General features: G+C 63.4%; 226 protein-coding genes and 5 pseudogenes. 124 read left to right on the top strand and 107 right to left on the bottom strand.

Translation table 11 applies throughout. From position 1 onward, the window contains the following. The 4 genes from ACLBYA_RS19690 to ACLBYA_RS19675 form a co-directional block, all read right to left on the bottom strand. Positions 1 to 277: NAD(P)H-dependent flavin oxidoreductase (locus ACLBYA_RS19690; RefSeq protein ID WP_447711109.1), on the bottom strand; the 277-nt coding region annotated here is incomplete at its 3' end. Between the two features lie 59 nt (positions 278 to 336). After that, the gene (locus ACLBYA_RS19685; RefSeq protein WP_447711108.1) at positions 337 to 1,095 is read right to left on the bottom strand and encodes an enoyl-CoA hydratase/isomerase family protein; all 759 of its coding nucleotides are present in this window, start codon (positions 1,093 to 1,095) and stop codon (positions 337 to 339) included. A gap of 102 nt (positions 1,096 to 1,197) precedes the next feature. Further along, positions 1,198 to 2,370 carry an acyl-CoA dehydrogenase family protein gene (locus tag ACLBYA_RS19680; RefSeq protein WP_447711107.1) on the bottom strand — a complete coding sequence of 391 codons (1,173 nt, stop codon included), beginning with the start codon at positions 2,368 to 2,370 and terminating at the stop codon, positions 1,198 to 1,200. Beyond that, positions 2,354 to 4,009 carry a class I adenylate-forming enzyme family protein gene (locus ACLBYA_RS19675; RefSeq protein WP_447711106.1) on the bottom strand — a complete coding sequence of 552 codons (1,656 nt, stop codon included), beginning with the start codon at positions 4,007 to 4,009 and terminating at the stop codon, positions 2,354 to 2,356. The genes ACLBYA_RS19680 and ACLBYA_RS19675 overlap by 17 nt, the downstream gene beginning before the upstream one ends. A 202-nt stretch (positions 4,010 to 4,211) precedes the next feature. Between ACLBYA_RS19675 and ACLBYA_RS19670 the strand changes: the two genes are divergently transcribed. Together ACLBYA_RS19670 and ACLBYA_RS19665 are read left to right on the top strand one after the other, a co-directional pair. Continuing rightward, the gene (locus ACLBYA_RS19670) at positions 4,212 to 4,985 is read left to right on the top strand and encodes an enoyl-CoA hydratase/isomerase family protein (RefSeq protein ID WP_447711105.1); all 774 of its coding nucleotides are present in this window, start codon (positions 4,212 to 4,214) and stop codon (positions 4,983 to 4,985) included. Positions 4,986 to 5,036: 51 nt separating this feature from the next. Further along, complete coding sequence (locus ACLBYA_RS19665; protein ID WP_447711104.1) at positions 5,037 to 5,546, top strand: nuclear transport factor 2 family protein; 510 nt, start codon at positions 5,037 to 5,039, stop codon at positions 5,544 to 5,546. Here the strand turns inward: ACLBYA_RS19665 and ACLBYA_RS19660 are convergent. The 4 genes from ACLBYA_RS19660 to ACLBYA_RS19645 form a co-directional block, all read right to left on the bottom strand. After that, complete coding sequence (locus ACLBYA_RS19660) at positions 5,498 to 6,424, bottom strand: SDR family NAD(P)-dependent oxidoreductase (protein WP_447711124.1); 927 nt, start codon at positions 6,422 to 6,424, stop codon at positions 5,498 to 5,500. The two genes, ACLBYA_RS19665 and ACLBYA_RS19660, sit on opposite strands and share 49 nt — an antisense overlap. Then, positions 6,424 to 7,113 carry a TetR/AcrR family transcriptional regulator gene (locus ACLBYA_RS19655; RefSeq protein ID WP_447711103.1) on the bottom strand — a complete coding sequence of 230 codons (690 nt, stop codon included), beginning with the start codon at positions 7,111 to 7,113 and terminating at the stop codon, positions 6,424 to 6,426. The genes ACLBYA_RS19660 and ACLBYA_RS19655 overlap by 1 nt, the downstream gene beginning before the upstream one ends. Then, positions 7,110 to 7,646: a TetR/AcrR family transcriptional regulator gene (locus tag ACLBYA_RS19650; RefSeq protein ID WP_447711102.1), complete on the bottom strand. Its 537-nt coding sequence runs from the start codon at positions 7,644 to 7,646 to the stop codon at positions 7,110 to 7,112. Before ACLBYA_RS19650 ends, ACLBYA_RS19655 begins: the two co-directional genes overlap by 4 nt. Positions 7,647 to 7,775: 129 nt before the next feature. Continuing rightward, complete coding sequence (locus ACLBYA_RS19645; RefSeq protein WP_447711101.1) at positions 7,776 to 9,056, bottom strand: cytochrome P450; 1,281 nt, start codon at positions 9,054 to 9,056, stop codon at positions 7,776 to 7,778. A gap of 675 nt (positions 9,057 to 9,731) precedes the next feature. On the opposite strand from ACLBYA_RS19645, the gene ACLBYA_RS19640 reads away from it, so the two are divergent. From ACLBYA_RS19640 to ACLBYA_RS19595, 10 genes are all read left to right on the top strand, one after another. Then, a complete protein-coding gene (locus tag ACLBYA_RS19640; protein WP_447711100.1) occupies positions 9,732 to 10,511 on the top strand; it encodes an MlaE family ABC transporter permease in 780 nt (259 codons plus the stop codon). Positions 10,512 to 10,519: 8 nt separating this feature from the next. Next, positions 10,520 to 11,365: an ABC transporter permease gene (locus ACLBYA_RS19635; RefSeq protein ID WP_447711123.1), complete on the top strand. Its 846-nt coding sequence runs from the start codon at positions 10,520 to 10,522 to the stop codon at positions 11,363 to 11,365. 3 nt (positions 11,366 to 11,368) lie between these two features. After that, on the top strand, positions 11,369 to 12,766 hold the full coding sequence (locus ACLBYA_RS19630; protein WP_447711099.1) for an MCE family protein: 1,398 nt from the start codon (positions 11,369 to 11,371) through the stop codon (positions 12,764 to 12,766). 37 nt (positions 12,767 to 12,803) lie between these two features. Further along, the gene (locus ACLBYA_RS19625) at positions 12,804 to 13,832 is read left to right on the top strand and encodes an MCE family protein (protein WP_447711098.1); all 1,029 of its coding nucleotides are present in this window, start codon (positions 12,804 to 12,806) and stop codon (positions 13,830 to 13,832) included. Beyond that, positions 13,829 to 15,196, top strand: coding sequence for an MCE family protein (locus tag ACLBYA_RS19620; RefSeq protein ID WP_447711097.1), 1,368 nt, complete (start codon positions 13,829 to 13,831; stop codon positions 15,194 to 15,196). The genes ACLBYA_RS19625 and ACLBYA_RS19620 overlap by 4 nt, the downstream gene beginning before the upstream one ends. Further along, entirely contained in the window at positions 15,193 to 16,506 is a 1,314-nt protein-coding gene (locus tag ACLBYA_RS19615; protein ID WP_447711096.1) for an MCE family protein, read from the top strand. The genes ACLBYA_RS19620 and ACLBYA_RS19615 overlap by 4 nt, the downstream gene beginning before the upstream one ends. A gap of 47 nt (positions 16,507 to 16,553) precedes the next feature. Then, positions 16,554 to 17,645 (top strand): MCE family protein, encoded by a 1,092-nt coding sequence (locus ACLBYA_RS19610; RefSeq protein ID WP_447711095.1) that lies wholly within the window; start codon positions 16,554 to 16,556, stop codon positions 17,643 to 17,645. After that, the gene (locus tag ACLBYA_RS19605) at positions 17,646 to 19,103 is read left to right on the top strand and encodes an MCE family protein (RefSeq protein ID WP_447711094.1); all 1,458 of its coding nucleotides are present in this window, start codon (positions 17,646 to 17,648) and stop codon (positions 19,101 to 19,103) included. Continuing rightward, a complete protein-coding gene (locus ACLBYA_RS19600) occupies positions 19,070 to 19,648 on the top strand; it encodes a hypothetical protein (RefSeq protein ID WP_447711093.1) in 579 nt (192 codons plus the stop codon). Before ACLBYA_RS19605 ends, ACLBYA_RS19600 begins: the two co-directional genes overlap by 34 nt. A gap of 173 nt (positions 19,649 to 19,821) precedes the next feature. Beyond that, positions 19,822 to 20,289, top strand: coding sequence for a hypothetical protein (locus ACLBYA_RS19595; protein ID WP_447711092.1), 468 nt, complete (start codon positions 19,822 to 19,824; stop codon positions 20,287 to 20,289). 22 nt (positions 20,290 to 20,311) lie between these two features. On the opposite strand, the gene ACLBYA_RS19590 is transcribed toward ACLBYA_RS19595, so the two are convergent. After that, positions 20,312 to 21,109: an SDR family NAD(P)-dependent oxidoreductase gene (locus tag ACLBYA_RS19590; RefSeq protein WP_447711091.1), complete on the bottom strand. Its 798-nt coding sequence runs from the start codon at positions 21,107 to 21,109 to the stop codon at positions 20,312 to 20,314. Between the two features lie 116 nt (positions 21,110 to 21,225). Between ACLBYA_RS19590 and fabG the strand changes: the two genes are divergently transcribed. From fabG to ACLBYA_RS19530, 12 genes and pseudogenes are all read left to right on the top strand, one after another. Next, positions 21,226 to 21,972, top strand: a complete 747-nt coding sequence (gene fabG / locus ACLBYA_RS19585) for a 3-oxoacyl-ACP reductase FabG (RefSeq protein WP_447711090.1) — start codon at positions 21,226 to 21,228, stop codon at positions 21,970 to 21,972. Continuing rightward, positions 21,969 to 22,739, top strand: a complete 771-nt coding sequence (locus ACLBYA_RS19580; RefSeq protein WP_447711089.1) for an enoyl-CoA hydratase/isomerase family protein — start codon at positions 21,969 to 21,971, stop codon at positions 22,737 to 22,739. The genes fabG and ACLBYA_RS19580 overlap by 4 nt, the downstream gene beginning before the upstream one ends. Then, complete coding sequence (locus ACLBYA_RS19575; RefSeq protein ID WP_447711088.1) at positions 22,736 to 23,539, top strand: enoyl-CoA hydratase/isomerase family protein; 804 nt, start codon at positions 22,736 to 22,738, stop codon at positions 23,537 to 23,539. Before ACLBYA_RS19580 ends, ACLBYA_RS19575 begins: the two co-directional genes overlap by 4 nt. Then, a complete protein-coding gene (locus ACLBYA_RS19570; RefSeq protein ID WP_447711087.1) occupies positions 23,536 to 24,321 on the top strand; it encodes an enoyl-CoA hydratase/isomerase family protein in 786 nt (261 codons plus the stop codon). The genes ACLBYA_RS19575 and ACLBYA_RS19570 overlap by 4 nt, the downstream gene beginning before the upstream one ends. Then, on the top strand, positions 24,318 to 25,586 hold the full coding sequence (locus ACLBYA_RS19565; protein ID WP_447711086.1) for an aromatic ring-hydroxylating oxygenase subunit alpha: 1,269 nt from the start codon (positions 24,318 to 24,320) through the stop codon (positions 25,584 to 25,586). Before ACLBYA_RS19570 ends, ACLBYA_RS19565 begins: the two co-directional genes overlap by 4 nt. Before the next feature lie 70 nt (positions 25,587 to 25,656). After that, the gene (locus ACLBYA_RS19560; RefSeq protein ID WP_447711122.1) at positions 25,657 to 26,124 is read left to right on the top strand and encodes an aromatic-ring-hydroxylating dioxygenase subunit beta; all 468 of its coding nucleotides are present in this window, start codon (positions 25,657 to 25,659) and stop codon (positions 26,122 to 26,124) included. 8 nt (positions 26,125 to 26,132) lie between these two features. Next, positions 26,133 to 26,387, top strand: a complete 255-nt coding sequence (locus ACLBYA_RS19555; RefSeq protein WP_149443017.1) for a hypothetical protein — start codon at positions 26,133 to 26,135, stop codon at positions 26,385 to 26,387. Then, positions 26,384 to 27,592, top strand: a complete 1,209-nt coding sequence (locus tag ACLBYA_RS19550; RefSeq protein ID WP_447711085.1) for an acetyl-CoA C-acetyltransferase — start codon at positions 26,384 to 26,386, stop codon at positions 27,590 to 27,592. Before ACLBYA_RS19555 ends, ACLBYA_RS19550 begins: the two co-directional genes overlap by 4 nt. After that, complete coding sequence (locus ACLBYA_RS19545) at positions 27,589 to 28,944, top strand: OB-fold domain-containing protein (RefSeq protein WP_447711084.1); 1,356 nt, start codon at positions 27,589 to 27,591, stop codon at positions 28,942 to 28,944. The genes ACLBYA_RS19550 and ACLBYA_RS19545 overlap by 4 nt, the downstream gene beginning before the upstream one ends. Continuing rightward, the gene (locus ACLBYA_RS19540; RefSeq protein ID WP_447711083.1) at positions 28,934 to 30,136 is read left to right on the top strand and encodes an acetyl-CoA acetyltransferase; all 1,203 of its coding nucleotides are present in this window, start codon (positions 28,934 to 28,936) and stop codon (positions 30,134 to 30,136) included. The genes ACLBYA_RS19545 and ACLBYA_RS19540 overlap by 11 nt, the downstream gene beginning before the upstream one ends. A gap of 379 nt (positions 30,137 to 30,515) precedes the next feature. Continuing rightward, a complete protein-coding gene (locus ACLBYA_RS19535) occupies positions 30,516 to 31,127 on the top strand; it encodes a TetR/AcrR family transcriptional regulator (RefSeq protein ID WP_447711082.1) in 612 nt (203 codons plus the stop codon). 47 nt (positions 31,128 to 31,174) lie between these two features. Continuing rightward, a pseudogene (locus ACLBYA_RS19530) lies at positions 31,175 to 31,698 on the top strand (thiolase C-terminal domain-containing protein); the annotation flags it as partial. 138 nt (positions 31,699 to 31,836) lie between these two features. Here ACLBYA_RS19530 and ACLBYA_RS19525 read toward each other — a convergent pair. Continuing rightward, the gene (locus ACLBYA_RS19525; RefSeq protein WP_447711081.1) at positions 31,837 to 32,901 is read right to left on the bottom strand and encodes a phosphotransferase; all 1,065 of its coding nucleotides are present in this window, start codon (positions 32,899 to 32,901) and stop codon (positions 31,837 to 31,839) included. Positions 32,902 to 32,992: 91 nt separating this feature from the next. On the opposite strand from ACLBYA_RS19525, the gene ACLBYA_RS19520 reads away from it, so the two are divergent. The 7 genes and pseudogenes from ACLBYA_RS19520 (at position 32,993) to ACLBYA_RS19490 (ending at position 40,222) form a co-directional block, all read left to right on the top strand. Further along, positions 32,993 to 33,817, top strand: a complete 825-nt coding sequence (locus ACLBYA_RS19520; protein WP_447711080.1) for an SDR family NAD(P)-dependent oxidoreductase — start codon at positions 32,993 to 32,995, stop codon at positions 33,815 to 33,817. After that, positions 33,814 to 34,218, top strand: coding sequence for a nuclear transport factor 2 family protein (locus ACLBYA_RS19515; protein WP_447711079.1), 405 nt, complete (start codon positions 33,814 to 33,816; stop codon positions 34,216 to 34,218). Before ACLBYA_RS19520 ends, ACLBYA_RS19515 begins: the two co-directional genes overlap by 4 nt. After that, positions 34,215 to 35,258 (top strand): TIGR03857 family LLM class F420-dependent oxidoreductase, encoded by a 1,044-nt coding sequence (locus ACLBYA_RS19510; RefSeq protein ID WP_447711078.1) that lies wholly within the window; start codon positions 34,215 to 34,217, stop codon positions 35,256 to 35,258. Before ACLBYA_RS19515 ends, ACLBYA_RS19510 begins: the two co-directional genes overlap by 4 nt. A gap of 407 nt (positions 35,259 to 35,665) precedes the next feature. Beyond that, positions 35,666 to 35,824: pseudogene (locus tag ACLBYA_RS19505) on the top strand (helix-turn-helix domain-containing protein); the annotation flags it as partial. Between the two features lie 171 nt (positions 35,825 to 35,995). Then, positions 35,996 to 36,856, top strand: a complete 861-nt coding sequence (locus ACLBYA_RS19500; protein ID WP_447711077.1) for an SDR family NAD(P)-dependent oxidoreductase — start codon at positions 35,996 to 35,998, stop codon at positions 36,854 to 36,856. Positions 36,857 to 36,863: 7 nt separating this feature from the next. After that, entirely contained in the window at positions 36,864 to 38,513 is a 1,650-nt protein-coding gene (locus ACLBYA_RS19495) for a class I adenylate-forming enzyme family protein (RefSeq protein WP_447711076.1), read from the top strand. A gap of 113 nt (positions 38,514 to 38,626) precedes the next feature. Beyond that, positions 38,627 to 40,222, top strand: a complete 1,596-nt coding sequence (locus ACLBYA_RS19490) for a class I adenylate-forming enzyme family protein (RefSeq protein WP_447711121.1) — start codon at positions 38,627 to 38,629, stop codon at positions 40,220 to 40,222. 10 nt (positions 40,223 to 40,232) lie between these two features. On the opposite strand, the gene ACLBYA_RS19485 is transcribed toward ACLBYA_RS19490, so the two are convergent. Further along, positions 40,233 to 41,270 carry an MBL fold metallo-hydrolase gene (locus ACLBYA_RS19485; protein WP_447711075.1) on the bottom strand — a complete coding sequence of 346 codons (1,038 nt, stop codon included), beginning with the start codon at positions 41,268 to 41,270 and terminating at the stop codon, positions 40,233 to 40,235. Positions 41,271 to 41,417: 147 nt separating this feature from the next. On the opposite strand from ACLBYA_RS19485, the gene ACLBYA_RS19480 reads away from it, so the two are divergent. From ACLBYA_RS19480 to ACLBYA_RS19455, 6 genes are read left to right on the top strand one after another with little or no spacing between them, the layout of a single operon-like run. Beyond that, positions 41,418 to 42,383, top strand: a complete 966-nt coding sequence (locus tag ACLBYA_RS19480; RefSeq protein WP_447711074.1) for a DUF7065 domain-containing protein — start codon at positions 41,418 to 41,420, stop codon at positions 42,381 to 42,383. Positions 42,384 to 42,402: 19 nt separating this feature from the next. After that, on the top strand, positions 42,403 to 42,855 hold the full coding sequence (locus tag ACLBYA_RS19475; RefSeq protein WP_447711073.1) for a MaoC family dehydratase: 453 nt from the start codon (positions 42,403 to 42,405) through the stop codon (positions 42,853 to 42,855). Next, positions 42,845 to 44,056, top strand: coding sequence for an enoyl-CoA hydratase-related protein (locus tag ACLBYA_RS19470; RefSeq protein ID WP_447711072.1), 1,212 nt, complete (start codon positions 42,845 to 42,847; stop codon positions 44,054 to 44,056). Before ACLBYA_RS19475 ends, ACLBYA_RS19470 begins: the two co-directional genes overlap by 11 nt. A 2-nt stretch (positions 44,057 to 44,058) precedes the next feature. Further along, a complete protein-coding gene (locus ACLBYA_RS19465; protein WP_447711071.1) occupies positions 44,059 to 45,219 on the top strand; it encodes an acyl-CoA dehydrogenase family protein in 1,161 nt (386 codons plus the stop codon). Between the two features lie 31 nt (positions 45,220 to 45,250). Continuing rightward, complete coding sequence (locus ACLBYA_RS19460; protein ID WP_447711070.1) at positions 45,251 to 46,573, top strand: phytoene desaturase family protein; 1,323 nt, start codon at positions 45,251 to 45,253, stop codon at positions 46,571 to 46,573. Continuing rightward, the gene (locus tag ACLBYA_RS19455) at positions 46,570 to 47,385 is read left to right on the top strand and encodes an HpcH/HpaI aldolase/citrate lyase family protein (RefSeq protein WP_447711120.1); all 816 of its coding nucleotides are present in this window, start codon (positions 46,570 to 46,572) and stop codon (positions 47,383 to 47,385) included. Before ACLBYA_RS19460 ends, ACLBYA_RS19455 begins: the two co-directional genes overlap by 4 nt. Here the strand turns inward: ACLBYA_RS19455 and ACLBYA_RS19450 are convergent, their stop codons facing one another. The 10 genes from ACLBYA_RS19450 to ACLBYA_RS19405 form a co-directional block, all read right to left on the bottom strand. Continuing rightward, complete coding sequence (locus ACLBYA_RS19450) at positions 47,386 to 47,871, bottom strand: pyridoxamine 5'-phosphate oxidase family protein (RefSeq protein ID WP_447711069.1); 486 nt, start codon at positions 47,869 to 47,871, stop codon at positions 47,386 to 47,388. It lies immediately after the preceding gene. Continuing rightward, entirely contained in the window at positions 47,868 to 48,083 is a 216-nt protein-coding gene (locus ACLBYA_RS19445; RefSeq protein WP_447711068.1) for a hypothetical protein, read from the bottom strand. Before ACLBYA_RS19445 ends, ACLBYA_RS19450 begins: the two co-directional genes overlap by 4 nt. A gap of 283 nt (positions 48,084 to 48,366) precedes the next feature. Next, on the bottom strand, positions 48,367 to 49,158 hold the full coding sequence (locus tag ACLBYA_RS19440) for an alpha/beta fold hydrolase (protein WP_447711067.1): 792 nt from the start codon (positions 49,156 to 49,158) through the stop codon (positions 48,367 to 48,369). After that, positions 49,155 to 50,243, bottom strand: a complete 1,089-nt coding sequence (locus tag ACLBYA_RS19435; RefSeq protein WP_447711066.1) for a phosphotransferase — start codon at positions 50,241 to 50,243, stop codon at positions 49,155 to 49,157. The genes ACLBYA_RS19440 and ACLBYA_RS19435 overlap by 4 nt, the downstream gene beginning before the upstream one ends. A gap of 16 nt (positions 50,244 to 50,259) precedes the next feature. Beyond that, positions 50,260 to 51,318, bottom strand: coding sequence for a TIGR03857 family LLM class F420-dependent oxidoreductase (locus ACLBYA_RS19430; protein WP_447711065.1), 1,059 nt, complete (start codon positions 51,316 to 51,318; stop codon positions 50,260 to 50,262). After that, complete coding sequence (locus ACLBYA_RS19425; RefSeq protein ID WP_447711064.1) at positions 51,315 to 52,106, bottom strand: glucose 1-dehydrogenase; 792 nt, start codon at positions 52,104 to 52,106, stop codon at positions 51,315 to 51,317. Before ACLBYA_RS19425 ends, ACLBYA_RS19430 begins: the two co-directional genes overlap by 4 nt. Further along, positions 52,103 to 53,143 (bottom strand): NAD(P)-dependent alcohol dehydrogenase, encoded by a 1,041-nt coding sequence (locus tag ACLBYA_RS19420; protein WP_447711063.1) that lies wholly within the window; start codon positions 53,141 to 53,143, stop codon positions 52,103 to 52,105. Before ACLBYA_RS19420 ends, ACLBYA_RS19425 begins: the two co-directional genes overlap by 4 nt. Next, the gene (locus tag ACLBYA_RS19415) at positions 53,140 to 54,072 is read right to left on the bottom strand and encodes an alpha/beta hydrolase (protein WP_447711062.1); all 933 of its coding nucleotides are present in this window, start codon (positions 54,070 to 54,072) and stop codon (positions 53,140 to 53,142) included. The genes ACLBYA_RS19420 and ACLBYA_RS19415 overlap by 4 nt, the downstream gene beginning before the upstream one ends. After that, on the bottom strand, positions 54,069 to 54,707 hold the full coding sequence (locus ACLBYA_RS19410; RefSeq protein ID WP_447711061.1) for a TetR/AcrR family transcriptional regulator: 639 nt from the start codon (positions 54,705 to 54,707) through the stop codon (positions 54,069 to 54,071). Before ACLBYA_RS19410 ends, ACLBYA_RS19415 begins: the two co-directional genes overlap by 4 nt. Beyond that, on the bottom strand, positions 54,697 to 56,070 hold the full coding sequence (locus ACLBYA_RS19405; protein WP_447711060.1) for a flavin-containing monooxygenase: 1,374 nt from the start codon (positions 56,068 to 56,070) through the stop codon (positions 54,697 to 54,699). The genes ACLBYA_RS19410 and ACLBYA_RS19405 overlap by 11 nt, the downstream gene beginning before the upstream one ends. 444 nt (positions 56,071 to 56,514) lie before the next feature. On the opposite strand from ACLBYA_RS19405, the gene ACLBYA_RS19400 reads away from it, so the two are divergent. From ACLBYA_RS19400 to ACLBYA_RS19360, 9 genes are all read left to right on the top strand, one after another. After that, entirely contained in the window at positions 56,515 to 57,204 is a 690-nt protein-coding gene (locus ACLBYA_RS19400; protein WP_447711059.1) for a hypothetical protein, read from the top strand. A gap of 253 nt (positions 57,205 to 57,457) precedes the next feature. Next, complete coding sequence (locus ACLBYA_RS19395; protein WP_447711058.1) at positions 57,458 to 57,862, top strand: SCP2 sterol-binding domain-containing protein; 405 nt, start codon at positions 57,458 to 57,460, stop codon at positions 57,860 to 57,862. Positions 57,863 to 57,865: 3 nt separating this feature from the next. Further along, entirely contained in the window at positions 57,866 to 59,401 is a 1,536-nt protein-coding gene (locus tag ACLBYA_RS19390; protein WP_447711057.1) for an acyl-CoA synthetase, read from the top strand. Next, complete coding sequence (locus tag ACLBYA_RS19385; protein WP_447711056.1) at positions 59,401 to 60,660, top strand: cytochrome P450; 1,260 nt, start codon at positions 59,401 to 59,403, stop codon at positions 60,658 to 60,660. Before ACLBYA_RS19390 ends, ACLBYA_RS19385 begins: the two co-directional genes overlap by 1 nt. Positions 60,661 to 60,673: 13 nt before the next feature. Beyond that, complete coding sequence (locus ACLBYA_RS19380; RefSeq protein ID WP_447711055.1) at positions 60,674 to 61,465, top strand: coniferyl-alcohol dehydrogenase; 792 nt, start codon at positions 60,674 to 60,676, stop codon at positions 61,463 to 61,465. Positions 61,466 to 61,473: 8 nt separating this feature from the next. Further along, on the top strand, positions 61,474 to 62,874 hold the full coding sequence (locus ACLBYA_RS19375) for an aldehyde dehydrogenase family protein (RefSeq protein ID WP_447711054.1): 1,401 nt from the start codon (positions 61,474 to 61,476) through the stop codon (positions 62,872 to 62,874). After that, positions 62,874 to 63,059, top strand: a complete 186-nt coding sequence (locus tag ACLBYA_RS19370; protein ID WP_447711053.1) for a ferredoxin — start codon at positions 62,874 to 62,876, stop codon at positions 63,057 to 63,059. The genes ACLBYA_RS19375 and ACLBYA_RS19370 overlap by 1 nt, the downstream gene beginning before the upstream one ends. A gap of 68 nt (positions 63,060 to 63,127) precedes the next feature. Further along, the gene (locus ACLBYA_RS19365; protein WP_447711052.1) at positions 63,128 to 64,717 is read left to right on the top strand and encodes an FAD-dependent oxidoreductase; all 1,590 of its coding nucleotides are present in this window, start codon (positions 63,128 to 63,130) and stop codon (positions 64,715 to 64,717) included. A gap of 34 nt (positions 64,718 to 64,751) precedes the next feature. Then, positions 64,752 to 65,921 (top strand): acetyl-CoA hydrolase/transferase C-terminal domain-containing protein, encoded by a 1,170-nt coding sequence (locus tag ACLBYA_RS19360; RefSeq protein WP_447711119.1) that lies wholly within the window; start codon positions 64,752 to 64,754, stop codon positions 65,919 to 65,921. A gap of 67 nt (positions 65,922 to 65,988) precedes the next feature. On the opposite strand, the gene ACLBYA_RS19355 is transcribed toward ACLBYA_RS19360, so the two are convergent. The 6 genes from ACLBYA_RS19355 to ACLBYA_RS19330 form a co-directional block, all read right to left on the bottom strand. Next, entirely contained in the window at positions 65,989 to 67,269 is a 1,281-nt protein-coding gene (locus ACLBYA_RS19355; protein WP_447711118.1) for a cytochrome P450, read from the bottom strand. A 206-nt stretch (positions 67,270 to 67,475) separates the two neighbouring features. Next, complete coding sequence (locus tag ACLBYA_RS19350) at positions 67,476 to 68,627, bottom strand: acyl-CoA dehydrogenase family protein (RefSeq protein WP_447711051.1); 1,152 nt, start codon at positions 68,625 to 68,627, stop codon at positions 67,476 to 67,478. Between the two features lie 3 nt (positions 68,628 to 68,630). Further along, on the bottom strand, positions 68,631 to 69,782 hold the full coding sequence (locus ACLBYA_RS19345; protein WP_447711050.1) for an acetyl-CoA C-acetyltransferase: 1,152 nt from the start codon (positions 69,780 to 69,782) through the stop codon (positions 68,631 to 68,633). 65 nt (positions 69,783 to 69,847) lie between these two features. After that, complete coding sequence (locus ACLBYA_RS19340) at positions 69,848 to 70,495, bottom strand: TetR/AcrR family transcriptional regulator (RefSeq protein ID WP_447711049.1); 648 nt, start codon at positions 70,493 to 70,495, stop codon at positions 69,848 to 69,850. Between the two features lie 53 nt (positions 70,496 to 70,548). Continuing rightward, on the bottom strand, positions 70,549 to 71,967 hold the full coding sequence (locus ACLBYA_RS19335) for a phosphotransferase (RefSeq protein WP_447711048.1): 1,419 nt from the start codon (positions 71,965 to 71,967) through the stop codon (positions 70,549 to 70,551). A 17-nt stretch (positions 71,968 to 71,984) separates the two neighbouring features. Next, the gene (locus ACLBYA_RS19330; protein ID WP_447711047.1) at positions 71,985 to 73,139 is read right to left on the bottom strand and encodes an acyl-CoA dehydrogenase family protein; all 1,155 of its coding nucleotides are present in this window, start codon (positions 73,137 to 73,139) and stop codon (positions 71,985 to 71,987) included. Between the two features lie 153 nt (positions 73,140 to 73,292). Here ACLBYA_RS19330 and ACLBYA_RS19325 point away from each other — a divergent pair, with 153 nt between their 5' ends. Genes ACLBYA_RS19325 through ACLBYA_RS19315 form a run of 3 tightly spaced genes read left to right on the top strand, consistent with a single transcriptional unit; the run spans position 73,293 to position 75,524 of the window. Continuing rightward, entirely contained in the window at positions 73,293 to 73,904 is a 612-nt protein-coding gene (locus ACLBYA_RS19325) for a cytochrome c oxidase subunit 3 (protein ID WP_447711046.1), read from the top strand. Next, the gene (locus ACLBYA_RS19320) at positions 73,904 to 74,173 is read left to right on the top strand and encodes a cytochrome C oxidase subunit IV family protein (RefSeq protein ID WP_447711045.1); all 270 of its coding nucleotides are present in this window, start codon (positions 73,904 to 73,906) and stop codon (positions 74,171 to 74,173) included. Before ACLBYA_RS19325 ends, ACLBYA_RS19320 begins: the two co-directional genes overlap by 1 nt. A gap of 40 nt (positions 74,174 to 74,213) precedes the next feature. Beyond that, positions 74,214 to 75,524: a protoporphyrinogen/coproporphyrinogen oxidase gene (locus tag ACLBYA_RS19315; protein WP_447711044.1), complete on the top strand. Its 1,311-nt coding sequence runs from the start codon at positions 74,214 to 74,216 to the stop codon at positions 75,522 to 75,524. Between the two features lie 14 nt (positions 75,525 to 75,538). Here the strand turns inward: ACLBYA_RS19315 and ACLBYA_RS19310 are convergent, their stop codons facing one another. The 6 genes from ACLBYA_RS19310 to ACLBYA_RS19285 form a co-directional block, all read right to left on the bottom strand. After that, positions 75,539 to 75,979 (bottom strand): pyridoxamine 5'-phosphate oxidase family protein, encoded by a 441-nt coding sequence (locus ACLBYA_RS19310; RefSeq protein WP_447711043.1) that lies wholly within the window; start codon positions 75,977 to 75,979, stop codon positions 75,539 to 75,541. 86 nt (positions 75,980 to 76,065) lie between these two features. After that, positions 76,066 to 77,574, bottom strand: a complete 1,509-nt coding sequence (locus ACLBYA_RS19305) for a GMC family oxidoreductase (protein ID WP_447711042.1) — start codon at positions 77,572 to 77,574, stop codon at positions 76,066 to 76,068. Continuing rightward, on the bottom strand, positions 77,571 to 78,131 hold the full coding sequence (locus tag ACLBYA_RS19300; protein ID WP_447711041.1) for an SRPBCC family protein: 561 nt from the start codon (positions 78,129 to 78,131) through the stop codon (positions 77,571 to 77,573). Before ACLBYA_RS19300 ends, ACLBYA_RS19305 begins: the two co-directional genes overlap by 4 nt. After that, positions 78,062 to 78,445 carry a PaaI family thioesterase gene (locus tag ACLBYA_RS19295; RefSeq protein WP_447711040.1) on the bottom strand — a complete coding sequence of 128 codons (384 nt, stop codon included), beginning with the start codon at positions 78,443 to 78,445 and terminating at the stop codon, positions 78,062 to 78,064. Before ACLBYA_RS19295 ends, ACLBYA_RS19300 begins: the two co-directional genes overlap by 70 nt. Before the next feature lie 543 nt (positions 78,446 to 78,988). Further along, positions 78,989 to 79,501, bottom strand: coding sequence for a CAP domain-containing protein (locus ACLBYA_RS19290; protein ID WP_447711039.1), 513 nt, complete (start codon positions 79,499 to 79,501; stop codon positions 78,989 to 78,991). A 4-nt stretch (positions 79,502 to 79,505) separates the two neighbouring features. Beyond that, positions 79,506 to 79,823, bottom strand: a complete 318-nt coding sequence (locus ACLBYA_RS19285) for a DUF732 domain-containing protein (protein ID WP_447711117.1) — start codon at positions 79,821 to 79,823, stop codon at positions 79,506 to 79,508. A gap of 335 nt (positions 79,824 to 80,158) precedes the next feature. Between ACLBYA_RS19285 and ACLBYA_RS19280 the strand changes: the two genes are divergently transcribed. Beyond that, a complete protein-coding gene (locus ACLBYA_RS19280; protein ID WP_447711038.1) occupies positions 80,159 to 80,818 on the top strand; it encodes a TetR/AcrR family transcriptional regulator in 660 nt (219 codons plus the stop codon). A gap of 4 nt (positions 80,819 to 80,822) precedes the next feature. Here the strand turns inward: ACLBYA_RS19280 and ACLBYA_RS19275 are convergent, their stop codons facing one another. Then, positions 80,823 to 81,827 carry a phosphotransferase family protein gene (locus ACLBYA_RS19275; RefSeq protein WP_447711037.1) on the bottom strand — a complete coding sequence of 335 codons (1,005 nt, stop codon included), beginning with the start codon at positions 81,825 to 81,827 and terminating at the stop codon, positions 80,823 to 80,825. A gap of 204 nt (positions 81,828 to 82,031) precedes the next feature. Here ACLBYA_RS19275 and ACLBYA_RS19270 point away from each other — a divergent pair, with 204 nt between their 5' ends. The 6 genes from ACLBYA_RS19270 to ACLBYA_RS19245 all read left to right on the top strand — a co-directional run bounded on the left by ACLBYA_RS19270 (position 82,032) and on the right by ACLBYA_RS19245 (position 85,503). Further along, the gene (locus ACLBYA_RS19270; protein ID WP_447711036.1) at positions 82,032 to 82,553 is read left to right on the top strand and encodes a TetR/AcrR family transcriptional regulator; all 522 of its coding nucleotides are present in this window, start codon (positions 82,032 to 82,034) and stop codon (positions 82,551 to 82,553) included. Positions 82,554 to 82,716: 163 nt separating this feature from the next. After that, positions 82,717 to 82,827, top strand: a complete 111-nt coding sequence (locus ACLBYA_RS19265) for a hypothetical protein (protein WP_149443076.1) — start codon at positions 82,717 to 82,719, stop codon at positions 82,825 to 82,827. Positions 82,828 to 82,868: 41 nt separating this feature from the next. Then, on the top strand, positions 82,869 to 83,750 hold the full coding sequence (locus ACLBYA_RS19260) for an alpha/beta hydrolase-fold protein (RefSeq protein ID WP_447711035.1): 882 nt from the start codon (positions 82,869 to 82,871) through the stop codon (positions 83,748 to 83,750). A gap of 11 nt (positions 83,751 to 83,761) precedes the next feature. Continuing rightward, on the top strand, positions 83,762 to 84,031 hold the full coding sequence (locus ACLBYA_RS19255) for a fibronectin-binding protein (RefSeq protein WP_447711034.1): 270 nt from the start codon (positions 83,762 to 83,764) through the stop codon (positions 84,029 to 84,031). A gap of 45 nt (positions 84,032 to 84,076) precedes the next feature. After that, positions 84,077 to 85,126, top strand: coding sequence for an ABC transporter ATP-binding protein (locus tag ACLBYA_RS19250; RefSeq protein WP_447711033.1), 1,050 nt, complete (start codon positions 84,077 to 84,079; stop codon positions 85,124 to 85,126). Further along, positions 85,123 to 85,503, top strand: coding sequence for a hypothetical protein (locus ACLBYA_RS19245; protein ID WP_447711032.1), 381 nt, complete (start codon positions 85,123 to 85,125; stop codon positions 85,501 to 85,503). Before ACLBYA_RS19250 ends, ACLBYA_RS19245 begins: the two co-directional genes overlap by 4 nt. On the opposite strand, the gene ACLBYA_RS19240 is transcribed toward ACLBYA_RS19245, so the two are convergent. Further along, on the bottom strand, positions 85,500 to 86,183 hold the full coding sequence (locus ACLBYA_RS19240; RefSeq protein ID WP_447711031.1) for a TetR/AcrR family transcriptional regulator: 684 nt from the start codon (positions 86,181 to 86,183) through the stop codon (positions 85,500 to 85,502). The two genes, ACLBYA_RS19245 and ACLBYA_RS19240, sit on opposite strands and share 4 nt — an antisense overlap. Continuing rightward, on the bottom strand, positions 86,176 to 87,351 hold the full coding sequence (locus ACLBYA_RS19235; protein WP_447711030.1) for an acyl-CoA dehydrogenase family protein: 1,176 nt from the start codon (positions 87,349 to 87,351) through the stop codon (positions 86,176 to 86,178). The genes ACLBYA_RS19240 and ACLBYA_RS19235 overlap by 8 nt, the downstream gene beginning before the upstream one ends. 296 nt (positions 87,352 to 87,647) lie before the next feature. Between ACLBYA_RS19235 and ACLBYA_RS19230 the strand changes: the two genes are divergently transcribed. Both ACLBYA_RS19230 and ACLBYA_RS19225 read left to right on the top strand, forming a co-directional pair. Beyond that, positions 87,648 to 88,703, top strand: coding sequence for an LLM class F420-dependent oxidoreductase (locus ACLBYA_RS19230; protein ID WP_447711029.1), 1,056 nt, complete (start codon positions 87,648 to 87,650; stop codon positions 88,701 to 88,703). Between the two features lie 183 nt (positions 88,704 to 88,886). Then, complete coding sequence (locus tag ACLBYA_RS19225) at positions 88,887 to 90,080, top strand: phosphotransferase (RefSeq protein ID WP_447711028.1); 1,194 nt, start codon at positions 88,887 to 88,889, stop codon at positions 90,078 to 90,080. 415 nt (positions 90,081 to 90,495) lie between these two features. On the opposite strand, the gene ACLBYA_RS19220 is transcribed toward ACLBYA_RS19225, so the two are convergent. The 5 genes and pseudogenes from ACLBYA_RS19220 to ACLBYA_RS19200 all read right to left on the bottom strand — a co-directional run. Further along, entirely contained in the window at positions 90,496 to 90,627 is a 132-nt protein-coding gene (locus ACLBYA_RS19220; RefSeq protein WP_447711027.1) for a hypothetical protein, read from the bottom strand. A gap of 43 nt (positions 90,628 to 90,670) precedes the next feature. Beyond that, positions 90,671 to 91,810, bottom strand: a complete 1,140-nt coding sequence (locus ACLBYA_RS19215; RefSeq protein WP_447711116.1) for a CaiB/BaiF CoA transferase family protein — start codon at positions 91,808 to 91,810, stop codon at positions 90,671 to 90,673. Between the two features lie 497 nt (positions 91,811 to 92,307). Continuing rightward, on the bottom strand, positions 92,308 to 93,606 hold the full coding sequence (locus ACLBYA_RS19210; RefSeq protein WP_447711115.1) for an exonuclease domain-containing protein: 1,299 nt from the start codon (positions 93,604 to 93,606) through the stop codon (positions 92,308 to 92,310). Next, positions 93,515 to 95,035 (bottom strand): DUF4236 domain-containing protein, encoded by a 1,521-nt coding sequence (locus ACLBYA_RS19205; RefSeq protein WP_447711026.1) that lies wholly within the window; start codon positions 95,033 to 95,035, stop codon positions 93,515 to 93,517. Before ACLBYA_RS19205 ends, ACLBYA_RS19210 begins: the two co-directional genes overlap by 92 nt. Before the next feature lie 614 nt (positions 95,036 to 95,649). Next, positions 95,650 to 95,751, bottom strand: a pseudogene (locus ACLBYA_RS19200) (excalibur calcium-binding domain-containing protein); the annotation flags it as partial. A 326-nt stretch (positions 95,752 to 96,077) separates the two neighbouring features. On the opposite strand from ACLBYA_RS19200, the gene ACLBYA_RS19195 reads away from it, so the two are divergent. The 4 genes from ACLBYA_RS19195 (at position 96,078) to ACLBYA_RS19180 (ending at position 103,503) form a co-directional block, all read left to right on the top strand. After that, a complete protein-coding gene (locus ACLBYA_RS19195) occupies positions 96,078 to 97,934 on the top strand; it encodes a serine/threonine-protein kinase PknH/PknJ (RefSeq protein WP_447711025.1) in 1,857 nt (618 codons plus the stop codon). Positions 97,935 to 98,075: 141 nt separating this feature from the next. Further along, positions 98,076 to 101,099 (top strand): DEAD/DEAH box helicase, encoded by a 3,024-nt coding sequence (locus tag ACLBYA_RS19190; protein WP_447711024.1) that lies wholly within the window; start codon positions 98,076 to 98,078, stop codon positions 101,097 to 101,099. Between the two features lie 332 nt (positions 101,100 to 101,431). Next, positions 101,432 to 102,703, top strand: coding sequence for a hypothetical protein (locus ACLBYA_RS19185; protein ID WP_447711023.1), 1,272 nt, complete (start codon positions 101,432 to 101,434; stop codon positions 102,701 to 102,703). A gap of 188 nt (positions 102,704 to 102,891) precedes the next feature. Then, the gene (locus ACLBYA_RS19180; protein WP_447711022.1) at positions 102,892 to 103,503 is read left to right on the top strand and encodes a hypothetical protein; all 612 of its coding nucleotides are present in this window, start codon (positions 102,892 to 102,894) and stop codon (positions 103,501 to 103,503) included. Positions 103,504 to 103,967: 464 nt separating this feature from the next. On the opposite strand, the gene ACLBYA_RS19175 is transcribed toward ACLBYA_RS19180, so the two are convergent. The 15 genes from ACLBYA_RS19175 to ACLBYA_RS19105 all read right to left on the bottom strand — a co-directional run bounded on the left by ACLBYA_RS19175 (position 103,968) and on the right by ACLBYA_RS19105 (position 116,990). Then, positions 103,968 to 104,495 (bottom strand): SHOCT domain-containing protein, encoded by a 528-nt coding sequence (locus ACLBYA_RS19175; RefSeq protein WP_447711021.1) that lies wholly within the window; start codon positions 104,493 to 104,495, stop codon positions 103,968 to 103,970. A 323-nt stretch (positions 104,496 to 104,818) separates the two neighbouring features. Beyond that, positions 104,819 to 106,537, bottom strand: coding sequence for a recombinase family protein (locus ACLBYA_RS19170; protein ID WP_447711020.1), 1,719 nt, complete (start codon positions 106,535 to 106,537; stop codon positions 104,819 to 104,821). 2 nt (positions 106,538 to 106,539) lie between these two features. After that, entirely contained in the window at positions 106,540 to 106,980 is a 441-nt protein-coding gene (locus tag ACLBYA_RS19165) for a helix-turn-helix domain-containing protein (protein WP_447711019.1), read from the bottom strand. Positions 106,981 to 107,134: 154 nt separating this feature from the next. Then, on the bottom strand, positions 107,135 to 107,752 hold the full coding sequence (locus ACLBYA_RS19160; RefSeq protein ID WP_447711018.1) for an antirestriction protein ArdA: 618 nt from the start codon (positions 107,750 to 107,752) through the stop codon (positions 107,135 to 107,137). A gap of 137 nt (positions 107,753 to 107,889) precedes the next feature. Next, positions 107,890 to 108,216, bottom strand: coding sequence for a hypothetical protein (locus ACLBYA_RS19155; protein WP_447711017.1), 327 nt, complete (start codon positions 108,214 to 108,216; stop codon positions 107,890 to 107,892). A gap of 86 nt (positions 108,217 to 108,302) precedes the next feature. Further along, positions 108,303 to 109,340: a DNA-methyltransferase gene (locus tag ACLBYA_RS19150; protein WP_447711016.1), complete on the bottom strand. Its 1,038-nt coding sequence runs from the start codon at positions 109,338 to 109,340 to the stop codon at positions 108,303 to 108,305. Beyond that, entirely contained in the window at positions 109,337 to 110,335 is a 999-nt protein-coding gene (locus tag ACLBYA_RS19145) for a replication-relaxation family protein (RefSeq protein ID WP_447711015.1), read from the bottom strand. Before ACLBYA_RS19145 ends, ACLBYA_RS19150 begins: the two co-directional genes overlap by 4 nt. Then, entirely contained in the window at positions 110,332 to 112,527 is a 2,196-nt protein-coding gene (locus ACLBYA_RS19140) for a type IV secretory system conjugative DNA transfer family protein (protein ID WP_447711014.1), read from the bottom strand. Before ACLBYA_RS19140 ends, ACLBYA_RS19145 begins: the two co-directional genes overlap by 4 nt. Beyond that, positions 112,520 to 112,759 (bottom strand): hypothetical protein, encoded by a 240-nt coding sequence (locus ACLBYA_RS19135; protein ID WP_447711013.1) that lies wholly within the window; start codon positions 112,757 to 112,759, stop codon positions 112,520 to 112,522. The genes ACLBYA_RS19140 and ACLBYA_RS19135 overlap by 8 nt, the downstream gene beginning before the upstream one ends. Before the next feature lie 160 nt (positions 112,760 to 112,919). Next, positions 112,920 to 113,123 carry a hypothetical protein gene (locus ACLBYA_RS19130; protein ID WP_447711012.1) on the bottom strand — a complete coding sequence of 68 codons (204 nt, stop codon included), beginning with the start codon at positions 113,121 to 113,123 and terminating at the stop codon, positions 112,920 to 112,922. Next, on the bottom strand, positions 113,120 to 113,668 hold the full coding sequence (locus tag ACLBYA_RS19125; protein ID WP_447711011.1) for a hypothetical protein: 549 nt from the start codon (positions 113,666 to 113,668) through the stop codon (positions 113,120 to 113,122). Before ACLBYA_RS19125 ends, ACLBYA_RS19130 begins: the two co-directional genes overlap by 4 nt. Next, positions 113,665 to 114,474: a hypothetical protein gene (locus ACLBYA_RS19120; RefSeq protein WP_447711010.1), complete on the bottom strand. Its 810-nt coding sequence runs from the start codon at positions 114,472 to 114,474 to the stop codon at positions 113,665 to 113,667. The genes ACLBYA_RS19125 and ACLBYA_RS19120 overlap by 4 nt, the downstream gene beginning before the upstream one ends. Then, positions 114,471 to 115,568 carry a hypothetical protein gene (locus ACLBYA_RS19115; protein WP_447711009.1) on the bottom strand — a complete coding sequence of 366 codons (1,098 nt, stop codon included), beginning with the start codon at positions 115,566 to 115,568 and terminating at the stop codon, positions 114,471 to 114,473. The genes ACLBYA_RS19120 and ACLBYA_RS19115 overlap by 4 nt, the downstream gene beginning before the upstream one ends. Positions 115,569 to 115,570: 2 nt before the next feature. Then, positions 115,571 to 116,317, bottom strand: coding sequence for a hypothetical protein (locus ACLBYA_RS19110; protein ID WP_447711008.1), 747 nt, complete (start codon positions 116,315 to 116,317; stop codon positions 115,571 to 115,573). Positions 116,318 to 116,378: 61 nt separating this feature from the next. After that, the gene (locus ACLBYA_RS19105; protein ID WP_447711007.1) at positions 116,379 to 116,990 is read right to left on the bottom strand and encodes a hypothetical protein; all 612 of its coding nucleotides are present in this window, start codon (positions 116,988 to 116,990) and stop codon (positions 116,379 to 116,381) included. A 148-nt stretch (positions 116,991 to 117,138) separates the two neighbouring features. Here ACLBYA_RS19105 and ACLBYA_RS19100 point away from each other — a divergent pair, with 148 nt between their 5' ends. After that, on the top strand, positions 117,139 to 118,275 hold the full coding sequence (locus ACLBYA_RS19100; protein ID WP_447711006.1) for a hypothetical protein: 1,137 nt from the start codon (positions 117,139 to 117,141) through the stop codon (positions 118,273 to 118,275). Positions 118,276 to 118,323: 48 nt separating this feature from the next. On the opposite strand, the gene ACLBYA_RS19095 is transcribed toward ACLBYA_RS19100, so the two are convergent. Beyond that, positions 118,324 to 119,994: an SGNH/GDSL hydrolase family protein gene (locus ACLBYA_RS19095; protein WP_447711005.1), complete on the bottom strand. Its 1,671-nt coding sequence runs from the start codon at positions 119,992 to 119,994 to the stop codon at positions 118,324 to 118,326. Beyond that, positions 119,994 to 120,215, bottom strand: a complete 222-nt coding sequence (locus ACLBYA_RS19090) for a hypothetical protein (RefSeq protein WP_447711004.1) — start codon at positions 120,213 to 120,215, stop codon at positions 119,994 to 119,996. Before ACLBYA_RS19090 ends, ACLBYA_RS19095 begins: the two co-directional genes overlap by 1 nt. A gap of 329 nt (positions 120,216 to 120,544) precedes the next feature. On the opposite strand from ACLBYA_RS19090, the gene ACLBYA_RS19085 reads away from it, so the two are divergent. Next, positions 120,545 to 121,906, top strand: coding sequence for an SGNH/GDSL hydrolase family protein (locus tag ACLBYA_RS19085; protein WP_447711003.1), 1,362 nt, complete (start codon positions 120,545 to 120,547; stop codon positions 121,904 to 121,906). 142 nt (positions 121,907 to 122,048) lie between these two features. Here ACLBYA_RS19085 and ACLBYA_RS19080 read toward each other — a convergent pair whose 3' ends face one another. Further along, a complete protein-coding gene (locus ACLBYA_RS19080) occupies positions 122,049 to 122,510 on the bottom strand; it encodes a hypothetical protein (RefSeq protein WP_447711002.1) in 462 nt (153 codons plus the stop codon). Between the two features lie 266 nt (positions 122,511 to 122,776). Further along, positions 122,777 to 123,859 (bottom strand): hypothetical protein, encoded by a 1,083-nt coding sequence (locus ACLBYA_RS19075; protein WP_447711001.1) that lies wholly within the window; start codon positions 123,857 to 123,859, stop codon positions 122,777 to 122,779. A 303-nt stretch (positions 123,860 to 124,162) separates the two neighbouring features. Here ACLBYA_RS19075 and ACLBYA_RS19070 point away from each other — a divergent pair, with 303 nt between their 5' ends. The 9 genes from ACLBYA_RS19070 to ACLBYA_RS19030 all read left to right on the top strand — a co-directional run bounded on the left by ACLBYA_RS19070 (position 124,163) and on the right by ACLBYA_RS19030 (position 131,452). Further along, positions 124,163 to 125,953 (top strand): hypothetical protein, encoded by a 1,791-nt coding sequence (locus ACLBYA_RS19070; RefSeq protein WP_447711000.1) that lies wholly within the window; start codon positions 124,163 to 124,165, stop codon positions 125,951 to 125,953. Between the two features lie 191 nt (positions 125,954 to 126,144). Further along, positions 126,145 to 126,651, top strand: coding sequence for a GNAT family N-acetyltransferase (locus ACLBYA_RS19065; RefSeq protein ID WP_447710999.1), 507 nt, complete (start codon positions 126,145 to 126,147; stop codon positions 126,649 to 126,651). A 60-nt stretch (positions 126,652 to 126,711) separates the two neighbouring features. Next, positions 126,712 to 127,851 carry a hypothetical protein gene (locus ACLBYA_RS19060; protein ID WP_447710998.1) on the top strand — a complete coding sequence of 380 codons (1,140 nt, stop codon included), beginning with the start codon at positions 126,712 to 126,714 and terminating at the stop codon, positions 127,849 to 127,851. Between the two features lie 132 nt (positions 127,852 to 127,983). Further along, positions 127,984 to 128,202 (top strand): helix-turn-helix domain-containing protein, encoded by a 219-nt coding sequence (locus ACLBYA_RS19055; RefSeq protein ID WP_447710997.1) that lies wholly within the window; start codon positions 127,984 to 127,986, stop codon positions 128,200 to 128,202. Positions 128,203 to 128,245: 43 nt separating this feature from the next. After that, a complete protein-coding gene (locus ACLBYA_RS19050; RefSeq protein ID WP_447710996.1) occupies positions 128,246 to 128,443 on the top strand; it encodes a hypothetical protein in 198 nt (65 codons plus the stop codon). An 18-nt stretch (positions 128,444 to 128,461) separates the two neighbouring features. Continuing rightward, the gene (locus tag ACLBYA_RS19045; protein ID WP_447710995.1) at positions 128,462 to 129,325 is read left to right on the top strand and encodes a hypothetical protein; all 864 of its coding nucleotides are present in this window, start codon (positions 128,462 to 128,464) and stop codon (positions 129,323 to 129,325) included. Positions 129,326 to 129,564: 239 nt separating this feature from the next. Further along, entirely contained in the window at positions 129,565 to 130,740 is a 1,176-nt protein-coding gene (locus ACLBYA_RS19040) for an endonuclease/exonuclease/phosphatase family protein (protein WP_447710994.1), read from the top strand. Then, the gene (locus ACLBYA_RS19035; protein ID WP_447710993.1) at positions 130,737 to 131,288 is read left to right on the top strand and encodes a hypothetical protein; all 552 of its coding nucleotides are present in this window, start codon (positions 130,737 to 130,739) and stop codon (positions 131,286 to 131,288) included. Before ACLBYA_RS19040 ends, ACLBYA_RS19035 begins: the two co-directional genes overlap by 4 nt. Before the next feature lie 2 nt (positions 131,289 to 131,290). Next, positions 131,291 to 131,452 carry a hypothetical protein gene (locus tag ACLBYA_RS19030; RefSeq protein WP_447710992.1) on the top strand — a complete coding sequence of 54 codons (162 nt, stop codon included), beginning with the start codon at positions 131,291 to 131,293 and terminating at the stop codon, positions 131,450 to 131,452. A gap of 82 nt (positions 131,453 to 131,534) precedes the next feature. Here the strand turns inward: ACLBYA_RS19030 and ACLBYA_RS19025 are convergent, their stop codons facing one another. The 4 genes from ACLBYA_RS19025 to ACLBYA_RS19010 all read right to left on the bottom strand — a co-directional run bounded on the left by ACLBYA_RS19025 (position 131,535) and on the right by ACLBYA_RS19010 (position 134,609). Further along, positions 131,535 to 132,266, bottom strand: coding sequence for a hypothetical protein (locus tag ACLBYA_RS19025; protein WP_447710991.1), 732 nt, complete (start codon positions 132,264 to 132,266; stop codon positions 131,535 to 131,537). 88 nt (positions 132,267 to 132,354) lie between these two features. Next, positions 132,355 to 132,912 (bottom strand): SLOG family protein, encoded by a 558-nt coding sequence (locus ACLBYA_RS19020; protein ID WP_447710990.1) that lies wholly within the window; start codon positions 132,910 to 132,912, stop codon positions 132,355 to 132,357. 600 nt (positions 132,913 to 133,512) lie between these two features. Beyond that, entirely contained in the window at positions 133,513 to 134,145 is a 633-nt protein-coding gene (locus ACLBYA_RS19015) for a uracil-DNA glycosylase (RefSeq protein ID WP_447710989.1), read from the bottom strand. 167 nt (positions 134,146 to 134,312) lie between these two features. Continuing rightward, positions 134,313 to 134,609: a hypothetical protein gene (locus ACLBYA_RS19010; protein WP_447710988.1), complete on the bottom strand. Its 297-nt coding sequence runs from the start codon at positions 134,607 to 134,609 to the stop codon at positions 134,313 to 134,315. 213 nt (positions 134,610 to 134,822) lie between these two features. Here ACLBYA_RS19010 and ACLBYA_RS19005 point away from each other — a divergent pair, with 213 nt between their 5' ends. After that, entirely contained in the window at positions 134,823 to 135,758 is a 936-nt protein-coding gene (locus ACLBYA_RS19005; protein ID WP_447710987.1) for a hypothetical protein, read from the top strand. Here ACLBYA_RS19005 and ACLBYA_RS19000 read toward each other — a convergent pair whose 3' ends face one another. After that, positions 135,759 to 137,219 carry a hypothetical protein gene (locus ACLBYA_RS19000; RefSeq protein WP_447710986.1) on the bottom strand — a complete coding sequence of 487 codons (1,461 nt, stop codon included), beginning with the start codon at positions 137,217 to 137,219 and terminating at the stop codon, positions 135,759 to 135,761. It lies immediately after the preceding gene. Between the two features lie 184 nt (positions 137,220 to 137,403). Between ACLBYA_RS19000 and ACLBYA_RS18995 the strand changes: the two genes are divergently transcribed. After that, complete coding sequence (locus ACLBYA_RS18995) at positions 137,404 to 137,973, top strand: DUF7255 family protein (protein ID WP_447710985.1); 570 nt, start codon at positions 137,404 to 137,406, stop codon at positions 137,971 to 137,973. Between the two features lie 155 nt (positions 137,974 to 138,128). Here ACLBYA_RS18995 and ACLBYA_RS18990 read toward each other — a convergent pair whose 3' ends face one another. Continuing rightward, positions 138,129 to 138,326, bottom strand: coding sequence for a hypothetical protein (locus tag ACLBYA_RS18990; RefSeq protein ID WP_447710984.1), 198 nt, complete (start codon positions 138,324 to 138,326; stop codon positions 138,129 to 138,131). Positions 138,327 to 138,473: 147 nt separating this feature from the next. On the opposite strand from ACLBYA_RS18990, the gene ACLBYA_RS18985 reads away from it, so the two are divergent. The 7 genes from ACLBYA_RS18985 (at position 138,474) to ACLBYA_RS18955 (ending at position 144,075) form a co-directional block, all read left to right on the top strand. Next, a complete protein-coding gene (locus ACLBYA_RS18985; RefSeq protein ID WP_447710983.1) occupies positions 138,474 to 138,755 on the top strand; it encodes a hypothetical protein in 282 nt (93 codons plus the stop codon). 32 nt (positions 138,756 to 138,787) lie between these two features. Beyond that, complete coding sequence (locus ACLBYA_RS18980) at positions 138,788 to 140,689, top strand: HNH/ENDO VII family nuclease (protein ID WP_447710982.1); 1,902 nt, start codon at positions 138,788 to 138,790, stop codon at positions 140,687 to 140,689. Positions 140,690 to 140,711: 22 nt separating this feature from the next. Further along, positions 140,712 to 141,242, top strand: a complete 531-nt coding sequence (locus ACLBYA_RS18975; RefSeq protein WP_447710981.1) for a hypothetical protein — start codon at positions 140,712 to 140,714, stop codon at positions 141,240 to 141,242. 3 nt (positions 141,243 to 141,245) lie between these two features. Continuing rightward, positions 141,246 to 141,611, top strand: a complete 366-nt coding sequence (locus ACLBYA_RS18970; protein WP_447710980.1) for a DUF2185 domain-containing protein — start codon at positions 141,246 to 141,248, stop codon at positions 141,609 to 141,611. Positions 141,612 to 141,751: 140 nt separating this feature from the next. Next, positions 141,752 to 142,099 carry a histone-like nucleoid-structuring protein Lsr2 gene (locus ACLBYA_RS18965; protein ID WP_447710979.1) on the top strand — a complete coding sequence of 116 codons (348 nt, stop codon included), beginning with the start codon at positions 141,752 to 141,754 and terminating at the stop codon, positions 142,097 to 142,099. A 193-nt stretch (positions 142,100 to 142,292) separates the two neighbouring features. Next, positions 142,293 to 142,877, top strand: coding sequence for a hypothetical protein (locus tag ACLBYA_RS18960; RefSeq protein WP_447710978.1), 585 nt, complete (start codon positions 142,293 to 142,295; stop codon positions 142,875 to 142,877). Next, entirely contained in the window at positions 142,849 to 144,075 is a 1,227-nt protein-coding gene (locus ACLBYA_RS18955) for a hypothetical protein (protein WP_447710977.1), read from the top strand. Before ACLBYA_RS18960 ends, ACLBYA_RS18955 begins: the two co-directional genes overlap by 29 nt. Before the next feature lie 244 nt (positions 144,076 to 144,319). Here ACLBYA_RS18955 and ACLBYA_RS18950 read toward each other — a convergent pair whose 3' ends face one another. Next, a complete protein-coding gene (locus tag ACLBYA_RS18950; RefSeq protein WP_447710976.1) occupies positions 144,320 to 145,246 on the bottom strand; it encodes a restriction endonuclease in 927 nt (308 codons plus the stop codon). Between the two features lie 111 nt (positions 145,247 to 145,357). Here ACLBYA_RS18950 and ACLBYA_RS18945 point away from each other — a divergent pair, with 111 nt between their 5' ends. Then, positions 145,358 to 145,588 carry a DUF2188 domain-containing protein gene (locus ACLBYA_RS18945; RefSeq protein WP_447710975.1) on the top strand — a complete coding sequence of 77 codons (231 nt, stop codon included), beginning with the start codon at positions 145,358 to 145,360 and terminating at the stop codon, positions 145,586 to 145,588. A gap of 320 nt (positions 145,589 to 145,908) precedes the next feature. Continuing rightward, on the top strand, positions 145,909 to 149,553 hold the full coding sequence (locus ACLBYA_RS18940) for a ribonuclease H-like domain-containing protein (RefSeq protein ID WP_447710974.1): 3,645 nt from the start codon (positions 145,909 to 145,911) through the stop codon (positions 149,551 to 149,553). Here the strand turns inward: ACLBYA_RS18940 and ACLBYA_RS18935 are convergent. Both ACLBYA_RS18935 and ACLBYA_RS18930 read right to left on the bottom strand, forming a co-directional pair. Next, a complete protein-coding gene (locus ACLBYA_RS18935) occupies positions 149,533 to 150,567 on the bottom strand; it encodes a helix-turn-helix domain-containing protein (RefSeq protein WP_447710973.1) in 1,035 nt (344 codons plus the stop codon). The genes ACLBYA_RS18940 and ACLBYA_RS18935 overlap by 21 nt on opposite strands. Before the next feature lie 15 nt (positions 150,568 to 150,582). After that, positions 150,583 to 151,230, bottom strand: a complete 648-nt coding sequence (locus ACLBYA_RS18930) for a hypothetical protein (protein WP_447710972.1) — start codon at positions 151,228 to 151,230, stop codon at positions 150,583 to 150,585. 611 nt (positions 151,231 to 151,841) lie between these two features. Between ACLBYA_RS18930 and ACLBYA_RS18925 the strand changes: the two genes are divergently transcribed. Together ACLBYA_RS18925 and ACLBYA_RS18920 are read left to right on the top strand one after the other, a co-directional pair. Then, positions 151,842 to 152,393: a hypothetical protein gene (locus tag ACLBYA_RS18925; RefSeq protein WP_447710971.1), complete on the top strand. Its 552-nt coding sequence runs from the start codon at positions 151,842 to 151,844 to the stop codon at positions 152,391 to 152,393. Positions 152,394 to 153,053: 660 nt separating this feature from the next. Continuing rightward, complete coding sequence (locus ACLBYA_RS18920; RefSeq protein WP_447710970.1) at positions 153,054 to 155,609, top strand: ATP-dependent DNA helicase; 2,556 nt, start codon at positions 153,054 to 153,056, stop codon at positions 155,607 to 155,609. A 23-nt stretch (positions 155,610 to 155,632) separates the two neighbouring features. Here ACLBYA_RS18920 and ACLBYA_RS18915 read toward each other — a convergent pair whose 3' ends face one another. Beyond that, positions 155,633 to 156,808 carry a Shedu immune nuclease family protein gene (locus tag ACLBYA_RS18915; RefSeq protein WP_447710969.1) on the bottom strand — a complete coding sequence of 392 codons (1,176 nt, stop codon included), beginning with the start codon at positions 156,806 to 156,808 and terminating at the stop codon, positions 155,633 to 155,635. Between the two features lie 221 nt (positions 156,809 to 157,029). On the opposite strand from ACLBYA_RS18915, the gene ACLBYA_RS18910 reads away from it, so the two are divergent. After that, the gene (locus tag ACLBYA_RS18910; protein WP_447710968.1) at positions 157,030 to 160,149 is read left to right on the top strand and encodes a DEAD/DEAH box helicase; all 3,120 of its coding nucleotides are present in this window, start codon (positions 157,030 to 157,032) and stop codon (positions 160,147 to 160,149) included. A 39-nt stretch (positions 160,150 to 160,188) separates the two neighbouring features. Here the strand turns inward: ACLBYA_RS18910 and ACLBYA_RS18905 are convergent, their stop codons facing one another. The 3 genes from ACLBYA_RS18905 to ACLBYA_RS18895 all read right to left on the bottom strand — a co-directional run bounded on the left by ACLBYA_RS18905 (position 160,189) and on the right by ACLBYA_RS18895 (position 162,326). Further along, entirely contained in the window at positions 160,189 to 160,617 is a 429-nt protein-coding gene (locus ACLBYA_RS18905; protein WP_447710967.1) for a helix-turn-helix domain-containing protein, read from the bottom strand. Positions 160,618 to 160,681: 64 nt separating this feature from the next. Continuing rightward, entirely contained in the window at positions 160,682 to 162,082 is a 1,401-nt protein-coding gene (locus ACLBYA_RS18900; protein ID WP_447710966.1) for a type II toxin-antitoxin system HipA family toxin, read from the bottom strand. Further along, positions 162,075 to 162,326 carry a helix-turn-helix transcriptional regulator gene (locus ACLBYA_RS18895; RefSeq protein WP_447710965.1) on the bottom strand — a complete coding sequence of 84 codons (252 nt, stop codon included), beginning with the start codon at positions 162,324 to 162,326 and terminating at the stop codon, positions 162,075 to 162,077. The genes ACLBYA_RS18900 and ACLBYA_RS18895 overlap by 8 nt, the downstream gene beginning before the upstream one ends. Before the next feature lie 316 nt (positions 162,327 to 162,642). Here ACLBYA_RS18895 and ACLBYA_RS18890 point away from each other — a divergent pair, with 316 nt between their 5' ends. Beyond that, positions 162,643 to 162,924: a DUF3297 family protein gene (locus tag ACLBYA_RS18890; protein ID WP_447710964.1), complete on the top strand. Its 282-nt coding sequence runs from the start codon at positions 162,643 to 162,645 to the stop codon at positions 162,922 to 162,924. Here the strand turns inward: ACLBYA_RS18890 and ACLBYA_RS18885 are convergent. Beyond that, positions 162,914 to 163,771: an oxidoreductase gene (locus tag ACLBYA_RS18885; protein WP_447710963.1), complete on the bottom strand. Its 858-nt coding sequence runs from the start codon at positions 163,769 to 163,771 to the stop codon at positions 162,914 to 162,916. The genes ACLBYA_RS18890 and ACLBYA_RS18885 overlap by 11 nt on opposite strands. A 148-nt stretch (positions 163,772 to 163,919) precedes the next feature. Between ACLBYA_RS18885 and ACLBYA_RS18880 the strand changes: the two genes are divergently transcribed. Together ACLBYA_RS18880 and ACLBYA_RS18875 are read left to right on the top strand one after the other, a co-directional pair. Then, a complete protein-coding gene (locus ACLBYA_RS18880; protein WP_447710962.1) occupies positions 163,920 to 164,432 on the top strand; it encodes a hypothetical protein in 513 nt (170 codons plus the stop codon). Positions 164,433 to 164,674: 242 nt separating this feature from the next. Further along, entirely contained in the window at positions 164,675 to 165,601 is a 927-nt protein-coding gene (locus ACLBYA_RS18875) for an SAM-dependent methyltransferase (RefSeq protein ID WP_447710961.1), read from the top strand. A gap of 13 nt (positions 165,602 to 165,614) precedes the next feature. Here ACLBYA_RS18875 and ACLBYA_RS18870 read toward each other — a convergent pair whose 3' ends face one another. Further along, a complete protein-coding gene (locus ACLBYA_RS18870) occupies positions 165,615 to 166,217 on the bottom strand; it encodes a hypothetical protein (protein ID WP_447710960.1) in 603 nt (200 codons plus the stop codon). 330 nt (positions 166,218 to 166,547) lie between these two features. On the opposite strand from ACLBYA_RS18870, the gene ACLBYA_RS18865 reads away from it, so the two are divergent. Further along, positions 166,548 to 167,537, top strand: coding sequence for a hypothetical protein (locus ACLBYA_RS18865; RefSeq protein WP_447710959.1), 990 nt, complete (start codon positions 166,548 to 166,550; stop codon positions 167,535 to 167,537). A 367-nt stretch (positions 167,538 to 167,904) separates the two neighbouring features. Here the strand turns inward: ACLBYA_RS18865 and ACLBYA_RS18860 are convergent, their stop codons facing one another. Continuing rightward, positions 167,905 to 168,264: an Rv2640c family ArsR-like transcriptional regulator gene (locus tag ACLBYA_RS18860; RefSeq protein WP_447710958.1), complete on the bottom strand. Its 360-nt coding sequence runs from the start codon at positions 168,262 to 168,264 to the stop codon at positions 167,905 to 167,907. 91 nt (positions 168,265 to 168,355) lie between these two features. Here ACLBYA_RS18860 and ACLBYA_RS18855 point away from each other — a divergent pair, with 91 nt between their 5' ends. Together ACLBYA_RS18855 and arsB are read left to right on the top strand one after the other, a co-directional pair. Next, a complete protein-coding gene (locus ACLBYA_RS18855; RefSeq protein WP_447710957.1) occupies positions 168,356 to 168,775 on the top strand; it encodes an ArsI/CadI family heavy metal resistance metalloenzyme in 420 nt (139 codons plus the stop codon). After that, positions 168,772 to 170,233: pseudogene (gene arsB, locus ACLBYA_RS18850) on the top strand (ACR3 family arsenite efflux transporter). Before ACLBYA_RS18855 ends, arsB begins: the two are co-directional and overlap by 4 nt. On the opposite strand, the gene ACLBYA_RS18845 reads toward arsB, so the two are convergent. Both ACLBYA_RS18845 and ACLBYA_RS18840 read right to left on the bottom strand, forming a co-directional pair. Continuing rightward, positions 170,223 to 171,806 carry an MFS transporter gene (locus tag ACLBYA_RS18845; protein ID WP_447710956.1) on the bottom strand — a complete coding sequence of 528 codons (1,584 nt, stop codon included), beginning with the start codon at positions 171,804 to 171,806 and terminating at the stop codon, positions 170,223 to 170,225. The pseudogene arsB and the gene ACLBYA_RS18845 overlap by 11 nt on opposite strands. 9 nt (positions 171,807 to 171,815) lie before the next feature. Beyond that, positions 171,816 to 172,832, bottom strand: a complete 1,017-nt coding sequence (locus ACLBYA_RS18840; RefSeq protein WP_447710955.1) for a TerC family protein — start codon at positions 172,830 to 172,832, stop codon at positions 171,816 to 171,818. A 160-nt stretch (positions 172,833 to 172,992) separates the two neighbouring features. Here ACLBYA_RS18840 and ACLBYA_RS18835 point away from each other — a divergent pair, with 160 nt between their 5' ends. Genes ACLBYA_RS18835 through ACLBYA_RS18825 form a run of 3 tightly spaced genes read left to right on the top strand, consistent with a single transcriptional unit; the run spans position 172,993 to position 174,879 of the window. Continuing rightward, positions 172,993 to 173,595: a biotin transporter BioY gene (locus ACLBYA_RS18835; RefSeq protein ID WP_447710954.1), complete on the top strand. Its 603-nt coding sequence runs from the start codon at positions 172,993 to 172,995 to the stop codon at positions 173,593 to 173,595. Then, entirely contained in the window at positions 173,588 to 174,280 is a 693-nt protein-coding gene (locus ACLBYA_RS18830) for an energy-coupling factor ABC transporter ATP-binding protein (RefSeq protein WP_447710953.1), read from the top strand. The genes ACLBYA_RS18835 and ACLBYA_RS18830 overlap by 8 nt, the downstream gene beginning before the upstream one ends. Further along, a complete protein-coding gene (locus ACLBYA_RS18825) occupies positions 174,277 to 174,879 on the top strand; it encodes an energy-coupling factor transporter transmembrane component T family protein (protein ID WP_447710952.1) in 603 nt (200 codons plus the stop codon). Before ACLBYA_RS18830 ends, ACLBYA_RS18825 begins: the two co-directional genes overlap by 4 nt. A 1-nt stretch (position 174,880) precedes the next feature. Here ACLBYA_RS18825 and ACLBYA_RS18820 read toward each other — a convergent pair whose 3' ends face one another. From ACLBYA_RS18820 to ACLBYA_RS18800, 5 genes are all read right to left on the bottom strand, one after another. Beyond that, the gene (locus ACLBYA_RS18820) at positions 174,881 to 175,231 is read right to left on the bottom strand and encodes a thiocyanate hydrolase (RefSeq protein WP_447710951.1); all 351 of its coding nucleotides are present in this window, start codon (positions 175,229 to 175,231) and stop codon (positions 174,881 to 174,883) included. Positions 175,232 to 175,238: 7 nt separating this feature from the next. Further along, the gene (scnC, locus tag ACLBYA_RS18815; protein ID WP_447710950.1) at positions 175,239 to 175,946 is read right to left on the bottom strand and encodes a thiocyanate hydrolase subunit gamma; all 708 of its coding nucleotides are present in this window, start codon (positions 175,944 to 175,946) and stop codon (positions 175,239 to 175,241) included. Between the two features lie 22 nt (positions 175,947 to 175,968). Continuing rightward, positions 175,969 to 176,814: an SH3-like domain-containing protein gene (locus ACLBYA_RS18810; RefSeq protein WP_447710949.1), complete on the bottom strand. Its 846-nt coding sequence runs from the start codon at positions 176,812 to 176,814 to the stop codon at positions 175,969 to 175,971. 100 nt (positions 176,815 to 176,914) lie between these two features. Further along, a complete protein-coding gene (locus ACLBYA_RS18805) occupies positions 176,915 to 177,250 on the bottom strand; it encodes a hypothetical protein (RefSeq protein ID WP_447710948.1) in 336 nt (111 codons plus the stop codon). Further along, positions 177,247 to 178,011 carry a hypothetical protein gene (locus ACLBYA_RS18800; protein WP_447710947.1) on the bottom strand — a complete coding sequence of 255 codons (765 nt, stop codon included), beginning with the start codon at positions 178,009 to 178,011 and terminating at the stop codon, positions 177,247 to 177,249. Before ACLBYA_RS18800 ends, ACLBYA_RS18805 begins: the two co-directional genes overlap by 4 nt. 196 nt (positions 178,012 to 178,207) lie before the next feature. On the opposite strand from ACLBYA_RS18800, the gene ACLBYA_RS18795 reads away from it, so the two are divergent. Further along, positions 178,208 to 178,360: a hypothetical protein gene (locus ACLBYA_RS18795; RefSeq protein ID WP_447710946.1), complete on the top strand. Its 153-nt coding sequence runs from the start codon at positions 178,208 to 178,210 to the stop codon at positions 178,358 to 178,360. A gap of 19 nt (positions 178,361 to 178,379) precedes the next feature. On the opposite strand, the gene ACLBYA_RS18790 is transcribed toward ACLBYA_RS18795, so the two are convergent. Both ACLBYA_RS18790 and ACLBYA_RS18785 read right to left on the bottom strand, forming a co-directional pair. Beyond that, the gene (locus ACLBYA_RS18790) at positions 178,380 to 178,565 is read right to left on the bottom strand and encodes a hypothetical protein (RefSeq protein WP_447710945.1); all 186 of its coding nucleotides are present in this window, start codon (positions 178,563 to 178,565) and stop codon (positions 178,380 to 178,382) included. A gap of 542 nt (positions 178,566 to 179,107) precedes the next feature. Beyond that, positions 179,108 to 179,635 carry an Lrp/AsnC family transcriptional regulator gene (locus ACLBYA_RS18785; RefSeq protein WP_447710944.1) on the bottom strand — a complete coding sequence of 176 codons (528 nt, stop codon included), beginning with the start codon at positions 179,633 to 179,635 and terminating at the stop codon, positions 179,108 to 179,110. 140 nt (positions 179,636 to 179,775) lie between these two features. Here ACLBYA_RS18785 and ACLBYA_RS18780 point away from each other — a divergent pair, with 140 nt between their 5' ends. Continuing rightward, complete coding sequence (locus tag ACLBYA_RS18780) at positions 179,776 to 180,774, top strand: zinc-binding alcohol dehydrogenase family protein (RefSeq protein WP_447710943.1); 999 nt, start codon at positions 179,776 to 179,778, stop codon at positions 180,772 to 180,774. On the opposite strand, the gene ACLBYA_RS18775 is transcribed toward ACLBYA_RS18780, so the two are convergent. From ACLBYA_RS18775 to ACLBYA_RS18765, 3 genes are all read right to left on the bottom strand, one after another. Continuing rightward, positions 180,764 to 181,786, bottom strand: a complete 1,023-nt coding sequence (locus ACLBYA_RS18775) for a sodium:calcium antiporter (protein ID WP_447711114.1) — start codon at positions 181,784 to 181,786, stop codon at positions 180,764 to 180,766. The two genes, ACLBYA_RS18780 and ACLBYA_RS18775, sit on opposite strands and share 11 nt — an antisense overlap. Before the next feature lie 18 nt (positions 181,787 to 181,804). After that, positions 181,805 to 182,782, bottom strand: coding sequence for a transglycosylase SLT domain-containing protein (locus tag ACLBYA_RS18770; RefSeq protein ID WP_447711113.1), 978 nt, complete (start codon positions 182,780 to 182,782; stop codon positions 181,805 to 181,807). A gap of 103 nt (positions 182,783 to 182,885) precedes the next feature. Then, a complete protein-coding gene (locus tag ACLBYA_RS18765) occupies positions 182,886 to 183,368 on the bottom strand; it encodes a hypothetical protein (protein ID WP_447710942.1) in 483 nt (160 codons plus the stop codon). Here ACLBYA_RS18765 and ACLBYA_RS18760 point away from each other — a divergent pair. Continuing rightward, complete coding sequence (locus ACLBYA_RS18760) at positions 183,358 to 184,932, top strand: alkaline phosphatase family protein (RefSeq protein WP_447710941.1); 1,575 nt, start codon at positions 183,358 to 183,360, stop codon at positions 184,930 to 184,932. The two genes, ACLBYA_RS18765 and ACLBYA_RS18760, sit on opposite strands and share 11 nt — an antisense overlap. 2 nt (positions 184,933 to 184,934) lie before the next feature. On the opposite strand, the gene ACLBYA_RS18755 is transcribed toward ACLBYA_RS18760, so the two are convergent. Further along, a complete protein-coding gene (locus ACLBYA_RS18755) occupies positions 184,935 to 185,552 on the bottom strand; it encodes a glycoside hydrolase (protein WP_447711112.1) in 618 nt (205 codons plus the stop codon). A gap of 407 nt (positions 185,553 to 185,959) precedes the next feature. Between ACLBYA_RS18755 and ACLBYA_RS18750 the strand changes: the two genes are divergently transcribed. Then, entirely contained in the window at positions 185,960 to 187,675 is a 1,716-nt protein-coding gene (locus tag ACLBYA_RS18750; RefSeq protein WP_447710940.1) for a PGRS repeat-containing protein, read from the top strand. Between the two features lie 140 nt (positions 187,676 to 187,815). Beyond that, on the top strand, positions 187,816 to 190,146 hold the full coding sequence (locus ACLBYA_RS18745) for an esterase-like activity of phytase family protein (RefSeq protein ID WP_447710939.1): 2,331 nt from the start codon (positions 187,816 to 187,818) through the stop codon (positions 190,144 to 190,146). Positions 190,147 to 190,203: 57 nt separating this feature from the next. On the opposite strand, the gene aceA is transcribed toward ACLBYA_RS18745, so the two are convergent. After that, positions 190,204 to 192,495, bottom strand: a complete 2,292-nt coding sequence (aceA, locus tag ACLBYA_RS18740) for an isocitrate lyase ICL2 (protein ID WP_447710938.1) — start codon at positions 192,493 to 192,495, stop codon at positions 190,204 to 190,206. A 119-nt stretch (positions 192,496 to 192,614) separates the two neighbouring features. Between aceA and ACLBYA_RS18735 the strand changes: the two genes are divergently transcribed. Beyond that, the gene (locus tag ACLBYA_RS18735) at positions 192,615 to 193,025 is read left to right on the top strand and encodes a DUF4267 domain-containing protein (protein ID WP_447710937.1); all 411 of its coding nucleotides are present in this window, start codon (positions 192,615 to 192,617) and stop codon (positions 193,023 to 193,025) included. Between the two features lie 26 nt (positions 193,026 to 193,051). Here the strand turns inward: ACLBYA_RS18735 and ACLBYA_RS18730 are convergent, their stop codons facing one another. Together ACLBYA_RS18730 and ACLBYA_RS18725 are read right to left on the bottom strand one after the other, a co-directional pair. Continuing rightward, on the bottom strand, positions 193,052 to 194,311 hold the full coding sequence (locus tag ACLBYA_RS18730; RefSeq protein WP_447710936.1) for a spinster family MFS transporter: 1,260 nt from the start codon (positions 194,309 to 194,311) through the stop codon (positions 193,052 to 193,054). A 66-nt stretch (positions 194,312 to 194,377) separates the two neighbouring features. Then, a complete protein-coding gene (locus ACLBYA_RS18725; protein WP_447710935.1) occupies positions 194,378 to 194,797 on the bottom strand; it encodes a DUF5313 domain-containing protein in 420 nt (139 codons plus the stop codon). Between the two features lie 75 nt (positions 194,798 to 194,872). Here ACLBYA_RS18725 and ACLBYA_RS18720 point away from each other — a divergent pair, with 75 nt between their 5' ends. Beyond that, entirely contained in the window at positions 194,873 to 195,253 is a 381-nt protein-coding gene (locus ACLBYA_RS18720) for an ArsR/SmtB family transcription factor (protein WP_447710934.1), read from the top strand. A gap of 57 nt (positions 195,254 to 195,310) precedes the next feature. Beyond that, a complete protein-coding gene (locus ACLBYA_RS18715) occupies positions 195,311 to 195,826 on the top strand; it encodes a MarR family winged helix-turn-helix transcriptional regulator (RefSeq protein ID WP_447710933.1) in 516 nt (171 codons plus the stop codon). 42 nt (positions 195,827 to 195,868) lie between these two features. Here the strand turns inward: ACLBYA_RS18715 and ACLBYA_RS18710 are convergent, their stop codons facing one another. Both ACLBYA_RS18710 and ACLBYA_RS18705 read right to left on the bottom strand, forming a co-directional pair. Further along, positions 195,869 to 196,093, bottom strand: coding sequence for a hypothetical protein (locus ACLBYA_RS18710; protein ID WP_447710932.1), 225 nt, complete (start codon positions 196,091 to 196,093; stop codon positions 195,869 to 195,871). A gap of 239 nt (positions 196,094 to 196,332) precedes the next feature. Continuing rightward, complete coding sequence (locus ACLBYA_RS18705; RefSeq protein ID WP_447710931.1) at positions 196,333 to 196,902, bottom strand: RNA polymerase sigma factor; 570 nt, start codon at positions 196,900 to 196,902, stop codon at positions 196,333 to 196,335. 206 nt (positions 196,903 to 197,108) lie between these two features. On the opposite strand from ACLBYA_RS18705, the gene ACLBYA_RS18700 reads away from it, so the two are divergent. The 8 genes from ACLBYA_RS18700 (at position 197,109) to ACLBYA_RS18665 (ending at position 200,524) form a co-directional block, all read left to right on the top strand. Then, positions 197,109 to 197,576 carry an Asp23/Gls24 family envelope stress response protein gene (locus tag ACLBYA_RS18700; protein ID WP_447710930.1) on the top strand — a complete coding sequence of 156 codons (468 nt, stop codon included), beginning with the start codon at positions 197,109 to 197,111 and terminating at the stop codon, positions 197,574 to 197,576. 53 nt (positions 197,577 to 197,629) lie between these two features. After that, positions 197,630 to 197,929, top strand: a complete 300-nt coding sequence (locus ACLBYA_RS18695; RefSeq protein ID WP_447710929.1) for an Asp23/Gls24 family envelope stress response protein — start codon at positions 197,630 to 197,632, stop codon at positions 197,927 to 197,929. Positions 197,930 to 198,246: 317 nt separating this feature from the next. Beyond that, a complete protein-coding gene (locus tag ACLBYA_RS18690) occupies positions 198,247 to 198,426 on the top strand; it encodes a hypothetical protein (RefSeq protein ID WP_447710928.1) in 180 nt (59 codons plus the stop codon). After that, positions 198,419 to 198,835, top strand: a complete 417-nt coding sequence (locus ACLBYA_RS18685; RefSeq protein WP_447710927.1) for an Asp23/Gls24 family envelope stress response protein — start codon at positions 198,419 to 198,421, stop codon at positions 198,833 to 198,835. The genes ACLBYA_RS18690 and ACLBYA_RS18685 overlap by 8 nt, the downstream gene beginning before the upstream one ends. Then, positions 198,832 to 199,425 (top strand): DUF6286 domain-containing protein, encoded by a 594-nt coding sequence (locus ACLBYA_RS18680; RefSeq protein ID WP_447710926.1) that lies wholly within the window; start codon positions 198,832 to 198,834, stop codon positions 199,423 to 199,425. Before ACLBYA_RS18685 ends, ACLBYA_RS18680 begins: the two co-directional genes overlap by 4 nt. After that, positions 199,422 to 199,988 carry a hypothetical protein gene (locus tag ACLBYA_RS18675; RefSeq protein WP_447710925.1) on the top strand — a complete coding sequence of 189 codons (567 nt, stop codon included), beginning with the start codon at positions 199,422 to 199,424 and terminating at the stop codon, positions 199,986 to 199,988. The genes ACLBYA_RS18680 and ACLBYA_RS18675 overlap by 4 nt, the downstream gene beginning before the upstream one ends. Then, positions 199,985 to 200,251 (top strand): hypothetical protein, encoded by a 267-nt coding sequence (locus ACLBYA_RS18670; RefSeq protein ID WP_447710924.1) that lies wholly within the window; start codon positions 199,985 to 199,987, stop codon positions 200,249 to 200,251. The genes ACLBYA_RS18675 and ACLBYA_RS18670 overlap by 4 nt, the downstream gene beginning before the upstream one ends. 42 nt (positions 200,252 to 200,293) lie before the next feature. Next, the gene (locus ACLBYA_RS18665; RefSeq protein ID WP_447710923.1) at positions 200,294 to 200,524 is read left to right on the top strand and encodes a hypothetical protein; all 231 of its coding nucleotides are present in this window, start codon (positions 200,294 to 200,296) and stop codon (positions 200,522 to 200,524) included. Positions 200,525 to 200,526: 2 nt separating this feature from the next. Here ACLBYA_RS18665 and ACLBYA_RS18660 read toward each other — a convergent pair whose 3' ends face one another. Together ACLBYA_RS18660 and ACLBYA_RS18655 are read right to left on the bottom strand one after the other, a co-directional pair. Next, positions 200,527 to 201,123, bottom strand: a complete 597-nt coding sequence (locus ACLBYA_RS18660; RefSeq protein WP_447710922.1) for a GAF domain-containing protein — start codon at positions 201,121 to 201,123, stop codon at positions 200,527 to 200,529. A gap of 226 nt (positions 201,124 to 201,349) precedes the next feature. After that, a complete protein-coding gene (locus ACLBYA_RS18655; protein ID WP_447710921.1) occupies positions 201,350 to 201,562 on the bottom strand; it encodes a CsbD family protein in 213 nt (70 codons plus the stop codon). A gap of 175 nt (positions 201,563 to 201,737) precedes the next feature. On the opposite strand from ACLBYA_RS18655, the gene ACLBYA_RS18650 reads away from it, so the two are divergent. The 4 genes from ACLBYA_RS18650 to ACLBYA_RS18635 all read left to right on the top strand — a co-directional run bounded on the left by ACLBYA_RS18650 (position 201,738) and on the right by ACLBYA_RS18635 (position 206,451). Then, on the top strand, positions 201,738 to 202,382 hold the full coding sequence (locus ACLBYA_RS18650) for a sensor domain-containing protein (RefSeq protein ID WP_447710920.1): 645 nt from the start codon (positions 201,738 to 201,740) through the stop codon (positions 202,380 to 202,382). A gap of 53 nt (positions 202,383 to 202,435) precedes the next feature. Beyond that, positions 202,436 to 203,722, top strand: coding sequence for an acyltransferase family protein (locus ACLBYA_RS18645; protein ID WP_447710919.1), 1,287 nt, complete (start codon positions 202,436 to 202,438; stop codon positions 203,720 to 203,722). A gap of 85 nt (positions 203,723 to 203,807) precedes the next feature. After that, on the top strand, positions 203,808 to 206,159 hold the full coding sequence (locus ACLBYA_RS18640; RefSeq protein ID WP_447711111.1) for a Tex-like N-terminal domain-containing protein: 2,352 nt from the start codon (positions 203,808 to 203,810) through the stop codon (positions 206,157 to 206,159). A gap of 22 nt (positions 206,160 to 206,181) precedes the next feature. Further along, complete coding sequence (locus ACLBYA_RS18635; RefSeq protein ID WP_447710918.1) at positions 206,182 to 206,451, top strand: YdeI/OmpD-associated family protein; 270 nt, start codon at positions 206,182 to 206,184, stop codon at positions 206,449 to 206,451. Positions 206,452 to 206,468: 17 nt separating this feature from the next. On the opposite strand, the gene ACLBYA_RS18630 is transcribed toward ACLBYA_RS18635, so the two are convergent. Then, complete coding sequence (locus ACLBYA_RS18630) at positions 206,469 to 207,131, bottom strand: GntR family transcriptional regulator (protein ID WP_447710917.1); 663 nt, start codon at positions 207,129 to 207,131, stop codon at positions 206,469 to 206,471. Positions 207,132 to 207,272: 141 nt separating this feature from the next. Between ACLBYA_RS18630 and ACLBYA_RS18625 the strand changes: the two genes are divergently transcribed. After that, on the top strand, positions 207,273 to 208,277 hold the full coding sequence (locus tag ACLBYA_RS18625) for a 1-aminocyclopropane-1-carboxylate deaminase (RefSeq protein WP_447710916.1): 1,005 nt from the start codon (positions 207,273 to 207,275) through the stop codon (positions 208,275 to 208,277). 106 nt (positions 208,278 to 208,383) lie between these two features. Then, positions 208,384 to 210,687, top strand: a complete 2,304-nt coding sequence (locus tag ACLBYA_RS18620) for a transketolase-like TK C-terminal-containing protein (RefSeq protein ID WP_447710915.1) — start codon at positions 208,384 to 208,386, stop codon at positions 210,685 to 210,687. A 10-nt stretch (positions 210,688 to 210,697) separates the two neighbouring features. Here ACLBYA_RS18620 and ACLBYA_RS18615 read toward each other — a convergent pair whose 3' ends face one another. After that, positions 210,698 to 211,855 (bottom strand): acyl-CoA dehydrogenase family protein, encoded by a 1,158-nt coding sequence (locus ACLBYA_RS18615; RefSeq protein ID WP_447710914.1) that lies wholly within the window; start codon positions 211,853 to 211,855, stop codon positions 210,698 to 210,700. A gap of 91 nt (positions 211,856 to 211,946) precedes the next feature. Here ACLBYA_RS18615 and ACLBYA_RS18610 point away from each other — a divergent pair, with 91 nt between their 5' ends. Continuing rightward, positions 211,947 to 212,591 (top strand): TetR/AcrR family transcriptional regulator, encoded by a 645-nt coding sequence (locus ACLBYA_RS18610; protein WP_447710913.1) that lies wholly within the window; start codon positions 211,947 to 211,949, stop codon positions 212,589 to 212,591. A 223-nt stretch (positions 212,592 to 212,814) separates the two neighbouring features. Next, positions 212,815 to 214,017 carry a hypothetical protein gene (locus ACLBYA_RS18605; RefSeq protein WP_447710912.1) on the top strand — a complete coding sequence of 401 codons (1,203 nt, stop codon included), beginning with the start codon at positions 212,815 to 212,817 and terminating at the stop codon, positions 214,015 to 214,017. On the opposite strand, the gene ACLBYA_RS18600 is transcribed toward ACLBYA_RS18605, so the two are convergent. The 8 genes from ACLBYA_RS18600 to ACLBYA_RS18565 all read right to left on the bottom strand — a co-directional run bounded on the left by ACLBYA_RS18600 (position 214,014) and on the right by ACLBYA_RS18565 (position 220,328). After that, positions 214,014 to 215,018 carry a hypothetical protein gene (locus tag ACLBYA_RS18600; RefSeq protein WP_447710911.1) on the bottom strand — a complete coding sequence of 335 codons (1,005 nt, stop codon included), beginning with the start codon at positions 215,016 to 215,018 and terminating at the stop codon, positions 214,014 to 214,016. The genes ACLBYA_RS18605 and ACLBYA_RS18600 overlap by 4 nt on opposite strands. Next, on the bottom strand, positions 215,015 to 216,346 hold the full coding sequence (locus ACLBYA_RS18595; protein WP_447710910.1) for a Dyp-type peroxidase: 1,332 nt from the start codon (positions 216,344 to 216,346) through the stop codon (positions 215,015 to 215,017). Before ACLBYA_RS18595 ends, ACLBYA_RS18600 begins: the two co-directional genes overlap by 4 nt. Positions 216,347 to 216,470: 124 nt before the next feature. Further along, positions 216,471 to 216,761 carry a nuclear transport factor 2 family protein gene (locus ACLBYA_RS18590; protein ID WP_447710909.1) on the bottom strand — a complete coding sequence of 97 codons (291 nt, stop codon included), beginning with the start codon at positions 216,759 to 216,761 and terminating at the stop codon, positions 216,471 to 216,473. Continuing rightward, positions 216,758 to 217,318, bottom strand: a complete 561-nt coding sequence (locus ACLBYA_RS18585) for a hypothetical protein (protein WP_447710908.1) — start codon at positions 217,316 to 217,318, stop codon at positions 216,758 to 216,760. Before ACLBYA_RS18585 ends, ACLBYA_RS18590 begins: the two co-directional genes overlap by 4 nt. A gap of 112 nt (positions 217,319 to 217,430) precedes the next feature. Continuing rightward, the gene (locus ACLBYA_RS18580) at positions 217,431 to 217,955 is read right to left on the bottom strand and encodes a hypothetical protein (protein WP_447710907.1); all 525 of its coding nucleotides are present in this window, start codon (positions 217,953 to 217,955) and stop codon (positions 217,431 to 217,433) included. Beyond that, complete coding sequence (locus tag ACLBYA_RS18575) at positions 217,952 to 218,536, bottom strand: carboxymuconolactone decarboxylase family protein (protein WP_447711110.1); 585 nt, start codon at positions 218,534 to 218,536, stop codon at positions 217,952 to 217,954. Before ACLBYA_RS18575 ends, ACLBYA_RS18580 begins: the two co-directional genes overlap by 4 nt. A 14-nt stretch (positions 218,537 to 218,550) precedes the next feature. Next, entirely contained in the window at positions 218,551 to 218,973 is a 423-nt protein-coding gene (locus ACLBYA_RS18570) for a hypothetical protein (RefSeq protein WP_447710906.1), read from the bottom strand. Next, positions 218,973 to 220,328, bottom strand: a complete 1,356-nt coding sequence (locus ACLBYA_RS18565; protein ID WP_447710905.1) for an aromatic ring-hydroxylating oxygenase subunit alpha — start codon at positions 220,326 to 220,328, stop codon at positions 218,973 to 218,975. Before ACLBYA_RS18565 ends, ACLBYA_RS18570 begins: the two co-directional genes overlap by 1 nt. 115 nt (positions 220,329 to 220,443) lie before the next feature. On the opposite strand from ACLBYA_RS18565, the gene ACLBYA_RS18560 reads away from it, so the two are divergent. Genes ACLBYA_RS18560 through ACLBYA_RS18545 form a run of 4 tightly spaced genes read left to right on the top strand, consistent with a single transcriptional unit; the run spans position 220,444 to position 223,036 of the window. After that, positions 220,444 to 221,049, top strand: a complete 606-nt coding sequence (locus ACLBYA_RS18560) for a TetR/AcrR family transcriptional regulator (RefSeq protein ID WP_447710904.1) — start codon at positions 220,444 to 220,446, stop codon at positions 221,047 to 221,049. Between the two features lie 37 nt (positions 221,050 to 221,086). Continuing rightward, complete coding sequence (locus tag ACLBYA_RS18555; RefSeq protein WP_447710903.1) at positions 221,087 to 222,004, top strand: SAM-dependent methyltransferase; 918 nt, start codon at positions 221,087 to 221,089, stop codon at positions 222,002 to 222,004. After that, positions 222,001 to 222,462: an SRPBCC family protein gene (locus ACLBYA_RS18550; RefSeq protein ID WP_447710902.1), complete on the top strand. Its 462-nt coding sequence runs from the start codon at positions 222,001 to 222,003 to the stop codon at positions 222,460 to 222,462. Before ACLBYA_RS18555 ends, ACLBYA_RS18550 begins: the two co-directional genes overlap by 4 nt. Positions 222,463 to 222,499: 37 nt before the next feature. Next, positions 222,500 to 223,036 carry a hypothetical protein gene (locus tag ACLBYA_RS18545; protein WP_447710901.1) on the top strand — a complete coding sequence of 179 codons (537 nt, stop codon included), beginning with the start codon at positions 222,500 to 222,502 and terminating at the stop codon, positions 223,034 to 223,036. 11 nt (positions 223,037 to 223,047) lie between these two features. Here ACLBYA_RS18545 and ACLBYA_RS18540 read toward each other — a convergent pair. Further along, positions 223,048 to 223,414, bottom strand: a pseudogene (locus tag ACLBYA_RS18540) (HNH endonuclease signature motif containing protein); the annotation flags it as partial.

Here is a 223,414-nt window from a genome sequence, read left to right as displayed (position 1 = left end):
CGACGATCACCTGGCGGTACTCGTCATACGGCGGCGGGTTGATCGACGGCAGGATCGTCAGGTTCACCCCGAACGGCTTGTCGGTCAGTTCCCGGGTGCGGGCGATCTCATTGGCAAGATCGGCCGGGGTCGGCTGGGTGAGCGCGGTGATGAAACCCAGCCCACCCGCGTTCGCGACCGCCGCGACCAGCTCGGCGCGACCCACCCACTGCATACCGCCCTGGGCGATGGGGTGCTCGACACCGAAGGCCTCGGTGAACTTGGTTACCAGTGCCATGTATTTCTCCTGACTTACCGGACTAGCAGGGAGGGCGCAGAGAGACGGTCAACGTCTCATCACTTGCGCAGGTTGCGGTATGCATTGCCGATGCGTTCGACAACCTCGGGGTGCCAGATGACCTCCCGGTACGCCATGGTCTCGTAGGTCAGTGCGGCGATGGGATCCATGGCGGGGGAGCGTAGTGCCATCTCTTTATTGTTCATCGCAGATGCTGTGGTCGTCCCTGCGATGGACAGTGCGAGTTCGGTTGCGGCGCTGACAGCTTGACCTGCCGGCACCATACGGTCCAGGAGGCCGATGCGGAGCGCCTCACCAGCGTCGATACGGTCGCCGGAGAAGGTCAGCAGCTTGGCTTGGCTGAGGCCGACGATCTTCCACAGCGGTGAGAAGTACGGTGTCAGGCCCATTTTGATTTGGGGAAAACCCATGATGACGTCATCTGACCCGATACGTATGTCGGCGAACACGGCGATGTCACAGCCGCCGCCGAGCGCGGGTCCGGAGACCGCTGCGATGGTGGGTTTGGCGTAGTCGAGAAGGGTGCTGTAGACGCGCATGCAGGCATCGGAATACTTGACCCGGGTCTCGCCCGTAAACCCGGACTGCAGCTGCAGGTCGAGACCGGCGCAGAACACGCTGTCGCCACCTGTGATGACCACACAAGCCACGTCGTCGTTGGTGCGCCATTCGTCGAGGCAGTCGCTGAGGTCTGCCATCAGTTCCAGGCTCAGCGCGTTGCGCCGGTCGAGTCGGTCGAAGGTGATGGTGCCGACGCCGTCGGCGATATCAGTCTTGATCTGCGTGTATTTGGTCATTGGTGTGGTTCCTTTCAAATATTCTCGGCAAGTGGTGTTTTCGTACTCGGGCTGTGGATCCGCGTGTGCTCAGCGGATGGATCGGGACGGTGTGACAGCCGGTCAGAGGCCAAGGTCCTTGCCTATGATTTCTTTCATGATCTCGGTCGTGCCGCCGTAGATGGTCTGGATGCGTGCGTCGGCGAAGGCGCGGCTGACCGGATACTCGCGCATATATCCGTAACCACCGTGCAATTGCAGACAGCGGTCTGCGACGCGAACCTGCAATTCGGTGGTCCACCACTTTGCCTTTGCGGCGCGTACCGCGGTCAGTTCGCCATGTGCGTGCTGCGCGACGCAGTGATCGATGTAGATGCGTGCGATGTCCAGTTCGGTGGCCAGCTCGGCAAGGATGAATCGACTGTTCTGGAACGTTCCGATGGGCCTTCCGAAGGCTTTTCGCTCGTTCACGTACTCAAGGGTCCGTGCGAGGATACCCTCGGCGGATGAAACGGCCGTCACCGCGAGCGACAGCCGCTCCTGAGGCAGGTTGTGCATGAGCTGGTAGAAACCTGAGCCCTCCTCGCCCAGCAGGTTCTCAGCCGGCACGCGGACATCGGTGAAGTTCAGCTCGCTGGTGTCCTGGCCGTGCAGGCCGAGTTTGTCGAGGTTTCTGCCCTTTTCGAAGCCCGGTGAGTCCGCTTCGACGACGAACAGTGAGAGTCCTTTGTGCTTGTCCTCGCTGGTGCGCGCGGCGACGATCACCACATCACAGTTCTGGCCGTTGGAGATGAACGTCTTGGCACCGTTGAGTACGTAATGGTCACCGTCGCGCACCGCGCGGCTGCGGATTCCGGAAAGGTCACTGCCGGCGCCCGGTTCGGTCATGGCGATGGCGCCGATCAGCGTGCCGTCGGTCAGGCCGGGCAGCCAGCGTTGTTTCTGTTCATCGGAGGTCAGCTCCAGGAAGTACGGTCCGACGACGTCGTTCTGTAATGCGATGCCCAGTCCGGCCGATGCGTAGCCGGCCAGCCCGAATTCCTCATCGAGGATGGCGTTGAATCGGAAGTCGTCGACCCCGGCGCCTCCGAATTGTTCGGGTGTGCCGAACAGCAGCATGCCGTGTTCGCCCGCCGCCGTGAACAGCGCGCGGTCCACGATCTTCTCTCGCTCCCACCGTTCAAAGTTGGGGACAACGATAGTTTCGATGAATTGTCGTACCGTGCCGCGGAACTGTTCGTGTTCGTCGTGGTAGACGTTGCGCGGTCCGGCGGTGGCTTCAAGCTGTTTGGCCATGGTGATCCTGTCGAGGGTCGGATGTGTCGAGGCGTGCTTCGGTGGCGGTGGCCAGATCTTTCAGGTGGGGGAGTCGGAACTTCTGCACCTTGCCGCTCGCCGTGGTCGGAATGCTCTCGACTACATGCCATTCGACGGGAAGCTTCGCCTTGGCCAGGCGGGCGTTATCGAGGTGGCGAAGGTAGCTGTCAGGGCCTTGCCACGTGATGTCCTCGGCGAGCACTACCCACGCGCCGACAGCTTCGCCGAATCGCTGGTGTGGCACCGCGATGACGGCGACTGCGCTCAGGTCGGGGTGGCTGAGTAGTGCTTGCTCGATGTCTTGAGTGGAGAACTTCTCGCCGCCGCGGTTGACGATGTCCTTGCTGCGACCCGTCATACGCACCCAGCCGTCATCGACAACGCCGATGTCACCTGGGTAGAACCACCCGTCGTCATCGAATTGCGCGGCGGTGACCTCGATGTCGGTGTATCCGTCGAAGAGCTGGGGTCCGCGGATCCGGAGTTCACCTTCGGCTCCCGGGGTTGTAGGGCACCGGTTCTCGTCGACGGCTTCGATCAGCATTCCTGGAAGGAGTCGTCCATCCCAGTTTTCCCGGCGCTCGGCTGGATCGGTGCGGTCTGCTCCGGTGCAGATGCCGGCAGTTTCAGTCATGCCATAGTTTCGGGTGGCGAAGATGCCGACCTCAGCGGCGTCGCGAATGAGTGCCGGAGGGATCGTTGCGCCCGCGCACATGTACGTGCTGAGACGGTGCTCTGGACCCGTATCTGCGCGATAGCGCGATACGAGGTCTTGCAGAAAGACTGTGGCCCCCATCATCAAAGTCACCTGTTCTGAGGCGATCACATCCACTGCTTCGTCAGGTCGCCAGGTCGGCAGAATCGCAGCCCGAGCACCGAGAAATGCAGGTAGCAGTAATCCGGCGACGAATCCACTCAGGTGAGACAGCGGAGTGCCGGCCGCGACCACGGTGGTGTGATCAAGTTTGCCTATGGCGGTCATGTTCCGCAGCTGTGCGATCAGCGACCGCGAGGATAAGACCGCACCTTTTGGAGCCGAGGTGGTACCAGAGGTGTAGAGGATCAGAGCGGGTTCGTGGGCGTCTGAGGGTTCCGGAAGAGCCGTCGAATAGCACTGTCCAGCAACGGCGATAGGTACTTCCTGCCAGCCTTCTGCCGTGCCGCCGACGAGATAGCGGAGGGCGGGCCGATGCCCGATCTGGGTCAGTATGTCGTCCACCTCGCTGCGGGGCGAGCGTTCTCCGATGGTCGCGGCGACAGCGATGGCCGCGGGACGTATGTCATCCAAGATTTGGCGAGTCTCATGCTCGCGGTAGATTGGGATGACCGGGACGTTCAGCGCGCCGATTCGGAATGCCGCTACCTGAAGCACCAACGCTTCCAGGCAATTCGGCAGTTGCACGACGACACGGTCGCCACGTGCCACACCGTGGCGAACCAGGTCCCACGCGACTGCGTCAACCCATGTGTCGAACTGCCGGTAGGTCATTCGCGTTCCGTTGAACATGAACAATTCACGATCTGGGCGCGCAGCGGCCTGCTGTCGAATAAGGTCGCCGACACGGTCATCAGTCCACAGGCCCAGCTCTGCGTAGCGCTGCTCGTGTTGAGGTGGCACGGTCGTTGCGCTCCTTGGCTCGCGGGCATTGCCCTCGCGGGCGTTGCGAATGACCGTACATGTTGTTCGACTTTTTGTAAAAACTCGAACAATATGTATGATTTTGCTGGCAGGTGAGGTCGATCCGATCCGCCCGCGAGAGCTCTGCCTACTTGCGCAGCTTCCCAGTGAGGACCACCGAATGTCTGACTACACATACCTATTGACCGCCGTCGAAGACGGCGTGGGCATCTTGCAACTCAATCATCCCGAGAAGCGGAACGCGCTGGGATGGGAACTGCACAACGAGATCATCGATGCGCTGGCCAACTGGGCCTACGACGACGACGTGGCCGCTGTGCTGATCATCGGCAACGAGGACTACTTCTGTGCTGGATGGGCACTCGACGTGCTGCAGGGGACTCAGGGCGAAGAGCGAAACAGTTTCACTGATCTTGCGTTGCGGTTCATGACTGCCCTCTACGACTATCGGAAGCCCACGGTAGCGGCGGTGGCAGGCGTCGCGCCTGGTTACGGCATGGATGTCGCCAACATGTGCGATGTGACAATCGCCTCGGAGAACGCTGCTTTCGGCTCTACTCAGGTGAAGTACGCGATGAACGGCTTCTACCACGGCATGCTCCGCAAGATGAACACCCAGCGCGCTCGCCGCATGTTCTTCACCGGCGATCCCATCGATGCTCGGGAAGCGCTCCGGGTCGGTCTGGTAGACGAGGTCGTCCCTGTCGGAAAGTTGCGCGAGACCGCCCTGACCCTGGCCAAGCAGATTGCCGAATCTGGCTCCGAACTGACCACGGTTCTCAAAGAGGTCGCGTTACGCGCACAGAACATGGACCATGTCGGTGCGACGGCCTACGAGTTGCGTGTCACCCAGGATCTGGTCCAGCGAGGATTGTTCGCCCGACGGATCGACGAGGGGATCCAGCGGTTGAAGTCCGGACAAAGCCGCGCGACCGAGCGGTTGGCCCGGCCATAACCACGTCAGGCCCATCATCTCTCGCCGGATTCAGCCGGCCTTCGCATAGAAATGGAGTCACCCTTGAGTAACACAACAGTCAGTGCAGAATTTCTGCGCGACTTCGGCAATCGGTGGGACCGCGCGTGGAACTCCCACGACACCGAACAGGTGCTGGCGCTCCTGCACCCAGAGATCATCTGGGAGGACACGGTCTTCTGGCCAGAGATCATCGAGGGCATCGAGACCATGCCGACCTACATCGACACGATCTGGAAAGTCATGCCCGACGTCCAGTTCGAAGAAGTCCAGTTCTTCACCGCGGTGCAGGACGGCCGTGCTCTTTACCTGTTCAGGCAGAGCGGTTCGGGGCCTGCGCGTTTCGGATCGGGGCGCTTCGATACGTACGGATGCGATATCTTCCTTGAGTTCCGCGACGGCCTGCTGTCGCGGTACCTGGCGCAGTACGAGATCACCGAAATGATGCGTCAGTACGGAGCATTGCCGCCCCGCCGCAACTTGATCGGCGGCAGCTATCTGTTGTCGCTGCTGGTCGCCTCACCGGATGCCGCGGGGCGCTGAGACGCCAGCGCGGCCCGCGTTCTGGTGCCGACTTCGTCCGGGTGCAGTGGCGCCGGGGCGGAGGAGAGCTCCTGAATCGTTTCGGCGAGATCAAGATTCGACCACGGCGCATGGTGCCGGATGCGGGACACCCGGTCGGGATGGCTCCACAGCGCGAACTCTGTTCCGTCGAAGCCGATGATCTGGCCGGTGATCGATCGTGCTTCCGGCGCTGCCAGTGCCACGACGATTCGTGCAACAGCAGCTGGATCGCCGAACACATCCCGTAGCGGACTGTCCGGACCACCCGAAAGGGCCAATACCGGTGCGGTCATATCGGTCAGCGCGACCGGATACAGGGCGTTCACACTGATCTGATGTCGGCGCAGCTCCACAGATAGGGCTCTTGTCAGTGCGTTGACCCCACCCTTTGCCGCTGCGTAATTGCTCTGACCTATCAGGCCGAAGAGGGCACTGCCAGAGGTCACATTCAGCACAGCGCCCCCGCCGGACCTCATCACCCGCGCTGCCGCCCGACACATCAGCCAGGTACCGCGGAGGTGCACGGCAAGCACCTCGTCGAACTCCTGGACTGTCATGTTCAGCAAGCTCTTGTCCCGGGTGATTCCGGCGTTGTTCACGACGAAGTCCACCGAGCCAAAAGTCATCCCGCAATGACTGACCAACGTGTCGACGGTGCTCTCATCAGCGACCGAACCCGTCACGTAGCCGATCTGCCCCTTCCGGGCACCCAACGCATCGCGGGCAGTTTTGCAGGCTTCCTCTGAACGACCGTTGATGACTACATTGGCGCCGGCGTCAGCCAAGGCCTCCGCGATGGCAAGTCCGAGGCCGCGGGTCGACCCTGTGACGATCGCATTCAACCCACCGAGGTCCATCACGCGGGATCCGGCGCGTAAATGGCGTGCCATACGATGGAGGCCAGCGCCGCGACATGCCGACGTGTCTCAGCCGGGCCTGCCGGCCGAACCTGTTGGTAGAGGCCACGTTCAACCATCCACACCAACCACGCGGCGGTACTCTCCGGGTCGACGTCCATGCGTGCGCCCCCCACGTCCTGTGCGCGCCTGATATGTTTCGCCAACTCGACGTGGCCGATGGTGAGCAGAGTGTGGAATTCCTCGCGGACGCCGGGATCATTGACGGAGGTTTCGGCCAGCGCTGCGAGCAACTTGGCTCGGTGGTGGTAGGTCGCGACGAGTCCGGTGAAGATCTCGACGAGCTGAGCCTGCGTGACACCGGTATCAAGATCCATCCAACGGCGCGCCGAGGTCGCCACCTCGCCGACCACGCCTTGGCCGACGGCACGCAGCAGATGACCCATATCGTCGAAGTAGGAGTAAAACGTCGAGCGAGAAACGCCCGCCCGTGCGATGACCTGCTCGACCGAAATATCGGAGAAGCGCTCGGCTTCGGACAGCAAATCTTCGGCAGCGGTCACGATGCGGGCCACCGACGCCGCCCGTTGCAGCTGCCTCTTGGTCATCGAGTCCGAATCCGCGTTTCCGGCCATCCGGTCACTGTAGCCACCGGACGGATGGTTGATCGCCGCGCGCTGCGCCCTCATCGAATATCTGCATGGAGTCGCACCAGCGCGTTGAATTGCGCCAGCGACCAATCCATCGTTGTCACGTCTACATGCTGGTGTCCGATCACTATCGACAGGCCCAACGAAGAGAGTCGTTGGGCCAGCACCGGATCGGCCACCAGCCCGAGAATGGTTTCATAGATGATCTTGCGTCGCGTGCTGTCCACCTCGTCGCGGACCCGCGCGGCACGGGTGTCCGCGTTACTCCAGGCGCGTAGCGCGACTTCGGCGTCGTGGGGCACGATCTGTGCCAGCTCGCGTAGCTGATCCAGCCGCTGCGCCGGGTCGAGCGTGGTGGCGACTCTTGCGAGCAAGCGTTCGGTCAACTCGGTCTCCCAGTAAACGAGAAACTGGTCGATGAAGTCGTTCCAATCCCGAAACCAGTTGTAGAAAGACCCGGTACTCATCCCGATTGACCGGCAAAGTGTGGTCAAGCGGAGAGTCCCGAAGCCCTGTTCAGCCAATAGGTTGAGAGCGCCCTTGAAATAGTCGTCCTTGTTGACACTCGCCATGACCTTTTCAGCCGCCTTCCGTCCTACGGATCCGGGTATCGCACTCAGTCTGCACCGGACGTTCGATCCCCTGAGACCGCGATCACCGGCGCGAGGTAGCGAAGGTGGGTCGTCCGCGGCAGGTGAAAGCTATCGACTCTCAGGAGTGAACCGGACATGTTGCCGCTTGATACCGTTGATGAAGTTGCTGCTGAGGTAGGTCGGTTCACCGACAGTTTCAATATCGGGCAGACGGCGGAACAGCTCGCTGAAGATCGCTTTGAGTTGCAGCTTCGCGACATGACTGCCGAGGCAGTAGTGGGGGCCGCGTCCTCCGAAGCCGATGTGCTGGTTCGGTTTGCGGCTCAGGTCGAATCGGTACGGCTCGTCGAACCACTGGTCATCCCGGTTGCCCGAGTTGTAGAACAGAACGACCTTGTCTCCCGCTTCGATCGACGCACCGCCGAGTTCGAAAGGTTCCAGCGCGGTGCGCCGGAAAGTCATCACCGGGCTGGCCCATCGAATGAACTCCTCGATGGCATGGTCGATCCGGCCATCGAAGTCCTCAAGTAGGTAGGTGCGCTGTTCAGGATGCTGGGTGAGTGCAAGCAGCGCATGAGTGGTCGTCTGCTTAGTGGTGTCGTTGCCCGCGACGCACAACAGCACGAAAAACGACCGGATCTCCTCGTCGGTCAGCCTGACTCCGTCGACCTCAGCTTGGACCAGTGCCGAGATCAGGTCGTCGCGGGGGGATTCGCGCCGTGATTCGATCAGTTCCTGGCAGCGGTTGTGCAGGGTCGTGATTCCGGTGAACATAGTGGTGAGTGGATCCGCGGGCGCGCTTTCGTCATCCCATGCCGCCATCTGGGCGGCTGCATGGGTCACCTCCAGACGTTGTTCCTCGGGGATTCCGATCATCTCCGACACCGTCCACATCGGCAGTTGTTCGGAGACTGCTTCCACGAACTCGACGTCGTCGCTACGGCCGGCGATGCCGTCGACGATCCGGTGTGCCTGGTTGTAGATCTGATCGCTGATCAGGTTGATGCGGCGCGGCGTGAACACGGAACTCACAACGCGTCGCACCTTGCCGTGGCGCGGTTCGTCCATCGACAAAATCGATGACGCTGCTTCCAGGACTTCGTTGGGCATGTCCTCGAACGTGACGCCGCCTGTGGCCGAGGAGAACACCTCAGCTCGTCGACTCGCGGTCACGATGTCTTCGAGTCGGGTCACCGCCCAATATCCCGGCGGCGAGTCCTGACCGAGTAGATCCATCATCGGGCTGCGGATGGGGCGCTGCCAGCTGACGGGTCGATCACGGCGTAACTCCGCGAAGAGGGCCTCCCGTTCGTCGCTGGGACCTGCCCAGACGCGTGGCGCTGACAGATCGATGGGGTCGTGCGATCGCTTCGTGACGGCGGTGGTCATGACACTCCTTCCAACGTTGTCGGCTCGGCACGGGGCATGAGCCACGTCACAAAAGTAGCATAAAATGAGTTATGTTCTAGAAAGTTCGACAACGGCCGCACGTCCCTCGGGCAAGTCGTAGGCTGCGTCTTAATGTTGTGCAACAGGTAGTTTCGGGCTATCGCTCGCTTCGGCAGTCGGTAGCGCCCTTCTGTGTGCATAATGATGATTCTGCTTGCGGGTGGCGAATGTCGTGCGCCCGACCGCGGACTGGGAGGGGCTCGGCGGCGGGTGTATCGCACGGCGATTCCTACGCATGGCTAAGCAAAATTTAATAGTTATTTGAAATCTAGGCCATGCAGGCGGCCGGGCTGCGGCGCTTGGGTCCATTGGGCGGATGGAGTGGGCCGAGTTGCCTCGGGTTCGGGTTGCGTTCCCCGTTAGCTGTACCGAAGTCGATCTTTAAGTCTGACGGACGCGTCAAAGTGGAGCTGCCTGCAACTACGTCGCCGGTTGTGGCGCCACTTAAGGGCAACTGGCCCACGCGGGTTGCGTTTCTAGTTTAACTTTGATTCGATTCGTGAGCTGAGTCACTTGGTGGTGGCACTGTGACTGCGACATAGGGCAGGGAAAAGGTGCGAATGTGAGAAGTTCAGCAAGCCTCGTCGGCACCTGGGTGTACGCCGACTGGAGGTTATGACCAACATGGTTCTGAAAGCATTGGGCTCGTCGAAGCCACTGCGGGGAGTCGGGGGCTTCTTCGCCATGTCGCTGGACACTGCCGTCGCAGCGTTTCAGCCGCCGTTTGCATGGCGCGAATTCGTCCTACAGACATGGTTCGTGGCTCGGGTTTCCCTGCTCCCGACACTCATGCTGTCCATCCCTTTCACCGTGCTGACGGTCTTCACCTTCAACGTGTTGCTCGCCGAGTTCGGGGCCGCAGACTTCTCGGGCACTGGAGCGGCTCTTGGGGCTGTTACTCAGATCGGTCCGATCGTCACGGTGCTGGTTGTCGCCGGCGCAGGCGCCACCGCAATGTGTGCGGATCTGGGTGCCCGCACCATTCGTGAGGAGCTCGATGCTCAACGGGTCATGGGTATCAATCCGATCCAGGCGCTCGTGGTGCCAAGGGTCCTCGCCGCGACCCTTGTGGCGCTGCTGTTGTCATCGCTGGTGATTCTGGTCGGACTTGCCGGCGGCTTCGCGTTCTCTGTCTTCTTCCAGAACGTCACCCCCGGCGCGTTCGTGGCCGGCCTGACTCTTGTCACCGGTGTGGGTGATGTCGTGGTCTCGCTGATCAAGGCGACGTTGTTCGGTATGACGGCCGGGCTGATCGCCTGCTATATGGGCACGACGGTGAGTGGTGGTCCCGCCGGGGTCGGCAACGCGGTCAACGAGACGGTGGTGTTCTCCTTCCTGGCCCTTTTCGTCATCAATATCTTCATGACCGCCGTGGGAATCAAGGTGACTCTGTGAGCGTCAAAATGTCAGTGAGGCAACAGTTCCCGAAGCTGGCGCGTCGATCGAGAAACTGGCACGCCGGTTGGACGAGGATCGGTCAGCAGACCCAGTTCTATGGCCGCACGCTGGCGTCAGCGGTCGACGTCCTCGTTCATTACAAGACCGAGTTGGTCAGGCTGATCGCCCAGATGAGCCTGGGGACGGGCGCGCTCGCGGTCATCGGCGGGACGGTCGTCATCGTCGGCTTTCTCACCATTTCCACCGGAGCCCTGGTCGCCGTGCAGGGATACAACCAGTTCGCTCAGGTGGGCGTGGAGGCCCTCACCGGTTTCGCATCTGCTTACTTCAACGTGCGCCTGATCGCGCCGCTCACTGCCGCGATCGCGATGGCGGCCACCATCGGCGCCGGGGCGACCGCGCAGCTGGGCGCCATGCGCATCAACGAAGAGATCGACGCGTTGGAAGTGATGGGTGTGCGTTCGCTCGCCTATCTGGCGTCCAGCCGGGTCCTGGCCGGCGTCATCGTCGTCATCCCGCTGTACTGCGTGGCCGTCATCATGTCCTTCCTGGCTGCCCGGTTCGGAACCACGGTGATCTACGGTCAGTCGACCGGCGTGTACGACCACTACTTCCGCACGTTCCTGATCCCGACCGACCTCATCTGGTCGTTTGTCCAAGCGGTGGCCACCGCTGTGGTCATCATGCTTGTGCATACCTATTACGGCTTCACCGCCGCAGGTGGCCCCGCGGGCGTCGGCGAGGCTGTCGGGCGCGCCACCCGGACCTCCCTGGTAGTGGCCGTCTTCGTCACTCTCCTGGTCACACTGTCCATTTACGGGCAGTCCGGCAACTTCAACCTGGCGGGCTGAGTCGTGGCACGCAGAGCAGGGGAGCCACGCATCCACCCGGACTGGTGGACCGGGATACTCATCCTCTTGACCATCGGCGCGCTGGCGCTGACATGGGCACTGTTCAACGGCTCGTTCAACCGGTACATACCCGTGACGCTCAAATCCGACCGCGCCGGCCTGGTGATGGAGGTCGGCGCAAAGGTCAAACTTCGCGGCGTGCAGGTCGGCCACGTCGGCTCTGTCACCGGCGGCGCAGACCCGGTGAGTCTGCACCTCGAGCTCGACCCCGACAAGGTGCGTTACCTACCGGCCAACGTGCAAGCCAGGATCGCGTCGACCACGATCTTCGGCGCCAAGTACGTCGATCTGATCTACCCGGAAGATCCATCGAACAAGGTCCTGGCCGCGGGCGCTGTTCTGCAGTCGCAGAACGTCAGCACCGAAGTGAACACGGTGTTCCAGAACCTCGTCGGTGTGATCGACAAGATCGATCCCGCCAAGCTCAATACCGTCTTCTCCGCGCTCGCCGAAGGTGTGCGCGGGCAGGGACCCCGAATGGGCGAGGCCACCACCGCGGCGAACGAAGTGCTGATCGCGCTCAATCAGCGCTCGGAGGTCATCGGTGAGGATTGGCGCGCATTCCGCGACTTCAACGACACTTACCACGCGGCGGCGCCCGACATCGTGCGGGTGCTCGATGCCGCGGCAACCACCAGCGCCACCGTCACCGAGCACGCCCGTGAGCTGGATTCGCTGCTGCTCAATGTCATCGGGTTCTCGCAGAGCGGTACCCAGTTGATCGGTCCTAACAAGGACAACCTGGTTCGCGCGATCAACACACTGCAACCGACAACCGGTCTGCTCAACAAGTACAACCCGATGCTGACCTGTCTCCTCGTCGGCGGTAAGAACGCGATCGACTTCGGCCAAGCCGCCTACACCGGTGGTGCGAACGGGAAATCCCTGATCGTGGACGCCGCACTGCTACTCGGCGACGATCCCTACCGATACCCGCAGAACCTGCCGATCAACGGCGCCAAGGGCGGACCGGGCGGCAAGCCCGGCTGTGGGTCGCTACCCGATGTGGCCAAGAACTGGCCGGTGCGCACCCTGATCGCGAACACCGGATGGGGCACGGGGTTGGACAACCGGCCCAATCCCGGAATCGGATTCCCCGGCTGGGCCAATTACTTCCCGGTGACCCGCGCGGTGCCGGAACCGCCGAGCATCCGCTACCCCGGCGGCCCGGCACCGGGCCCGTTCCCGTACTTCGGTGCACCGCCCTACGGTGCACCGCTGTACGGCCCGGGAGGTGTGCCGCTGTTCCCCGGCGTTCCCCCCGCACCGCCGGCGGCCCCCATCCCACCTGGTATCGGCGGCCCGTCCCCGGTTCCGCCAGGGACGGCGCCCGCTCCATGAAAGAACTCGCCGTCGCAAATCTTGAGAGGCCAGAGGAATGAAGGACAACCTGTCAGGCGCAGCCTGGCGGCTCATCGTCTTCATCGTCGTCGCCGTTTTCGGAATGTTCGCGCTCCTCACCGTTTTCGCGCAGTTCCGTTTCGGTGAAGCGCGGACGTTTCGAGCGGTTTTCACCAACGTCACCGGACTGGAGAACGGCAACTTCGTTCGCATCGCCGGCGTCGAGGTCGGAAAGATCGACAACATCGCGCTGAACAAGGACAGCACCGTCACGGTCGAGTTCACTGCCGACGATTCGGTGATCCTGACCGAAGGTAGCCGGGCTGCAATCCGGTACGACAACGTGATCGGTGGCCGCTACCTCGCATTGGAGGAGGGCGCCGGTTCGGTGCAGCGGCTGCAGCCGGGTGCCACGATCCCCGTCGACAGGACGTCGCCGGCTCTGGACCTCGACGCATTGATCGGCGGATTCCGCCCGCTGTTTCGAGCCTTGGATCCCGATCAGGTCAACGCACTGAGCGGACAGCTCCTTTCGGCACTCCAAGGCCAGGGTGCCACTGTGGGATCGTTTCTCTCGCAGACCGCGGTGTTGACGAATACCCTTGCCGACCGCGACGAACTGGTCGGGCAGGTCGTCAACAATCTGAATACCGTACTGGGCTCACTGGCTGATCAGAAGGACAAGTTCGGTACCGCCGTGGACTCGCTCTCCGAGCTCGTACAGACGCTGGAAGCCCGCAAGAGTGACCTGTCCACCGCGGTGGCGTATACAAACGAGTCGGCGGCGAGCATTGCCGACCTGCTGGCGCAGGCCCGCCCACCGCTGAAAGAGACGGTCAATCAGACCGATCGGGCGGCCGGCATCGTGGTGGCAGATCACGATTACATGGACAACCTGCTTGCCGAACTGCCGGAGTCCTACCGGATCCTCGGCCGACAAGGGCTCAACGGTGACTACTTCTCCTTCTATATCTGCGACCTCGTGCTGAAGCTCAACGGCAAAGGTGGACAACCGGTTTACGTGAAACTGGCCGGACAAGACTCTGGTAGGTGCACCCCACGATGAAGACCTTTCAGGAACGCAACCCGGCAGTTATCGGCATCATCGGAGTCGTCGCCGTCGGCACGATCGGATTCGGGGTGCTCAACTACGACAAGCTGCCGTTTGTGTCGTCACAGAAGAGCTACGCTGCGCACTTCGCCGAAGCGGGTGGTCTGACATCAGGTGCTGCGGTACAGGTTTCGGGCTTCGAGGTCGGGAAGGTGCAGAGCGTCACGCTCGACGGGCCACGCGTGCTCATCAAGTTCAGCGTCGATGACAGTGTGCAACTCGGCGACCGGACCGAAGCGGCCGTCAAGACCAAGAGTCTGCTCGGCTCCAAGATCCTGGACATCACCCCCCGCGGCGGGGGCGTAGAGGACGGTGTCATCCCGCTCGAGCGCACCACCTCGGCCTATCAACTGCCGGATGCAATCGGCGACATCACGGCCCAGATCAGTGGTCTCAACACCGACCAGCTGTCGAACTCGTTGTCCACCCTGGCCGAGACCTTTCGTGACACCCCGGAGGATCTCCAGGTAGCCGTCAATGGTGTGGCCCGGTTCTCCGAGACCCTCAACCGCAGGGACGAACAGCTGCGCCAACTGCTGGCCAACGCAAACAAGGCCACCACAGTTCTGGGCGAGCGCAGTGACAAGATCGTTCAGCTCGTCCGGGACTCCAACGCACTGCTGGTCGCATTGCAAGGTCAAAGTGCCGCGTTGGACCAGATCTCCAACAACATCACGGCTCTCGCGTCGCAGATCAGCGGCTTCATCGCCGACAATCGGGACACCCTGAAACCTGCGTTGGACAAACTCAACGGCGCCCTCGCGATCGTGGACAACCGCAAGGTCGAGGTCCAGCAATCCATCAAAGGCTTCACCAGTTACGTCTTCTCGCTGGGGGAGTCGGTGTCCTCGGGCCCGTTCTTCAAGGCCTATCTGTCCAATCTCCTTCCCGGACAGTTCATTCAGCCGTTCATCGATGCCGCGTTCTCGGATCTCGGCCTGGACCCGAATGTTCTCGCTCCGTCGGAGCGGACAGACCCGCAGGTCGGTCAGCCCGGCTTGCCCGCTTTGCCGGTGCCTTTCCCGCGTACCGGGCAGGGCGGCGAGCCGCGTCTGACGATCCCCGACGCCATCACCGGCAATCCGGGTGATCAGCAGTGCGGTCCGCCGGGTATTCCGCTGCCGGGCCCAGGTTGTTACCCCTACCGTGATCCCGGGCCACAACCCGCGCCGGGTGGGCCGCCGCCGGGCCCGCCGGCGCCGCCACTGCCCGGGCAGGAATCCACCCCCGAACCCACACCCGGACCGGTCTTGCACCACGCCCCAGGTGAACTCGCCCCCGACGGCAGCCCGGTCGAATCAGGAGACAGTCAGCCATGACACAGCCGCGAATTCGGATCTGGCTGGCGCTTGTGCTGGCGGTCGTGACGGTGGTGGGCCTGGTCCTGGTCATCAGGACGACCTCCGATATCACCCGTACCAAGTTCACCGCCTACTTCGACAACACCAACGGCCTGTTCGTCGGCGACGAGATCCGCATTCTCGGCGTACCGGTCGGCGAGATCGACAGCATCGATGTCGAACCCGATCGCGCCAAGGTCGGTTTCTGGATCAACGACGACCAGAGGGTTCCCGCCGACGTCAAGGCCGTAATTCTGGCGCCTTCCCTGGTGACTGCGCGGGCCATCCAGTTGACCCCCGTCTACACCAGCGGACCGGTCCTGGCAGATGACAGCGTCATCCCTGAGGAGCGCACCGCGGTGCCGGTGGAATGGGACGAGGTGCGCGTGCAGCTGCAGCGGTTCACCGAGATGCTGCAACCCACTGAACCCGGAGGTGTCAGCACGCTGGGTGCGCTGGTCAACACCGCCGCGGACAATCTGCGCGGACAGGGTGCCAACATCCGTGACACCCTGATCAAACTGTCGCAGGCGACATCAGCCTTGGGCGATCACAGCTCGGATCTGTTCAGCACGCTGCGCAACCTGTCGCTGCTGGTGTCTGCTCTGCAGGACAGCTCCGATGTGATGTCGCAGCTGAACCAGAACCTGGCGTCGGTGACCTGGGCCCTGGCCGACGACCCGGATGAGATCAGTTCTGCGGCAACCAGTGTCAGCGAGGTCTCGAAGGATGTCGCCACCTTCGTCACCGCCAACAAAGAGGCGCTCGGCACCACATCGGACAAGCTCGCGTCGGTCTCGCAGGCGCTGACCGACAGCGTCGACGACATCAAACAGTTGCTGCACATCTCCCCGACAGTGCTGCAGAACTTCATCAACATCTATCAGCCTGCACAGGGCACATTGACCGGAGCACTGTCGACCAACAACTTCAGTGACCCGATCAGCTTCCTGTGCGGCGCGATTCAGGCTGCGTCCAGGCTCGGTGCCGAACAATCGGCGAAGCTCTGCGTGCAGTACCTTGCGCCGATCGTCAAGAACCGTCAGATGAACTTCTTCCCGATCGGTGGTAATCCCTTGGTGGGTGCCGTCGCACGGCCCAATGAAGTCACCTACAGCGAGGATTGGATGCGTCCCGACTTCGTTCCGCCGCTGCCGCCGGCCGCCGCCCCTGCTCCGCCGATCGCGGCACCCTCGCCCGAGGTCCCGCCGCTGCCCGCCGAGGCACAGCAGACCGACCCCGCTGCCGGACTGCCGGGCATGATGATGCCCACCGGAGCAGGCTCATGATCAGATGCCGAGGCGCGGTTGCCCGATCGTTGGGTGTAACCGTGACAATGTCTGTGCTGCTAACCGGATGTGCCGATTGGCGTGGTCTCAACTCGCTGCCCATGCCGGGGACCGCCGGCGGCGGGCGGGGATCTTTCACGATCCGTGCGGAAATGCCGGATGTGAACAACGTTCAACAGAACTCCCGGGTCCGGGTCGGCGATGTCAATGTCGGTACGGTCACCGAGATCGAACGTCAGGGATGGCACGCGGTACTCACCATGACCCTGGACGGCAACGTCGATCTGCCTGCCAACGCGACGGCGACCATCGGGCAGACCAGCCTGCTCGGTTCGCTGCACATCGAACTGGCGCCGCCGGTGGCCGAGCCGGCCGAAGGCAGGCTTCGGGAGGGTTCGGTCATCCCGCTGATGTCCGGCGGCGCCTACCCGTCCACGGAACAGACCTTGGCTGCGGTGTCGATGTTGCTCAACGGTGGCGGCATAGGCCAGATTCAGGACATCACAACAGCTCTCAGCACTGCATTTGCCGGTCGCGAGAGTGATCTGCGCAGCCTCATCACCGAGCTCGACAGATTCATCGCAAACACCAACCAGCAGACCGACGACATCATCTCGGCGACCGACAGCCTGAACAACCTGGTGTCGGACTTCGCCGAACAGGACCCGATCGTCGACAAGGCGCTGACCACCATCCCGGATGCGCTCAACGTCCTCAGGGCGGAACGCGACAGCCTCGCCGAGGCGCTTGATCAACTCGGCAAGTTCAGCGCTTTGGCGGCGGACTCCAGCAACCAGACCAAGGAAGCTCTTGTCCAGGAGCTCAAAGACATTGCGCCGGTTCTGAAATCGCTCGCGGACTCCGGTCCGGCGCTCACTAGGTCGTTGGGTTTCTTCACTGTCTACCCGTTCGCACAGGAGACACTGGACAAGTGGTTCCGCGGGGATTACGCGAACTTGACGGCGGTCATCGATCTCACCCTGAGCCGTATCGACTCGTCGTTCTTCACCGGAACGCGGTTCGAGGGCGATCTCACTGAGCTCGAAATGCAGTGGGGGCGCACGATCGGTCAGCTGCCCAGTCCGTACACCGCGGTCAATCCGTTGGTAGTTCCGTATCACCTGAATCAGGGGCGATAGATGGTACTCAGCAGACGGATCCTCACCCAGCTGGCGTTTTTCGCCGTCATCACGTTGGCGGGCGGATCGACCATGATCTTCAACTACATGGGCCTGCCCAATCTGCTGTTCGGCGTCGGGCGTTACAAGGTGAGCGTGCAGCTCCCCGCCGCAGCCGGCCTGTACGAGAACGCCAACGTGACCTATCGAGGTACCAATGTCGGTCGAGTCCAGAGCGTCTCGCTGACCGAATCCGGTGTCACCGCGGAGCTGTCGCTGAAATCCGACATCCCGATCCCGAGTGACCTCACCGCTGAGGTGCACAGCGCATCGTCAATCGGTGAGCAGTATGTCGCTCTGCTCCCCAGCAGCGACACCGGACGCTTGGCCGAAGGCGACGTCATCCCGCTGAACCGCACATCGGTGCCACCGGACATCAGCGAATTGCTCGCGGCAGCGAACAACGGGCTGGAAGTCATCCCGCGCGATAACTTGCAGACCGTGGTCAGCGAGGCATCGACAGCGGTCGGAGGGCTGGGACCAGACCTGGCGAGACTGGTCAAGGGGTCCACCACACTGGCCATCGACGCACGCAACAACCTGGATGCGCTGACGAACCTGATCGACGACTCGAGACCGATCCTGGATTCCCAGACCGCCACGGCCGGATCGATCGAAGCGTGGGCGTCGAATCTGGCTTCGGTCACTCAACAGTTGAAGAATGAAGATCAGGCCGTGACGGGCATCTTGCAGGTCGGGCCGCGAGCTGCTGACGAGGTGCGCCAGCTTTTCGACCGTCTGCAGCCGACGCTGCCGGTGGTGCTGGCCAATCTGGTGACACTCGGCGATGTCGCGGTTACCTACCAGCCGCACTTGGAACAGCTCCTGGTCCTTGCGCCGTCGGCGGTAGAAGTCGTGCAGGGCGCCGGACTGACAAACCGCAACACCAAACAGGACTACAAGGGTGCATTCCTGAGCTTCAACCTCAATCTCAACCTGCCGCCACCATGTCTGACCGGCTATCTCCCCCCGCAACAGGCACGACCGACCAGCCTGACGGACTATCCTGAGCGCCCGGCCGGCGACTTCTATTGCCGGGTGCCGCAGGACTCGATGTTCAACGTGCGCGGCGCGCGTAACCTGCCGTGCGCCACCCGGCCGGGAAAACGGGCACCCACGGTGAAGATGTGCGAGAGCGACGAGAACTACGCGCCGCTCAACGATGGCTTCAACTGGAAGGGCGATGCCAACGCGACGTTGTCCGGCCAGCCGGTGCCCCAGGCGCCGCCGGGTCAGGTCCCTGCACCGCCGCCGGCCGCAGCGGCGGTGGCCCCGATACCTCCCGTTGCGGTCGCTGAGTACGACCCCGCTACCGGTAGCTACCTGGGTCCGGACGGAAAGCGGTACACCCAAGCGAATTTGGCCAACAACGCACAGGAGCAGACATGGCAGTCGATGCTGATGCCACCGAAGAGCTGACCGACGTCAACACCGCCGAGGAATATCCCGACGATGGTGAACGGACCACATCCAGGGCCAAGCGGTCACCCCGCCGGATCGCGGTGGCCGCCGGGCTGACCGGTGTCCTCGCAGTCGGTGGGTTGTGCGGCTGGCTCGGACTACGCGCCGTCCAGGCGCAAGCGATCGACGACGAGCACGCGGCGTTCATTCAGGTCGCTCGGCAGGGCGCGATCAACCTGACGACCATCGATCATTCGGAGGCAGAGGCCGACGTCGCACGGATCCTCGACTCGGCCACCGGTACGTTCTATGACGATTTCAGCGCACGCGCGGAACCGTTCATCGATGTGGTGAAGAAGGCTCAATCCACCTCGGAGGGAACCGTCGTTTCGGCCGGGTTGGAGTCTGTGTCGGATGACGAGGCTCAGGTATTGGTGGCGGTCAATGTCACGACGACAACTGCCGACGGCGCTGAGCAGCAGCCGAGATCGTGGCGGATGCGCATCTCGGTCCAGCAGAGGGGCGACGCGGTGAAGGTATCCAACGTTGCCTTTGTCCCGTGACTGCTGCCGCAACTGATCCGAATCGAACCGAAATCACCACCGAGAGGCCCGCAGTGCCCACCAACCTCGCCACTGACGTAGAACTATCGCATTCTCCTGAGGCATCAGAGCACGTCGACAGCGTCGATGTCGCATCTGCCGCCGCACAGTCTCGGCGCGGCCACTGGCGTAGCGTGCTCGCCTACATCGTGCTCCCGGTGGTGATCGTCGCCCTCAGCGGCCTGGCGGGTTGGCTGAAGTGGGTCGACGGTTCGGCGCGTGCGGCACAGGTTGCCGCTGACGAGTCGGTTCAGGCGGCGCGGGAGATCACAGTGGAATTGCTTTCCTACCAACCGGATACGGTCGACGACACCCTGCCGGCCGCGCAATCACGACTCACCGGGGCCTTCCGGGACTCCTACGGTCAACTCATCCAGGAAGTGGTGATCCCCGGCGCGCAGGAGCAGAAGATCTCGGCCATCGCCAACGTCACGGCCGCGGCATCGGTGTCGGCCAGTGCCGATCGAGCCACGGTGCTGGTATTCGTGAATCAGACGTCGATCGTCGGCGCGGATGCGCCGACCGATACCGCGTCCAGCGTGCAGGTCGGCCTGGAACGGGTCGACGGGCAGTGGCTGGTATCCGACTTCACGCCGATCTAGGGGTCCACCCGATCCTGCGCGATCACGGCATCGTGTACCCGCCGCTCACCGAGATCATCTGACCGGTGACCTGCCGTGCGGCGTTCGGCGATGCGAACCACAGCACCGACCTGGCGACATCTTCGGCGGTGGTGAGTCGACGCATCGGTGTGTCCTTCAACATGAAGCCGATCTGCTTGGGGTTGAACACGTCGTCCTCGCCGACCGCCCACAGACTCTCGGCACCCACCGCGTCCGGGCCGTCGGGCATTACCAGTCCCGGGCAGACGATATTGGAGCGAATGCCATGGCGTCCGTGCTCGCGGGCGGTGGTGCGGGCAAAGGCGACCATGGCAGCCTTGGTCGCTCCGTAGATGCCCTGGCGGATCTGGCCGAAGGCGGCATCGCTGGCGATGAAGATGATGGATCCCTCGCCGGCCTCCTTCATGGGGCCGATCACCGACTGGGTGGCCGCGACCGCGCTGAAGAAGTTCACTTCCACCGTCCGCTGCCACTTCTGCCGATCGGTGTCGGTGGCGACGAACCCGGGCACGCTCCAACCGGCATTGTTTACCAGCACGTCAACACCACCCCATCGGGAGACAGCAGCCCCCACGGTGCGTTCGGCGCCCCCGGGTTCGGTGAGGTCCTCGATGGCAATCTCGACGGCAGCCGCACCGCGCGCCAAGGCCTCGTCGCGCACCTTCTCCGCCTGCGGTGCATCAATGTCGTTCAACACGATTCGAGCGCCCTCGGCGGCGAACTCGTGCACGATCCCGCGCCCGATGTTGGATGCGCCACCGGTGATGACAACCCGTGCGTTCGACAGTCCCAGATCCATGTTGCGTCCTTCCAGGCGGCCCGGCGGTTGAAACCACTCCACCAATTGATTTAACCTAGATTAGAAATTTCCGATAGATTTGTCTATGTCGGTACGTATCGATGGGAGAACCTCAGGTGGAGAAACTGCTCCAGGGCAAGGTCGCGGTCGTCACCGGCGCAGCGCAGGGCATCGGACTGGAGATCGCCCGCACCCTGTACCAGCATGGAGCCCAGGTTGTCCTCGCCGACCTGGACGACGCGGCGGGTCGACGTGCCGTGGAAGAGGTGGCCGGGCCCAGCGTCGGTTGCGGCAGCGCCGTATGCGACGTGACGTCCGAGGATGATGTCCGTGCGCTGGTGGCCGATACGGTGCGGGACTACGGAAGACTCGACATCTTCGTCAACAACGCCGGAATCACCCGGGACGCCTCGCTCAAGAAGATGCAGGTTGCCGATTTCGACTCGGTGATCACGGTGCATCTGCGCGGCACCTGGCTGGGAATCCGTGAAGCATCCGCGGTCATGCGGGAGCAGAAATCGGGCAGCATCATCAATATCTCGTCGCTGTCCGGCAAGTCCGGCAATCCCGGACAGACCAACTACAGCGCGGCGAAGGCGGGCATCGTCGGTCTCACGAAGGCGGCGGCGAAAGAGGTCGCCCACCACAACGTCCGGATCAACGCGATTCAGCCCGGACTGATCCGCACCCCGATGACCGCGGCGATGCCGGCCGAGGTGTTCGCCCAACGTGAGGCGGACGTTCCGATGAAGCGAGCAGGTGAACCCGGCGAGGTCGCCGGGGCCGTGGTGTTTCTCGGCTCGAACCTGTCCAGCTACATCACGGGTTCGGTCATCGAGGTCGGCGGCGGGAGATACATGTGACCGAGGTTCTCAGCGATATCCGGGACGGCGTCGGGCGGATCACGCTCAACCGCCCGGACCGGATGAACGCCATCAACGTCGCGTTGGCCTCCGAGTTGGGCGCGGCCATCACCCGGTTCGGCGACCGCAAGGACGTGAACCTCATCCTGATCCGCGGTGCGGGCGGAAACTTCTGTGCCGGTGGTGATTTTGATGAGGTGCAACGCCTCCGGGCCGACAGCAGCACCGCCTTGCGGACATTGTTCACCACCTTCAAGGATGCCTGCGAGGCCATCGGTCGCGCCCAGGTACCGGTGGTGGCCGCGGTGGAAGGAGTGGCTGCGGCCGGCGGTTTCGAGCTCATGCAGGCGGCCGATATCGTGCTGACCGCCAACGAAGCGCGCATCGCCGACAACCACATCAACTTCGGGATGATCCCGGGCGGGGGCAGCACGGTTCGCCTGCCTCGCATCGTCGGCAGGCAGCAGGCGCTGGGGCTGCTGTTGTCGGGAGACAAGATCAGCGGTTTCGACGCCGTCGAGATCGGACTGGCCTACACCTCGTTCCCGGCGGACACGTTTGACGCGTCAGTCGAAGCCTTCGTCGCAAAGCTCGCCGGCCGTGACCGCTCGGCAGTGACGGCCATCAAGCGATTGGTCACCGAGGGCCTCGACAAGGACTTTGCCGCGGCCAACCTTGACGAGACCAACGCGGTGGTGTGGCGGTTGAGTGGCGAGGCAGGCCAGGCCGGCGTATCCGCATTCAAAAACAGGGAGGCCAACCCATGACAGAGACCATTTACACCCCGGTGCTGCGTGAGGTGACACCTACCGGCATCGCCAGAGTCCGGCTCAACAGTCCGCAGATTTCGAATGGCCTGAACGTCGTGACCCTCAAAGCGTTGCACGAGGTGATCCTGTCCTGCCATGCCGATCCCGACGTCAAGGTGGTGCTGCTCACCGGCGAGGGGCGCAACTTCTGCGCCGGGGGAGACGTCCACACGTTCGAATCCAAAGGGGTCGGACTTCCCGACTACCTCCGGGAGGCCACGGCCTGGCTGCAACTGGCCACGGCAGCGCTGTTCCAGCTGAAGGTCCCGGTGGTTACCGCCGTCCAGGGTTTCGCGGCCGGCGGTGGCGGCCTCGGACTGGTCTGTGCCTCGGACATCGTGGTCGCGGCCCGGTCGGCGAAGTTCTTCTCGGGTGCCGTGCGGGTCGGGATGGCGCCGGACGGCGGCTCGTCGGTGACGCTCGCCCAACTCGTCGGGTTGCGGCAGGCCCTGCGGATTCTGCTGACCAACCCGACCCTGACGGCGACCGAGGCCGCCGAGATCGGATTGATTACCGAGGTGGTCGATGACGACGATCTGGTCACCCGCGCCGAGGCGATCGCCGACGAATTGGCCGCGATGCCGACGCTGGCGCTGTCGGCGACCAAACGGCTCGTCTGGTCGGGAGTCGGCGCCTCCATCGAGGAGCGGTTGCCCGAGGAGTCGCGCACGGTGTCGGAGCTGTCCGGTACTGCCGATGCGTTGGAGGGCCTGCGGGCCGTCATCGAACGCCGCACCCCGAGGTTCATCGGGCGATGACTGTTCTCGTCGAGAACGACGGCGGTGTCCGCATCCTCACCCTCAATCGGCCGGGAGTCCGCAACGCGATCGACATCCCGTTGCGGCTCGCGCTCGCCGACGCACTTGAGGCTGCCGATGCCGACACTGATGTCCGGGTGATCGTGCTGACCGGCACCGGCAACACCTTCTGCTCCGGTGGCGATATCTCCACGATGAAGCTGATGTCGGAGGCCGACGCGCTTCAGCGGGCGCAGCTCGCGCAGCGGGTCATCCGTGCCATCTGGAACACGCCCAAGCCGGTGCTGGCCGCGGTGGAAGGCGCTGCGTTCGGTGCCGGCGCCGCGTTGGCGGCGGCCTGTGACCGCATCGTCGCGGCCCGCGACGCGCGGTTTGCCACCACCTTCACCAACGTCGGTCTGGCCGGTGACATGGGTGCCTTCGTGTCGCTGCCGCGACGGATGGGTGTGGCGCGTGCCCGACAGATGATGCTGCTACCGGAACCGATCACGGCTGAGGTCGGGCTGCAGTGGGGACTGGTCGACGCCTGCGTCGACGCGGGGGACGCGCTGTCCGCGGCGCGCGCCGACGCAGCCCGCCTGGCGGCCGGTCCGGCGCAGGCCTACGGCGTGATCAAGACGATGCTGGCTGTCGCACCCACCCTTCATCCGCTCGACGTCCTCGACCAGGAAGCGGCCCACCAGGCAAAGCTTTTCGGCAGCGATGACTTTGCCGAAGGCATCGCAGCCTTCTCTGAGAAACGGCGACCATCGTTCGGCACACGACAAGGAGTGCACACATGACCTCTGTGATCGATCCCAGCGCCGGCACGGGTAGCCGCTATGAGAAGCTGATCCGCCCAGAACGGGTTCACGGCAGCCTCTACAGCGACCCGAGTATCTACGCCGAGGAACTGGAGAAGATCTGGTACCGGACGTGGGTGTTCGTCGGCCACGAAAGCGAGGTTGCGCAACCCAACGACTACGTGCGCAAGAAGCTCGGCCCGCAGGACGTCATCATGACGCGCGATCGTGACGGCGAAATCCATCTGCTGCTGAACCGCTGCGCACATCGCGGTAACCAGGTGTGCGACGACGCCAAAGGCAATTCGAGTACTTTCCGATGCCCGTATCACGGGTGGACCTTCCGCAACGACGGCGACCTTATCGGCTTCCCGTTCTTCAAGGGGTACAACGGCCGCAAACTGGATCTGGCCATGGGTCGGGTGCCCCGCGTCGATTCGTACGGCGGCTTCGTTTTTGGCAGCTTCGCCCCTGACGGGCCGTCGTTGGTGGAACACCTCGGTGCCGCAGCCGGCGAGATCGACCGCCTCACCCGGCTGTCGCCGGAAGGGCGCGTGGAACTCACCGCCGGGTGGCTGCAGCACAAAGCCCGCGCGAATTGGAAGCTGCTGGCCGAGAACGAGACCGACGGATATCACCCGCAGTTCGTGCACGGTTCGATCTTCGGTGTCACCGGCAGCACCATCGGCCCGCTCTACAGCGACTCCTCGATCGCGGTGACGCGTGATCTCGGTGACGGCCACAGCGAGAACGACCTGCGACCCGAATTCCGCAAGTACGCGCAGCCGATGCGGTGGTTCGGCACCACGGAGTCCCGCGTACCCGACTACGTCGCCGCCATCCGGGCCAAGCACGGTGATGCCGCCGAGGAGATCCTCATCGAGGGCGCGCCGCACGTCATGATCTTCCCTAACCTGTTCATCGCCGAAATCCAGGTCTTCAACATCCAGCCCACCGGCGTGGACGAGTGCGTCCAGTACGCCACCGCGGTGCAGTTGGCCGGCGCCCCGGAATTGAACCGGCGCATGGTGTCCCAGTGCATCGGCTCGGTCGGGCCTGCCGGCATGTTGCTGGCCGACGACACCGAGATGTATGAGCGCAACCAGCAGGGCATCGCGGCGCTGAGCCCGGAATGGCTGGACGTCCGCCGCGGGATGCATCGGGAAACGGTCGATGAGAACGGGTTCAAGATCGGCACCAACACCGACGAGACCGGCATGCGTGGCTTCTGGTCGCACTACAAGACACTGATGGAGAGGGACTGAAGCCGTGACCGCGTCCTTGAGAGGAACAGACAGTCTCGCACCCGTTCCCGACGGCTTTGATCGGCACGAGGTGGAGCAGTTCATCTACCGCGAAGCCCGCCATGCCGACGAGAACGACTATGACGCGTGGGAAGCGCTGTGGACCGACGATGCGCTCTATTGGGTCCCGGCGGACACGAATCCCTCTGACCCGACGCGGCAGATGTCGATCATTTTCGACAATCGCAGCCGGATATCCACCCGACTCAAGCAGGTACGCACCGGCCGACGGTATGCGCAGGCGCCACCGTCGCATCTGCGCCGTTTGATCTCCAACATCGAATTTCTCGGTGGCCGGCTCGGCGCCGACGGATCGACGGATCTGGAGGTGGGCGCGAATTTTGTTGTGGTGGAGGCACGCCCACGTGGAAATCACATCTGGGGTGGCCGGGTCACCTACCAGCTGCGCAGGGTCGACGGCGAACTGAAGCTGGCGTACAAGAAGGTCCAACTCGTGGACGCCGACAAGCCGATTCCAACATTGAGCTTCCTCATCTAAGGAGCAGCATGGGCATCCAATTCGACGGAACGGCGCCGGTGACCATTCCCGGTGTCGGCGCGGTCATCGGCAGCGAGTTCGCCGAGGTCGCGGTCAGCATCGACGATCAGGCGAATGCACCGCGACTCAAAGTCGAGGATCTGCGCACCGGTCGCGTCCGCTACCTCGACGCGCTCGAACTCGAGACAATCGTCTGGCTGCCTGATGAGCGGCTCAACAGCCTGCTCGATCCCTCAGCCGATCGCTGGCGAGGTGACGAATGAGACGCGCCGCCATCGTCGCACCTTTGCGGACACCGGTCGGCGCCTTCGGCGGTAGCCTACTGCCGCTGCGTGCGGAGGACCTCGCCGCGCGGGTGATCACAGAAGTCGTCGCGCGCAGCGGCGTGGCACCGGATGTCATCGAGGACGTGGTCTTCGCGCAGTCCTACGCCAACTCCGAAGCGCCGTGCATCGGGCGGTGGGCGGCGTTGCACGCCGGCCTGCCGATCAGTGTGTCGGGGCTGCAGATCGATCGCCGTTGCGGCGGTGGTCTGCAGGCGGTGATCACGGCGGCGATGACCGTGCAGACCGGGGCCGCTGACGTGGTGATCGCCGGTGGTGTCGAGTCCATGAGCAACATCGAGCACTACACCACCACTGCGCGGTGGGGATCGCGGTCGGGCAACCAGGTGCTCTACGACCGACTGGACCGCGGTCGCGAGATGTCGCAGCCGGCATGGCGATTCGGCGCAATCAGCGGGATGATCGAGACAGCGGAGAACCTCGCCGAGGACTACGGTATCGACCGCGCCGCCGCCGACGAGTTCGCGGTCCGCAGCCATGCCAGGGCGCACGTCGCCCAGCAATCCGGCGTGTTCGACGAGGAGGTCGTGGCAGTCGAGGTTCCGCAGCGACGCGGCGAACCGGTCGTTGTCGCCCGCGACGAGGGCATCAGGCCCACCACCACAGTCGACACGCTGGCCAAACTGCGCAGCATCCAGACCGGTGGCACGGTCACGGCGGGAAACTCCAGTCAGCAGAATGACGCCGCGGCCGCCTGTCTGGTCGTCGCCGAGGATCGGCTGGAGTCCCTCGGCCTGGAACCGATCGGCTACCTCGAGGGGTGGGCGGCAATCGGGTGTGAACCGTCCCGAATGGGGATCGGACCGGTCGGCGCCACCGAGAAGCTCTTCGCCCGAACCGGGCTCGCCTTCGACGACCTGGCATTGATCGAGATCAACGAGGCCTTCGCAGTGCAGGTGCTGGCGGTCCTGTCCGGCTGGGGTCTCAAACTCGACGATGTCGAAGACCGGTTGAACGTCAACGGATCCGGAATCTCGCTCGGCCATCCCATCGGCGCGACCGGGGTCCGCATCCTGACCACCATGCTGCATGAGCTGCGGCGCCGTGGTGGCGGATTGGCCCTCGAGACCATGTGCATCGGCGGCGGACAGGGCCTTGCCGCGGTGTTCCGGGGTGCATTGTGAGCGCCGCGCTGCTCGGCTATGCCAGCTACCTCCCGCGGCATCGGCTTGCCGGTCCGTCCATCGGACTACGTAAAGGTGACCGGGTGGTCGCGTCCTACGACGAAGACTCCACCACCATGGCGGTCGCGGCGGCGACCGCCGCACTGGCGCCCGGAGCAGTGCCCGCAGCGGTGTATCTTGCCACCAGCTCGCCTGCCTATGCCGACAAGACGAACGCCACCGCGGTCCACGCCGCCCTGGGCCTGCCGAGCGAGGTGTTCGCCGCGGATCTGTGCGGCACCGGCCGCAGCACCATTGCAGGCCTGAAGCTCGCGGCGCAGACCGGCGGACTCGTGGTGGCGGCCGACGTGCGTGTCGGTAAACCGGGATCTGCCGACGAGAAGACCGGCGGCGACGGTGCCGCCGCCGCCTGGTTCGGAGACGGCGAGCCGATTGCGGAGATCCTGGCGGTCCGGTCGCAATCGGCCGAGTTCCTGGACCGGTGGCGGGATCCCGCGTCGCCAACGGGGCAGCAGTGGGAGGAGCGCTTCGGCGCCGACCGCTACGGTTCGTTGATCCGATCGACCGCACAGTCCGCGCTCGACGATGCCGGACTCGCCGACGCCGACCATGTCGTCGTGGCGTGCCCGAACACTGCCGTCATCAAGCGCGCCGCAACCTTGGTCAAGGCACAGAAGTCGGTTTCGACGTCGCCCATCGGGCACGCCGGCGCCGCCGACGCGCTGATCGCACTGGCGGGTGTGCTCGACGTGGCCGAGCCAGGGGACAGCATCGTCGTGATCTCCGCCGTCGACGGGTGCGATGTGGTCGTGCTGCGGGCCACCACCGCGCTGCCTGCGCACCGCCAGGCCAGGTCGCTGGCGGCCCAGCGGTCGGCCGGCCTGCCCGTGGACCACCTGACCTACCTGTCGTGGCGCGGTCTGGTCACGCTGGAAGCGCCGCGCCGCCCCGAACCGGAACGCGCCGCGGCGCCGCCCGCCGGGCGTTCCGAGCGATGGAAGTTCGGATTCACCGGATCATGTTGCACCGCATGTGGATTCACCCACCTGCCACCACTGCGGATGTGCCGTGCCTGCAACACCCTGGATGCAATGGACGCAGTACCGGTGGCGCCCCTGACCGGGACGGTCGTCACCTACACGGTGGACCGGTTGGCCTTCTCGCCGTCGCCGCCGATGGTGCAGGCCGTGATCGACATCGACGGCGGGGGACGGTGCACCCTGGAGGTCGCCGACGCCCGGCCCGAAGATCTCAAAGTCGGTGCGCGGGTGCGGTTCTCCTTCCGGCGACTGTTCACCGCCGGCGGCGTGCACGACTACTTCTGGAAGGCGGTGCAAGACGATGCCCAGTAACGGAATTGCCGGCAAGGTCGCGGTGGTGGCCATGGGCTGCAGCAAATTCGGGGAGCGGTGGGACTCCTCGACGGACGACCTCATCATCGAGGCGTACCAGGAATGCCTGGGTTCGCTGCCCGGCTTCAACCGTGACGACGTGGACGCCTACTGGCTGGGAACGCTGAGTTCGGGGCTCGGCGGACTGACGCTGAGCCGGGCGATCGGCAGCGACGACAAACCGGTGACCCGGGTGGAGAACTTCTGTGCCACCGGTTCCGAGGCTTTCCGCAATGCCTCGTATGCGGTCGCGGCGGGCGCCTATGACATCGTGATGGCCGTCGGCGTAGAGAAACTCAAGGACTCCGGGTACTCCGGTCTGCTGCGCCAGGATCCGCCGGGTGACGGTACGGCCCCGGAGATCTCCATGACCGCTCCGGCCGCCTTCTCGCTGCTCGACCCGGCCTACTGCGACCGCTACGGGGTACACCCGGATGAGATGCGGGCCGCCATGACGCATGTCGCCTGGAAGAACCACGACAACGGCACCCGTAATCCGAAGGCGCAGTTCCGTTCTCCGGTCGCGCGGGAGACGATCGACGGGGCACCGAAGGTGGCCGGCCGGTTGGGTGTGTTCGACTGCTCCGGGGTGTCCGACGGTGCGGCGTGTGCACTGATCGTGCCTGCGGAGAGGGCGTATGACTTCACCGACCGGCCGATGTTCGTCGAAGGGCTTTCCCTGGTTGCGGGTTCGACGCGCGGATCGATGGATTCGGCGTTTGACTACACGACCTTTCCGGAGGTGGTGAAAGCCGCCAAGGACGCGTACGCGCAGGCTGGAATCGAGCGGCCGGCGCAGCAGCTCTCGATGGCCGAGGTGCATGACTGTTTCACTCCCACCGAGATCGTCCTGATGGAGGATTTGGGTTTCTCGGAGACCGGACATGCCTGGAAAGATGTGCTGGGCGGCGATTTCGACGCCAATGGCCGGCTGCCGATCAACCCCGACGGTGGACTCAAGTCGTTCGGCCATCCTGTCGGGGCGAGTGGTCTGCGGATGCTGTACGAGGCGTGGCTGCAGTTCCGCGGCGAAGCGGGTGAGCGTCAGCTCGCCGACCCGCACACCGCGCTCACCCACAATCTCGGCGGCCGTCCCGGCGGATGTGTGTCGTTCGTATCGATCGTCACCAACGAGCTCCGACGCAGGGGATGAGGCCCGCCGTCACCCGGTGACGTCGCGGCCGGTGAGCTTGCGGGCAACGATCCAGCCCCGACGACGATGTAGTCAGCAGTTCCCTGGTGCTTCACGCCAACTCCCCTCCACACCTCATGCCGGAGCGCAAGTGTTGTGAGCACTCATCTCTAGCAGTGCTCACCCCGTGTTGTGGCACCACTGGCGTGAGATCGACTCGCACAAGAAGACCCACGGGCGGGAGTCCCAACGGGCACGCCTGGAGGTGACAGATCGATCTGAACTGCTGACGCTGGCGCACGGCTGAGTTCCGGTAGGCTGCCGAAAGGGATTTCTTCTCTAGACTCATCAGCATGCACACTCGGGATTGCCCGCAGACGTCGGCGGGCGGGCGGCCACGATGAGCGCCCCGTCGCGACGTTCCCAGCGCGAGCGGGTCGAGGAATCCTCGCGCCGACTCGCCGAGGCAGCAATCGAGCTGATTGCCGAGAAGGGGTACAGCAACACCACCGCACAGGAGATCGGAATCCGAGCCGGGTACAGCCGCGCCATGGTGCGCGAGCGGTTCGGATCGAAGGCGGCGTTACTCGAAGCTGTCCTTCGCGACTACGAAGGCCGCATCGAAGTACCGCAAGACCCTCGAACTTCGGGTTCGCAACGGGCACTTGCCCCGATCCTGGCCCTGCGTGATTTTGCAGCTGAGGATCCACGGCTGCTACGGGCGGTGTTGAGCCTGAACTTCGAAGCGGTGCATGACCATGACTTTCTGCGCGAGCGCATCCAGGGTTGGCTCACACGATTGCAGTGCGGTGTTCGCTGCGCCATCACCGACGGGAAGGTCGACGGCTCCATTTCGAACTTGTCGGACGCAGAGGAAGTTGCTTCGGAATTGCTCGCCACCGGTATCGGCTACGCCTACGCCTGGATCCTAGACCCGAGCGGCTATGACTTCGAAGGTGCGTTGACGCGTTGGCACGACCGCCTCGTCACACGACTGACCGGCCCCGCATAGCAGCGCTACAAAGGCTTTGTCTGCTGCAGAGGGCACAAGGCGGGACCGCCGCGGCTTACACGGACAGGCCGATGTACGTCATGGGGCTGTCACACTCGTCGCTGGGTCAGGCCGCGGCTCGATGGATTCCGAGTACGACTGCACGACCTTCCCAGAAGTGGTCCGCTCAGCCCGAGATGCATACCAGCAGGCTGGAATCGATGATGCCAACCGGCAGTTTTCGCTGGCGGAGGTACACGACTGCTTCACGCCCACGGAATTGATTCTGATGGAAGACCTCGGCTTCCCCGATTCGGGCCGTGCCGTCAGGGATTCATTGGCGGGCGAGTTCGATGCAGACGGAAGCCTGCGCGTACATCCTGACGGGGGTCTGAAGTCCTTCGAACATTCAGTCGGCGCCAGTGGACTGCGCATGGTTGACAAGGCATGGCTTCAGTTCCAGGGCAAGGCGGGCCTTCGGCAGATATCTGCTGCGCGTACGGCGTTGACCCACAACCTCGGTGGTCGCCCCGGCGGGTGCGTCTCCTTGGTGTCCATCGTCGACGCTGCCCTTGGCAGCGTCAAGCGCTGAGCGTTATTGATTCCAGTGGTCGTGCGGTCCGCTTTCGGAGCGGAGAAGATGCCCTCGCAGTCTGCGGGCGGGGCAACGCCATAGTCCGGGGAGAGCGCTCTCCCCCGGTCGGCGAACGCCCCGCCGCAGTGTTGGCGTTCAGTCCGTCGCCGGCAAGGCCCGTACGGCGGTTACCGCGTCGGTGTCGGCGATGATCGCAAAGCTACGTTCCATCAGAACCTGAAGCAGCTCTTGACCTCTCGCGTTCAGTGTCGGCCAGGAGATCATGGCCAGCAGCGGTAGGGCGATTTGCGCGACGACGGCGATCTGGAACTGCTGCCATGCCTGGTCGAATGGGTAGTCGATTCCGGAGTCGGCCAGAGTTTGGACGTAGCGGGCGACCAGATCCCGTTCGCGTCCACCGCGTTCCTGCGGGGTCAGTCCTTGACCGACGAGATAGGCCACATCCCACATGCCGCATCCGCGACCCGCGAACTGATAGTCGACGGTGACATGCGGGCCCGTCTCGCCGAAGAACAGGTTGTCGGCCCGCAGATCGCCGTTGACCAGTGTGACCGGCTCGGCGAGCGCGCCGAGGAGTCTGGGTGCCAGCTCGGAGTACTCCTGGAGCATCTCCGCCAATCCGTCTGGGGCGCTTGCGCGCCCATACTCGAGATAGATCGGCCAACCAGCCGCGGTGCCGACACTGAAGAGTCCCGCCATGCGGGCGTCGTCGATTAAGAGGAACGCCGCGTTTGCGGTGGCAGCGGATGTCAAATCCCAGCCCCAGGCGTGAAAGGCTGCCAGTTCGTCCAGCACGGCGCGTGCTCGGTCGATGCTCAGGCCCGCGAGGTGGTCGGCATTGTCGAGTTCGGCGAGGTCTTCCATGACGATGATGAATTCGCCGGTGTCGGCATCGAACTCCGCGAAGTATGTGCGCGGTGCACTGACGGGGGCAGTGGGCGCCACTTCGTTGTAGAACGCCACCTCCCGCTCGTACAGCCGGATCGATGCTGCCAGCTCGAGATAGGCAGGATGGTCGGTCGGCCACTTGACAACTATCGTTGCCGGGCCGTCACTTTCGAGGTCAAGATGGGCGCGGTACAAGAAGGATGCGAATCCGACTCCTTCGGCGATCCGTTCCAACCGAACGGTGCTGATGCGCGACCCATGTGCGACGGCTCCAGCGGAGATGAGGACGTCGGTCAACCAGTCGGCGGTCAACTCGGACGCGGTGCGAGGAAATCGGGAGATTGTTGAAGTCATATTAGAAAAGTAGTTGTTAACTTGTGTGCAAGCAAGTAAGAATGTGGTCATGGTTACACAACGATTGAAGATCGCGGGCAGTCGCGCCCTCGTCACCGGCGCCAGCAGGGGGATAGGCGCCGACCTGGCTCGCGGCCTGCGGCGCTCCGGCGCGACCGTTGCCTTGGTCGCGCGCCCCTCGAACGGGTTGTTCGCCTTGGCCGACGAGCTGGGAGCCGCTGCGTATCCCACGGATCTCACCGACCACCATGCCGTAGGTGGACTGCTGGATCTCGTCGAGGCCGACGGTCCGATCGACATCCTGGTCAACAATGCCGGCGACGAGAAGGTCGGCCGGTTCGACGAGATGTCCTCCGACACGTTGGACTTCATTCTCGATCTGAATGTCCGCGCGGTGGTGGAGCTGACGCGGCAGGCGGTACCGCGGATGGCGGAGCGGAGTCGCGGACACGTCGTGAACATCTCCTCGTTCGGCGGCGTCATCTGTCCGCCCAATCTGGCGGTCTACGCGGCGACGAAGGCGTTCATCACTCATCTGACGGTCAACCTCGCCGCCGAATTCCATGATTCGCCGGTGGGTTTCACCAAGGTGGAGATCGGTGAGGTCTCCGATACCGGACTGATGGAGAAGGGGCGGACCGATCCAGTCTTCACCGCGCTGGTGCAACGGCTGTACCGGTTGCACCTGAGCAGATTGATCTCACCGGCCGAGATCACCAATGCAACGTTGGCGGCGATCGAGAATGGGCGGCTGTCCGTACGGCTGCCCCGGCGTATCGGCATCAGCTCGTACCTGGCCGATGCGCCGCGGGCTCTGAGCATCCTGGCGGCGCGGGACCTGCGCCGCAAGCAACTAACGGAGGTCGTCCAGTGACCGCATCGAATGTCAGCCCGAAGACAGTCATCGAACGCTACAACTACGAGCTCTGGAACGAACAGAACTACGCCGCCGGCGAGGAGATCATCGGCGAGCAGATCGTGCGCAACACCCCGGGCGGACGAACGGTGCTCACGCACGATCAAGCAATTCAGCGCGTGCGCGACATGTGGGCGGGGGTCCAGAGCGTGCGCTTCACGTTGTTGCGCATGGTCGCCGACGACGAACTCTGCTCGATCGTCTATCAGGCCGACATCGTCACGCCCGACGGCTCCACCGACGTCGTCGCCTCAGTGGAGGTCTACCGCGTCGTGGAGGGCCGCATCGTCGAGGTGTGGAACCCATGCGTATACGACCACGACCGGTGGCCTGAACTGTCCAAGGTGACACCCGCATGACCACGATCAATCGTCCGGAGCTCGGCTTCTATGCCCTTGGCGGTCAACCGGCGTCGCCGCGGGTGATCGTCGACGAGATCCGACAAGCCGAGGCCCTGGGGCTGGGCCACGCGTTCATCTCCGAGCGCTTCAATACCAAGGAGGCCTGCTCGTTGTCCGGTGCAGCCGCCGCGGTATCGGAGTCCATCGGAATCGCGACTGGTGCGACCAATCACAACACCCGCCATCCCATGGTGACCGCTGCCTATGCGCTGACGATGCATGGGCTCAGCGGGGGCCGCTTCACGTTGGGCATCGGCCGCGGCGTGCCGCCGCTGCAAGATGCCTTTGGGATGCCCCGTATAACGACAGCGCAGATGGAGGACTTCGTCGGGGTCATGCGGCGACTGTTCCGGGGGGAGACGATCGTCGGCCACGACGGCCCGATCGGGAAATTCCCCGCGTTGCGACTGGGTCAGGATTACGACGTCGACATCCCCATCGGCATGGTGGCATTCGCACCGAATTCGCTCGAGTTGGCCGGCCGGGTAATGGATCAGGTCATCTTGCACACCTTCTTCACCGACGAGACGCTGGCCCGGTGCGTGAAGACGGTGAAGTCCAGCGCCGAACGCGCCGGTCGCAATCCGGACGACGTCAAGGTGTGGTCCTGCCTGGCGACCATAGGGGATCACATCCCCGAGGAAATGCGGCTGCGGAAGCTCGTGGGCCGGCTTGCCACCTACCTTCAGGGCTACGGAGACCTGATGGTGCGCACGAACCGCTGGGATCCTCAAGTTCTGCAACGTTTCCGGGATGACGAAGTCGTTCAGAGTTTCAGTAAGGGTGGGTTGCAGGTGATCGACAGCTCGACCACGACCGTCGAGCAACTTGAGCACATTGCGGCGCTGCTGCCCCCGGAGTGGACCGCTCCGGCGGCGATGGGCAGCGTGCAGTCCTGCGTCGCCACCATCCGCGAGCAGCTCGCACTCGGGGCCGACGGTGTCATCCTGCACGGCGCTACTCCCACCGAACTGGGGCCGATCCTGGCTGCCTACTAGACGGAATCCCCGGGGCGCGAGGGGGAGTTCGGAAGTCTACTGTGACGATTCTTCTGAGACGGCCTTCACGGCCTCCATTACTTGGTGGCCCAGTGAGTTGACTTGTTCGGGTGTCAGTGGACGTAACGGCGATACACCGATGATCAATGCAACGTGGCGGTGTCGCTCGAATATCGATGCGGTAGTGGTGGTGATGGGTTGCGCGCGGTGTGCTGGACCGGCGTCCGGCAGAACGTCACCGATGATCGTCCCACGCGGCGAATCCACCAGGGGGTTGCCCGGGAGGTGCATCGGACACCTGCAATCGGCGGCGCAGCGCCCCACCGCAGATCGCGATGACCACATCATTGACCGTCACACCGAAGGCTTTCTTGACTGCTTTGACAACACGCAGCGAGACGGATCTGAAGGCGACCGCAGACGAGCAGCACCTGCACGTGAATTCCGTCAAGTACCGGGTACAGCGGGCTGTGGAACGACGCGGTCGTGACATCGCTGCGGATCGGTTGGACGTCGAGGTGGCGCTGTTCCTCGCCGACTGGTTCGGAGAGGCAGTGCTCGCCTGATCGGCGGTCGGTTGACCTTCTAGGCATTGTTCGACACCAGCCGGGTCGCGACCGCGTCGCAAGAGTGCTGTGCTGCAACATAAGAACACCAGATCGATAGGACCGTGCTTGACTTTGATGGCGTTTTTAACCAAGATTCAACACATCACACAGTTGAGCTGAGGAGCGCGCGTGTCCGGAGTTGAAGACAAGGTTGTCGTTGTAACCGGTGCCGGAGGCGGCCTGGGCCGCTCGTACGCACAGTTCCTGGCCGCCAATGGTGCGCTTGTCGTCGTCAATGACCTTGGTGGAGCCCGCGACGGGTCCGGCGCTTCCACGCAGGCTGCCGACACCGTGGTCGAGGAGATTCGCAGCGCCGGTGGCCGTGCGGTGGCCAACTACGATTCGGTCGCAGACGCAGCCGGTGCCGAGGCGATCATCGCCACCGCGGTGAAGGAATTCGGGACGGTGCACGGCGTCATCAGCAACGCCGGCATCCTGCGTGACGGAGCCTTTCACAAGATGGCCCCGGAAAGCTGGAATGCGGTCCAGCAGGTTCATCTCTACGGTGGATTCAACGTCATCAGAGCGGCCTGGCCGATCTTCCGTGAGCAGGGTTTCGGGCGCATTGTCGTGGCGACCTCGACCAGTGGCCTCTACGGCAACTTCGGTCAGGCCAACTATGGTGCGGCCAAGGCAGGTCTGGTCGGACTGATCAACACACTGGCGATCGAGGGTGCAAAGTACTCCATCACCGCCAACGCGATCGCCCCGCTGGCGGCCACCCGGATGACCGAGGACATCGCTCCCCAGGAGCTACTCGACAAGTTGGACCCCGAACTGGTCGCGCCGGCAGTGGGCTACCTGGTTTCCGAGGAGAACCAGGACACCGCATCGGTGTTCGTCGCCGGTGGCGGGCTGGTGCAGCGGGTGGCCCAGTTCCAGAATGACGGCGTGACCTTCACCAAGCCGCCCAGCCTGGCTGAGATCGGTACGCAGTGGTCACAGATCAACGACATGTCCGGTGCCAAGCTCGGTAGCAACCCGATCTGAGCGACCGATGACCGCCCCGCTGGAACCAACCCTGGACGTGGGCGTGGGCCCGCGGGCCCACCGGCCACCGGACCTGTCCGTGCCGCTGGTCGACTACACCGTCGGGCAACTGCTTGCCCTGCGTGCCACTGATCATCCGGATCGGGAGGCCCTGGTCGGAGTTCGGCACGGCAGTTCGGGTGAGTACGTGCGACTCACCTACGCGGGGCTCTTCGACGAGGCGGCCCGAGTGGCCGAGAGGCTCTCCGCTCTTGTCGATCGCGGCGAACTCGTGGCGCTGTGGGCGCCGAACGTCGTCGAGTGGACGGTCATTCAGTACGGCGCAGCCTTGGCCGGTGTCGTCCTGGTGGCGCTCAACCCGGTCCTTCGGGCCGACGAACTGGATTATGCGCTTCGGCACAGTCGTGCACGAGTGCTGTTGCACGCCGATGTCAGCCGGGACTACCAGATGGCCGAGGTCGCCGAACGAGTGTGCGCTGAGATCCCCGGCGTCCGTCGGATCTCCTTGTCGCAGCAGAACGAATGGAAAGCCGAAGCGGGTCTTGCGAAGTCCGGCTGGTCCGGTCATCCGAGCGATCCTGACACGCCGGTGATGCTGCAGTACACATCGGGAACAACCGGGCGGCCCAAAGGTGTGCTGTTGACCCATCGGGCGCTGGTCAACGTCGCCAAACTGACCATGGAAGCCACCGGTGTGGCCGACCGGGCGGTCTGTTTCAACCCGCTGCCACTGTTTCATACGGCCGGTTGCGTCATCGCGACGCTCGGGCCGCTGTGGCGCGCGGGCACGGCGATCCTGTGCGAGCGATTCGCGCCGGACGCCGCCTTGGAGAGCTTGGGCCGCGAGCAGGTCTCGGTGTTCTTCTATGTCCCGGCGGTCCTGCAGGCCCTACTGCAGTATCAGCGTGTGTCCGACCTGCCGGCGCCGCGGCTGCAGATCATCATGGGCGGCGCGTCAAACGTATCTGGTGAGTTGATCGACGGCGCTGCAACGGTTTTTGGTGCTGCTGTCTTTAATCTGTATGGGCAGACCGAACTTGCGCCGGTCATCTCTTTGACCCGCCCCGGCGACAGTCGACATGACCAGTTGCACACGGTGGGGCGCCCCCTGCCGCAACTCGAGTGCAAGATCATCGATCCTGTTTCCGGTGCCACCGTCGGCGTCGGGGAGAAGGGCGAGATCTGCGCTCGCGGATACCAGCAGTTTGTCGAGTACCTACACGATCCCGACGCCACAGCACGCGCGCTCGATGGCGAAGGTTTCGTCCGTACCGGTGATTTGGGCACGATGGACAGCCGCGGGTATCTGACCGTGACGGGCAGGCTCAAGGAACTCATCATCCGGGGCGGCGAGAACATCGCTCCTGCAGAGGTGGAGCGGGTCATCGCCCAGCATGACGATGTGGTCGATGTGATCGCGTTGGGCATGCCTGACGAACGCCTGGGCGAGATTGTCGCCGTGGCGTGCCGCGTCACCGACGGTGACAGAATTGGCTTGCGGGACAGTCTGATCGATCATGCAATGCGCGAGTTGCCGGCGTACAAGGTTCCCGCGCGATGGTTTCTGGTCGACGACTTTCCGATAACGCCCACCGGCAAGGTACAGCGCTTTGCCTTGCGTCATGCCGCACTAGCCGAGGAGTTGCCGGAACTGTGAGCGACTCGATCGATTCCCGGCGCCAGGCACTTCGCGACAGATTTCCGGTCTGGCAGCCGACCAGTCTTTCCGGCTGGCTCGACCGATGCGCCACGCAGTATTCGTCCCGCCCAATGGTCTTCGGTGAAGGGACATCGCTCACCTACCGTGAGGTGGCTGAGGAGTCACGCCGATTGGCCGTGGGTCTGATTGCACTGGGGGTCCGTCCGGGTGACCGGGTGGGCATGTTGATGGCAAACTACGCGGAGTTCGTCACCGTGAAGTTCGCGATCGCCCGTGCAGGCGCGGTCGCCGTCCCGTTCAATTATCTCTACCGGGAAGGCGAACTGGCCTTTGTGCTCGCGGATTCCGGATGCCGCGTGCTGGTGACAATGACAGAGTTCGGTTCCCTGGATTACCAGACGATGCTGGACGGAATCGTGCCGAACTGGGACAGTCCCGGCTTTGACACAAGGGCGCGGCAGGTCGACGACGTCCCCGAACTGCGTCACGTCGTGCTGCTCGACACCGGCGGAACTGCCCGAGGTGGTGCGCTCACGGTCGCAGGTCTGTCGGAACGCGGCGGTAGTGAGGTCGCCGGCACGCCCGAGCCCGAGGTGGACCCGACGGCGCCGGGAGACATGCTGTACACGTCGGGCACCACCGGGTCACCCAAGGGGGTGGTGGTCTCACACGATGCGGTGTTGCGGACGGCCTATGCGTCGGCGTTGACACGCGCCTATGAAGACGGTCGTCGTGTCCTGTACTCGCTGCCGTGCTATCACATGTTCGGCTACGTCGAGGGCCTGCTGTCGGTGATGTATGTCGGCGGGGCAGTCATCCTGCAGCCGTTCTTCAGTGCTGAGGGCTACTTCCGTGGCATCGAGACGCACCAGGCAACCGACATCCTGTGCGTTCCGACCATGGCAGTGGCGATGGTCGAAAGCCCGGCGCGGGGCGACTATGATCTGAGCTCTCTGAAAGCCATTCTGTGCGGCTCGGCGCCCGCACCGATATGGCTGTGTAACAAGGTCAGTGAGGACTTCGGCGTCACCGAGATCGTGACCGGCTACGGCATGACCGAATGCGGCGGTGCCATGACGTTGACGTTGCCCGAGGACGACCTTTCGATGACGTCCGACACTGTGGGTAGGCCAAAGCTGGCCGGCGCGGCCGGCGTCCCGGGTGCGGACGCGCTGGTGATCTATCGTGCAGTGGAGTCTGACACCGGCGACGACGTCGCCGTCGATGCAGAGGGCGAATTGATCTCGGCCGGACCGACCACCATGCACGAGTACTGGAATCGGCCGGAAGAGACTGCCCGCACCCTGCGTGACGGCTGGTTGTATTCCGGCGATCTCGGCCGCATTCGAGCTGACGGATATCTTCGGGTCACCGGCCGCAGCAAGGAGCTGTACAAGAGCGGCGGCGAACTGGTGATGCCCAAGGAGATCGAGGATGTGCTGGCCCGCCATCCGGGTATCAGTCAGGTGTTCGCCATCGGGCTGACCGACGATAGGTGGGGTGAGATCGGCTGTGCCGTAATCGTTCCTGCGCCGGACAGCGAGCTCACCGAGGCCGATGTGTTGTCGTTGTGCCGCGAGAAACTCGCCCGCTTCAAGGTGCCGAAGGTGGTGGTGTTCTACCGACCTGAGGATCTCCCCACCACACCTACCGGCAAGATCCAGAAGTTCCGGTTGGTGCAGCAGGTGACAGCCGCTCGTCGGTGAACCCGCGACGTCAGGGAGATGGCGTCAGGGAGAACTGACGGATGCCGTCGTCAAGAGTGCCGGCCAGCATCCCCCGGGCTTCGAGCAGATCGAGGTGGGACTGGACCTCCAGGACAGCCGTCATCCGATGGACGATGTCCAACTCCTCGAGTGTGCGTTCGCGTCGCGTCCACACCATCCTTGCGGCGACGGCCATTGATGTCGTGGCGCCGTCGGCGATCAGATCGCCGACCTCTCGTAGCCGGGTCTCGTGATGGACAAGCAGCTCCTCCGCCCGACTGTGGGTGGTTCGGCCGGTCGAGCCGTGCGCCGGCAGCATTCTTGCGTCTGGAAGCTCAAGCATCAGGCGCAGTGAATCGATATAGGACCGCAGTGGCAACACACCGGGTGCGCGCTCGAAGGCGATCGACGGCGTGATCCGCGGCAACAGGTGGTCGCCGGTGTAGATCACCCCTTGCTGCGCATCTTCGAACACGATGTGTCCTCGAGTGTGTCCCGGTGTCGCACGCACCGTGATGCTGGTGTCGCCGCAGTCGATGACATCACCGTCGTCGAGCCAACGATCCGGATGGGCGAACGGCACGCCGCGTTCGTAGGGCTCCCAACCCAGCGACCCGATCTGGGTTGCGAGTGCGGCCGCACCGGCCTCGATGAGCTTGCCCATCTGGTAAGGATGGACAACATCCGGTTGCTGCAGGAACGCGTCGATGCTGTGCCTTTCGTCCCGCCCGAGCATGAGTTCGATGCCGTATTGGTTTCGCCATTGCACGCCGAGCGAGTAGTGGTCCCAGTGCTGATGGGTCGCCACAATCCGGCGGACATCACCCACGGTGTAACCCAGCGTCGACAGAGCCTGCCGGAGAGCGGTCTCGGATTCGTCATAGGCCCAGCCGGGATCGATCAGCGTCAGTCCGTCCGCGGCCGCGATGACGTAGGCGTTGACGACCTGCAGGTCCGGCAGAGGTAAGGGTAGGGCGACGCAGGCCACTGATTCGGCGATCGCTTCGAGGTTCGTGTTGGTCTGGTCTGTGGCAAATCTGAAGGACATTGCGGATACCCCTACCTGGACCGAGAATGGAATTTAACATAAACTAGAAAACTATGTTAGCCTCGCACTGTCGTGCTGACAAAAGCAAGTCGTTGAAATCGAAGACACATTCAAAAAATGACGAAACGCTGGGAGAGGGATGGCTGCGTGATCACTGCGGTCGATGACTACACCCATGATGTCGGCCCCGAGTCCAACTTCAACGAGTCGATGTACTTCGAGTTTCACGATTCGGTTGCGGGCATCGGCGGTTTCGTCCGGTTGGCGAACCGCCCGAACGAGGGATACGGGGAGCGGACGGTCTGCATCTACCTGCCAGACGGCAGGCTGGGTTTCGGATTCGAGCGGCCGCGGGTGCTCTCGAACGAGGCGATGAACGCCGGCGGCCTGTCGGTGAACGTCGAGCAGCCCATGGAAGCGGTTCAGGTCGCCTTTGTCGGGCAAGTGGCGGTCCTCGACGACCCGCTCGCGATGGAGAACCCGAAAGAGGCGCTGACATCCGCCCCATCCGTCACCGCCCGAGTGGACCTGCACTACCGCGCGCTGGCGCCGGCCCACGAACAGACGTTTGAGGCGGAAGGGCAGAGTTTCGCGCCCAACCACTACGAGCAGCTGTGCGCGGTGTCCGGTCGGATCGAGATTGGCGAACGGCACTTGACGGTTCAGGGTCACGGACTGCGGGACCACTCCTGGGGTCCGCGCTCCTGGCAGGCGCCGTGGTTCTACCGATGGGTGCACGGCACCGCCGGCGACTTCGGTTTCATGGCCGCCTACTTCGGTGACGAGGACGGGTCGAGCCGTCGCGGGGGCTTCGTGTTCGACGAAGGTGCCGTTCACCCCTGCGACGATGTCTCGATCAGTACCGTGCGTGACAGTGCGGGTTTCCAGCAGGTGGTCGACCTTTCGATCACCGCGGGGCAGCGCACGTGGACGCTACGCGGCACAGCCTTGAGCTCGGTGCCGCTGCGACACCGCGGCGCGAACGGGAAGCCCGGGACCCGCATCGTGGAATCGGCGATGGTCTGGCGTCGACCAGATGGGACCGAGCTGCGTGGCATGGCGGAATTTCTCGACCAGATGAACAACGGACAACCCGTGGGAATTCAGTTCTAACAGAAGGGACGTACATCGCATGAAGATCTTCGGAAGCCTCGCCGAGTTCGAATCTGCCGCAGGAACCGAACTCGGTCCGACGAACTGGCTTGAGGTGGATCAGCAACGCGTCAACAAGTTCGCCGACGCGACCGATGATCACCAGTGGATCCATGTCGACCCTGAGCGTGCTGCGGACGGACCTTTCGGTGGCACCATTGCCCATGGGCTCCTGACATTGTCACTGCTGCCGAAGTTCATGCATGATCTCTATCGCGTGGACAACGTCGCGATGGCTATCAACTACGGCTTCAACAAGGTTCGGTTCATTACACCGGTTCCGGTCGGTGCGAAGGTGCGTGCTTCGGCACAGATCACCCAGGTCGACAAACTCGATACCGCGGTGCAGGCCACTTTGGTCACGACCATCGAGGTGGAAGGCGCTGCCAAGCCCGCCGCCGTGATCGAGTCGATCGTGCGCTATGTCGGCTGACGTGACCGCCGACCCAAAGGTGTCAGCCGCCCGCGACCTGTACCAGGCGTTGGCCGCCGGTGACCGCGAGGCACTGGACCGCCTGCTGGCACCTGATTTCATCGGACATGCGGCCGAGGGTCTTCCGCTGGACATGGGTGGGACCCATGTCGGCCCGGATGCGATGCGGAAGAACCTCTGGTGGCGCATCGGCCAGCACTTCGAGGCGCGGGCTGTCGCCGAGGATTTCCAGACGCTGCACGACGGGCGCCTGGTTGTCATCGGCACCTATGAGGGATCCGCACGGAAATCGGGCGCTGAACTGAAGGCAGCGTTCGTGCACGTCTTGTCGTTCAGCACCGACGGGCGTATCGCTTCGTTGAATCAATTGACCGATACCGCGGCGTGGCATGCGGCGCTCGACGGTGACGTTCGCCTGCAGACCATCGACTACCAGGTCGTCGATGGTGTCGCGACCGTCTGTCTGAACCGACCGGACGTACGCAACGCCATCAACCTGCGGATGGGCGAGGAAACCCTCGAGGTTGCAAAGCGGATTTCGGCGGATCGTTCGGTTCGGGCCGTCTTGATCTGTGGCAATGGTTCCGCGCTGACTGTCGGTGGGGACATCTCGTACTTCCGCGAAGGCGGGGGAGAAGGCTACGACAAGCTTTTCGAGAAGATGATCCGGCCTTACCACGCGGGATTCGACATCTTCAGCAAGCTGGACGTTCCGATCGTCGCCGCGGCACACGGTGCCGTGGCTGGTGGCGGGCTCGGCTTCGTCTACGCCGCCGATATCGTGCTCGCTGCCGAGGGGAGCCGGTTCGTCGCCGCCTTCGCCGGTATCGGCCTGTCGGGTGACGGCGGCGGGACCTACCATCTCCCGCGCCTCATCGGTCCGCGCAGAGCTGCCCAGGCGTATCTGCGAAACACTCCGATCAGCGCGGCCGAAGCCCTCGACTGGGGATTGATCAACGAGATCGTTCCGTCCGATGAATTACGCTCGCGTGCAATCGAAGTGGCCAAGCAGCTGGCCTCTGGTCCCACCGTGGCGTTCGGTGCAATGCGAAATCTGTTGCGGGAGAGCTGGAACAACGACCTCACCAAACAGCTCGTCGCAGAGTTGCACGCGACGAAATACACCGGCAGCACCCACGATGCCGCGGCGGCGATAGCCGCATTCGCAGCCAAACAAACACCGAAATTTGAGGGGCGGTAGCAATGAGCGGGCTGATCCAGGACACCGACGAACACAAGGCGATCCGCGAGAGCGTCGCGGGTATCGCCGAGCGGTACGGTGCTCAGTACTTCTTGGAGCGTGGCCGCAGCGGCGGAGATATCGAAGAACTCTGGAAGGACCTTGGCGCCGCCGGGCTGCTGGGCGTTCACCTGCCCGAGCAGTACGGGGGCGGCGGTGGCGGCATGGCGGAGGCCGTCGTCGTGGTCGAGGAATTGGCCGCGCACGGCTTCCCGATGCTGATCTGGGTCATCTCACCCGCGATTTGCGGAAGCATCGTGGCCTATCACGGATCGGAAGACATGAAGCGGGCGTGGTTGCCCGGAATCGCCGATGGCAGCCTGAAGATGGCATTCGGTCTCACCGAACCTGACGCGGGATCCAACAGCCACAACGTCAAGACCACGGCACGCAAGACGGACACCGGGTGGGTGCTGTCGGGTGCCAAGTACTACATTTCGGCCATCGATCAGTGTGATGCCCTGCTGTTGGTGGCCCGCGATGCCGATCACTCGACGCCGGAGAAATCGAAACTCTCGCTGTTCGTGGTGCCGACCGACGCAAAAGGCCTGACCTACCAGCAGATCGACACGTCTATCGTTTCACCCGACAAACAGTTCACCGTCTTCCTCGATGAGGTCGAGGTTGGTCCGGAAGCGCTGATCGGGCAGGCCGGCAACGGGCTACGGCAGGTGTTCGACGGGCTGAATCCGGAACGCATCCTGGTCGGCGCCATCTGTGGTGGTGTGGGGCGCTACGCGATCGACAAGGCAGTTGCCTATGCCAAGGAGCGCCAGGTCTGGTCGACGCCCATCGGCGCCCATCAGGGTGTCGCCCACCCGTTGGCAGAGAGCCACATGGCTGTCGAACTGGGGCGCCTGGCCACCGCGTTGAGCGCCACGCAGTTCGACGCCGGCCAGCCCGCCGGTGAGGCCGCGAACATCGCCAAGTTCGCCGCCTCCGAGGCGGCGCTGAAGGCTCTCGATCAGGCCATCCAGACGCACGGCGGCAACGGGTTGTCGAACGAGTACGGCCTGTCTGAACTGTGGTTCGTCACCAGGCTGATGCGGACCGCACCGGTCAGCCGGGAAATGGTCCTCAATTTTGTCGCGCAGACCTCGCTCGGTCTGCCGCGCTCCTACTGATCCGCAGCACAAGCTCTGAAGGAGAACGACAATGACGTCAACGGAAAACACTTACGACGCCGTGGTGATCGGTGCCGGCGCGGGGGGTTTGTTCACCGCAGCGCGCCTCACCAAGCTCGGTTATCGCACGCTTGTCGTGGAGCGGCTCGATAAGGTCGGTGGTCGGGCCTCCACCGACGACATCGACGGATTCAAGGTCAACAACGGCGCCATCGTCATCGAGGTCGGCGGCATTACCGAGGAGACCTGCCGGGAGGTGGGGGCACGGTTCGACATTCGTGAACCACAACCGCCGATCCTGTACCGCATTGCCGGCAAGGATGTGGATGTCACCGGCGGGGGGTGGGGCTTCCTGCTCGGAAAGTTGACCCGCCAGGGTGCCAAGTTGGTCAAGGGGATCGGCGCAGCCCGCAACGATTCCGGTCTGCCGGAGGACGAGCTGTCCACCGCGGAGTGGGTGTCGAAGTACACGAAGAACGAAGGGGTGCATGGCATTTTCCGCAATATGTGTGCCTCGGTCTTCGCGGTGGGATCTGAGGACCTGCCCGCACGGGTCTTCCTGACCTACTTCACCCGCAAGAGTGCCTTCAAGAGGTTCGGCTTCCACCCGGAGGGCACCATCGGCATCTGGCGGGCGCTGGCCGCGGCGGTGGAAACCAATGGCGGCCAGATCTGGTTGTCGACGCCCGTCACCAAGATCATCAAGGGCGAGGGTGAGGCCGTAGCCGGCATCGAAGTGGAGCGTAACGGTGAGACGGTGCGTATCGAAGCTCCCCTCGTGGTGAGCGACGTGGGGCCGGCGGCCACCGTGGCACTGATCGGCGAGGACAACATCCCGCCGGACTATCAGGAACTGGTCAAGCAGGCCGATCGTCCGACGGCGATGATCTCGGTGAACTTCGCCAGCCAGGAGCGACTTATCGACGTGCCCGGCATGCTCAGCTTCGCGAAGTCGAAGCGGCTGGCCTACATCGCCAACTTCACCGATATCTGTCCCGAGATGGCGCCCGAGGGTTGGAACCTGTACGTCGGGACGGCGGTGCCGCAGAACCCGACCGGGGATTTCGATGCCGAAGCGGAGACCGAGTTCCTACTTCAGGATCTGCGGGACAACATCGAGGATTTCGACCGTCGCGCCCGGATTCTGAATATCGCCATCACCCGGGACGACTGGCCACCGCAGCGCGCGGTCGCCGGCTACGACCTCACCCACGAGACGCCGATCACGGGCCTGTGGAATGTCGGGGACGGTGTCAAGGAGTACGCCAACGGCGGGACCACGGCATGCGCGGAAACGGCGAAGATCGTGGTGGACAAGATCGTTGCCATTCACAAGCCGGCGGTGCTCAACTGAGTGTCCTTGCCACCCGGATTGCTTCGGCACGGAGCCTGCTGTTTGTCCCAGGCAACCGGCCGGAGCGATTCGGCAAGGCCATCGCCAGCGCGGCCGATTTGGTGGTGCTCGACCTCGAAGACGCGGTGGCGATCAGCGACAAGGATGCCTCGCGGGCAGCGGTCGAGGAGTTCCTGACCGCCGATGTACCCGTGGTGGTGCGCATCAATGGAGTCGACACCGGTTGGTGCGCAGACGATCTGCAGATGCTCCGTGGACGACGTTGTGCGGTCATGGTCCCCAAGGCCCACAGTGTTGAACAGTTGCAGCGGGTAGCAGCGGCGCTGGGTCCGGGGACGCCGCTCATAGCCCTGATCGAGACCGCCGCCGGTGTGCATGCCTGCGCGGCTGTCTGCAGCGTCGAATCCGTGGTGCGGGCCGCCTTCGGCAGTATCGACCTCGCCACCGAGTTGGGTGTGGACCCCTCCTCGTTTGACGCGCTGCGACACGCCCGCAGCGCGGTGGTGATCGGCTCGGCGGTCGCTGGACTGGTCGCGCCACTCGACGGTGTCACCACCGATGTGCGCGACGACAGTGTGCTCGCCGCGGATGTCGCGCACGCGGTGGATCTCGGCTTCGGTGGAAAACTGTGTATTCACCCCGGTCAGACGGAATTCGTCAACACACAGTTCTCCCCGTCGGCAGAGCTGCTGGAGTGGGCTCGCCGTGTCGTCGATTCGGCTTCTGCTGCCGGTGTCTGTGTGGTGGACGGCAAGATGGTGGATAAACCGGTAATCGACCGTGCCCGGCGGATTCTGTCCCGGACGAGTTGATCAGTTGCGCGTCATGGATCCGACGGAGAGTAGCTCGACATTTTCTACCGTGACATCACGAACCCGGGGGAGTCGACCCCACAGGGTCTGGCCTCCGCGTGTTCTGAGCAGCGGACGCACTACGCTCTGAAATCGGTAAATCTCCGCCGGCGTGGATTCCCGGACGGGTCCGACGACGCCGACCAGGCGGACGCCGGGTTCGGCGACAAACTGGTTCCTGGCCAGCGACCGTAGCCACATCAGACGTCCGCTGTCGACGGCGAGGATGGTGACCCGGGGATCTCGCTCGATGTTTCCGGCCAGGCGTTTGTTGAACACATCGAAGTAGATCGCCGAGCCGATGTCGCCGAGCAGTACCGAGCCGATCGGCGTCACGTGACTGGAGCCATCGGCATTTGTCGATGCGATGCTGCAGTGCAGCGAGGTGCGGACGGCTCGTCGCACGACGTCTTTGGCTGTATACCAGTGCTTCTCGGCGATTGTCATGGTGCCTCGCGGGTTGTTGGCTGGATGGATAGCACGGCACGCACGGACTTTTCGACCAGCGTCTCCAGAAGGGGCTCGGGTGCCTTGCCGTCGAGCAGTTCTGGACGGACAGCGGCATGGGGTACGTCGATCATCGCGAATTGCACAAGTCTCTGCGTGGGACCGGTGTGGTTACGCAGTCGGTCGGACAGATCCGTCACGAGGGTGGTCACGAACTGTCGCTGTGCGCGTTCACGTAGCCCGAGCGGCTTCGGCGAACCACACCTGGGCAGCCATCTCGTCGCGGCTGCCGAACCGGTGGTACATCGATCCGGAGGTGGCGTCCAGGTTGGACGTAACTACTTGCACCGTAACGGATTTGGCCTTGCTGGCGAAACAGCAGTGCGCAGGCCGCATCAAGGATCTGCGTGGCGGTGAACTTCGGGGCGCGACCCATTTAGTAGATACCGGTCTCGAATAAGTCTCGTTGCTAGCTTAGTCGCCGGAAACGGTCGATCAACTTCCTGTATGGTCTGTGCGCGAACGGTTTTCGACCTCTGCGACATATTCGCTGATCATGCGGGCCACCAAGACCGGGTCGTCGATCATCGGCACGTGGCCCACGCCCGGCACCATCCGCAACTCCGAACCGGGGAGTGCCGCCACCATAGGGATGCCATACCGCATGAACGGAAGCGTCTTGTCCTCGACACCCCACGCAATCCGCACCGGGCAGTCGAGTCGTTCGAAGGGCGCAATGGGCCCCCGTTGGCGGGCGCCGGCCAGGAGGTTGGTCAAGACCGCACAACCGGCCATGTCCTCCAGGACGGCTTGCACCTGCGATGTGGACATCCGATCGCCATGTTCGGCCACCGGACGCATGAAGGCGCGTCGCATTCTCGGATGTCGGATCAGACCACCGATGAAGTCCACGTGTTGAGCGCCGAGCGCACCCAGTTGGAATATCGTCAACAGCCGCCGTAGATCCCGCGGCGTACGCCATGCACCGGCAGGGGAGAACGCCAGCACCGACTTCGCCCGACCTCGCCGTGCAAGTTCGAGCGCCACCCAGCCACCCAGTGAGTTCCCGACCAGATGAGTTTGCCCGATGCCCAACCCATCGAGATAGGCGCACACGCCGTCCACGATGCCATCGACAACATGAGCAGGTTCGGCCTGCAGTGGTCGGCCCCCGAAATGACCCGACAAGGTGGGTGCGAGAATCCGGCAGTCGGACTCGATCGCCGGGATGACCTCATCCCAAGCGCGCCGAGACGACGTTGCGCCATGCAACAGAACGATTGTCATCGGTTGGTCAGTGCTGCCAAAGCGGCGAAACTGTCGTTGTCCACGACGTGTTGGGCAGCGCGGCGCGCCATCGCGCCGAACATGGTGTCACCACGTTCGGTACTGACAACTCCCATGGCGACGGGGATATTGAGCACCAGCGCGTACAGGGCGTGCGCTTGGTATTCGCGCCAACATTCTTCGAACGTGTACCCGGATACACCGTCGGCCACCAGCCTCTGGTGGTACTCCGCTACGAGGGCGTGTTCATGTGTGGTCCGGTCACTTTCGGTGAGCGAGGTGCCCAGCAGGTAGGACACGTCGATGACGCCCGGTGCTGCGGCCACGCTCTGCCAGTCGACCACGGCAATGGGTGCAGCACCGCCCTGCGCGTCGAAAAGGAGGTTGTCGAGTCTGAAGTCACCGTGCCACAGCGTTCGATGTTCGCTCAACGTCGAGAGCCACGTCGGTACCTCCTTGGCAAGGCGTTCGACTGCGTCGATATGGTCCTGCTGAAGATAACCTCCGAAGCGTTCCAGCCACGGCTCCAGTACCTGTGGGATGGCGCCGCCGAGTGCGTTCCACACATGCTCCACGGGGAGCCAGGACTGGTCGGCGAGCCTATCGTGCCGCCAGGATCCGCCGTGCAGGGCGGCGGCCTGCTGAAGGGCAAGCGCTGCTTGGTCGGCGCTGCAGCCACCGATCTGTTCGATCGTCTGAGCCGGTCCCATGTCTTCCAGAAGGAGGACGAAGTCGCAGTTGTTGTCGGCGATCTGGCTGTAGTAGCACCGTGGGGACCGTACTGCGGTCAGCGCCGCAAGGTGTCTGTAGAACAGGACCTCGCGTTGGTAGGCGCCGGTGGCAAGGCCCATCTGGCGGCTCGCCGGATCTGTGCTGGGTACCTTCGCGATGAGGCTGGTGGGGGCGCCGGCTGGCCGCTCTTCATACCCGAGTGTCATTCGATAGCTGTGCGCCATCTGACCGGTGCCCACCGGCGCGTAGTCCAGGCTGGTGACTTCAACGCCCGACCAGCCGGCTGCTCCCGACAAGAGGGTGGTGAGAAGGGCGGGCGTGAAATCTTGGATCGCATACGGAATCGTCGTCATTGAGATTCTTTCTGAGTCAACGGATGTTGCGGTAGGCGGGAATGATGGGCTCCAGTTCGCGCGGTGAGGCTCCGTGCAGGATGACACCGTCGGCGCCGAGGTCGAGTTGGCGTTTCACCGCGGCGGCGCACTGTTCAGGAGTGCCTAATGCACCGATGGCGAGCCACTCCTCGGGAAGGAGTGTTGCGATGTGCTCCAGTTGGTCGATTGTCGTCGATGGGCTGTCGATGACTCGCAGCGCACCGCCGGGCGGCTGAAACTCCAGCACGACAGGGTCCTCTCGGAAACGCTCCAACACCAAAGGATCCCATTCGTTGGTGCGCACCATCAGATCGCCGTAGCCCTGGAGATAGGTGGCCAACCGTCCCACTGTCTTGCGGAGCCGGAGCTCCTCAGAGATGTGATCGCCGATTGTTGCCAGACACGACCAGACCTGCACATCGGCAGGGTCGCGACCCGCCTGCTCGGCGGCGGATTTCACGGTCCGCACGCATCGCTGGAGCGTTTCATCGTTGAAGAAGGTGTGCAGGATGACCTTGTCGAACGCGCGACCGCCCAGCGCCAGAGAGTTGGGGCCAAAGGCGACCACACCAAGCTTGACGTCTTCGTCGAAGTTGGGATCCAGGCGCAGTGCCGGATAGCGCCCGATGGGCCCATCGTGGCCCACGATTGTCTCCCCCCGGAACAATCTGCGCATCACCTGCGCGAAGTCCTCCATCTGTGCCGTGGTGATCTCATCCATTCCGAAGGCCCGCTGTATCGGCGGAACTCCGCGCCCGATGCCCAGGGTGAAGCGCCCGCCGGTCAGTCGGTGCATTGTTGTCGCGTAGGCCGCGGTGACGATGGGGTGGCGGGTGTTGTGGTTGGTTGCACCCGTGGTGATGCCGATGGTCTCACTGACCGCTGCCACCGCACCGGAGATGGTGCAGGCCTCCTTGGTCGAAAACCGTTCGGAGATGAAGCATTCGCCGATACCGAGCTGTTCGGCGGTCTGCAGCTCCGCGATGAGATCGCGCGGGTGGTCGGCTTGTCCGGCCAAGGTGTAGAAGCCGATCTCGGGCATGAAGGTGGTCATGCCGGCGTCGCCTCGGCGAGCGGTGTTCCCGGTGCGAAGAAGATCGGAGTGGGTTCGCCGGCAGACCATCCGCCGTCGACCACGAGCTCGGTTCCGGTGCAGTACCCGGCGTCGTCGCTGGCTGCGAAGAGCACCACCGGAGTGACATCGGCAGGCGTGGCGATCCGATCGATCGCGAGTCGTCCGTGGACGGCTTCGTCGGGAACTCCTTCCAACAGCGGAGTGCGGATATACCCGGGATGGACGGAGTTGACCCGAATGTTGAACGCGCCGAGTTCCATGGCGGCGACCTTGGTCAGTCCGCGCACCGCGAATTTGCTTGCGGCATATCCGCCGAGCAGAGGTGATCCCATCAGTCCCGCGAAGGATGAGACGTTGACGATTGCGCCGCCGCCGGCCCGGATGATGGACGGTGCGGCGGTCTTGATGCCGAAGAATGTTCCGTCGAGGTTGACGCCGAGCACCCGGCGCCATTCGTCGACATCGGTGTCGACCACCGCTGCGGGGGTGCCGCCGATTCCGGCATTGTTCACCAGGATGTGCAGTGCACCGAAAGTGTCTTCGGCGGTCTGCACGGCACACCGCCATTGCTCGAGGTCACTGACATCGAGATGGATGTAGAGTCCGGCATCGCCGAGTTCGACTGCCAGTGCGTGGCCCTCGTCGTCCAGGACATCGGCAATGACGACCCGGGCCCCTTCGGCGGCAAAGGCGCGCACGTGGGACGCACCCATGCCGCGGGCTCCGCCGGTGATGAACACCGTGCGGTCGGTGAATCGGTCGGTCATGGGATCAGTACCGCCCTTCCGTTGATGGTTCCTGCTTCGAGCCGGTCGAATGCCGCGACCGCATCGGTGAGCGCAAATGTTTCGATATCGACCGACAGCCGACCGGCCGCGGCCAGCGCGACGCAACCGAGCAGATCCGACCTGGTGCCCCCATAAGAGGTACGGGCGGACGCTCCCCAGGGCCAGCCGGCGCCGAATCGAGGATTGGCAACGATCGGCACCGCGCCACCGCCGATGCCCACCAATTGATAAACCCCATCGGGGGCAATCGAATTCGCGGCAATTTCGGCGGTGCCGTCATTGCCGACGAAGTCGAACACCGCCTCGGCGCCACGGCCGCCGGTGAGCTCGAGGATCCTGGTGGAGGGGTCCGCATCAGCGCGGATCGTGTCATGGGCGCCGTGCCGGACGGCTGTGGCCAGCCGGTTGTCGTCCTGATCGATGGCTACGACACGTGCCACGCTGAGGTGGGCGAGTAGTTGGACAGCGAGGTGTCCCAACCCTCCGATGCCGATCACCACCGCGGTCGAGTCGGGGCGCAGGACGTGCAGCGAGTTGCGCACCACGTGATACGGCGTCATGCCGGCATCGGCCAGCGGCGCCGAGGTGACGGGATCGAGCCCACCGATCTGCACGAGGTATCTTGCCGGAACGGCCATGTACTCGGCCATCCCGCCGGCGGGCCCCAGACCCGGTGTCGGTGGCATGGCCCCTCGTCCGGCCTGGAAGCACACATTGTCGTCGCCGCGACTGCACGCCGGGCATGCACCACAGGCCCAGATCAAATGGACCACTGCGGCATCCCCTTTGGCCCAACCGACAACGTCGGCGCCGACCTCGACAACATGGCCGGCCGTCTCGTGGCCCAGCGTCTGCGGCAAATCGAAGATCGCCACCGACAGCTGCCGGATGTGAACGTCGGAGTGGCAGAGTCCGGCGGCGGCCACCTTCAGCAACACTTGATCTCGACCGATCGCCGGCACCGGGATGTCGGTGATCTCGAGGCGTCCGGGCGCCACCAGCTGGACGGCCTTCATGCGGTGACCGTCTTCGACTGGACCGACAGTGTGCGCCGGAGAAATGCGATCTGATCGCGTACCACGGTCTGGTACAGGCGCGCACCAGGGTAGACGTCGAAATGGTCACCGGGGTAGTGGTGTACGGTCGCGCGCACCCGATGCGCGGTCCTCGTCGCGGCGGCGGCGGGCGCTGATTGATCGCCGTCGGCAATCTGCATCAGAACCGGGCATGTGATGAGCTTGACCGCGGTGGCCGGCCGGTACATGCCGATGCGCAGAAAGATGCGGGCCGCAATGGCGTTTCGCCAACTGGGTCCGGCGATGGCGAGCATCCCCTCGACAGCCCCGGGAGCACAGAGTGCCGCCGCCTCACCCGGTCGACCCACCACCGGCGCCAGCACCGGTGGACGCTGCCGAATTCCGGCGAACGCGTCCGCGATGCCGACCCGCATCAGCCTGGCGACGTGCACGACGCCGTGCGCTTTCACCATCTGGACGACGGCTGCCAATCCGTCGACCGCGGCCGTGAGACTGATGACGGCCGCGATCTCGGGGTCGGCGGCCGCGATGTTGAGGACGTGCCCGCCGGACAGCGACACCCCCCACACCACGATCCGCGACGCGTCGATGTCGGACAGCGCGCGGGCATAGGCGATAGCCGAGTGGTAGTCCGCCAACTGGCTGGGCAGATCTACCAGTTGTACTGGCACCCCTGAGGATTCGGCGAAGTTCCGATAGTCGAACGCGAGGACGTCCAGGCCGGCAGCGGCCAGTGCCTCGGCGAACTGTGTCAACCCGCAGTCACGGGTCCCGCCCACCCCGTGAGCCATCACCACACAGGGGCGGCCACCGGGCCCGCTCAGTTCTGTGGTGCCGGCGAGGTGGTGCTCGGCGCCCAGATGACCGCCGTCGGCTGCCGGAATCGTCAGTTGCGTTGCGGTGCTCACGGTGTGACGCTCCCGAAGATCGTTGCCGTCCATACGTGGACCAGCGACCGATGTACGTCCTCGGCGGTGGCCAGCCCGTGTCCGCGCATGTGACGTTCCAGGACGCGTTCGTTCATCGAGATGAGTGAGTGGGCCAGGTCCCGCGAGTCGGGGACGGGATGCCGACCGGTCGTCAGGTGTTCATCGATGTAGGACGCGACGAATTCCTCGTACCGGTTCAACCATGACTCCCACCTGCCCCTGGCCTCCGCATCGGCATCGCGGGCATCAAGCATGGCGATGAATCGGCTGCGCTGCGAGATCCAGGATTGGACGGTCGAGTGCAGCACCCGGGAGAGGTTCTCCCGGGGGTCGCCGACGCGTCCGAGGACGGTGGTCGCCTCGGCGATCTGCGCGTCGAAGATCTCGGCGAGGAGATAGGTGACCGCCTCGTTCTTGCTGCTGAAGTAGAAGTAGAACGCCGACCTCGCCAACCCGGCCTCTTCGGCTACCGAAGCCACCGACACCTCGGCCAGCGACTGCGTGTCCAGGTGCCGCGTCAGGGCGTTCAACAGCCGAGACCGCCGCTCCTCGCCCCGCGGCTGGGGTCGGGTCGGGTTGCGCCGGGACGACCGTACCGCGAGCTCAACCGACATTCGCCGAGGCCTCCGGGATCCGCCCGGTGAGTACGACCGGGCCCTGCTGCGACACGCGGCGGGCGCCTGCCGGCAGTTCCCGCTTGCGCATATCGCGCTCGTAGTCGAAGTAGTCGACCTGCTGCGTGTGGCGCGGCTTATCGGCGAAGTGGCCGATGTACTTGCGTTCGTCGGCGGCGATGGTCTTGTGCATTTCAGCGGCCGACGGCGGGCGGTACGTGCCGGCCAGGTACGCCGATGCCATCCGCGCCTGGCATTCCACGAAGGGGAACAGGGTGGGCAGCGCCTGGGCGAAACCCACAAAGACCAGGTCATCGAGCCCGGGTTGGAGCATGCGCTTGTAGAGCGGCAGCCGGTTGTTCGGCGCGCTGAGGAACTCCGGGTCGAAGAACGGGAACGTGATGTTGTAGCCGGTGGCATAGATGATGACATCGGCCTCGACCGAAGTGCCGTCGACGAAGTGCACGTGGTCGCCGTCGAGCCGGTCGATGTTCGGTTTCACCGTGGCGTCGCCGGCTCCCAGCCGCATCAGAAGCTCGGCGGACTGGGTCGGATGCGCCTCCAGGAAGTTGTGGTTCGGGGTCGGCAGGCCGTAGTGCTCGGGATTGCCGAAGAGGAGGCGCGGTACCGGTCGCATGATCCGCCGCTGCCAGGACAGTGGGATCACCGGCAGGGTCCGGGCGATCTTGTCCGCCGTCATGCCGAAGATGTATTTGGGCACCACCCAGGCACCGGACCGGGTGGACAGATAAACGGTGTTCTGCCAGGACTTCTGGGACAGCTCGGAGACAACGTCGGCAGCAGAGTTACCGATACCGACGACGATGATTCGCTTGCCCTTGAGGTTCAGCGGCTCGGTGGGGTCGATGTAGGCGTGCGAGTGGATGGTCTCGCCGCCGAACTCACCCGGAAAGTCGGGGAACCGAGGATCCCAATGGTGTCCATTGGCAACCACCAGAGCGTCGTAGTCCCGCGTCTGACCGTCACTGGTCTCGATTCGCCAACCGCCGCGCGGATACCGGTGCGCCTGCTTGACCGCAGTCTTGAAGTGGATCTTCTCGCGGAGACCGAAAGCATCGGCGTAGTCGTCGAGATATGTCTTGATCTGGGAGTGGTGGGGATAGTCGGGCAGGCTTGGGTCCATCGGGAAATCCTTGAAGCACAGCAGGTCACGTGATGTGTCGATGTGCAGGGAGCGGTACGAGCTCGAATGACCGTTGGGGTTCCGGAAGGCCCAGTTGCCACCGACCCGATCCGACGATTCGAAGCAGTCATACGCGACGCCCGCGTCGCCAAGGTTCTTCGCTGTGGTGAGTCCACTGATACCGGCGCCGATGATGGCGGTACGTGGTGTGGTGTGCATTTCACTCCTCGGATGATGTGGCATCGCTCACGATCTGGGGATGACCGTAGAGGCAAAAGCTGACGCTCGTCAAGAAAGTAGGCGACATTTTTTACTAGAAAATCGAATGTCGACCACGTCCTTGCCATGTAGGTCCACCCGCAGGCTGTGGCGCTGTCAGTGTGTGTCGCCAGTGCCGCGAAGGGGGGCGTGGTCGAGATGTTTCGGCCCGCGAGCAGGGTTTCAACTGGGCTTTATGCGGATGTTCGGCGGCGATCTCAACCCACGTTGGGCGGGCGGTGGGTTGATTGGCATCAGTCACTGGCCACGTGCGACGGGTTGGCGCTTGCCATCGCGATGAAGCCGGTCCTAATCTTTTAATGAAACTTCAGTCACTCCGACAGGGCGGTGTAGCGCATGTCACGTCGTATTCAGGTCATCTGTGCATGGTGTGGACCCGGGACGGTGATTGTTACCCTCTTCGGTTGGTTGATCGCCGGAATACTCCCGATACCGCTGGGCTCATCGAGTACCACCGAGGAGGTGGTCGGCTTCTATGCCAATGACACCCGGGTGCTGTTCGGATTGGTGATCGCCCAGCTCGGTATCTGCCTGGTGTTCCCGTTGATCGGGCTCATCGGCTACTACATGCTGCGCATTGAGGGCCGCCACCCGATCCTGACGTTGATCCAGCTCGTCACCGGTGCGGCCACGGGAATTCTGCTCTTCCTGCCGATGCTGCTGATGGCTGTCATCGCCTTCCGGCCGGATCGCAACCCCGAATTGACCGTCACTCTCAATGATCTGGCCTGGTTGGTGTTCATCACCCCGATTGCCCCGTTCATCATCCAGAACATCGTCATCGGGACCGCCATCCTGCGCGACAAGCGCGGGATTCTGCCGCGCTGGGTGGGCTACACGAACTTCTGGATCGCAGCCATGTTCCTGCCGGACCCGCTGGCCTTCTTCTTCCGCAGCGGACCGTTCTCCTGGCGCGGCGTTTTCGTGTTCTGGCTGGCACTGACGGCCTACAGCGTGTTCCTCATCGTGATGGGAGTGGTGCTGCGGTCTGCCGCGCTGAAGGCCGATGATGATGAATCTGTCGAGGCGCCTCCCGCCGGCGCAGGCCCCCTGCCGGTCCTCGATCCGTCGTGAGCCACGGTCTGCGGCACTACCAGAACACCGCATCGAAAGTGCTGTTGGTCGGACCCTTCTCGGGGGCGGCACCGACTCCGCTGCCGACTCGGCCCCGGGTGCGAAGGAATCGTCCATTTGACAGCAAAACGGCAGTGGCAAACCCTGTTTCGAGCAAACCATAGGTTGACTTATGGTGGCGAGGGTGTGACGATGGCCTCACATCGCACACAGCTCTCGACCGTTTTGAATCAAAGATAAATTAAGGAGAACGATGGGGTTCGCCAGCTCTGACGAGGTCGTCAATTATATCGGCGGGATCTTCGACGCCGCCTTCCAGGATCCCGAGATCGGGCCGAAGTTGGTGGATACCGGCCTGGTGGTGGCGTTCGACTTCACCGAGCCCGACGCGGTCGTGGTGATCGACATGGCCAACAAGACCGTGCGAAACGGTGTTGAGGGTGGGTCGGAGCCGATGGCCACCATGTCGATGACCGCGGAAACCGGTAATGCCTACTGGCAGGGCAAGGTGAACCTGCCGTTGGCGATGGCCAAGAAGAAGATCAAGGTCGACGGTAATGTCGCCAGCCTCCTCAAACTTGCGCCTCTCGGTAAAAAGCTCTACGGCCCCTACATCGAACGTCTTAAGGCCGACGGCCGCGACGATCTGCTGGCCTGATCGATGTTTCCCGGAATCCACGCGAAGGCGCAACCGGACAAACTCGCGGTGATACTGGCCGAAACCGGCCAGACGCTGACCTACCGAGAACTGGACCAGCGATCCGCCTCGATCGCAACAGCGCTGGGCAAGCTCGGTCTGCGACGCGGAGATGTTGTTGCGTTGTTGTCCGACAACGTAATCGAAGCCTTTGAAGTCTACTGGGCGGCCATTCGTTCCGGTCTCTACATCACGGCTGTCAACTGGCATCTCGCGGCCGACGAAGCCGCATACATCGTCAACGACTGCGGCGCCAAGGTGCTGTTCGCCTCCGCCGGCATCCGGGCGTTGGCCGAGGAGATCGGCCCGCTGACGCCCGCAGTGGTACACCGGTACGCCTTCGGCGGCGAGATCGCCGATCATCAGCCGCACACGGGCATCAGCGGTGATGACGTTGTCGAGCCGGCGGACCGGCCACGGGGAACCGAGATGCTCTACTCGTCGGGGACGACGGGCCGGCCCAAGGGGATCAAGCCGGTCCTGCCCGACATTCAGGTCGACGAGCCCGGTGAACCACTCGTCGGGATGCTGGGACACGCGTTCGGGATCACCGAATCCGATCGCTATCTCTCGCCGGCGCCGGTCTACCACGCAGCTCCGCTGAAGTGGTGCGGCGGCATTCATGCGTTGGGCGGCACCGTGGTGCTGATGCAGAAGTTCGACCCGAAGCAGGCGTTGCGGGCTATCCAGGAGTATCGGATCACGGTCACGCAGATGGTGCCCACCATGCTGATCCGGATGCTGCAGCTGACCACCGAGGAACGTGCGGAGTTCGACGTGTCCTCGCTGCGGTTGGCTGTGCACGCCGCGGCGCCCTGTCCGCCTGATGTCAAACAGGCGATGATCGACTGGTGGGGTCCGATCCTCGTGGAGTACTACGGCGCCACCGAGGGCCATGGTGTGACCGTGGTGACGACCGATCAGTGGCTGGCGAAACGGGGAACCGTCGGACGGGCTGTCCTGGGTTCCCTGCGCATCTGCGATGACGACGGCACAGAGGTCCCGACGGGACAGGTCGGCGCGGTGTACTTCGAGCGGGACCGCGCGCCGTTCGAGTATCACAATGATGAGGAAAAGACCTCCAGCGCAAGGCATCCCGAACATAAAAACTGGTCGACGGTCGGTGACATGGGGTTTGTCGACGAGGATGGATTCCTATTCCTGACCGACCGCAAGTCCTTCATGATCATCTCCGGCGGGGTCAACATCTACCCCCAGGAGATCGAGAATGTCCTGGCACTGCACCCGCAGATCGCCGACGTGGCCGTGATCGGCGTTCCGGACCCGGAAATGGGCGAACAGGTCAAGGCCGTGGTGCAGGTGCGCGAGGGCCAGCAGCCGTCAGCCGACCTGGCCGCGGAGTTGATCGCCTACGTGCGGGAGCGCATTGCGCACTACAAGGCGCCGCGGTCCGTCGACTTCGTCGACGAGCTCCCCAGAACCGCGACCGGCAAGTTGGCAAAACGAAAACTGCTCGACAAGTACGCAGGAGCCCGGTGATGACCAACCAGGAAGTGTCAGCGGCAAGGAGTTTTGACCCGGTCAGTATCTCACCGCTCGATTTCTGGGCGGCAACAGCTGACGAACGCGAGAAGTCGTTCCGCATTCTTCGGGATGAGCGACCGTTGAGCTGGCATGCTCCGATCGAAGGTGCCCTGATGGAAGCCGAGATCGACGGTTTGTGGGCGGTGACGCGTAACGAGGACATCGCCTATGTGAGCAAGAATCCGCAACTGTTCTGCTCTGGTCGAGGCGTGATGATCGAGGCGGTCCCGGAGGACATCCTCGATGCCGCACAGTCGTTTCTGGCGATGGACGGCAATCAGCATTCCACGCTGCGCCGCCTCATCAGTTCGGTGTTCACGCCCAGGCAGGTCGCCAAGATCCAGGACCAGGTCAGAAACCAGGCGGCCGCGATCGTCACCGATCTGCTCGCAACCGGTAGCGGCGACTTCGTCGAACAGGTATCGAAGCGACTGCCGATGTGGACGATCTACGAGATGATCGGACTTCCGCACGAACTGCGCGACGAGGCCGCCCACCATGCCGACGGCATGGTGTCGTGGGCGGACCCGGACGTGGCTGCCGGACGGGAACCGGGCGAGGTCCTCAACGAGTCCCTAGTCGGACTGCTCACCATGGGGCTGGAACTGGCCGAGCAGCGACGCGCGGAGCCGACATCGGACCTGATGTCGTTGCTGGTCCAGGCCGAGATCGACGGACGCAGTCTGACCGATGAGGAACTCGGCGCGTTCTTCGTGCTGCTCTCGGTGGCCGGCAATGACACGACGCGAAACACCGTCACGCTGACAATGCTTGCACTGCAGCAGTTTCCGGAGCAGCGTGCGCTGCTGGAGAGCGATTTCGACCATCACATCAAGTACGCGATGGAGGAGTTCGTCCGGTGGGCGAGCCCGGTGATGACCTTCCGTCGAACCGCCACCCAGGACACCGAACTGTGCGGGCAGCTCGTAAAGGAGGGCGAGTGGGTGCTGCTCATCTACTCCTCGGGTAACCGTGACGAGCGCGCCTTCCCCGACCCACACCGTTTCGACATCACCCGAGAGCCGAACGGACATGTGGGCTTCGGGGGCGGGGGACCGCACTTCTGCATGGGTGCTTTCCTCGCCAAGATGCAGCTCGAATCGATCTTCAAAGAGCTGATCTTCCGCGCACCGAACCTGCGCGTCGGAGAACCGGAGTTCCTCACGGGCAACTTCGTTCATGCCGTCAAATCCCTTCCCTACACTCTGAACTGACCGGAGGAATACCATGTCCGATTTTTCGGGTAAGCACTATGTAGTCACCGGCGCGGCGTCGGGCATCGGTCACGCGGTCGCAGAACAGCTGCTCGCCGCCGGAGCTCTGGTCACCAGCCTCGATCGCAACAAGCCGACTGCGGCGGTGACCCGCCACATCGAAGTGGATCTGGCGAACCCGCGCAGCATCGACGCGGCTCTCGAATCCCTCGATGGTCCCTTCGACGGCCTGATGAACATCGCGGGCATACCCGGCACCGCCCCGGCGGACGTGGTGGTCGCGGTCAACAGCCTGGCCGTGCGGCACCTCACCGAGGCGTTTTTCGAGCGACTGGTGCCGGGTGGTTCCATCACCATCGTGTCCTCCACGGCGGGCTTCGGATGGCCGGAACGGTTGGAGACCATCCGGGACCTGCTGGCCACCGACACCTTCGAGGAGGGTGCGGCGTGGTTCAAGGCCAACCCCCAGGTAGGCAACGCGTACAACTTCTCCAAGGAAGTCAGCACGGTGTACACCCACTCGATGGGACTTGCGCTGGCGCAGATGGGATTACGAATCAACGCCGTGCTGCCGGGCCCGGTCGAGACGCCCATTCTCGCCGACTTCGAACAGACGATGGGCCGAGAAACCCTCGACGGCGTCAAGGATCTCCTCGGCAGGCACGCCCATCCCGACGACGTCGCCGAAGTTGTGCTGTTTCTGTCCTCCGACGCGGCGCGTTGGGTCAATGGGCAGGCGTTGGCCGTCGACGGCGGAATCACCGGGGCGGTCGTGTCCGGCGTCGTGCCCAAGCCCGAGTTCTGAGGAGGACCATGACCACTCCCACGACCACCGGCAGCACACACCGGCTCAGCCCGGTGTTCGAACTAGGGGAGCTGCGACAGGTCTTCGACTCCGGCCGAACCCGCCCGCTGAGCTGGCGACTCGAACAACTGGCCGCCATCGAGGCGCTGTGCGACGAACAGGAACCGGTCATCGCGGCTGCGCTCGCCTCCGATCTCGGCCGGCCACCTGTGGAGGCGTGGCTGGGTGATATCGCGTCGACCAAGGGCGAAGCGGCATATGCGCGTAAACATCTCAAGAAATGGGTGCGTCGTCAGCGGCAGCCGCTCCCTGTCGCGCAGTTGCCCGCCCGGGGTTGGGTCCAGTACGACCCGCTGGGAACCGTTCTCGTCATCGGACCGTGGAACTACCCGTTCTACCTGAGCATCGGTCCGTTGGTGGCGGCGATCGCCGCCGGTAACTGCGCCGTGCTCAAGCCATCGGAACTGGCACCGGCCACCTCGGCGCTGCTCGCCGACCTGGTGCCCAAGTACCTTGATGGGCAAGCGATTCGTGTGGTCGAAGGCGAGGCGAGCACCACTCAGAATCTGATCGAGCAGGGCTTCGACCACATTCTGTTCACCGGCGGAACGGAAATCGGCCGCAAGATAATGGCGGCGGCGGCCCCCACCCTGACTCCGGTGACCCTTGAGCTCGGTGGCAAGAGCCCCGTGATCGTCACCCGCGACGCCGATTTGGACGTCGCGGCGCGACGCGTCGCCTGGGTGAAACTGATGAACTCCGGCCAGACCTGTATCGCCCCGGACTATGTCCTGGCCGATCGAGAGGTGGTGGATGCCTTCACCGCCAAAGTGGTCGATAACATCGCGGCCTTCCGCGCACAGGAAGTCGACGGCGGTCAGCGGATCGTCAATGAGCGCCAGTTCAATCGACTGCAGGGACTCATCGGTTCGACCAGTGGAACGATCGTCGCGGGCGGCGGATGTGATGCCGAGTCGTTGCGGATTGCGCCGACGGTCATCCGGGATCCGGCGCCCGATGATCCGGTGATGTCCGATGAGATCTTCGGCCCGATTCTTCCGATACTCAGTGTCGAGCGCGCCGAGGACGCCATCGCTTTCGTCAACTCACGGCCCAAACCCCTCGCTTTGTATGTGTTCACCGAATCGCAGGCCAGGGGAAGGCAACTTGTCGACGCGATCCCCTCCGGAGGTGCCGTGATCAACCATGTTGCCATGCACTGCCTGGTGCCGCAGTTGCCGTTCGGTGGTGTGGGTGCCAGTGGGATAGGTCAGTACCACGGCCGGTGGGGCTTCGAGGCACTCAGCCATCGTCGCGCCGTCCTGGCCAAGTACGCGAAACCGGATCTGAAGTTCAGTTATCCGCCGTACACCGACGGCGCGATCAAGATCATGAGGAAGTTGTTCTGATGACGGTGCGTGTGGACGGTACGAAGTGCTCCGGGATCGGTCTCTGTGAGATGACCGCGCCGGAGGTGTTCGAGATCGGCGATGACGGCCAGGCCCACGTGATCGGCGACCCGGACAGCGACCGGGCGGCCACGCTGGAGGCGATTTCGAACTGTCCGACCGGCGCCATCTCGATCGACACCTGACAGGACCGTAACGGCGCCCGTCACGTGGCGTGCGCGTCCTGATCCCCGTAAGACCATTAGGAGAGGCGATGGCCTTCGTCATCACACAGAACTGCTGTACCGATGCGAGCTGTGTTCCCGTGTGTCCGGTTGATTGCATCCGGCCGGTTCCCGCCGGTGCCGGCAGCGCGGCGCCGATGCTTTACATCGACCCGGCCTCGTGCGTGGACTGCGGTGCCTGCGTGTCGGTTTGCCCGGTCGGCGCCATCTACCACGAGGATGACCTGCCGGATTCTCAGCTCCGTTTCAAATCCATCAATGCCGACTACTTCGCGGACGCACCGCTCGATATCCGGGCCATCCCGTCGGCATGGTCGCCGAACCCGGTGAGCCGGGATTCGCTGCGAGTCGCCGTGATCGGAGCCGGCCCGGCAGCGTGTTATGCGGTGTCAGACCTGACGAGATCACCCGGTGTCCGGGTCGATGTCTTCGACAGGCTTCCCACGCCGTTCGGCCTCGTACGCTTCGGTGTCGCGCCGGATCACCAGCACACCAAGGACGTCACTCGGGTCTTCGAGACGGCGCTGTCCAGCCCCAGCGTGAACTGCTACTTCAACGTGGCGGTGGGTAGCGATATCAGCCATGAACAGCTGATGTCTGCCTACGACGCGGTGATTTACGCTGTCGGCGCGTCTCAGTCGCGGGAGCTCGGCATTCCCGGCGAGGACCTGGCCGGCAGCGTAGCCGCGGCCGACTTCGTGAACTGGTACAACGGTCACCCCGATCGCGCGGGTGCCGACTTCGCCCTGGACAGTGAGCGGGCGGTGATCGTCGGTAACGGCAATGTGGCCCTCGACGTGGCCCGCATCCTCGTCCTTGACGAGGCCGAGTTGGCCGGCACCGATATCGCCGAACACGCGCTGGAGAAACTGCGTCGCAGTGCGGTCCGCGAGGTCGTCGTGCTGGGCAGGCGGGGCGCGGCTGACGGAGCGTTCTCGGTCGGCGAACTGTTGGCGCTCGGCTCACTGCAGGGCGTCGACATCGCCATCGAGGGAGCACTCGGCGAACGACCTGATGACCATGAGGGCGCGCTCAAGTTCGACATCATCGCCGAGTACGCCGAGCGTCCGGATCGGCCGGGCAACCGCCGGATAGTCCTGCGCTTCGGCGCGCGGCCCGTCGAGGTGGTCGGATCCGAACGGGTCGAAGGACTGGTCATCAACCAAGTCGATGGTTCTGCGACCATCGGCACGTCGATGGTGTTGCGTGCCATCGGTTATCGAGGCGCACCGATCGCCGGTATGCCGGCGGATCCGGTCACCGGTGTCGTCCCGAACGAGGGTGGCCGGGTCACCGACGACGGCGCCGTCGTACCGGGGCTCTATGTCACCGGCTGGATCAAACGCGGACCGCGTGGCGTCATCGGGACCAACCGGTTGTGCGCGCGGGAAACCGTCGAGAACCTGTTGGCCGACGCGGAGGCCGGCGCACTTCCGGCGTCCGACGGCACGTCCTCGATCGCCGAGCAATTGTCCGCTCAGGGGGTGCATGTCGTGGATTGGGCCGGCTGGCGCTCGATTGATGAGGCAGAACGTCGACTCGGCTCCGCGGCGGCTCGGCCGCGGGTGAAGGTCGTCGACCGCGCCGAGTTGCTCACGGCGGCTCGCGCGAGTGCCTAGAGCTGTGGTTCCGAGGTCCACATCAGACCTGACGATCCTGCTTGACCGGACCCTGGGGGATGGCTCGTGCACCATCGCCCTCGGCGACGGTGTCGGGGCGGTCAATGCCATTTCCGGGAACCCGAGTGTCGGCGAGACAGTGAGTGCCTTTGCCGGGTCTCGTCCGGGGGTCACGCTGATCCTGGGCTGGAGTCCTGTTGCACTGCAAGGCATCACGCCGGATGACTTCGCGCGGATAGTTCTGCTGATGCCCGGCTGGGGAGTGCGTTCACTACTTCCGTATCCGGTGACCAGCGCCGTGCCGGTGAGTATGGCCGCTGTCCCCGGACTTCTGGCCGGGCATCTACGTCCGGATGTGCTCATCACCCGTGTTGCGCGCCGGGCCGACGGTCTGCACTTCTGTACGGAGGTTTCCTGGCAGCAGGCAATGGTCCGGTCGGGTGTCCCGGTCTGGGCAGTCCTCGACGACTCGGCGCCGGTGGCGAGTGCGGAACCGCCGTTACCGGCGGAGGCTGTGACGATCATCGGACGTTCGGGGGATCAGCCCGCTTCCATTCCGTCGAAGCCGGCGCAGCCGATTCACGATGCATTGGCCGATCGTGTTCTCGATCTGATTCCGGCGGGTGCCCGTGTGCAATATGGCCCCGGCCAGCTCGGAACGGCGTTGTTGCAGCGGTCGACCAAACCGCTGGCCGTCGATACCGGGTTGTTGACCGATGCGGTGATGGGCCTCGAACGTCGGGGGCTGTTGATCGGTGACCCGTCGGCGACGTACCTGTTCGGCACCGCCGAACTGTACGCGTGGGCTGACGGCAGACCGATCCTGCGCGGTATCGAACACAGTCATGACACGAGCCGGTTGTCCCGGGGCGAACCCTTTTTCGCCGTCAACACCGCCATCGAGATCGATCCTCACGGCCAGATCAACGTCGAGGGCGTGGGGGACAAGATCGTCGGTGGTATCGGTGGGCATCCCGATTACTGCAACGCCGCCCGGTTGAACCCGCGGGGGTTGTCGATCATCGCGGTTCCCGCCACGTTCGGTGACCGATCCACCTTGGTCGACGTGTTGAGCCGGCCGGCGTCGACACCGGCCCATGATGTCGAAGTCATCGTCACCGAGGCCGGGCACGTCGACTTGCGGTCGGCCGGGTGGGCAGAGCGGCGCGGACTCGTCGAGGGCCTGTTCGCTCAGTCGGCTTGAGTTCCGAGCCGCACCGAACTACGGCATCCACATCGACAACGTCGTCGATGTGGATGCCGGTTCGATATCAGTGTTGAACGGGGCAGCGTGCGTCGGCCCGCATGGTCTTCACCGCAGTCGCGAAGTTGCTCACCAGCATGGCGGGCTCACCCAGCGTCAGCCCGGGCAGCCGATGCAGAATCTGATCCAGCATGTGCTTGATCTGCATTCTGGCGAGGAAGGCGCCCAGGCAGTAGTGCGGTCCGCCGCCGCCAAAGGCGACATGCTGGTTGGGCTTTCGGGAGATATCGAACTTCCACGGGTCGGTGAATTCGGTCTCGTCGCGGTTGCCTGAGGAATAGATCATCACCACCCAGTCCCCGGCCCTGATCTGCCGGCCACCCAGGATGGTGTCTTGTGTGGCGGTGCGCCGGAACGTCATCACCGGAGTCACCCAGCGCAGCACTTCATCGATGGCCGCCTCGATACGCCCGGGGAAGTCTTCCAGCAGATATGCGGCCTGGTCGGGGTGGTCGACGAAGGCCTTGACCCCGAGGGACAGCGTGGTGCGGGTGGTGTCGTTGCCCGCGAACGACATGAGGACAAACATCGACGCGAGTTCGTCGTCGGTGAGCTCGTGGCCGTCGACCTGAGCCGCAACCAGGTTCGACCAGATGTCGTCGCGCGGACATTCACGAGTGTTGGCTGCGAAATCCAGTCCGATGGTGAGATTTCCGATCAGCGCGTCGTTGAGAACCTCAGCCGATGAGCGACCGGCAGCGACGTCGGGATCGTTCCATCCGGCCAGTTCGTCGGCGAAGTGCGCTGCCTCATCACGCTGGGCTTGCGGCAGGCCGGCCATGTCGTAGATGGTGTTCATGGGCATCTGCTTGGCAACGTCGTCCACCCAATCGCCAGTGCCTTTGGCGAGAAAGTCCTCGACAATAGCGGCGGCGCGTGCGCGGATCTGTTCCTCGATGCGTTTCACCTGACGTGGTGTGAAGGCCGCACTCATCAGTCGGCGGTAGGTCAGGTGACGCTGACCGTCCATGGCAAGGAATGACGATGCCGCTTCGAGGAACTCATCTGGCACATCTTCGAGTTGGATGCCCTGGCCCGAACAGAAGATCTCCGGGTGTGTACTCACCTCGCGGATGAGTTCGTGGGACGTGACAGCCCAGAACCCGGGAACTCCGGATGCCGGCAGATCACTCTCGATGGGACGCTGCCAACTGACGGGCGTGGTGCGACGAAGTTCGGCGAAGGCAGTATCGCGCTGCTCGGCAGATTGCGCCCAGAACGACTTGCGTGAGATGTCGATGCTGTCGTACTCCCGGACACCGTCTGCCGATTCCTCGGCGGACGGCACTGTGACCGATTCCTCTGGGCTGGTGGACACCGGCTACTCCTCAACTCGAACTGGCACTGAATTTTATTATAAATTCAAAAAACTTGGCTTACAAGGAAATGCGGTCTCGACTTCGGGTTGGTTCAGGCAACGATTCCGCGCAAGGTTCCGACGCTGAAAGCACTGCGCGGACCGAGCTGAGCTCGGCCCGCGCAGGGTGGGGTCGTTCAGGATCCGGCGATATCTCGTCCGATGATCTCCTTCATGATCTCGGTGGTGCCGCCATAGATCGTCTGAATCCTGGTGTCCAGGTACGCACGTGCGACCGGATATTCCAGCATGTAGCCATATCCGCCGTGCAATTGCAGGCAGCGGTCGATGACGCGCTTCTGTAGTTCGCTCAGATACCACTTGCCCTTGGCGGCATCCACCGGGGTGAGCTCGCCGGCGTTGTAGGCCAGCACGCTGCGATCCGTGTAGGCCTCGGCGATATCGATCTCGGTGGCCATGTCCGCCAGCTCGAACCGGACGTGCTGTTTGTCGGTCAGCGGGCCGCCGAAGGCCTGTCGGGTTTTGCAGTACTCGACGGTCGAGGCGTAGATCGCTCGCGTGGTCGCCATTGCCTTGGCGGTGACGCCGAGGCGCTCCCGCGGTAGATGGCTCATCAGGTACTGCAGGCCTCTGCCTGCATCGCCGAGCAGGTTGCCGGCCGGCACCACGGCATCCTGAAAATAGAGCTCGGAGGTGTCCTGGCCGGGCAGGCCCAGCTTGTCCAGCTTCGGCCCCCGTTCGAATCCGGGGGTATCTCGTTCTACGACAAAGAGGCTGAAGGCCCGCGATCCACCGTCGGGATCGGTCTTGGCCGCCACGACGATCACATCGGACATGATCCCGCTGGAGATGAACGTCTTCTGCCCGTTCAGGATCCAGTTGTCGCCGTCGAGGCGAGCTGTCGTTCGCATACCACGGAGGTCGCTGCCCGCGCTGGGCTCAGTCATCGCGAGGGCGCCGATCAACTCGCCGGCGGCGAAACCGGGGAGCCAGCGTTGTTTCTGCTCGTCATTGGTCAGATCGAGCAGGTAGTGCAACACGAGGTCGTCCTGCAGGCTGATGGTGAGCCCGAAGGACAGCGCGTTGATCCGCGCGATCTCCTCGCACACGATCATTCGGTATCGGTAGTCGGGCTCACCGGAACCGCCGTACTGCTCGGCGATCTGCAGGCCGTAGACGCCGGATTTGGCAGCCCGCCCGAAAACCGAGCGGTCGATCCAGCGTTCGCGGTCCCAATCGTGCTGGTGCGGCACAACTTCTCGGGCCAGAAACTCCCGGACCGTCTCCCGGTATGCTTCGTGATCTGGTCCGTACAGAGTGCGTTCCACGACCTACAGCCGCTCGATGATCGTGACGTTGGCCTGTCCGCCGCCCTCGCACATGGTCTGCAAGCCGTAGCGACCCCCGGTGCGCTCCAGTTCGTGCAGCATCGAGGTCATCAACCGGGCTCCGGTGCAGCCGATGGGATGTCCGAGGGCGATGGCCCCGCCATTCGGGTTGACCTTGGCCGGGTCCGCTCCGACCTCGGCGAGCCAGGAGAGGACGACGGGGGCGAAGGCCTCATTGATCTCGACGACGTCGATATCGTCGATGGTCATGCCGGCACGCTTCAGAGCGTGCTGGGTGGCCGGGATGGGCGCCGTCAGCATCATCACCGGGTCGGCACCGCGCACCGACATGTGGTGGATGCGTGCGCGCGGGGTGAAGCCGAAGCGGTCGACCGCGGCCTTCGAGGCGACGAGCAGCGCCGCGGCGCCGTCGGAGATCTGGCTGGCGACCGCGGCGGTCAGGACGCCGCCCTCGACGAGGGTCTTCAGACCGGCCATCTTCTCCAGTGTGGTGTCGGCCCGCGGACCCTCGTCGACGCTGACACCCCGGTATTCGGTAATCTCCCGGGTGAAGTACCCCTCTGAAATGGCGTTCAGCGCGCGCTGGTGGCTGGCGAAGGCGAAGCGCTCGTTGTCCTCGCGGCTGAGGTTCCACTGCTCGGCGATCATCTCGGCCCCGCGGAACTGCGAGATCTCCTGATCGCCGTAGCGCGCCTGCCAGCCTTCGCAACCGGTCCAGGGGTCGACGGACCCGAAAGGCTCACCTGCGGCGAACGCGCTGAGGATCGGGAACTGCGTCATCTTCTGCACGCCGCCGGCAACAATGAGGTCAGAGGTACCGCTCATGACCGCCTGGGCAGCGAAATGAACTGCCTGCTGCGCGGATCCACACTGCCGGTCGATGGTCACACCGGGCACGGACTCGGGCAGGCCGGCAGCCAAAGCTGCGGTACGGGCAATATCGCCGGCCTGCGAACCGATGTTGTCGAGACATCCCAGAATGACGTCATCGATGGCCGCCGGATCGAAGTCGTGGCGACCGACGACGGTCTTGATCACATGCGCCGCCATATCGGCGGGATGCGCTTCTGCAAAGCCGCCCTTGCGCCTGCCCACGGCAGTTCGGACAGCGTCAACGATGTAAGCCTCAGTCATGGAAATTAATTTAACATAGAATCAAAAAAGTGACCACCGTCGTGTGCCCACCGCAAGGCGTGGAATCAGCGGCGCCGGCGAGGTTCGGGGGAGTTGTTCGGGCTCAGGCTGTTTCGGACGAAGACCTGTGCGTTCTGGACCATCGTCTCGACGGAGTTGCGTCGGGGATCCCACCATTCGGCAGCCCAGTTGAGTGCCCCGAGTATCAAGGCCTGGGCAAGCCGCGGGTCGAGGTCCGAACGAAGGTGGCCATCTGTCGCGGCATTCTTCACCAGGCCACGCCAGATGCGGTTGTAGGCTGCCTCCTCCTTCTTCTGGCGGTCCTTGAGATGCTCCGGAACCTGACCAGAGTTTCGGATGGTGGCGCGCGCGTAGTCGGACAACTCAAGTTCGTGCTGGAGATGTGTCGCGACGGCGGCCAAGATGCGATCCATGGAGTCGATGTCGTCGGGTAGTGCGTCCAGCGCGTCCTGTAGGTACCGGCGCATGTCGCTGATACCGCAGAACATGACTTCTTCGATCAGGTCATCACGCGATTTGAAGTAGTAGTAAATCGCCGGCGCCTGGAGCTCGGCCTGCTCGGCCACATCAGTCAGCCGTGTGCCCGCGTATCCCTTGACGCTGAGTACCTTCGCCGCAGCATCAAGGATCCGCCCTCTCGTCCGCTGCGCTTTGGATTCCGCAGGCTGGGAGTCCGTCGACTTTGTGACCATCGTTCGATGATAAGACGCGCGTCAGCGTCTCTTCCGGGTGGAGGCGGGCACGGTCATGTGGTCGGGACCACCGACCAGTCGATCGCTTGCACACTGAAATTCCGAACATCTCGCATGCCCGGCCTGATCAGCTCGATCTGCCGGCCGATGCGGCGAGCGAGGAGCCGCACCATGTCGGCCTCCGGGATCGGATCGCCGGTGGCGATCGCTCTTTCCAGTTCGCCGTCGGCGACCGCCCAGTCGGCCGGGACGGTCCCCAGCAGGGCTGACGCCTCGTCGCGGTCCGCCTGCTCGACCTGATCGCCGGCCTGCGCTGCTCGGTGTATCCCGGGAAGCAGATCGCGCACGATCCGTAACCGGAACGCCAGATGGTCATCCAGGTTGTCGTCGCCGAGAACATCGTCGACGATGCGCTGAACCGAGCGGTGCATGGCCTCGGCACGGATACTCGAGAACGACACGGCTGGCGGCGGATCCAGCTGGTAGCCGCCCTCCTCGGCGATGATCTCCAAGCAGATCATCAGAGCCATCAACGACCACGCCTGCCACTGGGCGAGATCGAATTCGGCCGGCGGGTCGGCCCTGGTGCCGGCGGACAGCATTGCGGTCAGCAGCGCAAACCGGACAGCGTGGAAGTTGACCACGGCGCGGTCGATCGGCTCGCCGGTTTCGTGCGCGTACGTGGCGAAAGCGTGTGTCAGGTTGCCGATGGGCTGTGCGGTGTCGCGCATCCGCATCGCGCCGAGGTCGGCCATCGGGTCACCCAGACAGGCGAACTCGACGTCCATCAGCGCCGTGACCGCACCCTCGGCATGGAGGAATTGACCGGCGTCGAAATGGATCCATGACACCTCGGTGCGGTGCCGAGGCGCACTTCGGTGGAGCCAGGCGATCACGAACTCGATGGTCGGGTCCGGCGCCGGCTTGACCTGTCGATACCACTTCTCGGACAGCCCGAACCCCATGTAGCCGATGTCGACGCTGTCCGCTGGTCGGGATAGGCCGATCGCTTCGAATGGTTGGGTGTCCAGCCGGTGTGCCTGGACCAGGCGGCGCATGTAGTCGGCGACCACGGTGTCGCGTAGCTGCTGATCGTCACGGTCGTCGAACCGATCGCGACCGTGGACAGCCTCCATCAGGATCGCCTCGGGTTCCTCGCAGAACGCGAGGGGAGCCGCGACGGCAACGTCATGCTGATGCAGCACCTGCATGATTCTGTATTCGCGCCTGAGCGAGAGCGTCCCGGTCCACGGCATGCTCTCTTCCCGTTGGCAGCGGACATAGAGCTGTCGCCGCCGACCGTCGGTATCGACAGTCAGATACCAGGCCGGCCGCCAACGCGCTTGCCGACGCCACTCGACGATCTTGCCACCGGTGGTGCGCTGGACCCATTCGAACAGCGGCGGCCATGGCTGTTCAAGGGATCGCCAGGAGTCATCGGAACTGATGGGTGCCGCGGTGTCGCCGGTCATGACGGTTCGGGGTGCCCTCAGATGCCACCGCGTGCAACGAGTTGCGCGGCGATGACAATGCGCTGAATCTCGTTGGTGCCCTCGCCGACGATCATCAGCGGGGCGTCCCTGAAATAGCGTTCGACGTCATACTCGGTCGAATATCCGTAGCCGCCGTGAATCCGCACAGCGTTGAGTGCGATCTCCATGGCAATTTCGGAGGCGAAGAGCTTCGCCATGCCCGCCTCCATATCGGCCCGCTCGCCGCTGTCGTAGCGGTCGGCGGCGTGCAGCGTCAGCTGGCGGGCGGCGGTGAGCTTGGTTGCCATGTCGGCGAGATAATGGCCGATTGCCTGATGTTTCCAGATGGGTTGTCCGAAGCTCTCCCGATCCTGGGCGTAGGCCAGCGCATCTTCGAGCGCCGCCGTCGCGACGCCGAGGGCCCGCGATGCAACCTGAATACGGCCGGTCTCCAGTCCTCGCATCATCTGCCCGAATCCCTTACCCGCGACACCGCCCAGGATCGCTGAGGTCGGCACGCGGTGGTTGTCGAAGGACAACTCGCAGGATTCGACGCCCTTGTAGCCGAGTTTGGGGAGGTCGCGAGATACGGTCAAGCCGGGGCCGTGCTCGACGAGAACCACCGAGATGCCCGCGTGTTTCGGCGTCGCCTTGGGGTCCGTCTTGCACAGCAGGGCGATCAGCCCGGACCGGCGGGCATTCGAGATCCACGTCTTCGCGCCGTTGATGACGAGTCCGTCGTCGGCCGGCAACGCTGTGGTCGTCATGGCTTGCAGGTCGGATCCGCCGCCGGGCTCGGTGAGCGCCATCGTGGCCCGGATCTCGCCGGTGGCGAGTTTGGGCAGATACTTCTGGCGCTGTTCGTCGGTGCCGAACTGTGCGACGAGTTTGGACACCACCGTGTGCCCGCCCATTGCGCCGGCCAGGCTCATCCATCCACGTGCCAACTCCTGGGTGACCATGACGTAGCAGGCCGTGGAGACCGGTGTTCCGCCGAACTCCTCTGGAACAGCCAACCCGTAGATGCCGATGCGCTTCATCTGGTCGATCCACGCCTCGGGGTACTCGTTCGCGTGCTCCACGTCGCGCACCGTTGGCTTCACGTCGCGGTCGATGAACAACCGCACGGTTTCGACGAGTAGGGACTCTTCCTCAGTGAGCTGACTTGACATGGCTGAAAGCCTACCCTTCTTTTTATTTTATGTTAAATTATTCCGCAGGCTCGTATCAACGAAGAAGGGCTGCAGCATGTTGGAAATCATGTCGGTGATGACGGATCCCTCCGTCGAATCTCGCCGCTTCCGTATGTATTTCAGCGGTGGCCGATGACCTCCGCGCCGGTAGCTGCCGACGACCGGTCGTCGGCGGAGAAGTCGGACCCGCAACGTCACCTGCCCGGCGAAGAAGGCATGTGGGTCTTCATTTTCGGTGACATGACGGTATTTGCGCTGCTGTTCGGCGTGTACCTGTACTACCGGGGCCAGGATGTGGCTCAGTTCAACGAATCTCAGCTGCTGTTGAATCAGACCTTCGGCGTTGTCAATACGCTGGTGCTGCTCACCAGTTCACTGCTCGTGGTCACAGCGGTGCGCGCGGTGCGTCGTGGTGCGCTGCCTCTGGCTCGGTGGCTCACCATCGGCGCAATCGTCTGTGGGTTGATCTTTGTGGCCAACAAGGCGGTCGAGTACAGCGAGAAGATTGCACACGGCCTGGTCCCCGCCACAAACGACTTTTTCATGTACTTCTATGTGATGACAGGGCTGCACCTGTTTCACGTGGCAATCGGCCTGGCACTGCTGCTGTTCGTCGTCAAGCTCACGCGTAGGCCCGCACTCGACGGTCGGGAGCAGCGGTACCTAGAGGGTTCCGCGTGCTTCTGGCACATGGTCGATCTCCTGTGGATCGTGATCTTCCCGCTCCTCTACTTGGTGAAATGATGCTGACTAGTCTGCTTCGTGACCGGATCACGGTCGTCTGGTTTCTGCTGATCGCTGCGACCCTCGCGTCCTGGATCCTCGGCGTCGGGCATAACTTGCCGGACAACTACGCGGCGATCGGAATCATCGCCATCGCGGCGGTCAAGGTTCATTTTGTCGGTCAGTACTTCATGGAGATTCGTCACGCGCCCAACGCATTACGAGTGGTCTTCGGGGTGTGGAACGCGGTGGTTGCGGTGCTGCTGATCGGGCTCTATCTGTTTGCCTAGTGCGCCGAGCTGGGCTCGGTGTCTTTTTTCGTGAAAGGTTGTGCGTGTGTACCTGGTAGTGGGTGGTGGTGCCGCAGGTTGTGCAGCGGCAGCGGTGCTTTCCCGAGAAGGGCATGAAGTCACGCTCTTCGAGGCATCTGGAGAGTTGGGTGGACGCACCCGGACCGTCGAGCGCGACGGCTTCGGAGTCGAAGTGGGAGCGATCTACCTGCTCAATTCCTATACCCACACAATCGGGTTGCTCAACGATGTCGGACGGGGCGGGGTGGTACAACCGTGGTCGCCGCTGGCCGGGCTATGGGACGGCGCTGTCCTGCACCCGATCAGGTACGACTACATCCCGTCGTTCTTCCGCTTCCCGATGCTGTCGGTTCGGGACAAGGTGCGGTTGGCGTTGCGTGCGGCACAGATCATCGCCAGTCCCGCACCTGATCCTTTCGAGACCGAGAGTCTCGCACAGTTCGACACCGGCGACAATATGGAAATGTGGGCTCGAAAGCGACTTGGTGACAATCTATTCGAGTGCTTTGTCCGCCCGTTGATCGAACCCTCGTTCGGGACCGACTGTCGTGATCTGTCGGTGCCCTATCTGCAGGGCGTCATGAAGCGGGCTCACCGGTCCAAGTTCTTCCTGCCGGTCGAGGGCATGGGGTCGGTGTGTCGGGCACTGACGGCTAAAGTCGACGTTCGACTCGACACCCAGGTCACGGGTGTGGAAGTCGACGGGCAGGAGGTCGTGGTCAGGACGACCGATGGCCAGGTGGTCCGTGCCGACGGCGTCGTCATCGCCACGGATGCCCCGCAGACCGCGAGCCTCCTCGACGGACAGATCGGACCGGACCTCGCACAGTCGCTGCGGTCGGTCCCGTACGCATCGATGGCCCACGTCAATCTACGCTGGCGCAAGGATCCTTGGCCGAACAGTGAATTCGAGATGCTCCTGCCCATCGGAGCTGGGCCGCGGGACATCCTCGGCACCATCGTCAAGACATCCCGGAACGCCAAGGAGCTGGTGCCGGCTGGTGCCCGTATGACGAACTCGTACTTCTCCAGCGAATCGACTCGCCGGCTGTCCGACGGCGAGCTCGTAGAGGCCACGTTGCGACACGTCGCGAAGATCCTCGGAGACGGGGCGCCCGAGCCGGAGGCGGAGGTCTTCCGTTCAGAGCGCGCCCTGGCCACCTGTCCGCCCGGACACTACCGGGCCATGAGCCGTCTTCGTGGTGCAATGCCGCCTCGAATCGCAGTGGCAGGCGACTACCTGGCGCACCTGGGCGTCGAGACCGCTGTCGTCAGCGGTGAACATGCTGCCGGCAATCTGATCGCCACAGCTCCGCCGGCCCGGCGCTGATCACCACACCGAAATCAGGGTGACGGTCTGGCCGGGATCTTACGGAAATCCCAGCTCCGCGCGGTCGTCGGCGTTATCCGTACCCATGCGTGACGCCCGTCGCTGACAAATTCCGTTCCCGCGAAATACTTTTCGGAGAAGAGGCGCTCCGGAGCCGCAAGCTCCGGGTTGGCCGAATCGGTTCGGGGCACCTCACCGACAACCATCGCTGTGCCCACGATCTCCACGCCGCGAAGCTCGCCGTAGGCGGCGCCGTCGTCGACAACGACCGATATCCGCGCGTCGTGGGTGAGGTCGGTCCACCGCTGGCTGTCGACTATGGAGTACAACCACAGTGCCGCGCCATCCCAGGCGAACCACAGCGGAGTGACGTGCGGCTGGCCGGACCGGCTGACCGTCGCGACCCGGCAGGTGCGTTGTTGCGCAAGGAAGCTGTCGACTTCGTCGCGGGTCATGGCTATCGAGCGTCGGCGACGTTGTGGTCGTTGGGTGCCGTCATTCACAGGGTGTAACGATCCTCGGAGTTGGTATGGAAATGGGGTCAGCCGTGCAGCACGAGGTCGGCTGCCCGGTGGGCGATCATCATGGACGGCGCGTTGGTGTTGCCCGACGTGATGGACGGCATGACGGATGCGTCGACGACACGCAACCCTTCGATCCCGTGCACGCGCAGGTGCGGATCGACGACGGTGTCGCCGTCGGTGCCCATGCGGCAGGTGCCGACCGCGTGGTAGATGCTGGATTCCTTGACGGCCAACCACTCCGGACCCGCTGAAGGATCGCCGTCGAGGTATGTGCCGGTCATACCCCGCATGGCCGACGTGGATTCGATGAGATCACGCGCGAGCGCGGTGCCGGCCAGGAGTCGGTCCCGGTCACCGGCCTGCGACAGTCGGGCGTGCTGGACCACCGGCTTGCCGTCGCGAAGTTCTATTCGCCCGCGCGACTCGGGTTGCAGAAGAACGGTATAGACGGTGAAGGCATCCTGGCGGTCGACCCGGGCGCGGCCCCGGATCGGATCGAGCTGGTAATGAACCGGCGAGATGGCGATCTGGAATTCGTCGGTGAACAGCTGCGCCTCGAACGGTGTGGTGGTCAACGCACCGGTTCCGCTGGCGACCAGCGAGCCGACCGCCCGAATCGCGCGTACCGGATTCATCGAGTTGACGGTCGGGACACGGGAGGCCCAGTGCTGCGCTACGACCAGGTGGTCGTGCAGATTCTGGCCGACGCCGGGTAGGTCCGCGACCCTGCCGCGTGCTCGGATGCCCGAGCGCATCAGCAGTGCCGGTGACCCGATCGCGCCGGCGGCCAGGATGACCCCTTGCGCCGCCCGCACAAGTCGTCCTTGCGCCACGATGCCGACGGCGCGCCCCTTTTCGACCAGGACCTGTTGAACCGGTGTGCGGGTGTGCAGCCGCGGCCGCCGGTCACTCGGCAGGCTTCGCAGGAATCCCGTTGCAGCAGAGCAGCGGAGACCATGACGCTGATTGACCTGGGCTGGGCCGACGCCGAGTTGGGTGCTGCCGTTCTGGTCCGGGTTGTGGGCATAGCCGGCTTCGACCGCGGCAGCGATGAAGCCGTGATCGAGCGGATGCCGATGACCGCACCAGGTGACATCGATCGGGCCGCCCGTGCCCCGATGGCTGTCGGAGCCGCCTGCCCAGTTCTCTATCGATCTGAAGGCCGGCAGCACATCGTCGTAGCTCCAGCCGGTGGCGCCCCCGCGCTGCCACCCGTCGAAATCCTCGGCCCGCCCACGCACATAGACCATGGCGTTGATGGAGCCACTGCCGCCGACGATGCGTCCGCCGGCAAAGGCGCTCGGTTTGTTGTTCTTGCTGGGATCGGGAGCCGTTGGATAGCGCCAGTTGGCGGTCGCGAACAGGCTCATGATCCCGATCGGTAGACGGACGTCCGGGCGTCGGTCCGTCCCGCCTGCTTCGAACAGTGCCACGTCAGCGCCCGCTGCTGCCAGCCGGGAGGCGACGACGCATCCCGCCGACCCCGCCCCGACGACGATGTAGTCGGGTGTCTCCGGCGATCTCATGGGTTGATCTCCGGGCCTCGCGGGGTGTACTCAGCCTCGATGATCTGCCGTAGCCGTTGCAGCGACTGGTCGATGTTGCCCTGAAGATCGCTACGACGATCCTTGACACGCAGCGCGATTCGTTCGAAGGCCAACGCGGCGAACGGTAGATCGACACACATCCGCATTTCCTCGATGAGACGGCATCCCTCCGCTGCGGTCTCCATCCCGTAGCTCCATCTGGTGAAGTCCGATCCGCGAAGCTGCACGGCGAACTCGAAACGCCGGCCCGGCTCTGCCGTGACGATCTTGGCGTGCGTCGACCATCGTCCGAATCGGCGGCGGTTCACGCCTCGGAACTCGTCCGCAGCGACCCACTCCGTGCGGATGCACTCAGGACTCCACTCGGGGATTCTGCGGATGTCGGATACGACGGCAAAGACCTGCTCCGGTGTCGCGCGAATCAGCGTGGCAGCCCGCACGACATCACCCGATTGCAAAACGGGGCTCATGAGGTGTGCTCTGCGGACCGTGGGTGCCTGCCGGGCCGTCGTGCGGTGACGGTCGACACCGTGCACAGCTCACCGCCTCCGCCAAAGCCGAGCACCTCGACGACGGCTGATGACCTACCGATGTGATGGGCCCGTGCCTTCGCCGTGTAGGGCGCACCGACGACCACCGGGCGGACAAAGTTGGTCTGAACGTGCGCTACGAGCAGGTCCGGGTTCGCCCGTTGAATGTGAGCCGAGGCGGCGACTTCGGTTACGCAGGCTGACACGCCGCCGTGCATGATTCCGAATCCGTTGACCCAGCCGCCGGGTTCACAGAGGGTCACCTCCGTGGAGTCGGAAAGGTGTTTGTATTCGAGCCCCAGTAGTTCCTCGATGTTCATCGAGTTCGACAGTGGTGGCGGCGCGGCCGAGACATCGGCATGGGGGTCCTCCGCTGTTGCCGGTATGTAGACGCAACGGGCGCTCCCCACTGCTAGCAGCTCGTCGTCCTGGTCGGTGATTCGGCATTGGGTGAGGGACTCGGTGCCGGTGGTGACATTGTGCGCTCGTGCGACAAGTGCCTCGGCGTTCGACAGGTCACCGACGACATCGAGCGTCAGTTCGGCTGTGAGCGACCAGGTTCGAGACGGCCGACGCAAGTAGGGCAGCTCACCGAGTATGTGATCGGCAAGGACCATCAACGGACCGACCCGCAGCCGATGTTGTCCGTCGCGTGCCCACGGCCGGATCGGCAGGGCGCATCGGTTTCCACCGGCATCGGTCGGTGCGCAATCCCGCAAACCGAACCGACCTTCAACTGATCGCTGATCACCTATCAGGCACCACGTCGCGGTGGGAGAGTTGTTGTGGGCAATTGTCATTGTCTGCTTTCTCTGGTGTCGCGTGCAGCCTGTGTGACGATCTGGAGCCTCGGGTTGTGAGGCTCAGCCAGGTTGGCCGTATACCGCGACAACAACGGTCCGATCCAGGCTGTTCTCCGACCACACGCCCATGTGAATATTGGCGCAGTTGCGCATGATCGCGACGCTGTGCGGGTTGTGGTACCACTGGTTGATCAGTTCGATTCCGCTGATCGCCAGCGCTGGATTGATCGCGACAGTCTGCGCAACGATGCCGCGGTAGCCGGCGGCTTCGGCGCGCTGTGCGGGGGTGGATCCGTCCGATCCCACGTCGGCGTTGAGCGCGCGGTTTTCCATCAGGTCGCGGGCGTGCCACTCGGCGGCCAGCTGCAGCTGAGCTTGGCGCGCCACGTTGTTCGTGCAGCCTGCCTGGTGTTGCACCGTGTAGACGTTGGCGATGACACTTTCGTTGAGCCTGCGGTTATCGGCACTTGCGTTGGGTGCCAACGAAACTGCGATGGTGGTGGCGAGCGCCAGGGCGAGAATTGCCCGACGTGGTCGACGGGTGTGTGCCTCGGACGAGATCGCGTGGCCCATCTGATTACTCCGATCCGGGGCGGTAGCCCGCGGCTGAATTGCGTAGTTGCCAGATCGCGCCGGGGCACAGCTCGTTGGCCGCCTGGGTGATGAGGTACGAGGCTTGATAGTCATCGGTCGTGTTGAAGTCGCGTTTGACCTGAGATATCAACGACCCGTACGGGGTTCCCGACTCGACCCTGTCGCAGAGCGAGTGCCCGTATGCCAACGCCGCGTCGGCATTGGGAAATCCGTAGCCAGGGCGAACTGTGACGTTCACGAGGTAGGCGACCGCGTCGGCGCCGGCGGTTGCCGGCACCAGGGCGGTCGGAAGGGCCAGCATCGTCAGAACTCCGAGCGCGTGCGCGGCCCGGACGCGTGTGCGCCGGTTGCGATCAAGTTCTGATGGTTGCCCGCCGAGGTACGTCACCTACCTACTGTGCGCAATCCGGCTTCTCTGGTCAAGCATTTTTTACTAGAGATTAAGACGGTGGTCGAAAAAGCTCGTCGGCTCTTCAGTAGTGCGGTAACTAGGTCGCGGGGTTGGCGGGCGGGTCTACCCCGCGGCGGCGTACCGGCCAGCAGGTGGAACGACGGGACCACTGACGGCATACTCCAGCGGGAACCACGCGGGAGCGTCAACGACCGATCTGAACAGTTCGGACTTACTATGTTCGGATGGCTAGGCGAAACAATCGGCTGTCCGCGGCGGCAGAGGTGGTCGTCGAGCCAGCGACCGCAGAATCTAAGTCGGCGTTGACACGTTCTCGCATCCTCGACGCCGCGGCACGTGTGCTGTCCGAAAAAGGCTACGCCGGTCTTCGTCTTACCGACGTGGCCGCCGAAGCGGACCTGCAGGCTCCCGCCATCTACTACTACTTTCCGTCCAGGGATGAGCTGATCGAGGAAGTGATGTGGTCGGGTATCGCCGATATGCGTGAGCACGTCGTGTCCGTCCTGGAGAAGGTTCCCGATGGGAGCCCGTCACTGGAGCGGCTGCTCATCGCTGCAGAAGCCCATCTGCGGCACGAGCTGGAGATCTCGCACTACACCACGGCGGCCATCCGGAACTCGGGCCAGGTACCGCAGAGTATTCGTAAACGCCAGATCCTCGAAGAGGAACGCTACGGTGACGTCTGGCGCAGGCTGATCAACGACGTTGCTCGTGATGGAGTGCTGCGCCCCGAGCTTGACCTTTACATCGCGCAGATGCTGGTCCTCGGTGCGCTGAACTGGGCGGTGGAGTGGTGGAATCCCCGGCGCGGATCGGTCGAGGCGGTGGTGGAGAACGCGCAGTCGATCATTCGGCACGGCATCGCCGAGGTGCCCGCCGAATAGGCGCCTACCCGGCAAGTCGAAGGTGATCGGCCGCCGAGTTCAACAGGATCCCGACGGTGCGCTCGAGTTCCTCGGGGTCGATCGCGGCATGTGAACCCATGGCTCCGGAAAGTCGCCGGGCTCGTACCCCTTCCAACAAACTTGCCGCGCGCCACTGCGAAAACGCACGGTAGTAATCCAGGTTGTCGACGCGAATATCGGCGACTTTCTGGTACACGGAGATCATCTCGGCGCGGTCGGGGAAGCCGCCTGCGCGGGTAGGGCTGGGCATCACGATCGCGGGCTCGTCGGCCGTTCGCCAGTCGTCGAGCAGCCACGCAAGATCGGCGAGGGGATCACCGACGGTGCACAGTTCCCAATCGAGTACGGCGGCGATCTGCCCCCGGTCTACGAGCAAGTTCGACAATCGGTAGTCACCGTGCATGATCACCTGGGGCGGACTCGGGGGGAGTCGGTCGACCAGCTTTGTATGCATGGCCTGCCAGTCGGCGTCGTAGCGACTCTGGGAACGGACGTGTGCCCAAGCCGTCGCGACACGGTGAATCTGCCGCACCAGGTAGGGGCTGCGAGATGTCGGGATGCCAAGAATCCCCGGTTCGATCGAGTGCAGTTTGGCTAGGGTTGTCGCCACCGACACACCGAGCTGATAACGCTGTTCGCGAGTGAGGGCGCCGGCCTGCTCGGCTGTCTCCAGCGCGGAACCCGCGACACGCTCCATCACCAAGAATGGCGAACCATCCACGCTTTCGCCCGTCCCGATCACCCGAGGAGTCGGCACATCTGACCCGGACAGAGCCTGCAGGATGCCGGCCTCGCGAACAAGGTTGTGCGATCCGCTCGGCGCGCCGTGCGGAGGTTCGCGCAACACCCATTCGGATCCCGCGCCGTCGACGATGAGGGACGTGATGTTCGACTGCCCGATGCCGACTCGGGTCATCGCCAGGGGAGGTGTGGCGGCCACGCCGTGCCGCGTCAGCCAGTCGAACACCGCGGAGGGTTGCGTTGACACGCCTGGACCGCGGGATGCGGCGCCAGTGGATTGTTGGATCTCCATGAGGGTGCCCTTCTGGTGGGGTGCATGCCCAGGTGTAGCGACGCTCCCTGTGAATGACGACGGCGCCACATGATTATTTATCATGGATTAGAATAGTCGGATGGTCGCAGCGTGGGCCGCGGTCGGGCGGCCTGACCCGACATGACCCGTGACGATTACATGGTGACGGGTCTGGAGGTCTTGGCCGATCGCGGGCATCTCGATCTCAAGCTGGCTGAGGTGTGCCGGCGGTTGGGTGTGACCTCGGGGTCGTTCTACCACTTCTTCTCCAGCTGGGCTGACTATCGGAGTCAGTTGATTCTGTACTGGAAAGACAACGGCACCCTTGCGAAGCTGAATCTCATAGGCGCCGAACCGGATCCGCGCCGTCGGATAGAGCGACTGGTCGAGGTGGGGTTACACCTGAATCATACCGCCGAGGGTGCAATCCGAGCCTGGAGCCGAGTGGACGCGGACGTGGCGGTCATTCAGTCCGAAGTGGATCAGCTGCGGCGTCGGGTCGTCCTGGACTCGGCTCGGCAGCTCGGTGCCGACGAGGCACGCGCGAACCGGTTTGCGGATGCGGCGCTGTACCTGCTCGTCGGCTACGAGCAGGCCGCTCTTGCGCCCGACCTGGAAGGTCTGGAGGCGATCTTCCGCGATCTACTGCGGCTTATCGAGATAGTCGATATCGAAGCCTGAGCAGTTGTCGTGGCCTGGCTTGGCCTCCTTCGCCTTCTTCCGTTCCCGGTCCGAAGGTCTGACAGCAGTCAGTTTTTATTCACGACTAGAAAATCCGGTGCCTATGTGATCTGCTGATGGAACGCGTCCCGCTATGACGTGCGAGACAGATCGGAGTTTGTTGGTGGATCCCGTTCCCGACTACGACGCGAGCGACGAACTCGAGATGTTCTTCAACTGGTTGCCGTGGGCACTGCGTGGCACCTACCCACCGCCCGCATACCCGCCGATCTGATCGCTGAGCGACCAGCCGATCCACCTTCAAAGGAGACCAGTATGAGGACTGTCACGCGCCTGTTGCGCGCTGTCTTCGCGGTGATCGTTGGGCTCTGCCTGTGGACAGCAGTCGAGGCGCGGGCCGACAGCGTCGAAACGCTGATGGTGCCGTCGGCCGCGATGGGCCGCGACATCCCGGTCACCTTTCAGGCCGGTGGGCCTCATGCCGTCTATCTTCTCGACGCGTTCAACGCCGGACCGGAGGTGAGCAACTGGGTCGGCGCGGGCGCATTCAGCACGCTCGCCGGAAGGGGAGTCTCGGTCGTCGCGCCGGCAGGTGGTGCCTGGAGCCTGTACACCAACTGGGAGATGGACGGCAGCAAACAGTGGGAGACGTTCCTGGCCACCGAGCTGCCGAACTGGCTCGCCGCAAACAAGGGTCTGGCGCCGGGCGGGCATGGCATCGTCGGTGCAGCACAGGGCGGAACGGCCGCAGTCACGCTCGCCGCCTTCCACCCGGACCGGTTCCGCTATGCGGGCTCGATGTCCGGTTTCATGACACCGTCGGCGACGGCGTTGAACGGCGCCATCACGGCCGGCCTGGCCCGCTTCGGCGGGGTGAACACCCAGGCCATGTGGGGCGCAGCGCAGCTGGGTCGCTGGAAATGGCACGACCCGAGTGTGCATGCACAAACACTGGTCGACAACAACACCCGACTGTGGATCTTCAGTCCGGCCGCACTCGAATGCAGTGATCCCGCCGCCATGATCGGCTACTGCGACCAGGCACAGGGCAGCAACCGGTCGTTCTACACCCAGTATCGGGCGATCGGCGGCGCCAACGGACATTTTGATATCCCCACCGGCGGGCAGCACGACTGGGGCACCTGGGGCCCGCAGTTGTCTGCCATGTCGGGCGACCTCGTCAATTCGATCAAATGAGGTGCAGGATAATGGCACTCGCCGCGGTCAAGCGTCTGGCCGGCGGTGTGCTGGCGGTGGTCGTGGCCGCCGGAGTGGTGCAACTGGTGCCACCAGAGGGCACGGATCACGCGGAAGATCCCTGTGCGTTGGCTGTTTCGCTGCTGTGCCGCTTCATGCCGATTGCTCCTGATCTGGAAGGCGATGTGGACTACACACAGCAGCTGCCGGCCGGCGCGAACACTGTGCTCGTGCCGGAGTCGGTGGCCCCGGCGGATCCCTGCGCGAGCGGATGTATATGACGCGCAGTCAGATCCCAAGCCAACGTTGAAAAGGTGAAGTGAAGTATGGGTGTTCAGATCGATGTCACGGATCTGACGAAGTCCTTTGGTCCGTCGCGGATTTGGGAGGACGTCACGATGTCGATTCCCGCGGGTGAGGTCAGCGTTCTGCTGGGCCCCTCGGGTACCGGTAAGTCGGTGTTCCTGAAGTCGCTGATCGGATTGCTGCGCCCCGAGCGCGGGTCGATCGTCATCGATGGCACGAACATCCTGGAGTGTTCGGCCAAGGAGCTCTATGAGATCCGGACCTTGTTCGGGGTGTTGTTCCAGGATGGTGCGCTGTTCGGGTCGATGAACATCTATGACAACACCGCTTTCCCGTTGCGTGAGCACACGAAGAAGTCCGAGTCCGAGATCCGTTCGATTGTGATGGAGAAGCTCGAGCTTGTCGGTATGCCCAATGATGGGCACAAGTTCCCAGGTGAGATCTCCGGCGGTATGCGCAAGCGTGCCGGTCTGGCCCGTGCGCTGGTGTTGGATCCCAAGATCATCCTGTGTGATGAGCCGGATTCGGGTCTGGATCCGGTGCGTACTGCGTATCTGTCGCAGTTGCTGATCGATATCAACGCCCAGATTGATGCGACGGTGTTGATCGTGACGCACAACATCAACATCGCCCGCACGGTGCCGGACAACATCGGGATGTTGTTCCGTAAGCAGTTGGTGATGTTCGGTCCGCGCGAGGTGCTGCTCACCAGTGAGGAGCCGGTGGTCAAGCAGTTCCTCAACGGTCGCCGGATCGGCCCGATCGGTATGTCGGAGGAGAAGGACGAGGCGACTGCGGCGGCTGAGGCTGCGATGTTGGAGGCCGGTCAGCATGACGGTGGTGTGGAGGAGATCGAGGGTGTGCCGCCGCAGCTGTCGGCCACTCCGGGTATGCCCGAGCGTCAGGGTGTGTTGCGTCGGCAGGCCCGGGTCCGCGAGATCCTGCATACTCTGCCGCCGGCCGCCCAGGAGGCGATCCTCGACGACCTCGAAGGCGCGCGCCGGCACGGCGTGGGCGACGCGCCCACGCTGTCCATCCCGGTATCGACGGGTAGCGAGAGCGTGCGATGAACAGCGTCGAGGAAGACTGTTTTGCTTGGGCACTCCTGGAGGCCGCAGGCAGTTTCCTGGACGATTGCGCCAATTCGTGGTTGTGCGCGAAGCTCGGTGCGGGGGAGGCGCAGGCGGTGATACGCGACCTTCTTGCCGGCTTTGCCAGCAGCGGGGTGGCACTGCCGACAGCACTGGCGGCCTCGCTGTGGTCGTGGGCCAACGGATTTCAGGGTAGCGACGAGGAATCACGTATTCGAGATATCGTTGCCCGGGTTCAGTTGGTCGTTGGCGACCGCTTGACAGACCACGGCGCGACGCCGACGGCGAAATTGGTCGCCCGGAGCGGTGACAGCACCACGCGGACCACTCTGATGATCGTGCCGGTCGGAAGTTAAGCGGCTCGCCCCGACCGCTTGCCCAGTGAAAGGCCGCGGACAATGAGATCGGCCAACTGCACGGCCGAGGCTTCGGCGCCCTCGACGCGGTCGACTGGGAGCCATCGGTGCGCGGCGAGAAGAGTACTCAGGTAAGCCGTGGCGACGGTATGCCGATCGCACTCACGAAACTCACCCGACTCGATACCGCGGCCGATCTGGTCGCAGATGTTCTGCAGCACAGCGCTCTCCGAGCGGCGGACCCGGGCTAGCTGCTCGTCCGTGAAATATTCGCCGATGTACAGGCTTTCGCGAAAGTAGACCGCCGCCCCGTGTGGGTCGGCGATGACAGCCTGCGCGATTCTGTTCGTACATTGGCTAAGTCCATAGGAGGGCGACCAATCACGGTCGGTTCGTGTCGCCGACTCCAGTATCCGGCCGGACCGCCAGAAGATGTTATACAGGAGAACGGATTTACTACTGAAATAGTAGTACAGCGACGCCTTGTTGATGTGCACCGCGTCGGCGATGTCATTCATCCGGGTCGCGTGAAAGCCACGCGTAGCGAAGAGTCGGGTGGCGGTTCGCAGGATTTCTTCCCGACGTGCGAGGCCGACAGGCGTAAGTTCCTGTCGGCTCTGCACGGGTTCATCCGACAGCGTCGGCGGTACGCGTCTGGCGTCGGGCGACGACTCAGCCACGTTGGTTGAGCCTCTTACCCAGGAGCTGAGCGGCGATGGTGTTCTTCAGCACCTGGGTCGTGCCACCGGCGATCGAGGAAACGATGACATCCCGGAAGCAACGCTCGGGCGGGAAGCCGGTCACCAAACCGTTACCGCCCAGTATCTGCATGGCTTTCCAGCACACGTCGCGACCCATATCGGCGGCGTGCAGCTTGGCGGTGGAAACGTCGAGCGCCTTGGGAACCTTTCCGCGTTCGGCGGTCAACGCGGCCTTGTAGGTGAGGTAGCGGACCGACTCGATCTGGGTCCACATCTCGGCGATCATGTGATACACGGCTTGGAACTCGTTGATCGGGCGTCCGAATTGTTCGCGGTCGTGCGAGTAGGCGACCGCCTCGTCGAACGCGCCTTGCGCAAGGCCGAGGCACATCGATGAGATATACAGTCGCTCCACATTGAAGGCCTGCATCAGATGGGCGAAGGAGCCCTCGCCCATCAACAGATTGCCACGTGGGACACGGCAGTTGTCGAAGAACAACTCGCCGTGCGGCGACCCCCGCGAGCCCATGTACTCGGGACCGTTGCCGAGGGAGAACCCGGGAGAGGTCTTGTCGACGACGACCGCGCCGATGCCCTTCATGCCCTCGGTGTTGTTTAATCGGACGAATACGACGTACACGTCGTAATCAGGCGCCCCGGTGATGAACCGCTTGGATCCGTTGATGACGATGTCGTCCCCGTCGAAGGCCGCCGTAGTCTCGATATCGGTGACGGCCGAACCGTGGTTCGGTTCCGAGAGGGCAATGGCAGCGGTCCGCTCGCCGGCAGCAATCTGAGGTAGGTAGCGGGCATGCGCATCGACGTTCTCGCTCATCATGATCACCGACGGTCCGGTACAAGTGGTAGCGAAGAGAATGTCGCCCGCCATCCACGATTTCATCGAGCGGCATGCCTGCTCGACTGCAAGGGAGAATTCGATGGCATCGTGCCCGCGGCCGCCGAACTCGGTGGGAATCGTGAGACCGGATAGGCCGAGGTCCACGGTGTCACGGATCATGTCGGCTACGGGGGCCGAATCGTTCCGGTCGATCTCGGTGGCGAACGGTGCCCACTTCTCGCCGAACTCTTTTGCGGCGGCCACGATTCGAGCCTGGTCGGTGGTGAGTGTAAAAGCACTCGCGTCCATCAAGGGTCCCTTCTTTGAGTCAGAGCTACCCGGCGGCGCGGATCTCTGGCTGACCACGGCGTCGATCGGGTCGAGTCGGTGACCTGCTGTGCTAGTCGGTGAGGGCAATATGTGCTGAACAGCGGCCACTCGGACGATCTGTAGCCGACAGGCGGTGAACGAGAGGCTCTCCGACTATATTAATCTAACGACGATTAAAAATGTCAAGTGATTGGCATGCCGGCCCCTGCGGGGCCTCCGTCACCGCCGAGGAGGTTCAGCGGCATGTTGACGCGGCGAAGGCGAAGGAGATTGGCATGAAGTTGGGTATGCCGCTGCGGTACTACGGCGATCAGTTCCTACCCATGGTGAACGGCCTCGCCGAACTTGAATCCGTCGGCCTGGACCGCGTCATGGTCGCGGAGGCGTACAGCGTCGATGCGGTGAGCCAGATGGGCTTCGTCGCCGCCAAGACCCGCTCGGTGGAGTTGGCCTTCGGGGTCCTGCCGATGTTCTCGCGCACGCCCACCAATCTCGCGATGACCGCGGCCGGCATCGACTACGTGAGCGGGGGCCGTTGTGTGTTGGGCATCGGGGCGTCCGGACCGCAGGTGATCGAGGGGTTCCACGGGGTGAAGTACGACGCACCCGTGGGGCGCGCTCGCGAACATGTCGAGATCTGCCGCAAGATCTGGAAGCGCGAGCCGAGCGAGTATCGCGGCAGGCATTACACGCTGCCGTTGGATCAGGGGGCCGGCGGGTCTGGTTTGGGTAAACCGCTGAAGATCATCGGCAAACCGGTACGGGACCACATTCCGATGGCGCTGGCTGCGATTGGACCCAAGAACGTGGAGTTGGCCGCGGAGATCTTCGACGAGTGGCAGCCCATTCTCTTTCACCCCGAGCGTGCCGATCGAGCGTTCGGCGATGCGCTCCGCGCCGGGGCGGAGCATCGCGATGGTCAACTTGGGCCACTGGGAATCAGCGTGCAGTGCCCGCTCCTCATCTCGGGCGACCCCGTGGCAACCCAGGCGGCGCTCGCGGCGGTGAAGGACAATGTCGCGCTGTACGTCGGTGGAATGGGCGCGGTGGGCAAGAACTACTACAACACGCTTTTTCAGCGTTATGGGTACGAGGAGGAAGCCGTCGAGATTCAGCGGCTGTTCCTGTCTGGATCCAAGGGGCAAGCGGCCGAGGCGGTTCCGGACGAGTTCGCCCGGTCCATATCGCTGATCGGTGATCGTACGCAGATCGCTGACAGATTGGCAGCGATGCGGGCCGCCGGGATAACGTGCATTCTGGCCGACCCTGTTGCCGCAGAGCACAAGGCGCGAGTCGGTCAGATGGCGACAGTCAAGGAACTCATCGGCTGATCGGGTGCGGGCGTGCTGCACGGCGACGGCCACCGCGACAACGTACCGACTCTGGCCATGAAATCTATTGCTTGTTAAATTCTAGTTGGTCCGTCACAGTGATTCATGCTACTTGGCATTCTTGATGAGGCCCGGCTTACTGGCCCGCGGTGGTCATCAACGGCCCACGAAGGGAACGACGAAATGACAGTTGGCGACAAGCTTGCGACGATTGCCACGGCCGGCCAGATCGCGACGGCCATCGTCCGGGAGAGGCTGCTGCCGCACGCACCCATCACGGATCCGACAGTCGTCCCCCCATCAGCGGAGGCCATCACCCCCGAGTGGCTATCGGCAGTGCTGTGCGGGAACGTCCGCGGCGCCAAGGTGGTGGACGTACGGGTGTCCGGCGGTGACGACGGCACGAGTGCCCGGCGCGCACTCACCGTCGTCTACAACGAGGCGGGTTCAACCGCCGGCCTGCCGACGGAGTTGTTCTCGAAATCGACGGCGACCATCGGATCGCGAATGTTGCTCGGCGTCACCGGTATTGCCGAGGGTGAGTCAGTCTTCTACAACCACGTACGTCCGGATCTGAAGCTGCGTAGCCCCCTTGCGTACTACTCGGGTTATGACCGACGTACCCACCGGTCGCTGGTCCTACTCGAGGATCTTCGGGTGCGCAACTGGACGTTCCCCGATCCGATGAAGAACCCGGTCTGTCGCAGCGACGCCGAAGACATGGTGGCCGAAATGGCCACCTACCACGGCGCACTGTGGGACAGTCCGCGGTTCCGTGCCGACCTGAGCCCTCTCCGGCCTGCCTACGACTGGCAGGAGAATCTGAACCGCAAGGCCGGGTTCGAGAAGCGCACCTTGACCGGCCTTGAGCGCGCCAAGGACGTTGTGAACGCCACGCTCTACTCGCAGAAGCACAAGTTGTATCCCGCCTTCATGCGGTCGCTGGCGCTTCACCGTTCGGGTCCCCAGACGCTGCTGCACCAAGATCTCCATCTTGGAAATTGGCTCCGCGACGAGAACGGCCGAATGGGCCTCTACGACTGGCAATGTGTAGCCAAGGGCAGTTGGGCGCTGGACTACTCCTACGCAATGGGCGGCTCGCTCACCACCGATGACCGACGGGAATGGCAGGAGGACCTGCTGCGCCTCTACGTGGAGCAGTTGAAGCACAACGGCGCAGCCACCGCACCGACCTTCGACGAGGCGTGGCTGGCTTACCGGCAGCAACCGATGCACGCACTGGCATTCGCCCTATTTACCTATGGCGGCAGTCGATTCGAGCCCGAGCTCCAGCCAAAGGATTACACCCTCGCGTCGATCGAGCGCATCGCGCAGCACGTAGCGGATCTCGGGTCGATCGACGCACTCGACCTCTGATCTGCCCACGGTCGAGCAACTTGATCGCCGCCCAGTAGACCGACATCCCAGGAGTCCATGTGGAGCTGTTCATCGCCGACCGCGGCGACAACCCCTTCGACGTCACGGGAATCGGCCTCGGCGCCGACGGGTCGACGCCGAGGGTGCGGTGTGGACCGCCGACGCCGCCAATCAGCGGGTAATCAGGGTTGCGCGAGGGCACCGAGATCGTCGAAGAGATCCGGACCGATGGGGTAGGTGCGTACGCGTGTGTGCTTGGAGGCGATGATGGACAGACTCTGTTCATCTGCGTCGCACCCGATTTCAGCTCTGAGAGAAGGAAACTGAAGGCGGAGGCGCGGATGTTGGCCACCCGTGTCGAGGTGCCACACGCCGGCCTGCCCTGACGACTTCACCGGGTTCATCGCGTCGCCGATCACTCATCGGCGAGAGCCGCGATCAGCTGTGACGACACTACGATGCTGCGTACCTCCGGATCGAGCTGGCACAGTGCAACGGCGTCCTGCAACTCCTCGATGTTGACTGCCGTGCCGTGTGGCTGGAGCACAGCGACACCGTGCCGATCGATTCGGACCTCCACCGACCGGCCTTCACACCTGGATGGCTGAGCCATTTTCCAGCAGTTCTTCCGCGTTCTCGACCCCGAACTGAGCGAGTATTTCGCGGCTGTGCAAACCCGGTGCCGGTGGGGTCCGGATCGGGTCCGCGGTGCTGCGGGAGAAGCGCGGCGCAACTCCGGGCTGCAGGGTTCCGTCGTGCTCGATGACGCTTCCTCTCGACGCGACGTGCGGATTGTCCTGAGCCTCGCGGAGAGAGACGACAGGGGATACGCAGGCGTCGGTGGATGCGAACTCGGTGACCCAGTGGGCGAGTGGTTGCGCGGCAAAAGTCTGTGTGAAGAGTCGTCGCATCTCGGGCCAGGTGACGCGATCGTTCTGCAGGGCCGGGTCCAGATCGAGTTTCAGTCCGGCGAGAAGGGCTTTGTAGAAACGACTCTCAAGCGCACCGACTGCCACGTACCGAAGGTCGGACGTCGCGTAGATGCTATAGAAAGGAGCGCCGCCGTCGAGCATGTTGACACCGCGCTCGTCCTTCCAGGTGCCGGTCGCCAGCAACGCGTGGGTCCCGGCGAGCAGGTGAGCGACCCCGTCGACGATGGCCGCATCGACGACCTGCCCCAGGCCGCTGGCGTCCGCTTCGCGCAGTGCCGCCAGGATTCCGATGACGAGATATGTTCCACCGCCACCGAAATCGCCCACCATGTTCAAGGGAATCTGAGGTGGGCCACCGTGTTCCCCGATCGCGCCGAGCGCCCCGGTGATGGCGATGTAGTTCAGATCGTGGCCGGCGGTCTGGGCGAACGGCCCTGTCTGCCCCCAACCGGTCATTCGGGCATAAACCAACTTGGGATTGTGTGCCCGACAGTGGTCGGGTCCCAGGCCGAGGCGTTCGGTGACGCCCGGTCGGAAGCCTTCGATCAGCACATCGGTATGGGCGACCATAGCGAGCAACGCATCGACCGCCTCGGGTCGCTTGAGGTCGAGGATCGCCGACCGCTTGCCACGATTTAGGATGTCCTGTTGCGGATCACCGGGAAATAGTTCGCCGGAGCCCTGCCGGTCGATGCGGATCACATCGGCGCCCAGATCGGCAAGGAACATTCCGGCGAACGGTCCGGGTCCGATACCGCCGAGTTCGATCACTCGAGTTCCGCTCAATGGGCCAGGCATGGTTGGTCCTCTCGTCGCCGTAGATAAAAATTTAACACATAGTAAAAACGCTGCATACATTCGACCGGGCTGGAGTTTGAGCCCGGAAAGGGCAAGGTCGCAGTTCGAACTGACTTCTGACCGGCCGGCGCGGCGGTGCCGTCGGTGTCCGGTGGGGGAGCCACGCCAGCATGCTCTCTGCCGGTTCTAATGTGCCATGTGCATCCTTGGATTATGCGATGAATGCGCAAGCGCGGCAGGACTGTTGAACTACCGGCCAGGGGCGAGTCGCGTGATCAGTTCGCGCCCTCAGTCTCAGCGAATTCGCAGGATTCCGCGGGCTGCCGGCCTGCCCGTGCGCCGCCCCATGTACTCAAGTGATATGGAGCATCGAGGCTGAACATAGTTGGAGATCATCGGCGCAACGATGTGGGCTCGGTCGACTCTCCGTCCGACTGATCGGCTTAGGGCCGCCATGACGCGGCTCAAATCGGTTGGTACCGCGGAGCCAGTTAGTCTTACCAGGGTTGCGGTTCTGGGTCGCGGTCGAGCTCGGTGGGTCGCCAGGTTGGTCGCCAGTATGCGTCGGCTTCGTCGGCTCGGTGTTGTCGTAGTGCGGCGTGGCGGTCGAGTTCGCGTTGTCGCTCATGAGCTTTGAGCTCCGCTTCGCGGATGGCGTCATCCAGGCGAATGGCGCCATCGACGGGGGCGATGATCGGGATGCCGATTTTTCGTGCTGTGGTATGCCGGGAGTCGGTGGCGTCGGGAGTGACACTGACCATCCATTGCACGGTCTTTGTTACGTTGACCGCGAGTTTTGCGCCGTAGCTTTCGGCGCGCTCTCGTAAGTCGGTGACTTCGCTATGGTCGCCAAAGATCGCGATGCGGAGACCTTTCAGGTAGCGAGCTTCCGGAGGGGGAGAAGGTTCGGCGTAGTGTTGGATGACGTTGTCGATCTCAGTGCTCAGCTCGGATAGGCCGAGTGCGTCAGCGAGCAAGTACATTTCGCGGCGTTGCACAGGCGATAGGAGGTGCCAGTCACTCGCCTTGCTGTCGGGATAGGTCTCGTTCCATGCCGTGTGGTGCAGAGTCTTGAGCTGTGGGCCGGTCAGTCGTGTCGCTCGTGCCTGGCGGGTGAGCGCCTCGGCCTCTTCGTAGGTGAGTCGCCCGTCTTCGACGGCATCGGTGAGCAGGGCGACATATTGCCGTGCTTGTGCGGGATCGCCGGTGCGCGGATCGGGCGATTGGGGGAATGAGTTCAGCAGTTCGGCGACGGAGCCACGTGCCAGCGGTACGGGCCGGCAGCTGATGGGGCATTCGGTGAATGGTGTTGCTTGTGGGGCGGCCGGGCCGGCGGTGAGGTAGAGCGGTGTCGGGGAGTTGTTGAGCAGCCACAGCAGGACTTCCCGGACTGCGCGTGCGTCGCCGAGTGCGGTGTGCTTCTGGTCAGACCAGCCTCCGGTGGCTGTCTTGTACATCGCGGTGAGGCTGAAGGCGCGGCCGTCGAGTTGTCGCCGAGAGGTCTGAAATGTACACAGGGCAACGATTCTCGGCAGTGTGATCTTGGCGCGGCGTGCGGCGGTCGCGAGGAATCCCTCTTCGAATTCGCAGTTGTGCGCAACCAGAATGGTCCCGTCAATGAACGCCCGCACCTCGGGAAGGACTTGCTCGATCGATGGTGCGCCGGCCAGATCGTCGTCGTCGATCTGATGGATGGCGCGGGCCTCAGGGTCCGAGCCGGGACTCTGGATCAGCGTGGCGAACTCGTCGAGGATGGTGCCGTCGGCGCGGAACTTGACCAGCCCGATCTCCACAATCCGGTCCTTGTCCGGATCGAGGCCGGTGGTTTCCAGATCGATGGCGGTGAACGTCGCCTCGGACGCCGGGTGGGCGGTCGCGCGACGGGTGAGAACGGCGCGAGTGATCGGCGCGCTCTTGGACCGAGCGGTAGGGGGGGACAGCTGGCGCGGCGATCAGGCGTGCGACAGGTGCGACAGGTGCCGACGGGGTAGGAGTGCGCTTGGCACGTGCCGGTGAATATTGTACGGCGGGAGTCGATGTCGGACCCTGGAGCGGGGGAGCGGCAGTGATGGCGCGGGCGACCGGGGCTGCGGCGTCGGTGCGGGAGATCTGGAGTTGCCACTGCAGGCCGTGCGAGCTTGTGAGGTCGAGGGTGCCGTACCGCATGATCGGCAGCACGCGGTTGTTCTTGTACCGGCGGTCGGGGCCGCCTTTGACGTTGACGTACTGCCAGGTCTGATCGACTTGGATCGCATCGCGCGGGGTGGCGTTGCTTTCGATGAAGCGTGTGTCGCCCGCGTGCACGTTCAGGTGGGCGTAGCTGATGTCGCTGAAGCGGTTGCCGTCGCGAACGAGGATGCGGTCGGGAAGAAAGTACAGGGCCGCCTTGCCGGCAGTGATCGACGGGATGGCGATGTTGGTTGAGAGCGCCTTAGGGCCGGTGGTCGCTGCGGCGCCGTCGACGCGGTTGATGATGCGGCCGGCGCCTGAGTTCGTTTTGAATTGATGGGTGGTGGTTACGTTGCCTGCCTGCAGGACCCGCCACAGTTTCTGTGATTCGCTGAGCCAGGGCCACATGCCGACGAGGGTGTCGAACCAGGTGAAGTGCTCGTCTTCGAGGTCGTAGAACAGGATGACGGTCTTGCGGGCACGGTCGTTGAGCACCATCCAGATGCACAGCGGGGCGAGTAGCGCCCACACGATCAGCCCCCACGGCAGGCTGATCAGGCCGAGTAAGACCGTGGCGGCGGTGACCCACCATCCCCACGGGGTGCGGGAGGAGGCAGTGTTGAGCTGATCGACGACGTCGCCGCCACCGGTCGGGGCGAGTTCGACGGCGGTGGCGCCGCTGACATCCTCCATCAGGATGCCGCTGGGCTGGAAGGTCGCGGGCGTCGGCGGCGGTGCGGTGGCCGGGGTCGTCGGTCCGTTCAACGTGGTGCGGTAATAGACGCCGCCGCGACCCATGTGGACATAGTTGCCCCGCGGTCCGGTGCCGACACGAAATCCCGGTACGCCCACGCTGACCCCGACGCCGGCCTTGCTGAGATTGAACCGGAACGGCCCGGCACTCAAGCTCTTGCGGATGTAGAAACCCACTGAATCCCCCTGCGAAATAACTTCGGCAGCATCGTGCCATAGCCGTCCGACCGGCGGCGCCAAATTCTCCGCAGAAGTCAATAGTGTTTGCCAACTGGTGCTCGGTGTGTCAGCCAACCGGGTCATGCAGCTGATGAAGAGGGCTGTCGAGTCCCCTGTACCTGTCACGAAACCTCGCTCCGGTCCCATCTGCACGCGCGCAAGGATCGCAGCCTTCAGGTTCGGGCGGGAAAGCCATCCGCTCGGTGCCGGACCGCCCCTGTAAACCCGCCCGACGGTAACGCTCAGCGGTGGCTGTACCACCGTCGAAGCGTTTCGAGGAGAGTCGATTACGGGCTATAAAGTCCCCACGCCGGTTGAGGGGAGTCTGTCCATCGGTCCCCGGGTAGCCGGATCGACCCTGCCGACGCACACCAAATCTGGTAGTCGTCGGTGGATCGGGCGAAAATGTACGGCTCGACTCCTGGGCAGGGCGACCCGGTGTCGTTCACGCCACCCGGCATGGGTTGGGGATCGATCCAGTAGTACACGTAGGCCGGCGATCCGATCGGTCCGCACACCTCTTCTTGGCCCGTAGCCGGGTTGATCCGCAACTTCATCCAGTCCGTGCATGTTTCGGCGGGAGTCGCTGCGGTCCCAGCGGATGTAGAACCGGGCTCAGATGGTGCCGGCTGCGTAGCAGGAGCTGGTTGGGCAGGCACGAACGGCGCCGCCGGGACGTACCCCGATCCGGATCCGGTGTCGCATGCGATGCCGTCGCTGTCGCGATCGAGTTTCCGGCTGTAGCCGGGTTGTCCGACATAGATCGGCGCTGCGCCCGCTGCCCGTGCTTGGTCACAGTTGCTGAACGGAGCGGCATGGGTCGGTGCCGCGAACACGAGGGCTGCAGGAAACATACTCATGCACACGGCGGCTGCAGATACGCGACTTGTTCTCATGTACGCCCACCCCGTGACTACGAGACTCGACCTTCGAGCCGAGCCAGAGAGTAAATGGTCCGCGGACCAGATGGCCCTGATTTGGGTAAGCCTGTGTATCCCGGCTAGGCCACGCGCACGCGAGCAGCCCAGGACCGCCGGCTACCTGCTCGTTCGTGCCGGCTGGCCGTCTGTAGAGATTGCGCGGGAAAGTACAGGCGATTGGGCGAGGTGGCCGCTAGGCTGCCTGCATGCCGCTGGGGAACGGCCAGGTCTTTGCCGGGTACACGATCGTCCGTCAATTGGGTTCCGGCGGTATGGGTGAGGTGTACCTCGCTGAACATCCGCGGTTGCCGCGCCGCGATGCGCTGAAGCTACTTCCGCAAGCCTTCACCGCCGATAACGGCTATCGCGCTCGCTTCCACCGGGAGGCCGATCTCGCCTCCACGCTGTGGCACCCGCACATCGTGGGTGTCCGCGATCGAGGTGAGACCGACGGCCAACTGTGGATCGCGATGGACTTCGTCGACGGCGTCGACGCCGCGCAGCTGCTGACCGAACGCTATCCGAACGGCATGCCCACCGACCTCGTCGTGCGCATCGTCACGGCCGTTGCCGCAGCACTCGACCACGCCCACAAGAAGGGCCTGCTGCACCGCGACATCAAGCCCGCGAACATCATGCTCACCCACCTCGATGACGATGACGGTGAGCAACGAATCCTGCTCGCCGACTTCGGAATCGCGCGCGACATCGGTGAAGCTAGCGGTATCACCACAACGAACATGACCGTCGGCACCGTCGCCTACGCATCGCCCGAACAACTCATGGGTGAGGATCTCGACGGCCGCTCCGATCAATACGCCCTCGCAGCGACCGCCTACCACTTACTGACCGGCACCACCGTGTTCCCGCACTCCATGCCGGCCGTTGTCATCAGCCGCCACCTCAACACCGCGCCACCACCCCTATCGGCGACCCGACCCGACCTCAAGCACCTCGACCCGGTCCTGGCGGCCGCGCTGAAGAAAAATCCCGGTGACCGCTACACCAGGTGCCAAGACCTAGCCCGAGCCCTTGCCGAACCCGTCGGGGCATCCGTGCCAGCCTCAGTCGCCCCCACCCAGGCCGCCGTGCCGGTCGCGCCTCGGTACGAAGTCTCCCAGTCCGCCTCCACTCAAGAACGGCCCGCGAGTCCCGGCCCCATCGCAGCTTCTGGGGAGGGTGCGAGTTCGCGGAAACGAGGCTTGTTTGTCGCGGGGGCGGCAACGGTGGTTTTTGCTATCGCGGTCGGACTTGGTGTCTGGCAGCCTTGGAACCGCGGCACTACGGCGAACACCGCTGCAGTATCCGCTTCTCAGACAACATCTCCCACAACAACTTTGGCGCCACCTCCACCGCCGGCACCCCCGCCGCCGCCAACTTTTCCCGCCGCGTCGATCGACTCACTACTGCTGACAGCACAAGAGATCAACGATACGCTCGGCACCTACGCCACATACAGCAATCAATCCGCTCCTGCAGCTATGATGGCGATCGAAGACTCCTCGTACGGCATGTCGGACAACGCGGCACTCGTCACCCCACAGACCTGCGTCGGACTCGTCTTTGGAGCCGAGCACCGCGTGTATGCGGACACTGGTTTTGAAGAGATGCGCGACCAGACCTTCCGCCCCGAACCCTATGTGTTTGACCGCACCATCAACCCGCCCTGGATCGTGGAACAGACAGTCGTCGTCTACCCAACCGCCGAAGCAGCACAGGCCCTGTATGCCGCATCGCAGCAGCAATGGCAGTCCTGCGCCGCAGACGTTGTGACAGAAGATGTTCCGCCCGAGAACAATCGCGCATTTGAGCTCGGTACCGTTCAGAACACCGGTGACCTACTCACAGTGTCAATGGCGGCAAACAACCACAACGGAGCACAAGCCTGCCAACAGGTGGTCGGAGTACGGGAGAACGTCGTCGTAGGTGCTCGCAGCTGCGACAACATCGAAGAGACAGCGTCCACCGGGTACTCGGGAGCAGGGTGGCCGGTCAACCCCAATTGGGCCAGCGACGACGCCCGACAACTCGCACAGCTCATGCTCGACAAGGTGCAGGTCTAACATCTACATCCAGTCGTATTACGGCGCATTGCCCAGCGCAATGCCACTCTGCAGTCGGCGGGAGTCACCCGTACGTACAACAAGCAGCTCGCCCTGGCGTGTCGCAGCCCCAATGCGCGCCACTGGCCGCATAAATGAGTAGTGCCAGCGTTCTATCAGGAGCCATCAAGCGGCTTCGAGCTGTTTCGAGATGTCGACAATCCATCCTGGCGGCCGCCGCAGCGCGGCGCCTTAGGTGCATTGCTCGGCCATTGGGCTGTCCACAGGGGCAGGCCGGCGCTTGTCGCGGTTCCGACAGGCTCTGGAAAGACAGCAATCGCTCTCGCAGCTCCCTACATCGTGGGGTCTAATCGCACGCTGGTGGTGGTTCCGAATACCCAGTTGCGTGGTCAGACTGTCGAAGCTTTCGAGAAGCAAAGTGTTCTTCGCCAAATGGGCGCCTTGGCGGGGTCTGCGAATCCTCAAGTGCTGGAGGTAAAAGGACGGCTGGCGGCTTGGCATGACTGCGAAGGCGCTGATGTCGTCGTGGCGCTTCCTCAGTCGATCAGTCCCGAACACTACGACGACCTGTCGAAACCACCACGTGACCTCTTCGATCTGGTGATCGTGGACGAGGCTCACCACGCGCCTGCACCCACATGGCGTTCGATCTTGGACCATTTCGATGGAGCAAGGAAGGTGCTGCTGACAGCTACTCCTCGACGACGTGACGGCAAACGCGTCCCGGGTGACATGGTTTTTCATTACCCGCTCCGAGCCGCAATGTCTGACGGTTACTACAAACCGGTCGAGGCCCGACTGTTGGGTGTCAGTCCGTCCGCGCAACAGCGTGAGTGCGACGCACTGATACGGGACACAATCGTCAACGAGTTCAACCAGCCCGAGCATGCGTCCAGTACGTTGCTCATTCGCGCAGGGAGTCGAATGAGGGCGAAAACATTGGTTGAACTCTATGGCGAAAACGGCATCGAGGTGGTGGCCTTGACATCGGATCTGGGTGAGAAACGACGAACCCAAATCGTCGACGGCTTGAAGGAAGGCAGTATCCGGGCTGTTGCCGTTGTCGGCATGCTGGGTGAGGGATTCGACCTGCCGCGTCTTCGGTTGGCCGCCTATCACGATAAGCACAAGTCGGTCGCGTCGACTATCCAACTCATCGGCCGACTTGTCCGCAGCCATAGCGAATTCCCTCAGCCGTCGGTCTTAGTGACGGTTCGGGACGCCGACGTCTATCCGGGACTGAAGGGCGCGCTCTGGCAGCTCTATCAGGAAGACGCCGACTGGCCTTCACTGCTTCCAGGGATCATCGACGACGATGTGGCAGCTGAAGCGGCCGATAAAGCATTCGCAAGTCAGCTCGCAACCTCTCCCGCTGAACTATCGCTAGAAAGCCTCCGGCCATTGGTTCGAGGCACGGTATCTGAGATACATGACGACTGGACGCCGGCCTTTATCGACGGCGGCGTGCCCACAGGACTGCAGCCCGGCGACGAACTACGCGGGCGGCAAGTCCTTTACTCGACGGTCACCCCTGAAAACAGAACGCTCTTGCTAATCACGCAGAGCGTCCGTTCGCCGCGGTGGAACATCGATTCAGGCTTGGACGCGCCTGAGTACGCACTTCACCTGATCACGTACCTGGCAACTAGCAGTGCATCCCGTCGTCCACTCCTACTTGTGAACTCCAGCGACGGAACAGTCTTGCCCAAGGTTGTCGATGTACTGGATGCGACGAACGAACACTTGCGCCCTGCAGATCCAGAGCGACTCCAGCGAGCTTTTGACGTACTTCCGCGTCTGAGTGTGTCCAACGTCGGCGTGCGCAACACCTACGGCGGCGGTCGGGGGAGTGCGACCTACAAGACGTTTGCAGGCAGCGGAGTCGATCGCGGAATGCGAGAGGCCGACACCGCGCAAGCGGCGATCGGCCACGCGATGGCTCAGGTAGGTGACGGCGCGGGGAGCGCCGCGTACAACACAGGCTTCGCCGTAGAGAAAGCAAAGATTTGGGAATCCCGATACGTCCCCCTTCGCGAATATGACGGCGCCTTGATGGACTTCGCCGACCGATACTGGTCTTCGGCGGAAATCGTCGCGCCACTACTCCCGGCCGTTGCGAGAGGAATTCGGCTCGATAGGTTCCCAGAAGTACCTGTTGCAGCCATCGAAATGCACCCCCTGCTCTTGGCGAGCGAGTGGACCACCGAGGACGGCTTTCCCATCGGCCGGCTCGACCTTCAGCACGAGCTGGGAGGCACACAAAGCGAACACCTGACCTTCACGGCGGTGAGACCTGACAAGGGCACCACAGTCTGGACCGGATACCTCGACACCCTTGGCAACGTCCTGGACTCAGATGCACCTCTTTTGGTGCGAAGGGGACATCAGGCACCACGGTTGCTGTCGGGCCTGCTGTCGATGAATCCGCCGACGATCTACTTCCTCAACGGCCAGATAGTAAGCGGCTCAACGCTCTACGACCCACCGGCTGTACAGCGGGATCTGACGCGCTGGACTCCAACCTATCTTGATTGGGGCGCTACCAACATCGAAAAGGAGACCGACCGAAGCGCCAAGGCTGCTGCGTCTGGTGAATCGGTTCACCAGACGCTGCGTACTCACCTAAGCACGCGATCAACGACCGCACGCCGGCGCTGGGTCATCGAGAACGACGGCTCAGGGGAGATCGCCGATCTCATTGTTCTCGAGCTTCACGACAATTATGAGGTGGTGGTCGAGCTTTGGCATGCGAAGCCAGCGGGCGGCCCGAATTCATCTGTGCGAGTTGTTGATATGCAAATTGTTGTTGCTCAAGCTATCAAAAGCAGAAGGTGGCTAACAGATCGCGGAATCTGGAAAGAGATGGCCGATCGATACTCGGGCCAAAGGTCCCCAGCACTGACATTGGTTGACGGCAGCGCCAGCGAAGGTCTATTTCGGGCGGTGCTGGGTCTGATCCCGCACCATCCTGGTTGGTCGCTCGCAAACCGTCCGATACAGCCTCGCGGCCGAGTAGTGATTGCACAGCCCGGCTTGTCCTGGCCAAAGCTACAGACGAAGGTCGACCAGGGCGATCTGAGTGCTATCCAAATCCGCGACCTATTAGCAGTTTTCGATGACTCATTGGGTGCGCTGGGCGAATCGGACATCGTCTGCTCGCAGTAATTGACATTTCTGGCGTAGTGAAAGCATCGCTGCCGCGCGGGCATCTGCACTCGCGGCATAGCCGGCGGCTGCCGGCTCGGGCCCACACGGTAGGAACAGACCATGCTGCTGGTGGTACCGGATCTTCTCGCGCCAGTCTGTCCAGAGTTGCTCGGTGTGACACTTGGCGGCTGAGTAGGGCGTGGATCTGGTCGCTGTCGAAAAATGCCAGGTTTGCGGCGGGTTGTAGGGCCGCCGTAGTTGGAGCTGCTCGAGGGGTGCTTAGCGGTTCGGTCGAGCAACAGGCAGCGCCAATCCCGCCCTGACGGTGATCATGTCGTAGCGTCGAAAGTGTGGAGATCGGTACATACGCAGGCATCGCGCTTCAAGATTCTGATGGCCTTTCGCGGAACGGAGCTGTTTTTCTGCTGATTGGGAAAGCGATTGCGGATACATCGGTGACGATGGACGGCTGGACGACTCGCGTCGTCAGCGGCACGAACAAGGTAGTCACGCACGGTATCTCCGCTACAGACTGCTGGGGAGACGCCCACAGCGAAGCGTTGCGGGCTGCAAACAATGGTCTCGACTACATGTGCATGACGGGCAGATGCAGCGCTGTGATCCGAGATGACTTGGACGACTGCATCGTGTGGTGGCCGGGTGACAACAGCAACGTCACGATGAGGGTGCGGAGCGTAGTCACCCAGCAGATCCACTTCGGGCCACTGGTGCTTGAGGTACGTGACGCCGCGGGAAACCTGAGGCCTTCGCCAACGCCACCCACTCCTGCAGTCCACGACGCATTCCGCCTGATTCGGATGGCGCTCACGTCGAGGTACCTGTTCGATTCATATCGAAATATGTTCCTAGCACTCGAATCGTTGTTGAGCGACCTCCGGCCACAACAGTTGAAGCCGAACGGTCGGCCCGCCGAAACAGAGAGCGCCTGGTTCAGGGCTGCGATGACCAAGGCAGACGCACTAGTCGGCGTGGCGTCGCTTGCGCCACCTGGTACGGCAGACCCCATCGATTGGGTCTACTCCAATGTCTACAGCGCTCAAAGATCAGCGCTGATGCACGCAAAGCCTGGACGGTTCCTGCTCCCGCAGGACGACGCGACGCGTGACGAGCTGCGAGCATCCCTGGTCTTGCTGTGGCAGTACGTTCGGGACCTCGTGCAGGAACATCTCGGTGTCTCGCGAGGGGGCGGCACCCTGAGCAAGTGGGCATGGGATCAGTGCGCCGATACAATTCTTGACGCCTCAACCCTCGTCGTCAGTGACGATCCGACGCCAGTGCCGCGAGGTGGTGAAGCGGGCCGCCTACGCGCTGGTTCGACGGCCGTCCGGATCCGGACCGATGTTCGGTATACGCCGACACCTATGTTGAGGATTGCAAGAGGCGGGATCGAGGCGAAGAAGCTTCGTGGAATGACCTCGATAGGACGAACGGGCCTTCGTGCATCTCGGGCTGGAGGAACACGCGGCCTGCCGGACGGTGAGCTTGTCGTTGTTTCGGAGTTAACGGGTCCGCTGACACTCGGAAGTGCGGTAACTCGTTTCGAAGTGGAGGTTGGCCAGCGAAATATCACCGCGATGGAATTGCCGTGGTTCGTAGCTTGAACACGTGGCGTACGGCTGTGGCCCCTCCTCTATCGTCCTGTTGCATTTCGATCCCGCCCGACACGTAGGTGGTCCTTGTAACGCTGTGTCCTCCATGTTCGCGTAGCAATCCGAGTTGTGGGGCTTGTTGCGGCGGTGCGGCGTCAATATCTGGTGCGGACAGGATCAGCACCTTGGACAATCAAAATGTGGCATACGCGGATGATCCAGACGGATACAGGGAACGACTGGCTGCCAAGCTGCAACCGGATCGAATGCGCGCCACCATGGCGTTTTCAGGGCTGTACCAGCTGACGCACGAGATGATCAAGCAGATCGTGCTGGACAACGTCCGCGACTACTTCTGCATGGGGGCGATCGGCCTAGGTGACGTCATGTCGGCCGGGGAGCGGGAGCAATACCACCATGACGTCCTCCAGCTTGCGCCGAAGAATGCCTTCCGCGCATCGCTGCTGTGGCTGGTACAGATGGACGCGATCACGAACGAACGTGCCGACCGGCTCGACGACGTGTACGCCCACCGTCACGACCTGGCACACGAGTTGATGAAATACATCGTCGATCCTGATCACGAGCCGGACGTTGAACTCCTTGCTGAGGCCATCTCAATCCTGCGAGACCTCCACCGCTTCTGGATCCAGGTGGAACTTGGCATTGGCAGCTTCGATCACGTCGCGAACATCGACGACGTCGATCCTGAGGAGATCGTCCCCTTGTCGATGATGGTGCTGCAGCAGTGCTTGGACGCTTATATCGACGGGCTAGTTGGCTCGCGACCGGAGCAAAAGTCGGATGCGTGAATGGCTATCTCTGTACACATCACGATTCTTCGTCGATAGATGAACACGGCAAGTAGGAACTACGACTCGTGCTCGAAGCAATCGCGGTTGCTGTAGGCGTGGTGTGAACAGCGCGTTGTGCTCTGGCCTTGTATTTTGGTCGGTTCGGAGGGCTCGATGCGAGAAATTCATCAGTTCGAGAGGTCGCCGGAAGCGGTAGCTAGATCTTTTCGGAGCAGACTCGAAAATTGTACGTCGACCTATCCAATCGCTATTCACGTCAACATCGGAATGCGGTCAATTATGTCCGAACCTAGCGGTGCGATACCGCCGCGATAAGCGCATAGAACGGGCGGTGGGTGTGCGAGCGGCGACTGCCGTCCCGGTGTCGCTCTTGCGAGTGCTGAGCATCCACGGTTTCCGCGTCAAAGTGCCTGCTGGATCGAAGGCTTGAGGCGTCGCTACTCGGCTGCCTGCGCTGCGGGTCAGCTGAGGAGTTTGCGCTTGGCGGTTTCGAACTCTTCGGGGGTCAACGCACCCGTATCGCGTAAAGCTGCGAGTTTGGAGAGCTCTTCCACCCACGATGTGGGCGGAGCGGCGGAACTGGCAATGGGCTGCGATTGATGGACAGTGGACCCGAACCTTGGATGGGCACGCAGCACCTGTTCGATCTTCGCGGCGGTTCCATGATTTACCGCGACCTCTGCGAGTGTCGTTCCTGAGCCCTGCACAACGAACACCTGTTGCAGCGCTGACGCGTCGAGTCGTTTCTTGTCGTCGCGGGTCACTTTGCGGGCTGAGAACCCGGTGATGTCGGCGACTGTCACGCGGAACGCTGGAATCAGTTTGCCCGTCTGGCGGTATTCGACGCTGTCGCCGTAGTCGATCACGCTCCCATTGCCGAACCCGAGCCCGATCGAGTTGCCCGCTTCTTGTGCCACGTCATCCCCTTCCACAAACCGGTAGTAGGTAAGGGTATCGACGAGCCCGAATGGGAAGCGGAGATTGCTCACCCTCCCGCAAACCGCACCTGCGTTCATTGCGCCCAGTAGGTGCGTGTCATCGATCAATGGTCAGGCGGCTCACGAGACGGCTACGGCAAACATTCCGAGGTGGATGTGCTGCAAGCAATTCAAGATTCGCCGATTAAACGTTGTCGGCCTAGCTCCGAACGTCACGTCTGCTTCTTCGGAAACCTGCACAGTGTCCCAAGAGTGTCCCAAGACGTGTTCGAACAGCCCAGACGTGGCGAGACGCCTGAGACGCCAAATGACTTCTGAAATGCACAGATGAGACGCAGTGAGGCACCGCTACACAGACTTGAGCTCCCTGGGGGTCAAGTGGTCGCAGGTTCAAATCCTGTCAGCCCGACCAGAACGTTCTTACTCGAACCAGTGTCCGAAAAGACACTGGCCAAGGTGAGTAAGTCCGTTCCAGTACAACGAAGAACCCCTGTTTGACGGGGGTTCTTTTTGTGTTGGAGGCTGGTTTCACCTGCAATAGCGCGGCTGGCTGACTGTTGGACGAATACGTCCTTAGCTGCTTGAAGATCGGCGAAGAGCGGCGTCAATGGGCTGTCGACGATCTCAGTGTCATCGATGTACAGACGCTCGTAGAACGTTTGGTTGAGGTGCCGACGGACATCGTCCGGGACAGATGCGTAGAGCACTTCCGGATCTTCAACCAAGTGCAGTGCGTCGCGAAGCACTGCCGCTCCAAGCGAAAGCTCCTCGCCGGTGCTTGTCAGGCTGGCTTCGATGTTGGCCCGTTCGACCCTCAATGCGTTGAGTTTGGTCCGTATTTTGTCGCGTGGCATGTCGCCGTCAGCTGCCAGGTCAATGAGACGCGATTCTTTCGTTTCGATCTGTTTGAGCCGTCGTGTCAGGCTCGCGTGCAGGTCCCGAGTGCTCGCCTGTGAGTCAGTCACGGTCTCCTCCAGCCGGCGGTGCACGTCATGGATGAAGTTGTCGGGTAGCTGAAGGGTCGCGTAGTGGGCGGCGACGGCCTTCTCGACCAGCTCGACGCGAAGGTGCGGCAGGTCGCACAGCTTGTCCTGGCGTCCCCGACACGCGAAATAGGCGTACACGCCGCCATTGCCCTTCGTCTGGGTGTAGATCATTCGCGACGTGCGGCCTGCTGCGTGGCAGCGTTGGCAGTACAGCATCCCTTTGAGGTAGTGCTGATGGATTCGGTCGCGCTGGCCTCGCGCGCTGCGCGCGTCGAGCACTTCTTGGACGCGGTCGAATAGCGCTTGAGTCACGATCGGTTCGTGGCGCCCGGGGTACATTTCGCCCTTGTAGACGACGAAACCTGCGTAGTAGGGGTCGCTGAGCATTCGATGCAGTTTGGATGCCGATACTGGCGTGCCTTTGGGGGATCGCTTCGTCGGACGGGCAGTGAGGCCAAGGTCCGCCATGGTGGCTTCGAGCCGGTCGACCGAGAACTCACCGGTTGCGTAGAGCTCCCATGCCTTTTTCACGAGCGGCGCTCTCTCGGTGTCGAGGGCGATAGTGTTGACCTGCCGCCCCTCGAAATCTATCCGGACGTTCTTGTAGCCGAGTTTGGCCAGTGAGACGGTGCCGCCAGCTTTAGCTTTATTGCCCATCTTGGTCGACACGTCGAGACCCTGCAGAGTGTTCTGTAGGCCGTTCATGATGTCGAGCATGCCTTCCATGGCGACGGCGGTTGGACCTTCGCCGAAATCCTCTTTAGCGGATACCAGCCGCACCCCGAGAGTCTTGAGCTGTGTCTGGACGATCGCCGCGTCGAAGTGGTTCCTGAAGGCGCGCGAACGCATATAGACGATGACGTAGTCGATGTCGCGGTTCTCGTGGAGATATGCGAGAAGCTCTTTGAAAACCGGACGCTCATCGAGAGTCTTTGCGGACTGACCGGGTTCGATGAACTCACGGTCGATGGACGCTGACAGTGCTGCAGCCTTACCTTCGGTCACTTCACGCTGAGTGGTGATCGAATTTCCGTCGGCATCAATGTCTATCGCTGTGTAGAGCTGCCTCTTGGTCGACACGCGCAAGTATGTGACTGCCGTTGCCATGATTAGCTCTCCTTCTGGGCGCTCGGTCGATGATCTTCATGGTCGCTACACCATGGACAGATGCGCGGAGCGGCGGTGTTGTGCCGGTGGCCCGCGCTGTGGCTGTAGGCGTGCAGGATCTGCTCGACATGTTGCTGAATGTGCTTGGAGACCGGTTCGGGCAGATCTGGGTACTTGACGTCGAGATACGCTCCGAGAGAAGGAAGTTCATCAGCGGTCAGCCAGCCGACAGTTGCGAACAAGTCCATCGCGGGAATGCCCAGGACAGAGCCGATCGCAATGAGGCTCTCTGCTCGGGGCTTGCCGATCTGCCCTTGTTCGATCCGCCATGCGGTCCCAGGGTCAACGTCCGCGCGTCGGGCGACTTCGTTGACGCTGAGGTGCAGCTCGGTGCGCTTGATTTTAAGCAGGTTGATGAGTTTGACCGTTTGTTCCGGTGTCATAAGAATTGTCTCCCCTTGTATGTTTAATTGTACAAGGAAATATTGAACGAATTCAATAGAATTCGACAATTCCACAACGCAAATTAATGGCCGATAATGGACGGCTATTGTAATCTTGAGAAATATCTCTGTTGCCGCGCTACCGCAGGTCTCGTTAGTGATCGGTGCGGAATATCCAGAGTCCGCCGCTCGGGTCGGGCACGATGGCGATAGCACCGGAGTGTTCCATGTCACGGGCGATGGCGGCGTAGTCGATCCGGGTGTAGCTCCGCAGATTCTCCGGAAGTTTTTCGAGTTCGGCCTCGTAGCCGAGATCGTCGGCCATCTGCTCGACGTAGTCGGTGACCGACTCGAAGTGGCCGAGATAGGACTCGCGGAAGCCGTCGATGTCAAAGCTGGCTTCTTCGCCGTCAAAGACGTCTGCCCACGCTGCGTATGCGAAGCCGTGTTCAGCGATGCCTCTTGCGATCTGCGATATCTGCTCGACAGAGTCGTATTCGTTGACCTTCCAGGCGCCGAATTGTTCATAGTCGTGGATGGCCCATTCTTCGGCGGCTGGTTCGAGTGAGCTGGCCAGGATGGCGTTGATATCGGCGTAGATCTCGTCGGGGTCGCGAGCGGCGTCCATCCATTTGCCGTGGAGTCGACCGTTGTTGTAGTCGGCCAGGCTGGCGACGTAGATCGCTGGTGACGGTTTAGGTTCCGTCTCATGCCGATGTTCGGCGTCTGATTGCAGCTCGGGTGTTGTTGGTTCGTGGTGGGTTTCATTCATTCTCACCTCCTCTCTTGTTTTGTTCGTGGGTTGATGGGGCCGGTCGGGAAACAGAGAGCACGGTGGCTCGATCTGCTTCCCGCCGGCCCCGTGGGTGCGCCGCTAAGGTCGCTGGCGCCGTTGTCCTACGGGCACGTTCATGTGTCCGATGGGGTGTCGCCTCCTCCCTTCGCGGTCCGGCGTTGCCGGGTCGTGGGTTCGCCGCCGTCGGCGAACAGAGTGGCGATGGCCTGCTGGCGGGCTGCTGCTTCGCGTTCGATTTCGGCGCGAGCTTCGGCTGCCTTGCTGGCCAGTTCCGGATCGTCCTTAGCCGCCGCGATGTGCGTGGCGATGGCGATCTGGATTTCATCGGTGATAGTGCCGTCGCGCAGCTGGGCGATGAAGCTCAGCTGGGCGTGGACATCGGGCTTGAGCCGGATACCAAGGGTTTTGACGCCTTTGGTGGGCTCGTCGGGTGTGGACATTGCGACCTCCTCGGTGCGCTGCGGCCGGTAACCACGGGCTGTGGTTACGGTGACGGCCGCATGACACCGACGAGGCAGCCGCGGCCTTATGCGGCTGCCCTATCAGGTTCGGCCGGTGGTGCGTTCGTACCGGCGGTGGCGATGCGCTCCCGCGCGGCCTGGGCGAAGTCGGGGTTGAGTTCGATGCCGAGCCAGTCTCTTCCGAGCTTGTCAGCGGCGACGGCGGTCGTGCCGCTGCCCATGAACGGATCGAGTACCAGTCCGGGCTCGGCGGACGCGTCGCAGGTGCATGTCGGTGCCAGAGCCCCTCGGACTGCCGCACCGCCAAGTCGCCGGATGACGCGGCGTGACCATGGCAGACGGCACGCGGTGCACCGGCTTTCTGGGCAGCCGGCGGCGATCATCCGGTCGGCCAGCGCCAGGGGATAGATGGCGTGGTGGGCACTGCGGTAGCCGCCTGGGGTGATCGTCCAGACATCACCGGGATTCTTGCCAAGCGGATGCCCCACCTGCCCTGTGGCTTTCAGCGCTGCCAGACCGGTGACGGTGTCGCTATTGGGGCCACGCCAGGCTTCCTTTCGGCCAGCTGTATTGCTCGCTCCGCTGCCTGTCTTACGGGAGGAGACGTGCGGCACCCGGATGGCGTCAAGGTCGAAGAAGTACCGCGGCTGTCGGGTCAGCACGTAGATGACCTCGTAGGTGGTGTTGAGCCGATCAGGGATGCTGGTTGGCATCGGATTCGGCTTGGCCCAGACGATCTTGTTGCGGATGGTCCAGCCGCCCTGCTGCAGACGTAACGCGAGTCGTTCGGGGGCCATCAGCAGGCTCTTGGGCGGTGCACCCTGGGACGGATGCGTTGAGTAGGTGTCGCCGACGTTGAGCCAATACGTGCCGGTCGGGACGAGAATGCGAGCGACTTGGGCACTGATCGCTGTCAGCTGCTCAACCCACTGATCGACGTGGGATTCGAGGCCGAGTTGGCCGTCCGTGCCGTAGTCGCGCAGCGAGAAGTACGGCGGGCTCGTGATCACGCAGTCGACCGATGCGTCCGGCAACCGCGACAGCTTTGTGAGAGCGTCGCCGACGATGATGTGGTTGCGCCGCAGCGCGGTTGGCCGACTCATCGACCACCTCCAAGGATGACCGCCAGCACACTGTCTGGGGCGACGACGCGGAATAGCGCGCTCGGAAGTCGCGGATCGCGGGCGATCGCATCGGTGAGCAGGTCGCGGCGCCTCTGGGCCTTTGCCGGGTCAGCGTGTGCCAGCGACCATACGACCAGCGGAAATGCGCCGTGGCGGTCCTGTTCGATGCCGGTCTGTCGGTAGGCCTCGTACTCGCGGCACTTGGTGAGCAGCGTGGGGATGTGCTCGGTGCCGAGGTCGACTTCGAGGAACCACGCTCGCACCATGTCACCGCCGCCGTGCGGCGCAGTTTCGGCGAACAGGTCGGGTTTGAGGATGCGCCGTGCTGCGCCGATGCCGGTGTAGCGCCGCCACGTCGCGGGTTCGACGGCGCTATCGATGAGTTCGATGTCCTTATTGCGGTCGGCCACCACGAGCGCAATGTGGGCATCGGCGACCGCCAGCCGGTGGGCCAGGAATCGGGCTGAGGGTTCGTAGCGCAACCGTGCACCGCGCCGCACGGGTCGGTCCAGGATCCGGTCCCCGGCAACGCCGACGTGGTAGATCAGGCCCTGGGATCCGGAGCGGATACCGCCGATGCGACGGTCGAGCACATCGAGGACCCGGAGCCCACGCAGTCGGGCTAGGACGCGCCGGGTGATCCGGCCGCGCGCGGTCGCCGCGATGGCATCGAAATGCAGGGTTTCGAGGTGTCCGACGGTCAGGAATTGATGGTCGTCGACCGAACGCAGGATGGCGCGATCACGGTCGGAGAGATGGCTGTTGATGACATAGATGGCGGATGCGGAGATTCGTTGGTCGGGGGTGCGTTTGGCGGCTGCTGTGGTGCCCCGTGGGGCACCACTATTCCCTGACGGTAATCCGGCGGATTGCCCGTCGACCGGCGGTGACGGCGGCCGGGTGGTCGACGCGGTCGGACCATCGATCGGACCAGCCGGACCGCCGCCAGGCCAACCGTTAATCGGGCGATTCATGGTTGCCTCCTGCGCCGGGGGCCGCCGATGTCGGCGGTGTTGTCGCTACCCGTGGCGCCCTCGATGAGCGCGGCGAAGCCGGCTTCGATATCGGCGATCGGCTGGCCATAGCGCTCGCGACTGAGGCGGCGGATCTCAGCGGGGCCACAGCTGGGTGCGGGTGCGGGTTTGGTGACCCCGGATGCCCAGGGCTGCACTGCGTTGTCGCGGACGAGGCTGGCGTAGACGTGATGCGCTGGCAGCTTCGTGAAGTCCTCGACGGTGAGTACGGATTGGCCGGCGGTCATCTCCTTGGCATCACCGGCCTGCAATTGGAAGCAGACACGCGAGCGGGCGTTGTTGCGGAAAGCCTCGAGCATCGAAGGTGGCAACTGCTTTTCGTATTGATGCGCCAGATGGAAGCCCGCACCGAGACTGCGGGCAGTGGCCAGCGCGTCACCAAGGTCGGTGGGTAGACGTAGGTAGTCCTGGACCTCGTCGATGTAAACCATGACCGGTTCGCGAGACTTCTCGGGGGTTCCGGCGCGTTCCCGGATGGCCTGCCACAGTTCGGCGACCACGAGCGCACCAAGCAGCTGGGCGTTCTCCGGCCCGATGACACCCTTCTGTAAGGGCACCAGTAACACTTTCTTCTCGCGAAGGACCTGGCGGACGTTGAACTTCGGATGCTGCTGCGCGAGTACATCTCGCAGAGGTTTGCTCAGCAGCGGTCGCAGCTTGTTGCTCAGTGGGGCGATGGTGGTGGCGGTAGCTTCGGGGGACAGGCTGTCGAACCACTGCCAGAAGGGTCCGGCGGCAAATGGATCGGACTGCATCACTCCGCGCGTGAGGCGGCGGCGAAAGCCCGGATTGGTCAACAGCAGGGGGAGTTGTACGAGCGTGGCGTCATCGCGGCGGGCCAACAGATCGAGGCAGTTGCGCAGGATGTCGGCCGACCTGGGGCCGAGGCTGTCACCCCAAATGGCCCGGAACGTGCCGAACAGGCTGTCGGCAACGACCTCTGGGGAACGGCCGTTCCGGTGGGAGGCATCGAGTGGGTTGATGCCGACTGGTGCTTGGTCGAACGGATCGAGCACGACCACATCGTCGCGACGCTTTTCGGGGATGCGCGCCAGTAGGTCGGCGATCAGATCCTTCGGTTCGATAACCACGATCGGCCGGTCGGCTTCCAAATCTTGGAGGATGAGGTTCAGCAGCAGCGTGGACTTGCCTACCCCATTGGGACCGATGACCCAGGTGTGGCGCATGGCGTCGGTGGGGTCGTAGCCGATGGTGCCGCCTGCACCGGGGGCTGCGGCGTCGGCGACCACGCGGGTACCGGATTGCAGCGCGGTGCTGGGTCGCACTGGTCGCGGATGCAGCGGCGGCTGACCCGGAAAGTGTTCGTCTTTGTCGGCGATCGGCCACCCACTGAGACGGGCAATCTCGGTGACCGTCAGCTTCTGCGATGGGGTGAACACCGACCAGGACGCGCGCGGGGTGTTCATTCGCTCGGGCTTCTCGTTCTTCACCGTGACCCGCACGTCGGGGGATTCAGCGGTCCCGATGGCCGATGCCAGGCTGAGCAGCAAGCTGCGACGGCGTTCGGCGGTCGCAGCGTGGACGCCGAGGCGCACTGCGGCGGTGAAGGCGTGCTGCCCGAGCTTGTGCGCCAACGCTTGCCGGGCACCGGGGCGGGTATCGGTCTGGATGCCGTGCAGCAACTTGGAGACAACCAACTGGTTGTCCCGCTTCGCTTCTTGCGGCGGGGCTTTCGGGTGATGGCGCGGGCCGAGCACGATCTGGATGGTGAGGCGCTCGCCTTTTCGGGCGGCAGTCAGGGCATGCAGAATGGAGCGTTGTGATGCCACCGCGTCAGCAGGCTCAAGCTGGCGGGCTGTCGTGCTCAACTGGATGCGCCGGGCCGTGGCCACGTGGTCGCGATCGGCAGCTTCGAAGCTGGTGACGATGGCGCCATCGACCAACTGCTCGACGGCACGGCGAACGGCGCCGTGGTGCCGGAGCTGGCAGCCGAGAAGGTACTCCACGCCTCGATCGTCGGCACGGGCTTCCAGGATGAGCTGCGGGGCATGGGTTCGGGCGGCGAAGTATCGCAGCAGCCCAAGCGCGGTTGCTTCCGGCAGCGGTTGCGGCCAGAACAGCTGCAACCACACCAGCGATCCCGCTGACACGGAGGCACCAGAATCAGTCATCGGCCGGCTCCGAGGGCTTGGCGCTCGGTGTTACGGCCGCGTCGATGCCAGTGAGCGCTTGGCGTGCGTCGGCTTGTGCTTCGGCGTCGCGCAGCGCCATGGTGATGACTGCCCGGCTCAGCTTTCGCAGATCTGGTGGGTCGCGGCGCACGCTGCGCACGACAATCTGGCGTTCGGGTTTGGGTGTGCCGCGTGAACCGCGGCGGTAGTTGGGGCGTCCTGTTTTAGACATAGTTATCCTCCATTCGGAATTAGTGCTAAAGGAATTTCGGCTATTGCGTTAATTCAATGCCGTGGCCGCATTGTCTATTGAATTGATTCAATAAGCAATAGGTAAAGCATGTAGCGAAATATGTTGGAGCATCTGTCAATAGGGGTCAGCGGGCCAAAATTCACCATCGATTTCGCCATGTATTAATTACAACAACTACGCCCACAACGAGCCCGATGAGCACCAGGACACCGATGATCACGATCAGCGTCGGCATGACCGATTCGATCAAACTCACTGCGCAGTACAGCGCGATGACGCCGAACAGAATGCCGAAGCACCAGCCGATCATGCGGTTCACCCAACTACCCGGATCCTGGCTCATGACGGGTTCTGGCGTTTGAGTTCGGCGAGTAGCCCGCGGTCGAATCCCGCGGTAACGCAGCCAGTGACGAACCGGTGCTGATCGAACGGGAACCTCTGGGCGAAGGCCTGCACGTAGGCCTGGCCGGTGAGGTCGGCGTGTAGCAGCCGCCAGACCAGCGAGCTGGGGCGGTGTCCGGCTTTCTCCAGTTCGCCCAGGTGCCACAGTGACAGTTCGAGCTCATCGATGAGGCCGAAGTCGAGGCGGCGCCGGACGTGGTTGACGTCGTGCCAAAAGCGCAGGGCCCCATTGACGCTCGCCGGGTTGTAGATCACGTCGTCACTGTTGTCTGAGGAGATCGGCAGCGGTTCGCCGGTGGCCACACTGTGTGCGTAGGCCTCGGTCAGCGTCGGGAAGGTGTTCGGCGCGTCCGGCACCAGGATGTAGCCGAAGCCCACCTGCTCGGCGGTGCGAGCGGCGGCGGCGACGATGAACGCCGAAAGCTTGTCGGCGGCATCGACCACGTCTTCGCCGCGCTGGTCGCGAAGGTCGTTGAGGACGGTCATGAGATGAGTTCTCCTTCACTGTCGAGGGTTTCGTGGGAGTGGCGGGCGGCGCTGCCCAAATCAGGTGATTGATAGGTGCGAAATCGCGTCAGCCCGTCGAAGACGGCGCGGGCTGCAGTTCCTGGCGACGAGATCGGCGTGAGCCTGGTGACAGCGACATTCGGATCGGATACCAGGACGGCCGGCGGCTGCGCCCCAAGTACAACGGCGTGCACGTAGCCAGGCACGGCGCACAACCGCCGCAAAACGCTGGTCGGGTTCGCATCGGTAAGCAGGAAGTCCGAGAACACTACGACCGCCAGGTTCCCGGGTTGCCTACGGACCTGTGTGTCGATGCAGTCCAGTGCCGGACCGAGGTCACTGGACATGCCCCATCCATCTGCCAGACGCTCTAGGCCACGATGGAGCCGCCGAACGCCTGCCCTGGTAAGCGCCTGGGGCGCAACGTGACCCGGTGATCCCGTATCGAACGGCACCACCGCGACACGGTCACGTCCGCAGTGGCATGCGGCCGCGACGTGACTGATGGCCAAGTCGGTCTCGGCATGCCGCCGCGACAGGGGATCGTTGCCGTCCCCGGCGGTCACACTGGCGGACTCGTCGAGGATGATCGCCACCGTGGTGCCATCCAGGGCGCACGTGCCCGGATCGCCCAGCGCGATCGGCAGTCTGGACGCACCTGCCGACGGACCCCAGTCACCAGACCCGGGAGGGCGGCCGATCAGGTGTGACGGCAGGAGCCGGGTTATGGACAGCTCGGTGACGTGCCTGCCGACCTGCGGTGCGAGCCGCATCGACCTATTCATGCCGACCTCCGCCGTGTCTTCGGCGTGGACGGCGCTGACACCGACATCGGTGTCGGCGTGGTCGCAGGCCCGTGCCCAACTACGTCGGGGCTGGCCATCAGTTCCCGGTACTTGTCGGCTTCGATATGGGCAGCGGCGGCCAGGCCGCGATGGGTGTGCTCGGTCACAATCGACTTGCCCTGCAGCGCTGCATGTTCGGCACTGCGGATAGTCCTGCTGCCTGACCGGCGGCGGTGCCGGCGATCGGCCCGCTCGGCATCGTGGCGCGCGGACTCGACTGCGTCGGCAAGCAGATCGGCGTGGTGCCAACTATTGATGGCGCTCGCCAGCGCGATCGCCGCGGCCAGCGCACCGAACGTCAGTCCGACGAGTGGTCCCTCAATCGTCGTACGCAGCGCGAACACACTGACCGCTACTGACACGGTGACCAGGCCAGCGATACCGAGCACCACGCTGCGGATCCGGTCGGACTCGCCCGGGCCACGGAAGAGATGTGCGTACGGCTGTAAGGGTTCATCGAGATCATCGGTTTTGCGCTCGACCGCCTGCTGGACGTGCCGCAGCTGAGTGGCGGCCAACCCCGCTGTGACCGTGGCGACTCCGGCGGCGACAGCTTGGGTGATCGCTAGTGCCGGGTACTCGCCAAGCGCGATGCTCGCGCCGCTGAGCCCAGCGATGTCGCCGGTCAACAGGCAACTGGTACGTGCCATGTATCCCCATGACGAGGTGGCCTTGCGGCGGACGTACGGGCCAAGTACCTCGGCGGTCTCCTCGGCTCGCACCGTTGCCCGATCCGCGGACATCCGGGCACGGTCAACTGAGAGCTTGTCCTGCTCGGCTTGGAAGCCGAGCGACCCGGCGCGGGCCAGATCCTCGCGTGCCCTGACTTCGGCCTCGGCTGCGAACAGGTGCTGCTGTTCGACGCCGAGTGCGTCCTTGCCACATTCGAGGTAGGTATCGGTGATGGTGTCTGGCCGGGCGACGGCCGCGGCCGTGTCGACGGGGATCAGCCGGGGACCTTCGGGGTTCGGCCGCTGCCGAGCACCCGAGTTGCCGAGTGAGCGTCGCGGGGTGAAACGGGTCAGGTCAGCCATGCTCAGGCCCCTGCCGCATCGGTCACGACAGTGCAGGACGCGCCGGTCTTCTCGCAGACCGCGATGTGGAAGGCCCGCAGCGCGGCGATGTACGGGGTCGGCAGCGCAGCATCGTCAGCCTGGCGACCGATCCCGATCAGACGCACGGTCGCGCTGGCCAGGTCGGGCACCGCCACGCTGGCAGCCAACTCCTCAGCTTGGGCGATGGTCAGCGACGGGTCACCGAGGTCCTGGCCGGCTGTTTGGATGCCATCGGTCACGATGGTCTGCTCCAACACAACCGGGCCGGTCGCCGACAGCTGGACGCCGAACTCCTTGCCCAGCTGGTATTGGCCCACGATGTCGGTTGCGCCGTCGCCCAGTCGCTCGACAGCGTCCGGGAGTGCGGTGGTCACCCGCTCCATCACCGCGTCGACTGCTTGGGGTGCCTTGCGCAGCCGGGCGTTGGCTGTGGCGCCGTCGAGCTGCAGGTCGGCGTCGAAGACCGCGACACCGATCATCGAGCCTGAGAACACCGTCATCCGTAAATGGCCGCCGCAGATCGCCGTGCGCTCAGCGGCCTCCCGGATCACCAGATCCTCGGAGGGCGTGGCCGTCTGGCCGCGCCGGCTCCCCGAACGATCGACTTGCACGAGAGCAGCGATCCGTGCGCCGTCTGTCGGGCAGGACGCGGCGACCTGCTCGGTTTGTGCCAGGGAGTAAGGCGCGCTGCTACCGCAGCCGCTCACCACCCCGACGGCGGCGGACACTGCGGCGAGTATGTGAACACGCTTGTGGTTGTGCATATTGACTCCTCCGCTAGGTGGGTTGTCAGCGACGCTGATGTCGGGCGGCCCGCTGCTCCGCGAGCCAGGTCTCGATAGCAATCGAGGTCGATACCTGGGGGTCGTGTTCGGCGTTGAGCGCCTCACCCAGACCAAGGACCGCGCACCGCACGACAAAGTTTCGGTGGACTCGGACTGGGCGGCCGAGCGTGCTCGCGGCACGAATCCTCTCGACGTGATCGGCCTCGGCGAGGCGGTGTGCCAGGTGCGACATCTCGCTGTCGGCGTCTCGCAGCGCCGCCACCGCCATCTGTCCGAGGGCGATCTCTGCGTGAGGTGTAAACCCCAGGCTGTGTGCGAGCCGAATTGCCGAGCGCAGGGCAAATCGGGCACCTGCGGCCTGCGAATCGGTGAAAATGTCGACCTCAGCACAGAAGGCCGGCGTGCTGATCACCCCGACATCGGTATCGCGATGCCGGAGCCGAGGAGCGATCTGGTTCCGCAGCTCCTGGAGGGTGGTCGCCACCGACCCGGACGAGGACACGGTCACGCCGAGGAGTGCTTCAACACGTTGTCCGGCAGTGAGGCTTGCGGCTTGGTACTCGCTAAGCGCCGTGTCCAGCGACTGCTGCCCGAAGTGGTTGTCGAGGAAGGTCATCAATATCGCCTTTCGTCCGGTAGTGCCTTGGTCACCGGCCGCAGAACTTCACCGAAAAGTCGAGGTCTGCGGCTGTACTTCGAGCCAATCACTGGTGCCGTCGCCGAACCCGGCTGCAATTCGGGCATAACTCGGGCAAGATCCGTCCATGCCGGAAGAGGATCGGGTGCCGACGCACGACGAGCTAGCGAAAGAACTCCAGAAGGTACGAGAGAAGAGCCTTGGCAGATTGCGACGGCTGAAGCTGCCCGCGCTCTACCAAGCGGCGTCAGTCGTTGGCCTCACGACGCTGAACGGCGAACCTGAACCGGCGGCGATTGAGGACCTCATCCGGAAAGCCGTCGATCGGTTCGGAGGCGGCACTTACCAGGAGGCAGCCCAGTACACATTTGGACTGATTGGCGGCACCAAGTTCGAGATTCCCGCCAGGCGGCGCGAGCAAGCAGCCGCGGGCTTTGACATCTCCACAGAGACCTTCCGCAAGTCGCACGAGAAGGTGATCATCGAGGAGACGGCAGAAGGAATTCTTGCTCTCGCGCGGGACACCGCGATGCGGCGCGCCAACGTAGAAATGCAAAAACGCCACCCGGCCGATAGTCGGCTCGCGGTGGCGTGGGTGGAACGGTTCGAGGCCTACTTCAGGATATGGACGCCGGCGTACGCACTCGCAGCGGATCTGGAGGCAGCCTTAGCGATGTACAAAGCCGAACCGGCCGACCATCTGCCGTGGGACCCGGGTAGCGCCCAACCGTTTGATCCGGTTCATGAAGCTTGGGGGTATGCGCGCAGCTCGCTCTATCGTTACGCGCAGTTCCTGCTTGAGATCAAGAGGTTCATGTCCAGACACGGAGGAATGTGGCTTTTCTCGGATTCCAAGCGGGAGAGCGAGATTAGCGACATGATCTACCGAATCGGCTGGCACAACCCAATCAACGAAGAAAACGATTCGTGGCTGCGGCGCACGCTCGCGACATCGCAGCTTGAAGAAGCTCAGCCCTTCTACGGACAGCTGAAGGCGAGCACGCAGGGTGAGATGATCCATGACATATGGCAAAAGTTCGTCCACGCTGGCCATGAGGCCGAGGTTGCTGGCGATTCCAGCGCTAGCCAGGTGCACAGCACCATCACGGCGTGCAACGACTATGTGGCAGCCATCGATGAGGAGTGGCTCCAGATCGCCGATTGGTATGCGCCCGGGAGCACCAAGCCGATTGGGGTTAGTGCTGCTGAGTTGTATGCGGACCATTTGGATGCCGTGAAAGCGACTGCAAAGAAAGATGATTAACGATCGACGAGTGGGTCCACCGAGTCAGTACTACCGCCCGGTCGACAGTTATGACTCAAATCCAGCCTGGCGATTCAGGTACGTGAGCGTCGCCAATGATTGCAGCCCTGCACCACCGTCGATCGCTCCAGTGGGATGAATTCCATCCGACTGAATGTAGGCTGACGATAATGCCATGAGTGTCGCAAACGACTCATAGCTGGGGATGTATCCGTAGCTCCGTCGCGCTGCGTATGTAGGCAGCGCGACAATGCGATTTGCGTGCTCGGTAACGTACGTCGCCGGTGCGAGCCTGGGGTTCTGAGAGGCAATGACGATAGCTGTTGACGGTTGAACCGTCCTGAGCGATGCGATGAATGAATCGATAGCGGTCAGGTAGTCGCCGGACGAGGCCGCGGAGTAGTTGTGTCCAGAGTTGATAATGACGGTGTCAAAAGTTATGCCCGAGGGGAACAGCGTTCCGATAAGTCCTTCCTGGTACGTAAGAACCGATCCCGACTTGCTAGCGTTGTATATCGTGACGGTACTTGGAGTTGGTGCCGCAGTGACTGTCGCCCACTCAATAAAATCAATTGATGTTGAGCCACGGTTAGTTCCCGACAGTCCTACTTGATTGCCGCCTGATAACGCGGACACATCACTAGCGGTCAGTGCGCCGCCGACCATCTGACCGTTAAGAGACGCAGTAACACGGGTGCCTACAATACGACATGTCACGTCGTAGGTTGTGACGCCAGTGTTGTTATAAAAATATTCCGACGCTGTACCTAACGCCGACAAAGTGCCTGCAATGCACTTTCCGAGTGAAAGCCTGACTTGCCCAGAGGAGTTGGTCTCTAGAACCAGCCGAATGTAGTTTGACGAGTTGACCCATTTGATGTAAAAGCGGGGTGCGTCAAGGTTTTGCAACGTTGCCCGTGTGACGAGCTCGCCGTCCCCTGTACCGACGGTATTGAGCACATACCCCGACGTGACATCAGCGGTTGCAACAAGAGCACTCCCATCCAATAGCCAATCGCCATCGCCCGTACCTGTTTGGCTCCATGTGGATCCGCCAACGTTGGGCGCAGAACCAACAATATCGGCTGCCGTTCGGTTGAAGTCATCACGCATTACGACCGTTCGGCTGGTGATACCGGTCAGGATCGGCACTACCGTGCCGTAGGTGGACGTGCCGTCCCATTGATAGTAATCCGCATTCATTCGAGGAAACTGTTTGACGAAAGCCGCGAGGCCCATCGCTAGGTATTCATAGGGTTTGTCGGCGGTGGAGTCGCCAGCGATGCCAACTACCGCATTCACCCCGATTGCACATTTCGAAACAAAGCCAGCGGGATTGGGCCCTTGGACGACGTAACCTGCCGATACGTCGGATATTGTCACCGCTCCGATCGCAGCCCTTGCCTCCGCCGCGCCAACCCCTGCCGCCACTACGGCAGGCTTGCCGCTGAGGGTGGTCCAGGTTGGTGCCGCCTGATTCAGCTTCGTCTGCACGTCGCTATGAAGTAATGCCTCGGTGACAGACCCATCCGCAATGCTAGTTGCGTTTACCGCGCTGTCTGCGATTGCCGAATTCGTAATGCTGTTCGGAGCAAGCACATTTGACGTGACAGCGTTGTCCTTCAGCGTCCCATCCGGCTTGAGTGATTGGGATAGGTAGTCGTTGAGGACGTCACCCCAGTTGCCATGGTCGCCGCCAGGTTTCGGGAGGCGGGCCACTACGCAGCCTTCCGGGTTTTGTCACCGCCCTGATTGCCGCCGCCGTAGGCCGACACGCCACTAACCTCGCTGCTGCGAGTGTTGAGCTGCTTGCGCTGCACCAGGCGGAAGAGCACGCCGCCACCGAAAAGCCCCGCTGCTCCGATGGCGACGTGTACCACAAAGTCTCGCCTGTGCATCTTCTTGGCGAGAAGTTGATTCCATTGATTTCGTATGTCCATAAACTAATTAATTCTAAATCCGCACAATACCGCTATTTCTAATTCCAATCGTAGAATGGTTATGCTATTTTAGCAATAGTAATAATTAATTCGAGATACAAATGGCAAGCTATAACTGCGCAGATGCAATCGATAATTCGTACGGTGCCGGATCATTCGGCACTTGCACTACCCAAACGGTCGGGGCGCCGAATACTGGCGTGTTCCAGGAGATCCTGAGTGGCGGAAGCTTTGGCATCCTCGCACCGATCGCGGTCGCGGTCATCGTGGCAACTATGGCGAGCTTCGTGGTACGTCGAAGTCTGCACCGCGGAAGGGATACTCGCTAGATGGCCCGCCTCCCGAAACCTGGCGGCGACCATGGCAACTGGGGTGACGTCCTCAACGACTACCTATCCCAATCACTCAAGCCGGATGGGACGCTGAAGGACAACGCTGTCACGTCAAATGTGTTAGCTCCGAACAGCATTACGAACGCCGCGATCGCTGACAACGCAGTCAATGCAGCCAGTATTGGGAACGGGACGATTACGGAAGCGCTGCTCGATGGCGGCGTCCAAGCGAAACTGAATCAAGCTGCACCGGGCGTCCACGCAAGCCTATTGAACTTCACTCCGACTAGTCTTCTGAAGTGGCGTCGTGCGCTGGCCAACGTCCGCGCCGGGTCGAGTGACGCCAAACTGCTCGTCATCGGCGACTCGACATCGGTTGGAATTGGCGGGTCCACGTCATCAACTGTGCCACAGAATAAGTCGTGGCCGACATTCCTGACGTCGATGATGAACTCCCATCTGATCCCGACTTGTCGAGGGTTGGCGATACCGAAGTCGAAAGGTACCTCTCAGACAGCTGACCAACGGTGGTTCGGCGGCACAGGGTGGGCTCTGAATAGTCAGATCAGCCAGCAATGGGTAGGTTTCGGTGGTTTCGGGTGCTTCTGGGCGTCGGCGACCGCGAGTACCAGCCTCACCTACACGGATGGCGTCTTGGCCGACACCTATGACATCTACTACGTGTCGTTGTCCTCGAATGCGACGTTCACCGCTTCAGCCACAGGCGGATCGTCGGTGCCGGTCAGTCAGTTGGGCGGGTCGCCGCCAGTCCGCAAGGTCACCGTCACGGCAGCGGCCGCGTCCACGTCGAACACGGTGACCATCACCCACGACGCGACGACAAAGACACTCTTCATCCTGGGCGTGGAGCCTTATCTATCAACGACCCGGCAGGTGCGCGTGGGCAACGCGGGTGCGTCAGGGTCATCAACGGCGAACTGGATCGGCTACCCGTACGACAATGCATCGAATGACTATGGCGCGCTGGGTTCGATCAAGGCGTACGCCCCGGCCCTTACAATCATTGATCTGGGGATCAATGATGCAAACGCGCACAACCTGGACGCGGCCACCTACCTGTCGAATCTTCAGCAGGTGATCGCTGCTGCGCAGGTCTCCGGGGACGTGATTATCAAGACGATGATCCCAAGCGGTCCGGTGAATGTTGCTGCGCTGGAGCGTCAGTATGTGGCAGAGATCGAGGGTCTGGGTTTGCCAATTATCGACATGTTCGCTCGGATTGGCTCGTATGCCGCGTACAACGCAGGCGGTTACATGAACGATACATTGCACGCCAACGATTTTGGCTATGCCGACGTTGCCGGGACCGTGTTCGAGGCACTGCGGGTTGCGGGATGATCTGGCCGATCCGTCATGACCGTTCAACATTTTGGTTGGACCGGCCCGCGTCATCGTTGATCTATAGCCTATCAGCGCAGGGAATCTAGTTTATGCGGATGTCGGCGGCCCGTCTGGTGCGGATGCAGGGCGTGTAAATGACCTATGCGAATAGTTCACGGACCATCATCGTTCGGCCCGACTCAATGATTGTGGCGGCTGCTGAGTCGACTTGACCGTCGGACGCGTAGTCGGCTGTGCAGCCAAGCGCAGATGCTGTGTAGCTAAGACCATCCAGGAGTCGACGCAATTGCATTGTCGCAGAGAGGGAGTCAATAACTTTATACTTGAAAAAGCTTGCGCAGCTATGATTGCCAGTCGACTGCAGGATCCAGAACATCTGGATCCCGCCAAAATCGATCATGAACAACCCGTCATCCCGTTGCCCGCTTTCGCCAAGTCGTGAGATGTTGTCGACCAACGCTCGCGCGAGTGTTGGACCAGAGACTGGCCCGTAAATTATCGGATTGCTGGTGTCGCCATATTTAGTTACGCCGACCATTTGTTGTGTGAGCTTGACGCCGGCATCGGCGTGAGCGGGGGAGTTGATTGCACGTTGTGGCATCACGTCATTCCTTCTACCCTGTGCACGCGTCAATATCAAGCGGTGAATGCGTTTGCTTTGCTTGGAATTGATTGCATACGAGAGCATTCCGGTGTTGCTGAGTCTCGCAGTACCTGCAGCTGGTAGCCAGTGAAATTCCCGCGTGCCGACAGCCGGCTTTTGCGCCTTCTTGCGGGACCTACTGACCAGCGTCGTGTCGTGGCGTTGCCATGACCGCCGGACGACTCCGGTTTTCCTCCGCCACCGCTGAACCTACGGACGCGATGTCAGGACTCTTTCGGCCAGAGCTCCCACCTATTGGCCCGTCCGCGCCGTACTTCGGCCTCTGGAAACTGTTCCTCGAGTTCCTGTAATCGACGAGTGACCTCAGCTATCGGTAGACCGGATGGGATCGTGGCGAGCGGCTGTGGCTTCGGTGGAGTCGGTCCCACCTGCTTCGTTGCGTCACGTGAGCCGGCTTCGAGGATCGCCCAAGCCTTTTTGAGTCGCGCCCGCCATCTCGGCCAGGCCGGGCACGGGCCGTCGAAGGGAGGCGTTGACCAGCCGTGCCTGGCGATAGGCGTGGCGCAGTCACTGCACATGTCGTCGGCGGTCAACGGGGGCACGGCCAATAACGCGTCGAGCTCACGGCGCATCGAATCGAGCTTCCACCGTTCTCCACGCTCGACAGTCGCTGCTAGCTCGGGGATCTCAGTGCGAAGCTTCCGTACCCGCCGCTCACGCTCGTATCTGTAGTGAAGCAGCATCGCATCGCGGCGCTCAGACGGTAGCCAGCCGTTCTGATCGAACACCGTCTCCGGATCGCCCACGATAGGTATCAAGCGGTCGATCTCCCGGCGTCGGGTTTCGATCGACTGCTGCAGCGCGACGATCTGCTCGCGGCGTCGATCCGCGTCCATCTTTGGGGCGCGCGTGCCGTCCATGTATCCAGTTAGTTCCAATTCATCGTGCTGGAGCGCAGATTGATTTTCGAACAGGCTCAGGCGCGCGGTAGCGCGGTGTTCGTCGTAGTGTGCCTTTCGCTCCTCGCGCGCCTGCTTCTGCTTCGCTCGATCGGTTTCGCGCTGCCGATCCTCCCGTGCCCATCGCGCCTCGATTTGCTTCATCGTCAACATTCGATGGCCGGGCTCGGCGCGGCGCCACTGGCCGACTACCTGCGCCGCCGCCTCGTGCTCGGCAGCCCGATCCTCCGCGACCCATGGATTCCAGCGGCTGTCTGCAGAGATCTCTCTGCAGGTGTCCTGGGCCGCAATGAACTCATCTGCCGTGGCTGTCGCTCCACGGCGTGGCTTCCATAACATGCCGTTGTACTCGATGACGCCGTCCGTCGTCGTTGCTATCTGAGCCATGTGCGCTGACACCTCACTTCATTGGCGACTGCATGCTGGCCTCTGACCGGCCTGTCCTGCCTCGATTGCCATTCATCATCGCGCCGCCGATGCAGCTGCGCAACAGCACAGAAAATTGTGAACCGGTGTGGTTAATTTATTCATTCCCAACATGATTGATCTTGCAAGTAAGGCTGAAGCGTTTTATTATTGTTATTGAAAAGGTAAGTATGGAGTCTCGAATAGCGTTGTGGTACTAGTGAATATCTTTGGGTCATATCGAAACCTTGCAGGCGGTGAGCTGACTTCCCGGGAGTCGTTGTAGTGGCTCGTCTTCCTCGTCCGGGTGGTGACAGCGGAACGTGGGGTGACGTCCTCAACGACTACCTGGCCCAGTCTCACAAGGCGGATGGGACGCTCAAAGACAACTCGGTGACCGCGAATGTCATTGCCCCTAATAGCGTTACGAATGCCGCTATTGCAGATAATGCAGTCAACGCCGCGAGTGTCGCCGACGGATCAATCACCGAGGCGCTGCTCGATGGTGGCGTTCAGGCCAAACTCAATCAAGCTGCACCGACTTGGAGCACGATTAGCGGTAAGCCCGCTGTGGTGGCATCGGGAATGAACTCCGCTGACGCCCGAGCGACTATATCCGCGAAAGCGGATTCGTGGCTTCCAGAATCCGGCGACATATCTGACGCCGGCGTTGCAGGCAAGGCCATTGTGCAGGCTTCGACAGCCGCGCAGGCACGGCAGGTGCTGGATGTTCCCGCCGTCCATCCTGACGGTCACTACACACCAACTGGCAAGGCCAACGGCGCTATTGGCGCGATGGACACTGGCCAGGCTGTGTCGTCATTTGGTAATTCCGCTGGCCTAGTCGATGGCGGCGTGATCGTCCACACTCCTACGAATCCATCGGGGGCTTCGGCGGCCTATTATCAGGTGAACGCGGGAGGGCGAGTGCGCCGCATCGGTTGCGAGGTACGTTGGGCGCCAAATTCGGTCGGAGCGTTGGCGATTGTTCTTCCCGTCTCCGCGTGGTCCTCTCCTGGAGGTAATCTCGTAGCCGGTGTAGCCGGTATGCACCTCGTGATCTACGGCAATGGCGTCTGGCACTGTTCTGAGATTTTCAACCCGGCGAACTTGCCCAGTGTCGAACGAAAGTACGCTCAGTACACCACGCACGGTCGCCCGGCCACCGTGTGGGACGGCGAGTGGCGCAAGATCGAGCTATGGATCGACCCCGATAACGGAGAAGCAACGCTTTTCCATCCAGACGGATCATTCGTGCGATTCCGAGATGATGCAATTGCCAACTCGACGGGTACCTTTGCCATCTGGGAGCAGTTCGAGAACAACGTGGCTGACGTGCCGTGCGAGATCCGCAATCTCTGGTACGACACCGGCGAAGTACGCCGCGATGGCCCGATTGCCAATCGGGCACAGGTAGCGGAGATCCTGGATGCATCGACCAGCTCAGGCTGGCCACTACTGACGACGCCAACCAGCGGCGGCACCAAGACACTGACATCCCAGGATGTTCCCACACAAGTGTTCACTGGGTCTGCGAGTCATACCGCTGTCTTGCCTGGACCCGATACTGCCGCTGGGGCAATCTTCTGGATTCACAACAGCTCTAACGGGATTATCACCGTCAATGGACCTGACAACGTATTCAATCAAGCGCTTGCATCCGGACGTACCGGGCTTTTCGTCGCTATGGTCGCTAATCCAACCCTGGCATCTCAATGGCGCGCGCTGGTATTCGCCACGCTTGGCGGCGCCGAAGCGCTTACATCAAAGACGATCTCGTCGTCGCGATGGGTGGCTACCGTTAGCACGACTACTACTGCCGCAGGTTCCACCACCATGACCTTGACTTCGAGCGAGGTCCAAGTTTTCACCGGCAGCACCACGCATACGTGCATTCTGCCAACCACCAATATCGTTGCCGGGGTGAGGCACATCATCATCAACAACAGTACGGGGACCGTCACAGTGAACGCCTCGGGTGGGGCGACGGTAATCGCTTTGGCGGCTGGCGATCGCGCCACCGTAGTTGCCCTGCAAACTACACCGACAACCAACGCGCATTGGGCGCTGGTTTAGGTCATTCGCTGCGTCAGCTGGGTAGATTCGGCCTCTTGATGTCGGCCAGGTCGGTCCGATCAATTCATTCTCATCGGATGGCAAGGGATGGGGAGGTCGGCTATTTGAAGAGTGCGCCACTTATAAGTAGCATTCGCTGATTCCGTGGCGGTCAATCTATCGCCGACGGCGAGAACCAAAGGGGCGAGACGGTGCACATCCGGGCGTTGGTCGACGACGACGTAGCAGTAATCGTTGGCGCCTGCGCCGACTGGCAAGAATTGGCACAATACGGACCGCCCTACTGGCGTCCCCGCAGTCCTGCGGAATTGCGCCGCAAGATCGCCGCGACTGCCGGGCCGCAGCCGGCCACTGAGTACAGCTTCGTTGTCGAGGAATCGGATGGTCGCCTCGTCGGTGAATGCTCCCTGCATGCCATCGACTGGCGAAACCGCCTTGCTCAGATCGGCGTCTGCATCTGGAACCCAGCCGACCGCCGCGGCGGCTACGGCAGAGCGGGAGTTCAGCACGTAATCAGTTGGGGATTCGGCTATCTTGGCCTCAGGCGCCTGGAAGCTTGGGTCGTAGAGGGCAACAATCCGTCACTCGAACTGTTCAAAGAACTCGGGTTCGCGCACGAAGCGACGCTGCAGGGAAGATACTTACACGCCGGTGTGCGTCGGGCGATGCATGTACTGGCGATCTCGTCATCCGCCTGATCGAAATGGTTCGTTGGCTATAGGCTCTGAACTGCAGGTTTGCTACAATAGCCATAAGCAATGCCAGGTAACCGACGATCATCGACGGCGTCTCGTCTCCGCAAGACCAAAGCGGCTCTGCTTGCCGTCGCCCTGACATTTTCGGGTGTTCTGCTCATCATGCTCAACGGCTGGATTGCAGACCTGGACCTCGGCACCTGGAATTGGCTGCACGCCGTGCCGCTCGCCGAACTCGGCGGAACCCTTTTCGGTGCGGGGCTTCTCGGCACCCTCTTCGAGTACAGCTTCCGCAAAGATCAGGAGGAAGCGACGGTCGAGCAGTTTCGGGAGATCATCAAGGAACAAGCACCGGCCATGCGTGATGCCGTGATCGAAGGCTTCGCCATCCACCCAGACGACCTGAAACGCGTTGCAAATCCAGAACTCCTCGACGACATCGCGTCCAACGTCATGAGTTTGCGGCTTGGCGATGAGCAGTTCGCCCGCGAGATCTACCGCGACATCCGCGACCAAGCCATCCACGCCGCTGAACGTTGGTACGACGTTGAGGTTCGCGTCAGACTTTCTAATGCATCAGACAGGAGTGCCGGCGGCACTCCTCTGTTTGACGTCGTCGTGGAGTGGGAGTACACCACTGTGCCGTCCGGGCCGGTTCGGCGCTTCGCGTGTGTATCGGACCGCGATGAGTATCATGACCTGGTCTTAGACGCTCCAGCGACAGCTGCGTGGTTTATGACACCCCGGCCAGGCATAGATGCCGCCGATCGGCGGTTCTACGAACTGCTCGAACTCACCGTCGATGGAGATCCTCAGCAGATTTCGCGTACTGCACGCAAGACAGGCCAGACATACACGGTTCACCTCGGCGCTGCTGCGCAGACTGGAGAGCAAGTGCGCATCCGCCAGGTGTTCCGCACCGTGACACCAACGTGGGGCCACCGGTTGTTTTTCGAGCTTCCGCAGCCGGGTCGGAACGTTTCCCTGACGATGGACTACACCAATACCGACATCGCGCAGATGCGTGTCAGCGACACCGTGGGCGCACTTGTGCCGCCGCAGGTATCGCAGTTGCCGAGTACCGTTCCTGGCCGGGTTATTTCAGTGGAGTCGCCTGGGTGGCTGCTCTCGAAGGCGGGATTCGCGTTCACCTGGACGCTGAAGTCAGAACTGCCCCGCGACCAAGGTCGCGAGGCAGCGTGATCTGACAGTTCGTGTTGATTTAGTCGCCGCCGGCCATGTTCGTCCCCTTCCTCCGCCGCCCGTCAGGACCTGGGACGCTACATATAAGTCTGTAGACCGTCAAGTAGCGGAACGGAATCGTTCTGTGGCGATATGGAAGGTCAGCTACAGAAGATCGTGGGGCGCAATCTGCGCCGCTATCGGCTGGAGCACGGGTACAGCCAGGAGGCCTTCGCCGACTACATGGGCGTGCACCGGACCTACATGGGCGCCGTCGAACGCGGTGAACGGAACCTGACACTGCAGACGCTGGAGCGAATCGCCGACTTCCTGGAAGTCGACCCGCTCGACCTTCTTCGCGACTATACGTAGAGCACGTCGGTTCGGGATAAAGCAAAGTCACTTGGTTACCGCGATGAAGCAGCGGATTGAGACGATTGCTGACGATGATGGTCGCGCCGCTGCTCATGCGTGGTTGCGCTGGTGCAACGATTACTGTGCGAGCCGCAACCCGCTGGAGCGTCCAATCGGGACGCCGACGGTGAAAGATCCCGACTACAGCGAACTGCAGGACGCGCGGAAGCGACTCGGCTTCCGCGACAGCTGGTGGTGAGGCGCGAGGATGTAGGTCGTGGCAATGATCCGCCGGGTGACCGACTGCACCGCGACACGATCTATCGGCGACTATTCGGATCAGCCGACCGGGCCACGCCACCCTGTTGTGGTCGAGGAGGTGAACCGGATTCTGGATAGCAGAGCTCGCGACGACTTGCACGCGTTGCTTCATGTTGCCCCGTTTTACAACGATCGGGATCGTTCGTGGGATTCCGGATGGAGCTGCCGCGACCACTCAGTAGTCCTCGCTGCGGTCCTCGCAGCCCACGGTGTCAAAGCCCAATTAGTGCACGGTAAGACTGCTTTCTCGCAGCCGCCCCGCGACGAGGGCGATCCATCCGTGGGTCACGGCGGGGGTGGACATACTTGGCTCCGGGTGCCTGGATTCGGCACCCTCGATATCAGTCCGCGCCTCGACGAGCGTCCGTCCTTCCATCACTACTGGAACCCGCTGCCCGTCAGGACGGGTCTCATCGGCACAGAGTGGCGTGTCGATGGCTATTCATCACTCGTCGTATTCGTCGACAACGCCGCGCATTACCAACAACTGAGCTCTGCGGGGGTTGTCGGTGAGGTCGCAGCGGTGTACTGGCCACAAAAGATTGTCGACTTTTCCTTCGAGATGCTCACTGACCCCTACCTCGCCATCCGCTCTCCGCTCACGGATCAGTTCGTTCCTATTGCCGGGAGGACTGGATACGTGAAGCTGGCGACCCATCTCTACGGATTACTTCGGGGTGATCGCCGCCCTCTTGCCGGAATCTCTCAGCGTAAGGCGTGGCGCTACCTCTCGGAAGTCGATTCGGTCCTTGCCCAGGACTTTCAGCAGGCGGTGACCAGAACGATTCAGCAGGACCTTGGCGAACTAATCACCGAGTAGATGCCGACCGATTCGCGGCCGTAGCTCGGATGAATTCAGCTCCATTTCGAGGGATTGCCCGTCCGTTGCTCGTGCATTCGTTTGAGTGCTGTGGTGTCCGCCGATTGAACGGTCTGGTTGCGTTGTCAACGAGCAAGGTGGCGGCTAGATAAACTGGTTTGCGAATCGCGGACTCGTAGACCGCTAGGCTGTATGCTGCCGCCATAATCGGTCAGTAGCGCGTTACGGGGGAGACGCCTATGTCGAACATCTATGCACGGCTCCGGGTGGTATTCAAGAACCGGCCGGATGAGCTCGCTCGGTGTGCAGAGCACATTCTGGCGCTCCGAAAGGCAATGTCACCGATTCGAAAGCATCGGTCAGATGATTCGCTGCTACTCGCGACGTGGAACATCCGTGACTTCGACGGCAACGGGTTCAAGTTCGGTCCGCGTAAAGACGAGTCTTTCTACTACATTGCCGAAGTCATCAGTACCTTCGATCTCGTGGCGGTCCAGGAAATCAACCGCAGTCTGGAGCCACTCCGTCGAGTGATGGACATCCTCGGCGGCGGATGGGACTACATCGTCACCGACGCGACTGAAGGGGTCAGCGGCAACGACGAGCGGATGGCATTTCTGTTCAATAAGGACAAGGTCTTCTTCCGGAAGATCGCCGGCGAAGTTGTATTGCCGCAGAGCAAGACGATCGTCGCGCCCAAGGACGCAAAGCGTGCACCGAAAGAGCGTCCCGAGATCGAAGGCAACGGGCAGTTTGCGCGGACGCCGTTTCTGGTTGCGTTCCAGTCGGGGTGGTTCAAGTTCAGCCTTTGCACGGTGCACATTTACTACGGTGAGGACTCCGGGGACAAACTCAAACGGCGCATCCAGGAGATCGAGAAGCTGGTCGCCTTCTTCGCAGACCGCCAGGACCGGGAGATTGAAGCGGACAAGCTCGCCGCAAAGACCGCCGGACGGGCGTATTCGCGGGTCGAAGCCGAAAACTACATCCTACTTGGCGATTTCAACGTCATAAGCCCTGAGCATGCAACGGCACATGCGCTCCGAAAGCGCGGATTTTCGATACCCGATAAAATCGACGGCGACCAGGTCCGCGAAGACGGCGCCCACTATTACGACCAGATCGCAGTGCGGGTCCAAGACAAGCGGTTCGAGGTCGAGACCGGCGGCATGTTCGATGTCTACGACCATGTATTCCGCGACGACCAGCTCGATGCGTATAGGGGTGACATTAAGGCAGCCCGAGACGGCGGTGCGACCAATGACCGTGGTGATGACGACGATGAGCTCGAGTACTACCAGTTCTGGCGCACGTTTCAGATGTCGGACCACAGCCCGCTCTGGGTCAAGATAAAGACCGACTTTGCCGACGCCTACCTGCAAAGTTTCGTCGATGGACCCGGGGGAGAAGGGTGACCGAGCCTCCGTCTGTCGCGCACCCGCCGAAGGCGCGGATGTATGCCGGGTCGGTCGAGCTGTTCTACGAAGAATCCAAAGCGGCTCGCGAAGTCATGGATAAGCTCCTCGCGACATATCGGACCAACACCACGACGGTTCTGGCGCTTGCCACCGGTGCTGCCACCTTCTTCGGACTCTCCGATAGCCCGAAGGGCATCTTCTTTATCTTCTCAATGGTTGCATATGGAATCGGCTCGCTTGTCGCGGTGACGATTTACTGGCCGCAGGCGTGGCGGGTGAACGTCGCGCATGATGCCGCTGAGGGCTTGGTCGCTAACGAGATCGTCCCGATGAGGATGCACTGGAATCTCGCGCTCGGACACCAAGAAGCCATCGGCGAGACGATTCGACTCATTGATGGCAAGTGGGGCGTTGCCGTGAAGTTCCGTCTGCTGCTGCTTGCTACTGCGTCCGTCGTGCTCTTGGCCGGCTTAAACGTCTACCAAGCGTCTCAACAGCAACCCGCGCCAGATGAGCCGACGCGCGTGATCATCGAAAGGGAGTAACCGTGAGTGACGAACCGCAGTACATCGAAACCGACCAGGTACTTGGGAAGTTTGGCGGTGAGAACGTTAACAGCATCATTCCACCTTTGGTGCCTGAGACCATTGAGATCACTCAGATTGTGGGTAAAGACGGTGGGGAGAAGACGATTCGCAGCGAGCGCTAAGCCCGGCCATTCCTCCAGGGTGCACCGCCGACTCTCGTGCGAGTCCTGGCAGGCTGCTTAACGATGGACGGAGCCTTTCAGCTCAGCTGGCTCCCTGCCGGCGTTTGAACTCAGCGATGTCTGCCGCAGCCTTGCCGATGGATAGGTCGCCGCGGCGGATCTGCTGCAACAACGTAAGTCGGCCGCTGTTGATGCGTCCGTACCACAGGCGCAGCTGCACATCTTGGGCAGCCAGTCCCGCGGCGGACAGCTCGAACACTTCTTCCGGCCGCAGCACCTCATGAGGGAATGCGACGATCCATCGGACGATGTCGTCGTCGGTGAAGAATGCGCCGCATTCAATGCGCTGCTTCATCCAGCCGTCCGCTCGACTTTGCGCCTCGGCAAGTTCATCGGCAAAGACGACACCTGGCGGGCGACGCAGGACGTCGCTATGCATGACGATCTGGTCGGCGAGCGCTCTGACAACTTTGGGAAGCGGCGGATTGCCTGGCCGCCAATTCCGTGGCTTCTGCCTGGCGATTCTTGGAGGCGGAGGCGTCAGGTCGATCTGAGGTAACGGCGAAGTAGCTTCTGTGCCGCCCAGCTTCTTACGCAGGCGTTCCAGCTGTTCGTCGGAGGCGAGGCGAACGGTGTCGGCCTGCGGTCGCGCGATCTGTCGACCCTCTCGGAAGCGTTCGCGGATTTCCTCAGCGATGTTGTCCCGCACGCTGCTGTCCGGTGTGAGGGTCAGCTCGCGCATCTCGTGGAGCGCAGTCATGACGTCGTCCTCGGGCACGCCGAGTTCGTCGGCAAGTTCTCTCGCAGTGATCATTGCGACCTCCGGTTCAGCGTGAATCTAGTGTAGGGAGGACTACCGACAGACTTCGTGAAGCGTTGGGTGGTCGGAATGTCAGGGCGTTCTACACCAGGTCCATCGGATCAACCCGGTAGCCGGTACAGCTGCAGTCATCGAAGTGGCCGTATACCTGGCACCCTGCGGCCCCGTGATCGATCGCAGGATGGACGCACTCCGCGCAGCAGAGCGTCCGGTGGTCAACCTGTGGCCCTACTTCAGGACCGCGTTCGATGACCGGAATGCCCGCGATGCGTGCGCGGGTCATGCAGTCGATCGAGCTCTTCGATGCGGTGTTGATGAACGCCAGACACACGTCAGCGCCCCGATCAACCATCCGTTGGTTGCGTGCCGCGATGCCACCGATCCCGTCCGTTCGCAGGTCGACGGGATAGATCTCCTCGACTACTTGCATTGCCCGTCGAATGTCTGGATCGCAGCACGGCAAATCGCACATCGGATCATCGAGGTGGAGCCACTCGTGGGCGAGTGCATCGACGCCGACTGGTAGACCACCGTGAACGAGCACGGACGGTCCATGGTCTCGTACCTGCCCTGAGAGCGCACCCCACACGAGGTGGTCATCCGGCCAGTCGCGAGCGCCGGTTACCAAGATGATGCGCATGGGTGCCCATGCTGGCCGATCACGCAATGCATGGCAACTGAATTGCTTTGCTCCATGGATCGGTTACCAGAACAGCTTTCGGTGCGGATTGGTGAGTTCGTCGAATGCCGAGTCATCGCCGCTGGACCACTGCCGTAGGGAGATACGCAAATCCACCCTGCCTCGCTGTCGGACGCGCCGGTTGGATCGGCGAAACTCCCAGCCCGCGTGGCACATCCAGCAGGAGCAAATAGCGGTGCCGGTGTAGCGGAACGACCAATAGCACTTCGTGGAGGGACATCGCGTCGGACGTTCAGTCGACGGACGCGCAGGAAGATCGCAGTAGTCATGAGTGGACGCATGGTGTGCCTCTACGGCGAGTTCGCCGCGGGCAAGGCGAACCCAAAGTGGAGTGTGAGCATCAGTGCGGGACAAGGCAAAGCCTCCGGGGACAAGGCCCCTGCCCGTTACCCCCGGATGAGGACGAACAGGGGCCGCGGTGTCTCCACCGAGTCCCGAGGCTTGCGCTGTCCGACGTTCATGGTGCTCAATCTAGCTCGGACGGCCGGCGTTGGGGTATCGATTTCGTTCGATATCCGGTTCAGTGGCATCACGACCTACCTACCCGAGGTTGACTATTGCAGCGACGCGCGCATAGGCATCCATTTGCTTGTCGAGCCGGGCTTGCCGCTCTGCAGGATCTGGTGTCCAAAGAGCTTGGCGACCCGGATGAATACTCTCGACCGATTCAAGATTTCGTTCCTGTGCAAGTGTCGGCGACTGTTTGAGAACGCGGCGCCAGACATCGGCAGCATGTGTGCCTTGGAGCAACACCACCCGGCACTGCGGAGTGAGATCTAGCAGCCGACGGAGCACCGTGGCTCCGTCGTTGAGCTGGCCCGCGTTGGGTGCGCTGTTGATGTACCAGGGATAGGCGTTCCACGGCAGCACCTGACGCGGTGAGATACCGTGCTGCTCAAATAGATCGAGCTGTCGCTCGGCCGTCGGATCGTCGTTCTCGATGCAGAGGAACCCAGATCCGCTACCAAGCTGAGTCTTGGGTCCCGGGTCGCGAAGCACGGACAGTACGAGCGCATCGGTGCCGCCGTGCATTGGGGCAACCTCCGGCAGCCATCGGCCGCTGCCAGGGTCTTGTAGTTCGGCGACAAGCTGGTTGATCGGCGCGATGTGCGGATCGAGGTGATGTTCGTGTTGATGCTGTCGGAACTCCGCGTCGGCCATGCGCCTGCCCATGATCGGAGCCTAGAGCAGCTGACCGACGTCCTGGTCGGCAATCGATGCGAGTCTCGGCGACCTGGACCGTGCATAACAGCGCGTAGGCGGAGACGGTGTGTCGAAACACCGGCCACGATGCACCTGATCCTCGTTTCACCCACGTATAACCCCGATAGAATTGGCAATCAGCATTCGGCTTGCGCCAGATGAGCTAACTGGGAGGAAACACGTTGAACGGTGACCTGACCGGAAGAGATCGCCTTCTGTTCGAGCAAATCGTCGCTGAGCTGAAGGAACGGTCTCAATACGATTGCGACTTCAACGAAGAGGATGTGGAAGAAATCGCGAAAGTCCGAGGCCTTGGACGTCGCGCGGGTCGTTCCCTCGGGTGGAAGGTACGCACCTTTCAGACCGATCCGGCGCAACGCACGGATCGCAGAGTCAGGGTAATTGTTGCGGTGACGGAATCGTCGCCGCTTCATGAGCAGCTCATGGACGTACGACACAAGAAGGCTATTCGGAAGATCTTCGCCGACTTGGGCTGATTGCACTTCTTCATTGGCGGTGCAGTGCTATTTGCGAGCACCGCGCGATCAGTCGGACGCGCGCCGGCCGACTATTACCCCGATTGTCGAGAGTGGCCCCCTTCGCCGTGCTGAGCAGCGGTGCGGGTTCTTGTGGTGGAAAGTAGATGGGTGAACGCCTCTTTGATCGTGCCCGGAACGGAGCACATCTATCGTCTGCGTGAGTTCGATCCTTCGGAGCGGGTTCGGGTCGTTGCGATTGATCAGCGTAAGAAGACACCTCGGTACGAGGTCGAGTTCCTCGAAGGCGAGAAGGCCGGAACCGTGGAGAACATACCTGCCGGGCGTCTGCATGGCTCTTGGTCTGAGGTTGGGGACTACGACAAGCTCATGGCGCACTGGGAGCGCTTCCTCAACGAGGAACCCCTTGATAGCGCCGAAAGCGGAGCGATCGAGTACGTATTCCGGGAAGTTGTCTCGTACTCAGTCGCCGAGCTCAACTGGAAGTACTCGCGACCTGTCACGATCATTCGGGACCGTGCAGCACTTGCGGCGCTGATCGGAGTCGCTGTCGATGAGGTCCTTGATCAACTCGACTATTTCGAGGACGACGGTGCTGTCGTCGTGTCGCCGGAGGGCACGATGCGGCTGGCCGCGGCGATCGCCCACGCCAACCCGATGCCAGTTCTTGCGTGGGTGGTCGACGACGAGCAGAAGTACCGAGAACTCTGCAAACGCGGTCAGCCAGCCACGGACCTCGCAGGCCATCGATACACCACATCCCCGGAGCGGGAGTACGACAGCTACCTGCGATACGGTCGGCCGCTTCACGAATTGCTACGTGCGTGGTGCGGTCACCGAGCCGTGACGCTGCAGGAACGCATTGACGCCGCTGAAGCAGAGGTCCGGCGCCTAGACGAGTTGCTTGCACGGGTGATCGATCAGCTCAAATCGCATGAGCACTCGCTCGTCGCGGAGATCATTGAGCAGGAGCATGTCGAGGGTCGTATCACCGCGGCGACGGTCCGCCCGCACGTTGACCGGCCTCTCAAGCCCTCGGAGATTCCAGTGATTCAGGTGCCGGTTCGGCGTGGACGATGGTGGTGATCACGGCCGCCAGATGCCATGGTTGGCCATGAAGGGAGTCAGGTCGACCATGCTCGGCGACGGCGGGACGGGCCGGCCACCAGTAGTCGCGATGGGGTCAAGTACGGCTGCGTGCCCGCGAATCTCGTGAGCCCATTCAAGGAGCCGCGTGCTGTCAGGTTCGTCCGAGCGGGCTGCCCGTTCACTGACTGCCACCGCGTAATCGCGCAGCGCCTCTGCTTCTCGCCAGGCCTGCGCCTCCCGGAGCATTGAGTCACGGATGAACTTGTCATTGAAGGCGATGACAGCGGCTGCCCGAGCGTCGTCCCATGCCTTTCGTTGTCGATCGAGTCGGTATTCAGCCTCGATCTGTCGACGTTCTTCGGCCTCGCGAGCGGCGACCTGGTGATTGAGTTGAAATAGGATCTCTTCGAGGATTCGGGGGAGGTCGTCCTCCAGCCGATGACTGTCTGAGTCGTCCCAGGCGGACGACCAGAAAGCGGCTGTCTTGCCGTCGCCAAGCCGGATTCTCAGGTGCGTAGAGGGACACTCGTCGAAGTCAGGAAAGAGGTACCCCCGCCGAGCCCGGGCCAACTCCCGCTCGGTGGGTTCGTGGGGGACTTTGTCGACACCTTGGCTGAAATGCAGGCTGACCTTGTCAGGCTCGATTGTGAAGACGAGTTCGTCCCGGACCTGTGGATTGCGACCGTACCGATCGTGAACCTCGACTTGAGCTGCAGCGACTGACATTCCGCGACTTTGGGCGCCACGAACCATTGCGTCAATCAGTCGCAGCGCGCGTTCGCGTGGTTCCCCGGTGACCTGAAAAGTGTTGCTGTCGTTGAGTTCTTCTGCCAGCGCGGTGTGTACGGAGGTCTTGCGTACCCGCGGCCGCAATGCTGCCACGTGCCAAGGTGGGATGGGTTGGAGTCGGAGGACCACGTCCTGCTGTCCATTGATCGCTGCTGGCTCGCAGGCAACCCGATACCCCGCTGGAATCCGGTTGTCACGTTCGGCGCGCGTGAGACGTCTGCGAACAGTGGGGACATCGCCTGGTGCCACTGCGAGGCCGGACTTCCCTGCTTGGGCCAGTGCTCCGATGAGCTGCTCGGCGACGCCGAGCTTGAGCACCGTTGAGGGCGCTGAACTTGGATCCGGTGCGGACCCATCGCTGGCCGGGACGGCAACAGCGGCTGGTTTTGACCGTGCCTGGCGATGCCGTCGGGGAGCGGACCGGGACGTCTGGGGAACGGACGGTTTCTTCGGAAATGCGCCGTGCTGCAGATAGTGCGTTCCTGCTGGCTCGATCGTGGCTACCCAGGAGTCGCCGCGGCCCTTGATCCGAGCAAGGCCGCGGTTCGCGAGCGCACGGGCGGACGTTCGATGCGCCCAGCCGGCGAAGACATCATCCGGGCAACCGTCGTTGATCCACTGCAATACCTTGAGCTGGGCGTCGGTCAGTGGTGCATCATGAGCGGCCATGAATGAGATCCTGCCTGGCGTTCCCGCATGTAGGCGCGCCGGAATAGACAATTGGCGAGTCTTAAGCCGCGCCCGACTCGGTTGAAGACTGGCACCCGGCGTCGGCCCTGCGCGGGTGCCGCTAGACCAACAGCTTCTCGCAGCTGAGAGGATGTTGAGCATGCCAGTTGGGGATACCCAGCGGATGTTCGCCGAGACAGCGGCAGCCGATGGTGTCAAGTTAGCGGGCCAGTCGGTCGACTGGCTGAATCAACGCGGCCACCTCGGGCTGCCTACTGATGGGGAGCGCCGCCTGGCTGTCGACGTGCTCGAACGCATCTACCTTGTACTCGGCGGCGACCTCGCGGTACTTGCGACGGCCCGTCCTACGCGCCTTCGCGGTGACTTCACCTACCCGCCGTCGCGCACTCTGATCGAAGTTGATGAGTCGCAACACTTCACGTCGTTCCGATTGCAGACGCTGGAGTTGTATCCACCGGACGCACCGCTTGGCTTCGACCTTCAGGAGTACATGGAGCTGTGCCGAAAATGGCAGCGCAAATCCGATGGCTATTTTCGTACCAAGTCGGCGCGTGGCTTCGGCAACGGAGGCAGGCAGCGTCAGCGCGCTTATTACGACGCGCTGCGGGACTTGGCGACTCCGGCGATGGGGTATCCACCGCTCATCCGCATCGAAGCGGCGGATCGAGATCCGGGCGATGCGTACCTTCGCCACCGCGCATCGCTTCGCGCCGCGTTGGGCTTCTCCACGTAGAAACTCCCTGCCAACGTCTACAGTCCCCGCTGATGGGTTCGTCAAGACAACCGCAGCAACTTGAGCGTGGGCGGCTTCTACTTCTCGCGATGCGCGCGCCTGCGGATCGCGGGTTCAAAGGGCTTTAAAGCTGCATTTCACTACTAGTGACCGCTCTAAGCGCCGAGCATGCGCAGTTCCAGTCCAACGATCGTCAACGCGTCGAGCATGCGCCTTCCTTCGTCATCGCAGCCCACCTGGGTGAGCAGTTCGGCCGTCATCTCGTCGGGATAGCAGCCTGCGTCGAGGTGCGACACAAAATCCAGCGAGTACGGCGGACGGTATTCGATTGGCGGTATCGGCTGGTCGTTCATACCTCGATTGTCCGGCACTCGTAAGCCAGCTCGGCGCACTTTTTGGGACGCCTGCGGAGGGCGCAGCAGCCAGCACTTTCCTGCGCATTGCACCTCGTGGGGTCCGGTAGCGTGCTCGGTAGGCATGCGTTGGGTTTGGAGGGGGCGATGGCGGACGAACTTGAGGTCGACGGCAGTGGGCTGCGGGCGGCCGCGTTCGATAGCGAGCAGATCGCCGCGGATGTGCTGGCAAATGGTGCCGAACCTGGGTCTGTTGGGGCTCGGCCTAGCGGTGTGGGAATCGCTGCGCTTGACGCAGCTGCTGTCTCGGTCCGCCATCGCCAAGCGACCAGGATCGCCGGTCAGGCCGGCGACGTGACCACGGCCAGCCGCAGCTACGACGAGACAGACGGGGGCAGCGCCGAGGCCATCGCCTCGGTGTCGGTGTGAGCCCAGTGGCCGCTCCTGGCACCGGGGCGGCCGTGCCAACCCGTTCCCAGGTGTTGGACTGGGACACCAAGGATCTTGAGGCTGCCGCTACGCGGTGGCGGGCTGCCGCCGCTGCCGGTGAGTCTGCGTTCGAATCGCATCGGCAGAACATTCTGAGCCCCGGCGGTACCACCTGGACGGGTGACGCAAAGGACGCCGCCCTCGATCGTGTAACCGCAGACCTTGCGGTGGCACGTCGGCAGGGTGAAGCGCAGCGTGCCGCCGCCGAGATCGCGGCCCAAGGTGCCCAGGACATCGCCGGCGCGCGTGGCCGAGTGCTAGAGGCCATAGCCGAGGCTGAAGCCGACGACTTCCAGGTCGGCGAGGATCTCTCGGTCACGGACACCCGTGCCTACGACGCCGAAACCGCCGCCACCCGAGTCACTGCGGCGACAGAGCATGCTGAGTACATCCGCTGGCGGGCTGAGCAACTCGCTGCCACCGATGCACTTGTCGGGCAACAGCTTCAAGACAAGGCTGCCGAGCTCGAAGGTATTCGCTTTGACGGCGAGGCCTCAAGTGACGGTCGCGACCCCACGATCCAGCTGGTCGACAATAAGACCGAGGCGGCCGGTCCTGATGCTGGAGAGCCCGGCAAGACCTGGCAGGACATGCTGCTGCCCCCGGAATCAACATCGGAAGCCGCGGGTGACGCTGGCGCGAAGCCTGCCACCGATGCTGCGGATGAGGCCAAGAGTCCGCTGGACGAGTTCCTCGTGCCAGAGAAGACCGCCGACCCAGATCAGCCCGAGAACCTCAATGAGGCGTTGGATGAGGTCGCCGGCCAACCGGTTCCCGCTGCCACCGGACCGCGCCTGGACCCCGCCAAGGTTGAGGAGTTCAAGGCAACGGCTCGCAAGCTGATGCAGCAGGACGGGGTGCCAGCCGATCAGATCGAGCAGCGCCTCAACGACATGGTGGCGAACGCCCAGAAGCCGCTGCTGCCCTACACCCCACCGGAGGGAGCGCCGCCACCGCCGCCCGGCTTCGGGGAGGGCTTCGGCGATGCCTGGCGGAGCACCGAGGAGTCTGTTCACGACCTCACTGGACAGAATGGCTGGGATCAGTTCAAGGACACGTGGAAAGACGTCGGCACCGGCCTGTTTGAGACTGCCCAGGACCCGTACGGCACCGCCGCACGAAACATCATCGACGAGGCCCAGGCCGCGCGTGCCAATCCCGAATACTGGCTGGGACAGAAGGCTTTCGACGCTACCGCTACGGCGGCTACGCTGCCATTTGGCGGCGAAGGAGCGGCCGCGGCACGGCTAGGTGCGCTTGACGATGTCGCCCGCAGCGGCATTCCGCACGAGGTCATTGACGCTCCCAGCGCGGGACACCACCCAGCACCGATGCTCGATCGGCCGGCGCCTACGCCACTCGACAGCCCTACTGCTGGGGGCACGGGTGGAGACCACAGTTCACCGCCGACGGGGCACCTCCCACCACATGGCGACCCCGGCTCCTTTGGGTACGACGCCAATGGCGATCGGCTTCCGTATGCGAACAGTCGTCCAGACTTCGCACCAGGGCAAGTGGAAAGCGTCTGGGATCTTTCCCGCGACGAGCAACTGCTGGACATCCAAGACAGCAGAGTCGGCTTGCCAGAACCGGGACCGAATCAGCAGTGGGTCCGCCTGCACCCCGAGGGCCCGATTGGCGAGGATTGGATTGTTCAAGACGGCCACCGCCTCATCGAATGGCAGCCGGGCGATCCACGAAAAGGACTGTGGGACATGGGGCACGTCGAAGGTGGCGAGTATCGCTACCAACGTGAGGATTACCTCAGTGGCATCACGACGTACGAGGAATTCCTTGAAACGTTCCGCGATCCGACGCAATATCGGGTGCAGGACCCTTTCAGGAACCGATCGCATATCGATGAGGGGCCATGAAGCATCAGAAGGGCGGGTTGAAGTGAGTCTGCAATACGCAGCGCAGTCGGGATCCTACGAAGATTTCATGGGGGAGTACTCACCGGCCGACGCGACTCGCCTGGCCGCAGGTGGCAGGCCACTGCTGTTCAAATCTGTCGCAAATAAGGACATTGATGCACGGGTGGCGATTACCAATCAACTGCTCGACGATGGCGCTGACCCGTCGATCGTGTCGAACGGTATAAACGTGCTGCACGTTCTGTTTGGCTCTCGCTTTCACGATGCGGCCAAAGAGGCTCCGATGTTACGTCGCTTGATCGAAAATGGCGCCAACATCAATCAGGACTCCAAGCGGTCAGGGCCCCCGCTGGCAGTGCTTATCCAGCATGGGCCGAGGCCCGAGACCGCATGCGAGCCGTTCTACGACGTCATCTTCGCGCAGCCGAACCTCGACCTAGGTGCGCCGTATGACGCAGGCACCCTTCGCGATCTCATCTTCAACTCGGTGTGGAATCTTCCCCTGCTCAAGGCAAGGGCGAGCGCATACGAACCCGCAGCCAGGAGCCTGTAACCCGTGAGCGACTACATCGAGTTCATTCCCAAGGCTGGGGTTTGTCTGGCTACCAAAAACGTCATGGAACGTCGTGGGGTTGTGCGATGGATGGTCCGACATCCATCGCAACGACCAGCTGACAACGGTTGGCGAATCATGAGTCATATCGACACCAGTGAGTACCTCGACGTGGCGACCAACTGGGACATCGTGGACTTCAACGAGGTCTGCTACATCGAACCGGCCCTTATCGGGATCTATGACTTTCCCGTTGGTGCTGATCTCCAGATCGTCCGCGACGAGCAAGGGATCCATATCGTCGACACCGCTTCGGGCCGAGAAATCCCGCATGAGAATTTCTATGTGCCACCACAGTTCCGTGCTTAGCCGCAACACTCCTACGCCCGGACTGGATCCTGTCAATCGGCAACTGAATACGCAAGCTGTGAAGCTCCCACTCATTTGAAACCGTCGGTACTGTTCAGTGGTAGCGTGTCGGTGCAAGTTCGAACAGACGAGGAATACCCATGGCTGAACGCATTGTCCGCCAACTTATTGACGATATCGACGGCTCTGAAATCGCTGCCGGTGGCGGTGAGCGGGTCGAGTTCTCTGTACAAGGCATCGAGTATCGAATCGACTTGACTAACGCCAACATTGCTAAGCTCAACAAGGTGCTGAAGCCTTACGTCGATGCCGCAGCGAAGGTGCGTAAGCCCGGGCCGCGGCGCGTGAAGAAAGCTGGCAGTAATAGCGCTAGCTCGAAGGAGCAGCTGTCTGCCGTCCGCGAGTGGGCGCGGAAAAAGGGATACGAAGTCTCGGACCGCGGGCGAATCAAGGCGGAGATAGTCGAAGCGTTCGAGGCGGCTCACTAAGAGGGTTCTCGTGCTTACCGCCCGCGTGAGTCTCGGCGTATGGGCTGTATCAGGCACGCCGCATCAATCGATCAAGATCGCGCCGTCCGCTAGACAGTGTTTCGCGACCCCGGGACGTTTCGTTTAGTTCGTCAATAGATATAGCGACAAAGAATGCCCGTGTATATCTGTATACCGCTTACGAGGAGGCGCCGTGGCGTGGCTGTCGGCCAGCGCGGTAGAGACAATCCAAATTGTCGGTATTGCTTTCGTGGCCGGGATCGGGGCATACGGGCTGATCTCGCTTTCCCTATGGGCGCTCAGAAAGGCTTTGAGCGCCTTCGGTATGGGACAGTGCGGTGCTTCACTGAAGCGAAGCCAAACAGCGGTTGCTGGCTCAATCGTGACTGTCATTGGCCTCGTTTTTACTGGCGTTTATGTCCCGTATCGCATCAGTGACGAGTCCAAGGTCGAGGCAACGCGCGCAAGCTGCTTCAGTGCCGTACTTTCGTTACGTGAGACCCTCACCACCGTTCAGCTTGGGTACGTGGTCGCTCCCCTGCAGCGGGATCAGAGGCGACACGACTGGGCGATGCTGGAAACGGAACTTCAGAATGCCGAGTTCGGTTGTCGCTTCCACTCCTTCGCAGACTCCAAGCTTACCTCCGAAATGCAGCACCTGAGTGAAGGCGTGGCTACCGCACGTGCAAATTCTCAGGCTAGGGAGCCGGACACCGAATTCTTAGAACGGCTCGAAAGGTGGTGCGATAATGCGTCTGAAGATCTACAGAGCCGGTAGCGCCACGCGGCGTGCAATCCAAACTGCGGTAGTGATCGTTCTGGCAATTAATGTCACTATCGGTGTCGTCTTATTAAATGAACAATACTCGGCACACGATCTGGCAGACCAAGTGCATGGACCTGCGGTCGACCCCGATCCACCTTGGGCGGCTGAGTCTGGCTGGGGGCCGGCGCGTGACATGTTCACTCTTGAGAATCCGGCGCCGTACGTCACAATGAATTCGCTCCACCGCCCCACATATGGTGATGAACGAAACTATTTTCGGATAAAGCCTGCTGACGCATCGGCCTCGGCGTATTCCGACCAGATACTTATCAAACCTATGGCTCGGTACACAGGGTTCCTTTTTGTTGAGAATGCGGCCGCGCCGCGCGTGGGTCCGTCGCTGAACACTCGGGTCAGACTTGAGTGGGGGGAAAGTACCAAAGGATCGGGAGTCCTCAATGCGTACATCACGGCTGACAATGCACTTCCAGAAAGGGTCTGGGATTCTGCTGCCGTGCACCTGCCATCGCCAGATGACATCGTGTGGATGAGGATAGTGCCTGACAGCGCGGTGTGGCACACGCTTGGACGTGCAGACGGCAGCAGTTTGGCTGTTAAGGACCTCTTCAGTCCGGAGGGAGCGCTGGTTGGATGCGATGCGATGGATGGTGTGCTTAGTGGCGAGTCACGTTGTGTCGGGTATCTAACGTTTGATTTCGTCACCGACAAGGCTGATTTCTTGGTGACCGGAAAGCTATCCGTAGACCGGGCGGAAGAATTCGGCACCGATCAATCAATAAAAGCTGATCAATCAGTCACCGTCACGGCGAACTACCAGAACACTGGGAGTGTGCGACAGAACGATGTAAAACTTGTTGTCACCGATATACCGGAGTGTAGCCACATCGATGAGGCGAGTATCCAAGTATCGAGTCGCGAGAGCGGTGACGTATGGCGGAATCTTGCGACCGGGCTTGAACCCGGTGTCCCGCTCGCCCTAGGTAGCTTTATGCCCGGAGGCGGAATTTTCGTACGCTTTGATCTCAAGTTCTGTAATTACAGCCAACTAAGCGACGAATACTCGCACGACTTCGACTTAGGTGCGCTTTGGAGCTTCCCCGATGTTGCTATGCGCGCGGAAACCTACGACGGAACAAAAAGTACTGGTTCACTCCCGATCGCCATACTAGGCCCAAACCAGATTCGTTAGGTAGTGGAAAGCTGGTATTTCAACCGCGCCGGTGAAATACCTAGACACTTTCACCGGAGTCGAGGCCTCAGCAACACCTTGAGCTGGGCGTCGGTCAGTGGTGCATCGTGAGCGGCCATAAATGAGATCCTGCCTGGTGTTCCGCATGTGGTCGCGATGGAACACGCAGTTGGTGAGTCACAAGGCCGAGGCTGAAATGCGGTTGAAAGTTGCCACTCTGGAAGCGGCGGAGGCGCCGGTAGCGCTAGACCAACAGGCTTCTCGCGGCGAGGTAGCAGTCGCCTGTTTCGTTGACGTGGCGTTTCTTGGCGCGGAGGAGCTCATCGAGTCGGATGCGACCTTCGAGGACCATATAGATGTCTTCGCCGGTGAACACGACGAACGGGCTTGCCGAGTCGTACTGTGCGAGCGCGTCGCTACTGAAGTTATTGACACTGACGAACAAGCCAACGGCATTGCGACCCTTGCGTTCCACTTTGGTCTTGAACACATCGAGGTCGCCACGTCCGGTCGGCTCCTTGCGCCAGCGGGCCTCCACAACGTAGTCGTCGGTGTCGAAGCTCAGCGACCCGTCGATCTGTTCATGAGGCAGGTCGTAGCTCAGGCGAGGCTCCATGTCGAACAGTAGGAACACGTCCCTCAGAAGAACTTCGAACGCCTTGCCTCGTGCGTGCGGATCGTCAGCAGCGTGCATCAGCACATACTGCTCGCGAAGTGAGTCGAGTTCATCCGAGAACCGTCGAAGCGCCGCCTGTCCGGCCGTATGGGACTGCCGCGCCGCAGCTGCATTTTCTCTTGTCGTGACATGATCCCGATACGGCGCCACGAGGACACGGAGTGCGCCGACAGCGTCTTCGGCCCGTCGCAGCCAGGTTGCTCGTTCGGAGGCATCCTTGATTCGTTCGATATTTGTAAACCGGGTCATCGACGCGATATCGAGCATCAACTCGACCGTCGTCGTTTGATAGGTCGATTCGTTGGCGGCCAAGCGGTCGATCAACGCGTCGGCAGTCTCGCGCTTGCTGACACCATCGAAATCGAGACCTACGAGCAACTCCGGGCAGTTTCTCAATGCGTCGCGCAGGATGGACTCAAACGCCGACTTGTTCCACGTAATGAGCGACAGGGCGTCGCGAAGCGCTTGGTAGGCCTGCGCCGAGATTCGCTTCACTTCGCCATCGTCGCACCGTCGGGCGCCAAGTCGCGGGAAGCCCGGCCGGGTGGTCTCCGAGATTGTCGGTGTGTGTACCTATCGTGAATCTTGCACGGAAAGGAGTGGACGATGGCGAATGGCGACATCGAGACATACCACGAAGACGGCGTTTGGAAGAATCGGGCACAAGGTGGTCAGCGCGCTTCCAATACGGCCGAGACGAAGGCCGAAGCGCAGGCTGTCGGGCGACAGATGGCGATTGATCGTGGCGTCGAGCACGTCGTCAAGAAGCTCGATGGCACGATTGGCGAGCGCAATACCTACCCACGCAGCCGCGACAAGAATCCGCCACCGGGATAGCCTAACCATCGATCGGGATCCTCTAAGCTGCCGCGCCTCAGCACCGCGGTAGAGCGCAGTTGCAGCTGAGACTGGGCTAAGCCGGCCTTATTGGGGTGGTCAGGTGGCGTCCTTCGCAGGGCCGCGGCGAATGAACTTGACGTCAGTTGCGCGACTTCACGGTGCGCAGACTCCATCAAGCGCCTTGCCAGTCAGTGCTGGCGTTGGCGTCCATTTATGACGTTGAGGCCGACCCGAGCGGTCGCGGACGTGCTGCGAACCACGCGGCTCGAAGCTGAAGCTAACCCGTGATCGATGAGTGAGCCGATACTGTCGCATCCATGGCAGACCGCATAGCTCTGATGGACAGGCTGGTTACCAAAGCCGAAGGTGTGCGGTCTGAAGCGACGATTCAATCTGACGTTCGTATGCTCCTGCTCGATAGTGAGCTTGGATTGAGCGACGTACAACTTGAAGCCCAGGTCGGAGACAAGCACCGACGTATCGACGTCGAAGTCGGTCGTACCGTCATTGAAGTCAAGAAGTCGCTCGACAGTCCCTCAGCGGTTGCCGCCGCATCCAACCAACTCTCTGACTACGTACAAACCCGTCAGCAGGAGGTGGGGCAACGGTACGTCGGCATCCTTACCGACGGCGCGATGTGGATCGCCTTCCATGAAGTCGATGGACAATTAGCCGAAGCGACGCGCCACCACGCGGACGTCGGCGACACCGGCGCCCTAGCGCTGCTGAATTGGCTGGAAGGTGTCTTAGCTACTAAGCAAACCATCGCTCCAACTCCTGACGAGATTCACGACAGGCTTGGAGCCTCTTCCTCATCCCACGCATTGGACTACGCAACATTGCGTGCCATCTACAATGATCACCGCGACGAGCCGACCGTTGTGTTGAAACGTGAACTGTGGGCGAAGCTCCTTACGTCCGCTTTGGGTACTCAGTTTTCAAACACTGATGAGCTATTCTTAGAGCACACGCTACTGGTGAACTCGGCAGAGGTCATCGCGCACTTGGTGCTCGACCTCAACGTGACCGAAATCGCGCCTGAGACACTGCTTTCCGGCGACCTATTTGTCGCTGCCGGAATATTCGGTGTCGTCGACCGCGATTTCTTCGACTGGATCATCGAAGTCCCCGGCGGCAGCGGGTTCATTTCTTCACTCGCGCGGCGCCTATCGCGGTTTGACTGGTCCAATGTCGAGCACGACGTACTGAAGGTGCTCTACGAATCTGTCATTAGTCCTGAGGTCCGCAAATCACTAGGGGAGTACTACACACCAGACTGGCTAGCGAAGCGGGTCGTCGGTGAGGTTGTGACGGACCCCGTCAATCAACGAGTACTCGACCCCTCCTGTGGCTCAGGCACTTTTATCTTCTACGCTGTGCGGAGATACCTCCACGCAGCTGAACAATCAGGCATCCCGCTGACTACGGCGATGGCAACGGTCAGCTCCAGAGTCATCGGTATCGACCTGCATCCCGTCGCCGTCGCGCTGGCAAGAGTTACCTATCTCCTAGCTCTCGGCCGACACCGGCTCGCCGAACCCAACCGCGGCACACTCGCGGTACCGATCTATCTCGGTGACTCCCTCGGCTGGAATCAACAGCAGGAGCTACTCACAATTGACGACCTTCGAATACCGACAAATGTCGGAGACCAACTGCTCTCAGCGCCACTGGTATTTCCTAACCACCTACTCGCTGATTCTGCTCGCTTCGACCAGATCGTCACTGACCTAGTCGAGGAGAGTGGTCGCGCCAAAGGAACTAACAGGATTCGACTCAGCGACGGCACTGTCCGCCGCCTCGCGATTGCGCCGGAAGATATAGCTGTACTAAACGAAAACTTTATGAGACTGAAGCAACTCCATGAAGCCGAGCGGAATCACATCTGGTCCTACTACGTCCGAAACGTCTCACGTCCAGCCTGGCTCGCGCGCGAAGAAAACCGGGTGGACTGCCTCGTGGGGAACCCTCCCTGGCTGAGTTATCGCTTCATGACCAAGGAGATGCAGAAGGAGTTCAAAGCTCTATCCAAGGCGCGTGGGTTCTGGCATAAAGCTTCGACTGCAACGCAACAGGATCTCGCCGGAGTGTTCGTCGCATGTGCTGTCGAGCGGTACCTCAAAACCGGTGGACGACTTGGCTTTGTAGTGCCGAACTCAGTCATCGACCGCGATTTCTGGACTGGGTTTCGCAGCGGGGTATTCGATGGAGCGGGAGTAGAATTCGACACTCCGTGGGATCTCAGGCGTATTCGGCCGCACATGTTTCCCCGGGGCTCGGCGGTCATCTTCGGGACGCGGACGCCCGACTACAGGACGATGCCAGCGCAGGCGGTCGTGTGGCGAGGTCGCGCGCCTAAGCGTCACGTGGCGGCAGAGGACGCGGTGGGCCTTAGCCAAGGCCTCGAGGCGCTTACAATCGCCAGCGCCGACGACGATGTATCCTCGTACCATCATCGTTTCTCCACAGGCGCAACGCTTTTCCCGCGCACTTTCGTCAGAGTGCAGGAGATTCAGGGACCTCTCGGTGTACCAAGCGGCTCAGTGTCGGTACGTTCGCTGCGGTCATCGACTGAGAAGGCGCCGTGGAAAGATTTGCCAGACTATTCCGGCACAGTCGAGCGTCAGTTCCTCCACCCGGTTTATCTCGGTGAGCATGTTGTGCCGTTTAGGACCCTCGCACCGGATACTTTCGTGCTACCTCTGACGCCAAGAGGTGAAGTGCTTGATCCGGGCGGATCCAAGATCGATGCGTATCAGGGATTGGCCAAGTGGATGCGAACGGTCGATGCCGTTTGGCGTGAGAAGAGTTCTGGGAAAATGAGTTTCGCTGAACGACTCAATTACATGAACGACCTGACTAATCAACTCCCGGCTGGACCGATTAGGGTCGTCTACCCTTCAGCAGGGATGCATGTCCACGCAGCCATCGTCAGCGATCCCCGCATCGTGATTGACTACAAGCTGTACTGGTGCGCGGTGTCGACCAATTCAGAGGCTCATTACCTGACCGGTATCCTGAATGCGCCAATACTCACGACTCTGGTTCGGCCACTCATGTCCTACGGGAAGGATGAACGCGATGTGTGCAAACAGATCTGGAAGCTGCCCATCCCAAATTTTGACCCGAATGATCAGCTACACCTAGATATCAGCCGGTTGTCGCAAGATCTCACGGAGCTATTCAATCAACGCAAACTGGTCTCCGACAACTACATCGCGGTTCGCCAAGACTTTAGATCTGTCATCAAGGAGTCTCAGCAGGGCAGAACGCTCGACGCACTTGTCCGAGAGCTGCTCGGTGAGCCCGACGAATCCGACCAAACTGCTGCAGTGCACAAGGGCCTGCTCAGGCTAACTACTAGGCCGCTCGATATAACCGCGGACATTGAGATAGATATCGATCTCGAACACGACAGTGCCGGCCGCACCTACCTTTGGGGGTACCTCCTCACAGAGGATGGAAAATCGACGTACACTCCCATCGGGTCCGCCGAAGCTGACGCCAATGACCGTGCGCTCGCCGAGCAACTCGAATTGGCGGTCACAACCATTGCGGAAGACGCGCTTAAGCAAGGCAAAACTTGCCGGATCTTCCACTACGGCTCTACGGAGCCGAGATTCCTGACCAAGCTGCTGGGGCCTCAGGCCGCAGGTCTATTGGGCATCTCCACCGACCTACTCAGCGTGATACGTCAGCACTACTTCTCCGGTATTGGGTACGGCCTCAAGCGGCTTGCGTCAGAATCTGGATTCACCTGGCGTACAGCAGGTTTAACCGGTGCAGACACACTGGAGCTAATCGTACGGGCTCGTGCTGGCGACAACGCTGCCTGGGCCAAGATTGTCGAATACAACGAAGACGATACAAGAGCGCTTCGTGCGCTTCGTATGCACCTTCGGCATTCCGAGTCTGAGACTCTGGCGTCGACCGACCTAACCTCACCCCGGAACGGCAGTTAGCGTCAGTCCAAAGACATGTGACCGCAGCTCATCTGCCGGCACTCCGAGGTCACAAGCGATATTGGAGGGGCGTACGCCATCCTCTCGCAGGCTCTTAAACACTTTCGTCAGCAGTTGGGATGATTCCCGACGGATACCTGACGGCTCGCCCCGTCGATAGCCCATCCGCGAGAGTTGAACGCAACATGAGCGGTAGCCCCACTCGGTCAGTAGCCCAAGCTCATTCAGCCGATGTGTTAGCGCCATCGCAGCAACATTCCAATGTCCCTTCGCATGGAGTATTCGAGGAACAGAGGCATCTCGAAGTCCCGCAGCAAGAACGCTGCCGCGAGGCATAAGGAACGCCGCGGCGAATCGGTTTGCTTCGAGCTCAGCCTGAGGCCCGTGCGGCACTTCATGCTCACCATGGAGAACAAGGTGCCCCAACTCATGAGCAGCATCGAAGCGTCCGCGTTCGCCGGATTTCGAGGTGCTCAGAAAAATGAACGGCTGCGTATGCCAATAGAGCGAATAGGCATCGAGCTGAACATTGTCGGCAGTCAGCGAGTAGACGCGCACGCCATGTGCTTCGAGAAGATGCAGCATATTCGCGATGGGCTTCTCGCCAAGACCCCACCGTGCACGAACTTCCTCTGCCGCCGACTCCGGTGGCCGCCCCGTCAGACTCGGAATGTCGGATGTTGGCAGCGCGAAACGCGCTTCGATCCAATCGTTGATTAAGATGGCGACTCGGCCGGCACTTAGCGCTGTATCTCGTTGCTTGGCTGTCATTTTGCTTAGCGCGCGGAAGCTCACAGCATCAATCGGGATCTCGTCGATCTCTCCTGCCCGGAGGAACTTTGGATCAACTTCAAGCACGTCAGCGAGCACGCTCAACGTCTCATCAGAAGGCGACTTGTGGCCGTTCTCGAAGGCAGAGAGACTCCTCGTGCTGATGTCCGTGAGCTGGGAAAGGCTGGTCAGCGTCAGGCCACGGCGCTTACGTGCAATGGCCAGCCGCGATGGGTTAAGCATCGCTGTCGGTTCGAGTTAGCTGCGTCGGCTAACTTCAACCACGTAATCACCGGTGTCATCCTCGTCGTCTCCGCGCTTCTTGGCCGGTACGACCGCTTCGATTGTGAAGGGTGGAAGGATGATCCGCTCTCGCCAGTCAACGATATAGTTGCCCTCAAATCCGCTCGGCAGCGAGAGCTCGACCTTGATCTCAGTGTCGGTGACTGTGTAGAGCAGGAACCAGGTGGCAAGTTGGTCGACTTCGGGTTCAGTTTCTTGGACAGGGTTCGAATCGCCGAAATCGAACGCAAGCTGATCGTTCACGTCGACCGCGAGTTCGGTCGCGGCGCCCTTCGGATTCTTAGTCGACGGCGTGAGATCGGGGTCTCCAGTTGCCTCATCGCCAGAAGTGGAGACGATCGCAAACTCCCGGCTCGGATTGATCGTTCTGCAGAGGTTGCGGGGGTTGTCGTAATCCCAGCCTAGGGGGACGAGTTCCTCGCGCAGGAAGCGTACCGTCCGTCCGTAGCGGGTGAACCCCGCCATCGTGGGCGGGTCAAACTCAGTGCAGGTTGCGGCCTCGGCCTCGGCGCGCAGTATCGATCGCTGGATGATCTCGACGCTGAGACCGAGCTGTTCGAGGCGGCTTAGTGCTTCCTGTTCAACGACGACCCGTGCTGCCATTGTGACCTCCCGTCACGAGTAAGTTCCTGAAACGTTACCTCATCTGAGGGGTAAAAACCGGAACCACACTCTGGAGCTGAGCCGTCGTGTCGGGTTCGCACGGTCGCCAGTGTTAATCGGATCCCCGGGGCGCCACCAGCGACGTCGCGGACCAACACTCCTTCATTGCCTTTCTCGAACACGGGCGACGCCCTTTGCCGACGCGACGGAGTATCGCCGCTCGCAGTCGGCGACTGGTTCTGACTGACCTATTAGCCGCGACGCAGGCCTAACTCCAACTGGACAATCGTCAGGTTGTCGAGCATGCGCGCGCCTTCGGGGGTGAATACGGACGGCTGCGAGCAGCTCCTATGTCACTTCGGCTGGATCATCCGCCGTCCGAATGCGCGACGAAGTTCATTGAGTACCGCGGCGCGTACTCGATGGGCGGTATCGGCTCAGCAGAGTCGTCGACCACAAAGCCATTCTCCCTAACGCGTGACGGGTCAGCGAGCATCACTTCTCGATCCGCTGATTTCTGAATCCGTATCAGCGTGCAACCGGCGGTTGTCCTTGATCGTGGGTTGGCGATCCGGTACCGGGCGTTCGACGCTCCTGGAAGAATTACTGAGATGGGTCCGCGCGGCATCCCCACCGAGTACAAGGGGATCATCTACCGATCACGGCATGAGGCGAGATATGCGGCCTTATGGGATTGGCTCGGGTGGCGACATACCTACGAGCCGTTCGATGCTGACGGCTATATCCCCGACTTTCTCATCGAGGGTAACTATCCGCTTATCGTCGAGGTCAAGCCGGCGGCGACGAGACACGAGCTCGAGGCGGAGATCCCGAAAGTGTTAGCGGGCCTAAAGAAGCACTGGCAACACGACTTTCTACTCGTTGGATACAGCCCGTTCCCGAGCTTCGATGACGTGATGTCTGGCGAGAACATTCCTGTTATCGGGCTGCTGAGCGACGAAAATGGATGGAGCGACGTGGGCCCGGGGCACTGGTTCCGCTGTCAGGAGTGCAACACCATCGGCGTCTTTCACGGCGAGGGAAGCTACCGCGGGCGACCTTGCGGTCATTGGGACGGCGACCACCACCTCGGCTCTGTCAACGTTGACTTCATCCGGGAAGGTTGGGCGCACGCGTGCAATGTGACGAAGTGGCGTCCATGACTGTGCCCTCGCCCTGTGCGGAGCATGCCGGAGGGGACGGCCAAGTCGTCCGCAGTGCGGTCACAAACGACTGCGGTCAGACGTAGCAGACGCATCTATGGGGCTGTTCGTCCCGTGATCCGCGCGGCCCGCACCGACATACGTAATCACCGGCAGCGTTAAATCCGCAAAGTTTCCACGGCGGTGACATACGCTGAGCCCGGCGTTTCGGGGGGAACGAAATCAATCTGACCTCGGCAAACACCTGCACCGACCTATGCGTATCGATTACGAAGTGCTTGGATAGCTGAGGAGACACGACCTACATGGCGCGGGCCGAGATGAGGCTAAAGGCGAACCCGACCAGGGCTTCAAAACAGAGGTTCTGGGGTGGTACCGATGGGCTGCGATGCGATCAGGATCCGAACGAGTACTCGGTTCGCAGCGGCTGTTTCTTGCGGAAGGGGACGCGTCGGAGCCACATGGCGGCACAGCGATCGAGCGCCCGCCGCGCGCTTTCCCTTGGGTCGAAGGCAGTGAACAGATCGTGACGACCATCGCCGGCCAGATCCACGCCGTCGACACGCGATCTGTGGAAACATCGAATCGCTCGCCGACCAACGAGATCTTCTATCCCAGAACGTTCTTGCTCAGCTGCGCAACCTCATCGAGGGTGTTGCGATGCTTCTGCAGTCCGGCAACCCCAATGACGAATTCCACTATCCAGCAGTCGATTCTGCGCTTGCCTTCGTAAAGTCGAAAGCGAACCTCAACTTCCTGGGGAAGTTTCACAAACTCACCCAGATCAGTACCTCGCACTACACGGTCGATGGTGACGCCTCCGAGCGGTTGATGCTCAAGTACTACGAGTACCTTCACCGCATCCGGAGCCTGGCCCGCGAGAAGTGCGGCATTGACATCCTGGCCAACTTGGAGGCCTTCCCGATCGATCTGGATCCCTCCCTACGGGAGTACCACGAGAAGATCACCGCAGCGATTGATGCTGTCCGGTCGAAGCCACTCGATAGCGGACCAGGAGTCCGGTACTACATCCACCGAACGAAACCGTTCTTCGTCGGCGGACGGATCTTCTACGAGGTGACCTTCTTCAAAGCCGTCAACAAGGTGAGCAAGTTCGACCGGGTGATCGCATTCACCGAGATCGACATGACTGACAAGTACTCGGCGTGGTTGACGCTGGAGAGTGCGTCGATCACGGTCCTTGACCAGAGGATGCCGATCACTATCATTCGTGACTGGAAGGTCTCGATCCGCCCGTGCGAGTTCGACAACTTCGCCCGCCTGTTCGACATCGACACCAAGGTCCGAACGAACGGACCCGAATACCGCTACCTCATGAAAGGGCTAACTAGCGGAAGAGGCTCGTTGCTGGACCTGATGGACATGTCGGATGCCAAGTACGCCGCGGCGAAAGAGGCGGCCACCGTGAGCGTCAGCAAGCCGCAGATATTCCCGGCTCTCGATGAGGCACGCCGCATCATTCGAATTAAATCGCCTGGGCACAACCTGATTCGATACCTCATGCAGCGGATGCATAACCAGATCCTGAAGCCGCAGTACAACTGGGAGGGCTGCCAACGGTTATCGGGGCTCAACCTGCAGTGGGGCTGCATTCCGTTCGACGAGATGCCCTTCTGTACGTCGCCGATGGCGCATAACCCGCGCTACTGGGATCTAGTGGAGTGCCTCGACTCGACCGGCCGAAATCACGAGCTGCTCGCTCGCCGAGTCAAGAACAACGTTGAACGCCGTGCTGTGCTATACACACCCGTCGTGGAACTGGAGGATCTCGGGGATGTCGCTCAGCTGATCCGTACCTACAACCAACGGCTCTACTGGAAGCATCGTGACCTACGAGGGCTCGAACAGGACAAGGGGCACGTCTTCATTCGAAAGTACGAAGACGATACGGTTGCGATCGTCGGGAAACTTCAGGAGTTCGCCGCATTAGGCATCGACGGGTACACCGATGCAGTTCAGCACTGGCTCGATCAAACGCCGCGGCTGATCGATGACGAGGCCAAGAAGGATGCGCTGAAGCGGCTGTTCAGCCAGTCTAAGGTTGCCCTCATTTACGGCGCCGCGGGTACCGGCAAATCGACGATGGTCGATCACATCGCGAACTACTTCAACGACAAGACGAAACTATTTCTGGCCCATACCAATCCGGCTGTCGACAACCTGAAGCGCAGGGTCACTGCCCAAGACTCGACCTTCCGGACAATCCGCAGCCAGACGTATCAAGGAGGCTCAGAATATGACCTCTTGGTCATCGACGAGTCCAGCACGGTCGGCAACGCCGATCTGATCAACATCTTGGAGAACACAACCGCCAAGCTGGTCGTCCTCGTGGGTGACGTCTACCAGATCGAGGCGATTGAATTCGGAAACTGGTTCAGCATCATCCGTTCGTTCATACCGAGCGCGTCGGTCTTCGAACTCACGACGCCGTTCCGGACCAAGAACCCGGCGCTCCTGGGGTTCTGGCAGAAGGTCCGAGACATCGACGACGACATCGCAGAGGTCATCTCACGCAACGGTTACTCATCCGTGTTGGACCGGACTCTGTTCGAGCCGCAGGGCAAGGACGAGATCATCCTGTGCCTGAACTACGACGGCCTGTACGGCATCAACAACATCAACCGCTTCTTACAGAGCAGCAACCCTGGCAAGGCTATCCGGTGGGGCATCGCCACCTACAAAGTAGGTGATCCGGTGCTGTTCAACGAAACCGAACGGTTCAGGCCGCTGATCTACAACAACCTCAAAGGTCGAATTGCCGCAATCGAGCAGTTCGAGGATGGCGTGCAGTTCGATGTCATCCTCGACCGCGACGTGTCTGAATTCGACGTCGACGGTGTAGAGCTACACTGGGTTGCCGACAGTACGGTGCGCTTCTCGGTCTATGACTACGACGTCAGCGACGACGACGATGACTCGACGAACACGACGGTGCCGTTCCAGGTCGCCTACGCCGTTTCAATCCACAAAGCACAGGGCCTCGAATATGACTCCGTCAAGGTCGTCATCACCGACGCCAACGAGGATGCCATTACCCACAACATCTTCTACACCGCTGTCACACGAGCTCGCGACAGCCTTCGAATCTTCTGGACACCGGAGACGCAGCAGGCCGTTCTTCGCGGGTTGAAGCGAGACGTCAACACCAAGGATGTCGCACTACTATCGCGCCGTCGCAGCCTCACGCCGATCTGAGACAGAAACGCGAGAACAGCTAGCTAGACATCCTCGACGATGAAGCGGGCCCGCTCATACAGTTCGTCAAAGGTGATGATCTCGACATCGTGGATTGAGTTGCGATACTGCTCGAAGGCCGAGGTCTTCTCAGGATTGGGGTTGCCGCCGACAGCGAGCTGTTCGAGATTGCCGAGCACCACCACTCGCTTGGGTCTGATTGAGGACACCTGAACGTCCGTTGGTGTCCCGTCATCCTCGTATAGCCGGTGGATGTCCGTACTAATTTGGCGGATCGCCTTCTCTGCTGTCTTTTGAACCTGCGCGACCGCCCCATTCAATTCGCGTGATGTCTGATAGACATCTGGCTTTCTATACGCTTCCTTCTCGAGCAGTGGAGCGTCCGGCGTCTTGATCTCACCGAAGACAAGGCTGCTGATAAAACCTTTCGATCTCATCACGGCGTCGCTCCGTTTGCCGGCACCGGTGAAGATGTTGGCTCCGGTGGTGATCTTCTCTAACTTCTCGCCGTCGAGCGCTTCACATGCGATGAGCGAAAGCCCGTAACCGAATATCCACTGATTATTCTCAAAGAAATTCTGCCAAACACCCTCGTCGCCGGGCGGCTGCTTGCCTGGCTTCTGCAATTCGAGGCGTCGTTCCTCGAAGAACGCCGAATCCGTTAGCAGCGACTTGAAAATTGCTAGCTGCTTTTTCCGATTCGAGATGATGCCGATGTCGCGCTCGGTGAGCGATTCGCCCACCGCCGCCTGGACGGCGTTGAGCACTACCTGTCGGTCCTCGTTCTGGAGCAGCTGGGCGAGTACCGCGCTGTCACCCGTGACGACTTGGAACACTGAATCCGGAAGCGAAATCCCCTTGAAGGACTGGATGAAGTCGATCAGCTTCCAGAAGTTCTCATGGCAGGAATCGGTGTCGACGCTCGCCTTGATGACGGTCGTCGTCGCGTCCGCATCGACGGTGTGATCGGCCGTCTTCTTGCTGAACTTGGTCTTGTCCTTCTTCCAGAGTCGGATGCGTGGCGAGAAGCCGTCATCCTTCTTAATCAGCGTGATTTGGCAGAGCGTACTGACCCGCTGCCGGTCCTCCAGCACGAAGTCGGTGATGAGCGTGTTCCGCTTCGTATCGAAGAAATAGTGAAATCCGCCCGGCTGTCCGCTGTCGCGGATTTCAAGCGCGGAGAAGTCGTCCTTCTCCATGTTGAATTCGCTACCTTGTCCAAATGGCGCCATTGAAACCTCCTACCTTAATTGTACCTTTAACTGGCGCAAATCTTGACGGAATCATCTCGGTTCTGTAGCGAGGTGAGGCTGATTGTTCGAGCAGTCGTGGCGTCACCGACTTCGAGCGCTTCGGCACTATGTCGCATGTTAGAATTATGACAAGCTTGCGGGATGTGATCCGAGGCGTGTAATAGTCAATGGCAACGATGCCGGGGGAACACGTGAAATTCCACAGTCTCTTTATTGGTATCGATCGATACTACGACCTCAGAATCAATTGGCTGAACGGCGCAGTGCGTGATGCGAACGCATTGCATGCGCTGTTCGCCGACACGATTCCTGGCTCGTCGCATGTGCTGCTCACCGATGCCGACGCGACCGTCCACGGGATCCGTTCTGCACTGGAGACTCTGGTAACTGATGCCGGACCAGATGACGTTGTGTTCATCTTCTACGCGGGCCACGGCTCGGACACCCATGAGATCGTCTGCTACGACACAGACGTCGCAGACCTCGCAGCGACGTCGCTGCCGCTGGATGAGCTTGCCGACACCCTTTCCCGAATCAACGGCAAGACGGTCCTGTGCGCGCTGGACTGCTGCTTCTCGGGTGGTCTCGGGAGTCGCGTGTTTGCAACAGGTCTCACGTCACGCGGGATAACGCGTAAGACACCCACAGACATTCTGTCCCGCTTCATCGGAACCGGCCGGTTGGTGTTGACGGCTTCCGCGGACGATGAGGAGGCATTGGAGTCCGCGCTTCATCGTCACGGACTGTTCACCTACCGACTGCTGGAGGCGCTGCAGGGAGTCGACGATGTTCGCGACGGCGATCAGATCGATGTGTTGAAGGTGGTCGGTTACGTCACCAACCGCGTACTTGCTGATGCCGCCCAGCTTTGGCAAGTCCAGACACCGACGCTCAGGGGTCAGGTCGACGGAAGACTGCTTTGGCCTACGTTCACCGCGGGGTCGAACTACGGCGCACTCTTCCCGGATCGGGTACGTCAGCCGGCGACGAGTGACCCTGCATCCCTTGTTCAGTACGGGCTTCCGCAAGAGGTGCTCGACGGCTGGTCCGGCAGTATCAGCCAACTCAACGACCTGCAGCTGCGAGCCATCAACGACTATGGTGTGCTCGACGGCAAGAACCTTGTCGTCACTGCCCCAACGTCTTCGGGCAAGACGATGATTGGCGAGTTGGCCGCGATCAAGGCGTCAGCGTCGCGCGGCCGGACGGTCTTCCTCCTGCCGATGAAAGCATTGGTCAACGACAAGTATGAACAGTTCACCCGTGTGTATGGCCCGCTTGGTATCAAAACCATCAGGACGACAGGCGACGACAGTGATCAGGTGTCTGAATTCCTGCGTGGGCAGTACGATTTTGCACTTCTGACCTATGAGAAGCTGACACACCTCGTGCTCGGAAACCCGCACATCCTTGACTCGATCTCTGTTGTTGTCATTGACGAAGCGCAGACCCTCACAGACGAGAGTAGAGGGTCCAATCTCGAATTCCTCATGACACTGCTCAACAACCGGCGCGGTCAGGTCGGGTCACCACAGATCATCACCTTGTCTGCCGTCGTCGGAGATATCGGTGGTCTCGACAGGTGGATCGGTGGTGGCCACCTCCAATCCTCTGTTCGGCCAGTTGCACTGCAAGAAGGCGTAATCGGACGCTCTGGAACGCTGCAATTTGTAGCGGCAGACGGTACGGAGGGCAGTACCCCGGCATTCGTTCAACCGCTCCGTCACGACGGAAACCGAAGCATCGTCATTCCCCTGGTGAAGCGGCTCGTTGACGAAGGCAAGAAGGTCATCGTCTTTCGCGTCACCCGAGCCGAAGTTGCAGAGTGTGCCGGGTACCTATCTCGGGCACTTGGCCTTCCTGCGGCAACATCCGTCCTGGAGGCGATAGCCACTGGCGAGGTCTCGGCCAGTACGGAGATTTTGCAGCGCACACTGGCCAATGGAGTCGCGATCCACACCTCTGATCTTGACCGCACAGCACGGCGAGCCATCGAGAATGCGTTTCGCGACCCGGACTCGGGACTAAACGTCATCGTTGGCACCACAACGCTTGCAATGGGTGTCAACACGCCTGCGGAGGCGGTTGTCATCGCTGGCCTCACGCATCCGGGCCCCGAGTCGAGGCCGTACACCGTTGCCTCGTACAAGAACATGGTGGGACGGGCTGGTCGGCTCGGATTCTCGACCGCTGGTGAATCGTACCTACTGGCAAATGCCGAGTTGGGGACGGCGAACGCATGGCACGGCTACGTCCATGGAGAGCTCGAACCGCTGCGTTCTCAACTGATCACAGACGGCGATCCTCGCACGTTGATGTTGCGTGTCTTCGCTCTTTTTATAGGCGCGACAGGTGAATCCGTTACAGAGGAGGACGTTATCGGCTTCCTGGATTCAAGCCTGGCCGCACAGCAAGCGCGAGAAGGTGGTAACCAACAGTGGACTCGAGATGAGCTGGGACGCGGTTTTGATCAGCTCGCCAACGCGCGGTTGATCGAAGTGGACGCTGACGGGTATCGGCTCACGTCGCTCGGCCGCTTCGCTGGTGAGTCTGGAGTCCATGTTGACTCGATCGTCCGGCTGTCCTCTGCGCTGTCTGGAGTGGACATCTCCGCGATCAAGAGCACGACGCTCATCGCTGCAGCCCAGCTCACGGTTGAAGTTGATGAGGTGTACATCCCGGTTAACGGCCGCAGAAACAGCCCCGAGCCGCAGATGTGGACGAATGTGCTTGTGCAGCAGCAGGTCGACAGAGTGCCCTTACGGGCCATACACCGGACAGCAGCCGACACGGCGACGATCGCTCGTCGCACGAAGAAAGCATCATCTGCAATCTTCTTGATCAATGGCATCGAGATGTCAGTGCTGGAAGCGAACCTGAACCAACACCTACGAAATCGGCCCGCGATGGCCGGCGTCGTTCGCTCTGTCGCCGATCGGATACGTGACCTTCTGCCTGCAGTCGGAGCCGTACTGAAGGAGCTCTATCCAGACAACGCCAGCGAGGTTCAGGCTCTGGTCGGAAGGACGATCACCCGCCTTGAGTTCGGCATCCCGCCAGACCTGATCGACCTAGCGCAACTGGGGCTCGGTCTCAATCGCCAACAGCTACTCGCGCTGAAGAATGCGGGGCTCACAGAGCTGCAAGCCGTTGTTGATGCGGACACCGAAAGCCTGAGCAAGGTTGTCGGAAACAAGAGGGTTGCGCAGACGCTGCAGGCAGCCTGTCGTGCAGCGATCGAACAACGGATTGCAACAGAAATTGACCTAGCACCGCCGACCGAGTGAGTGACGTTGGCAGCTGAGTGCCGTTACGACTCAACACCGTCAGTGAGCGGGCCGCATTGGCACTTCTCGTTGGTGCAACGCCTTCCAGAGACTGCCTTTGCTCTTGCCGAGCTGTTGGGCGATGGCGCGGATAGAAAGGCCGTCAGCGACATACAGCCGGACCGCTTCATCAATCTCGCCCTGGGTCATGGGCTGCTGGCGCATCGCGATGCCATGATCGGAGAGGAGCTTCAGGACTCCGCCTTTCGAGACGTCGAACCTGCGACAGAGACTATTTGTCGACTCACCTGCTTCGTATGCAGCAGCCAACTCAACGATGGTTTCGGGGGAGAGGCGACGGTACAAGCGGCGTTCCGGCGCAATCTTTGCGCTGGTAGACCGACGTTTTGGTGTTGATTCAATGCGCTGCAACAGATGGCGTAAACCTACTGCGTCATATTTTGAATAATCTTGCAACAGGCCGACCAAGGCCAAAGGGTGTTTTCGAGCAATCGGAGACGCCCTTTTCCCGTTTTGACCGATGCGGACGTGCTCATCTGTGCGGGCGGTCGCGCCAGTGATAATCGACCCACCTGTTCCCGCGGTGATGCCCGCGGACCAGTACCTTCCCGTCGTTCTCATCGTCGGCCGCATGCGGGGTGTGAAGCGCATTGCCCGGTGCACCAGGCGCGCCCCAGGATTTGCGCGTCCACAACGCGTCCAGATTGGAGCGCATCGCGGCGAGGCCGACCGGCGGCGTAATGGCGGCGATCGCGGCCCGGGTGGCGTCGATGGTCGATTCCACGCTGCGCTGCGCCAGCTTCGCGGGCAGACCCCACGTCCGGGCCTCGGCGACGAGATCGTCGACTTCGACCTCGGGGATGCGTATCTTGCCGTTGATCACATGCCCGGTGCCGCGGAATCTGTTGTCGATGAACATGACCGGCGCCGTGTCGTACAGCGGTGCAAACGACACCTCCCCGCGCGTTCCGATCAGCAGCGAGTAGTTCTTCGAATGCGCGTCACCGTTGCCTGTGACGATGTTGTAGGTCAGCGCCGACAACAGGGCGATCCGCAGCTCTGTGGGATCAGCCGCGGCCTGGGCGGCAGCCAAGGCGATCACACGGGAGAGCCGCGAACCCTGCGCATGGAACTCCTGCGGTGTCTCGTATTTGCTTTCGGGGGCGAGCCCAAGGGCCTGGCAGAGGTCTTCCTGGTGGATGCGTTGACCCGAATCGTGGCGGTCGTAGCGCTTGAGGACGATCGCGTTGCGCTGGTCGAACATCGCCAGATGCGACTGCGCCGCAGTCAACCCGGCTTCCGTCGCGACGTGTAGGGACCAGTTTTCCGCGGTGATCAGGTGCGGAATGGTTCCGTGCAGCGGCTCCGGCTTGACGATGTGTGTTGAGGCCGCACCATTTTCGGGAAGTCCCCACTGCCCACCGCCGAGATCGACCAGCAGAAGCTTGTCCTGAATGCCGGCCAGCGACGCCTGCGGAAGGGTGCCATCGGGCAGGTTGTAGGTGGGCAGGTCGGCGACGATGCGTGTGACCTCGACGCTGCTGAGTCTGCGCACGGACGGTTGCGGCCGGGAGGTTCCCGCGCGGAGGAACTGAATCGCGCCGGCGCAGTCCGCGCCGACTGCGCGTAGCAATGCCATCTGATCCGAGGTCGGGACGCGTTGCGCGGTGGCGAGCTGCTGGAGCAGGTTTCCCTCGGGCAGCAGACCTTTGAGAAAACTGGTGACCGGCAAGTGCCCGCCGGGTGCGTCGGTGACAGGTTTGCGTGAAACAGGCAGCGCCAGCGACAGGATGCGGCGTCCTTCGCCGTAGGTGTCGAGCGCCTCCTCGGTGAAGTCCAGCCGGTAGTGAACACGCGCCGAGTTCGGCTGCGTCAGTCGAGCGACGCGAATTCCGTAGAGCCACACGTCAAGTGGCTCGACGCGGCTAGCCATCGCTCACCTCCACGCGGGCAAATTTCGGCACCGCGGCCAATGCCACACCGCATTCGGCAAGCGCCCGCAGTGCGGTCTCGATCGAGACGGACTCACCGCGTTCCATGCGCGAGACGGTGCGGCGTGACACCCCCAGGCGCTCAGCGAGGTCTACCTGCTGCAGGCCCCGGCTGCGGCGTGCGTCGCGGATGACGCCGCCGAGACCAGTGGGATCGGCGACCCAAGACCAGGGTAAATGAGCCATATTTGTAGCTTACAGTTGTCAGCCCGGCAAAGCTACAAATATGGCACTTTGAGTAGTTCTTCGCTCGTGACACATATTTGTGTCAACGAGTACGGGTGACCAGTTCCGAGCAGGGCGACGGTGACGACGTCCGTGCCTGCCGCGAGTTCAACGTGGCCGCCAGGGCCTGCCCATGCCGCCGGGGCCCCAGATCACGACCCGGATCGGTTGCACTGCCGCCATGCCGGAAATGTAGGCTCGCCGTCTGAACTCGCCACCACCGGGTCGCGTAGGTTCTTGGAGAGTCAGACCCACGCACCAATCGACGAAAGCCAACATGTCCGAGCCTCAGAACACAGACGTTCCGCCGAACCACCTCTCCATCGATCCGCGCAGCGCCTTCTACAACGAAGAGGCGCTCATCCGTGGCGTAGGCATTCTCGTCAACGGCGTCGAGAAGACAAATGTGCACGAGTACGACGTGGCCGAGGGCTGGGTGCGGGTCGAAGTCCCCACCGCCAAGGATCGCCGCGGAAACCCGATGGTCGTCAAGGTCACCGGCACGGTCGAACCCTTCTACCGCCAGGCGGCACAGGCCGAGGACTCGACTACGGAGTGAAATCCGCCGGCAGCACGATGTCGGCGATCGCGAGGTTCTCCTCCAGGTGGGCCACCGACGACGTGCCCGGGATCAGCAGCACGTTGGGCGCTACCGACAGCGTCCACGCCAGCACGATCTGGGCCGGCGTATAGCCCAGGTCGGCGGCGGTCTTTTTGACCGTGGCGTTGTTCAGCACCGGGTTGTCGGGGTTGAAACCCGAACCGAGCGGGAAGAACGGCACGAACGAGACGCCATGTTCGGTACACAGGTCCAGCACCGGTTGCGAGGTGCGGTCGAGCACGTTGTAGGCGTTCTGCACGGTGACGATCTCGGTGCGGTCCAATGCGATTCGCAGATGTTCGAGCGATACGCTGGACAGCCCGATCCCCGCGATGAGGCCCTCGTCGCGAGCGGCGATCATGGCCGTCAACTGCCGGTCGAACAACTCCCGATCGACCGTCCCGACACTGGTCGGGTCATCGGCATGGATGCGGAGATTGACCGCGGCCAGTCGATCCGTGCCGAGTGTCTCCAGGTTCTGTTCGATGTCAGCGCGCAGGTCATCGGGCTGCTGGGCGGCAAGCCACTCGCCCTCGTCGTTGCGGCGTGCGCCGACCTTGCTGACCAGGGCCAGGTTCGCGGGGTAGGGGTGCAGCGCCTCGCGGATCAGTTCGTTGGACACGTTCGGCCCGTAGAACTGCGCGGTGTCGATATGGTCGACACCCAGTTCCACGGCCCGCTTCAGCACGGCGATGGCCTGGTCGTGATCGCGCGGTGGACCCATCACCCCGGGGCCGGGCAACTGCATGGCGCCGAATCCGACGCGACTCACCGTGAACGGGCCAAGCGGGAAGGTTGTCGTCATAGCTCAAACTACCTCGCTGATATCGGAGTTGTTCCGGTCGGTTCGGTTGTTCCGGCTAGCAGGAAACCACCTTTGGTAGCCAGCGGTGAGGGCACCGGGAACGGTGCGGAGCAGTCATCACTGATAGGCCGAACGAGAGGACCCGACAATGTCCGACGTGATCACCGGATACCGCATCGACCGTGCCCTGCGGTCTGGCCCGCCGGCGATCCGCGACGGCGCGAAGGTCGTCGAGATGAACGCAGACGGCACGATGACGGTGCTGCGCGACGGCTCCAACGGCTGGACCTGTATGCCCGGGATGGAAACGGCGTCGGCCGATATGTGCGCCGACGAGATGGGCATGCAGTGGTTCATGGACATCATGGCCGGAAAACCCGCTCCCACCAACACATCTCCCGGCTTGATCTACATGCTCAACGGGGCCGTGCAACACAGTTACACCGACCCGTTCGATCGCACCAGCCCGCTGATCCCGATCGGCCCGCACTGGATGCTCATCTGGCCGTTCACCGCCGAGCGCACCGGGCTGTCGACCGTGATGCGCGACGCCGGGACCATGATCATGTTCGCCGGCACCCCGATGCACACCTGCACATCGCGGGGGATCCGTGAGAGGGCAACGAGTACGACCCGTCGGCGCAGGTCGTGTGGACGATGACCTACCGGCGGCCTTGAATGTCATCGACTTCCGCGTCAATCCGCTACGGCGGTGGGTGCCCGGGTCTATTGCGGTACGTGCAAGTCTGGTTCACACTGCAGCAATGTGGCGGCTGGTTGCACTCGTCGGTGACGACGTGCGCCACTGACGTTGTTGCGAGAATAGCTGTATCGCAACATATCTCGTCGTGACCATGTTGCGACGCCGCCGTGTTGTGCCGATGAGTCGGTAGGGTCGGTTGTATGACACCTACCGATGATGCGTGGGATCCGGCCACCAGCGTGGGGACCACGGCGACCATGGTCGCGGCGGCGCGTGCCATCGCCACCGCCAGCGGTGACATCGACGATCCGTACGCCGAGGCATTGGTGCGCGGCGTCGGCGTGGACTTCCTGACCCGCTGGGCCACCGGCGACCTGTTGGCCGCAGACCTCGACGTCGAGGGCAGTTCTTGGGGCCTGGCCCAGATGCCGGCATCGATTGCGGCGCGCACCCGGTACTTCGACGAATTTCTGGCCGCTGCGGTGGCGGCGGGCATCCGTCAGGTGGTCATCCTGGCCTCTGGTCTCGATACCCGCGCCTATCGGATGCAGTGGCCCGCCGGGACGACGGTGTTCGAGATCGATCAACCGGCCGTCCTGGAATTCAAGACCACGACGTTGGCGGACCTGGATGCCGCGCCCCGGGCCGACTTCCGCCCGGTCGCGATCGACCTGCGCGACGACTGGCCGACGGCGTTGCGCCGGGCCGGCTTCCAACCCGAGACGCCGACGGCGTGGATCGCCGAAGGTCTGTTCGGATACCTGCCACCGAACGCCCAGGATGCGCTGCTCGACACCGTCACCGCATTGAGCGCGTCGGGCAGCAGGCTCGGCACCGAGGCCGTCCCGAACACCGGTGACATGGATCCCGACGTGGCCCGCGAATTCATGCACAAGGCGACCGCGAAGTGGCGCGAGCACGGATTCGAACCCGATTTCGGCATCGTCGCTTTCGAGGGTGAACGCCACGACGTCGGGCCCTATCTCGATTCGCGCGGTTGGACGTCGGTGGGTACGCCGATGGCCCGGCTACTCGACGGGCACGGGTTGGAGTCGATTCCGCAGGCTGATGACGATCGACAGACGATGAACGGCGTCACCTACTACACGTCGACACGGGACGCGTAGACGGCCGCTGCGCTCAGCGCAGGTAAACCTCGCTGCCCTTCGGGTATCCGCCGCCGTTGGTGGCGATGTGCACGTGGTCGTAATGGTTGGCGGTGTCCGAACCCCGGCTGCTCATCGGGCGCGGCGGTCGGTTCGGGCCGTAGGAGGTCTGCCGCCACAGCGCATGGTTCAAGCCGAAGCGCTGGGCGTTCTCCAGGACGAAGGCGACAATGCGGTCGCCGAGGGCCTTGCCTTCCTCGGTCTGATAATTCGGGATCATCACGTCGATCGCGAGTCCGTCGGGATGCCATCGCATGGAGTCCGGCCGCACTCCGCCGATCTTGAGAATCTCGGGGAACATCCCGCTGACCGCGCGGGCGGTCAGGATCGTCTCGATCTGCAGGCCCTTCTCGGGCGCCACGCCGACCGGCAGCAGCGGACTGACGACACGGTGGGCCGCGGCGATGGCTGCGACCTGCGCTGCCGGTGTCACGATCTCCATGCAGCACGGCGGTGGTGGCGGCGCGCTGGCGACGGCGTCCGCGCCGGTGACGAGGAATGTGGCGGCCGAGGTGCTCACCAGAGCCAGGGCCGCCGACCCGCGGCGCCGGGCTTTGGTTGACAATGGTCTGCTCACGGCGGGCACCCTATCTGCGGGTGCGCGGAGCAAGGCAAATCGTCGTTACGTCGCCCGACGTGGCCCGCGCCACTGCACTGTGCGCCAATTTGGCGCTATGAGGCCGACTCGGCGAGTCGGTGTACGGGCGTCACCCAGCGGGTTTTGACCCCGTGGCTACCGCAGGGCGAGGGGGCGGACAGCAATGCGTCTCACGTCACAACATCGCTCCAATATGGGCAACACCGCATGATCGCCCACTTGACTGCCGAGGTTGTCGGAGTCTCGGCGAATACTGCCGGACAAGAGCGCGCCGTCACGACGGCGGTGCCCGTCCGGTAGGGGGACATCATGGGAAATCGAGCCAACATCGTGTTGGTGGATCACGACGGCTGGCAGCTGCGGTACTCGCACTGGGGTGGATGTCGGCTGCTCGACGCATTGCTTGCGGGACCCGAGTTGGCAACCCGCTACATCCTGGCGCAGCAGACCAGCGACTTCTGGACCGACGAACTGTGGTCCGATGGCGGGCTGGTGCTCGACCCGGTCGAACGCCGGCTGCTGTTTTTCGGCGAGGAGCTCATGTCCACGGTGAACGAGCGGCGCGCCATGTTCGCTGTCCTGGAGATGCAGTGGCCGGGCTACTCGATCTCCTGGGCGTACGGTGCCACGGCGGAGATCGCGGCGTACGTAGGTGCTCCTGTCCCGTTGCGGGACATACCTTCTGAACCGGAGCTGACGCTGACCAAGGACCCCGCGCACCTGCATCACCTCGTGACCGTCATCGATCGCATCGGCCGGGTGCGGGCATGGCCGCTGTGCTGGGGCAGCAGCGCGGCCTGGCACGGACCCAAGGTGCTCGAGATGCTGCCGGGCCCCGGTGAGCCGTCGCTGCAGATGGAGATCCTGCCGGAGAGCGGTGTCTACATCAATGTCCCGAACAAGACGCTCGGCCTGTGGATGAACCAACCGATTCCCGGGCTGCTGCGCTGGTTACCTCGGCTGTGGCCGGGCTGGAGAACGGAGTTCTGGGAGGACCGCTTCGACGAACAGTTCCGACGCTGCGGCTCGCAAATCACGGCTCCCGCACCCGACATCGCCTCGGGGGCCTTGGAAGCCCGGAAATGGTTGCAGAAGCGGGTCTTCCAGAGCTACGAGGACAGTCCGGCCGGGCAGCTCGCCAACCTCGCCGGTCTGATCGACGCCGCGGGCCTGCCCGCCCCGGAGGTCAGCACCTCGATCGTCTCGGACGCCGGTGAGCGGCCGACCGCGCAGGAATGGGCACGGTTCGAGCATGCCTGCGCCGCGATCGAATCCGCGGGGAAGGCCGCTGCCCGATGAATGTCAGCCCATCATCTGGCGATTCGACTGCCGGATGAACCCGCGGCAGGCGGTGAAACTGTGGTGAGCAACCACCACGTGAACCTGACCCCTGAGGAAGACTCATTGATCGGCGAGAGTCATCCCGAAGCGCTGGCCCGCATAGACGAACAATCGCTGAAGGACCTGCAGGGCCGATTGCGTACCGCACGGGAGAAGAATTTCAGCCTGCTACGCCGCCAGGGCGCGGCCCGGGTCGAGGCCGAGGGCGGTCGTGGTGCCGCCGCGCCGGCCAACGAGAAGCGCAACGAAAGGTCGAGGTGTTCGACGAGGCGCTGGCGCGGGTGGCGCAACGGATCGAAGAGCTGTCTCGCGCCGAATAGGGCTGTCAGGCGCAGCAGTTCGGATCCAGTACGGCGCACAGCGCGCCCACCGCATCCCGGCTCGGCCGGTGGTAGACGTTCATACCGCGCCGGTCCGATTCCACGAACCCGGCCTTGCGCAGCTGCGCCAGGTGATGGCTGGCGGTGGATTCCGAGAGTCCGAGCGAAGCCGCCAGGTCGCCGCTGTTCTCCTCGCCGGCGGCTGAGCTGAACAACAGGGACATGATCTTGACCCGCGCCGGGTCGGCGAGTGCCTTGAGGCGCAGCGCGACTTCGAGTGCGGCATCGTCACTCATCGGGCCCGCCGCCACCGGGGCGCAGCACACGGGTGCGGTCATGTCGATAATCGGCAGCGTCTTGGGCACCCGGCCAGCATACCCCTGTGTGTTGACATAAGTCGAAAAGGTGGGAAGAGTGATGTTTCGACATAAGTCGCACAGGTAAGGAGCGTCCACCGTGTCCCGTATGCAGCTCGCCCTCAACGTTGATGATCTGGATGAGGCAATCACGTTCTACTCCAAGCTGTTCGACACCGTCCCGGTCAAGATCAAGCCGGGCTACGCGAACTTCGCCATCGCGCAACCGCCGTTGAAACTGGTGCTGCTGGAGAACCCCGGTCAGGGCGGCACCCTCAACCACCTCGGTGTAGAGGTGGAGTCCAGCGCGATCGTGCACGCCGAGACTGCCAGACTCACGGGTGAGGGATTGTTCACCGATGAGGAGATCGGCACGACCTGCTGCTTCGCCACGCAGGACAAGGTCTGGGTCACCGGTCCCGCGGGGGAGAAGTGGGAGGTCTACACGGTTCTCGCCGACTCCGAGACGCTCTCTGCGCAGGAGTCGGTGGCCGAAAGCAACTGCTGCACAGCGTCATGACCGCACCGGTCGTCACCAAGCTCTCGTCGATGGACCGGTGGCTCCCGGTCTGGATCGCCGCGGCGATGCTGGCCGGGCTGGTGCTGGGCCGGTCCGTGCCGGAGTTGGCCGAGCTCCTGAATCTCGTTCAGCTCGATGGGATCTCGCTGCCCATCGCGCTCGGACTACTGGTCATGATGTACCCGGTGCTGGCCAAGGTGCGTTATGACCGCCTCGGCACCGTCACCGGCGACCGCCGACTCCTACTGAGCTCGTTGCTGCTCAATTGGGTTATCGGCCCGGCCCTTATGTTCGCGCTGGCCTGGCTGATGCTGCCCGACCTGCCCGAATACCGCACCGGCCTGATCATCGTCGGGCTGGCCCGCTGTATCGCGATGGTCATCATCTGGAACGACCTGGCGTGCGGCGATCGGGAGGCCGCGGCCGTGCTCGTCGCGCTCAACTCCATGTTCCAGGTCGTCATGTTCGCGGTGCTCGGCTGGTTTTACCTGACGGTGCTGCCGGGCTGGCTCGGCCTGCCGCAGACCACCATCGACGCCTCGCCCGGCAGATCGCCAAGTCCGTGCTGATCTTCCTCGGTATCCCGCTGCTGGCGGGATACCTGTCTCGACGTTTCGGCGAGAAAGTGAAGGGGCGCAACTGGTATGAGGAGACCTTCCTGCCGCGGATCGGCCCCTGGGCACTGTACGGCTTGCTGTTCACCATCGTCATCCTGTTCGCGCTGCAGGGTGAACAGATCACCAGCCGACCGCTGGACGTCGCGCGGATCGCGGCGCCGCTGTTGGTGTACTTCGCCGTCATGTGGGGCGGCGGCTACCTGCTCGGCGCGATCCTCGGACTCGGCTACCGGCGCACCACCACACTCGCGTTGACCGCCGCCGGCAACAACTTCGAACTCGCCATCGCGGTGGCCATCGCCACCTACGGTGCTACATCGGGTCAGGCGCTGGCCGGTGTCGTCGGGCCACTCATCGAGGTCCCCGTGCTGCTGGCCCTGGTCTATGTGTCGTTGGCGCTGCGAGACCGTTTCACCGAGGCAAGGAGCGCAACGTGACCGACCAACCGACGGTGTTGTTCCTGTGCACCCACAACGCGGGGCGCTCCCAGATGGCGCTCGGATACTTCAACCGGCTCGCCGCCGGCCGTGCGGTGGCATGGTCGGGCGGCTCGGAACCGGCCGACCGGATCAATCCCGCAGCCGTCACGGTGATGGCTGAGGTCGGCATCGACATCACCGGTGAGTATCCCAAGCCCTGGACCGACGAGATCGTGCGCGCCGCCGATGTCGTCGTCACGATGGGCTGCGGGGACAGCTGCCCGTACTACCCCGGAAAGCGTTACGAGAACTGGGAACTGCCAGATCCGGCCGGCCAAGGCGTGGATGCGGTGCGGCCCATTCGCGATGCCATCGAGCGGCGTGTCCGATACCTGCTCGACGAGCTCGGCGTCACCGAGTAGTGCGCACCGCGATCAGATGATGGGACACCCCGTCGACGAACCGGGCGACCCCCTGCTCGATGAGCAGATCCTGCCCGGTCTGCCGGGTGTGGTGCTGGTGCAGGTGCTCACCCCAGGATCGCACGATGAACGTCTCGACAAAGACCCGCTCCCGTTCGATGCTGCGATACAGTCGCCATCGCGCCGCACCGGTGCGCTGCCGGGACCGACCCAGTACCGACATCGCCGCGAAAAACTCCGTCTCGTCGGCCGCGTCGACGCGGTACTCGGTCATCACCAGCACCGGGCCGTCCAACGGTTCGGGCTCGAACACCAGCGCCGGCTCCGGCCAGTGTGTGGACAGGCTCAGATCGATGTTCCCGGTCTTGGCGTGCAACGGCCACCACACCAGCGACAGCGCGCACATGCCCAGCAGTCCGGCACTGATCAGCAGGCTGATGACCGGGGTCGTCGCTCCAGCGATCAAACCCCATACCAGCGACCCGACCGCTTGACCGCCCATGAAGGTCAGCTGATACACCGACAGCCCCCGGGCCCGCACCCAGCCCGGCAGGCTCAGTTGCATCGACGCATTGAGCGTAGACAGGCACAGCAGCCAGGCCGTGCCACCGAACACCAACGCCACCAGTACCAGGGCGAAGTTGTCCACCAGGGCCAGAACTGTTGTCGACGCACCGAATCCGGTGGCGGCGACCAGCAGCAGCGAGTTCTCGCCGAAGCGGGACCGCAACCGGGACAGGGCGAGCGCACCGAGCAGCGCTCCCACGCCCAACGCCCCCAGCAGCAGGCCGTACCCGGAGGCCGACAGGCCCAGCTTGCGGTCCGCGATCACCGGGAGCAGGCCCCACAGTGCGCTGGCCGGCCCGATGAACAACGCCGTCCGCAACAGGATCCGCCGCACGATCGGCGAACTACGGATGTAGCGGCCACCGGCGCTCAGCGCCGCCAATGCACGCTCGGACGGAAAGTTCTGCTCCGTGGCCGGCCGGCGCCACCACAGCAGCACCGCAACGGTGCCGGCGAACGACACCGCGTTGAGGCCGAACACCACCTCGGGCCCGGACAGCGACACCAGCGCGCCCGCGATCGCCGGGCCGATGGCCCGCGCGCCGTTCATACTCATGCTGCCCAACGCCGCGGCCGCCGGGATCTGCTGGGCCGGAACCAGATCCGGCTGGATGGCCTGCCAGGCCGGCATGGTCAGCGCGGCCCCGCAGCCGATCAGGAACAGCAGTAGCAACAGCACCGTCGGCGTGGTCAGCCCGAACCCGGTCAGCACGGCCAGCAGTCCGACGGTTGCGGCCATCGCGCCCTGGGTGGCGATCAACAGTCGCCGCCGGTCGATCAGGTCGGCCAGCACGCCGGACGGCAGCGCCAGCAGCATCACCGGCAGCGTCGTCGCGGTCTGTACCAGCGGCACCAGGACGGCCGCCCGCGGATCGCCGACCAGCATCCACTGCGCGCCGACCGTCTGCATCCAGGTGCCCAGGTTGGAGACGAACTGTGCGATCCACAGCGCGCGGAAGACAGGCGCCCGCAGTGGCGCCCAGGTCGTTATCGGCGGCGTGGTCACCGGATCAATTTAGCGAGCGGCGCCGGGATCCTCATCAGGCTTGCGGGTGCTGGCGCGCAGCGAACCCGGATGCGCCTTGGCCGACGGATCGCGGCGGGTCTTGATCAGGCTGGCGACGGTGACGATCACCAGGATGACGATGATCACGACCAGGCTCAGATAGGTGTTGATCTCCGGGATGTTCGGGTTGATGTCGACGTGGCCCCAGTGCAGCACCAGCTTGACGCCGATGAACGCGAGGATGATCGACAACCCGGTGGACAGGTACACCAGTCTGTCCAGCAGACCCTTGACGAGAAAGAACAGTGCCCGCAGGCCGAGTAGCGCGAAGGCGTTGGCGGCGAAAACGATATAGGCCTCGCTGGTGATGCCGAACACCGCGGGGATCGAATCCAGCGCGAACAGCAGATCCACGCTGCCGATCGCGATCAGCACCGCGAGCATCGGGGTGGCCATCCGGCGGCCGTTCGCGCGGGTGAACAGCTTGCCGCCGTCGTAGTCGTCGGTGACGGGCAGGAACCGGCGGGTCGCGCGCACCACGAAGTTGTTCTCGACATCGGGATCCTCGTCGCGGTGTCGGAACAGTTGGATGGCGGTGTAGATCAGCAATAGGCCGAACACAAGGAACATGAAGCTGAACAGCGACAGCAGCGTCGCGCCCAGCGCGATGAAGATGGCCCGCATGATCAGCGCCAGGATGATGCCGAAGGTGAGCACTTTGTGCTGGTGTTCCTCGGGCACGGCGAACGTCGTCATGATGATGACGAAGACGAACAGGTTGTCGACCGACAAGCTCTTCTCGACCAGGTAGCCGGCGAAGTACTCGGTGCCCGCGTCGCCGCCGTAGGCCATCGCGAACCACACCCCGAAGGCCACCGCCACCAGGATGTAGAACACCGACCAGGCGGTGGCCTCCTTGAATCCGACCCGATGCGGGCGCAGGGCCGCCAACAGCAGATCCACCGCCAGCAGCGCGATGATCACGCCTACGGTCACACCCCAGGTGAGTGGGCTGATGTCGAGCATGTGTGCGTGCTACCTCCGCGGTTGTCCCAGTTTCAAGATCACCGGTACCCCGCCGGGAGAGCCGTCAATCAGGACGCCCGCGAAACGCTGAGAGTTGCTCAGCGAGCGTCGCGGCGGGGGACTCACCACCGTCTTCGGGCCGTCGACCATAATTCCGCCGGTGAGTGCTCAGACATCCAAGCCCGGTCGGTTCGGCCGCATCGAGACCGGTGACCTGACCCAGGCGGCGGTGTTCGCCGGACTGCTGGCCGCCCTCGGCCTGCCCGGCACACTGACCATCGGCCCGAGCGGGGTGCCGATCACCCTGCAGACCCTCGGCGTCATGCTGGCCGGATCGATCCTCGGCCCGCGCAAGGGCGCGCTGGCGATCGCGCTGTTCGCGGTGCTGGCCATCGCCGGGCTGCCGATCCTGGCCGGCGGCCGGACCGGACTGGTCTCGCTGTCCTCGCCGACCGCCGGGTTTTTCGTCGGCTGGCTGCCCGCGGTCATCGTCATCGGACTACTGACCGCGCTGATGATGCCGCGCTACCGGGTGCTATGGGGGATCGGTATCAACATCGTCGGCGGTATGGCCGTCATCTACGGCTTCGGCACCGTCGGTCTGATGCTGCGCACCGACCTGTCGTGGTGGGCGGCGTTGTCCACCAATGGGATCTACATTCCCGGTGATATCGCCAAGGCGGTGCTGTGCGGGTTCGTGGCCGCGCAGGTGCACAAGGCCCGGCCCGGTCTGATCACTCCGTGGCGGGCTTCCCATGACTGATGAGCCGCCCGCGGTCGTCGTCGATGGTGTCTCGCATACCTTCGGCGAACGTCCCGTGCTGCGCGATGTCTCGCTGACGATCGCCGAGCGCCGTGTCGGGATCGTCGGGGCCAATGGCAGCGGAAAGTCCACGCTGGCACGGCTGTTCAACGGCCTGGTGCTCCCGGATACAGGCGCGGTGCGGGTGCATGGCCGCGATACCCGGCGGGCGGCCAAGCAGGTCCGTCGGCTGGTCGGCTTCGTGTTCACCGACCCGGACCGTCAGATCCTGATGCCGACTGTCGCCGAAGATGTGGAGCTGTCGCTGTCCCGGCTTCCGCTGGACAAGACCGTCCGCGCGGCGCGGGTGACCGAGGTGCTGGAACGGTTCGGCCTCGCCGGGCATGCCGACCAACCCGCTCACCTGTTGTCCGGCGGTCAGAAGCAGCTGCTGGCATTGGCGACGGTGCTGGTGACCGAACCGGCCATCGTGGTGGCCGACGAGCCGACCACACTGCTCGATATGCGCAATGCGCGGATGCTGCGGGAAGCCTTCGCCACCTTGGACACCCAGCTGGTGATCGTCACCCACGATCTGGAACTGGTCGACGATGCCGAACGGATCATCGTGCTCGACGACGGCCGCGTGGTCGCCGACGACGTCCCGGCGGTCGCCCTCGCTGCCTACCGGCGGTTGATGGCGTGACCGTGCTGGGGGACTACCGGCCCGGGGTGACGTGGCTGCACCGGCTACCAGCCGGCACCAAGCTGCTCGGCCTGGGTGCGCTGATCGTGACGATGACGCTGTTGGTGACTTCGCCGGTGCGGCTCGCCGTGGCGGCCGCGGCCGTGGTGCTGGCGACACTGTCGGCCCGGCTGCCGATGCTGGTGCTGATACGGCAACTGCGCCAGGTCTTCTGGGTGGTCGGCTTCATCTTCGTCCTGCAGATCGTGCTGACCGATTGGCGGCGTGCCCTGGTGGTGTGCGGAGTGCTGCTGCTGTCGGTGGCGCTGGCCGCGATGGTGACGTTGACGACCCGGACGACGGCGATGCTGGATGCCGCGACGCGGGCGATGGCGCCGCTGGCGCGGTTCGGTTTCCCGGTTCGGCAGGTCGCCGTCGCGCTGGCCCTGACGATCAGGTCCATCCCGCTGCTGATCGACATCATCCGGCGGGTCGACGAGGCCCGCCGGGCGCGCGGGCTGCGGGTCACCCCGCGCATCGTATTCGTACCGGTGATCGTCGGCGCGCTGCGCGCGGCAGACGATTTCAACGAGGCGATGATCGCCCGCGGGATCGACTGATTCAGGCCTCCAGCCGACGGCGAATGGTGGCGAGCCGTTCGCGGAGCTCGCTCTCGTCGATCACGCCGTGGGCGATCAACGAATGTGCCAGGGCGACAAGTTGATTCTCCGGGTAGGGCAGGTCACTGTAGGGGCCGGCGACCAGGACGTCCTCTTCGTCGCGGCGCTCCTTGAAGGTGAACTGCCCGGCGCACGCCCCGTGATCCAGGGCATCGGTGAGCCCGTCGAGACTGGTCTTCCACGGCGGCAGTTCGTTCTCGACGCCGTATTTGGCCGCCATCTGTGGCCAGGTGTCGTTGCGACGGGCGATATCGGCAAGGGTGTTGATGGGATCGTTGTCGGATTCGCTCATCGTGGGCTCAGATCGGATCGGCGGCGGGCCGGGTGGCGGTGATGACGTTGGTGGTGACACCCGGTGTCGGCAGTGCGACGCCGATCAGGCAGTCCCGGGTCAGGATCTCGGTCAGTTGATCCTCGGTCCAGTCGTCGGTGCCGGTCGGGCGCATCGGCATCACCATGAAGCGGTGTTTCTGATTGGAATCTTCGATCCGCACCTCGACACCGTCTGGCAGGTCGAGACCGAACTCGGAGAGCACCTGACGCGGCCACCGTACGATGCGGCGCCGGTAATTCGGTGTCCGATACCACTCGGGCGAGTTGCCCAGGATCGGTCGCGGGTAACAGGAACACAGCGCGCACACGATGACATGGTGCACAGCCTCGGTGTCCTCGAGGACCTTCAGTGCGACGAAGTCACTCGGCGTGCCGAATCCGGTCGGTGCCAGCCAGTCGACACCGACCTCTTTGCAGGCGCCGATGGGATCGGCCAGCACCAGTGCCTTGAACTCCGGGTCCAGCCAGGCCTTGGCGATCAACCGGGCGGCGGGGGTGGGGCCGATATGCTCGGCGAACTCGGTGAAGTGCCGGTGCTGTGCGGCGGTGAAAAGCCCCTTCTCGATGCACAATTCGCGTAGGGCGATCTCCAGTACTTCGAATTCGGTGATCTCGTCGACCATCGGCTTGACGGTCCGGACGTGGTCGTGATCGTGGTCGTGATCGTCGGACATCTGTCTCTCTCTTGGCTTTTCGTCAGGACTGGGCCGGCGTCAGCCAGCGCTCGGGGATCTCGGTCTGCAGGGTGTCGTTCGGTGGACCTGTGTAGGTGCCGCCCCACAGCTCGGTCTGCTTGAAGCGGACCATGTAGAACCACTCGGGTGTCGCATCCTCGTTGGCCCATGTCTCGTCCTCGGGCGCCGGACTCTCGTAGGCCAGATCGGCGATCACCCCCGCCGCGCCACGCACGTACTCGGGAGTCCGGGTGTAGTACATCGCCGGCAGATCCCGAACGATGACCGGATCACCGACCTCGAACCGTGCGGGCCCGGCCTGGCCGGCGAACACCTGCGGGTCGCCGATACCCTGTGCGTGTTGATGGTGCCTGTTGCGCGGCACCGCACTGCCGTCACCTTCGAACCTCGGCCGTGCATCCAGGTGCGAGCCTGGCGGCAGGCCGGCATACCGCTGCTGCACCTCGGCCAGGCGGTCGGTCAGCTCACCCCAGGTGATGTGTTTCTTCTCGATCAATAGTCGCCCCACCGACCAGAGCCAGCGGCTGTAATAGGGCCACCCGAGATAGATGGACCGCCCGACGTCGACATTGGCCAGCCGTCGACGTTCCTCCGAGACCCAGATGCCCTGCCATCCAAGGACTTCGCAGAGCACGTAGGTCATCAGCTCCCAGTGCTCCTCCTCCTTGTTCTGATACACCGCGGGGACGTCCGGCTCGCCGCCGACGTCATGTGCGTTCTTCAGATAGGCCCAGAAGTGCGCACTGCTGACCTGATCGGCAAACGGCCACTCCGGGTCCTCAGTGAAGGTGGCCTTGAGTCGGGCGAGCAGCGCGAGGCGTTCGATGCGTTCTTCGGCGGTCGGCATGGGCGGTCCCGAGGAGTCGAGGGCGGCTGTCTGACCCCAGCATGGACTGCCGATGCTTTACCGCGCAGCAAACTGACCGAATCCGCAGGTTCGGCGGGCACTATCCAGTCTCGGACGCCTGGCGCTGCGCCGAGATGAGCTCCACCGCGTCACCCACATCGACGGTCACCACGGCGGTCGCCTGGAACAGTCCGTAGAAGTCGTCGGTCCGCGCGATCGTGTGCGCCCGGGCGAACAGCGGTTGCACGTCGAAGACCTTCACCCGCAGCTTCTCGCGGGTGAGCCGACCCAGTTCGCGACCTGACTCGGGGTCGGTGATCATCTGATCGGATTCGGAATGCACGGCAAAAACCATGCCTGCGGTCACACCGGCCTGCGAGCCGCGGTTGATGACCAGGGTGTAGTCATCCTCGATGAATGCGACCTGGCCGTTCACGAGGCCGCCAGGGAATTGCTGTCTCGCAAAGCCGATTTGGCGCCGGCGCGGATCCGAGGGCGGGCGGTGTGGTCGTCGATGGCGAGCAGTGACTCGACCGGTGCGGTGTCCTGTTCGGTGCCGAGGGTCAGTTCGATGGCCGTCTTGGCCTGGAACAGCGCGATCATCGCGGACTGGTTGCGCTCGGCACCGAAGGCGTTGAGCGCGAGCGTGAGCTTCTTGTCGATGTATTCGACCGAGCGCTGCAACTCGCTGTCGGAGACTGCTTCGGCGCTGTGGGCGGGTCGACCGGCGGCGAACCAGCGATGTCCGAGTGCACCGAGCATGATCGCGCATACCGGCACCACTACAACCGTGCACATCAGTGCCAGTGCCTGCCCGCCGGCCAGTGCGCCGACGATGCCCAGCAGCATCAGCACGGCGACGAGCGCGAGGTTGCGTAATGCCGGCGGTACCGTCTCGATCCCGGCGAGCAGGACCCGGCCGATCCGGGCGATGCCGCGTCCGATCGCGGCGCAGAGTTTGGCCAGCGCAGTGCCGGCACCGAGCGCGACCCGTCCCGCTGCATCGACGTGCCGGCGGGTCACCGGGTTCTTCGGCATCGACCATTCCCGTTTCGGGGGCTGCGGGGCCGGGCCGCTGACAGTCGTCGGTTCGGTCGAAGGAGCGGTGGTGTTGTCGGCGGTGGGATCGGCGGCCGCCGGCGCGGCAGCGGTCGGTTCGGGTGCCGCGACCACCTGTTCGTCGGATGCCGTCGTCACACCATCAGTCACATTCGCATCAGAAGCCACATCCGTATCTTCCCGCTGATCGGCCGGAAGGTGGTTCCGGCGCGCCGGTACGTCGCGGAAACACCCGCCGGAAAGCGATCAATCGGACATTCGGCGACGTCGCCGCCGCCGATTGCATGAATCGGGTGCGGGTGGGGTACAAAGTGCGACGGCGGAAGGAAGTCTGATGACGAATGCGGGCGAGCGACGGATGGGTCTGTGCCCGGGGTGTGGATATCCCGTTCTCGGTCCGCAGCCGTGCGCGGTGTGCGCGCCGCTGCTGCTCGCCGTCTCCGATCTCGCCGGCGAGCCCTCCCCGGGACCCATCGTCGCCGCGTAGTCCCGCCCCAGAAGCCCGCTCAGTTTTCGGGTGGGTCCTTGGGTTCGTAGGGGGTGTACCACCACCATTGGGCGCGTTCCCCAGACGGACCGCGACAGGGCGCGACGTGCGGGGCCGGCCCGGTGGGTGGCCGGGCCTGCGACGCGCTGGTCAGCAGGCTGCCCCACCGGTCGGTCACCCGCAGCCGGTATCTGCCCGGCGGCATCACGGCTGTCCTGAGCCTCGTGGTCACGTGTCCAGTCCGCGACCAGCTTGTCCTTGTGGGAGGCCATCGCCGCATCCCTCTCCGTGCCCTCCAGCTTCGGCAACCGGATCCGGTAGGTGGTGTACCCGTCCTGCTCGTAGCTGATGAAGTCGCGCTTGGGTTCGCGTTTCGGTTCCGGTTTGGACTGGGGTTCCTGTTTGACCGCGGTCCGCAACTGCGTCACCGTCGCCGTCTTGGCCAACTCCGCGTAGTGGTCATCGGAACCGTCGGCGGCGTCCGATCCGCCACCGACACCACATGCTCGGCGTACGGCGTGCTCGGAGGAGGCATACCACGATTCCAAAGAGCGGGTCCGACAAGCTACCCGGATCGATCGCCCCGATCTACCTGACTTCAGTATCGATGGCCGATCGGCGAGAAAACTGAAGCCATGTAGGTAATTTCGTCCCGAAACCTACCTGGGTACAGCCGAGTCGAGCAGGTGCACGACGAGACTGAATCCACGTAGCTCGTCGGCCGAGCGGAGGTGCGAGCAGTTGGATTCAGTGAACGCCGGTGATCCGCTCCAGCAGTGGTGTGAGCCGGTAGTCCACGAGTCGCCGCATGACCAGCGAGGTGACCGTCTTCTCGACGCCGTCGGTGTCCAGGATCAGTCCGGCGATGCGGTACAGGTCGTCGGCGTCGCGCGCGGCCACCTGGATCAGCAGATCGGCCGAGCCGCTCAGTCCGAGCACCTCCAACACCTCGGGCACCGAATCGAGCGCCGTGGCGATGGCGCCGAGCTTTTGTTGGGTGACGGTGGTCAGGACGAAGGCGGTGAGTGGATAGCCGAGCGCCGCCGGATCGATCCGGCGCTCAAGCGACAGCAGTCCGCCGTCGGCTTCCAGTCGTGCCAACCGCGCCTGCACCGTATTCCGAGACAGGCCCGCCCGGTCGGCCACCGCGATCACCGGTGCGCGTGGGTCATCGGTGAGCGCCGACAGGATCCGGGCATCGGTGGCATCGATGATCGCTCTCGGGTTGGGCGGACTGCTCGCCCGTCGGTGCGGATTGGCGCTGTCATTGGGCATATTGATCAATGTACGCGATATGCATCAACGTTTCGGTTCCAATGGTCGGAATCGGGAAATGAAATGCACGGTTCGATCGTTGAAGAGAAACAGGCCGGTCCCGACATGTCGGGATGGCGACACCACTATGAGAGGTAGACATGACCACCATGAAGGCGATCGCCTCATTCGCGGCGTTGCCCGTCGATGAACCGAAGGCTTTGCAGGACATCGAGATCGATGTCCCCGGGCTGCGGCCCCATGATGTTCTGGTGCGTGTCGAGGCGGTCTCGGTCAACCCCGTCGACATCAAACGCCGCCGCTCCCTGCCGCTTTCGGATGCCCCGACGATCCTCGGCCACGATGCGGCCGGCGTTGTCGAGGCGGTCGGTTCCGCGGTGACAACGCTGTCGGTCGGCGACGAGGTCTGGTACGCCGGCGACGTCAGCAGGCCCGGTACCAACTCCGAGTTGCACGCCGTCGACGAACGGATCGCCTCGCGCAAACCCACCTCGCTGTCCTTCGCCGAGGCTGCCGCGCTACCGCTGACCACCATCACCGCCTGGGAGTCGCTGTTCGAGCGGTTCGCGCTGACGGCCGACTCGACCGGCGATCTGTTGGTGCTCGGATCGGCCGGTGGCGTCGGTTCGATCATGATCCAGCTCGCCAAGAAGCTGTCGCGGGTGCGCGTCATCGGCACGGCGAGCCGCCCGGATTCCCGGGAGTGGGTGCACAAGATGGGTGCCGACGCCGTGATCGACCACCATGATCTGCGGGCGCAGGCACTCGACGTCGCACCCGACGGTGTCGACTACCTGTTCTCGCCGCATTCGGCGGGCAATATCGATACCTACGCCGATATCGTGCGGCCGTTCGGGCACATCACGGCCATCGACGAGCCCGACGGCTTGGACCTGGTGTCCTTGAAGGCCAAAAGCATTGCCTGGCACTGGGAGTTGATGTTCACCCGGTCGCTGTTCGGCTACGACATGATCGCCCAGCAGAAACTGCTGGCCGCGACCGCCGACCTGGTGGATCGTGGCGGTATCGCCACCACCGTCACCAAGATCATCAGGGGGTTCGATGCCGAGGGCATCCGGGAGGCTCACCGTGACGTCGAGTCCGGTCGGATGATCGGCAAGGTCGTTGTCACCCGCTGATGGCGAACAGACCCACCACACCGAGTGCGTAGAGGACCAGCACCGCAAGCGAATCCGGGCCCATCCCGATGATGCGTCGTCGTGGTCGAATGATCAGGCCGACGGCATAAACGAGGGTGAGCACGATCCCCAGCGCCGTCAGGTAGAGATCGGTGCGCTGCGCATCGGGTAACACCGCCTGCCCGGACAGCAGTGTCGCCATCAGGAACAGCACCGGCAGAAAGGCATTGCCGCCGAAGATGTCCGACACGGCCAGCTGGCTGTCACCTTCGCGGGCCGACGCGATCCCGGTGGACAGTTCGGGCAACGAGGTCGCCACGGCGAGGATCGTTGCCCCGAACAGTGCTCCCGACAGGCCGAGGTGATCGGCCAACACATCGCCGGTGCGTTCCAAACACACACCCGCGACAAGGGTGGCCACCGCGGCGATACCGAACAGCAGCACCGCTTTACCCGTCGACGCCGACTTCTCCACGGTCGGCGCGGGCCGCTCGGCGGGCCCGTCGTCGGCCAGTCGCCACGGTAGTGACCGGCTGGCCCGCCACACCACCAGTAGGCCGGCCACCCACGCCGCGGTGATCAACACCCCCACCGGGGTGACGCGCAGTGCGATCAGACTATCGGGCAGTTGTGTCCCGATGATCACCAACGCCAACACCACGACCACCAGGATCGCCTCGACCACCAGTACCAGCGAGGCGGCTTGATAGCTCAGCGGACGTTCACCGCGGACACCGAAATAGTCGACCGCCACCAGAACCACGGTTTGGATGGCGATGCCGCCCAATATGTTTCCGATGGCGACCTCGACACGGCCAGCCTCGGACGCACTCGCGACGATCGCGATCTCGGGCAGATTGGTGGCCACCGCCAGCAGGATCACACCACCGATCGCCGACCCCAGATTCCAGCGGATCGCCAGGACGTCGGTCTGCCGGGCCAGTGAGATGCCGGCGACCCAGATGGCGCCCGCAGCAACAACGAAGACGATCGTCAGCGCCCACATCGGCATCGCGCTCAACGGGTCTCCTCACTGCGGGTGCGCTGCGACGTATTCTGCCACCAGGACCGGCGAATCGGCCGCATATCCGATGGGCAGCAACACATCCCCGGCCGTGGTCCGGTAGTACACCTCCCACCGGTGGTATCCGCCGAACGCGGCCGGGTCGACGGCGAGCACCGCCGCATAGTCCTTGACCGCCTGCACGTAGTTGTCGGAATTGTTGTAACGCCACAGCGCGTGATCGGGGTCGCCGGTGAAACCGTTGGCGGCCAGGTAGCGCCCGGCGGCCAGGATCGCGTCCCGCGGCGCATAGATGTCACCACCCTCGCCGTAGGCCGCGAAGGTCGACGGCAGGAACTGCATCGGCCCTTGCGCACCCGCGCTGCTGGTCCCGGTGATACTGCCCAGCCGGGTCTCGATCAGGTTCACCGCGGCCAGATAGTTCCAGCCGACCCCCGAGGCCGCCTCGGCCTCGCGGTAGTGGCCGAGCAGTTCCGCGGCGGGCCGCGGTGCGATGATCCGCCATGCCGGCAGCGTCGGGTTGGCCTCGCTGGTGAGCAGGGCGTCGAGCTGACGGCGGGCGCTGATATTCAGGTCGTAGCCGGCCAGCAACTCCGGGGCGATCCGTGGGCGCACCTGGCCATCCCACTCGGGGTGGCGGCCGATGGTCCGGTAGGCCATCTGTTGGCGGCGCGCCGCCGAGCGCAGTGCATCCTCGGACGCGGCCGGGTCACGCAATGTCCGTTCGTCGCCGACCAGATCATCGGCGATCTGCGCCGGGTCGGCCGCCAGGCGTGGCTGCGCCGGTTGCGGACCTACAGGCGGGGGCGGAGGGGTTGGCAGAGCTGCGCTTTCGGTCGGGGCCGGATTCGTGGTCGATGGCGGTTGGGCCGGCGAGGTCGGCTCGGCGCAGGAGACCAGGATGCCCGCCGCGGCCAACACGGCCAGACCAAGTCGTGCATTCCCGGCCACCGGACGGTGTCCGAGGCGTAATTTGCGGTACAGCTTCACCGAGCAGCGTATGTCCACGATGTGGCGACGATAGCAATGTCGCACCACCTCGGGCACCGCTGCGAATCCATTTGTCTTCGAAAGGACTGCTCATGGGTTACGCCAAGCACATCGGTCGGGTGGGGGCATTGGCCGTGACACTGGGCGTCGGTGTCGCGCTGGCCTCCGCGCCCACCGCCTTCGCGGATTCGACCGGTGACGCCTCGAGTTCGAGCTCGAGCACGAGTTCGTCGGACTCGACCGGTGGTGAGTCCTCGACTTCTGACAGTTCATCGACCTCGACATCCGGCACCTCGGCACCGTCATCAGAAGCCGCCGAAAGCAGCACGACGGCCACCGAGTCCGACACAGCGCAGGACACCAAGAAGACCGCGAAGAAGTCGGCCCGGCAGGCCGGCCCTGCCGGTGCGGCCGAGCGGCGCGCCGCCAGTCGGGCCCGGCTGGAGGAACGTCGCGCCGCCGCGTCCACGACGGTGACGGTGACAGTCACGACAGAGAGCGCAGCGACCGAGTCGGCGGCGTCGCGCGCGCCGGCGACCACCAGCCGGGCCGTGACCGCGGTGACCACCGTGACCACCACGACGGCCACCGTGGCCGCGATCGTCGAGCAGGCCGCCCCGGTGCTCAGCGGTGCCGACTCCGCCGAAGCGGTCGCTGTCGCCACCGCCGCCACCGATCAACCGCTGGTCGAGACCAACCCGGAGGCACCGCCGCTGGAAGCCGCCGTCGCCGTCGCCGCGCTGGCCGCCGTGCGCGACGAACTCGAACGTAATGCGCTGCGCCGCAGCGCATCTCCGCAGGCCATCACCACGGCGTCGCTGGAGACCAAGAACGTCCTGCTGATCGGGGTGGACGGTACCAACCTCAGCCGAGTGTTGGCCGACCCCGCCAACGCCGCCTTCTTCCAACTCATCCAGGAGAGCAACACCGCTCCGTCGAACATCGTCGGGCACACCACCATCTCCAACCCGTCCTGGAGCTCGATCCTCACCGGGTTCTGGGGCGAGCGCACCGGCGTGATCAACAACATCTTCACCCCGTGGACCTACGACAAGTTCCCGACGGTGTTCAACCAGCTCGAAGACGAACACGGCGACGGTATCGCGACCACGACCATCGCGAACTGGGACGTCATCGCCGCGATCGCCGCGGCGGGCGGCAACCCGGCCGACACCATCCACTACATCGGCCAACAGCCCAACGACCCCAATTGGGCGCTGTCGGACGATCTGGTCGGCGATGTCACCGAGGCGGCCATCGCCGCCGCCGACCCGAGCGTCGCGAACTTCATCTTCAGCTACTTCGTCGGTGTCGACGAGGTCGGCCACATGTACGGTGGCGCCTCGGAGCAGTACAAGAACGCCCTGCTGAACTTCGACCGCAACCTCGGCGAGATCATGGAGGACGTCCGCGCCTGGGAGCTGGCCACCGGAGAGTCCTGGACGGTCATCATGGTCACCGACCACGGGCACCAGCCCCAGGTCGGTCTCGGCCACGGCTTCCAATCACCGGACGAGACCGAGACTTTCGTGATCGTGCGCGGTGACGGTTTCGGCTCCGGACCGGGGAATGGCCTGATCAACCTGCAGTACAAGATCGTCGACGTCACCCCGACCGTCGTCACCCTCTTCGGGGGCACGCCGCGCGCGGGCAGTGACGGCACATCGATGACCGAGCTGAACAACAACGTCACCCCGATCAACAACGACGACGCGCTGCGGGCCGCCCTGCAGGACCTCATCGAGAAGAACGGCTACCCGGACACCATCACCAACATCGCCCTGGGCGCGCGGACCATCTTCGCGTCGGTGCCCTACTTCCTGGGCCAGTTCGTCGACACCGTCGTCGGCGGCCTGAAATCGGTTGCCGGACAGAATATTTTCCTGGTGAGCTTCCTGGCCGGAGCGGCCGTCGGCCCGGTGGAGTTCCTCGGTGATCTCGGCTATGTGGCGACCAACTTCGTCGCGCAGATCGTCGCGCGGATCACCGGGGTCACCGGCGCCAGCATCTACCCGTTCTGGCCGCCGGCAGCCCCCGATTTCACCCCGTACGACCCGGATCAGCTGCCGCTGCTCACCGCGGTGTGCGCGGACCCGAGCACCTCGGGTATCGCGCAGTGTGGCGAGGGCTCGATCGCGGTCTGAGCTCAGGGCCGCATGGAGCCCAGATAGTAGGACTCGTCACCGGTGGGGTAGCCGCCACCATCGGTGGCGATGTGGATGTGGTCGAAGTGGTTGAGGGTCTCCGAGCCGTAGTCGGCGGTCCAACTCGGGGCGCCGATCCCGGGGTAGAAGCCCTGGCGCCAGATGACGTGGATGACACCCCAGCGCTCGGCGTTGGCCAGCGCGAGCCCGGCGATCTGGTTGCCGAGCTCGATTCCCTGGTCGCTGTTGTGGTTCGGGATCATGACATCGATCGCCAGACCGTTGGGATGCCATTTGAGCGGATCCTGCCGGTAACCGCCGATCGTGGTGATCTCGGGAAACATCATGCTGATCGCGCGCGCCACCCAGATGGTCTTGACCTGCAGCCCGGATTCCGGCGCGACACCCGGGTCCAACGGGAAGTCGAGCACCCGCGGCTCCACCGGCACGCTGGCTGCCAGTAGTTCGGCCTCGGTGGCAGCCTGTCCGGGATTCGTGTTGAAAGCGGGCAGATCCTTGGGACCGGCGGTGGCGCCGGCGGGCTTGGAGAGTTCGACGTGCTCGCGCGGCGGGGTCGCATTCTGGGCGATGAGCACCGCGGCCGAGACGACCACGGACATCGACAGGGCCAGCCACCGTCCACGGTTTCCGGCTAACCCGAGTCTGCTCACGGTGAGCACCTTAGACCCGCGATCCTGCGTGCGTCGGCAATGTCGGCGAACTCTTTCCGCGCGCCGCGGCAGGCGTCGACACTCCGATCTGAGCGGCTCGCCGGCTGTGGGAGAGTAGCAACGGGCCGGTGCGGTCGGTCGGCGCGGGTCGTTTGACGCTCAGCAAAACCATGTTGATGGCAAGAATATCGGCGCGTGATGGTGTATAGCGGCTCAAAAGTGCGGATAATGGCTGATATTGACCTGCCGACGCAACACTTTCACGCAGTCCGCCGCAAACTGAGAGATTTCTAAGCAAATCTCTGACATACTGCTGGCGGCAAATTGGGTCAGCTTAAGGAGCTTCGGTGGGAAACGTGCCCAGCACAGTCTTTTCGGCATTGGCGGCGGGTGTTCTGGCGACGACGGGTGTCACCGCCATCGCAGCGGAGGGTGAGGCGCCTGCCCTCGCCGGACCGGCAACGGTCTCCGCTCCCGCGGTGGTACATGCACAACCGGTTCTCGCCGCCGCAGTGCTGCCGAACCCCGCACCCAACGCGCTCTACGGCGCCCAGGTCGGCGCACCGCAGGCCGCCGCGCCCGCTGCCGCAGACAGCGGTGGCACGCTGATCACCTTCATTCCCGCCGAGGTCGCTGCTGATGCACCCGCCGGTGAGCGCGGCGGATCTTCGCGCGGCGCGGTCGGTTCGGCGCCCTTCACCCCGGAGGTGCTGGCCGAGGCTGTCGCGCGTACCGGTGGTGACTCGAACACCGAGGTGACCGTGCTGGTCGCGTCGGCCAGCGGCGCACTGCAGGTGGCCAACACCAATATCGGTGATCTGCCCGGCGCGATCGCGGGTCTGCTCGGCGACATCGGCGGCCGGATCCCGGTCGTCAGCTTCTTCGTCCGTAACGGCACCGAAGCGAACCCCGAGGGTGGCCTGCTGATCGGCAACGGTTTCAGCTCCATCACCGCAGGTGTCAACGGTGGCCGCGGCGGTCTGCTCTTCGGCAACGGCGGCGACGGCGGATTCGGCGCCGACGGCGGTCAGGGCGGCCTGCTGGGCAGCGGCGGTGACGGCGGCCTCGGTGGCGGAAACGGTGGAAACGCAGGACTTCTCGGCAATGGTGGCCGCGGCGGTGACGGCTCCGGCCTGAACGCCGACGGCGGTAACGGCGGCCGCGGCGGCCTGATCTTCGGTGACGGCGGCCGCGGCGGTGCCGGTGACCAGGCCGGTGCCGACGAGACCGGCGGCGCGGGTGGCGATGGTGGCGCGGCCGGCCTGATCGGCGGCAACGGTGGACACGGTGGTGCCGGCGGCAGCGCCGAGGGTGCCAATGCAGTCGGCGGCGCGGGCGGTGACGGTGGCACCGCGGGCATCGTCGGTGGCGGCGGTGACGGTGGCGCAGGTGGCACCGCGCAGGGTGACGGAGCGGGCACCGCGACCGGTGGCGCCGGCGGCGACGCCGGCCAGGGACTGTACGACCCGGGGCGTGGCGGCAATGGCGGCAGCGCCACAGCAGGCACCGGTGGTTCGGCGGTCGGCGGTGCCGGTGGAACCGGCGGTGTGGTCGAGGTCGGTCTCGGTGGCTGGGGCGGCACCGGCGGCGATGCCACCGCTACGGACGGAAATGCCACCGGCGGTGCCGGCGGCGAGGGCGGCAGCAACGCCATCGTCGGTGGCGGCGGCCGCGGCGGCAACGGCGGTAACGGCACATCCGAAACCGGCACCGGCGCAGGCGGATCCGGCGGCACCGGCGGCGGCAGCGGTCTGGCGCTCGGCGGCGGTGGGCGCGGCGGCAACGGTGGCAACGGCACCAACGACGACGAGGGTGGCGTCGGTGGCACGGGCGGCGAGGGCGGCGACGGACGCGGCATCCTGACCGGTGGCGGCCGGGGTGGCAACGGCGGCAACGGTGTCGGCTCCGGCGGCCTGAACAGCGGCACCGGCGGCAACGGTGGCAATGGTGGCAACGGCAGCTTCGGTGGATTCGGCGGCAACGGCGGCAACGGCGGCGAGTCCAACGGCAGCCCGGGCACGGGCGGTAGCCCCGGCGGCCGTCCCGGCAACACCGGTGGCAATGTCGACTAGCCCCGACATGTGAGTGATGAGGGTCGGTCCTGGAATCCAGGGCCGACCCTCTCTCGTCGGTCACTTGGGTTTCGTCTCGCGTTAACCCGGCTACGTCAAGATCACTCGACTTCACTGACGAACTGAACAGGGGTGCACCGATGACGAGGGCCAATCCGGGGTCGAATCTGGGCCGCGCGACAGCCGTGGCGGCCGCCGCGGCACTACTGGCGACAGCCTGCTCGAGCAGCCCGGAGGGCGAGAGTCCGTCGGAGCCGGCGCCCCAGGTGCAGCGCGCCACCTCGCCGATCGACTTCAACCTGCCCGACGCGCAGCGGTATCACCGCCTGGCCACCTACCCGGTGTATCTGAACCGGCCCGCTGACGAGGATCCGGCGACCGAGACCGTCGCGGAGATCTCCACCGTCACCCCGGACGGCAACACCGTCATCTACACCGACGCCGCCGCCAAGCGCATCGGCTTCGTCGACATCCGTGATCCGCTCAAAACCGTTGGTCTGGGTACACTTTCGCTCGAAGAGCTGGGCCATGCCGACGACCAACCCACCTCGGTGGCCGTGCTGGGCGAGTTCGTCCTCGTCGTCGTGGACACCACCGGCGGTGACTTCGCCAACCCGTCGGGCCGGGTCGACATCGTCCGGGTGGCCGACCGGACCCGGGTGCACAGCATCGATCTCGGTGGACAGCCCGATTCCATCGCCATCAGCCCGGATGCGTCGTTCGCCGCGATCGCCATGGAGAACCAGCGCGACGAGGAGTTCACCCCGCCCGGCGGTGAGGAGGGCGATCTGCCGCAGCCGCCGACCGGCTTCCTGCAGTTGCTCACCCTGACCGGAGCGCCGACGGCGTGGACGACCCGCCAGGTCGACTTCGACGTCGAGCAGGCCCGGGCCGCGGGCCTGGACACCCCGGAGGATCTGGAACCCGAGTATGTGGCCATCAACTCGCGCGGTCAGGTCGCGATGACGCTGCAGGAGAACAACGGCATCGCCATCGTCGACGGCAAGACCGGTGTGGTGTCGTCCATCTTCACCGCAGGCACCCAGGCGGTCGAGGGCATCGACACCGCCGAGGACGGCAAGCTCGACCAGACCGGGTCCATCGAGGCAGCACCGCGCGAACCCGACGCCATCGGCTGGATCGGTGACGGCCACGTCGCCACCGCCAACGAGGGCGACTGGAAGGGCGGCACCCGCGGCTGGACCGTCTTCGACGCGTCCAACGGCGAGGTGGTGTGGGATGCCGGCAACGCGTTCGAACAACTCGCCGTGCGTACCGGACTGCACATCGAGAGCCGGGCCGAATCGAAGGGACCCGAACCCGAAGGCCTGGCGATCACCGAGATCGGTGGTCGGCCAACGGCATTGGTTGCCTCCGAGCGCAGCAACTTCGTCGCCGCGTATGACGTCAGCGACCCGACGGCCCCGGTGTTCCGTGAGATCCTGCCGACCACACCCGGCCCCGAGGGCATCCTGGCCATCCCGTCGCGCAATCTGCTGGTCATCTCCTCGGAGGCCGATGACGCCGAGAACCGGGTCCGGGCTTCGGTGAACGTGTACGGCTACGGTGAGCAGTTCGCCGCCGACGGCGGCAGGCCGGCGTTCCCGTCGATAGTGTCCGGGGACCTGGACGGCACCCCGATCGGCTGGGGCGCACTGGGTGCCCTGGCCGCCGACCCGGCCGCACCGGACCGGCTGTTCACCGCCACCGATATCGCCTACGGGCCTGCCCGCATCCTGAGTGTCGATCTGTCCAAGACGCCCGCGCTGATCGACAGCGAGATCACCGTCACCGACAACGGTGAGCCGGTGGCCCTGGACGTCGAGGGTCTGGCAGTACGGCCCGACGGCTACGTGCTGGCCGTCGAGGGCGAAGAGGGCGACGGCAACGAACTGCTCAACGTCGCACCCGATGGTGCGATCGCCGACCGGGTGAAGCTGCCCGCCGAGATCGCCGCCGGACTGGAAGGCCAAGGCCTGGAAGGCGTGGCGATCGACGGCGAGACCATCTGGGTCGCGCTCCAGCGCGAGGTGAAGGGCGACCCGGCCGGTGTCGTCCGGATCGGCAAGTACACCCCCGCCGACCAGAAGTGGGAGTGGTACGGCTACCAGCTGGAGACCACCGACGTCGAGGGCGACTGGATCGGCCTGTCCGAGATCGCCGTCCACGACGGGTCACTGCTGGTGCTCGAGCGCGACAAGCTGAACGGACCGGACGCCCGCATCAAGGCGATCTACCGGGTCGCACTGCCCGCCGAGGCGGGTGTCACCGGTACCAAGGCCCCGAAGGTGCTGCCCAAGACGCAGGTCCGCGATCTGCCGCCGGACCTGGCCGCCACCAACGGCTTCGTCCAGGAGAAGGTCGAGGGAATGGCCGTGGCCGGCAACGGGAACCTGTACGTGGTCACCGACAACGATGGCGTCGAGGACGCCAACGGCGAGACGGTGTTCCTGAACCTCGGCACCCCGTAGCCTGTGTGAGTTCGGCGCGCTTTCGTACGCTCACCGTACGAAAGCGCGCCGAAATCACTAGTCCTCCTTGCGGATCAGCCGGGTCAGCGCCTCCCGATCCGGTGCCAGCAGCTCGTCGATGCGCGGCTGGTTCACATCGGCGACGATGATCTCGCCGACCTCCTGGTACACGTTGCTGAACAGCCCGTGCTTCTTCAGCTTCTCGGTCTGGTAGATGTTGTCCTCGGTCGGTGTCACGTAGTACACGATCTCCGGCTTGAACCGGTGGATCAGCCACAGGTGGATGACATCCATCAGGCGCTTCTTACGCAGCTTCTCGGCGAAGGTGTTCTGGTCCCGCACCGTCAGGATGCTGCGCCCGTGCCGGTCCCGGATCGGGTCGACGATCACATCGGCCACCTTGTCCTCACCGTCGCCGTAGATGCCGAGCTCGAGCACATCGGAACCGGCGCGCCGGGGCCGAAGCTGCACCCGCAGGGTTTCACCGACCTGATAGTGCTCGCCCCAGATCGCCAGCCACTCTTCGAGCAGCTTCTTGGGGACCTCGGTCTGCACCAGATGCTGATGCTGGGTCGAGCCTTTGCCCATCGACTTGGTGGTTGCGGTGCGCCCCGACGAGGCCGCCAGCGCCGCATCGCTGCGCGGGCCGCCGACCAGGGTTTGTGGTGTGCGGTAGGGGGATTCGACCAGCCGCATCTTGCGCTGCAGCCGGGCCAACGACAGCATGCCGTCCTGGCGCAGTGCGGTGGCGAACTCCTCGGCGGCCACACCGTCGATCTGATGACCGCCGTAGGTCATGAAGTTGAACACGAACCCGAGCATGCCGATCTCGGCGGGGAAGTCGCGCATCTCGTCATCGCTCATCCCGGTGGTGTCCCAGTTGAACGACGGCGACAGGTTGTAGGCCAGCATCTTGTCCGGGTAGACGGCATGGATGGCATGCGCGAATTCGCGGGCGTCGGCCAGATCGGCGGTCTTGGTCTCCATCCACAGGATGTCGGCAAACGGTGCGGCGGCAAGCGATTTCGCGATGGCGTAGGGGATGCCGCCGCGGATCTGATAGTAGCCCTCCGGCGTCTTCACCCGTTCCGGATCCCAGGCCACGTCGGCACCGAGCGCCTTGGCCTTCTCGCGGGCCGCATACAGCGATGCCGTCTTGGCGAAGGCTCGCCAATCGGCCGAACTCATCTCGGCCTTCTCGCCCTCGCGCTCGCGGAACTCCAGCAGTTCGGCGACGGCGTCCCCGTAGGTCTCCAGGCCGGCGTCGTTCTGCCAGGCCTCCACGAACGCCGACTCCACACCGTCGAACAGCGCGTCCACCGACTGACCCGGGCGGAAGGAATCGGCGGCCTTGGCCACCGCATCGAGCAGGCCCTGGCGGTCCAGCCACGCCTCGGCCGTGGCGTACTCACCCTCGGGTAGTGCGTAGAGCAGGTGGCCGTTGAGTTCGGTGACCCCGAGGTTGTGGAAGCGCCGGGTGATCGCCAGGAAGCACGACTTGTACGGCGGGATCTTGACATTCGTCGCACCGAGCAGGAACGGCTGATCGCGTTCGTCGGCCCGGCTGTCGATCAGGTTGGCGGCCTCGGCGTCGGTGCGGGCAACGATGATGCCGGGCACCCGCATGATGTCGAGCTGGAATCGAGCGGTGTTGAGCCGCTTGATCTGTTCATCCGAGGGCACCAGCACCTTGCCGCCCTGATGGCCGCATTTCTTGGTGCCCGGGCGCTGATCTTCGATGTGGTAACCCGGCACACCGGACTCCACGAACCTGCGAATCAGGTTGCGCACGTGCGGATCACCACCGTGGCCGGTGTCGGCATCGGCGATGATGAACGGTCGGTAGTCGATGGCAGGTGTGGTGACCCGCTGCTCGGGGGTCATCTTCAACCGCAGGTACTGCTGATTGCGGTCGGCGGTGAGCAGCGCCCGTACCAGCCCGGCCGCCTCGTCGGGCACCTGGCTGAGTGGATAACTGGCCAGATCGGGCCCGGGGTCCTCGTTGATGGAGCCCTTGGCCGAGGTCGCCCAGCCCCCCAGGTAGATCCCTTCGATGCCCATCCGCTTCATCGTCACGGCCTGGCCGGGGGAGTACGGGCCGAAGGTGGTGATGCTCTTCTTCTGGCCGAACAGTTCGCGCAGCCGTGGGTAGAACGCGGCGGCCGCCTCCCGGGCCACCGGGTAATCCGACGGGATGGTGCCGCGCTGTTCGGCGACCTGCCGCGCCGAGTACAGCCGGGTGATGCCCGTGAACCGGGGACTGTCGAAATACTTCTGGGTGGCCGCGACATCCCGTTCGAAATCATCGTCGGCCGCGGTATCGGGCCGGGTGGCGACATTGCTGGTCATCTGTGTGCTCCTCGTCGAGCTTGGCCGGTCTGGTCGATTATCACTGCGCCGGATGGCTCACGGACGAAGTTACTCCGATTACGCACGGGGACAACGGGCCCGGCCCTAGGCTGCCGGTCATGTCGATCGACGGTGCGGCGGTGGCGGTGGGTGGCCTGCGGATGGCCTCGGGCATCTCGTTTCTGGTGGACCCGCTGCGCGCCAACAAACTGTGGGGATCGCCTGACAAGCCGGATGCCACCGCGCAGTTGCTGCTGCGCTCGATGGGTTACCGCGACGCCCTGATCGGTGGCCTGCTGCTGGCCGCCGGGCTACGCGGCAAGAACACCCGCGGCTGGTTTCTGGCCTCCGGTGGGGCCGATGCCGCCGACCTGCTCGGCGGCGCTGGTGCTCATCACCAGATGCCGCGCTCCCAGCAGATCATCGGACTCGGCGGGGCGATCGTCGGGATCGGTGTCGGCCTGTGGGGTGCGACGCGGCGCACCACCGCTGCCGAAACCCGCGTGCCCGGGGTTGCGGCGGGCACCTGAACCCCGGGCACGCGGGTTCGACGCCGTCAGACCTCGATGATGTCGCGGCGGTAGAGCCGCGCGCCCAGCGCGTAACAGCACAGCGCGCCCAGCTGCATCGTCGGCACCAGGATCAACAACGCGCGCCCGAGTCCGGCCGGGCCGAGCTCCGGCGTCAGCGTATCGCTGATCATCCCGGTCAGAAATGGACCCACCGACCCGAGCGTCGCATTGAAGAACAGGAAGATCGCCGATGCGGTGGCCCGCTGCTCGGGCAGCACAAGCCGTTGGATCGCTGCGATCGACGGGGCCATGTACGCGGTGCCGATCACGTAGCCCAACGCCAGGAACAGCACACACCAGGTACGGCTCTGCACCACGAAGGCCAGCGCCGAGGCCGGCAGCAGGATCGCCGTCATTGCCACCACGATCCACAGCAGCCAGCGCGGGTCCCTGGCGGCCAATCGGTCGGCGACGCGACCGACGATCAGGAGGCCGAGGATCCCGGTGGCGCCGGTGGCCAGTCCGTATTCGATGCCCACCTCGCCGAGGGACATGTCGCGGGTGCGCATCAGGAACGCCGGTGCGAAGGTGGTCAACGAATACCCGGCGGCCGAGATCAGCGATGTGCCACCGACGACGGCCAGAAAGCTGGGCTTGCGCAGCAGATCCCACCAGTTGACACCGCGCTCGCGGACCGGCGGGGCGGGCAGAGTCTGCCGGGTGCCGACGACCCACAGCACCAGCGGGGCGACCACCACGCTGATCGCCCCCATCACCACGAACGCCATCCGCCAGCCCAGATGTTCGGCGAGCAGTCCGCCGCCGAGCAGGCTGGCCGCGCTGGCCAGTGGGATCGCCAACGTGATGACGGCCAGCGGGGCCGACCGGCGCTCGGGCGCGAAATTGCGGGCGACGTAGGCATGCGCGGCCGGGGTACTGCCGGCCTCGCCGACCGCGACACCGATCCGGGTGAGCGCCAACTGCAAGCCGGACTGCACCGCACCGCCGACCATTGTCATCGCGCCCCACAACGTCAGGCAGCCGGCAATGACGGCACCGAACATCCCACGATCGGCGATACGGGCGATGACGATGCCCAGCACCGCGTAGACGGTGAGGAAACCGAAGCCGTTGATGACACCGATTGCGGTGTCCGACAGCGCAAGATCTTTCTTGATGGGCTCGGCCAGCACCGCGGGCAGGAAGCGGTCGACGTAGTTGAGCGTGCCCACCAGGGCCAGCACCATGACAGCTGCCCAGGCCCGCCGTGGCGTGTGGGTGCCCGGTGTCAGATGCGTGGCCATGGCCCAGCAGCTTTACAGATCGCTCAGATATTGTCACGGGCTTTGGTTGGGTTGGAGGCCTCGGCGCTAGATGTCGTGGCTGCCGGCGGGACCAGACCGCGGACCGTACCGTTCCTCGTACGCTCGGTGCTTGTGGGCGTTGCGTTCGCGGGATAGCGCCTCGACGAGATCGGGTTTGAGTCCGTGCTTGGCGAGCATGTGACGTCGCCACACCTTGTTCAGTGCGTGCGAGAAGAACACGAACGGAATGAAGATGGGCATGGTCATGCTCACGTGCAGGTACAGCGACATCGGGATGAACCAGATCGGGGCCAGGATGGCGATGGCGGGGATCGCAACCCGGCACATCATCCGCCGGGCGGCGCCAGGCCCAGCGAGGTCGGCGGCGACCCAATCATGCATGGAAGCGGGAAGTCTTTTGCCGTAGCAATACGCGACGTACTGCAGCACCCCGGGCGTAGTGCGCGATGTCTGGCCAGTCGGCATGAGCCGGTAGCTTACCCATCGGTATGATGGATTGCGAATTAACGCAATCCATAAATCGTAAGAATGGTGACGGGTGTGGTGGACAACTTTTTCGGTGCGCCCGAGCGGCCGCTCTATGAGATCAAAGCGAACCTGTTCAAGGCGCTCGCTCATCCGGCGCGAATCCGCATCCTGGAGATCTTGTCCACAAGTGACGGATCGACATCGGTGCGTTCGATCTTGGACGGCACCGATATCGAACCGACGCAGCTGTCCCAACACCTGGCCGTGCTGAAGCGATACCGTGTGGTGCGCGGGCATCGCACGGGTAATACGGTGCACTACGAGCTCGCCCACCCGAAGATTGCCGAACTGTTGGTGATCGCGCGGGTATTCCTGACCGACGCCCTGTCCGCTCAACGGGATCAGCTCGATGCGATCGGAGCATTGCCTTCGATCGGCGTTGCACCGTGTTGAGGCAAGCAGTCTGCGACGACATCCTCCCGCTGCGCCGAACGCCACCGTGGGTGTCCGATGACTGAGGGTGCGCAAGGCCTGGCGAGCGCCGAGCAGATGGCCACGTGGCGGGCGCTGTATCGGCTGGATGCCCTCCTGTCCGCCCGATTGGAACAGCGATTGCGGGACGCGGTCGGTATCACTCTCCTGGAGCGTGAGGTTCTGGATGCGCTGCACCGCAACGGTGCACGGCTACGGATGAGCGCGCTGGCCGGAGAGTTGGTGATGTCCCGAAGCGGGACAACACGATTGGTTGCACGCATGGTGAAGCACGACTGGGTGCAACGTGAATCGAGCCCGCAGGACGGTCGCGCAACCTGGGCCGTGCTCACCAGCAGAGGCCAAGCTGTACTGCAGCGTGCGCAACCTGTCGTCGACCTGGTGGTATCCAGTTTTTTCGGACCGGATCTTGCCGACGGCGGATTGAAGCACTGTGCAGCCCTTTTGGACACCCTCTGTAGGGCCAATCAGGTACCGGTCCGGTCAGAACTCGGCTGCGCAGTGCGCCAGCCATCGCTTGAATGCGCCACCTGACTCTTATGACCCGTTCGGTCGAAATTCTGCCCGCCGGCATCGTCACGGGCCCAGCGGGTCTCCTTCGACCACATCGGTCACCGTGACATCGATGGGACGCCCGGCATCGGTGCCTTCTCCGTCAGGAGGACTTCCCAGGATGTCGGCGACGAGTTTCACGACGCTGTCGCGGATTGCGTTGCCGAGTTGCAGCAGTTGGGTGCCGTAGCTTCCGGTGATGGTGATGTCGACGGCATGTAACTCGGACCCGTCGATCAGGAAGCTCACCCTCGTAGGCTGACACAGGTACCGCATTCGCAGTTCGCGGGCGATGATCGAACGCAACGCATGATCGCTGATGAAAACCGTTCCGTGTCCTGCGGCAGACGTACTGACGCGCAAAGGCCAGCTCGCGCGGGGTGCAGCGTGCACTGCGGCAAGGACACGAGCGCTGATGGCGTCCCAACCGGGCTCCGGGCTGGTTCGCAGAAAAGAGGCAGCGCGTCGAAGGAGGCGATCAGGATCGGTCACTGCCACCTCCTCAGCAGAATTCGCAGGTTCATCGTGGCGCGATGATGATGGCCACGTGCGGCATCGGCACTCAGGCTGAGGACCTCGCCGATCTCAGTGAATGCCATCTGTTCGATTTCCCGCATCATCCATGTTGCACGTTGGCGCGCCGGTAATTCGGCCAGCGCAGTCTCCAGAGCGGCCAAGAACTCCGCGTTGGATGCCGCGGCGAATGGATCATCCTCGGCGGTCTCAGACGCCATCGGTTCGAGTACCCAATCTTCGACCGGTTGCGCTCTCTTGACTCGGTAACTATCGACGATCTTGCGGTAGCAGATCGCAAAAAGCCAGGTCCGAAGTTTGGATTCGGCTCGGTAGTTCGGCAGTTGGCGCCACGCTGCAACGAATGTCTCCTGCACGGCGTCGGCCGCATCGGCGTCGACCGCGAGCATGCGTCGCGCGTAGCGGTAAAGCGCCGGACCGTGGCGATTGACGATCGTGTCGAACGCCTCGCGGTCACCGATAGCCGCTGCGACGCAGAGTGATTGATCACTCGCGTCGTGCAGTCTGTCGGTGTCGTCGGTCACTACGGTCCACTTCCGGGCAAACCGTCGCCGAGTAGCTGACGGTGTGCTCAACATAGCGCCGCGAGTCGCAACGCCGGCGGTAATCTTCGACGCTCGTGTCTACCGATGTGGCGAGCATCACGCCAATTGTCCGTTCGGTTCGTGACCGGCGGTACGACCTATCGCATGTAACAAACCTTCGTGAGCAGAGCGCTGAGGAGTTGAACATGACGAGTGCGCAGTCCACCGCCCCCACGGCGACCGATGTGACCCCCTACAAGGGGGCGCCGTTGGTGAGTTCGCTGGGCAAGACCGCGATCGCGGACACAGTGGTATCGAAGATTGCCGGCATCGCCGCGCGTGAGGTCAGCGGCGTCTACGACCTCGGCGGCGGTGCATCCCGAGTTGTCGGCGCCCTGCGCGAGCGAATTCCAGGAGCCAGTGTGAACCACTCACAGGGTGTTTCGGTGGAAGTGGGCGAGAAGCAGGCGGCTGTCGACGTGGACATCGTGGCCGAGTACGGCGTGTCCATAGCCGATCTGGCCACCGGAATTCGCCGGAACGTCGTTGCGGCGATCGAGCGGATGACCGGCCTTGAGGTCACCGAGGTGAACATCACCGTCCACGACGTGCATCTCGACGACGAGGATGACGGAGATGACACCGGTCAGACGGCCGTCAGTCGAGTCCAGTGAGCGCCGGAGCTCCGCAGAGCCGATCTCGGATGCGCAGGAAGTTGTAGGACCGCATGATTGATCGAAGCAGCGAGATCGCCCAACGGGTGGTGGCGGTGCCAGGTGTCGCGGGTCTGCATTCCGGCATGTTCGGAGAGGTCGCCACCTATCTACCCGGCAAACGGGTCGTCGGGGTGCGAATCGATGACACCTGTGTCGACATACACGTGAGTTTGCTGGTGGGCGCTCCAGTCAGGGACACGGCGGCAGCGATACAGCGGTCGGTCGGCGAGATCACCGACCTGCCGGTCGACGTGACGATCGAGGACATCGTGCCAGAGCGGTTGAGCGATCCGCAGCCCGATGTCGTCTGATCGATTACGTGCCCGCAGTGCCACGAGGGGGGCGCTGCGGGCGCGCGACCTCGCTGCAAGCAGGCGGCGAGTTGCGCTGTCACTACACCCTGATCGTGGGGGCGGGCGCGACGAGTTCATTGCCGCATTGGCAGAGTTCGACAGGTTGGTATGCGACAGGACTTGCTCCACGGTCACTGTGGTGCCCGCGCATGGTCTGTTGCGATGTGATCTTTCCGCGATTCGGCGCTATCTGCGTCGGATTACGCGGGGGCGGCGCACCTACATTCGGTTATGAGTAGGCCGCATCGAATGAACAACTGGGGGAGGAACCCGAAATGACCACGTCCACATTGGGATTGATCGCCGGTCTGCTGCTCGGCGTGGCAGCCGCAGCCGGTGGGTTGTCCGGATTCGTGATTGCGTTGTTGCTCGGTGCCGCGGGGTTCCTGATCGGCGGCCAACGCGATGGAGAGTTCGACATAACGAACTTGCTGCGGGGGCTGCGGCGTGACTGACACGGCCGGGCAGGGTCGGCTGGCTCCGCGCTCGACGGCTAGCACCGACGGACCGGAACGTGTCGCGCATCCGGTACGCGGAAACCTGACTGTGGCCACGCGGGTTGCCCAACGGTTGGCGGAGCGGGCCGCCCTCGAGACATCTCGCGTGCAGTCACATTCTCGTGGAATCGATAAGATCACCGGCAACGCGTTGCCGCACGCTGCCGTCGACGTCGTTGCCAACGTGGTGCGGGCGCGGGTGACGATCGCGATCGACTGGCCCTCCCCAGCGGTGGAAGTGGCCGGCGAGGTTCAACAGCGGGTGTCCGAGGCGCTCGTCGAAATGGGCGGTTTCGATGTGGCCATCGTTGATGTGACGGTAGCTCACATCGGGTGCTCCACGACGAAAAAAGGGCGGGTCCTGTGAGCGATCTCGAAAGTGACGCGGCTCAAATTGCCGCGCCGACGGTGCCTCGCCGCGCGAGCGCTCCCACCGCGCTGCCGATGGCGGTTCTGATCGGCACCGCCGTTGCTGTCGCCTTACTCTGCGGCGGGGTGGTGTTGTTGCGAGACAGCGCCGTTCACTGGGAATGGCTGGGCGGCGACCCGTGGGTGCGAACTGCTCTCAAGCATGTCGACGGCCTCGGGTTCGACTGGTCGCTGGCGCCACTGGGAGTGATTCTGGCCGTCGTCGGAATCTGGCTGGTCGTGTGTGGACTGCTTCCGCGGCGACGTACCGCCCTGGCGGTAGCCGCGCCGACGTCCATGTGGTTGCCGTTACGTCATCTCGGCCGCCTGGTTTCGCACGCTGCGGGGTCTGTGGCGGGCGTGCGAGACGTATCTTGCAAAGTCAGCCGTAGCCGAATTGCGGTGACGGTCGAGGTCGATGCCTTGGCCTCACCCACTCAACTACGAAGCGAAGTCTCTGCGGCAGTGTCGGATGCAGTCGGTGTGTTGGTGCGGCCGCCGAGAGTTTCTGTGCGACTCAAGGGCTCGACAACGGAGAACGCCCGGTGACCCGCATGCTGGTGTTCACCGATCGTCTCGTGTCGGTGCTGGTTGGTGTGGCGATGGTTGCCGCGGCCGCCTTCATCTTGCTATCGCCCACAAAGGTTTTCGACCTGCCGACGGCGATAGATCTGGGGTCGCTGATCGATGTGACCCGGCAGCCATGGTGGCCGTGGGCATCGGGAAGCGCAGGAGTTGTCGGTGTGGTGATTGCGACCTACTGGCTCTTCCGGCACATCCCGTCTGGGCGTTCCCCCGCCGTGCGGGTTCGCCGACCCGGCCAATCCGCAGTGATCGTTGTCAGATTGGATGCTGTGGCAAGCGCGGCCGCAGAAGCTGCAGCACAGCAGTCCCGGATTGTCAGCGCGCAGGGCAGAGCCGTGACAGAGGGCCGAAGCCGCCTGATCACCTTGACCGCCGCAATCGACCATCCGGACGCGTTGCCCGAGGTGATCGGAACAGTGACGTCGGTCTGCACCGATATTGCCTCGGTCACCGGCGATCCGGATGTAGCGGTCAGGACGGTACTTCACCTTCCGAAACTCTCGGACCGCACCACATTCATTCGATGATCATTGGCCGCGGCGTCGGCCACGGAGGCTGGAATCCCGGGAAGAAGGAGGAGACAATGGGTACATCGCAATCGCCCGACGACGGTCACGACGAACAGCTCTTTGCGTGGGCCATCGCCGCCCCTGTGCTGCAGAAGCACTATTCGATAGTGGCTCCCAACGATCGGAGTATCTCGGTGTGTGCTTGTTCGCCCACGACCAGGCGGACCATCGAACAATGGGCGCGCCACGTCAGCGATGAGATAGCCCGCAACATCGCCTGATCCAACTCTTGGATCTGGCTGACATTCCGTGTCGGAGTACCGGTGAACACGCAAACCCCGTCGGGCGCCAGTGCGGCCGCGAATCGGGCCCGCACCACCATGGTGTGTGTGGTGCGGATACTTGTTTTCATGTTCTGGCTGGTGGCACTGATTGCGGTGGGGATCGGCGCCACATCCGGACACAGCTCACCGCCGGTGCAGGCCCCGCCTGCCGGTGCGCCGATGCTGTCAGCGGCCGTCGAAAGATGTGACCCTGCACTTGTCGAAATGTGATGTCACACCGGCTTGTAAGACCCGCAGTCCCTGTCGAGGAGACTCTCAGCGCCATCCGGGCACGTGTACAGCTTGTGATGGGGCGAGTATGTACAGCTGCGATACCTGCTCAGAACGATCGATGCGTGTGCGGCGAGTAGCGATCCCAGCGCCTCGTCTTCGATGTTGAAAGCGCCGGCAGCGCAACCGAAGATACCAAGCGCGGCACTACGGTCGCGGCTCTGGTGTAGCCGGAACGCCATCACACTGCGCACGCCGCGTTGCAAGGCTGCCGCGGTGAATGCCGGCCATCTCTTCTCGGTGTTGAGATCGGGGACGCGAATCACCACGTCTTCGAACGCCGCTTGGATGCAGGGACCCTCTCCTTCGGACACCTGAACCGAGCTCAGTTCGCTTACCAGTCGTGATGAGGGCGCGGACACGGAGCGACGCCGATCGCCGTGGATCAAGATCACGTCGGCGTGGGACGCTCCCCGGATGAAATCACAGGCTGTGCCGGCTATCGTGCGTAGCCGTTCTTCCACAGGTGATTCGGGCTGCGCGCAGAGAGTTGACATGCCGGCACGAATCGAGAGCTGATAAGGCGTGAGATGCTCCATGCCGTCACCCGCGATTCGGCGCTTCGTGCAGTAGATTTTGCTTCATCAAACCAGCCTCGAAATCTCGTCAGCAACGATCGGACACGAACTCTTCATGCCCAGATGTCGAGTTCGGCAAACACGCGCATTTGTCCTGAGCCGAAGTCTGTAGCGCGGTGCTGGCTGTCACGGCCTGAAAAGGGGGTGTCCGGAAACCGGACACCCCCAAACGCCTCAAGCTGCCGGGCTACGAGTTGCCGGTCAGCTTGTCCTTGATCGCGTCGACACCGTCCTTCACGGCATCGGAGGCGTCCGAGATTTTGTCCTTGATCGCGGCCAGACCTTGATCGGCTTGACCCTCGGACCTCAGATCATCGTTGCCGGTTGCAGCGCCGGCAGCTTCTTTGGCGCGGCCCTTCACGTCCTGGGCCTTGTTCTTGGCGTCATCGGCGATACCCATGATTGTTCCTCTCGTCTGCGGGTGCGGGCAGTGTTTCCGGACGGAACCCTGGGGCACCCGCCCCGTGGTGAATTCCCCTCTGGTAGTCGGTTCAGTCGTCGCTGACCGAACGGTGACAGATCCCACTCCATCGCCGCCATCACGCGGCCCGACACACGTACCTAGACTCGCTGACATGGTGAGGTGGGCGACGGCCGTTGTAGTCCTGGTGTTCACCATCGCCGGGTGCACCCGGGCGGTCGACAATCCGCAGGCGCGTCCACAGGCACCGATCGGGCCGATCACACCGGGACAGGTGGGTGATCTGCTCAGCCCGGATGTGTTCGACAAGGACGGCAACCTGTTCGCCACCGCCGCACCGGACCGCTGTGCCGGAGTGGCGCGCGAGGTCGACCCGCCCTTCATCACCGATCACGCGCCCGAGGCCGAAGACGGAGGACACTGGTCCACCGATGTCGGCGGGGTGGAGGCCGTCGTCGAGGAGATGGTGGCGGTCTACCCGTCCGATTTCGCCGCTGAGGAGGCCGTCGCCGCGGCCCGAGAGACCGTCGAGGCCTGCAGCGGCACCGAGGTCACCGTGACCACCATGCTGGAGCGCACCTACACCTTCGGTGTGGAGCCGTCGACCCAGCAGGCACCCGACGGCGCGGTGCTGTGGTCGCTGCGCGCGGTCGACTGGAACTGCGACAACCTGTTCGTCGCCGCCCACAACGCCGCCATCGAGATCACCAGCTGCGGTCCGGCCGGCGGTATCGACATCGCCACCGCGGCCGAGGAAGCCCTGGAACGTATCGAGGCCCTCGCCGATAACACTGCGTGAACTCGGGTAGTCCTACTCATCCGGGCACGCGCCGGGTGCGGCACGCTGTAACCATGCCGCTCGCCAAACTCCTGCCCGCCGGGTCCGCCGTCACCGCGCCGGCCGGCAACCGTGACCGCGCCATCGACGTGGCCCGGCTCTCGGCGCTGGTGGTCGTCATGTTCGGGCACTGCGCACTGCTGCTGGCCACGATCGACAGCGACGGCCTGTGGATCGGCAACATCCTGGGCGAACTGCCCGCACTCACCCCGATCACCTGGGTGGTGCAGGTCATGCCGCTGTTCTTCTTCGCCGGCGGCGCCGCGGCAGCCTACGGCTGGCACCCGGGCACCCCGTGGGGCAGCTGGCTGGTCCGCCGCGCACAACGGCTGTGCCGGCCGGTGTTCTGGTATCTGGCGTTCTGGTCGGCCGCCCTGGTGGTGGCCCGGCTGATCCTGGGGGACGCGTCCGCGGACCGGCTCGGCCGGGAATGTGTGGCGCTGCTCTGGTTCCTGGGTGTCTACCTGGTGACGATCGCGTTCGTCCCGGCACTCACCCGACTGCACAGTGCCGGCGCGGTGGCCGCCGTGATCGGCGGGTTGGTGCTCGCCGCCGCCGGTGTCGACCAGATCCGGTTCGCCGTCGGCTCGGCCGAGGCCGGGGTGGGCAACTTCCTGATCGTCTGGTTGATCCCGGTGGCCATCGGGGTGGCCTATGCCCGCAAGCTCATCCGGCCCGCTGTGGCACTGTTGACCGCTGCGGTCGCCCTGACCGCGCAGGTGCTGCTGGCCCTCACCGAGACTTACGAGGTGCCGCTGGTCACCACCGGCAGCAGCCACGGAGTGTCGAACGTGTCCCCGCCGACGGTGCTGCTCGCGGTGCACTGCATCTGGATGTCGTGTGTGTTCGTCGCCGCCGCCGGCCTGGTGGAGCGCTGGGCGGAGCGCCCAAAGGTCTGGTACGTGATCGCCGTCGGCAACTCCGGCGCGATGACGCTCTATCTGTGGCACATCCCGGCCATCGCGGTGGCCACCTTCGCGCTGAACGCGTTCGGGCTGGACGCCTACGACGTGCACGCACCGGACTTCTGGCCGATGCTGGCGCTGCGGGCCGCGGTGTTCGCGGTCGTGATGTTCGCGACGTTCCTGCTGCTGTCCCCGCTGGAACACCGCAAGCTGCCGTGGTGGGACGGCCCGGTCGGCGCGACCGGTGCCCGGTCGGTGGTCGCCGGCGTGTTGATCTGTGCGGCCGGGGTGGCGATGCTGCTGGTCGCCAAGAACGGTCTGGCCGGGGCCGACGGCTGGATTCCGCTGGCGTGTTTCCTGGTCAGCGTGCTGGTGGCGCGTGCCTGCGCTCAATAATTTTCCCGGTCGCTGCGCTCCTACCCTCCGAACGGCTGTCGGGCCTATTCGGTAGGGTCTCGGCGTGACTTCGAGCGTGCCCGTGATCCGAACCGTAAATGCCCGTCTCGCTGCGGAACTGGCTGTCGCCGAACGCCAGGTGGCGGCCGCTGTGCAGTTGCTCGACGAGGGTGCGACGGTGCCGTTCATCGCCCGCTACCGCAAAGAGGTGACCGGCAGCCTCGACGACGGGCAGCTGCGCACCTTGGAGGAGCGGCTGGGTTATCTGCGGGAACTCGATCAGCGCCGGGATGCGGTGCTGAGCAGCATCGAGGAGCAGGGAAGACTCACCGACGAACTGAAGGCGGCGTTGTTGTCGGCCGAGACCAAGGCCCGCATCGAGGACATCTACCTGCCCTACAAGCCCAAGCGGCGTACCAAGGCGCAGATCGCCCGGGAGGCCGGGCTGGAGCCGCTGGCCGACCGGTTGCTCGCCGACCCGACGCTGGTGCCGGACGAGGTGGCCGCCGAGTTCCTCGGCGAGCAGGTGGCCGACGCCGCCGCCGCGCTCGACGGTGCCCGGCACATCCTCATCGAGCGCGCCGCCGAGGACGCCGAGCTGGTCGGGGAGGTGCGCGCCAAGTTCTGGGCCGACGGCACGGTCAAGACCGCACCCTGGTCCGAGGAGGCAGCGAAAAGCCCTGCCGGACAGAAGTTCCGGGATTACTTCGAGTTCGCCGAGCCGCTGGAGAAGATGCCGTCGCACCGCGTGCTGGCGGTGCTGCGTGGCGAGAAGGAGCAGATCCTGGCGGTGAACTTCGACGGCGGTGACGAGGACGTCTACCAGGCCCGGGTGGCCCAGAGCCTCGGTATCGACCTGACCGCGCAGGCCCCCTCGACCAGCTGGTTGGCGACCACCGTGCGGCTGGCCTGGCGCACCAAGCTGATGATCTCGGCGGCCGTGGACGCCCGGATCCGGCTGCGCCAGCGCGCCGAGGCCGACGCCGTCACCGTCTTCGCCCGCAATCTGAAGGACCTGCTGCTGGCCGCCCCGGCGGGTACCCGCACCACACTGGGGCTCGATCCCGGCTTCCGCACCGGGGTCAAGGTCGCCGTCGTCGATGCCACCGGCAAGGTCGTCGACACCTGCGCCATCTTCCCGCATCAGCCGCAGAAGCAGTGGGGCGCCGCCAAGGCCAGCCTGGCCGCATTGGTGGCCCGGCACGGGGTGGAGCTGATCGCCGTCGGCAATGGCACCGCGTCCCGCGAAACCGATGCGCTGGCGGCCGAACTGATCGCCGATATCCGGGCGGCGGGTGCGCCTGCACCGGTCAAGGCGATGGTCAGCGAGGCCGGTGCGTCGGTGTACTCGGCATCGGCCTATGCCGCCCACGAGTTGCCACAGCTGGACGTGACATTGCGCGGAGCGGTGTCGATCGCGCGACGACTGCAGGATCCGTTGGCAGAGCTGGTGAAAATCGAACCCAAGTCGATCGGAGTCGGCCAGTACCAGCACGATGTCACCCCCGGGACGCTGGCACGCAGCCTCGACGCCGTTGTCGAAGATGCCGTGAACGCCGTCGGTGTCGACCTGAACACCGCCTCGGTGCCGCTGCTGGCCCGGGTGTCCGGTGTCACCGACACGCTGGCCGAGGCCATCGTCGCGCATCGGGAGAACACCGGGCCGTTCCGCAGCCGCAGCGCCCTGCTGAAGGTTCCGCGTCTGGGGCCCAAGGCTTTTGAGCAGTGCGCGGGCTTCCTGCGGATCACCGACGGGGAGGATCCGCTGGACGCCTCCGGTGTGCACCCGGAGTCGTACCCGGTGGTGCGGCGCATCCTGGACCGCTCGAACATCACCCTCGGCGAACTGATCGGCAACGAGCGCTCGCTGCGTGCACTCAAGCCGGCCGATTTCGCCGACGAGCGCTTCGGTGTGCCCACCGTGACCGACATCCTGGCCGAACTGGAGAAGCCGGGACGCGACCCGCGGCCGGCCTTCTCCACCGCGACCTTCGCCGCCGGTGTCGAGAAGGTCGCCGATCTGGAGGTCGGCATGGTGTTGGAGGGTGTGGTGACCAACGTCGCCGCCTTCGGCGCCTTCGTGGACGTCGGCGTGCATCAGGACGGTCTGGTCCACGTGTCGGCCATGTCGGACCGGTTCGTGTCCGACCCGCATGAGGTGGTCAAGTCGGGGCAGGTGGTCCGGGTCAAGGTCGTCGATGTCGACGTCGACCGCCAGCGCATCGGACTGTCGTTGCGGCTCAACGACAGTCCCGAGGGCAAACGGACCGACCGGCCGCAGCCCAATCGCAACCAGGGCAACAAGGCGCAGGGCAACCCGAACCGGGGCAACCAGCAGCGAAACCAGCAGCGTGGCAAGAACTCCGGCCGTCGTGATGCCGCACCGCCTTCGGGTTCGATGGCCGATGCGTTGCGTAATGCGGGTTTCGGGCGGTAGGCCTGCGGGCTATTCTGCGGACATGGCGGGTACGCGAGTTCCAGGCGGTGTGGTGCACAAGCTGCCCGCCGATCTGCGGGCGGCATTGATCGGTAACGACACGGCGCTGGCTGCCTGGAACGACATCACGCCGCTGGCCCGCAACGAGTTCATCTGCTGGGTGGAGGACGCCAAGCAGGCGGCCACCCGCGAGCGTCGGATCCGGCGCACCCGGGAGGAACTCGAGGAAGGGATGCGCCGGCCGTGTTGCTGGCCGGGGTGCAAACATCGCGAGCGCACCGGCAAGGCCTGAGCGGTAGGGGAGCGGTCTCAGTCCGCCGACTCGGCGATGAGGTTGTTCAAGGTCTGCCAGTTGTGTTCGGTGGCCGCCGCCGCTGCGTCCGGGTCGCCTCGGCGACAGTGGTCGATGATCTCGTCGTGCTGATCGATGGACTCGCGGCCGGACAGTGAGGAAAACCGCAGGTACTCAAGCCTTCTGAGCGCCGGGGTGACCTGTTCGAGCACCTGGGCGATGACGTCGTTGCGGCTGGCCTGGACGGCGACCTGATGGAATTCGTCGTCGCTGCGGATCGCCGCATCGGGATCCTTGGCCTTGATCGCCTGCGCGAATCGTCTGTTCGCCTGTCTCATCGCGTCGAACTCGCCGACACCCATCGCCGGCACCGCGGTCCGCACCGCCAGGGCGTGCATGGCCGCGGCCACGCCCTGGGCGTTGCGTACGGCATGCGGATCGATGGCGGACACGATCGTCGACCGGCCCGGAATGGTGTGCACCAGGCCCGCGGTCTCAAGGCGGGCGACCGCCTCCCGGATCGGGGTTCTGCTGATGCCCAACCACTGCTCGAGGTCGGGATCGCGCAGTTTTTCCCCGGGGGCCAGGGTTCCGTTGACGATGGCGTCGCGAATCGACACGTACGCCTGATCGCGGAGCAGCGATCTGCGGTGTTTACCCCGTTCGATCGGCACCGGCATGCAAAATATCGTAGCGCCCCGGCGTCCGCAGAACCGCAGGCCAGGTCATCGGCGGTGCGGGATGCCGCCGCTTCGACCAATTGCGATATATTGCATTTTGGATTCTGGCTGCGGCCGGTCGGCACGACAACAGGAGTGAACATGGCCATCGAAGACTTCCCGCGCCACCCGCTGACGTTCGGGCCGAGTCCGGTCCACCCGTTGCGCCGACTGAGCGCGCACCTCGGCGGCGCGGAGATCTGGGCCAAGCGCGAGGATGTGAACTCCGGGCTGGCATACGGCGGAAACAAGACCCGCAAGCTGGAATACCTCATCCCGGAGGCGCTGGCCCAGGGCGCGGACACGCTGGTCTCGATCGGCGGGGTCCAGTCCAACCACACCCGCCAGGTCGCCGCGGTGGCGGCCACGCTGGGTCTCAAAGCCGTTCTGGTGCAGGAGAAGTGGGTGGACTGGCCGGACTCGGTCAACGACAAGGTCGGCAACATCCTGCTGTCGCGCATCATGGGTGCAGATGTGCGTCTGGACCCGTCGGGCTTTGGGATCGAGTTCAAGGACAGCTGGCAGAACGCCATCGAGGACGTCCGACGGGCCGGCGGTACGCCCTATGCGATTCCGGCCGGTGCATCCGATCACCGACTCGGCGGGCTGGGATTCGCCAACTGGGCCTACGAGGTGCAACAGCAGGAACAAGACCTGGGCATCTTCTTCGACACCATCGTCGTGTGCACGGTCACCGGCTCGACGCATGCCGGGATGATCGCCGGCTTCGCCGGCCAGGACCGCCCGCGCCGGGTGATCGGGATCGACGCCTCGGCGACCCTGGACAAGACGCGCAGCCAGGTTGAACGCATCGCCCGCAATACGGCCGAACTGATCGGCCTGGGCCGGGATCTGGCCGATGACGAGATCACGGTCTTGGCGGGCTGGGCCGGCGACCTCTATGGCATCCCGGTGCAGTCGACCATCGATGCCATCACGCTGACCGGCCGCCTGGAGGGCGTGATCCTCGACCCGGTGTACGAGGGCAAATCGATGGCGGGCCTGATCGACCTGGTGCGCGGCGGGCAGATCGAGCCGACGTCGAAGGTGCTCTACGCGCACCTCGGCGGGCAGCCTGCGCTCAATGCCTACAGCGGGGTCTTCTGAGCAATCTGCCCACTCCCGGTGGCCGGTACCGACGCCGCGATGCGCAGAATGCTCAAAGCGAATGAGCATGCTTGCGCAATACGTCGAATGGATGGTCAGCTGAACCATGGCCGATACCGTCGAGGTGCTGCCCGAGATCGAGCAGCGGATCCTGTGGTTTTCCACGGCGATCATCCACCACGCCAACCGGATTCGTCCCAACACCAGCGGATTGAAGGTCGGCGGACATCAGGCGTCCTGCGCCTCGATGGTGTCCATCATGACCACCCTGTGGTTCGAGCAACTACAGCCCGGCGACCGGGTTTCGGTGAAACCGCATGCGTCGCCGGTGCTGCATGCGATCAATTACCTGTTGGGCGAGCTCACCCGGGACTACCTGCCGCGCCTGCGTGAATTCGGTGGTCTGCAGTCCTATCCGAGCCGCGCCAAAGATCCCGACCCGGTGGACTATTCGACCGGATCGGTCGGCATCGGGGCCACCGCGCCGATCTGGGGCGCGATGGCCCGACGTTACGTCGACACTCAGATCGGCCCCGCCGGAAAGGGCCGGCAGTACTCGCTGGTCGGTGACGCCGAACTCGACGAGGGCGCGGTGTGGGAAGCGATTCTCGATCCGTCGGTGGCCGAACTCGGCGAGATAGTCTGGATCGTCGACCTCAACCGACAATCGCTGGACCGGGTGGTGCCCAATATCGCGGCCGGTCGGCTCGAGACGATGTTCGCCGCCGCAGGTTGGCAGGTGCTGACCGTCAAGTTCGGCACCCTGCTGGAATCGCTGTTCGCCCGCCCCGGCGGCGAGGCGCTGCGGACCCGCATCCTGGCGATGCCGAATCCGGAGTATCAGCGGCTGTTGCGCTGTGGCGCAACCGAACTGCGAGAACGCCTACCCGGCCAGGGATCGGACGCCGATGGCATCGCCGCACTGATCGCCGAGCTCGACGACACCGTGCTGCTGCGCGCCATCAGAAACCTGGGCGGCCACGACCAGGCCGCATTGCGGGCGGCCTATGCGCAGATCGACGACACCCGACCGACCGTCATCATCGCCTACACGATCAAGGGGCGCGGGCTGCCCACCCAGGGGCACCCGCAGAACCACTCGTCGCTGCTCACCGCCGAGCAATACGAGCAGTTGGCCGCCGAACTGGGAATGGATGTCGCCGATCCGTGGGCCACGTTCGCTGCAGGCAGTGCGCCCGATCAGTTTCTCGCGGCGACGGCCCGACGGTTGACCCGCGAGCCGGTGCAGCTCACCGTGCCACCGGCCGTCCCCGGCGATATGGGCCGCACACCGGCGGGCACCGCCACCACCCAGGCCGCCCTGGGGCGGGTGCTGCTCGACCTCAGCCGCGAGGCGCCCGAGGCCGCCAAGCGCGTGGTGACGGTGAGCCCCGACGTCAGCTCGACGACGAACCTGGCCGGTTGGCTGAACAAGGTGGGGGTGTGGTCGCCGAACGAACGGCAGAACTGGTTCGACGACGACCCCGAGACGATCATGCACTGGCGCGAGAAGCCCAGCGGCCAACACATGGAACTCGGCATCGCCGAGACCAATCTCGTCGGCCTGATGGGGGAGCTGGGGGCAACCTGGAGTCGTTGGGGCCAACCGCTTTTCCCGATCGGGGTGATGTACGACCCGTTCGTCGAGCGAGCGCTGGAACCGTGGTCCTACGGCATCTACGCGGGCGGGCAGTCGATCCTCGTCGGCACACCGTCGGGCGTCACGCTGGCGACCGAGGGCGGTGCGCACCAGTCGATCAAGACCCCGTCGATCGGGCTGGAGCAGCCGGGCTGCGTCGCCTACGAACCGGCCTTCGCCATCGATGTCGAGTGGACCCTGTTGGCGGCGATCGGACGGTTGGGCCGCCCCGACGGCACCTCGGCGTATTTCCGGCTGTCGACGCGACCGGTGGAACAGGCGCTGGCCGATGTCCCGTCGGATCCGGCGGCCCGGGAGCGGCGCCGCCGTCAGGTGATCGCCGGCGGTTATGTGTTGCAGCGCACCGATAGTCCGACCGTGACGCTGGTGGGCATGGGCGCCATGATGACCGAGACGTTGGCCGCCGCGGACCGGCTGGCTGCCCAGGGTATGCATGCCGACGTCATCTGCGTCACCAGCCCCGGGTTGCTGTTCGAGGCCGTCCAGGCCCGGCGCGGTCTGTCGCAGAGCCCGAGCTGGATTCTGGATCAGCTCTTCCCGGATGCGCGGGCGGTGCCGATGGTCAGCGTCCTGGACGGGCATCCGCACACGCTGGCGTTTCTGGCCGGGATCAACGGTGTGCCGGGTACGGCCCTGGGCGTCACCAGATTTGGCCAGGTGGGTGCGCTACAGGACGTGTACCGGCATCACGGGATCGATGCGGACGGCATCGTGCGGGCAGCACTGGACCTGGTCGGACCAGGCACCTGAGCGTGCCGAATTAGAGGCCCATGTCCTTGGCGATGATCATCTTCATCACCTCGCTGGTGCCGCCGTAGATGCGGCTGACCCGGTTGTCCGCGTACAGCCGGGCGATCGGGTACTCGTTGATATAGCCGTATCCTCCGTGCAGCTGCAGGCAGCGGTCGATGACCTTGGAGGCCAGGTCGGTGCAGAACAGTTTGGCGGCGGCGGCATCGGCCGGGGTCAACTCGTCGCGGTCATGGGCGTTCATGGCGCGATCGACGACGGCTTCCATCGCGTCGACGTCGGCCTTACAGGAGGCGAGTTCGAACTTGGTGTTCTGGAACGCCGCGACGGGCTTGCCGAACACGGTGCGGTCCTTGGTGTACTGCGCGGCGAACCGGACGGCCGCGGAGGCCTGCGCGTAGGAGCCGACCGCGATGGCCAGTCGCTCGCGCGGCAGGTTCTGGCCCAGGTAGGAGAAGCCCATGTTGACCTCGCCGAGCACATCCTCGGCGGGCACGACGACATCGGTGAAGTTGAGTTCGGCGGTGTCGGAGGTGCGCAGCCCGAGCTTGTCGAGCTTGCGGCCGACCGTGTAGCCGGCCGACTTGGTGTCCACGACCAGCAGCGAGATGCCGAAGCGGCGGTCATCCTCGCGCGGGGCGGCGGTGCGGGCGCAGACGATCACCCGGTCGGCGTGCACACCACCGGTGATGAAGGTCTTGGAGCCGTTCAGCACGTAGTGCGTCCCGTCACCGGAAGGCTTTGCGGTGGTGCGCATCCCGGCCAGATCCGATCCGGTGCCGGGTTCGGTCATGGCGATCGCGAACATCGTCTCGCCGGACATCATGCCGGGGAACCAGCGCTGCTTCTGCTCCTCGGTGGCCAGTGCCCTGAGGTAGGGCAGGCACAACCCGATGTGCACGCTGGATCCACCGAATGACACGGCGGCCCGCGAGCATTCCTCGGTGATGACGGCCTGGAATTTGTACGAGTCCAGGCCGGATCCGCCGTACTCGGTGGGGATCTCGATGCCGAAGAGGCCGAGTTCGCCGAGCTTGTAATAGAAGTCGCGGGGTGCGATGCCGTCCTCGAACCACTTGTCGTAGACCGGGACCACCTCGGACTCGATGAACGCACGGATCATGGCGCGGAAATCTTCGTGTTCCTCGGTGTAGACATCGCGGCGCATCGGCGGGCCTCTCCTTCTCGGTGAACGGTGTTAGCTCCGAGCGCCACTATAAGCTAACATCGTTCACCAAGGCAAAGACAGGGGTGTGACAGTGGGCAGGCCACGCATTCTGAGTCGCGAACGCATCCGTGACACCGCGCTGGACATCATCGACCGCGGCGGGCTGGAGTCGCTGTCGATGCGCAACCTCGCGGCCGACCTGGGGGTCAAGGCGGCGTCACTGTACAAGCACTACCCGACCAAGACCGAGGTCCTCGACGAGATCGCCAGCCTGGTCGTCAGCGTCGTCAACACCTCGGCGTTCGACGCCGACGAGGACTGGAGCCTGGCGCTCGCCGACTGGGCGAGGTCCTATCGCGCCGCGCTGGCCGCGCACCCCAACCTGGTGCCTTTCCTGGCCGAGGGGCCGGGCCACCGGGATGAGAGCCTGCGCATCGCCAACGCCGTGCACGGCGGGCTGGTGCGGGCCGGTTGGGGGCCCCGCGATGCGACGCTGATCGGCGCCGCGACCCGCTCACTGGTCCTCGGCTCCACGATCGGGTCGTTCTCCCGCGGATTCGTCGACGATGTCCAGGTCTACCGGGACCGATACCCGCACATGAAGCAGGCGCACCGGTTACCCGCGAAGGCCGACGAGATCGACTCGGCAAGCTTCGAACTGGCTCTGACCTCGTTCATCGACGGTTTGCGGGCGCGGTTTACTGCCGTCGCCGTCGATCACGCCGCCCAGGTGTGAGCCCTACGACTTCGACGCGCCGGTGATCATGAACTCTCGGTGAATTTTGTAGCAGTACATCAAAGCCGTTGTGGCTGGTAACACTGTCGGGGACAGCACCGATATCGATCACGGAAACCGGAAACAGCGTTTTCGCCGAGATGCCGAGTCGGAACGAGCAAACTAGGCTCGTCGCCACTCGCACGCGGTGCGGCAGAAGTTGAGACGGGAGTTGGGTCCAGGGGTGAAGACGGTACTCGGATTGTCGGTGACCACGACCGGTGTCGGCTGGGTTCTGGTCGACGCCACCGCGCCCGACGGACATCCCATCGACGATGACCAATTCGCGATCGGTGACCCCGAATCCCTGGTGCCCCGCTGCCTGGCCGCGGTGCGCGGCGCAGCCGCCATCGCCGGTGCCAGTGGCCACCGCATCGCGACGATCGGGGTGTGCTGGAGCACTGATCTCGACGACCGATCCGCTGAACTGCTGACCGCGTTGCGCGGTGTCGGCTGTGCCGATGTGCGGCCGGTGCGCCAGGTCAGGCCGGTCGCGGCGGCCGACGCCGCCGATGGCGGGGCCTGCGCCGTCGACCCGGGTGTCCTGCTCGCCGATCTGTTCGACACGTCCACTGACTTCGATACCGGCGAGGCCGACGACACCGACGAACGGACACCGAACTGCGGGCCCGATGCCGAACAGACCTCGGCGTACGAGGCCGCGCACGCCGTGCTGACCAACGTGGTGCCCGCCGAGCGGGTCCGCGAACCGCGGGTACGCCGGGACTGGTCGCTGCCGCCGGTCGGTGCGCGGGTGCTGACGCTGTCCGGGGCCGCCGCGGTCACGGCGGTCATCGCCCTGTTCGCGGTCGGCTCCCAGTTCGGCGGTGCCGAAATGCCCGAGTCGGCGACTCTGGCGAACCGGGCCACGGTGTCCACGCCGCAGGAGGCCCCCGCCGAAGCGCCGGCGCCCGCCGCTGCCGCACCGCTGGCCGCAGCGCCCGAGGTACCTGCCGCGCCCGCCCCCGAGCCCGCCGCCGCGCCGCCGTCGATGACTGCCACCCAGCCCGCGCCGACGGCCGAGTGGGTGCCACCGGCGCAACCGGTCGTTGCGCAGGAGGTGCCGCCGGCCCCGGAGGCCGTACCGCACATTCCCGATCCAGCTGTGCCGCTGGCGACGCCGGAGGCCCCCGTCGCGGCGGCAGTCCCTGTCGAGCCGGCACCGCCGCTCGCGGTTCCCGAGCAGGTGCCGCCGCCTCCCGCGGTGGACCACGCGGCTCCGGTCGTCCTGCCGACCGACCCGATGGCGGGGACTGCGGTGGGCCCCGCACCCGGCCCTGCCCCGGCGCAGCTGCCGCCGCCACCACCGGTCGACCCGATTCAGGCCGCGATTGCGTCACTGTTCCCGCCGCCGGCTCCGGTGCCTGCGCCCGTCCCGGCTCCTTAACGCATCGTCGCGAGGTTGTGCCAGAACATCCTGAGGCTGTCGGTTCCGCCGAACAGGGTGGTGAAATGTGTGGAGTCCACCAGCACGACGTCGCCGGCCCGCTGCTGCGCCGGTGGCAGCCAGATCAAACAGTTGAACTCGGTCTCACCCGCGTCGACGAACGGATGCGGACGATGCACATCGACAGGTTGGCGGGCCAGTAGACGTAGTCCATCGCTCTCGGGCGCGGTCAGGGCGTAGTGCGGCAGGTGCGGGTGGAAGTTGAACGTGCTGACCCCGCTGAGAAGGCCCAGATCGTCGAGGTCGGGCCGGGCGTTCAACGCGGCGATGTCCTTCGTGCCGGGCACGACGGCGGGTCGCAATCCCCATTTGTTGTGGACGGGTACGTCCAACGCCTTGATCAAAGAACGGGTGTACTGGCTGAAGCGTTGCTGGCGCGGGACCAAGGGATCGCCGTGGTGCAGATACTCGACCTGCCTCAGGGCGTAGTCATCGTTATCGCCCACGTCGTGGTGTGGCGCGATCAGCAGGCAGGTGCCCTCGCGGGTCAACCAGCGTCGCAACGCCTCGACCTCCTCCGCCGACGCCTCCTCCTGCGCCAACAGGTGGTCGAGTCCGAAGACCATCAGGGTGTCGCAGTCGTCGAGGATGCGTTCGTCGATGGGCAGCTTGTAGCCGGCCTGGTCGATGCGCTGGAACACTGCGACCGGATGTCCGGTGGCGGCCTCCGCGACATCCTGGAACGCCAGTGTCGAACGGTGGAAGAGTTCCAGGGTGCCGGCGATGCCCTGTAGGAAGTGGGCGGCGTCGTACTCGGGTGTCTCATAGGCCGGCCAGAGCGCGTTGCGCACCTCGGTGATGGTCGAGAAGCGATTCTCCATCGCGCCCGGATCGCGTTGCGCCTCCCAGGGATAACTCCACGACCAGTAGATGCTGATCCGCCGCTGCCCGTTGTGCGGGCGGGCGATGTGGGTCTGGTTGTAGGTGCGTGCACCGGTCATGGCTGATCCTCGTCTGGCAACTCGGTCAGGTACCGCAGGGCTGAGATACCCGGAAGGAAGAAATACGCCCCGCCCTTGAGTGCGGTGAACGCCGGAATGCCCTTGTGCACCTTGCGGATCGGCCGCTTGGGGACGGTGAAGTCCATGGTGCCGTCCTGGGTGCCGCAGATCGGGTCGTGTTCGTTGCCCAGTTCGTGGAAGGTCTTGTCGTTGATCCACACGTTCTGGGCGAACTCGAACTGACGGACCAGATCTGCGCAGATGATGAACGCGGCGATACCGCGGTCGACGCCGTCATCGGGAGCGCCATCCGGCAGTGCCTCGCCGTAGGTGGCGCCGCGCCGGATCATCCGCCGCCGGTTCATGTAATGCGCGGTATCGCGGGGGTTCAGCCTGCGCGCGTGCGAGCCCAGCGGGCAGGCGTAGCCGAACGGATCGTCGTCCTTGTAGTTGAAATCGTTGTTGCGCATCGGGTCTGCGCCCAGTTCCGGGTCATCCCTGTCCGGTGCGAGGACCAGGGGAGCGCCGCTGCGCCACCGTCCCATGAACTTGGCCGCCAGCAGTTCCTCGCCGTCGGCGTCGTCGGCGTGCTCCCGCAGATAGTTTCGGAACAGCGCCACATCCTCGTAGAGCCGCCGATACGCCAGGTAGCTGCCGTTGCGTGACAGCACCTGCGGCTGTGGCAGATCGGTCACCGGGCCGTTCTCGTCGGGATAACCCAGGATGAACTCGCCCGGTTCCAACGGATCACCGGAACCCGGCGTCGGTTGTTCACCCGAGCCCTTCATCACCGGCTGGGACAGCCGGTCGCGGAACCCGAAGTGGTCGTGGGCGTAGTTGAACGGCGGGCTGGCATTCAAGTCGAGATGCGACAGGCTGTGCACACCGTCGGTGCGGGCGAGCAGATCGTCGTGTGCCGCAACCGATTTGGCGCACTGCTCATCGGTACGGGAGAACAGGATTGCGATGGCGTGCAGGTCGGCACCGGCCAGGCCGCCCACCCAGTACTCGGGGGCGTTGCCACCGGTGTCACCGAGAATGCTCGCCCGTGCGGCCATGCCCTCGCGGAACTCGCCGGGGAAGGTGGCCAGGGCATCCTCGGGTACCCCGAGGGCCCGCAACCCTGTCCAGGTGAAGGCGAGCGTCACCCACCGGTCGGACTCGTCCATGGTGGCGACGGCCTGTGTCGCGGACTGGGTCTTGTCGAGCAGTTCGGCCAGCCAGGCCCGGCCACCGGCGGCAGTGTCGAAGGTCAGGAACTCGTAGCGGCCCGTGATGGCAGGTGTGCGGGTCAGCAGGATGTGTTGGATATCGTCCAACTCGAGCATGGTTTGCTCCCTCACTCGCGGGGGGCGCCCTTGGCCCACGCCCATGCCGCCACCCGCCAGCTGCCGGTGAGTCGGCGCAGTGCGACGGTGAACACCGCATCGGTCTGAGTCATTGCGGTGCCGTTCAGATCAAAGGACATGGTGGCCGGTACGACGATGTAGGCACTGTCACCTTGGTGTCGTTGTGCAGTGGCTCGCCGAGCGCCACGTGATACCCCGAAGTGCCCAGGTGGGCGCTTTCCGCCATCACGTCGCGGTACCGGTCGGTGACCGCATCCGGTCCGGTCCACAGATGGGGTGCCATTCCGTCGAGAATCGACCCATCGGAGACGAATGCGGCTGACATGGCCTGAACATCTCCGGCATTGAAGGCGTCGAGGTAGGTGTGCAGTGCGGCCAGCGAGGTCTCGGTCATTGCATCTGGTCGAGCATGTCCGAGAACGCCGCCTTCAGGCGCAGCGCCTTCTTGATCTCGTCGGCGGTGACGTACGGGTACTCGCCGTACTCCAGGAAGCTCGGCACCTGATGGTCGCGGACGAACTTGATGAAGGCGTCCGGGTTCTCCCGCCAGTCCTCGGGGAAACCTTCCAGATTGGTGAACACCGTCGTGATCCCGGTGGCGCTGAAAAGCTGGACGGCATCCTCGGTGTACTTGTCGAAATCGGTGTCGAAAATTCCCATGTACTGGAAATGCAGGCCGGAACCGACGTCGAACAAATTCCACCGCAGGTAATGCAGCCGCAGCGGCGCCAGCGCATCAGGGCTGATCTTGATGGTCTCCTCGATGGTCTTCCCGTACGCCCGCACCGCCTCCTCGCGACCCTCTTTCACCTTCGCGATGATCGAGAAGCCGTGGCAGGCCGGTGTCCGCGGGAAGACCGGGCCGTAGCGGCCACGCTCCTCGACGAAGTAGCCGTCCGGCGGGATGGCCAGTGCCGCCGGCTTGGACCAGTCGTGTTCTTGAGATGCCATGGTGGGACCCCCGATCCGATGGTGACGGGGCGAACCTAGCACCTCGGGATGCAAGCCACCCGGCGATCGGCACAGGCCATGAAACGACTGTCCGCCGACCGGTGGACAGAAGTCAGAAGCTCAGACCGTGCTTCGCAAAATGCTTGGCCAACGCCTGCATGTAGTCATCGCCGCGGAACGGTCCGCGCGCCCCGATGGCGGCTTCGAGGAACGGGCCATATTCCTCGTCGTTGACGTAGGTCGACCAGTGGATGATCTGCCCCTCCTCGTTGGTGTCGACGAAGCTGATCGAGTAGAACCCCATCACCTCGCCGGTGTGCACATTGGTGCCCTGCCAGCGGTAGCGCATCACGAATCCGTTCTCGGCCGGCCACACCTTGTAGTCCACCGGCTTCCAGTCCGGGAACGTGATGCCGTACGCCTTGGCCTCGACCGTCGCCGCGGTATCCCAGTGTGTGGCGACGTCCTTGAGCACCAGTTCCTGCTCTGCCACAAAATACGGTGAGGTGTACACGGCGTCCTCGGTGAATTCCCATTCGTCATAGGATTCGCCCTCGGCGACCTTCTGCAGGACGTACTTGTCGCGGTAGCTCTCGGCCATCCGGCGGTGTTTGGCGATGCGGTCTTCGAGTTTCACTGCGTTTCCTCCTCTGGTAGTGCGGCACTGCCGGGCTGTGGTTGTAATCCCCAGGTGCCAAAGGCCATTGCTGTCATCGTGTAGGTGCCGACGACGAAGATGAGTTCCATGGCGGCGTGCTCGCCGAGACCGTCGACCAACGCCTGCCAGGTCGACCAGCGTGCCCGCCCGTGCTCGATCAGTTCATCGGTGGCGGCCAACACCGCCCGGTCGAGTCCGTCGAAGCCGTTGTTGCCGACGGCCAGTGCGGCGATATCGGCCGCGTTGATGCCGGCCGCAGCACCCATGCGCACGTGCTGGCCCCATTCGAAGGCCGAACGGTGCCGGTGCGCCACCCGCAGAATGGCCAGCTCGCGCAGTCGTGCGGGCAGCTCGCCGTTTTGTAGCAGGAACCCGTTGAACCGCAGGAAGACCCGAGCCATCCCGGGGTGATGCGCCAGCAGACCGACGACGTCAAAGTTCAGCGGATCGTAGGCATCCCCGGATCCCGCACGGGGAACCTTGTCCGTAGGCATACCCAGCAGTGCCCCGAACGCTGCGTATTCGGGGTCACCCCACCGGTCGGCCGGCAGTGGCAGCATCCGGTCGCCGTGGTTCACCCGGGCAGTTCCATCTGCAGGTACAGATCCAGGTGTCGGATGCGCCCGTCGTCGCTGAACTCGTACACCGACAGCGAGTTGACCACGCTACGGAAATCGCCCACCGTGCTGCGCTCTTCGAGCTCGAGAAAGACCACGCCGTCGACCTCGGTGATGCGTTTGAAGGTGCACTCCCACTCCGAGGTGGTCGCCCACCCGGTGAGAAAAGTGACGTAACCGTCCCAGTCCATCTGCTCCTTGAACGCGCCGACGCGGGTGAACTCGGCGGTGTCGACCAATTCGGCCAGCGGTGACCAGCTTTCGGCGGTGAAGCCGGGCAGCTTGGCCGCCGTCACGAGTCGCCCGGTGGTCTCGGCGTACTCCAGTACTGTGCGGCGCCGGCCGGTGTGCGCCCCGACGACCTCGGTGAGCCCGGTCATCAGACGGCCGCCAGGTAACGGTCGATCACGGAGTGATAGTGCGCGATGACCACCTCTTCGTTGACCAAGGCCATATGCTCGAGCGCGGCGTTGCGCAGGCCACGTTGCTGACGCGGCATCTGTTCGTAATCCTGTTGCAGGGCTTCGAAATACTTGAAGCTGCCGGGTTCGGTGACATCGACGGGTTCGGCGGTGAAGGCGGTGCGGTGTTCCTCGGGTAGCCACATGAAGCTGGTGATGTGCCAGATGCAGCGGTTGGGGTCGCCGTCAGGGTGCGGGGTGGCCATGATGACGGTCGCCTCGCCGGCCCGGATGGTCATGAAGAAGTTGGGGAACAGCACCCAGCCGTGGTTGTCACTCATCTGCGCGTCGGTCAGTCCTTCGACGTCCAGACCGTCGCGGGACAACGTGTCGCGGGTGGCCTGCTGCAGCAGGGTGCGCCCGGTGACACCGTCAGGAAAGGACAGGGCGCCGTCCGCGCCGCGGTGTTCGTCGACCAGTTCGGTGAACCGGGGCAAGACGCGCACCACACCGGGGAAGGTCTCGGGCAGTTCCATGATGCCCTCGACCTGCTTGTCCGGGCCCATTCCGTCGACGTGTGCGATCTCGAACGGCGCGACGGCGACGCTGTGTCTGTCGAGGAACCGGTACTTGGTCTTGGTCGGGTCGATCACCAGCACCCGCAGCAGTTGCGGGTGGATGCCGGAGACGTGATAGCCCTCCTCGAAGGCGTCCATGACCACTTTCCAGTTGCAGTCCAACGCTTCCCGGACGTCGAGCACGGTCGTCATCTGGTCGAGGTGGTACGGCTCCAGGATGCGGACGACCTCCTCACCGAGGAACTCCCGCAGCGGGGCCGCGTCCGGGTCGGGGTTGAGGAAGACGAAGCCGGCGAAGGTGTCCACCGGTACCTCGTGTAGGCCGTAGTCGTCCTTCTCGATCTCGGGTTTGGTGCAGCCGCGCAACGCGCCCTGCTGGTCGTAGGACCACAGGTGGTACTGGCAGACGATGCGTGGTTTGGCCTGGCCCTGTCCGCTGAACAGTGGGTTGCCGCGGTGCCGACAGGCATTGACGAATCCGCGTAGCCGGCCGTCGTTGCCCCGTATGACCACATAGGACTGGTCGAAGATGCGGTACTCGGTGAAGGCGCCGGCTTTGGTCAGGTCGTCCTCGCGTCCGACGATCTGCCAGACCTTCATCCAGATACTCCTGCGTTCGCGGGCCACGAAATCAGGGGAGACGTAGCGGTCGGTGGGGATCTGCATGCGGAACAGTGCGCTCGCATCGTCGGGGCTCAAGCCCTCGGTGTCGACCCAGTCGCCGGGTCGCGCGGATTGTGCGGAATCGACAGACATCTGCTGCCCTTCATCAAAAGGTGACCGTCAGGGCTGTGACGGCAGTCACGATGATACAGAGATGTTTTTCAGATACAAGATCGTATCTGAGTAGATTGTTTGCAAGAATGGCCTGGTGGCAGAGCGATGGACCAGGGCACGGCGGATGGAGCAGACCCGTACCGTGCTGCTCGATGCCGCCGAGACGATCTTCGCGAGCCGCGGGTATGCCGGGTCGTTGGAGGAGATCGCCGACGCGGCCGGCTACACCCGCGGCGCGATCTACGCGCAGTTCGGCGGCAAGGACGAACTCTTCCTCGCGGTCATCGAACGGCACCGTCAGCGCTTCCTGGACGGCTTCGCTGATGTCATGGAGTCGTTCGACACATTCTCCGATATCGATGTCGCCGGCTTCGCGGACCGCTGGCGGGTGCTGTCCGGCGCGGATGCGCAGCGGGCCGCCGCCCTGAATTACGAATTCACCCTGTTTCTGATCCGCAATCCCGAGGCGCGCGACCGGGTGGCCGCACAACGGCTGGAGACCATCCGGTCGTTGTCCGACTACATCACCAAAGGTGTTGCGCGACTGGGTGGCTCACTGGTGGTGCCGGCCGAGTCGCTGGCCCGGGTGATCCTGGCGACCAACGACGGGATCACCTTGGCGAGTCATCTGGACGGCGAGGATCTCTACGGCACGTTCCTGCGATTGGTGATGTCGAGCGTCGGACCGCCCGAGGCCTGACGGCGCGCATCCGGACAGAAGCGTAGTCTGTCTAACTATGGGACGTGTGGACAATGACACCTGGGATCTGGCAACGAGTGTGGGCGTGACGGCAACGGTGGTGGCCATGCAGCGAGCGATCGCGACCAGAGCCAATACCGCCGGGGTCAGCGACCCGTATGCCGAGCCGCTGGTCTCCGCGGTCGGGGTGGATGTCTATACCCGCTGTGCCCGAGGTGGATTCGGCGATCAGGTCCCGGTCGAGTCGCTCCGGATGGCCGACGGGATCGCGGCGCGGACCCGGTTCTTCGACGAGTTCGTACGTGCAGCGCTCGACGCCGGTATCCGTCAGGTCGTCATCCTGGCCTCTGGACTGGATGCCCGCGCCTACCGGCTGCGCTGGCCCGCGGATGCCGTCGTGTACGAGCTGGATCAGTCGCAGGTCGTCGAATTCAAGACCCGCACCCTCGCCGATCTCGGTGCGACACCCGGCACCACCCACCGCCCGATCGGTGTCGACCTGCGCGACGACTGGCCCGCCGCATTGCGTGCCGGCGGTTTCGATCCCGCGCAGCCCACCGTATGGCTGGCCGAGGGACTGCTGATCTACCTGCCGCCGCAGGCGCAGGATCGGTTGCTGGACAACATCACCGAACTCAGTGCGCCGGGCAGCCGGATCGCTACCGAGAACACCGCCACGGTGAGCGACGAGGATCTCCAGAAGATCAGTGAACGGATGCGGACCATGCGCACCCAGTGGCAGGACAAGGGGATCGACCTCGGCGACGATGTCGACGTCGCCGAGTTGTTCTACGCCGGCGAACGCACCGAAGCGGCGACCTTCCTCGCCGGTCGTGGTTGGACCACCGCGCTGCGCACCAGCTCGGAACTGTTCGGCGACTACGGTTTGCCGCCGTCGACCGAGGTGCTGTCCTCGCTCGGCGATATCACCTACCTGTCGGCCACCCTCGGGTGAGCATCGACCGCAGCGTCAGTGCGCAGATCCCGGCCGCACCCGCCGCGGTGCGGGCCTTCTACGTCGACCTCGACAACATCGCGACGTTGCACCCGCTGGTGGTAGCCGTCGAGCGCATCGCCCGCACCGTCGACGGTGACGGCTACCTGGCCCGCTACCGCGTCCGCGATCGGATACCGATGGGCCCCTTGGTATTACCGATCAGCTATGTTGCCACGCTGCGGGTTTCGGTCGACGGTGACGTCCGGACCGAGGCCCGCCAGTTCCCGCGTGTGCTGCTACGCGCCACGGTGTCCTTCGACGCCGTCGCAGACGGCACCCGGCTCACCGAGGAGGTGAGCATCAGCGCACCGGCACCGCTGCTGGGTGTCACCGTGCGCCAGGCGGTCGCCGCGCACACCGAGCTCCTGGCCGGGATCCGCAGGCATTTCGAAGAGGTTGGGGGAACGATACCGTAAAGCTTACGGGATGGCATACTGGCGGGATGGGTGTGCGATGACCGGCAGTGTCACGATGCGGACAGTCTCCACCGAGGCCATCTCCTATCGGCTCGATGTCCTCGGGGTGGATGTCGCCGATATCGTGCGATCGGCCGGCGGCTGGTTGTACGACCGGGTGGCGATCGGCTGGGACGTCCGGGTGACGGTGCGCCGGCCGGGTGATTTGCGGCCACTGCGCGTTCTCGGTATCGCGGCGCGCGATCGCAGCGACGACGGTGACGGCATGCCGATCGCGATGGCTGCCTCGGTGGCGGCGCTGGCCGATGACGCCACCGGGCGTGCCGACCTCGCCGCCGCACTCCGCCGCGGCCAGGCCGAGGTGACCCTGTGGGGTGATGGCCCCACTCCGGGATTCGGCAGCGGCGCTCGCGTGATCATGCCGGTGCAGCATGTACTCAGCGATGCGGCACGGGTTTTCAAGGCTCAGGCATTGGCGGCGGCGGGTCTGGATCGCGCGGTCGCTCCGGTCGAGACATTCCGCACCGGCAACCGGACGCTGCTACCGGTCGAGCCGGACCTGTTGCCGCTCTGATCTGCGGTCACCTACTCGTTCGGTGGGTGATTCGAGTGGTCGTCCGGCTCGGGTGGTTCTTCTTGTCCGTCAGCGAATTTCCCGAGGAGTTCTTCGGGGTGGAAGTGGTGGTTGATGGTGTCTTGTCCGGTGTCCATGAGCGGTGGTGGGTACCAGTGGGTGCGGCCGGTGGTGGGGTCGATCTTGGTGGTCCAGCCCAGTTCGGCCAGCAGGTTGTCCGGTCCGCAACCCAGGGCCAGGGTCGGGGCATCGGTGTAGCCGCCGTGGGCCCAGCTGGGGTCGGCGTGATGAGCCTGGGTGAGGTTGGCACAGCGGGTGCAGCCCGGCCGGGTACAGCCGCGGTCACGGTTGTAGAGCAGCAGCCGTTGAGCCTTGGTG

The organism is Mycobacterium sp. C31M (assembly GCF_053345865.1).
Note: the sequence above shows the minus strand (reverse complement) of the source record. Positions and strands in the feature narration are given on the sequence as shown.

Coding starts and splice junctions, on each gene's coding strand:
- ACLBYA_RS19565 (WP_447711086.1), top strand. CDS start 24,318: ATGACCTCTGTGATCGATCCCAGCGCCGGCACGGGTAGCCGCTATGAG.
- ACLBYA_RS18645 (WP_447710919.1), top strand. CDS start 202,436: ATGCCGCTCGCCAAACTCCTGCCCGCCGGGTCCGCCGTCACCGCGCCG.
- ACLBYA_RS18985 (WP_447710983.1), top strand. CDS start 138,474: ATGGCGGACGAACTTGAGGTCGACGGCAGTGGGCTGCGGGCGGCCGCG.
- ACLBYA_RS19320 (WP_447711045.1), top strand. CDS start 73,904: ATGCTGACTAGTCTGCTTCGTGACCGGATCACGGTCGTCTGGTTTCTG.
- ACLBYA_RS18660 (WP_447710922.1), bottom strand. CDS start 201,123: ATGGAGCATCTCACGCCTTATCAGCTCTCGATTCGTGCCGGCATGTCA.
- ACLBYA_RS18545 (WP_447710901.1), top strand. CDS start 222,500: ATGACCGGCAGTGTCACGATGCGGACAGTCTCCACCGAGGCCATCTCC.
- ACLBYA_RS19255 (WP_447711034.1), top strand. CDS start 83,762: ATGGCACTCGCCGCGGTCAAGCGTCTGGCCGGCGGTGTGCTGGCGGTG.
- ACLBYA_RS19375 (WP_447711054.1), top strand. CDS start 61,474: ATGACCACTCCCACGACCACCGGCAGCACACACCGGCTCAGCCCGGTG.
- ACLBYA_RS18730 (WP_447710936.1), bottom strand. CDS start 194,311: ATGGCCACGCATCTGACACCGGGCACCCACACGCCACGGCGGGCCTGG.
- scnC (WP_447710950.1), bottom strand. CDS start 175,946: ATGTCCGACGATCACGACCACGATCACGACCACGTCCGGACCGTCAAG.
- ACLBYA_RS19055 (WP_447710997.1), top strand. CDS start 127,984: ATGGAAGGTCAGCTACAGAAGATCGTGGGGCGCAATCTGCGCCGCTAT.
- ACLBYA_RS18615 (WP_447710914.1), bottom strand. CDS start 211,855: ATGCGCCGCGATGTCTACACCGAGGAACACGAAGATTTCCGCGCCATG.
- ACLBYA_RS18820 (WP_447710951.1), bottom strand. CDS start 175,231: ATGAGCGAATCCGACAACGATCCCATCAACACCCTTGCCGATATCGCC.
- ACLBYA_RS19335 (WP_447711048.1), bottom strand. CDS start 71,967: ATGACCGGCGACACCGCGGCACCCATCAGTTCCGATGACTCCTGGCGA.
- ACLBYA_RS19280 (WP_447711038.1), top strand. CDS start 80,159: ATGGCTAGGCGAAACAATCGGCTGTCCGCGGCGGCAGAGGTGGTCGTC.
- ACLBYA_RS19195 (WP_447711025.1), top strand. CDS start 96,078: ATGCCGCTGGGGAACGGCCAGGTCTTTGCCGGGTACACGATCGTCCGT.
- ACLBYA_RS18570 (WP_447710906.1), bottom strand. CDS start 218,973: ATGACCGGGCTCACCGAGGTCGTCGGGGCGCACACCGGCCGGCGCCGC.
- ACLBYA_RS18995 (WP_447710985.1), top strand. CDS start 137,404: ATGTTCGCCGAGACAGCGGCAGCCGATGGTGTCAAGTTAGCGGGCCAG.
- ACLBYA_RS19295 (WP_447711040.1), bottom strand. CDS start 78,445: ATGAACATCGAGGAACTACTGGGGCTCGAATACAAACACCTTTCCGAC.
- ACLBYA_RS18795 (WP_447710946.1), top strand. CDS start 178,208: ATGACGAATGCGGGCGAGCGACGGATGGGTCTGTGCCCGGGGTGTGGA.
- ACLBYA_RS19060 (WP_447710998.1), top strand. CDS start 126,712: ATGCCAGGTAACCGACGATCATCGACGGCGTCTCGTCTCCGCAAGACC.
- ACLBYA_RS19645 (WP_447711101.1), bottom strand. CDS start 9,056: ATGACCACCGCCGTCACGAAGCGATCGCACGACCCCATCGATCTGTCA.
- ACLBYA_RS19405 (WP_447711060.1), bottom strand. CDS start 56,070: ATGCACACCACACCACGTACCGCCATCATCGGCGCCGGTATCAGTGGA.
- ACLBYA_RS19130 (WP_447711012.1), bottom strand. CDS start 113,123: ATGAGCCAGGATCCGGGTAGTTGGGTGAACCGCATGATCGGCTGGTGC.
- ACLBYA_RS18895 (WP_447710965.1), bottom strand. CDS start 162,326: ATGGCTCATTTACCCTGGTCTTGGGTCGCCGATCCCACTGGTCTCGGC.
- ACLBYA_RS19305 (WP_447711042.1), bottom strand. CDS start 77,574: ATGAGATCGCCGGAGACACCCGACTACATCGTCGTCGGGGCGGGGTCG.
- ACLBYA_RS19285 (WP_447711117.1), bottom strand. CDS start 79,823: ATGCTGGCCCTTCCGACCGCCCTGGTGCCGGCAACCGCCGGCGCCGAC.
- ACLBYA_RS19625 (WP_447711098.1), top strand. CDS start 12,804: ATGAAGGACAACCTGTCAGGCGCAGCCTGGCGGCTCATCGTCTTCATC.
- ACLBYA_RS18780 (WP_447710943.1), top strand. CDS start 179,776: ATGACCACCATGAAGGCGATCGCCTCATTCGCGGCGTTGCCCGTCGAT.
- ACLBYA_RS18940 (WP_447710974.1), top strand. CDS start 145,909: ATGGCAGACCGCATAGCTCTGATGGACAGGCTGGTTACCAAAGCCGAA.
- ACLBYA_RS19620 (WP_447711097.1), top strand. CDS start 13,829: ATGAAGACCTTTCAGGAACGCAACCCGGCAGTTATCGGCATCATCGGA.
- ACLBYA_RS18915 (WP_447710969.1), bottom strand. CDS start 156,808: ATGGAGAAGGACGACTTCTCCGCGCTTGAAATCCGCGACAGCGGACAG.
- ACLBYA_RS18700 (WP_447710930.1), top strand. CDS start 197,109: ATGACGAGTGCGCAGTCCACCGCCCCCACGGCGACCGATGTGACCCCC.
- ACLBYA_RS18725 (WP_447710935.1), bottom strand. CDS start 194,797: ATGCCGACTGGCCAGACATCGCGCACTACGCCCGGGGTGCTGCAGTAC.
- ACLBYA_RS19550 (WP_447711085.1), top strand. CDS start 26,384: ATGAGACGCGCCGCCATCGTCGCACCTTTGCGGACACCGGTCGGCGCC.
- ACLBYA_RS19075 (WP_447711001.1), bottom strand. CDS start 123,859: ATGGCTCAGATAGCAACGACGACGGACGGCGTCATCGAGTACAACGGC.
- ACLBYA_RS18625 (WP_447710916.1), top strand. CDS start 207,273: ATGGCCATCGAAGACTTCCCGCGCCACCCGCTGACGTTCGGGCCGAGT.
- ACLBYA_RS19270 (WP_447711036.1), top strand. CDS start 82,032: ATGGTGACGGGTCTGGAGGTCTTGGCCGATCGCGGGCATCTCGATCTC.
- ACLBYA_RS18620 (WP_447710915.1), top strand. CDS start 208,384: ATGGCCGATACCGTCGAGGTGCTGCCCGAGATCGAGCAGCGGATCCTG.
- ACLBYA_RS18935 (WP_447710973.1), bottom strand. CDS start 150,567: ATGCTTAACCCATCGCGGCTGGCCATTGCACGTAAGCGCCGTGGCCTG.
- ACLBYA_RS18575 (WP_447711110.1), bottom strand. CDS start 218,536: ATGCTGCCACTGCCGGCCGACCGGTGGGGTGACCCCGAATACGCAGCG.
- ACLBYA_RS19170 (WP_447711020.1), bottom strand. CDS start 106,537: ATGGCAACGGCAGTCACATACTTGCGCGTGTCGACCAAGAGGCAGCTC.
- ACLBYA_RS18565 (WP_447710905.1), bottom strand. CDS start 220,328: ATGTCTGTCGATTCCGCACAATCCGCGCGACCCGGCGACTGGGTCGAC.
- ACLBYA_RS19470 (WP_447711072.1), top strand. CDS start 42,845: ATGTCGGCTGACGTGACCGCCGACCCAAAGGTGTCAGCCGCCCGCGAC.
- ACLBYA_RS19010 (WP_447710988.1), bottom strand. CDS start 134,609: ATGAAGCGGCGACGATTCCGTCACCGCAACAATTACCCTGACTCTGCG.
- ACLBYA_RS19330 (WP_447711047.1), bottom strand. CDS start 73,139: ATGTCAAGTCAGCTCACTGAGGAAGAGTCCCTACTCGTCGAAACCGTG.
- ACLBYA_RS19450 (WP_447711069.1), bottom strand. CDS start 47,871: ATGACAATCGCCGAGAAGCACTGGTATACAGCCAAAGACGTCGTGCGA.
- ACLBYA_RS19460 (WP_447711070.1), top strand. CDS start 45,251: ATGACGTCAACGGAAAACACTTACGACGCCGTGGTGATCGGTGCCGGC.
- ACLBYA_RS19370 (WP_447711053.1), top strand. CDS start 62,874: ATGACGGTGCGTGTGGACGGTACGAAGTGCTCCGGGATCGGTCTCTGT.
- ACLBYA_RS18965 (WP_447710979.1), top strand. CDS start 141,752: ATGGCTGAACGCATTGTCCGCCAACTTATTGACGATATCGACGGCTCT.
- ACLBYA_RS19440 (WP_447711067.1), bottom strand. CDS start 49,158: ATGACAATCGTTCTGTTGCATGGCGCAACGTCGTCTCGGCGCGCTTGG.
- ACLBYA_RS19685 (WP_447711108.1), bottom strand. CDS start 1,095: ATGACCAAATACACGCAGATCAAGACTGATATCGCCGACGGCGTCGGC.
- ACLBYA_RS19365 (WP_447711052.1), top strand. CDS start 63,128: ATGGCCTTCGTCATCACACAGAACTGCTGTACCGATGCGAGCTGTGTT.
- ACLBYA_RS19655 (WP_447711103.1), bottom strand. CDS start 7,113: ATGAGGGCGCAGCGCGCGGCGATCAACCATCCGTCCGGTGGCTACAGT.
- ACLBYA_RS18840 (WP_447710955.1), bottom strand. CDS start 172,832: ATGCTCGACATCAGCCCACTCACCTGGGGTGTGACCGTAGGCGTGATC.
- ACLBYA_RS18910 (WP_447710968.1), top strand. CDS start 157,030: ATGGCAACGATGCCGGGGGAACACGTGAAATTCCACAGTCTCTTTATT.
- ACLBYA_RS18670 (WP_447710924.1), top strand. CDS start 199,985: ATGATCATTGGCCGCGGCGTCGGCCACGGAGGCTGGAATCCCGGGAAG.
- ACLBYA_RS19155 (WP_447711017.1), bottom strand. CDS start 108,216: ATGTCCACACCCGACGAGCCCACCAAAGGCGTCAAAACCCTTGGTATC.
- ACLBYA_RS18690 (WP_447710928.1), top strand. CDS start 198,247: ATGACCACGTCCACATTGGGATTGATCGCCGGTCTGCTGCTCGGCGTG.
- ACLBYA_RS19205 (WP_447711026.1), bottom strand. CDS start 95,035: ATGACCCGGTTGGCTGACACACCGAGCACCAGTTGGCAAACACTATTG.
- ACLBYA_RS19575 (WP_447711088.1), top strand. CDS start 22,736: ATGACAGAGACCATTTACACCCCGGTGCTGCGTGAGGTGACACCTACC.
- ACLBYA_RS18745 (WP_447710939.1), top strand. CDS start 187,816: ATGACGAGGGCCAATCCGGGGTCGAATCTGGGCCGCGCGACAGCCGTG.
- ACLBYA_RS18650 (WP_447710920.1), top strand. CDS start 201,738: ATGGTGAGGTGGGCGACGGCCGTTGTAGTCCTGGTGTTCACCATCGCC.
- ACLBYA_RS19430 (WP_447711065.1), bottom strand. CDS start 51,318: ATGACCACCTTCATGCCCGAGATCGGCTTCTACACCTTGGCCGGACAA.
- ACLBYA_RS19570 (WP_447711087.1), top strand. CDS start 23,536: ATGACTGTTCTCGTCGAGAACGACGGCGGTGTCCGCATCCTCACCCTC.
- ACLBYA_RS19160 (WP_447711018.1), bottom strand. CDS start 107,752: ATGAATGAAACCCACCACGAACCAACAACACCCGAGCTGCAATCAGAC.
- ACLBYA_RS19385 (WP_447711056.1), top strand. CDS start 59,401: ATGACCAACCAGGAAGTGTCAGCGGCAAGGAGTTTTGACCCGGTCAGT.
- ACLBYA_RS19540 (WP_447711083.1), top strand. CDS start 28,934: ATGCCCAGTAACGGAATTGCCGGCAAGGTCGCGGTGGTGGCCATGGGC.
- ACLBYA_RS19260 (WP_447711035.1), top strand. CDS start 82,869: ATGAGGACTGTCACGCGCCTGTTGCGCGCTGTCTTCGCGGTGATCGTT.
- ACLBYA_RS19610 (WP_447711095.1), top strand. CDS start 16,554: ATGTCTGTGCTGCTAACCGGATGTGCCGATTGGCGTGGTCTCAACTCG.
- ACLBYA_RS18930 (WP_447710972.1), bottom strand. CDS start 151,230: ATGGCAGCACGGGTCGTCGTTGAACAGGAAGCACTAAGCCGCCTCGAA.
- ACLBYA_RS19140 (WP_447711014.1), bottom strand. CDS start 112,527: ATGACTGATTCTGGTGCCTCCGTGTCAGCGGGATCGCTGGTGTGGTTG.
- ACLBYA_RS18890 (WP_447710964.1), top strand. CDS start 162,643: ATGTCCGAGCCTCAGAACACAGACGTTCCGCCGAACCACCTCTCCATC.
- ACLBYA_RS19590 (WP_447711091.1), bottom strand. CDS start 21,109: ATGGATCTGGGACTGTCGAACGCACGGGTTGTCATCACCGGTGGCGCA.
- ACLBYA_RS19235 (WP_447711030.1), bottom strand. CDS start 87,351: ATGGACGCGAGTGCTTTTACACTCACCACCGACCAGGCTCGAATCGTG.
- ACLBYA_RS19410 (WP_447711061.1), bottom strand. CDS start 54,707: ATGTCGGTTGAGCTCGCGGTACGGTCGTCCCGGCGCAACCCGACCCGA.
- ACLBYA_RS19475 (WP_447711073.1), top strand. CDS start 42,403: ATGAAGATCTTCGGAAGCCTCGCCGAGTTCGAATCTGCCGCAGGAACC.
- ACLBYA_RS19650 (WP_447711102.1), bottom strand. CDS start 7,646: ATGGCGAGTGTCAACAAGGACGACTATTTCAAGGGCGCTCTCAACCTA.
- ACLBYA_RS18900 (WP_447710966.1), bottom strand. CDS start 162,082: ATGGCTAGCCGCGTCGAGCCACTTGACGTGTGGCTCTACGGAATTCGC.
- ACLBYA_RS18630 (WP_447710917.1), bottom strand. CDS start 207,131: ATGCCGGTGCCGATCGAACGGGGTAAACACCGCAGATCGCTGCTCCGC.
- ACLBYA_RS18735 (WP_447710937.1), top strand. CDS start 192,615: ATGTCGATCGACGGTGCGGCGGTGGCGGTGGGTGGCCTGCGGATGGCC.
- ACLBYA_RS19225 (WP_447711028.1), top strand. CDS start 88,887: ATGACAGTTGGCGACAAGCTTGCGACGATTGCCACGGCCGGCCAGATC.
- ACLBYA_RS18790 (WP_447710945.1), bottom strand. CDS start 178,565: ATGCCGCCGGGCAGATACCGGCTGCGGGTGACCGACCGGTGGGGCAGC.
- ACLBYA_RS19250 (WP_447711033.1), top strand. CDS start 84,077: ATGGGTGTTCAGATCGATGTCACGGATCTGACGAAGTCCTTTGGTCCG.
- ACLBYA_RS19040 (WP_447710994.1), top strand. CDS start 129,565: ATGTCGAACATCTATGCACGGCTCCGGGTGGTATTCAAGAACCGGCCG.
- ACLBYA_RS19245 (WP_447711032.1), top strand. CDS start 85,123: ATGAACAGCGTCGAGGAAGACTGTTTTGCTTGGGCACTCCTGGAGGCC.
- ACLBYA_RS18875 (WP_447710961.1), top strand. CDS start 164,675: ATGACACCTACCGATGATGCGTGGGATCCGGCCACCAGCGTGGGGACC.
- ACLBYA_RS18945 (WP_447710975.1), top strand. CDS start 145,358: ATGGCGAATGGCGACATCGAGACATACCACGAAGACGGCGTTTGGAAG.
- aceA (WP_447710938.1), bottom strand. CDS start 192,495: ATGACCAGCAATGTCGCCACCCGGCCCGATACCGCGGCCGACGATGAT.
- ACLBYA_RS18925 (WP_447710971.1), top strand. CDS start 151,842: ATGGGTCCGCGCGGCATCCCCACCGAGTACAAGGGGATCATCTACCGA.
- ACLBYA_RS19665 (WP_447711104.1), top strand. CDS start 5,037: ATGGAGTCACCCTTGAGTAACACAACAGTCAGTGCAGAATTTCTGCGC.
- ACLBYA_RS19485 (WP_447711075.1), bottom strand. CDS start 41,270: ATGTCCTTCAGATTTGCCACAGACCAGACCAACACGAACCTCGAAGCG.
- ACLBYA_RS19100 (WP_447711006.1), top strand. CDS start 117,139: ATGCCGGAAGAGGATCGGGTGCCGACGCACGACGAGCTAGCGAAAGAA.
- ACLBYA_RS19555 (WP_149443017.1), top strand. CDS start 26,133: ATGGGCATCCAATTCGACGGAACGGCGCCGGTGACCATTCCCGGTGTC.
- ACLBYA_RS19165 (WP_447711019.1), bottom strand. CDS start 106,980: ATGACACCGGAACAAACGGTCAAACTCATCAACCTGCTTAAAATCAAG.
- ACLBYA_RS19325 (WP_447711046.1), top strand. CDS start 73,293: ATGACCTCCGCGCCGGTAGCTGCCGACGACCGGTCGTCGGCGGAGAAG.
- ACLBYA_RS19425 (WP_447711064.1), bottom strand. CDS start 52,106: ATGACCGACCGATTCACCGACCGCACGGTGTTCATCACCGGCGGAGCC.
- ACLBYA_RS18695 (WP_447710929.1), top strand. CDS start 197,630: ATGATTGATCGAAGCAGCGAGATCGCCCAACGGGTGGTGGCGGTGCCA.
- ACLBYA_RS18595 (WP_447710910.1), bottom strand. CDS start 216,346: ATGCTCGAGTTGGACGATATCCAACACATCCTGCTGACCCGCACACCT.
- ACLBYA_RS19510 (WP_447711078.1), top strand. CDS start 34,215: ATGACCACGATCAATCGTCCGGAGCTCGGCTTCTATGCCCTTGGCGGT.
- ACLBYA_RS19660 (WP_447711124.1), bottom strand. CDS start 6,424: ATGGACCTCGGTGGGTTGAATGCGATCGTCACAGGGTCGACCCGCGGC.
- ACLBYA_RS18920 (WP_447710970.1), top strand. CDS start 153,054: ATGCTTCTGCAGTCCGGCAACCCCAATGACGAATTCCACTATCCAGCA.
- ACLBYA_RS18655 (WP_447710921.1), bottom strand. CDS start 201,562: ATGGGTATCGCCGATGACGCCAAGAACAAGGCCCAGGACGTGAAGGGC.
- ACLBYA_RS19390 (WP_447711057.1), top strand. CDS start 57,866: ATGTTTCCCGGAATCCACGCGAAGGCGCAACCGGACAAACTCGCGGTG.
- ACLBYA_RS19105 (WP_447711007.1), bottom strand. CDS start 116,990: ATGACCTTCCTCGACAACCACTTCGGGCAGCAGTCGCTGGACACGGCG.
- ACLBYA_RS18585 (WP_447710908.1), bottom strand. CDS start 217,318: ATGGCATCTCAAGAACACGACTGGTCCAAGCCGGCGGCACTGGCCATC.
- ACLBYA_RS19680 (WP_447711107.1), bottom strand. CDS start 2,370: ATGGCCAAACAGCTTGAAGCCACCGCCGGACCGCGCAACGTCTACCAC.
- ACLBYA_RS19050 (WP_447710996.1), top strand. CDS start 128,246: ATGAAGCAGCGGATTGAGACGATTGCTGACGATGATGGTCGCGCCGCT.
- ACLBYA_RS19125 (WP_447711011.1), bottom strand. CDS start 113,668: ATGACCGTCCTCAACGACCTTCGCGACCAGCGCGGCGAAGACGTGGTC.
- ACLBYA_RS19465 (WP_447711071.1), top strand. CDS start 44,059: ATGAGCGGGCTGATCCAGGACACCGACGAACACAAGGCGATCCGCGAG.
- ACLBYA_RS18785 (WP_447710944.1), bottom strand. CDS start 179,635: ATGCCCAATGACAGCGCCAATCCGCACCGACGGGCGAGCAGTCCGCCC.
- ACLBYA_RS18555 (WP_447710903.1), top strand. CDS start 221,087: ATGGGACGTGTGGACAATGACACCTGGGATCTGGCAACGAGTGTGGGC.
- ACLBYA_RS19605 (WP_447711094.1), top strand. CDS start 17,646: ATGGTACTCAGCAGACGGATCCTCACCCAGCTGGCGTTTTTCGCCGTC.
- ACLBYA_RS19345 (WP_447711050.1), bottom strand. CDS start 69,782: ATGACTGAGGCTTACATCGTTGACGCTGTCCGAACTGCCGTGGGCAGG.
- ACLBYA_RS19080 (WP_447711002.1), bottom strand. CDS start 122,510: ATGCCACAACGTGCAATCAACTCCCCCGCTCACGCCGATGCCGGCGTC.
- ACLBYA_RS19145 (WP_447711015.1), bottom strand. CDS start 110,335: ATGAATCGCCCGATTAACGGTTGGCCTGGCGGCGGTCCGGCTGGTCCG.
- ACLBYA_RS18600 (WP_447710911.1), bottom strand. CDS start 215,018: ATGACCGGTGCACGCACCTACAACCAGACCCACATCGCCCGCCCGCAC.
- ACLBYA_RS18810 (WP_447710949.1), bottom strand. CDS start 176,814: ATGCCGACCGCCGAAGAACGCATCGAACGCCTCGCGCTGCTCGCCCGA.
- ACLBYA_RS19640 (WP_447711100.1), top strand. CDS start 9,732: ATGACCAACATGGTTCTGAAAGCATTGGGCTCGTCGAAGCCACTGCGG.
- ACLBYA_RS19600 (WP_447711093.1), top strand. CDS start 19,070: ATGGCAGTCGATGCTGATGCCACCGAAGAGCTGACCGACGTCAACACC.
- ACLBYA_RS19135 (WP_447711013.1), bottom strand. CDS start 112,759: ATGTCTAAAACAGGACGCCCCAACTACCGCCGCGGTTCACGCGGCACA.
- ACLBYA_RS18775 (WP_447711114.1), bottom strand. CDS start 181,786: ATGCCGATGTGGGCGCTGACGATCGTCTTCGTTGTTGCTGCGGGCGCC.
- ACLBYA_RS19000 (WP_447710986.1), bottom strand. CDS start 137,219: ATGGCCGCTCATGATGCACCACTGACCGACGCCCAGCTCAAGGTATTG.
- ACLBYA_RS19290 (WP_447711039.1), bottom strand. CDS start 79,501: ATGGGCCACGCGATCTCGTCCGAGGCACACACCCGTCGACCACGTCGG.
- ACLBYA_RS19490 (WP_447711121.1), top strand. CDS start 38,627: ATGGTCTTCGGTGAAGGGACATCGCTCACCTACCGTGAGGTGGCTGAG.
- ACLBYA_RS19020 (WP_447710990.1), bottom strand. CDS start 132,912: ATGCGCATCATCTTGGTAACCGGCGCTCGCGACTGGCCGGATGACCAC.
- ACLBYA_RS18635 (WP_447710918.1), top strand. CDS start 206,182: ATGGCGGGTACGCGAGTTCCAGGCGGTGTGGTGCACAAGCTGCCCGCC.
- ACLBYA_RS18715 (WP_447710933.1), top strand. CDS start 195,311: ATGACTGAGGGTGCGCAAGGCCTGGCGAGCGCCGAGCAGATGGCCACG.
- ACLBYA_RS19535 (WP_447711082.1), top strand. CDS start 30,516: ATGAGCGCCCCGTCGCGACGTTCCCAGCGCGAGCGGGTCGAGGAATCC.
- ACLBYA_RS19115 (WP_447711009.1), bottom strand. CDS start 115,568: ATGGCTGACCTGACCCGTTTCACCCCGCGACGCTCACTCGGCAACTCG.
- ACLBYA_RS18830 (WP_447710953.1), top strand. CDS start 173,588: ATGACTGATGAGCCGCCCGCGGTCGTCGTCGATGGTGTCTCGCATACC.
- ACLBYA_RS19230 (WP_447711029.1), top strand. CDS start 87,648: ATGAAGTTGGGTATGCCGCTGCGGTACTACGGCGATCAGTTCCTACCC.
- ACLBYA_RS19395 (WP_447711058.1), top strand. CDS start 57,458: ATGGGGTTCGCCAGCTCTGACGAGGTCGTCAATTATATCGGCGGGATC.
- ACLBYA_RS19435 (WP_447711066.1), bottom strand. CDS start 50,243: ATGACGACGATTCCGTATGCGATCCAAGATTTCACGCCCGCCCTTCTC.
- ACLBYA_RS18990 (WP_447710984.1), bottom strand. CDS start 138,326: ATGAACGACCAGCCGATACCGCCAATCGAATACCGTCCGCCGTACTCG.
- ACLBYA_RS19420 (WP_447711063.1), bottom strand. CDS start 53,143: ATGAAGGCCGTCCAGCTGGTGGCGCCCGGACGCCTCGAGATCACCGAC.
- ACLBYA_RS18865 (WP_447710959.1), top strand. CDS start 166,548: ATGGGAAATCGAGCCAACATCGTGTTGGTGGATCACGACGGCTGGCAG.
- ACLBYA_RS19380 (WP_447711055.1), top strand. CDS start 60,674: ATGTCCGATTTTTCGGGTAAGCACTATGTAGTCACCGGCGCGGCGTCG.
- ACLBYA_RS19310 (WP_447711043.1), bottom strand. CDS start 75,979: ATGACCCGCGACGAAGTCGACAGCTTCCTTGCGCAACAACGCACCTGC.
- ACLBYA_RS19615 (WP_447711096.1), top strand. CDS start 15,193: ATGACACAGCCGCGAATTCGGATCTGGCTGGCGCTTGTGCTGGCGGTC.
- ACLBYA_RS19635 (WP_447711123.1), top strand. CDS start 10,520: ATGTCAGTGAGGCAACAGTTCCCGAAGCTGGCGCGTCGATCGAGAAAC.
- ACLBYA_RS18755 (WP_447711112.1), bottom strand. CDS start 185,552: ATGTCCGTGGTCGTCTCGGCCGCGGTGCTCATCGCCCAGAATGCGACC.
- ACLBYA_RS19150 (WP_447711016.1), bottom strand. CDS start 109,340: ATGAGTCGGCCAACCGCGCTGCGGCGCAACCACATCATCGTCGGCGAC.
- ACLBYA_RS19090 (WP_447711004.1), bottom strand. CDS start 120,215: ATGGACATACGAAATCAATGGAATCAACTTCTCGCCAAGAAGATGCAC.
- ACLBYA_RS18590 (WP_447710909.1), bottom strand. CDS start 216,761: ATGACCGAGACCTCGCTGGCCGCACTGCACACCTACCTCGACGCCTTC.
- ACLBYA_RS19520 (WP_447711080.1), top strand. CDS start 32,993: ATGGTTACACAACGATTGAAGATCGCGGGCAGTCGCGCCCTCGTCACC.
- ACLBYA_RS19120 (WP_447711010.1), bottom strand. CDS start 114,474: ATGAATAGGTCGATGCGGCTCGCACCGCAGGTCGGCAGGCACGTCACC.
- ACLBYA_RS19025 (WP_447710991.1), bottom strand. CDS start 132,266: ATGATCACTGCGAGAGAACTTGCCGACGAACTCGGCGTGCCCGAGGAC.
- ACLBYA_RS19015 (WP_447710989.1), bottom strand. CDS start 134,145: ATGGGCAGGCGCATGGCCGACGCGGAGTTCCGACAGCATCAACACGAA.
- ACLBYA_RS18885 (WP_447710963.1), bottom strand. CDS start 163,771: ATGACGACAACCTTCCCGCTTGGCCCGTTCACGGTGAGTCGCGTCGGA.
- ACLBYA_RS18955 (WP_447710977.1), top strand. CDS start 142,849: ATGCGTCTGAAGATCTACAGAGCCGGTAGCGCCACGCGGCGTGCAATC.
- ACLBYA_RS19340 (WP_447711049.1), bottom strand. CDS start 70,495: ATGGTCACAAAGTCGACGGACTCCCAGCCTGCGGAATCCAAAGCGCAG.
- ACLBYA_RS18880 (WP_447710962.1), top strand. CDS start 163,920: ATGTCCGACGTGATCACCGGATACCGCATCGACCGTGCCCTGCGGTCT.
- ACLBYA_RS19215 (WP_447711116.1), bottom strand. CDS start 91,810: ATGCCTGGCCCATTGAGCGGAACTCGAGTGATCGAACTCGGCGGTATC.
- ACLBYA_RS19495 (WP_447711076.1), top strand. CDS start 36,864: ATGACCGCCCCGCTGGAACCAACCCTGGACGTGGGCGTGGGCCCGCGG.
- ACLBYA_RS19085 (WP_447711003.1), top strand. CDS start 120,545: ATGGCCCGCCTCCCGAAACCTGGCGGCGACCATGGCAACTGGGGTGAC.